At 61.2% G+C, this 230686-nt stretch carries 196 protein-coding genes, 1 tRNA gene and 1 pseudogene (2 of these 198 cut by a window edge); 79 read left to right on the top strand and 119 right to left on the bottom strand.

Annotated features, from left to right (window positions below; translation table 11 throughout):
- Together floA and H2170_09670 are read left to right on the top strand one after the other, a co-directional pair.
- Positions 1-385: the 3' end of a flotillin-like protein FloA gene (gene floA / locus H2170_09675; GenBank protein MCS6300355.1), read on the top strand. The gene continues 626 nt to the left of window position 1, outside the view; 385 of the gene's 1011 nt are visible here — the last part of the coding sequence; its start codon lies off the left edge, out of view; it ends in the stop codon at positions 383-385.
- 57 nt (positions 386-442) lie between these two features.
- Positions 443-1129: a hypothetical protein gene (locus H2170_09670; protein ID MCS6300354.1), complete on the top strand. Its 687-nt coding sequence runs from the start codon at positions 443-445 to the stop codon at positions 1127-1129.
- A gap of 69 nt (positions 1130-1198) precedes the next feature.
- Here the strand turns inward: H2170_09670 and H2170_09665 are convergent, their stop codons facing one another.
- The 9 genes from H2170_09665 to H2170_09625 all read right to left on the bottom strand — a co-directional run bounded on the left by H2170_09665 (position 1199) and on the right by H2170_09625 (position 11901).
- The gene (locus H2170_09665; GenBank protein MCS6300353.1) at positions 1199-2719 is read right to left on the bottom strand and encodes a TolC family protein; all 1521 of its coding nucleotides are present in this window, start codon (positions 2717-2719) and stop codon (positions 1199-1201) included.
- A 22-nt stretch (positions 2720-2741) separates the two neighbouring features.
- Positions 2742-2990: a zinc ribbon domain-containing protein gene (locus H2170_09660; GenBank protein ID MCS6300352.1), complete on the bottom strand. Its 249-nt coding sequence runs from the start codon at positions 2988-2990 to the stop codon at positions 2742-2744.
- Positions 2991-3111: 121 nt separating this feature from the next.
- The gene (locus H2170_09655; GenBank protein ID MCS6300351.1) at positions 3112-4764 is read right to left on the bottom strand and encodes a peptidyl-prolyl cis-trans isomerase; all 1653 of its coding nucleotides are present in this window, start codon (positions 4762-4764) and stop codon (positions 3112-3114) included.
- 239 nt (positions 4765-5003) lie between these two features.
- Positions 5004-6437, bottom strand: a complete 1434-nt coding sequence (locus H2170_09650) for a YihY/virulence factor BrkB family protein (protein ID MCS6300350.1) — start codon at positions 6435-6437, stop codon at positions 5004-5006.
- Between the two features lie 10 nt (positions 6438-6447).
- The gene (locus H2170_09645; GenBank protein ID MCS6300349.1) at positions 6448-7200 is read right to left on the bottom strand and encodes a DUF4339 domain-containing protein; all 753 of its coding nucleotides are present in this window, start codon (positions 7198-7200) and stop codon (positions 6448-6450) included.
- Between the two features lie 78 nt (positions 7201-7278).
- Positions 7279-9054 carry an arginine--tRNA ligase gene (gene argS / locus H2170_09640; GenBank protein MCS6300348.1) on the bottom strand — a complete coding sequence of 592 codons (1776 nt, stop codon included), beginning with the start codon at positions 9052-9054 and terminating at the stop codon, positions 7279-7281.
- Between the two features lie 186 nt (positions 9055-9240).
- Positions 9241-10059, bottom strand: coding sequence for an SDR family oxidoreductase (locus H2170_09635; protein ID MCS6300347.1), 819 nt, complete (start codon positions 10057-10059; stop codon positions 9241-9243).
- Positions 10060-10085: 26 nt separating this feature from the next.
- Complete coding sequence (eda, locus tag H2170_09630; GenBank protein ID MCS6300346.1) at positions 10086-10715, bottom strand: bifunctional 4-hydroxy-2-oxoglutarate aldolase/2-dehydro-3-deoxy-phosphogluconate aldolase; 630 nt, start codon at positions 10713-10715, stop codon at positions 10086-10088.
- A 91-nt stretch (positions 10716-10806) separates the two neighbouring features.
- Positions 10807-11901 (bottom strand): sugar kinase, encoded by a 1095-nt coding sequence (locus H2170_09625; protein MCS6300345.1) that lies wholly within the window; start codon positions 11899-11901, stop codon positions 10807-10809.
- A gap of 106 nt (positions 11902-12007) precedes the next feature.
- On the opposite strand from H2170_09625, the gene H2170_09620 reads away from it, so the two are divergent.
- Together H2170_09620 and H2170_09615 are read left to right on the top strand one after the other, a co-directional pair.
- A complete protein-coding gene (locus H2170_09620; protein MCS6300344.1) occupies positions 12008-13096 on the top strand; it encodes a LacI family DNA-binding transcriptional regulator in 1089 nt (362 codons plus the stop codon).
- Between the two features lie 54 nt (positions 13097-13150).
- The gene (locus H2170_09615; protein MCS6300343.1) at positions 13151-14227 is read left to right on the top strand and encodes an IS630 family transposase; all 1077 of its coding nucleotides are present in this window, start codon (positions 13151-13153) and stop codon (positions 14225-14227) included.
- 37 nt (positions 14228-14264) lie between these two features.
- Here H2170_09615 and H2170_09610 read toward each other — a convergent pair whose 3' ends face one another.
- Positions 14265-15323 carry an undecaprenyl-diphosphate phosphatase gene (locus tag H2170_09610; GenBank protein MCS6300342.1) on the bottom strand — a complete coding sequence of 353 codons (1059 nt, stop codon included), beginning with the start codon at positions 15321-15323 and terminating at the stop codon, positions 14265-14267.
- A gap of 27 nt (positions 15324-15350) precedes the next feature.
- Here H2170_09610 and trpD point away from each other — a divergent pair, with 27 nt between their 5' ends.
- The 3 genes from trpD to H2170_09595 all read left to right on the top strand — a co-directional run bounded on the left by trpD (position 15351) and on the right by H2170_09595 (position 19453).
- Positions 15351-16397: an anthranilate phosphoribosyltransferase gene (gene trpD / locus H2170_09605; GenBank protein ID MCS6300341.1), complete on the top strand. Its 1047-nt coding sequence runs from the start codon at positions 15351-15353 to the stop codon at positions 16395-16397.
- A complete protein-coding gene (locus H2170_09600; protein ID MCS6300340.1) occupies positions 16394-17716 on the top strand; it encodes a phosphoglucosamine mutase in 1323 nt (440 codons plus the stop codon). Before trpD ends, H2170_09600 begins: the two co-directional genes overlap by 4 nt.
- A 342-nt stretch (positions 17717-18058) precedes the next feature.
- Entirely contained in the window at positions 18059-19453 is a 1395-nt protein-coding gene (locus H2170_09595; GenBank protein ID MCS6300339.1) for a hypothetical protein, read from the top strand.
- A gap of 104 nt (positions 19454-19557) precedes the next feature.
- On the opposite strand, the gene H2170_09590 is transcribed toward H2170_09595, so the two are convergent.
- Positions 19558-19944 carry an Hsp20/alpha crystallin family protein gene (locus tag H2170_09590; protein MCS6300338.1) on the bottom strand — a complete coding sequence of 129 codons (387 nt, stop codon included), beginning with the start codon at positions 19942-19944 and terminating at the stop codon, positions 19558-19560.
- 215 nt (positions 19945-20159) lie between these two features.
- Here H2170_09590 and H2170_09585 point away from each other — a divergent pair, with 215 nt between their 5' ends.
- The 5 genes from H2170_09585 (at position 20160) to H2170_09565 (ending at position 25515) form a co-directional block, all read left to right on the top strand.
- On the top strand, positions 20160-20321 hold the full coding sequence (locus H2170_09585) for a LacI family DNA-binding transcriptional regulator (GenBank protein ID MCS6300337.1): 162 nt from the start codon (positions 20160-20162) through the stop codon (positions 20319-20321).
- Between the two features lie 1148 nt (positions 20322-21469).
- Positions 21470-21829 carry a hypothetical protein gene (locus H2170_09580; protein ID MCS6300336.1) on the top strand — a complete coding sequence of 120 codons (360 nt, stop codon included), beginning with the start codon at positions 21470-21472 and terminating at the stop codon, positions 21827-21829.
- Complete coding sequence (locus H2170_09575) at positions 21826-23292, top strand: IS21 family transposase (protein ID MCS6300335.1); 1467 nt, start codon at positions 21826-21828, stop codon at positions 23290-23292. Before H2170_09580 ends, H2170_09575 begins: the two co-directional genes overlap by 4 nt.
- Positions 23289-24056, top strand: coding sequence for an ATP-binding protein (locus H2170_09570; protein MCS6300334.1), 768 nt, complete (start codon positions 23289-23291; stop codon positions 24054-24056). Before H2170_09575 ends, H2170_09570 begins: the two co-directional genes overlap by 4 nt.
- A 793-nt stretch (positions 24057-24849) precedes the next feature.
- Complete coding sequence (locus tag H2170_09565) at positions 24850-25515, top strand: transposase (GenBank protein ID MCS6300333.1); 666 nt, start codon at positions 24850-24852, stop codon at positions 25513-25515.
- Positions 25516-25535: 20 nt separating this feature from the next.
- On the opposite strand, the gene H2170_09560 is transcribed toward H2170_09565, so the two are convergent.
- Positions 25536-26771 (bottom strand): nucleoside monophosphate kinase, encoded by a 1236-nt coding sequence (locus H2170_09560; GenBank protein MCS6300332.1) that lies wholly within the window; start codon positions 26769-26771, stop codon positions 25536-25538.
- A gap of 377 nt (positions 26772-27148) precedes the next feature.
- Positions 27149-29755, bottom strand: a complete 2607-nt coding sequence (locus H2170_09555; protein MCS6300331.1) for a U32 family peptidase — start codon at positions 29753-29755, stop codon at positions 27149-27151.
- A 61-nt stretch (positions 29756-29816) separates the two neighbouring features.
- Here H2170_09555 and H2170_09550 point away from each other — a divergent pair, with 61 nt between their 5' ends.
- On the top strand, positions 29817-31070 hold the full coding sequence (locus H2170_09550; GenBank protein ID MCS6300330.1) for an ISL3 family transposase: 1254 nt from the start codon (positions 29817-29819) through the stop codon (positions 31068-31070).
- Positions 31071-31519: 449 nt separating this feature from the next.
- Here H2170_09550 and rpmB read toward each other — a convergent pair whose 3' ends face one another.
- Positions 31520-31750: a 50S ribosomal protein L28 gene (gene rpmB / locus H2170_09545; protein MCS6300329.1), complete on the bottom strand. Its 231-nt coding sequence runs from the start codon at positions 31748-31750 to the stop codon at positions 31520-31522.
- Between the two features lie 181 nt (positions 31751-31931).
- Positions 31932-32912 (bottom strand): SAM-dependent methyltransferase, encoded by a 981-nt coding sequence (locus tag H2170_09540; protein ID MCS6300328.1) that lies wholly within the window; start codon positions 32910-32912, stop codon positions 31932-31934.
- Between the two features lie 34 nt (positions 32913-32946).
- Here H2170_09540 and H2170_09535 point away from each other — a divergent pair, with 34 nt between their 5' ends.
- Positions 32947-34251 carry a S41 family peptidase gene (locus H2170_09535; protein MCS6300327.1) on the top strand — a complete coding sequence of 435 codons (1305 nt, stop codon included), beginning with the start codon at positions 32947-32949 and terminating at the stop codon, positions 34249-34251.
- Entirely contained in the window at positions 34248-35279 is a 1032-nt protein-coding gene (gene tsaD, locus H2170_09530) for a tRNA (adenosine(37)-N6)-threonylcarbamoyltransferase complex transferase subunit TsaD (GenBank protein ID MCS6300326.1), read from the top strand. Before H2170_09535 ends, tsaD begins: the two co-directional genes overlap by 4 nt.
- A 190-nt stretch (positions 35280-35469) precedes the next feature.
- On the opposite strand, the gene H2170_09525 is transcribed toward tsaD, so the two are convergent.
- The 3 genes from H2170_09525 to msrB form a co-directional block, all read right to left on the bottom strand.
- Positions 35470-37317 carry a GreA/GreB family elongation factor gene (locus H2170_09525; protein ID MCS6300325.1) on the bottom strand — a complete coding sequence of 616 codons (1848 nt, stop codon included), beginning with the start codon at positions 37315-37317 and terminating at the stop codon, positions 35470-35472.
- Between the two features lie 152 nt (positions 37318-37469).
- A complete protein-coding gene (gene msrA / locus H2170_09520; protein ID MCS6300324.1) occupies positions 37470-38051 on the bottom strand; it encodes a peptide-methionine (S)-S-oxide reductase MsrA in 582 nt (193 codons plus the stop codon).
- A gap of 12 nt (positions 38052-38063) precedes the next feature.
- The gene (msrB, locus tag H2170_09515) at positions 38064-38543 is read right to left on the bottom strand and encodes a peptide-methionine (R)-S-oxide reductase MsrB (protein MCS6300323.1); all 480 of its coding nucleotides are present in this window, start codon (positions 38541-38543) and stop codon (positions 38064-38066) included.
- A gap of 307 nt (positions 38544-38850) precedes the next feature.
- Here msrB and H2170_09510 point away from each other — a divergent pair, with 307 nt between their 5' ends.
- Complete coding sequence (locus tag H2170_09510; GenBank protein ID MCS6300322.1) at positions 38851-40158, top strand: RNA methyltransferase; 1308 nt, start codon at positions 38851-38853, stop codon at positions 40156-40158.
- A gap of 170 nt (positions 40159-40328) precedes the next feature.
- Here the strand turns inward: H2170_09510 and H2170_09505 are convergent, their stop codons facing one another.
- From H2170_09505 to pyrF, 9 genes are all read right to left on the bottom strand, one after another.
- Positions 40329-40583 (bottom strand): hypothetical protein, encoded by a 255-nt coding sequence (locus H2170_09505; GenBank protein MCS6300321.1) that lies wholly within the window; start codon positions 40581-40583, stop codon positions 40329-40331.
- A gap of 112 nt (positions 40584-40695) precedes the next feature.
- On the bottom strand, positions 40696-41364 hold the full coding sequence (locus H2170_09500) for a DedA family protein (protein MCS6300320.1): 669 nt from the start codon (positions 41362-41364) through the stop codon (positions 40696-40698).
- 162 nt (positions 41365-41526) lie between these two features.
- Complete coding sequence (locus tag H2170_09495; protein MCS6300319.1) at positions 41527-41682, bottom strand: small basic protein; 156 nt, start codon at positions 41680-41682, stop codon at positions 41527-41529.
- Between the two features lie 37 nt (positions 41683-41719).
- The gene (locus H2170_09490) at positions 41720-42031 is read right to left on the bottom strand and encodes a divalent-cation tolerance protein CutA (GenBank protein MCS6300318.1); all 312 of its coding nucleotides are present in this window, start codon (positions 42029-42031) and stop codon (positions 41720-41722) included.
- Between the two features lie 157 nt (positions 42032-42188).
- Positions 42189-43880, bottom strand: coding sequence for a peptide ABC transporter substrate-binding protein (locus H2170_09485; protein MCS6300317.1), 1692 nt, complete (start codon positions 43878-43880; stop codon positions 42189-42191).
- 93 nt (positions 43881-43973) lie between these two features.
- Positions 43974-45638 carry a peptide ABC transporter substrate-binding protein gene (locus H2170_09480; GenBank protein MCS6300316.1) on the bottom strand — a complete coding sequence of 555 codons (1665 nt, stop codon included), beginning with the start codon at positions 45636-45638 and terminating at the stop codon, positions 43974-43976.
- A 38-nt stretch (positions 45639-45676) separates the two neighbouring features.
- Positions 45677-46159 (bottom strand): 2-C-methyl-D-erythritol 2,4-cyclodiphosphate synthase, encoded by a 483-nt coding sequence (locus H2170_09475; GenBank protein MCS6300315.1) that lies wholly within the window; start codon positions 46157-46159, stop codon positions 45677-45679.
- A 36-nt stretch (positions 46160-46195) separates the two neighbouring features.
- Positions 46196-46876: a 2-C-methyl-D-erythritol 4-phosphate cytidylyltransferase gene (locus H2170_09470; protein ID MCS6300314.1), complete on the bottom strand. Its 681-nt coding sequence runs from the start codon at positions 46874-46876 to the stop codon at positions 46196-46198.
- A 46-nt stretch (positions 46877-46922) separates the two neighbouring features.
- Positions 46923-47621 carry an orotidine-5'-phosphate decarboxylase gene (gene pyrF, locus H2170_09465; GenBank protein MCS6300313.1) on the bottom strand — a complete coding sequence of 233 codons (699 nt, stop codon included), beginning with the start codon at positions 47619-47621 and terminating at the stop codon, positions 46923-46925.
- Positions 47622-47721: 100 nt separating this feature from the next.
- Here pyrF and ispE point away from each other — a divergent pair, with 100 nt between their 5' ends.
- The 4 genes from ispE (at position 47722) to ltrA (ending at position 52683) form a co-directional block, all read left to right on the top strand.
- Positions 47722-48609 carry a 4-(cytidine 5'-diphospho)-2-C-methyl-D-erythritol kinase gene (gene ispE, locus H2170_09460; GenBank protein MCS6300312.1) on the top strand — a complete coding sequence of 296 codons (888 nt, stop codon included), beginning with the start codon at positions 47722-47724 and terminating at the stop codon, positions 48607-48609.
- Positions 48610-48803: 194 nt separating this feature from the next.
- Positions 48804-49733 carry an SDR family oxidoreductase gene (locus tag H2170_09455; protein MCS6300311.1) on the top strand — a complete coding sequence of 310 codons (930 nt, stop codon included), beginning with the start codon at positions 48804-48806 and terminating at the stop codon, positions 49731-49733.
- A 282-nt stretch (positions 49734-50015) separates the two neighbouring features.
- The gene (locus H2170_09450; protein ID MCS6300310.1) at positions 50016-50321 is read left to right on the top strand and encodes a DUF2934 domain-containing protein; all 306 of its coding nucleotides are present in this window, start codon (positions 50016-50018) and stop codon (positions 50319-50321) included.
- A gap of 661 nt (positions 50322-50982) precedes the next feature.
- Positions 50983-52683: a group II intron reverse transcriptase/maturase gene (gene ltrA, locus H2170_09445; protein MCS6300309.1), complete on the top strand. Its 1701-nt coding sequence runs from the start codon at positions 50983-50985 to the stop codon at positions 52681-52683.
- 419 nt (positions 52684-53102) lie between these two features.
- Here ltrA and H2170_09440 read toward each other — a convergent pair whose 3' ends face one another.
- From H2170_09440 to H2170_09270, 35 genes and pseudogenes are all read right to left on the bottom strand, one after another.
- A complete protein-coding gene (locus tag H2170_09440; protein ID MCS6300308.1) occupies positions 53103-53363 on the bottom strand; it encodes a hypothetical protein in 261 nt (86 codons plus the stop codon).
- A 387-nt stretch (positions 53364-53750) separates the two neighbouring features.
- Entirely contained in the window at positions 53751-54518 is a 768-nt protein-coding gene (locus tag H2170_09435) for a trypsin-like peptidase domain-containing protein (GenBank protein MCS6300307.1), read from the bottom strand.
- Between the two features lie 592 nt (positions 54519-55110).
- Positions 55111-57084 carry a hypothetical protein gene (locus H2170_09430; protein ID MCS6300306.1) on the bottom strand — a complete coding sequence of 658 codons (1974 nt, stop codon included), beginning with the start codon at positions 57082-57084 and terminating at the stop codon, positions 55111-55113.
- A 12-nt stretch (positions 57085-57096) separates the two neighbouring features.
- Positions 57097-60120, bottom strand: coding sequence for a DEAD/DEAH box helicase family protein (locus H2170_09425; protein MCS6300305.1), 3024 nt, complete (start codon positions 60118-60120; stop codon positions 57097-57099).
- A gap of 12 nt (positions 60121-60132) precedes the next feature.
- Positions 60133-60741, bottom strand: coding sequence for an RloB domain-containing protein (locus H2170_09420; GenBank protein MCS6300304.1), 609 nt, complete (start codon positions 60739-60741; stop codon positions 60133-60135).
- The gene (locus H2170_09415) at positions 60738-62108 is read right to left on the bottom strand and encodes an AAA family ATPase (GenBank protein ID MCS6300303.1); all 1371 of its coding nucleotides are present in this window, start codon (positions 62106-62108) and stop codon (positions 60738-60740) included. The genes H2170_09420 and H2170_09415 overlap by 4 nt, the downstream gene beginning before the upstream one ends.
- 242 nt (positions 62109-62350) lie before the next feature.
- Positions 62351-64330 carry a site-specific DNA-methyltransferase gene (locus tag H2170_09410; GenBank protein MCS6300302.1) on the bottom strand — a complete coding sequence of 660 codons (1980 nt, stop codon included), beginning with the start codon at positions 64328-64330 and terminating at the stop codon, positions 62351-62353.
- 279 nt (positions 64331-64609) lie between these two features.
- Positions 64610-65260, bottom strand: a complete 651-nt coding sequence (locus tag H2170_09405; GenBank protein MCS6300301.1) for a DUF4391 domain-containing protein — start codon at positions 65258-65260, stop codon at positions 64610-64612.
- A gap of 7 nt (positions 65261-65267) precedes the next feature.
- The gene (locus H2170_09400; GenBank protein MCS6300300.1) at positions 65268-68531 is read right to left on the bottom strand and encodes an ATP-dependent helicase; all 3264 of its coding nucleotides are present in this window, start codon (positions 68529-68531) and stop codon (positions 65268-65270) included.
- Between the two features lie 150 nt (positions 68532-68681).
- Positions 68682-68876, bottom strand: coding sequence for a hypothetical protein (locus H2170_09395; protein ID MCS6300299.1), 195 nt, complete (start codon positions 68874-68876; stop codon positions 68682-68684).
- Positions 68877-68953: 77 nt separating this feature from the next.
- Positions 68954-70216: a Y-family DNA polymerase gene (locus H2170_09390; protein MCS6300298.1), complete on the bottom strand. Its 1263-nt coding sequence runs from the start codon at positions 70214-70216 to the stop codon at positions 68954-68956.
- A 13-nt stretch (positions 70217-70229) separates the two neighbouring features.
- Entirely contained in the window at positions 70230-70652 is a 423-nt protein-coding gene (locus tag H2170_09385; GenBank protein MCS6300297.1) for a LexA family transcriptional regulator, read from the bottom strand.
- A gap of 108 nt (positions 70653-70760) precedes the next feature.
- The gene (locus H2170_09380) at positions 70761-70958 is read right to left on the bottom strand and encodes a hypothetical protein (GenBank protein ID MCS6300296.1); all 198 of its coding nucleotides are present in this window, start codon (positions 70956-70958) and stop codon (positions 70761-70763) included.
- Between the two features lie 170 nt (positions 70959-71128).
- Entirely contained in the window at positions 71129-72031 is a 903-nt protein-coding gene (locus H2170_09375) for a hypothetical protein (protein ID MCS6300295.1), read from the bottom strand.
- Positions 72032-72097: 66 nt separating this feature from the next.
- Positions 72098-72490: a hypothetical protein gene (locus H2170_09370; GenBank protein ID MCS6300294.1), complete on the bottom strand. Its 393-nt coding sequence runs from the start codon at positions 72488-72490 to the stop codon at positions 72098-72100.
- A 38-nt stretch (positions 72491-72528) separates the two neighbouring features.
- Complete coding sequence (locus H2170_09365) at positions 72529-72924, bottom strand: hypothetical protein (protein ID MCS6300293.1); 396 nt, start codon at positions 72922-72924, stop codon at positions 72529-72531.
- 37 nt (positions 72925-72961) lie between these two features.
- A complete protein-coding gene (locus H2170_09360; GenBank protein ID MCS6300292.1) occupies positions 72962-73969 on the bottom strand; it encodes a hypothetical protein in 1008 nt (335 codons plus the stop codon).
- A gap of 31 nt (positions 73970-74000) precedes the next feature.
- Positions 74001-75611 carry a DUF935 family protein gene (locus tag H2170_09355; protein ID MCS6300291.1) on the bottom strand — a complete coding sequence of 537 codons (1611 nt, stop codon included), beginning with the start codon at positions 75609-75611 and terminating at the stop codon, positions 74001-74003.
- A gap of 73 nt (positions 75612-75684) precedes the next feature.
- Positions 75685-77085: a hypothetical protein gene (locus H2170_09350; protein MCS6300290.1), complete on the bottom strand. Its 1401-nt coding sequence runs from the start codon at positions 77083-77085 to the stop codon at positions 75685-75687.
- Complete coding sequence (locus H2170_09345; GenBank protein ID MCS6300289.1) at positions 77082-77609, bottom strand: hypothetical protein; 528 nt, start codon at positions 77607-77609, stop codon at positions 77082-77084. The genes H2170_09350 and H2170_09345 overlap by 4 nt, the downstream gene beginning before the upstream one ends.
- Positions 77610-79149: 1540 nt before the next feature.
- Positions 79150-79839 carry a hypothetical protein gene (locus tag H2170_09340; protein ID MCS6300288.1) on the bottom strand — a complete coding sequence of 230 codons (690 nt, stop codon included), beginning with the start codon at positions 79837-79839 and terminating at the stop codon, positions 79150-79152.
- On the bottom strand, positions 79802-80356 hold the full coding sequence (locus H2170_09335; GenBank protein MCS6300287.1) for a hypothetical protein: 555 nt from the start codon (positions 80354-80356) through the stop codon (positions 79802-79804). The genes H2170_09340 and H2170_09335 overlap by 38 nt, the downstream gene beginning before the upstream one ends.
- Before the next feature lie 289 nt (positions 80357-80645).
- Complete coding sequence (locus H2170_09330) at positions 80646-82685, bottom strand: AAA family ATPase (protein ID MCS6300286.1); 2040 nt, start codon at positions 82683-82685, stop codon at positions 80646-80648.
- 22 nt (positions 82686-82707) lie between these two features.
- Entirely contained in the window at positions 82708-84252 is a 1545-nt protein-coding gene (locus tag H2170_09325) for a DEAD/DEAH box helicase (protein MCS6300285.1), read from the bottom strand.
- A 30-nt stretch (positions 84253-84282) separates the two neighbouring features.
- Positions 84283-84732: a DUF669 domain-containing protein gene (locus H2170_09320; GenBank protein MCS6300284.1), complete on the bottom strand. Its 450-nt coding sequence runs from the start codon at positions 84730-84732 to the stop codon at positions 84283-84285.
- An 18-nt stretch (positions 84733-84750) separates the two neighbouring features.
- Positions 84751-85275 carry a siphovirus Gp157 family protein gene (locus H2170_09315; protein ID MCS6300283.1) on the bottom strand — a complete coding sequence of 175 codons (525 nt, stop codon included), beginning with the start codon at positions 85273-85275 and terminating at the stop codon, positions 84751-84753.
- Positions 85272-86297 (bottom strand): ATP-binding protein, encoded by a 1026-nt coding sequence (locus H2170_09310; GenBank protein MCS6300282.1) that lies wholly within the window; start codon positions 86295-86297, stop codon positions 85272-85274. The genes H2170_09315 and H2170_09310 overlap by 4 nt, the downstream gene beginning before the upstream one ends.
- 28 nt (positions 86298-86325) lie before the next feature.
- Positions 86326-86712 (bottom strand): VRR-NUC domain-containing protein, encoded by a 387-nt coding sequence (locus H2170_09305; GenBank protein ID MCS6300281.1) that lies wholly within the window; start codon positions 86710-86712, stop codon positions 86326-86328.
- The gene (locus tag H2170_09300) at positions 86709-86996 is read right to left on the bottom strand and encodes a hypothetical protein (protein MCS6300280.1); all 288 of its coding nucleotides are present in this window, start codon (positions 86994-86996) and stop codon (positions 86709-86711) included. Before H2170_09300 ends, H2170_09305 begins: the two co-directional genes overlap by 4 nt.
- A 269-nt stretch (positions 86997-87265) precedes the next feature.
- A complete protein-coding gene (locus H2170_09295; GenBank protein MCS6300279.1) occupies positions 87266-88318 on the bottom strand; it encodes a hypothetical protein in 1053 nt (350 codons plus the stop codon).
- The gene (locus tag H2170_09290; protein ID MCS6300278.1) at positions 88293-88754 is read right to left on the bottom strand and encodes a hypothetical protein; all 462 of its coding nucleotides are present in this window, start codon (positions 88752-88754) and stop codon (positions 88293-88295) included. The genes H2170_09295 and H2170_09290 overlap by 26 nt, the downstream gene beginning before the upstream one ends.
- The gene (locus H2170_09285; protein ID MCS6300277.1) at positions 88661-89491 is read right to left on the bottom strand and encodes a hypothetical protein; all 831 of its coding nucleotides are present in this window, start codon (positions 89489-89491) and stop codon (positions 88661-88663) included. Before H2170_09285 ends, H2170_09290 begins: the two co-directional genes overlap by 94 nt.
- Positions 89492-89873: 382 nt before the next feature.
- Positions 89874-90074 (bottom strand): annotated as a pseudogene (locus H2170_09280) (hypothetical protein).
- Positions 90075-90228: 154 nt separating this feature from the next.
- Positions 90229-91443, bottom strand: coding sequence for a site-specific integrase (locus H2170_09275; protein ID MCS6300276.1), 1215 nt, complete (start codon positions 91441-91443; stop codon positions 90229-90231).
- A 73-nt stretch (positions 91444-91516) separates the two neighbouring features.
- Positions 91517-91606, bottom strand: a tRNA-Ser gene (locus H2170_09270).
- 227 nt (positions 91607-91833) lie between these two features.
- On the opposite strand from H2170_09270, the gene serS reads away from it, so the two are divergent.
- The 3 genes from serS to H2170_09255 all read left to right on the top strand — a co-directional run bounded on the left by serS (position 91834) and on the right by H2170_09255 (position 96357).
- Positions 91834-93102, top strand: a complete 1269-nt coding sequence (serS, locus tag H2170_09265; GenBank protein MCS6300275.1) for a serine--tRNA ligase — start codon at positions 91834-91836, stop codon at positions 93100-93102.
- Between the two features lie 51 nt (positions 93103-93153).
- Positions 93154-94233, top strand: a complete 1080-nt coding sequence (tilS, locus tag H2170_09260) for a tRNA lysidine(34) synthetase TilS (GenBank protein ID MCS6300274.1) — start codon at positions 93154-93156, stop codon at positions 94231-94233.
- A gap of 114 nt (positions 94234-94347) precedes the next feature.
- Positions 94348-96357, top strand: a complete 2010-nt coding sequence (locus H2170_09255) for an ATP-dependent zinc metalloprotease FtsH (protein MCS6300273.1) — start codon at positions 94348-94350, stop codon at positions 96355-96357.
- A 166-nt stretch (positions 96358-96523) separates the two neighbouring features.
- Here the strand turns inward: H2170_09255 and H2170_09250 are convergent, their stop codons facing one another.
- Together H2170_09250 and H2170_09245 are read right to left on the bottom strand one after the other, a co-directional pair.
- Complete coding sequence (locus H2170_09250) at positions 96524-97486, bottom strand: DNA polymerase III subunit gamma/tau (GenBank protein MCS6300272.1); 963 nt, start codon at positions 97484-97486, stop codon at positions 96524-96526.
- A 5-nt stretch (positions 97487-97491) separates the two neighbouring features.
- On the bottom strand, positions 97492-98139 hold the full coding sequence (locus H2170_09245; protein ID MCS6300271.1) for a dTMP kinase: 648 nt from the start codon (positions 98137-98139) through the stop codon (positions 97492-97494).
- Positions 98140-98511: 372 nt separating this feature from the next.
- Between H2170_09245 and H2170_09240 the strand changes: the two genes are divergently transcribed.
- From H2170_09240 to H2170_09220, 5 genes are all read left to right on the top strand, one after another.
- Positions 98512-99201, top strand: coding sequence for a MotA/TolQ/ExbB proton channel family protein (locus tag H2170_09240; GenBank protein MCS6300270.1), 690 nt, complete (start codon positions 98512-98514; stop codon positions 99199-99201).
- A gap of 6 nt (positions 99202-99207) precedes the next feature.
- A complete protein-coding gene (locus H2170_09235; protein ID MCS6300269.1) occupies positions 99208-99636 on the top strand; it encodes a biopolymer transporter ExbD in 429 nt (142 codons plus the stop codon).
- Positions 99637-99681: 45 nt separating this feature from the next.
- Positions 99682-100659, top strand: a complete 978-nt coding sequence (locus H2170_09230; protein MCS6300268.1) for a cell envelope integrity protein TolA — start codon at positions 99682-99684, stop codon at positions 100657-100659.
- Between the two features lie 433 nt (positions 100660-101092).
- Positions 101093-102388: a GTPase HflX gene (gene hflX / locus H2170_09225; protein ID MCS6300267.1), complete on the top strand. Its 1296-nt coding sequence runs from the start codon at positions 101093-101095 to the stop codon at positions 102386-102388.
- A 607-nt stretch (positions 102389-102995) separates the two neighbouring features.
- Entirely contained in the window at positions 102996-103151 is a 156-nt protein-coding gene (locus tag H2170_09220; protein ID MCS6300266.1) for a hypothetical protein, read from the top strand.
- A 3-nt stretch (positions 103152-103154) separates the two neighbouring features.
- Here the strand turns inward: H2170_09220 and H2170_09215 are convergent, their stop codons facing one another.
- The 6 genes from H2170_09215 to H2170_09190 all read right to left on the bottom strand — a co-directional run bounded on the left by H2170_09215 (position 103155) and on the right by H2170_09190 (position 109111).
- Positions 103155-104465 carry a bifunctional folylpolyglutamate synthase/dihydrofolate synthase gene (locus tag H2170_09215; protein ID MCS6300265.1) on the bottom strand — a complete coding sequence of 437 codons (1311 nt, stop codon included), beginning with the start codon at positions 104463-104465 and terminating at the stop codon, positions 103155-103157.
- 199 nt (positions 104466-104664) lie between these two features.
- A complete protein-coding gene (locus H2170_09210; protein ID MCS6300264.1) occupies positions 104665-105528 on the bottom strand; it encodes an acetyl-CoA carboxylase carboxyltransferase subunit beta in 864 nt (287 codons plus the stop codon).
- Positions 105529-105537: 9 nt separating this feature from the next.
- Positions 105538-106251: a ComF family protein gene (locus H2170_09205; GenBank protein ID MCS6300263.1), complete on the bottom strand. Its 714-nt coding sequence runs from the start codon at positions 106249-106251 to the stop codon at positions 105538-105540.
- Between the two features lie 239 nt (positions 106252-106490).
- Entirely contained in the window at positions 106491-107258 is a 768-nt protein-coding gene (truA, locus tag H2170_09200) for a tRNA pseudouridine(38-40) synthase TruA (GenBank protein ID MCS6300262.1), read from the bottom strand.
- A 57-nt stretch (positions 107259-107315) separates the two neighbouring features.
- A complete protein-coding gene (gene ruvX / locus H2170_09195; GenBank protein ID MCS6300261.1) occupies positions 107316-107750 on the bottom strand; it encodes a Holliday junction resolvase RuvX in 435 nt (144 codons plus the stop codon).
- A 272-nt stretch (positions 107751-108022) separates the two neighbouring features.
- Positions 108023-109111, bottom strand: coding sequence for a mannose-1-phosphate guanylyltransferase (locus tag H2170_09190; protein MCS6300260.1), 1089 nt, complete (start codon positions 109109-109111; stop codon positions 108023-108025).
- A gap of 95 nt (positions 109112-109206) precedes the next feature.
- Here H2170_09190 and H2170_09185 point away from each other — a divergent pair, with 95 nt between their 5' ends.
- The gene (locus H2170_09185) at positions 109207-109542 is read left to right on the top strand and encodes a rhodanese (GenBank protein ID MCS6300259.1); all 336 of its coding nucleotides are present in this window, start codon (positions 109207-109209) and stop codon (positions 109540-109542) included.
- Between the two features lie 146 nt (positions 109543-109688).
- Here the strand turns inward: H2170_09185 and ppk1 are convergent, their stop codons facing one another.
- The gene (ppk1, locus tag H2170_09180) at positions 109689-111965 is read right to left on the bottom strand and encodes a polyphosphate kinase 1 (GenBank protein MCS6300258.1); all 2277 of its coding nucleotides are present in this window, start codon (positions 111963-111965) and stop codon (positions 109689-109691) included.
- Between the two features lie 645 nt (positions 111966-112610).
- Here ppk1 and H2170_09175 point away from each other — a divergent pair.
- The 17 genes from H2170_09175 to H2170_09095 all read left to right on the top strand — a co-directional run bounded on the left by H2170_09175 (position 112611) and on the right by H2170_09095 (position 133066).
- Entirely contained in the window at positions 112611-115586 is a 2976-nt protein-coding gene (locus H2170_09175; protein MCS6300257.1) for a glycosyltransferase, read from the top strand.
- 6 nt (positions 115587-115592) lie between these two features.
- On the top strand, positions 115593-116714 hold the full coding sequence (locus H2170_09170) for an FkbM family methyltransferase (GenBank protein ID MCS6300256.1): 1122 nt from the start codon (positions 115593-115595) through the stop codon (positions 116712-116714).
- A gap of 383 nt (positions 116715-117097) precedes the next feature.
- Positions 117098-117766, top strand: a complete 669-nt coding sequence (locus H2170_09165; protein ID MCS6300255.1) for an SIS domain-containing protein — start codon at positions 117098-117100, stop codon at positions 117764-117766.
- Positions 117767-117784: 18 nt separating this feature from the next.
- Positions 117785-118783: a GDP-mannose 4,6-dehydratase gene (locus tag H2170_09160; GenBank protein ID MCS6300254.1), complete on the top strand. Its 999-nt coding sequence runs from the start codon at positions 117785-117787 to the stop codon at positions 118781-118783.
- Positions 118784-118841: 58 nt separating this feature from the next.
- Complete coding sequence (locus tag H2170_09155) at positions 118842-120380, top strand: adenylyltransferase/cytidyltransferase family protein (GenBank protein MCS6300253.1); 1539 nt, start codon at positions 118842-118844, stop codon at positions 120378-120380.
- A gap of 54 nt (positions 120381-120434) precedes the next feature.
- Positions 120435-121379 (top strand): SDR family oxidoreductase, encoded by a 945-nt coding sequence (locus tag H2170_09150; GenBank protein MCS6300252.1) that lies wholly within the window; start codon positions 120435-120437, stop codon positions 121377-121379.
- 70 nt (positions 121380-121449) lie between these two features.
- On the top strand, positions 121450-122433 hold the full coding sequence (locus H2170_09145) for a thiamine pyrophosphate-dependent dehydrogenase E1 component subunit alpha (protein ID MCS6300251.1): 984 nt from the start codon (positions 121450-121452) through the stop codon (positions 122431-122433).
- On the top strand, positions 122430-123500 hold the full coding sequence (locus H2170_09140) for an alpha-ketoacid dehydrogenase subunit beta (protein ID MCS6300250.1): 1071 nt from the start codon (positions 122430-122432) through the stop codon (positions 123498-123500). Before H2170_09145 ends, H2170_09140 begins: the two co-directional genes overlap by 4 nt.
- A 34-nt stretch (positions 123501-123534) precedes the next feature.
- Complete coding sequence (locus H2170_09135; GenBank protein MCS6300249.1) at positions 123535-124212, top strand: class I SAM-dependent methyltransferase; 678 nt, start codon at positions 123535-123537, stop codon at positions 124210-124212.
- Between the two features lie 54 nt (positions 124213-124266).
- Positions 124267-125295 carry a zinc-binding dehydrogenase gene (locus tag H2170_09130; protein MCS6300248.1) on the top strand — a complete coding sequence of 343 codons (1029 nt, stop codon included), beginning with the start codon at positions 124267-124269 and terminating at the stop codon, positions 125293-125295.
- A gap of 4 nt (positions 125296-125299) precedes the next feature.
- Positions 125300-126148 carry an SDR family oxidoreductase gene (locus H2170_09125; GenBank protein MCS6300247.1) on the top strand — a complete coding sequence of 283 codons (849 nt, stop codon included), beginning with the start codon at positions 125300-125302 and terminating at the stop codon, positions 126146-126148.
- Positions 126145-127968 (top strand): thiamine pyrophosphate-binding protein, encoded by a 1824-nt coding sequence (locus H2170_09120; protein MCS6300246.1) that lies wholly within the window; start codon positions 126145-126147, stop codon positions 127966-127968. Before H2170_09125 ends, H2170_09120 begins: the two co-directional genes overlap by 4 nt.
- Positions 127969-127988: 20 nt before the next feature.
- Entirely contained in the window at positions 127989-128852 is an 864-nt protein-coding gene (locus H2170_09115; protein MCS6300245.1) for an FkbM family methyltransferase, read from the top strand.
- Positions 128853-128886: 34 nt separating this feature from the next.
- Positions 128887-130059 carry a hypothetical protein gene (locus H2170_09110; GenBank protein MCS6300244.1) on the top strand — a complete coding sequence of 391 codons (1173 nt, stop codon included), beginning with the start codon at positions 128887-128889 and terminating at the stop codon, positions 130057-130059.
- Positions 130060-130080: 21 nt separating this feature from the next.
- Entirely contained in the window at positions 130081-130683 is a 603-nt protein-coding gene (locus H2170_09105; GenBank protein MCS6300243.1) for an FkbM family methyltransferase, read from the top strand.
- 84 nt (positions 130684-130767) lie between these two features.
- Positions 130768-132756 (top strand): tetratricopeptide repeat protein, encoded by a 1989-nt coding sequence (locus tag H2170_09100; protein MCS6300242.1) that lies wholly within the window; start codon positions 130768-130770, stop codon positions 132754-132756.
- Positions 132757-132778: 22 nt separating this feature from the next.
- The gene (locus H2170_09095; GenBank protein MCS6300241.1) at positions 132779-133066 is read left to right on the top strand and encodes a glycosyltransferase; all 288 of its coding nucleotides are present in this window, start codon (positions 132779-132781) and stop codon (positions 133064-133066) included.
- A 123-nt stretch (positions 133067-133189) separates the two neighbouring features.
- Here H2170_09095 and H2170_09090 read toward each other — a convergent pair whose 3' ends face one another.
- The 5 genes from H2170_09090 to H2170_09070 form a co-directional block, all read right to left on the bottom strand.
- Positions 133190-134773 carry a transposase gene (locus H2170_09090; protein ID MCS6300240.1) on the bottom strand — a complete coding sequence of 528 codons (1584 nt, stop codon included), beginning with the start codon at positions 134771-134773 and terminating at the stop codon, positions 133190-133192.
- Positions 134774-135057: 284 nt separating this feature from the next.
- The gene (locus H2170_09085) at positions 135058-135909 is read right to left on the bottom strand and encodes a metal ABC transporter permease (protein MCS6300239.1); all 852 of its coding nucleotides are present in this window, start codon (positions 135907-135909) and stop codon (positions 135058-135060) included.
- Entirely contained in the window at positions 135906-136760 is an 855-nt protein-coding gene (locus H2170_09080) for a metal ABC transporter permease (GenBank protein MCS6300238.1), read from the bottom strand. The genes H2170_09085 and H2170_09080 overlap by 4 nt, the downstream gene beginning before the upstream one ends.
- On the bottom strand, positions 136757-137731 hold the full coding sequence (locus H2170_09075) for a manganese/iron ABC transporter ATP-binding protein (GenBank protein MCS6300237.1): 975 nt from the start codon (positions 137729-137731) through the stop codon (positions 136757-136759). Before H2170_09075 ends, H2170_09080 begins: the two co-directional genes overlap by 4 nt.
- A 1-nt stretch (position 137732) precedes the next feature.
- Entirely contained in the window at positions 137733-138677 is a 945-nt protein-coding gene (locus tag H2170_09070; GenBank protein ID MCS6300236.1) for a metal ABC transporter substrate-binding protein, read from the bottom strand.
- A gap of 315 nt (positions 138678-138992) precedes the next feature.
- Here H2170_09070 and H2170_09065 point away from each other — a divergent pair, with 315 nt between their 5' ends.
- The 4 genes from H2170_09065 (at position 138993) to H2170_09050 (ending at position 145278) form a co-directional block, all read left to right on the top strand.
- Positions 138993-140333, top strand: a complete 1341-nt coding sequence (locus H2170_09065; protein ID MCS6300235.1) for an ISAs1 family transposase — start codon at positions 138993-138995, stop codon at positions 140331-140333.
- A gap of 47 nt (positions 140334-140380) precedes the next feature.
- Positions 140381-140815: a hypothetical protein gene (locus H2170_09060; GenBank protein ID MCS6300234.1), complete on the top strand. Its 435-nt coding sequence runs from the start codon at positions 140381-140383 to the stop codon at positions 140813-140815.
- Positions 140816-140896: 81 nt separating this feature from the next.
- Entirely contained in the window at positions 140897-142435 is a 1539-nt protein-coding gene (metG, locus tag H2170_09055) for a methionine--tRNA ligase (protein MCS6300233.1), read from the top strand.
- Between the two features lie 971 nt (positions 142436-143406).
- A complete protein-coding gene (locus H2170_09050; protein MCS6300232.1) occupies positions 143407-145278 on the top strand; it encodes an isochorismate synthase in 1872 nt (623 codons plus the stop codon).
- Positions 145279-145343: 65 nt separating this feature from the next.
- Here H2170_09050 and H2170_09045 read toward each other — a convergent pair whose 3' ends face one another.
- The 3 genes from H2170_09045 to H2170_09035 form a co-directional block, all read right to left on the bottom strand.
- Positions 145344-146093 (bottom strand): SDR family oxidoreductase, encoded by a 750-nt coding sequence (locus H2170_09045; GenBank protein ID MCS6300231.1) that lies wholly within the window; start codon positions 146091-146093, stop codon positions 145344-145346.
- Positions 146094-146105: 12 nt separating this feature from the next.
- A complete protein-coding gene (locus tag H2170_09040) occupies positions 146106-147083 on the bottom strand; it encodes a GTP cyclohydrolase I FolE2 (GenBank protein MCS6300230.1) in 978 nt (325 codons plus the stop codon).
- Positions 147084-147228: 145 nt separating this feature from the next.
- The gene (locus tag H2170_09035; protein MCS6300229.1) at positions 147229-147705 is read right to left on the bottom strand and encodes a 6-carboxytetrahydropterin synthase; all 477 of its coding nucleotides are present in this window, start codon (positions 147703-147705) and stop codon (positions 147229-147231) included.
- 312 nt (positions 147706-148017) lie between these two features.
- Between H2170_09035 and H2170_09030 the strand changes: the two genes are divergently transcribed.
- From H2170_09030 to H2170_09020, 3 genes are all read left to right on the top strand, one after another.
- A complete protein-coding gene (locus tag H2170_09030; protein ID MCS6300228.1) occupies positions 148018-148815 on the top strand; it encodes an MBL fold metallo-hydrolase in 798 nt (265 codons plus the stop codon).
- Positions 148816-148912: 97 nt separating this feature from the next.
- Positions 148913-150343, top strand: coding sequence for a pyruvate kinase (gene pyk / locus H2170_09025; GenBank protein ID MCS6300227.1), 1431 nt, complete (start codon positions 148913-148915; stop codon positions 150341-150343).
- Between the two features lie 184 nt (positions 150344-150527).
- Positions 150528-151943, top strand: coding sequence for a GTP-binding protein (locus H2170_09020; GenBank protein MCS6300226.1), 1416 nt, complete (start codon positions 150528-150530; stop codon positions 151941-151943).
- 194 nt (positions 151944-152137) lie between these two features.
- Here the strand turns inward: H2170_09020 and H2170_09015 are convergent, their stop codons facing one another.
- From H2170_09015 to H2170_09000, 4 genes are all read right to left on the bottom strand, one after another.
- A complete protein-coding gene (locus H2170_09015; protein ID MCS6300225.1) occupies positions 152138-154717 on the bottom strand; it encodes a helicase in 2580 nt (859 codons plus the stop codon).
- 157 nt (positions 154718-154874) lie between these two features.
- Positions 154875-155018 (bottom strand): hypothetical protein, encoded by a 144-nt coding sequence (locus tag H2170_09010; GenBank protein ID MCS6300224.1) that lies wholly within the window; start codon positions 155016-155018, stop codon positions 154875-154877.
- Between the two features lie 369 nt (positions 155019-155387).
- On the bottom strand, positions 155388-155894 hold the full coding sequence (locus H2170_09005) for a type II toxin-antitoxin system VapC family toxin (GenBank protein MCS6300223.1): 507 nt from the start codon (positions 155892-155894) through the stop codon (positions 155388-155390).
- Entirely contained in the window at positions 155869-156057 is a 189-nt protein-coding gene (locus H2170_09000; GenBank protein MCS6300222.1) for a hypothetical protein, read from the bottom strand. Before H2170_09000 ends, H2170_09005 begins: the two co-directional genes overlap by 26 nt.
- A gap of 206 nt (positions 156058-156263) precedes the next feature.
- Here H2170_09000 and H2170_08995 point away from each other — a divergent pair, with 206 nt between their 5' ends.
- On the top strand, positions 156264-157340 hold the full coding sequence (locus H2170_08995) for an IS630 family transposase (protein MCS6300221.1): 1077 nt from the start codon (positions 156264-156266) through the stop codon (positions 157338-157340).
- Between the two features lie 16 nt (positions 157341-157356).
- Here H2170_08995 and H2170_08990 read toward each other — a convergent pair whose 3' ends face one another.
- From H2170_08990 to H2170_08965, 6 genes are all read right to left on the bottom strand, one after another.
- Entirely contained in the window at positions 157357-157656 is a 300-nt protein-coding gene (locus tag H2170_08990) for a hypothetical protein (protein MCS6300220.1), read from the bottom strand.
- Positions 157657-157719: 63 nt separating this feature from the next.
- Positions 157720-158337, bottom strand: coding sequence for a hypothetical protein (locus H2170_08985; GenBank protein ID MCS6300219.1), 618 nt, complete (start codon positions 158335-158337; stop codon positions 157720-157722).
- 35 nt (positions 158338-158372) lie between these two features.
- On the bottom strand, positions 158373-158951 hold the full coding sequence (gene ybeY, locus H2170_08980; GenBank protein ID MCS6300218.1) for an rRNA maturation RNase YbeY: 579 nt from the start codon (positions 158949-158951) through the stop codon (positions 158373-158375).
- A gap of 83 nt (positions 158952-159034) precedes the next feature.
- Entirely contained in the window at positions 159035-161422 is a 2388-nt protein-coding gene (locus tag H2170_08975; GenBank protein ID MCS6300217.1) for an HDIG domain-containing protein, read from the bottom strand.
- A 6-nt stretch (positions 161423-161428) separates the two neighbouring features.
- Complete coding sequence (locus H2170_08970; GenBank protein ID MCS6300216.1) at positions 161429-162415, bottom strand: PhoH family protein; 987 nt, start codon at positions 162413-162415, stop codon at positions 161429-161431.
- Positions 162416-162420: 5 nt separating this feature from the next.
- Positions 162421-162918: an HIT domain-containing protein gene (locus tag H2170_08965; protein ID MCS6300215.1), complete on the bottom strand. Its 498-nt coding sequence runs from the start codon at positions 162916-162918 to the stop codon at positions 162421-162423.
- A 171-nt stretch (positions 162919-163089) separates the two neighbouring features.
- On the opposite strand from H2170_08965, the gene fabF reads away from it, so the two are divergent.
- Genes fabF through H2170_08945 form a run of 4 tightly spaced genes read left to right on the top strand, consistent with a single transcriptional unit; the run spans position 163090 to position 167480 of the window.
- Complete coding sequence (fabF, locus tag H2170_08960) at positions 163090-164415, top strand: beta-ketoacyl-ACP synthase II (GenBank protein MCS6300214.1); 1326 nt, start codon at positions 163090-163092, stop codon at positions 164413-164415.
- The gene (locus H2170_08955; protein ID MCS6300213.1) at positions 164415-165065 is read left to right on the top strand and encodes a DUF2238 domain-containing protein; all 651 of its coding nucleotides are present in this window, start codon (positions 164415-164417) and stop codon (positions 165063-165065) included. Before fabF ends, H2170_08955 begins: the two co-directional genes overlap by 1 nt.
- An 11-nt stretch (positions 165066-165076) precedes the next feature.
- Positions 165077-166174: an exosortase/archaeosortase family protein gene (locus H2170_08950; GenBank protein ID MCS6300212.1), complete on the top strand. Its 1098-nt coding sequence runs from the start codon at positions 165077-165079 to the stop codon at positions 166172-166174.
- A gap of 16 nt (positions 166175-166190) precedes the next feature.
- Positions 166191-167480 carry a 3-deoxy-D-manno-octulosonic acid transferase gene (locus tag H2170_08945; GenBank protein MCS6300211.1) on the top strand — a complete coding sequence of 430 codons (1290 nt, stop codon included), beginning with the start codon at positions 166191-166193 and terminating at the stop codon, positions 167478-167480.
- 410 nt (positions 167481-167890) lie between these two features.
- Here H2170_08945 and H2170_08940 read toward each other — a convergent pair whose 3' ends face one another.
- Complete coding sequence (locus H2170_08940; protein ID MCS6300210.1) at positions 167891-168958, bottom strand: IS630 family transposase; 1068 nt, start codon at positions 168956-168958, stop codon at positions 167891-167893.
- Between the two features lie 108 nt (positions 168959-169066).
- Between H2170_08940 and H2170_08935 the strand changes: the two genes are divergently transcribed.
- The 6 genes from H2170_08935 to H2170_08910 all read left to right on the top strand — a co-directional run bounded on the left by H2170_08935 (position 169067) and on the right by H2170_08910 (position 174939).
- Positions 169067-170266 carry an ISAs1 family transposase gene (locus tag H2170_08935; protein MCS6300209.1) on the top strand — a complete coding sequence of 400 codons (1200 nt, stop codon included), beginning with the start codon at positions 169067-169069 and terminating at the stop codon, positions 170264-170266.
- Positions 170267-170313: 47 nt separating this feature from the next.
- The gene (locus tag H2170_08930) at positions 170314-170748 is read left to right on the top strand and encodes a hypothetical protein (protein MCS6300208.1); all 435 of its coding nucleotides are present in this window, start codon (positions 170314-170316) and stop codon (positions 170746-170748) included.
- 153 nt (positions 170749-170901) lie between these two features.
- Positions 170902-171294: a hypothetical protein gene (locus tag H2170_08925; GenBank protein ID MCS6300207.1), complete on the top strand. Its 393-nt coding sequence runs from the start codon at positions 170902-170904 to the stop codon at positions 171292-171294.
- 6 nt (positions 171295-171300) lie between these two features.
- Positions 171301-171573 (top strand): IS66 family insertion sequence element accessory protein TnpB, encoded by a 273-nt coding sequence (gene tnpB / locus H2170_08920; protein MCS6300206.1) that lies wholly within the window; start codon positions 171301-171303, stop codon positions 171571-171573.
- A 15-nt stretch (positions 171574-171588) separates the two neighbouring features.
- On the top strand, positions 171589-173178 hold the full coding sequence (locus H2170_08915) for a transposase (GenBank protein MCS6300205.1): 1590 nt from the start codon (positions 171589-171591) through the stop codon (positions 173176-173178).
- A 252-nt stretch (positions 173179-173430) separates the two neighbouring features.
- Positions 173431-174939, top strand: a complete 1509-nt coding sequence (locus H2170_08910; protein ID MCS6300204.1) for an IS66 family transposase — start codon at positions 173431-173433, stop codon at positions 174937-174939.
- 186 nt (positions 174940-175125) lie between these two features.
- Here the strand turns inward: H2170_08910 and H2170_08905 are convergent, their stop codons facing one another.
- The 8 genes from H2170_08905 to H2170_08870 all read right to left on the bottom strand — a co-directional run bounded on the left by H2170_08905 (position 175126) and on the right by H2170_08870 (position 183653).
- On the bottom strand, positions 175126-175356 hold the full coding sequence (locus H2170_08905; GenBank protein ID MCS6300203.1) for a hypothetical protein: 231 nt from the start codon (positions 175354-175356) through the stop codon (positions 175126-175128).
- 74 nt (positions 175357-175430) lie between these two features.
- Positions 175431-175706 carry a hypothetical protein gene (locus H2170_08900; protein ID MCS6300202.1) on the bottom strand — a complete coding sequence of 92 codons (276 nt, stop codon included), beginning with the start codon at positions 175704-175706 and terminating at the stop codon, positions 175431-175433.
- A 345-nt stretch (positions 175707-176051) separates the two neighbouring features.
- Positions 176052-178106: a hypothetical protein gene (locus tag H2170_08895; protein ID MCS6300201.1), complete on the bottom strand. Its 2055-nt coding sequence runs from the start codon at positions 178104-178106 to the stop codon at positions 176052-176054.
- 549 nt (positions 178107-178655) lie between these two features.
- On the bottom strand, positions 178656-180059 hold the full coding sequence (locus H2170_08890) for a hypothetical protein (GenBank protein ID MCS6300200.1): 1404 nt from the start codon (positions 180057-180059) through the stop codon (positions 178656-178658).
- Positions 180060-180137: 78 nt separating this feature from the next.
- Positions 180138-181223: a LacI family DNA-binding transcriptional regulator gene (locus H2170_08885; protein ID MCS6300199.1), complete on the bottom strand. Its 1086-nt coding sequence runs from the start codon at positions 181221-181223 to the stop codon at positions 180138-180140.
- The gene (locus H2170_08880) at positions 181220-182287 is read right to left on the bottom strand and encodes a LacI family DNA-binding transcriptional regulator (protein ID MCS6300198.1); all 1068 of its coding nucleotides are present in this window, start codon (positions 182285-182287) and stop codon (positions 181220-181222) included. Before H2170_08880 ends, H2170_08885 begins: the two co-directional genes overlap by 4 nt.
- Positions 182288-182609: 322 nt before the next feature.
- The gene (locus H2170_08875; GenBank protein ID MCS6300197.1) at positions 182610-182867 is read right to left on the bottom strand and encodes a transposase; all 258 of its coding nucleotides are present in this window, start codon (positions 182865-182867) and stop codon (positions 182610-182612) included.
- 39 nt (positions 182868-182906) lie between these two features.
- Complete coding sequence (locus H2170_08870; GenBank protein MCS6300196.1) at positions 182907-183653, bottom strand: IS5 family transposase; 747 nt, start codon at positions 183651-183653, stop codon at positions 182907-182909.
- Positions 183654-183935: 282 nt separating this feature from the next.
- On the opposite strand from H2170_08870, the gene H2170_08865 reads away from it, so the two are divergent.
- From H2170_08865 to H2170_08845, 5 genes are all read left to right on the top strand, one after another.
- Positions 183936-184046, top strand: a complete 111-nt coding sequence (locus H2170_08865) for a transposase (protein MCS6300195.1) — start codon at positions 183936-183938, stop codon at positions 184044-184046.
- Between the two features lie 438 nt (positions 184047-184484).
- Positions 184485-185561 (top strand): IS630 family transposase, encoded by a 1077-nt coding sequence (locus tag H2170_08860; GenBank protein MCS6300194.1) that lies wholly within the window; start codon positions 184485-184487, stop codon positions 185559-185561.
- A gap of 142 nt (positions 185562-185703) precedes the next feature.
- Positions 185704-187197 (top strand): hypothetical protein, encoded by a 1494-nt coding sequence (locus tag H2170_08855; GenBank protein ID MCS6300193.1) that lies wholly within the window; start codon positions 185704-185706, stop codon positions 187195-187197.
- 558 nt (positions 187198-187755) lie between these two features.
- Positions 187756-188013 (top strand): hypothetical protein, encoded by a 258-nt coding sequence (locus tag H2170_08850; protein ID MCS6300192.1) that lies wholly within the window; start codon positions 187756-187758, stop codon positions 188011-188013.
- 62 nt (positions 188014-188075) lie between these two features.
- Positions 188076-189422: a transposase gene (locus H2170_08845; protein MCS6300191.1), complete on the top strand. Its 1347-nt coding sequence runs from the start codon at positions 188076-188078 to the stop codon at positions 189420-189422.
- 250 nt (positions 189423-189672) lie between these two features.
- Here H2170_08845 and H2170_08840 read toward each other — a convergent pair whose 3' ends face one another.
- The 6 genes from H2170_08840 to H2170_08815 form a co-directional block, all read right to left on the bottom strand.
- Entirely contained in the window at positions 189673-190737 is a 1065-nt protein-coding gene (locus H2170_08840; protein MCS6300190.1) for a hypothetical protein, read from the bottom strand.
- A 539-nt stretch (positions 190738-191276) separates the two neighbouring features.
- Positions 191277-191975, bottom strand: coding sequence for a hypothetical protein (locus tag H2170_08835; GenBank protein ID MCS6300189.1), 699 nt, complete (start codon positions 191973-191975; stop codon positions 191277-191279).
- Positions 191976-192688: 713 nt separating this feature from the next.
- The gene (locus H2170_08830; GenBank protein ID MCS6300188.1) at positions 192689-193456 is read right to left on the bottom strand and encodes an ATP-binding protein; all 768 of its coding nucleotides are present in this window, start codon (positions 193454-193456) and stop codon (positions 192689-192691) included.
- Complete coding sequence (locus H2170_08825; protein ID MCS6300187.1) at positions 193453-194919, bottom strand: IS21 family transposase; 1467 nt, start codon at positions 194917-194919, stop codon at positions 193453-193455. Before H2170_08825 ends, H2170_08830 begins: the two co-directional genes overlap by 4 nt.
- Positions 194916-195275, bottom strand: coding sequence for a hypothetical protein (locus tag H2170_08820; GenBank protein MCS6300186.1), 360 nt, complete (start codon positions 195273-195275; stop codon positions 194916-194918). The genes H2170_08825 and H2170_08820 overlap by 4 nt, the downstream gene beginning before the upstream one ends.
- A gap of 689 nt (positions 195276-195964) precedes the next feature.
- Positions 195965-196222 carry a helix-turn-helix transcriptional regulator gene (locus H2170_08815; protein MCS6300185.1) on the bottom strand — a complete coding sequence of 86 codons (258 nt, stop codon included), beginning with the start codon at positions 196220-196222 and terminating at the stop codon, positions 195965-195967.
- A 126-nt stretch (positions 196223-196348) separates the two neighbouring features.
- Here H2170_08815 and H2170_08810 point away from each other — a divergent pair, with 126 nt between their 5' ends.
- Together H2170_08810 and H2170_08805 are read left to right on the top strand one after the other, a co-directional pair.
- Complete coding sequence (locus H2170_08810) at positions 196349-196852, top strand: winged helix-turn-helix domain-containing protein (protein ID MCS6300184.1); 504 nt, start codon at positions 196349-196351, stop codon at positions 196850-196852.
- Between the two features lie 32 nt (positions 196853-196884).
- Positions 196885-197391 (top strand): IS630 family transposase, encoded by a 507-nt coding sequence (locus H2170_08805; GenBank protein MCS6300183.1) that lies wholly within the window; start codon positions 196885-196887, stop codon positions 197389-197391.
- A 226-nt stretch (positions 197392-197617) separates the two neighbouring features.
- On the opposite strand, the gene H2170_08800 is transcribed toward H2170_08805, so the two are convergent.
- The 9 genes from H2170_08800 to H2170_08760 all read right to left on the bottom strand — a co-directional run bounded on the left by H2170_08800 (position 197618) and on the right by H2170_08760 (position 211196).
- Positions 197618-198307, bottom strand: coding sequence for a hypothetical protein (locus H2170_08800; protein ID MCS6300182.1), 690 nt, complete (start codon positions 198305-198307; stop codon positions 197618-197620).
- Between the two features lie 60 nt (positions 198308-198367).
- Entirely contained in the window at positions 198368-201766 is a 3399-nt protein-coding gene (locus H2170_08795; protein ID MCS6300181.1) for a hypothetical protein, read from the bottom strand.
- 230 nt (positions 201767-201996) lie between these two features.
- Positions 201997-202797 (bottom strand): hypothetical protein, encoded by an 801-nt coding sequence (locus tag H2170_08790; protein ID MCS6300180.1) that lies wholly within the window; start codon positions 202795-202797, stop codon positions 201997-201999.
- Positions 202798-203580: 783 nt separating this feature from the next.
- Entirely contained in the window at positions 203581-205419 is a 1839-nt protein-coding gene (locus H2170_08785; GenBank protein ID MCS6300179.1) for a family 16 glycosylhydrolase, read from the bottom strand.
- A gap of 25 nt (positions 205420-205444) precedes the next feature.
- The gene (locus H2170_08780) at positions 205445-206224 is read right to left on the bottom strand and encodes a hypothetical protein (GenBank protein MCS6300178.1); all 780 of its coding nucleotides are present in this window, start codon (positions 206222-206224) and stop codon (positions 205445-205447) included.
- A gap of 105 nt (positions 206225-206329) precedes the next feature.
- Positions 206330-207235, bottom strand: a complete 906-nt coding sequence (locus H2170_08775) for a glycyl-radical enzyme activating protein (GenBank protein ID MCS6300177.1) — start codon at positions 207233-207235, stop codon at positions 206330-206332.
- A complete protein-coding gene (locus tag H2170_08770; GenBank protein ID MCS6300176.1) occupies positions 207232-209469 on the bottom strand; it encodes a hypothetical protein in 2238 nt (745 codons plus the stop codon). Before H2170_08770 ends, H2170_08775 begins: the two co-directional genes overlap by 4 nt.
- A gap of 42 nt (positions 209470-209511) precedes the next feature.
- Positions 209512-210321, bottom strand: coding sequence for a sugar phosphate isomerase/epimerase (locus tag H2170_08765; protein MCS6300175.1), 810 nt, complete (start codon positions 210319-210321; stop codon positions 209512-209514).
- 59 nt (positions 210322-210380) lie between these two features.
- On the bottom strand, positions 210381-211196 hold the full coding sequence (locus H2170_08760; GenBank protein ID MCS6300174.1) for a phytanoyl-CoA dioxygenase family protein: 816 nt from the start codon (positions 211194-211196) through the stop codon (positions 210381-210383).
- A gap of 112 nt (positions 211197-211308) precedes the next feature.
- Between H2170_08760 and H2170_08755 the strand changes: the two genes are divergently transcribed.
- The 4 genes from H2170_08755 (at position 211309) to H2170_08740 (ending at position 217820) form a co-directional block, all read left to right on the top strand.
- Positions 211309-212160, top strand: coding sequence for an AraC family transcriptional regulator (locus H2170_08755; protein MCS6300173.1), 852 nt, complete (start codon positions 211309-211311; stop codon positions 212158-212160).
- Positions 212161-212350: 190 nt separating this feature from the next.
- Positions 212351-214762 carry a hypothetical protein gene (locus H2170_08750; protein MCS6300172.1) on the top strand — a complete coding sequence of 804 codons (2412 nt, stop codon included), beginning with the start codon at positions 212351-212353 and terminating at the stop codon, positions 214760-214762.
- Positions 214763-214868: 106 nt separating this feature from the next.
- Positions 214869-215723 (top strand): PEP-CTERM sorting domain-containing protein, encoded by an 855-nt coding sequence (locus tag H2170_08745; GenBank protein MCS6300171.1) that lies wholly within the window; start codon positions 214869-214871, stop codon positions 215721-215723.
- A 513-nt stretch (positions 215724-216236) separates the two neighbouring features.
- Positions 216237-217820, top strand: a complete 1584-nt coding sequence (locus H2170_08740) for a transposase (protein ID MCS6300170.1) — start codon at positions 216237-216239, stop codon at positions 217818-217820.
- A 471-nt stretch (positions 217821-218291) separates the two neighbouring features.
- On the opposite strand, the gene H2170_08735 is transcribed toward H2170_08740, so the two are convergent.
- Genes H2170_08735 through H2170_08725 form a run of 3 tightly spaced genes read right to left on the bottom strand, consistent with a single transcriptional unit; the run spans position 218292 to position 223906 of the window.
- Positions 218292-219671: an autotransporter outer membrane beta-barrel domain-containing protein gene (locus H2170_08735; GenBank protein ID MCS6300169.1), complete on the bottom strand. Its 1380-nt coding sequence runs from the start codon at positions 219669-219671 to the stop codon at positions 218292-218294.
- Entirely contained in the window at positions 219672-223550 is a 3879-nt protein-coding gene (locus tag H2170_08730; GenBank protein ID MCS6300168.1) for an autotransporter-associated beta strand repeat-containing protein, read from the bottom strand. It abuts the gene before it with no gap.
- Positions 223547-223906, bottom strand: coding sequence for a hypothetical protein (locus tag H2170_08725; protein MCS6300167.1), 360 nt, complete (start codon positions 223904-223906; stop codon positions 223547-223549). The genes H2170_08730 and H2170_08725 overlap by 4 nt, the downstream gene beginning before the upstream one ends.
- A gap of 739 nt (positions 223907-224645) precedes the next feature.
- Here H2170_08725 and H2170_08720 point away from each other — a divergent pair.
- From H2170_08720 to H2170_08705, 4 genes are all read left to right on the top strand, one after another.
- The gene (locus tag H2170_08720) at positions 224646-225005 is read left to right on the top strand and encodes a hypothetical protein (protein MCS6300166.1); all 360 of its coding nucleotides are present in this window, start codon (positions 224646-224648) and stop codon (positions 225003-225005) included.
- Complete coding sequence (locus H2170_08715; protein ID MCS6300165.1) at positions 225002-226468, top strand: IS21 family transposase; 1467 nt, start codon at positions 225002-225004, stop codon at positions 226466-226468. The genes H2170_08720 and H2170_08715 overlap by 4 nt, the downstream gene beginning before the upstream one ends.
- Complete coding sequence (locus tag H2170_08710; protein ID MCS6300164.1) at positions 226465-227232, top strand: ATP-binding protein; 768 nt, start codon at positions 226465-226467, stop codon at positions 227230-227232. The genes H2170_08715 and H2170_08710 overlap by 4 nt, the downstream gene beginning before the upstream one ends.
- Before the next feature lie 759 nt (positions 227233-227991).
- Positions 227992-228183, top strand: coding sequence for a hypothetical protein (locus tag H2170_08705; GenBank protein ID MCS6300163.1), 192 nt, complete (start codon positions 227992-227994; stop codon positions 228181-228183).
- 96 nt (positions 228184-228279) lie between these two features.
- Here H2170_08705 and H2170_08700 read toward each other — a convergent pair whose 3' ends face one another.
- The 3 genes in view from H2170_08700 to H2170_08690 are tightly spaced (each overlapping or abutting the next) and all read right to left on the bottom strand, a layout consistent with a single transcriptional unit that may run on beyond the window.
- The gene (locus H2170_08700) at positions 228280-229047 is read right to left on the bottom strand and encodes an ATP-binding protein (GenBank protein MCS6300162.1); all 768 of its coding nucleotides are present in this window, start codon (positions 229045-229047) and stop codon (positions 228280-228282) included.
- Positions 229044-230510 (bottom strand): IS21 family transposase, encoded by a 1467-nt coding sequence (locus H2170_08695; protein ID MCS6300161.1) that lies wholly within the window; start codon positions 230508-230510, stop codon positions 229044-229046. Before H2170_08695 ends, H2170_08700 begins: the two co-directional genes overlap by 4 nt.
- A protein-coding gene (locus H2170_08690) for a hypothetical protein (protein MCS6300160.1) crosses the window boundary here: on the bottom strand, positions 230507-230686 show its end. It continues 180 nt past the right edge of the window; the window shows 180 of its 360 coding nt (coding positions 181-360); its start codon lies beyond the right edge, outside the window — the gene reads right to left on this strand; its stop codon occupies positions 230507-230509. The genes H2170_08695 and H2170_08690 overlap by 4 nt, the downstream gene beginning before the upstream one ends.

Below are 230686 nucleotides of genomic sequence, written 5' to 3'. Positions count from 1 at the left end.
CATTTCCAAGACGGTTTTGGCGCGCGGCCTCGATGTGGGCTCCGCATTCGAGATCCTCTCTATCGACATCGCCGACGTCGACGTGGGCGAGAACGTAGGCGCCAAACTGCAGCAAGCCCAGGCCGAGGCCAACAAGAGCATCGCTCAGGCCGAGGCGGAAATCCGCCGTGCAGCCGCCGTGGCCGTCGAGCAGGAGATGAAGGCCCGCGTGCAGGAGATGCAGGCCGAGGTGGTCCGCGCGCAGGCTGAAGTGCCGCGCGCTCTCGCCGAGGCGTTCCGCTCCGGTCGTCTGGGCGTGATGGACTACTACAAAATGGAAAACGTGCAGGCCGACACCGCCATGCGGAAATCGATCGCGCAGCCCGGCGAAGGCCAGAAATCCTGAGCGTTAGCCTGAAAATCCTGCACGGCTAAAACCCCACCCTTAACCCGTAACGGACCTATGGATTGGATACTCGATAACGTGCAGCTCATTCTGGCGATTGCCGGTGCGATCGCCTACTGGCTAAACGCGCGCAAGAAAGAGCAAGCCGGCGAGCCTGCCGACTACGATGGCGATGGCGAGCCGGACACCCGTCCGCAATCGGGTCGCAGTCTACACGAGCAGGACGAAACGTCGCTGCACGATGAGAACACGCGGCGCATTCAGGAGGAGATTCGCCGTAAGATCGCGGAACGCCAAAGCGGCGGAGGGCTTCGGCCTATAGCGGAGACTCAGTCGCTTCCGCCGTCGCTGCCCGTCTCGCGAGGCGGGGCTCCGGCCCAGGCACCGGTTGCGCGGCAGCAGCCGGCCCCACCGCCTGTGGTGCGTCGGCGTGAGGTGGCGTCGCCGTATGCTATGGATGAAACCCGCCGCGCCACGGTGGAGCGCGAGGCCGCCGCTGTGCTGGAAAGCCAGCGGGCGTTGGCCGAACAACTCGCGGTGCTGAATCAACGCCGTGCGGAGACCGGTCGCACGGCGCGGGCGATGCGGGAAAACGTGGAGTTGGCGACAGCTGCCGCCTCGGCTGCAGGGCAGGCGCGCATGTCGGACGACGCCAGTTTACTGAGCGAATTGCGCAACGCCCGCTCGCTGCGCAAGGCGATCGTGATGCGCGAAGTGTTGGGCACGCCGGTCGGCCTGCGCTGAGGTCTGGCCGACGGGGGTGATTGGCCTAAAAAATGGCTCGTTTCTAAGCCTATACAGGCGGAAATGGGCTCACTTCTCCAATTTGACCTGATAACGCGTGAGTGAACTGCCTTCGAGGCGGCTCAGTTCGGCTACGGCAATACGAAGGTTTACCCGGGCGAGCAGTTCGTTCACCCGCGCGGTGTCGTAGTCGCGGCGGGCGTCTTCCACGAAGCGGTAGGTCGAGCGGCCCGCTTCGTAGCGGGCCTTTTCTGCTTCGAATTGTTTACGGCTGAGCTCCGTGGCCAAAATAGAAACGGTAACGGTTTCGCGGTTGGTATCGACCGCTCGAACAGCGGCGCGCACGTCGACCAGCAAATTCTGATCGAGTTGGGCGATGGCGGTTTCCTGGCGGGTGAGGTTGGTGCGGGCCTGGCGGTATTTGGCGCGTTCGGCGCGCAGCCCCCACGGGATCGAGAGCGTCAGGTCGACTTGCCAGTCGTAGGAATCACCGGAAGCGGAGCTATTCAGCGCGCTGGTGGCGTTGCGGCGGTCGGCGCCGTTGAGGCCCACTGCAGCACCCAAATCGAGGGTGGGCAGGCGGTTGTTTTTGGCGACTGCGAGGTCGAGTTTGAGTTGCTCGGCTAAAAGTTGGTTGGAGGCCAATTCGGGCGCGTTGGCCAAGGCCAGCGCATAGGACAGGTCGAAGGACACCGCCGGTGCGGGTTCATCCGAGAGACGGACGGGGCCGGGGCGTTGGGCGTTGGCAAAGCGACCGATCAGGTTGAGCAAAGCGTCTTCGCGGTCGCTTACCGCTTGTTCGGCGAGCAGGAGGTCGCGGCGGGCGTTGGCCACGCCGACTTCGGCTTGCAGGACGTCGAGGCTGGTGGCGACGCCGGTGCGCTGGCGGATCGTGTTTTCGTCAAACAGGGTCTGAGCGACCGCGAGGCTGAGTTTGCGCACGACGAGTTGTTCGCGGGCGAAGGCGAGGATGTAGTAGGCGGACTCGACGTTGCGAATCACGGTGAGCACGGCGTCCTTGAAATCATACTGGGCGCGGGACACGGCGAGGCGGGCGCGTTCGATCGCGGAACGCGTGATGGTCACCCCGAAGCCTTGCATCAGCGGTTGGTTAACCGAGAGCGCGAGGTCGCTGTTGTAAACGGGGTTAAACAACGGCGGTGCGACGAAGGGCGATTCCTTGCTGCGTTCTAGCGCGGTGCTGACCCTAGCCGTAGCGCCGGAGGCCAGGAGTTGGGTCACGCCAAGCGAGGCGGCTTGGTCGCGGGTGTTTCGAGTGGGGCTGACGGTAGAATCTTGAGCACCGGCGGCAGACACCGATGAAAAGAGCGTCGGGTCGAAGCTGGCATCGGCGGTGATGACCGATTCGCGGGCGTTCTGGGTGGCGAACTGCTGGAGCTGCAGGTCGAAATTCTGGTTGAGCGCGCGGGCAACGCATTCCTCCAGCGTGAGCGGGGCGGGGGCGGAAGCGGGCGATGGCGCGGGTGTTGGCGCTGGCGCAGCCAGCTGGGCGTGGGCGGGACTCGTTACGAGGGCGGCCAGAGCGAGGGTGAAAAAAGCAGCGGGAGGGAGTCGGAGGGGGCGAAACATCGGGGTGAAAAAATGTGCGGGCTTATTGGCGTTCTAGCTCGGTGTCGGAGATGCGTTTGAAAACGGTGAAACCGGCCTGTTTGGCTTTGGCGATCGACAGTGGAGCGAGCAATTTTGGCGTGTTAACCGGTTGCACGATGACGCGATTGACCGCTTGGCCGCAGGTGGGGCAGGCGGTGAGCGCCGCCTCGTCGGTATCGTGCCGGTGATCAAAGCCGTCGCCGCAGAGCTTGCAGGGGCATTTGACGGGGGCGTAGCGGTAAACGGGCATAGCTAACGGGGAACGAAACGGGGTTGCGTGAATTTGGCCAGCTTGGTTTGTGCGCGCATCGCGACACAAAAAAGGCGGGCCCGTTTTGGGCCCGCCTAAACATCAGCCAGTGGTTTTTTACTTACGGGGTGGCCGGGGCTGATTTGGCCAACTCGGCGGTCACTAGGCCGGAGAGGACGTCGCTGCCGTTACGTGAGGCGGTGTAGGCCGCCAAGCGCGTGCGGGTCTCGGCAAATTGGGCGGATGCGGGATCGGCCGAGGGCAGCTTTTTGTCGGCTGCGTAGACAATCAAACCCTGCTCGACCGTGGTGACCATCGGGGAAAGCGCTCCCTTGGGCAGGTTCTCGATCGCGTTGTAAATGCTGTAGTCGAGGTCCTGCGGGGGCTTGGCCAAGGTGAAGGCGGGCCAGGTCTTGACGTCGAGTTTGGCGGGGATGGTGGACGCGCAGGCTGCCACGGCCTTGGCGAGGGTGTCGCCGGCCTTCAAGCGGGCCTCCAACGCGGTGCGCAAGGTGGCGCCGGCCTCAGAAAAGCGCTTGCGCTTCTCGGACTCCAGGTAATCGGCCGTGACGCGCTCTTTGACCTCGGCGAGAGCGGGCTGGCGGGCCGGCACGGTCTCGTTCCAGACGAGGATGGCGGCACCGCGGCCGGTTTCGACCGGGTCGGAGAAGAGGCGCTGCGGGCCGGTTTTGAGCGCTTCGTCGGCGATGCGGCGGTTGGTGCCAAGCTCGGCGGGAATGGAATCGGCGTTGAAGGCGGCCAGGGTTTTGCGGCTGAGCTGGCGGGCGGCGAGGAAGGCGTCGAGGGTGGCGGCGGTGACCTTGCCATCGTAGAGCGCCACGGCGAAGTCTCCGGCGGCGGCGTTGGCCAGGGCCTGCGCGCGCTCCAACGTGTAAGCCTCTTCGACCTGCTTGCGGGCGGCGGCGAAGTCGGCATCGGGGGTGGAGACGGCGGCGGGTTTGTCGCTGAGGGGCTTGAGGAAGCGGGCGCTGTTGGCGTCGTAATAGGCGCGCAACTTTTCCTCGGTTATCGTCACCTTGCCGACGAAGGCGGCGGCGGGGAAGTCGATGTAGCTCACGCCGGCCTTGGGGCTGATCTCGTAGCGGGCACCGTTAAATTCCATGAATTTAGCCAGGGCCTCGGGGGGCGCGGCGATGGCGGGGCTGAAGCTCGGGATGTCAATGGTGACGGCTTCGAGCGTCCAGGTGGTGTTGCCGCGGTTGAGCTGCTGCTGGACATCGGCGGGCAAGACATAGCCGGGGCCGGAGAGCAGCTTGAGAACCTGCTGGTAAGTCACGTCGTCGGCGATCACGCGGGTGACGTCGCTTTCGCGCAGCTGCGGGTTGGTTTTGAGGTCGTCGCGGAACTTGGCGTAAACCTTGGCGTCGAATTTGCCGTCGGGGCCGGCGAAGGCGCGCAGCGTCTGAATGTGGCGGGTGAGGTCGTCGTTGGACGGGGTGGGCAGGTTGAGTTCGCCTGCTAGGTGGAGGGCGGCCAGGCGCTGAAGTGCGTACTGCTGGAACTGGCCTTCGCTGCGCATCTGCATGCCGTGAAGTTGCACGCTCAGCGAGGCGTCGCGGACCAGCTCTTTGGTGTCCTCGGCCGAGGCCAGGTTAATCCCAAAGTAGGGGCGGGCCGGGGTCTGCTTGGCGACATGCCCAAAGCCGGAAGAGGCGTTGGTGATGAACACGAAGGAGATTATGACCAGAATGAGCAGGGCGAGAAACAGCCACTTGAAGTGCTGCTGGAAGGTACGTTGGATCCAGGAAATCATAGAGGTAAAAGGGGCGATGGTGAGTGGAGTACGGGACGATTCAAGAGCCGAATACGCGGCTTTTTACGGGGTTGAGGTCGCGTGGTTTCTGCGCTCGGGGGAGGTCTTCATGCTCATTAGCATTCAAGTTGAGGGTTGCGGCATCCTTGCGCTCACGCTCAAGGCCACACGCTTCGCGAACACACGCCCCAAGGCCTTGAGCGTGAGCTCAGGGTTCCTTCTGACAATGGCAGGCTGGCCTAACTCACCGGCAGCGGGTGCGCAGTGAGAAGCTCCTCCAGGCTTTGTTGGAAAAACGCAGTGCGGTTGAGCTCGGTGACCGCTTCCTGATAGCGGCTCACCAAGGGATCTTGCTCGGAGAGGTGCATGGCGCCGGGGGAGCCGCCGAAGTCGTCGTCGAGCCGTTTGAAGTCGCCCAGGGTGATGTGGCTGAGCGGGCGGGCGGGTTGGAAGCGGTGGTCGGTCGAGTCGGCGTCTTCGGCCAGGGCAACCGGGCTGATCAGGTTCATTTTGACCAGGCGGTTGAGGCACTCGTTGATGACCTGGGTCGAGACCTTAAGGTGGTTACCCAGTTGCAGGGCGGAGTAGGGTGGGCGGCAGCCGTGGAAGCGGCGCGCGATTTGCAGCAGGACGGATAGGCAAAGGCGTTCGCGCAGGGACTCGGGAAGCGTGCTCCAGGCGGCTTGGCTGTTGCGGACGTTCACGTTTTGGACCGCGTAGCTCACCTGGCCGCCGAGCAGGACGAAGAACCAAAACACGTACAGGCCGAACATCAAAACCGGTAAAAGGCCGAGCGAGCCGTAGAGGCTTTTTTGCAGGACCACGCGCTTGAGGTAGAGGAATGCGAGGTAGTTGTTGAGCACGAGCAGCGTGGCCACCACCAGCGCGCCGACGAGGGCGGCGCGCCACCACACGTGGGTGTTGGGAATGGTGCGGTAAAAGAGGGTCAGCAGCGCCACCAGCACCAGTAGCGATCCGGCGGGTACGAGGAATTTGAGAGCCGCGACCACGGAGGCGCCGTAGGGAAGGAAGGTTTCGAAGGCGTTGAATACCGCGCCGGCGGACAGGCCGGTAATCGCGGCGAAGAACAGGACCGCGCCCAAAGTCAGCACCGTCCAGTAGTAGACGATACGCAGCAGCCAGGCGCGGCCTTGGCGAACGCCCCAGATATCGTTGAACGAGGATTCCACCGAGGTGAACAGCTGCAGCACAATGACGATCAGACTGAGCGCGCCCATGGCCCCCACCGCTCCGTTGCGCGAACCGCTGATGAACCCCTCGATCATGTGCATCAGATCGGGGTTGGCCGTGGTCGTCGTGCCGTTGGCAGATTGCAGCTCGGCGGCGGGCACGAGGTGTTGGAGCTGCGGAGCGATTTTCTCGATGAGGCCGCTGAGGGTTTGGGCGGCGATGGCGGGGTCCTGCTTATCGAGCATAAACCCAGCGACCATCACCGTGAGGGCCACCAGCGGCCCCAGACCCAGTAACGAGCTAAAGCTGAGGGCGGCGGCTCGGCTGGCCGCTTGGGTTTCAGTCAGTACCGCTAGCGTGAGGGAAATAATCCGCACCCCGGCATAAAAACGGCCGCGCAGTGACTTGTCCCCGAGATGGCGGGGCCGCCAGATTTCCGTTCGGTAGGTGGCGAGAAGTCGCTGCCAGAACGGGGCGGACATACCTGGCGTTTTAAGTCGTCAGCGCAAACATGGCGTAGCCAGCCATGCCGGCCAAGCCAAGCCCGGCCGCCAGGCCGACGCCGACGAAGTTGATGAACACCGTGCAAAAATAAAGTCCCAGCGAGCCCAGTGCAAAGCTCGCCATGGGTGTGGTCTGGCCGCGCGACCAGAGAATGACGCCGACCATGCCCATGCCGAGGGTGGCGCTCAAACGAACAAGGGGGTACGCCTGCGTGACTTGGAGGAGCAGTAGGAGTGCGAGTAAGGCCTGGCCAACCCCGAGAATGGCCATAGGGTGGAGCAGCAGGGCTTCCATATCCAGCTTGGTCAGAACGTCGATGGAGGGCAGGCACAGGGCGGCCGCGCTGATGCACAGGATGATCAGGGCGGACCAGCGGCCAATACCAGCGGCGCGCTCACGGGCGATGGTCGGGTCAAGCTTGTCGGCGGTTTCCGCAGTGCGACCATCGGCGGCGGCGAGCAGTTGATCGACGGAAATCGGGGCGGCGTTGGCGTCGGCAACGTTAAGGGTTTTAAACGTCGTTTTGGCCTTCAGCTTGAGCGCCACTTTTTGCGGGAAAACAACCGCGCAAACTTCTGGGTTGGTCTCGAGTGCAACCCACTGTTCGGTGCCGGCGTCATAGTAGAGCGTCTCCTTGGTGATCTGGCCGTTTTCGGCCAGGGACACCATGTGCTCGTGGTTAAACGGACCGCGGGCTTCGGTTTCAGACGCGTTACGAATGTAGAATTCCTGCGTGGCCATAGGGGGTAAGTGTTGGGTTGAACGTGCTTCGGTGCGGGATGGCCCGCAAGCGTTGTTTTGGCAGCCGGGGACGTTCGGTCACATGCGATTGACCGTGCGCAAGCCAAGGAGTTCGAGGCCGGTTTCCAAAACGAGCAAAGTGCGCGCGCAGAGCAGCAGACGGCGGGCGCGGATTGCGGGGTCTTCGACGGCGACTTTGTCGGCGGCATAGAACGCGCTGAACTCGCCGGCGAGCTCGTAGAGGTAAAGCCCAAGGAAGTGCGGGCGCAGGCCGGAGGTAGCGAGTGAGGTCGCGTCGGCTAATTTCACCAGTTTACGGGCCAGTGCCAGCTCGGCGGGAGTCTCGATGGCGTTGGCCGCAGTCTCGGTGGTCACATCACCGGGCGTGGCTTCGAGTTTGCGGAAAATGGAGCGGATGCGCGCGACTGCGTAGAGCAGGTACGCGGCGGTGTTACCCTCCAACGAAATCATCTTGTCCCATGAAAAGAGGTAATCGCTGGAGCGGTTTTGGGAGAGGTCGGCGTACTGGACCGAGCCGATGCCGACGATTTCGGCGATCTGGGCGCGCTCGGCCTCGGGCAAATCGCTGCTGCGTTCATCGACCAGACGGCGGGCGCGTTCGATCGCCTCGCGCAGCAGGTCCTTCAATTTGATGTTTTCGCCGCTGCGGGTTTTGAGCGGCTTGCCGTCCTCGCCGAGCACGGTGCCGAACGCGACGTGTTCGAGGTGCGGGCAGGTGCGGCCGGTTTTATCGAACCACTTTTGGGCGGTGAGAAAGAGTTGTTGGCAATGGTCGCCTTGGCGCGAGTCGATCACGTAGGCGGCGGCGTCGGCCTTGAGCACTTCTTTGCGGTAGAGGATGGTGGCGAGGTCGGTGGAGGCGTAGTTCGCCGCGCCATCGGATTTGCGCACGAGAAAGGGCTGTTCCTTGAAGCGCGGGTGCTCGGGGTGGAACACCACCAGCGCGCCTTGGCTCTCGGTGGCGAGGCCGCACTCGGTGAGTTCACGGTAAACGCGCTCGACCTTGTCGTTGTAAAAACTCTCGCCGAGCGTCAGGTCGAAACGGATACCGAGCAGGTCGTAGATTTGCTGGAACGCGGTGAAGCTGACTTCGCCGATCTTGTTCCAAATGGCGGTGTCCTCGGGGTCGCCGGCCTGAAGTTTGACCAGCTCCTGCTGGGCCTCCTTGAGCACGGCTGGGTCGGCGTCGGAGGCATTGTTGCCCACTTTGTAGAGGCGCTCGAATTCGGCCAGCGGATCGGCCGCGAGGGCGGCTTCAAGGGCGGCCGGATCGGAGGCGAGTACTTTTTTGTAGGCCCAGATGAGTTTGCCGAACTGGGTGCCCCAGTCGCCGATGTGGTTGTCGCGAATGACCTTCGCGCCGCTGAAGGCGAGTAGGCGGCACACCGATTCGCCGATCACTGCCGAGCGCAGGTGGCCGACGTGCATCTGTTTGGCGGTGTTGGGCGAGCTGTAGTCGACGACCCAGGTTTGGCCGGCGTAGGTCGCGGCGGCACCGGCGGCGAGTTCGGCGCGGGTGGGGAAGGCCCGCAGCCACGCCTGGAGCGCGCCGGGCTTGAGGGTGAAGTTGATGAATCCGGGGCCGGCAATGACCACCTCTGCGGCCTCGCGCGCGTCGGCGGGGAGGGCGGCGACGAGCTTTTCGGCGAGGGCGCGGGGATTCTGTTTCGTGCGCTTGGCGTAAGGAAGAACGCCGTTGGCTTGGAAGTCGCCGTGTTTGGGATCAGCGGTGCGCACCTCGGGGGAAAACTCGGCGGCATCGAAGCCGGCGGCGGTCGCGGCAGTCTTCAGGACCGCGTCAAAAGCGGCGGCTAGGTTAAACGAAACGTGCATCCCTTTACTCAACGGATTCGAGGGAGCGCTGCGCAAGCGTGGAATTGGCGTTGCCGGGCTGGTTGCGCCTCCCGGTTTTAAGCGCCCGAACATCCGTGCGCTCACGCGCAGGGCCACAGCCTATTTGGAGCTGTGGGTGAGGTTCCGGCGGCAGTTTGTTTGGCGGGCCATGCCGCCAGGCGCGACTTAGACCCCGGAGAAGGCAGTGAAGCCGCCGTCCACGACAACCGTGGTGCCGGTGACAAAGGCGGAGGCGTCGGAGAGCAGGAAGTGCAGGGCGCCGTGCAGTTCGTCGGCTTGCCCGAAGCGGCCAAAGGGCGTGTTGCGGCAGATGGTTTCACCCCGGGGGGTGAGACTGCCGTCTTCTTGCGTCAGCAGGCGGCGGTTTTGTTCGCCGAGGAAGAAGCCGGGCATGACGGCGTTGACGCGGATGCCGCCCTTGGAGCGTTGAGCGAGGTCAACGGCGAGCCAGCGCGTGAAGTTTTCCACTGCGGCTTTGGCTGCGCCGTAACCGACGACGCGCGTCAGTGCCCGGTCGGCGGATACCGAAGAGAAGTTGAGGACAATGCCTTTGCCTTGAGCGAGCAGGGGCTGGCCGAACACCAAGGTGGGCAGCACGGTGCCGTGGAGGTTGAGGTCCACGACTTGTTCAAACGCCTCGAAGTTGAGGTCGAAGAAGGATTTGTCGGGGGTGATCGTGGCACCGGGTTGGTTGCCGCCCGCACCATTGATAAGGGCGTCGATGCGCCCCCATTTGGCGAGGACATCGGCGCGCGCTTGCTCAAGGGCGGGACGGTCCGTGACGTCGGCAACCAGGGCGATGACCTGGGCCTGGGGATGAGCGGCGCGCACGCGAGCCAGTGCGGCATCGAGTTTGTCGCGGGTGCGGCCGAGGTAGGCGACACGCGCCCCCTGGCCCGCCAGGTAATCAGCGGCCGAGCCGGTGAGTGAACCGGTCGCACCGGTGACGATAATAACGCGGTCTTTTAGGTCGAAGAGGGCCATGGAGCGGGAGGGGGCGATGTTGGTTTTTAGGCGGCGGCAGCGGCGAGGGCTTCCTGCGTGGTGCGAGTGATGAGCGCCCAGTTGGACTCGGCGATCATTTTTTGCGTGGCCAGCCAACTGCCGCCCACGGTGATGACCTCGGGGATCGCGAGGTAGGTGCGCATGTTTTGCAGGCTGATGCCGCCGGTGGGGCAGATCTCGAGGTTATAGGCCTTGAACGGGGCGAGCATGGATTTGAGGGCGGGCGCGCCACCGGCGTTTTCAGCGGGGAAAAACTTGAGCGAACGGCAGCCGAGTTGGGCGGCACGGCCAATCTCCGTGGGCGTCATGACGCCGGGCATATAAGGGACGCCGGCTTCGGCAAAAAGTTTAACGATTGCCTCGTCGAGGCCCGGGGCGAGGCCGTACTGGGCACCGGCGTCGATGGCGGCGCGGGCTTGGTCGGGGGTCAGCAAGGTGCCGGCACCGATGAGCATCTCGGGAAGGGCAGTGCGGATGGCGCGGATCGCGTCAGCGGCGGCGGCGGTGCGGAAGGTGACTTCGAGTTGGCGCAGGCCGCCGGCGAGGAAGGCCTCGGCGAGGGGAACGGCTTGGCGGGCATCGTCGATGACGATGACGGGGAGAATGGGCTGGGGGATGAGGGCGCGGAGTGACATGGGAAAAGGAACTGAAAACGAAGAGGGCTAAATGGGTCGAAATAAAAAGGAGCGACGGCGGTAAGGCCGTCGCTCCTGAGCGGAATTTTTTTTAACGAACGACGCGGGCGCCGCCGCCAGCGAAGGTTTTTTCGACCTCCTTGCGGGTGGCCATGGAGGTGTCACCCGGGGTGGTCGAGGCGAGGGCGCCGTGGGCGGCGCCGTATTCGACGGCCTTTTGGGCGTCGTTGAATTCGAGGAAGCCGAATTGCAGGCCGCTGGCGAAGCTGTCGCCGCCGCCAACACGGTCCATGATTTCCAGCTCGGGATACTTGCGGCTCTCGTGGAATTTGCCGTCGTGCCAGAGGATGGCGGACCAGTCGTTTTTGGTGGCGGTGATGACGTGGCGCAGGGTGGTGGCGGCCACCTTGAAGTTGGGGAACTCCTTCACTGCGGTCTCGATCATGGCCTTGAAGGCGTCGGTCTCGATGTGCTTGAGGTCCTCGGCGCCCTTGACCGCGAAGCCGAGGGAAGCGGTGAAGTCTTCCTCGTTGCCGATCATCACGTCGACGTATTGGGCGATCTCGCGGTTAACGGCCTGGGCTTTTTTGAGGCCGCCGATGGTCTTCCAAAGCGACGGGCGGTAGTTGAGATCGTAGGACACGATGACGCCGTGTTTTTTGGCGGCTTTGACCGCTTCAATCGTGACGGCGGCGGTGGATTCGGAGAGCGCTGCAAAGATGCCACCGGTGTGGAACCAGCGGGCGCCGAGCTTGCCGAAAATGTGGTCCCAGTCGAAGTCGCCGGGCTTGATTTGCGAGGCGGCGGTGTTGCCACGGTCGGGCACGCCAACGGCACCGCGAATGCCGAAGCCGCGCTCGGTGAAGTTCAGGCCGTTGCGCACGGTGCGACCGATGCCGTCATCCTCGCGCCATTTGATGAAGTCGGTGGCGACGCCACCCTGCATGATGAAATCTTCGACCAGGTGGCCGACCTCGTTGTCGACGAAGGCGGTGCAGACGGCGGTTTTAAGGCCGAAGCATTTGCGCAGGCCGCGCGAGGTGTTGTACTCGCCGCCGCCTTCCCAGGCCTTGAAGGAGCGCGCGGTGCGGACGCGGCCCTCGCCTGGGTCGAGGCGAAGCATGACTTCGCCCAGGGAAATTTGGTCAAAAACAGTGGAGCCGGCGGGTTTGATCGGGAGTGACATGGGTAAGAGGAAGGGTTGAAAACGAACTGGCGGACCCTGGCCGAGACCTTGGGCAAGGGGCAATTGGCGGGTTGCCTAACGTGTTAGGTTTTGCTGGCGTGGGCCAATGAATAAACGCGGTCCGGTGACGATACGGGGTGTGGCGGCCAAAGTGGGCTTATCGACTTACACGGTGTCGTTGGCGCTGCGTGGAGACCGGCGGGTGCCGGCGGAGACTCAGGCGCGGGTGAAGGCGGCTGCCGAGGTTTTGGGCTATCGGGCCAATCCGCTGGTTTCGGCCAATATGGAGCGGGTGCGGCGCAGTCGCTGGATGAAGGGGGCGGGGGCAACGATTGGGTTGGTTTACGAATCCAGGGAGAATGGGGCGTTGTGGCGCACGGATGCGGATTTGATCGCGGGTGTGCGGCGCAAGGCGGAGGAGTTGGGGTTTGGCTGCGACGAGTTTGATTTGGGCGAGGCGCGATACTGGACTGAGACGGTACTGGCGCGCGCGTTGCTGGCGCGGAGCATCAGCGGCGTGGTGATCGCGCCGTTCCGGCAGGGCGGCCGATCCAGGCTGGCGTTGGATTACGCGAAATTAGCGGTGGTGGCGTGCGGTTACTCGGTGACCGATCCGCTGAATCTGACGCGGGTGTCGCCTGACCATTATAACAACTGCGGTGGGGCGTTGGCGGAGTTGTATGCGGCGGGCTACCGGAGAGTGGGGCTGGTGTTGCCCGCGACAATGCAGCGGCGCTCGAACTATTTGTGGCACGCGCGGTACCTGCAATTTGTGTGGTCGCAGGCGATGCCGGTGTTGCCCCTGCTGGAGACCTCGGTGGACCGGGGGTATTCGCTGGAGGCCTTTCGGGCGTGGTACATCGCGAATCGGCCGGAGGTGATTTTGACGGTGGACGAGGAGGTCGAGCGGTTGTTCACGAAGGCCGGGTTAAAGGTTCCCGAGGAGGTGGCGTGGGCGGTGCTCGACTGGAGTCCTCATTATTTCGGCGGGCGGGTTGCCGGGATGGACCAGTGCATGGGGCGACTGGGCGAGGCGGCGGCGGAACTGGTGGCGCGGAAATTGTGGGCCAACCAATACGGCTTGCCCGACTTGCCGCAGACAACGGAGTTGCGCGGAGTGTGGCGGGCCGGTGAGAGCGCGCCGAGCCGGGCGGGAGCTTGCGGTGCTCAGGCTGAGGCAATGTTGCCTAGCTAGTGTAGTGTGCGAGAAATAGTGTAACTAAATTAACGGCCGAGCGTCTGTAGCTGAATGAGAAAAGCAGCCCCAGTTAATTTGAAGGAGGAGCAGAAGGCCGAATTGAGCGCATGGGCGAAACGAGGCGGCACACCGCAGAAGCATGCCCAGCGGTGCCGGATCGTGCTGCTTGCCGCTGAAGGCAACGGCAACGAATGGATCGGCAATAAGTTGGGAATGAGTCGGCAGAAGGTGGCGCGCTGGCGGGGGCGTTATTTGGAGTCGGGGTTGCCGGGACTGCTACGGGACCGTGCCGGGCGAGGTCGTCGCGCCAAGATCAAGCCGGAGGACAAGGCCGAACTGATACGGCGCACACTGGAGGAAACACCTCCCATGGCGACACAGTGGAGCACGCGGCGCATGGCGGCAGTCAGCGGACTGGCCGCCAGCAGCGTAGGCCTGATCTGGCGCAACCACGGAGTGAAACCGCACTTGGTGCGGGGCTTCAAATTATCGAAGGACAAGCGCTTTGTGGAGAAGCTCGAGGAGATCGTCGGGCTCTATCTCAACGCCCCCGAGCACGCCTTGGTTTTGTGCTGCGATGAAAAAAGCCAGATCCAAGCTCTGGACCGCAGCCAACCCGGCCTGCCTTTGCGACAAGGCAAGGTGGCAACCCAAACCCACGACTATAAGCGTCACGGCACCACAACACTCTTCGCCGCCCTCAATATGGCCGACGGAAAGGTCATCGGTACCTGCCAAAAACGCCACCGCCATCAGGAATGGTTGAAGTTCCTGCGCCTGATCGACGCGAGCACCCCGCCCGACAAGCCCCTGCACCTCATCGTCGACAACTATGCCACCCACAAGCACGAGAAGGTCCGCCGCTGGCTGGCCAAGCACCCTCGTTTCACGATCCACTTTACCCCAACGTCGGCTTCCTGGCTGAACATGGTCGAACGCTTTTTCCGTGATCTTACCGTCAATCGCCTCCGCCGCAGCATCTTCAGGAGCCTCGACGAACTGCTCGCTGCCATCGAAACCTACTTGGCCGATCATAACCGCTCGCCCAAACCCTTCATCTGGACTGCCAAGGCCTCCGACATCCTCGCCAAGGTTCAGCGCGCCCGCTCATCGATCAATAATAAGTAATGTTATTTATCGTCCACTATACTAGGCTGGAGGAACTTTAGGTCATCAAAAACCAGGCACCGAGGACGGCGGCAAGGGCGAGTCGGTAAATGGCGAATACAATCAGGCCGTGTCGGCTGAGGTAGCTGACGAGGAACTTCACGGCGAGGGCGGCCGCGCAGGCGGCGACCAGGCTTCCCAATATCACCGAGGGAGCCCCAAAGACTTCGATCATGGCCGGACCGGCTTTGTACGACTTGAGCGCGGCGGCCCCGGTCAAAATTGGTAGCCCGACCAGAAAGCTGAATTCCGCCGACCGGGAGGGCGACAGTCCGCAAAAATAACCGCCCACCATCGTGACCATGGAGCGGCTCATGCCGGGCCAGAGCGCAAGACATTGCATGAGGCCAATGCCCAGAGATTGGCCCACGCTCAAATCTGAGGGCTCCAATCGACCAACACTCGCGCTCGGCTGCTGTTTGCGCCAGCGCTCCGCCGCAAACATGAGCACCGCACCGCTGACGAGTGCGGCCACGACCGCTTCGATGGAAAATAGGTGTTTGTCGATCAGCTTGCCGCAGCTCAGCCCCAGCGTAACCGCCGGAATGCACGCGACGATGATGTTGCGCAGCAGGCGTAGTCCGGCGCTGTTTTTGCCCATTAGGCCGCGCAGAATCCCCATCAGTTGTCCCCAGTAAATTAGCACGACGGCGACGATGGCACCGGCTTGAATAACCACCGTGTAGGTGTCGGCCGCGAGTTTAAGGGTAAGCGGTTCGCCCTCAGGGTTTTTGACGGAGGGCTTTTTGTACCACAGTGGTTCGCCCTCGGCATCCAGCAGCGGCTCCTCTTTTTCCAGTCCCAGCGCATGACTGGCAATAATGAGGTGGCCGGTCGACGATACGGGGAGAAACTCGGTGATGCCCTCGACGAGGCCGAGTATGACCGCATCGCGTGAACTGAGCTCTGCTACCGGCGCATCAGCAGCCGGCACCACGGGTTGGGAGAAGGCGGGCAGGGCGGAAACCCAGCTTACTGCGAGGAGAAATAAAATACGACGCACCCGCGTTTGCTCCCAGAACACACCGTGGCTGTCGAGTTTATGCTTCCCTACCATTGGGGTTTTTCGTTCCCCTGTTGCACTATGTCCGCACTCATCGAACTCACCGCCCGGCTGCAGGCGCTCCATGATCTCACCGCCACCGAGGTGGAGGCTGCGGTCGTCGAGCTGGCGTCGCCTGCGCAGGCCGATGAGCCCAAGGCGGCGTTTTTGTCGGCGTTGGCCGACAAGGGCGAGAGCGTGGCGGAGATCGCCGCGTTTGCTCGTGCGTTCCGCGTCCGCGCGATCGATCCCGGGGTGGAGCGTTGGTCGGCAGGGGCGATCGATATCGTGGGCACGGGCGGCGACATGGCGGGGGGCTTTAATATTTCGAGTATGGTGGTGCTCACGCTGGCGTGTGCGGGTGTGACCGTGATGAAGCACGGCAATCGCGGCATTACGTCCAAGTGTGGCAGCGCAGACCTGCTTGCTGCCCTGGGCGTGAATCTCGAGGCGTCGCCCGAGCAGGTGTGCGCCGGGTTGGACGAGCTCGGCTACGCGTTTTTCTTTGCGCCCGCCTACCACCCCGCGTTCCGCCATATCGCACCGACACGGAAATTACTCGCCGCTCAGGGCCGGCGCACGGTTTTCAATATTCTGGGGCCTCTCATTAATCCGGGGCGTCCCGCGAACATCCTGCTGGGCGTGTTTGCCGAGCCGTGGGTGAGCAAACTGGCGGATGTCCTCGATCTGCTGGGCTCGCAGGCCGGGCTGGCCGCCCATGGGGTCATCGGGCCGGGATGCGGTATTGATGAACTCACCACGGCGACGTCGAACCGGGTGCGGGGCATCGGCCGGTTGCGGCAGGTGGACGGCGTCTGGAACGCGGCCGATTACGGCTTTGCGGCTTCACCGTTTTCGGATCTGGCGGGAGGTGACCTCACGACCAATCTTGCGATTGTTGAGGCGCTGCTGGCGGGGCGCGCGCCGGCCGGCTTGGTGGATACCATCGTGCTCAACACGGCCACGGCACTGTGGATAACGGGGCGCACCGCATCGGTGGCGGCGGGAACGGGGCAGGCGCGTGAGTTACTACTCGGAGGCGCCGTGCGGGCCAAGATCACCGCCACGCGGGAATTTTTCAAAAAATGAAACGTAGCTATTTCGGCACAGACGGCGTCCGCGGTCCTTATGGTGGTCCGGTGGTGAACGAAGCGTTCGCCGCCCGCTTGGGCGAGGCCGCCGGGCGTTGGGTGGGCGGCAAGGGCCGAGTGCTCATCGGACGGGATACGCGCGCCTCGGGCGAGTCGCTGGCACGGGCCTTGGCCGCCGGTCTTGCCGCCGCCGGGCTCGAGCCGGTTTCGCTGGGTGTGGTGCCGACTCCGGCGGTCTGCCGTGCGGTGCGCCTGAGTGACGCCGTGCTCGGTGTCGTGATCACGGCCTCGCACAATCCGGCGTCAGATAATGGTATTAAGTTTTTCCTCGGTACGGGCATCAAGCTCACCGACGAGGACGAGGTGAGTATCGAGTCGCTGCTCCCGGCGACGCCCAGCTTGGTTGAGGCGGTTTTCCCGGCGCAGGATGCGCGCGCGGATTATATCGGCGCGGCCCAAGCGCTGCTCCCCGCCCAGGCGCTGGCGGGCTGGCGCATCGTTCTCGATACGGCTAATGGTGCGACGGCCGCGACCAGCCCGGTTGTACTGCGTGCGCTGGGGGCCGAGGTGATTGGCCTGGGCGACGCGCCCGATGGAGTGAACATCAACCTGGGTGTCGGCAGCGAACACCCTGAACCCTTGGCGAATAAAGTGCGCGCCACCGGGGCGCGTCTGGGTATCGCTCATGATGGCGATGGTGATCGCTGCCTGTTGTGCGATGAAACCGGCGCCGTGGTCGGGGGCGACGAGGTGCTCACCTTGCTTGCCTTGCATGCGCTCGCCCAAGGCCGTTTGGCCGCGTCCACGCTGGTGGTCACTGTGCAGAGCAACCTTGGCGTCGATGCGGCGATCTCCGCTGCGGGCGGCCGGGTGGTTCGCACCTCCGTGGGCGATCGTTACGTGAGCGAAAGCATGCTGGCGGAGGGCGCTCGGTTGGGCGGCGAGTCGAGTGGTCACATTATCTGTGCGGATATTTCCCCTACGGGCGACGGGTTGGTTGCGGCGCTTAAAGTCATCGAGGTGATGCTCGCCACGGGGCGCCCGCTCTCGGAGTTGCGCCGCGTGCTGAAGAAGTTCCCGCAAGGCACGCGCAACCTCAAGGTGCGTGAAAAACGCGACATGGCGGACTGCGGGGCTTTGCTCGGGGCAATTGCTGCGGTGGAGGCGGAGCTCGGTGCTCAGGGGCGGGTGTTGGTGCGTTTTTCCGGGACCGAGGCCAAGTTGCGCCTTTTGGTCGAAGGACCCTCGGACGCCGTTGTGGCGGCGGGGCTGGAGCGCTTGGCCAAGGCGGCGGGTTTGGATATGGATGTGGTTTAAGCTTAACGCCTGTAAGGCATGACCCGGATAGATCTCGGGATAAGTAAGTTGTGCTATAATATTGATATACGAACGAAGGAATCGAGTCCACCGAACCGAAACGTAGCCGAGTCCCTGACGAACGAGAACGAGTAAGAGAACGAGAACGATTCAATCCCGGTCCAGCGATCGGCACTTCAGAGGCACCGCTGAATTCCGTATCGTTCTCGTTCTCTTAATCTTACTCGTTCTCCTTCCGCTGCCGATTCCCTGCGTCAAACCATACCTTACAGGATTGGGTTTAACCTGCCAATCTAGCGTTGACCCCTGCCGCGGGGGGGCGTTGTTTTTGCGCTATCCCCTATGCCTGAAGTTACCGTTTTATCGCTCGACCCCCGCGTTCAAAAGCAGATCGAGAATTCACAAATCGCCCTCCAGCGAGGCAATCTCGATTACGTTTTGGACGTAACCGCTCAAGTTTTAAAAACTGTCCCAAACTGCCTGGCTGTAAGACGCCTTCAGCGCGTCGCGCAACTGCGTCAGCACGGTGGTAAAACGAAGCTGTTCGCCAAGGCGTTTGGCTCGGTTACCAACGCCGGCTTCCTGTTTGGCGGCGGGGCTAAATCCCCCGAGAAGCTGCTGGAAAATGCCGAGAAGATGCTCGCGGCCGATCCCACCAGCGTTCCGGGACTCAAGTTGCTCGCCGAGGCCGCGCAGGCTTTTGATTGGCCCGAGACCGTCGTGTTTGCCTGGGAGTCGATTCACGAGCTCAACCCGACTGATCGCGAGGCGCTGTTGGAATTCGGCGAGGCCTGTTTGAAGGCTAAACGGCCCAAAGATGCGCTACGTGCCGCCGACGAACTGCTCAAGCTCAAGCCCCAGGATGGTGATGCGCTCTCGCTTATGCGTAAGGCCGCAATCGCCCAGACCACCGAGAAGGGCAACTGGGAGGAGAAGGGCTCGTTCCGCGACAAGCTCAAGGACGAGGCGCAGTCGACCATGCTTGAGCAAGCGGCGAAGATCGTGACCTCCGATGAGATGACGCAGAAGCTCATCGACGAGGCCTTGGTCCGCCTGCAGGCGCAGCCGGAAAATCTTAACCACTACCGCAGCGTCGTGGAGGGCTACAAGAAGCTCAACAAGCTTGAGGAGGCCATTGTGTACATCAGCAAGGCCCGCGCTCTGCCGGCGGGTGCTGCCGATACCACTCTTGCAAAACAAGAGTCTGAACTGCGGCACGCGCTTCTGGCCAATCGTATCAAGGATATTGAGACGCAAGTGGCGCTGGCGCCCGGCGATGCCGCCTTGGTGGAGTCACTGGCCAAGGCGAAGCGTGATTTTGCCGAAACCCTCTTGCTCGAGGCCAAGGACTACGCCGAACGCTACCCGAACGACTACGGCGCGCGTTTCACCCTCGCCAATCTCTATTTCGAGGCCGGCGACTTCCAGAACGCCATTGCCAACTACCAGCAGGCGCAGAAAAACCCGAAGGTCCGTATCCAGGCGATCTCCGGCATGGGCAAGTCGCTCAAAGCGCGAAAGATGTTCGATCTGGCGGTTGCCCAATTCCAGACCGCAAAAAGCGAACTGCCGGTTATGGACGACCTGAAGAAGGACGTCATCTACGAGCTGGCGGTGTGTTACGAGGGCATGGGTAAGAAAACCGAAGCGATCACTGAATATAAGATCATTTACAGTGAGGACATCGGTTTCCGTGACGTTGCGGACAAGATCAACGCTTTCTATTCAAGCATGTAACCCGCCTGCGGATACCGCACCCGTTAACGGTGCGGTTGATCCGCGGTGGTGGTGGAAGAGCAGGGGCGGCGTTATTCGTTCCGGTTTTTTCGGGAAACGGCGTCTCAGGTTACCGGGATTTGACGGGGCTTGCCGTCGGTCGATTTGGGCAGCGTTACGGTGAGTACGCCGTTGGCAATGACCGCTTGGATGCGGTCGGCCTCGATTCGGGCGTCATAGCTGAATTCGAGGGCGAAATTAGCGTCCGAGCTTTCGCGGTGAATGAGCTTCCATGCTGCCGGCTTGTGCCATTCCCGGCGCCCCCGGATGGAGAGCACGCCGTTTTTGGCGACCACGTCCATGCCGGCCTTGTCGACGCCAGGGAGTTGAACGATCAGGCTGTAGCCGTCCCCGTTTTCGACCAGTCGGTAGACCGGCTTGCGAGCGGACTGCGAATCCTCCGGAGGCGGAGTGCTGGTGGTGTGCGCGAGCAGGGGAAAGAGAGGGATCATGAGTTTTTGGGGCGGGCGGGGGGCGTTCAAGGCCTTCGGCTGGGGACTGGCGAATGAGCGCCAGGCCCGCTTGATGCCGCAGTTGCTCGGGCCACGCCGTTGGCCCAATCATTGACCTCCGCCAGGCCGCACTGGTGCCGACTTGGGCAAATCTTTTGGCCCATTATCCGGTCCAAGCCCACAGGCTTTGAGTTTATATGGTCTTGCGCTAATTATTGCGTTGGCCGGGGGCGGGCACGCTTTCTAGTGCTACCCGCGTTACCTTAAAATGGATCGCCTTCAAAGCGGGAGTGCACATTACCACCGTTTCGCTCACGCTCAAAGATCACCCGAGCCGGCCCGCAACCACTCGTAATCGCATCAAAGCACTCGCATAGGCAATGGGTTACACCCGCGATCGTTGCTTTCCGCCTTGGTCGCCTCCGGACCTATAATCGTCTCATGGTCAAACGGGGCGTTCTGTGTTGGCTTGGGTGGATGTCTGGACTACTCTTGGAGGCGCCCGGGAGCGCTTTGGCAGGGAACCTTTGATTATCCGCACAAACTGGGGTGGAAGCTGGAGGCGTTCCGGCCCTTACACGAAGGGATCGCCTTGCCCCAGTTTAGCCGCATCCTGCGCCCACGCGGGATTGGTGGACTGATTATAGCGCCGCTTCCAAGTTCGCAGTCAGCGATCGCGTTTGACCGGGCCAAGCCTTCGCCAAAAAAAAGCCCGCCGCCCCTGTATTTTTTGCGGGGGCGGCGGGCCGGGGGCAATGGCCCTCAGTTAACCCCGCAACACATCGTAAGACCTGATTTTTATGGCCAATGCAATGGTCGTGAACCTTATGCTGTGAGCGGCGAGCGGGAAAGCGTCTATTTCTGGCGGTTAGGAATGCACTTCTTCTTCGGTGGATCTTCTTCCCCTTAAAAAGAGTAATACTCTTCTTCCGTGGGTGGGTTTTCTTCCCTGTCCGGCTGGGGATATGAGGGGTGCGAATGGGTGGAGATTGAACCGGCGGGACGCTTGGCGGATGCACAGCGATGCATCCAACCGGTTCACGCAAGTGTTTGCACTGTGCCGATTTCTTTCTGCCCGACGCGCATAACCGCGAGCGTCAGCGCTACTGCGGGAAGCCGGGATGCCGACGGGCGAGCCGGGCGGCCAGTCAGGCCAAATGGTTGGCGAAGCCGGAGAACCTCGACCACTGGAAAGGCCCAGAAAATGTCCAACGGGTGCAGGAGTGGCGGAAGGCCAATCCGGGGTACTCAAGGCGGAGGGGGCCGCGACGGCGGGTGGCGTTACAAGACATCCCAACTACGCAATCCGTTGTGCACCAGCCTAAAGCCGAGCCGGTCGCCGAGGTGGCGTTACCGAATCCCTGCGTGCCGTTACAAGACAGATGGGAGTCGCAAAACCCTGTGCTCGTGGGGCTTATCGCGCAGTTCGCCGGAGTGACGTTACAAGAGGACCTCGAACCCATGCTGCGACACCTGCAATCCCGGGGGCGGGTGATCCTGGGCATCGACGTCCAGCCGCCCGATTATGCAAAAACAACCGATCGATCGCGAACAACTCCGGCGCACGCCGGCCCAGTTTAGCTGGCTGGACCACCGGCTGGTGCGGGGCAATTACCTGGGGCGGGCCAGTGCCCCCGCCTGGGGACTTTATCTGGTCCTGGTAACCGTGGGTGACGCCGACGGGCTGAGTTACTACGCCACGCGCACCCTGGCCCGGCTGCTCACGCTCAGCGAGGACGGCCTGGTCGAGGCGCGTCGGCAGTTAATCGAGGCCGGGGTGATCGCCTACGCCGCGCCACTTTACCAGGTGCTTTCCTTGGACCGGGGCAGGCCATCGCACACGCTGGCGGTAACGCCGTCGCCGAGCCGGGAGGTGGGGGCGTGATCAATTACGAACTGTATTGCCGGATAAAACAGGCGGAGGCTGCCGGTCACAGTGCGCCGCAAATCACCCGCTCGCTCCAGTTGCACGTGCAGACGGTGAGGCGCTGGCAGGCGCAGGAAAAGTACGCGCGCAGCCAGGCCGCGCAGGTGCCTAGGCCAAGCAAGCTCGACGTGCACAAGCCGGCGATCGCGCGGTGGCTGGAGGCCCATCCGTTCACCGCCATGCAGCTCTGGCAAAAGGTGCGCGAGCGGGGGTACACGGGCGGGTATTCAATTTTGAAAGACTACGTGCGGCGGGTGCGGCCGAGGAACCTGGAGGCGTTTCTTACCCTCAAGTTTGCCCCCGGCCAGACCGCGCAGGTGGACTGGGGCAGTTTTGGCGCGGTGGAGGTGGACGGCACCCGGCGGGCTTTAAGTTTTTTCGTCATGGTTTTGGGGTACAGCCGGTTCCTGCATGTGGAATTTACCCTCGGGCAGGGCCAGGAGTGGTGGCTGGGCTGTCACCGGCGCGCCTTTGAAAAACTCGGCGGGGTGCCGCGCGAGGTGATGGTGGACAACTGCAAGACGGCCGTCCTCTCGCATGTGCCCGGGACCGACCCGGTGTACAACGCCCAGTACCTGGACTTTGCCCGGCACTACGGGTTTACGATAAAAGCGTGCGGGCCGGGGCATCCGCAGTCCAAGGGCATGGTGGAAAACGCGGTGGGTTACGTGAAAAAAAGCTTCCTTGGCGGGCGGCAGATGAACGGGTTTACCGAGCTGGGGCCGGCCGCCAGCTTGTGGCTGGAAACGGTGGCCAACGTGCGCGTTCACGCTGAAACCCAGGGCCGGCCGGTGGACCGGCTGCCCGAGGAGCGCGCTGCGCTCCTGCCGCTTAACCCGGTGGCCAGTCCGGCGGTGCGCACCTTAAGCGTGCGGGCGTCGCGGCGGTGCCGGGTGAGTATCGAAACGAACCGCTACTCGGTGCCCACGAAGTTTGCCGGGGCGCTACTCACCGCGCAGATCGAGGGGGCGCAGGTGAGGTTTTATGCGGACCGCACCCTGGTGGCCGAGCATGCCCGCAGTTTTGCCCGCCGCGCCGATGTGGAAAACCCCGAGCATGTGCGCGAACTCGAGGAGCGCAAACGGCAGGGGGCGCGGCAGCGCCTGCGGCTACGGTTTTTGGAACTGAGCCCGGCGGCACCCGCCTACCAACGGGGGCTGGAGGAGCGCCGGCTCAACGCGGGACACCACCTGGCGACTATCGTGGGTTTGGTGGCCCTGTATGGAACGGAGGCAGTCGGCCGGGCGATCGAAAGCGCCCATGAACTCGGCGCCTACTCCAGCGATTACATCCTCAACTTGCTCGAACAACGCGCGCGGGCCTTGCCGCAAGCCGGGCCGATCCACCTCACCCGCGCCGACGCGGTGGCCGCGTTGGAACTCGAACTGTGTCCCCCGGATTTAAGCCCCTACACTCTATGAAAACAGAACCCGAAAAACCCGATTTATTAAAAGACCAGCTTAAGTATCTGAAACTCGGTTACCTGTTGCGTCACCACGGCGAACTGACCGCCGAGGCGGCCAAGGCGCGCTGTTCGCACGCCGAATTTTTACGCCGACTGGTGCAGGCCGAGACCCAGGACCGCCAGATCCGGGCGCTGGAGCGGCGTATCCAGGCGGCGCGCTTCCCGGTCAAGAAAACCGTCGACCAGTTCCAGTGGGACTGGCCCAAGGAGTTGAACGAAGCGCAGGTGCGGCACCTCTTCGAACTGGGCTTTGTCAAGGAGCGCACCAACGCGGTGTTTTGCGGTGGTGTGGGGCTTGGGAAGACACATCTCGCGAGCGCGTTGGGCTACGCGGCGTGCCAGGCGGGCTACACGGTGCTGTTTACGACGGCGGTGGACGCGATCAACGCCCTGGTCACCGCCCAGTCCCTGCACCGGTTGCAAGCCGAGTTGAAGCGTTACATGACCCCTGCGGTGCTCGTGCTCGATGAGGTCGGCTACCTGCCGCTCGACAAGTCGGGGGCCGACCTGCTCTTCCAGATCGTCAGCCAACGCTACGAACGCGGCTCGCTGATCGTCACCACCAACAAGGCCTACAAACACTGGGCAGGGATCTTTAACAACGACGCTGGCATCACCGCGGCGATCCTGGACCGCCTGCTGCACCGGGCCCAGACCGTCGTCATCGAGGGCAAATCCTACCGCATGAAAGACCGCCTAGCCGACGAACCTGCAAGCTGACCGGGCCTGATGATCGGCCCCTGGCGGGGCCGGTCATCGGCTTTTACGACAGGTGATTTTGTAACCGCCAGAAATAGACGGTGTTCGCGCCGCCGCTCACACCTTATGCATGGGAGGCGGTCGGCGATTGTATGTCTCCTACACACACACACACACGCCCTGCTTACCGTTTTGATGGAGCACTTTCGGACCCTCGACATCCGTTTTAAGCGCAGGAGGATATGGACGCCTGAAAGGGTGGTGGTGGGGATGCTCACGCTGATATCACAGCCTTGCATGTCCTCGGTGGAGAAGCTCATGTCGGAGCTTGTGGAACCGTTTCTGCTGCCGTGCATTCCGTCTGACTCGACCTTCGTCGAGGCGCGGCAGAAGTTTGCCAAACAGTTCCCGACGGCCATGCGGGATCTGTGGCAGCGTCTGGTCGAACATGCGGTAAAGTTGATTGCCAAGTCCCGCCGGACCGTCGGCGGACTGCAATGGGTGGCGGTCGACGGCACGTGGGTTTGGGCACCTCACGAAGCCGGTAACGTCGCTCGCTGGGGGCAACCCAAAGCCGGTGAGGCAAAGAAGCTGCACTTCCCTCAGATGCTCCTGGTGACGGCCCTGGATGTGCTCACTCGGGTGCCGCTGGCGGCCACCGTGCTTCCCCACGACGGCAGTGAGCGGGCTGGACTGCGGGCCTCCATTGACGAGTTCAAGACCGGCATGGTGCTGTTGGTTGATCGCGGCTTCCCTGCCAAGGACCTGCTGGCCAGTCAGTCTCGTTTCCCGGGGTGCAGACGTTCTCTGGCGCATGGGTACGGCCGAATGCAATTCTTGGGACTGCGTCCACCGGTTCCTTCACGATCGCGCCAAGCCGTTGGAGGCCATAGTGTTTTTACCTCTTGGAGCGAAGGGTTCGGACGGCCTACCCACCCTCATCCACGTCCGACTCATGCGCCGCGTCTTCAGCCAAGGACGGCCCAAAAAGGGCCAAAAACGCGAGGTGCTGGTGCTGATGACCACCCTGCTCGATGCCACGGCTTGGCCTGCCGACAAGCTCATCGCCATGTACGAGCGCCGCTGGGTGATCGAGGACTGGTTCCGCGATATAAAGGTCTGTTTCGGATTAGAGTCCTTCCACTGCCGCAGCGACGCCCTCATCGAGCAGGAGATCTATTCCCTTTTTGCTTGGATAACCGTATGCGCCATCGTCGAACGCGACGCCTACCGCCGTGTCGAGTGTTCGCGCGGTCGGCAGAACCCCTCGGATCCTCACCGCTTTCAAATCAACCACTCCAATCTCTACCGAGTTGCCGAGCACCTCTTCGCCCGCCTGTTGCGCACCAAGCACATCGCCGCCGCCTTGGCCGAGTCAGAGATCGACTTGCGATGGCTCGACTCGACAGCTCGAAGACGACGCCCTGATCGCTCCCATCCCCGAAGCAGGAAAGCATGCTATGGGAGGTGGAATGCTTAACCGAGGGCCATTGGGGGGGGTTAACCGTGACGGATTTCGGAGCCCTGGAAACGGATTTGGATGCGGTAAACCTTTTTGATGCGGCTCTTGATGAGGCCGGTCGTCAGGTCGAATTTTTCTGGGATCTCGATGCGGTGCAGATCAACAACGGCGTGGAAACCGCGCTCGGAGAAAATGTCGATGAGCATCGCCAATGAGAGCGGATCATCGAGCAGCGGATCCTCGGTGTTGACTTGAGCGAAGCCGGAAATCGCGTGTCGGATCACGATGGGGACGATCTTTTTGTCGATGAAGGTCACCACGCGGGCAAACAATTCGGCGTGCTCCACGGCGTAGGCGTCGAGGCGTTTCACCATTTCCTGACGGGCGTGGATAATGATCTCACTGGCCACGGGAATGACGCGCAGGATGTCATGGGTGCGCGGGTCGAGCTCAAGGGTGCTCTGGTATTGGAGTTCCTCGAGGATGTTTTGCTCGACCTCGCTCACGCTGCCCTGGGCGTTGATGAAGTGGTAATGGAAGCTCTCCTTGAGCGACTGGAGGGCGTCCCAAGTCTGCTCCTTAAAAACCCGGTAACGGCGCTGGGCCAGGGCGGTGTCGTAGTCGGTGGGGCGTTCTTCTTGGAGCTCGCCCACGCCGGTGCGGCGCACCTCGGCGTTATGCGCCACAATCTCGCGGCCGCGCTTGAGCTGGCGATCGACCGAGGTTTTTTCATCAACGAACAGCACCATGATGTGGATCGTGGTTTGGCGGAAGTGCATCCCAAGCGGCGTGTTGTAGAACTCGGTTCGCAGCGCTTGGATGTGCTGAACGAGCAGCTTGAGGCACTCGACTTGGACCTTGGTGCGCGGAAATCCGTCGAGGATGACGCCGTCGCGATACTGGGGTTGCAGCAACGCGCGCAGCATCAGGCCGATGACCTCGCGGTCGCCAACCATGCCGCCGGAATCCTTGATGCGTTTGGCCTCAGGGCTGTCGAGCAAGGTGCTGATGACGATCGGCTGGCAGGTGAGGCCGCGGGCCTTGAGGATGAAATCGGTGTTGGTGCCTTTGCCAGAACCGGGGGCGCCGCCGAGCAGAATGATCTCCTTCGGGAAACGCAGGTTGGGGCGACGAATTGAAGCCTCCAGCGCATGCCAAGCTGAGTTGAAAATCAGCTGGGCGTCCTTGATCTCAAGGTCGTGGGCTTGAGCGGCAGCGTTGGCTGCGGCGGCGGCGATGAGGGGCTCCGATTTTTCGGCGGGGGGGATTTCCATGGAAAGTGTCGCTGAGGTTAAGACTCATTCGTGGGGGCAACTCCAGATTAGAGTGGAAATGAATAACGGGCATCACGTCTGTTAATGCCCCCCAGTTGCGTTATTATGGGGCGCGTGGGTGTGGGGGGAGAATCGGCTGCCAACTTTTCAGTCGCCACACCGCTTAGCCTCGGGCTCGGCACGGGGTATTAGAAAAAATGGAACCACGGGTTCGATTGGGGTTCTAAGCGTGCTGGATGGATGTGAATACCCGGACGTGCGACACCCGGGTTAAGTGGTAACTGGACCTGGCGGGATCGCTTGTGGTGCGATCCCGCCTTGGCCAGTCCCCTCCATCTCGCAGGCGGCTGGAGTGGCCAGACGGCGTACTGGGCGGGCTATCTTTTTTTGAAAATCAACTGGGGGGCCGTTTCCATCTGGCCGCGGGTTACACCTAGCTGGTTGAGCAGTTTCAGCTCCCGCCACAGGTCGGCCCCGTTGATTTCGGCGTTCAGGAGTTTTTTGTAGTGGGCGAGGGTGCGAGTCACCTCGGCGCCGCCTTCGTTCACGAATTCCACGCGGAAGTGGCGTGCACCCAGGTCGAAGAAGCGCTGGAAGTACTCCGCACCGGTTTGGGCGCGGTTGTTGTAAACGGTATTGCGGCAGCCGGCGTCGGCCTTGAGCGGCAACTCGGCGCCGACGCGGTCGCGCAGGGCAACCGCGTGTTTTTCGCAGGGCCGGCCGCAATCATGGTAGTCTTTGCCTTTCGATAGGAAGGCGCAGAAGACGCAGTGCTCCATGTGAAACATCGGCATGTGCTGGTGGATCGTCAAATCGAACCAGGCGCCCGGCGCCGCCTGCAGGAGCGACTCCAGCTGGAAGACGTTGAGGTCGTAGCTGGCGGTCACGCGCTCCAAGCCGTAGTTTTTAATGAAATACTCGGCGGTGAGCGGGTTGGCGACGTTGAGGGAAAAGTCGCCGCGTTTACGGTCGGCTTTGAAGAAGCGCAGGTGCTCGTGGTTGCGCACCAAGTAGCCGTCCGCCTCCGACGAGCGCACCTGGTTGAGGATCCATTCTTCACCCGGTTTGAAGATGCGCGGTGGGGCGACCCAGATCGCGGGCGCCTGAAGCGGCGCGCCGGACGTGGCGAGTGGCGCGCCCGGACCGGCCTGCCAAAGGCGGAAGCGCTGGACCGCATCGCGGTAGTGCTTGGGGTTTTCGAACTCGCAGTAGATGTCGGCGAAACCGCCGGCGACGAGGGTGGCGTCGAGTTGTTCCAAGCTGCGCACGACGATGATCAGGCCTGCGCGGTCGGGTGCGTTTACGGCCTTGGCGATCGGCGCGAGCACGGCGGGGCTGCTGGTGGGTTCGGTGGAGATTCGACCGGCGTCCGCCTCCGTTTTCGCCACGGCATTGAGCGTCCAGCGCTTGGGCTGGCCGCGCAGGCGATCGAGTTCGGTGGAGGCGTCGCGGCGTAAGCGGTTGAGTTCGCTCATGGGCAACATCACTGCGCCTTCGAGGTGCGCGGTGAGCACGCCGAGTTGAAAGGGCGTGCCGCCGAGGCGCCCGAGCTGGTCTTCGAGGCGTTGCTGGGTGAGCGGCTGGTTCTGGGCGGGAGCGAGCAGGACCTGGCTGTCGAGCTGCACCACGTGGCCCTCGCGGTCGTTTAAAATCAGGGTGAGCGGGGTGCCGGCGTGGCCGTGGACCGCGATATCAACGGGGCGGGTGAAGCGGATTTTTTCGCCTTCAAAGGTGGTGCGCAACTCGCGGTCGAGCGCGGGATCGTTGTTTTTCCATAGCAAATTCCCAGGGCGGATCTTGCGGAAGTTAATGTCGCCATGACCGAAGCGCAGGACGGTTTCCGCCGCTTGGCCGTCGCGCGCGCGCTGGGGCTCGACTTGGTAAACGCGGCCGCCCTCCTCGCCTGCGGCGTGGTTGCCGGCATCGAACACGACCCCGTCGCCGGGCTTGAGGGCGCTCTCAAGGCGGATGGCGACATGGTCGTCGCCGACGCGTGAAATGGTCCCAAGAAGAACGCCGCGCTTGGTTCCGAAGCGGCCGTGGGCGAGCTCCTGATTTTGGATACCGTTAAACCAGCCGGTGTAGAGGCCGCGCGAGAACGTCATCGAGAGTTCGTAGCGGGCGCGCGCGGAGTCGAACGGCACGTTGCCGGCAGCCGCCAGCTCGGCAAAGATTTTGTCGAGCGCCTGGCGGTAAACGCGGGTGATGCTGGCAACGTACTCGGGGGACTTGAGGCGGCCTTCGATTTTAAGCGAGGCCACGCCCGCCTTAACCAACTCGGGCAGCACGTCTAGGCCGGCGAGGTCCTGTGGGCTGAGCAGGTATTTGCGGTCGCCGAGTGGGACGACTTGGCCGTCGGAAATGAGATCGTAGGGCAGGCGGCAGGCCTGGGCGCATTCACCGCGGTTGGCGGAACGCCCGCCGAGCGATTCACTGGTCAGGCATTGGCCGGAATAGGCGACACAGAGCGCCCCGTGGACGAAGACTTCAAGGGGCAGCGGAGTCAGGGCGGAGGCGCGTTGGGCCGCCTGAATAGCCTCGATTTCCTTGATCGAGTTTTCGCGCGCGAGCACGACGAGTTCGGCGCCAAGATCACGGGCGAAGGCCACGCCGGCGTCGCCGGTCACGGTCATCTGCGTCGAGCCGTGGATGGGGAAATCGGGGGAAATTTTACGGATGAGTCGGCAGATGCCGATGTCCTGGACGATGGCTGCATCGACTCCAGAAGCGATGATGGTGCGCAGGTAGTCCTCGGCGTCGGGCAGTTCGGCGGTGAAGACGAGGACGTTAAAGGTAACGTAGCCGCGCACGCCGCGCTTATGGAGAAATTCCATGATGGCGGGCAGGTCGGCCTGGGTGAAGTTTTTGGCCCGCATGCGGGCGTTGAACCGTTCGAGGCCGAAGTATACCGCGTCGGCACCGTTCTCGACGGCGGCGCGCACGCATTCCCAGTCGCCGGCGGGTGCAAGTAGCTCGGGGCGCATCGGAAATGGGTTCTTCCCGTTTTGTTGTGGGTTCGGGCATAAAAGCAGCTAAAAAGTAAAGATGAGCATAAGCGCACATGAACATTACCGGCGGTTGCTGTTGCTGCCGGAACCGTGGGAAGTAACCAAAGTGGAGGAAGACATTCTCGGACTAAACGTGACGGTCTGGTTACGATGGCCAGACGGGGCCAAGGTGCCGTGCCCAGTGTGCGGTCAGTTGATGCCTATTTACGACCGAATGAAGGAGCGGAGTTGGCGTCACCGTGATGTGATGCAATATCGACTCGAACTGCGGTGCGCGGTGCCCCGCTGCGATTGCGAGGAGCATGGTGTTAAAACGATGCACGTGCCGTGGGCCGAACCAGGCTCGCGGTTCACCTCGCTTTTTGAAAGCTTTGCCGTGGCCGTGATCGCCTCTAGCCGATCGCTAAGCCAAGCCGCCGAGTTGCTGGGACTTCATTGGGATAGTGTACAACGTATAATCGATCAGGCTGTTGAGCGAGGCTTGGCGCGGCGAAACCTCGACGGCATCACCCGAGTTGGCTTAGACGAAAAGAGTTTTTTGCGCGGTCAAAGCTACGTTTCATTGATGACCGATCTCACCGGTCGGCGGGTACTGGACGTGGTTCCAGGCCGGGATACAGGGAGTGGGTTAAAGCTTTGGGCATCATTATCAAAGGAGCAAATTGACGGGATTGAAGCCGTCGCGATGGACATGGGTGCATCCTTCATCGCCGCCACCCACCAGGCCGCGCCCAACGCTGACATCGTTCACGACCGCTTTCATGTTTCAAAGCCTATGAACGAGGCGGTCGATCATACCCGCCGGGATGAGGCCGCTGAACTCGCTGCCAAAGGCGATGACATCTTAAAACGCACTCGCTTTCTTTGGCTGCATGGCATCGTTCCTGATGACCGCAAAGAGCACTTCGAGGCGCTGCTGGAGTCCAATCTTCGTACGGCCAAGGCATGGGCTTATAAAGAGCAGCTGGTCGAGTTTTGGGGACAACCCAACGCCGATGCGGGTAATACTTTCTTCCAGCTGTGGTATCGCTCGGTTATGAGTAGCCGCCTGCCCAGAGTCAAAAAAGTAGCAAAGTCACTAAAAGCCCATCTGGCCGGATTACTGACTTACTTTAAGCACCGTATTTCGAATGCACTCACCGAGGGTTTTAATTCAAAAATCCAAGCAATTAAAGCCGATGCTCGTGGCTTCCGTAAGTTCGAAAACTATCGCACCCGTATTCTTTTCTTTTGTGGTAAACTCGACCTCGAGCCTAATTTCCCCCCAGCCCTAACCCACAGTATTCCGTGAAGAACCCGGAAATGGGGGCTGCACGGTCGGGCTGGCGGCTTGGGCGGTGGATGCGGAAAGTGAGTCGGCGGGCATGGTCGTGGTGCGGACGATGGGAATCCGCTGGGAAGGGGCAAGCCCCGCACAGCGGCTTCTGCAATAGGGTTTCCGCGGGTGCGCGGGCAGCTTGCCGTACTGGCAACGCCGGGGAGCGAAATTCATCCAGTCGGCTGGCTCGGGAATACTAATTCACGTTCATTTTTAGATTTACGAAATCCTTGAGCTCACGCTCAAGGCCACACGAGACGTGAATACACTCCCGTGGCCTTGAGCGTGAGCTCAAGGTGTTTTTCCCAGAGGTATCCTCTCCGCCTTAAGGCGCCGCCGCCCGCTACTCGCTTTCTGTGACGCAAAAAAACCCGCGACCGGAAGGTCGCGGGTTTTAAGCAAGGAGGTTTTAGCCGGTGGGCTTAGACCTTCTCGACGAGGCCGGCCTTGATGGCCTTGACCGAAACGAGAACGCGCTTGGTGCCGCCATTGGCGGTCCGGATGCGGATCTTTTGCAAGTTCGGACGGAACTTACGGGAGGTGATCGAGGTGATGTGCGTGCCGATGCCGCCGCTTTTCTTCGACTGACCCTTGCGGTGAATGATGGATCCCACGGTGGGACGTTTGCCGGTGATTGCGCAGATTCTAGCCATATAAAAGGTTGTTAAAGGGTCACAGGTAAAAGTCGGAGCCAGTCCGAAGCAAGGGCAAAGTTCAGTCCTTTTTCGAAACTTCCGGGAGGGCGTAAAGAAGCCGACCGCATAGCCAGAAGTAGTCCACGTATCAGTCGGCAGTCCCTCTGGCTGGATCGCTAACTGGCGTAGTGGTTCCTGCCTATCGTCTAGCGTGCAGCACCTGGAATTTTTGGCCTAAATGCGAGGGATGCAGCAGCTGCAGCAGCGCGAGTTTGCGCGGGCTCACGCGCGTGGCTTCCGCCGCCATCGCGTGAGCGAGAAACGCTCCAGCGTGATGAATGAAAAACGCCTCTTGGGACTCCACTCGACTGCCGGTGCAGCCCGCCGTGTCCAGCGCGGCCTGCAACCAATCCCAGCAGACGTGTCCGGTGAGATCCTGCTCCCCGGCTCGTGCAAGCAGTTCGTTGGATTGAGTGTGCTGGAAATACGCGCGCGCCGTCCCCGCCGGCGTGGCGGTGGCCAGCTCGGCGAAGGATTTGCCGTAGTCGAAGGCCACGAAGAGGCCCGTCCACGGTTGCGCGGCGATAGCGGTGGCGAGTTCGGCCGCGGCACGGGGCGCGTCAAAGACGTTGCCCTCGCTGGCATCGGGCGGGAGCCAAGACGCGTTGGTCTCGGCCAGCTCGATTTCGTGCAACTGGTCGCCGCGCAACTGCACGCCGAGTTCACGCCAGGTTTCACCGCGACGTATAAAACGGCGTAGGGGCTGGGCATCGAAGAGTTCGTTGGAGAACACCACGCAGGGCCCGGCGAGTTGTTGCGCCTCTCCCACGCGCACGGTTCGCGCCGAGGCGAAGGGGTGGGCGACTCCCGCCAGCACTCCGGCACCGGCTTCCGCGCCGATTTCCACGAACGCGTGCTCACGGGCCCGAGCTTCTCCGCCAAGGAGCGCAACGCACGCCGCCGCGACCATCTCGCCAAAGACCGGCCCCGAGGAGCTGGCCGTGTAGAAGTCCGTGCCGGGTGCATAACCGACACGCGTGCGATCCTGCCGGTAATAGCCGAGCTGCGGGTGGTAGAGCGCCAGCTCCATGAAATCGGCGAACGACAGGACTCCGTCGGGCCCGGAGCGGGCAAGAAAGGCGGCGGCGAAGGCAGGTGAAGTCGTGGCGGATGATCCCATTTACAAAGTCGATGAGTTGGCCACAGTCCCGAAGATGCTCAAACGCATTCTCGTGATCGCCGCCGGCGTGTTGCTCGGCGCCTTGCTCTCCGTGGGCTCGGCGCGGGTGGCTGCGGCCTGGGGTTTTTGGCCCAATCGCGAGCTCGATCAATCATCCCGCTACGTCCGCGAGGTGCTCAGCGCGGTCAACGATAACTACGTGGACGCCGACAAGGTGGCCTTTCCCAAGTTAACCGAGGCGGCGCTGCGCGGGATGCTCGATTCGCTGGATCCGCATTCCGAGTACATGAACGCGCGTGACTACAAAAAGCTGGAGGAGGACATCAGCAGCGAGTTCGGCGGCATCGGCGTTCAGGTTGAGATGCGCAACGGCAAGGTCGTGGTCATCGCGCCCATCGCCGGCACTCCGGGGGCCAAGGCGGGCATCCTGCGCGGCGACGTTTTTTTAAGTGTCGACGGGGTGAAGCTGGAAAAGCCGGCTCTCGACGAGGTGATCGGCCGGTTGCGCGGCAAACCCGGAACGCAGGTGCGGGTTGGGTTCACGCGCCCGTCGACGTCCAAGGACTTCGAGGTAACGCTGAAGCGCGAGCGCATCAAGGTGGAGAGCGTGCGCGAGGTGCACCTGCGCCCCGACGGTATCGGGTATTTGGAGATCACCCAATTTGGCGAGCGCACCAGTGAGGAATTTATCGGGGCTTTGAATACGCTGAACGCCCAGGGCATGCGTGCGCTCATCATCGATCTGCGCGATAACCCGGGCGGGCTGCTCACGGCGGCGGTCGAGGTGGCCGAGCCGTTTTTTACCAAGGGCGAATTGATCGTCTACACGCAGGGGCGCAAAACACAGGACCGCGACGAGTACCGTGCCACCGCGCCCGAGGCCCCTTTGACGCTGCCGCTGGCCGTGTTGATCAACGGCGGTAGCGCCAGTGCTGCCGAAATCGTCTCCGGTGCACTCAAGGACACGCGCCGCGCCGTGGTCGTTGGCGAGCGTTCCTTCGGCAAGGGCTCCGTGCAAACCATCCTGCCGCTGCGCCAAGGCGAGGGACTGCGGCTCACCACTGCACGTTACTACACACCGAGCGGGGTAACGCTCCACGAAAAGGGCGTCGTTCCCGACGTGGAAGTGGTCATGTCGAGCGTCGAGGATGACAGCGCACGCATCCAGCGTTCGCGCGACGACGTGGTGGATCCTGTGGAGTTCAAGGAGCGTTTCAGTATCGAACGCACGCCCGATCGCCAGTTGGACGCCGCAGTTGCCGTGCTCCAGGCCTCCATCCTTTTAGAAATCCGCGGTGACCGGCCCGCCGCCGCGCCGCTTGCAGCCAAAAAACCATGATCCTCGCCATAGAAAGTTCCTGCGACGAAACCGCCGTCGCCTTGTTTGACCCCACCACCGGTTTGATGGGCGAGTGGATTCACAGTCAGATCGCGCTTCACGGCCGTTACGGTGGCGTGGTGCCCGACCTGGCGACCCGCGAACACCTGCGCAACCTCGGCCCGCTGCTTGAGCGCGTGCGGGAGTCGGCCGGCTTTGACCGCATCACGCAGGTGGCCGTTACCCAGGGTCCGGGCTTGGCGGGATGTCTGGCGATTGGCGTGGCGGCGGCGAAGTCCCTTGCGTTGGCGTGCCGTGTGCCGCTGCTCGCGGTGAACCATTTGCGCGGCCACGTTTTTTCGCCGTTCATCGGCGTGCACGCGGAGGCACCGGCGGAATTTTCCGCCCGCATGGAGGCGTTGTTGCCGCACCTCGGGCTGGTGGTTTCCGGGGGTAATACGCTGTTGTTCACCTTGGATCGGGCGAGGCGTATCCAAGTGGTTTCCTCGACCAAGGATGACGCGGCGGGCGAGGCGCTCGACAAGGGCGCCAAGCTGCTCGGGCTCGGCTACCCGGGCGGTCCGCTGATTGAACAACGCGCGCTGCGCGGCAACCCGGCGGCGTTTGATTTTCCGCGTGGAATCGGCCCACGCAGCGACCTCGACTTTAGCTTTTCAGGGCTCAAAACGAGCCTGCGTTACCAGTTGGAAAAGATGACGCCGGCTGAGGTTGAGTCGCGCATGGACGACTTGTGCGCGAGTTACCAGCAGGCGGTGGTGGATGCGTTGGTACGTAAGACGACGCTGGCGTTGGCGCGTGAGTCCTTCCGCAGCCTAGGTTTGTCCGGCGGAGTGGCCAACAACCAGACGTTGCGCGCCGCGCTGGGCCGAGTGGCGAAAGCCGACGGGATTCCGCTGCTGGCGGCGCAGCCCAAGCACACCGGCGACAACGCGGGTATGATCGCCTTTGCGGCTTGGGTTGATCCGACGGTGCAGCCGGTTGAGCCTCTGGGCTTGCTGTGCATTGAGCCCGGATTGGCGTTGGGTTGAATGCGGTGAGCGGTTCGAAAAGTAGCGCAGACTTCCAGTCTGCTTTGATTCGGCGGTAATGGCTCGGGGCAGACTGGAAGTCTGCGCTACTTTTCGGCAACGGAGCTATATCGGATTGGGCCGAATGGACGCAAAAAAGGCCGCCTGTGAAGACGGCCTTTTTTTTAGCGCGTGCGAAACGATGGCCGGATTAGCGGCTGTCGATGTAGCGACCGATGGACTTGAGGGTGTAGGTTTCCTCGGAGGTACCGATCTTTACCTTGACGCTGTCGCCGACTTTTTTGCCCAGCAAGCCGAGGCCGAGCGGGGTCTTGTAGGCGAGGATGTTCTTCTCTGGAACGCTGTCCCAGGCGCCGAGTAGCGTGTACTTGGCGGTCTTGCCCGTGGAGGTCACCGAGACCTCGATCACGCTGCCCACGCTGACCTGCTCAACGGTGGCTTCCTTGAAGTCGGTGATGCGGGCGCGGCTGAGTTCGCGCTCCAGCTGGGACTTCTGCGCCATGAGGATCGTTTGGTCCTGTTTGGCCATCTTGTATTCGGAGTTTTCCTTCAAGTCGCCGTGCTCGCGGGCGGTGGCGATGGCCTTGGAGTTTTCCGGGATCTTCTTGGAGACGATGGTCTCGTACTCGACGCGCTTGATCTCGTAGCTCTCGCGGGAAACGAGGATCTGCTCCTCGGTGGACTCCGCGTCCTTAGCCACGATGGACTGAATGCCGGGGAATATCTTGATGAAGCGGGCGAGCAGGGACTTCTTGGTCAGCTCCTCGAAGCCCTGATTGAGCATGAGCGCGTTGGCCAGATCGCGGGCTGTCTCAGGATCGGCGGTGGAAAGCAGGTCGGCGATCAGATCGGTATCCTCGGAGAGGATATCACCGAGCGGGATACGACGGGCGCTAGCGGCTTGCAGCGCCTCGTAGTCGATTGCGAAGAACACGGCGCTGAGCAAGCGCGGGGTGATCAGGTCGTTGAGCAGTTTGGCGAACTTCTTCGAGTGGCGGTTCTTGACGATCCACAGGAGGACGGGCGCGCGCAGATTCTGCTCGATCTGCCAACGCTTGAGTGAGGCGGCGAGCTCGTCGGAGTGGCCGTGCTCAACGAGGAAGTTGATGCATTCGGTGGTGAACTTGCCTTGCGAAGTCTTGAGGAGCGTAAAGGCGGCGTCGCGATATTCGATCGGGTGGGTGTCCTTGACGAGATCGAGGAAGCGGCCTTGGAACTGAACCGGGATCTTCTCAGCAATGGAAACCAAGTCGCGGGTGTTGCCGATCAGTTCGGCCTGCGACGGAACGAGGGTGGCGGGATCGACGCCGACCTGTTTGGCGAGGGCATCGCGCACGAAGGCGCCATACAGACGCTCGGCTGTGTCGAGCTGGTTGGACTCTTTAACCGACTCGGTGAGACCGGCGAGGATGACATTGAGGTCGCCCTTGACCTCTTTGGAACCGGAGGCGGCGACCAGATCTTCGGCCAAGGCGATACGGCGACGGGCCGAACGGGTGGCGTTGAACTGCTCAATGATTTCGTCTTCGGCGGAAACGGGGACTTCGCGCAGCACGTAGCACTCGGTCTTCTTGGCGGGAACGGCAATACGAGGGTCCTTGGCGATGGCCTTCTTGGCGGCGGACCACCATTTTTTGAATTTTTCTTCGCCGACGACTTGGGCGAGGGTGATTTCAATCTCGATGGCGGTGGCGGCGTTATTGGGGTAGGCCTGAAGACCGTCCACCAGCAACTGTGCGGGATCCTCGGCGATCAGCTTGGTGATGGCGGAGGGCTCAGTCTGCTTGCGAACCAGAAGGTGGTTGGCGGGGAGGATCTGGAGCGTGCCAATGCAGAACGCAGGGTCCATCGGGTGGCCCTTCTTGTTGTTGAAGTCGATGATGAGCTTTTGTGAAGACTCGTCATAGGACTTGATCTGGCCGAAACCCCAACTGCGATGGATGCCGTAGGAACCGGGTTCCATGGCTTCGAGTTGGGCTTTGGAGGCCTTGAGCAGGGGATTTTTGGCGATGAGCGCAGAGACGGCTTCCGAGTTCATAAATAGGTTATTCGAGTCGTGAATTGGTGAGTAGAACGCATGCGATGCGGTTCTGTCAATCAGTGGGTTTTTGCGGGGGCTCCATAAGGGGTAAAAAAAAGGCCCGCTCGGTGGAGCGGGCCCTTTGCATGAAAATCCAGTATCGCTTTGCTTCAGGGTCGGGGTGCGAGGCCTTTTTTGAGTTTATCCACCTTGGGCTTGATCACGTAGGTGCAATAGCCCGCATTCGGGTTTTTGGCGAAGTAGTCCTGGTGGTAATCCTCGGCCGGCCAGAAGCGCACGAGCGGCACGATCTCCGTGGTGATGGGTTGGGTGAAGGTGGCGGCGGCTTGCGCGCGGGCTTGTTCGGCGGCGGCTTTTTGCGCGGCGTCCGCGTAGAGGATAATCGAGCGGTACTGGCTGCCGTGGTCGTTGCCCTGGCCGCCCACCTGCGTGGGGTTGTGGACTTTCCAGAAAAATCCGAGCAGCTCCGCAAGCGTGATTTGAGCCGGGTCGTAGTCGATTTTGACCACCTCGGCGTGACCGGTGTCACCACGACCGATTTGGGCATAGGTCGGGTTCTCCAAAGTGCCGCCGGCATAACCGCAGGTCACCGTCGTCACGCCCCCCTTGAGTTTGTAGGTGGCATCGAGGCACCAAAAACAGCCGCCGCCCAGAACCAGAGAGTCGGCCCGGCCCGTGGGCGCGGCGAGTTGGGCGAGGCTGAAGGCAGCAAGAAGTAGGGGCAGGCGCATAACGGTGGTGGGTTAGGGTTTTTCCGTGGTCGGTTTGACGGGTGCGGGGGTGGCGGCGGTGGTTTTATGCTGGGCCACCCACGTGTCGTACTCCTTGCGCGGCATGAAGCGGAGCGAGGCCGAGTTGATGCAGTAGCGTTTTCCGGTGGGCTTGGGGCCGTCGGGGAAAACGTGGCCTAGGTGGGCGCCGTCGTTGGCCACATGCACTTCCGTGCGGCTCATGCCGTAGCTCACGTCGGTCTGCTCTTTAATAAAGAGCGGCTCGATGGGCCGGGTGAAACTGGGCCAACCGGTGCCGCTGTCGAATTTGTCGCGACTGTCGAACAGCGGGGTGTCGCTGCAAACCGAGAAATAGACGCCGTCTTCGTGGTGATTCCAATAGGTGTTGGAGAAAGGCGGCTCGGTGCCCTGCTGGCGGGCGACTTTAAACTGAATCGGCGTGAGCAACTGTTTCCACTCCTCGTCGGTGCGTTGCACGGTGGTTTTGGACATGTCGATGATGACCTTGGAGGGCAGGCCGCAGGCGGAAACGCAGGTGGATGAATCGGTGGCGGCGCCGGTTGAGTGGAGGTTGGTCATGGTGGTTTGGGCGAAAAAATGCGCGGCTAACAGCGGGGCGCAAAGCAGAAGCAGGGACGATTTCATGGTTTGGGTGAGAGTAATGGGGCGATGTTTTGTTCCCGCAATCGGGTGCGGTCGTCCCAGACCGAGCCAAGCTGGGTGGGCAATGCCATAAGGCAAACCCGCCGCTTGGCTTCGAGCTTGCAAGCGAGGCGCGCACCCCGAGCTTGGTTCCCACATGACAAAACCTTTTAAACCCAGCGGGCCGGTTGATGCTTGGACGATCTCCGCCGAATTGCTGGTGCGCTGGCTCGAAAACAAGGAGCGCGTCGACGCCCTTCTCGATAGCTTGCCGCGCTCCCTTGGCCGCACCGAACGCGCGCGTTGCCAGCACTTGCTCTTCGGCGCGGTGCGCAACCTCGGCCGCATCGAGGCGATTTTCACTCCCTTGCTGGCGCGTCCGCCGCGCCCGATCGTCAAAGCCGTGCTGCTGCTGGCCGGTTACGAGCTGATTGAAGGCGGTGGCGACGGCCATACCGCACGGGTGGTTCACCACGCGGTTGAGCAAACCAAGACTATCGCCAGCCAGCCTGAGGCGAAGATGGTCAACGCCATCGTGCGCAAGATCGCCGCCGCTCTGGCTGCGCAAACCGTGCCAGCTGCCTCCGCTGGAGCTATCGAACTGGCTGCGTATTTCTCTCACCCCGAATGGCTGGTGCGCCGCTGGCTGGCCCAGTTCGGCGCCGCCGCCACCCGCACCCTACTGGAGTGGAATCAGAAGCCCGCTCCCGTTTACGCTCGCTGGCGTATCGCCGGCGGCGCTCCAGCCGAGGCCGATGCGGCGCTGTTTGTGGCGACGCCTTGGGCCGGCTTTTACGAGGTGAAATCGGGGGCCTGGTCGCGCGTTGAAGCGTTGATCAACGAGGGCGTGATTTTCCTGCAAGACCCCGCTACCCGTCACGCGGTGGAGTTGCTTGCCCCTAAGGCTGGTGAAACCGTGCTCGACGCCTGCGCCGCTCCCGGCGGCAAGAGTTTGGCGATATCCGATGCGATGGGTTCAGGCCGCGTGGTCGCTCTCGATTTAGCCGGTCCGCGTATCGAGCGGCTCACACAAAACCTTTCGCGCGCCAAGGGCGACGTGGCGTTGGTCCAGGGCGACGTGATGCAGGTCGAGCGCCTCGGCGTGTTCGAGGAGCACAACTTGCCCAAGGCCTACGACGCCGTGCTGCTCGACGTACCGTGTTCCAACACCGGCGTCATGCGCCACCGCGTCGACGTGAAGTGGCGCCTGCAGGCCACGGACTTTTTCAAGCATGCCTGCCAACAGGCCGAAATGCTCAGCGCGGCCGCGCGTTTGGTGGCTCCGGGCGGGCGGCTGGTGTATTCCACCTGCAGTCTCGATTCCGAGGAGAACGATTCGGTCCTCAAGGCGTTCCTAGAAAAAACGCGCGGGCGTTTCACTCTGGAAAGCAAACGCATCAGCCAGCCGTGGACTGACGGCCACGACGGCGCTGCGGCGTTCGTATTGCGCAAAGCGGTGGGCTGAAAAGGCCGGGGCTCACAAGTGGGCCAATGCCTCCCCGCTGAGCGGTTGACTGGCGGGGATACATGGGGAGTGCAGCGTTTAGGGAATACCAATTCGCTGCACTCGCTACTCGACTCAAAGAGGCGGCCCAAGGTGGCTGGGCCGCCTCCATCGCCAATGGGAAATCGCCATTATTTAACCGTATCGGGCTTCATGTCAGCGTCGGCCTTGGTTTTGGCTTTTTTCGCTGCTGCGGCTTTTTTTTCCGCCAGTAACGAGGTGCGCTCGGCTTCGTCGAGTTTACCGTCTTTATTGATGTCGTACTTTTTAAGGACGGCAGCTGAAACGGGTTTCTCCGTTTGGGCGTCTTGGGCCGACGCGGTCGAAACCGAGAAGGCTAGGAGAGCGAGGCTGCCGAGCAGGGCGGGCGTGATGAGTTTTTTCATGTGAACAAAGGTTCGCCAATGCGGACCTGCCACTTCTCTCAAGGTTCCCGAGCGGTTTTCCGCCTCACTGGAACGTGTCAACGCCCGCTCCCTAAAGGCGGCTACCCACGGCTCAGGAGTGCAGGCGCTTGGCGCGGTGCGCGCTCCAAGCTCGTACGGCTTCGACCACGATGGGCAGCACGGAGATCAGGATTATCCCGATGATGACCAGTCCGAAGTTTTTCTTAACCACCGGCACGTTGCAGAAAAAGAATCCGAGGTAAATGAACGCGTAGATCCAAATAAACCCGCCAATGACGTTAAAGGCAAAGAAGCGGCGATAGCTCATCGACCCGACCCCTGCCACGAAGGGGATAAAGGTACGCACGATCGGCACGAAACGGGCCAGGATGATAGCTCGGCCGCCGTACTTTTCGAAGAACTCATGGGCTCGCTGGAGGTGTTTTTTGCGCAGCCAGATCGAGTCCTCGCGCCGAAACACTGCGGGGCCGAATTTGCTGCCTATCCAGTAGTTCAACGAATCGCCGATGACCGCCGCGATGAAGAGAAGAAAGGCCAAAAGGTGTACATTGAGGCCCGATTCCGGCAAGGCGGTCAGCCCGCCAGCGGCGAACAGGAGCGAGTCGCCAGGAAGTAGCGGCAGCACCACCAGGCCGGTTTCCGCAAAGATGATCAGGAACAGCACTCCGTAGGTCCAAAGCCCGTAGTTGGCACTGATCTCCGTGAGGTGGACATCAATGTGGAGAATGAAGTCGAAGAGTTTTTTGGTGAGGTCGAGCATGAGGGCAAGAGGGTGCGAGGGTGATACGAATTAGGGCTGGCGGCGTAAGGGCGTTCTTGAGCTTGGATGCCTATTGGAACGGTGTTCGTAGTGTCGGTGCACAAAAAAGCAGGCAGTCTTGCGAACTGCCTGCTTTTTAAAAGCGATCGAGGGACCGCGCTATTAGACTTCGGGCTTGGTCTTGCGCAGACCGGCAACCCGGTCGCCCTCTTTCCATTGGCCGCGCTTCTTGAGTACGGCTACGCGTTCAAAACGCTTGAGAACGTTACGTTTGATGACGATGCCGGAGGCGCCTTGGAGACTTTTGTGCTGTGACATGGTGATTAAGAAAAGAGGATTTCGACTTGTGAAAGGGTTAGGGGTTAAGGCGCGATCGGGCCCATGACAAGTACTTTTCCGAAACATGTTCGGTCTTTATCACAATCCACTCCGGAACTTGGTAGGGATGGCGGGCATGAACCCAGGGTTCCAGGCTAGCGATTTGAGCCGGCATGCCTTTGAACGTGACCCGATATTCCTCGGATTTTTCCTGTGCGCCGTCCCACAGATAATGGGATGAGATTGGGCCTTCAACTTGTGCGCACGAAGCGAGATGCGCGGCGACTGCGGCGGCCGCTAGCTGGTCGGCGCTGGCACGGTCCGGAAGGGTAGTCCAAGCAATGCGCATCGCCTTAACGCAACCCGTACGCCCGGTTGGTGCAAGCACGCGGTGCGGTTCGGTTGGCTACTGCGCGGGGATGCATGACGTGGGAATGGATGCAGTGCGCAGGCCTCTTTCGCCCTCTTCTGGCAGCGGGGGCCACAGCGGGCCAACTCGGGCGCGCCTAACGGGCTAGGTCCACCCATTTCCATCCCCGGCTATCCAGCGGATTGGTTGTCCAGTTCAGCACCTTGGGATTGAGCGCGTAGACACGGCTATAGAAATAAATCGGGATCACCGGGGCTTCGTCGGCGAGGATCGCCTCGAGTTTCAGGTAAACCGCCATGCGCTCCGGTTCCGTTTTGGTTTCCAGTGCACCGCGCAGCAGCTGGTCATAGGCCGAATTTGACCAACCGGTCTGGTTGTTGCCCCCGCCAGTGATCCACAGGTCGAGAAAGGTGTGCGGGTCGTTGTAGTCGCCAATCCAGCCAGCGCGGGCGACCTGGAAATTACCCGTGCGCTGGGAATCGAGGTACACTTTCCATTCCTGGTTGGTGATCGTGGCGTTTACCCCGAGGAGGGTTTTCCACATTTGCTGGATCGCCTCGGCGATGATCCGGTGGCTCTCGGAGGTGTTAAATAGGATATCAATGGGCGGCAGGTTTTGTCCGTCGGGATACCCCGCCTCGGCGAGAAGGCGTTTGGCTTCGGCGAGGTCGCCCGTGAGCTGCGCGGAGGCGGTGAACTTGTGGGAGGGCGGGGTGAAGTGGAGGGCGGGAGACTGGCCCCCGCTACGCAGAATGCTGCGAATGATGGCCTCTCGATCGATGGCGAGTGCAAGGGCCCGGCGGACACGGCGGTCGTCGAGGGGCTTTCGGGTGACGTTGAGCCGGTAATAATAAACGCCGTAGTAGGGGTCTTGGCGGTAGCTGGCGGGGTTTTCGCGGCGATAGGTTTCGGTTTTTCCGAGCGGCAGGGTGTTGCAGTAGTCGAGTTTGCCGGTGCGAAAGAGCCGCTCCTCGGTTTCGGCGCTGTCAATCGCGTAGAATTCGATGCCGTCGAGGCGCACGTGGTCGTGGTCCCAGTAGGTGCGCGAGCGGGCTACGGTGATTTTCTGGTTGGGTGACCATTCGACGAGGGTGAACGGGCCGTTGCCCACGTAGTTGCCGGGGCGTGTCCAGGCGTTGCCCTTGCGGTCGGGCTCCCCGAATTTGCGCAACGTGGGCAGGTGCACCGGGAACCAGGCGTAATGCTGAAGCGATTCGAGCAGGAATGGTGTCCGGTGTTTAAGCGTGAGGAGGAGGGTGTGCGCATCGACGGCCTGGGCTCCGACTTTGGCGAAATCGGTGAGTTTCCCTGTGTTGAACTCCTCGGCGTTGACCAGGTGGAATAACTTGTAGGCGTATTCAGCGCCCAGTGACGGGGTAAGGATGCGCTTAAACGAACTCACGAAATCCTGTGAGGTCAGCGGCTCGCCGTTGGACCACTTGGCGTTGTCGCGCAGGTGGAAGGTGTAAGTCAGCCCGTCTTCGGAGATAACCCAGCGCTCGGCCATTCCGGGGGCGATGCCGCCGTCGGGCGCGTAGGTGACGAGTCCCTCGAGCAGGGCGGAGATGATCTTGTGCTCGGGTACGCCGGTGACCACATGCGGATCGAGATCCTGGGGTTCAGTGCCGTTGCCCACGCGCAGGATTTTGGGGGCGTCTGCGGCGGCGACGGATGACGTGGAGGCAGTGGAGCGGGCAGGAGTGGGCTCGTTTTTCGAGCAACCAGCCACAACCGTGAGAAGGCCGAGTGCGGTGAGCAGGCCGAGTACCGGGGTGGCGGCGAACAGGCTGAGTGCTGTCGGAGAGGCGAACGGGGTGAATCGACTCATGGAGCGGCGGAACATGGCGGTTGAGGGAGGGATGATTTAACCGCAGGTGACGGACGGGAGCGCGACAGCCACCGGAACAACTACCACAATGGGTTAGTTGTTGCCCTGCGGCGCGGTGCTGGAGGACGGTGCCGCCTCAAGCGAAACGTGTTTGTAGGGATGATGGTCGAGCAAGGTGGAATGCCATCCTTTGACCGCTGGGTTTTTTAAAAAAACGTGGGTGTAGGTGTAGAGCGGGATGAAGGGGGCGTCGGCTACGAGGAGTGCTTCGGCCTGTTGGAAGAGGTCGTGGCGGGCTTCGGTATCGGCGGTGCGTGCAGCTTGGAAGAGTAACTGGTCGTAGGCGGGTTTGCGCCAGCCGCTCGAGTTGTTGCCGCTGTCGGAAGTCCAGACAGAAAGGAAGGTGGCCGGGTCGCTGTAGTCACCGATCCATGACGAACGGAGGATCTGGAAATCCCCTGCGCGACGGGCGGCCAACACGCTCTTGCCTTCCATGTTGAGCAGGCGGACTTCAAGACCGAGTTCGCGGCGCCAACCGGCCTGAACCGCTTCGGCGATGATGCGGTGGTTGTCGGAGGTGTTGAGCAAGAGTTCGAGAATGGGCGCGCCTTTACCGCCTGGATAACCGGCCTCGGTGAGCAAGCGCCGGGCTTCATCGTAATCGGTGGAGAAGCGGGCCGCAGCGGTGTAGCCGGCGGTGCCGGGAGGGGTGAAGGCGTAGGCGGGCGTCTGGCCGCCGCAGAGAATCTTTTCGGCTATGCCGGCACGGTCCACGGCGAGGGCGAGGGCACGGCGGATTTTGACCTCGTTGAGAAAGGGCCGGTTGGTGTTGAGCGTGTAGTAGTAGGTTCCCAGATACGGGTCGATGCGCAGCAGCTCGGGGTGATCGGCGCGGTAGGCAGCGACTTTCGCGAGCGGGAGCGCCTCGGTGAGGTGGAGCTGGCCGGAGCGGAATGCACGCTCTTCGGCGTTGAGGTCCTCGATCGGCAGGAAGCGGATCGCTTTTAACTGCACGATCGAGCGGTCCCAGTAGGTGAGGGACTTGACCACCTCGATGTGCTGGCCGGTGCGCCATTCCTTGAGTGTGAAGGGGCCGTTGCCAACAAAGGTGTCGGGCCGGGCCCAGGGGTTGCCACGCACATAGGGATCCCCTGATTTGTGGAGGGTGGGCAGGTGCACGGGCCACCAGACCCAGTGTTGTAAAAGGGATAGAAAATACGAGGCGGGGTGCTCCAGGCTGATGCGCACGGTGCGGGCGTCCGGCGCGGAAAAACCGACCTTGGTGAAGTCGGTGAGCGCGCCCTTGTGGAAGGCTTCGGCGTTTTGGACGATGTAGAGCAGGCTCGCGTTGTCGGCAGCCAGCGAGGGGGTGAGCACGCGTTGCCACGAGGCCAGGAAGTCGCGCGCGGTGACAGGCTCGCCGTTGGACCAATGGGCGTCGGCGCGGAGGTGAAAGGTGTAGGTGAGTCCGTCTGGGGATAACTCCCAGCGTTCGGCGACTCCGGGCACGGGGGCGAGGGTCTGCGGGTCTTCGGCGACCAGTCCCTCAAACAGGGCGGAAAGCACGGTGTAATCGTTGGCGGTGGTCGCGAGGTGGGGGTCGAGGTCAGCCGGTTCGGGGCCCATGCCGCGAAGGAGCGTTTGTTCCCGGTTGCCACGCTCGACGGCGGTTTCGCGTTTCGAGCAGCCGGTGAGGCCAAACGGGATGGCCACCAAAAGCACCAAGAGGCACAAAGCTACGGATCTGCGAGCGGGCATGTTTTTGTGGGCTTTTGTGGTTTCGGTGGCGGCGGCGATCATGACTTGGAAATTAGCGCGACGGCGTGGGCTGCGATGGCGAGCCCTTGGCCGATTTGATCAACACCCTCGTTGGTCGTGGCCTTCAGGCCGATCTGCGAGACGTCCAGGCCGGTCGAATGGGCGAGGGCCGCCTTCATTTCGGCGAGGCGGGGGTAGATCTTCGGGAGTTCCGCGATGAGCGAGGCATCGAGGTTAACGATTTGCCAGCCGCGTGTGCGCAACTCGGCGGTTACGCGTTGGAGCAGGACCTGCGAGTCGATGTTTTTGTAGGCCGGATCGGTGTTGGGGAAAAAATGGCCGATGTCGGGCAAGGCGGCGGCGCCGAGCAGCGCGTCGCAAATCGCGTGGGTCAGGCAGTCGGCGTCGGAGTGGCCGTCCAGGCCCACGGGGCACTCGGGGAAATGCACCCCGCCGAGGATCATCGGCCGCCCGCTGACGATGCGATGGATGTCGTAGCCGTGACCGATTCGTAAATTCATAATAATCCGTGCACCCAAGGGCCAAACGCCAAGCTTTTAGGCGGTCTGCTGGGTGAGCAGATACTCGAACCAGGGCAGATCAGCCGGAGTGGTGAGTTTGGGGTTGGGGAGTGGGTTTTCGAGGATCGCGATCGGGTGCTTGAGCAGTTCGACGGCGGCGGCGTCGTCGGTGATGTGTAGCCCTTTCTTGGCGACCTTGGCGTAGGCTTCGACGATCAGATCACGGTCGAAAACCTGCGGGGTTTCCATCGCCCAGAGTTTGTCGCGGTCGAGCGACTTGAGGTGGCCGTCGACACGGTGCTCTTTAATCGAGTCGGTGACGCGATGAGCGAGTACGACCGCGTCTTCACGCAGCACGATTTTGTGCAACGCGATGAGTTGATCGACGGTCACAAAGGGGCGCGCGCAATCGTGGATAAAAACCTTGCTGATGTCGGGTGGCAGCGCGGCAAGCGCCGCAGCGACCGAGTCTTGGCGTTCTACGCCGCCGGGCACGAAGAGGGCGGGGGTGGGCGCGTAGGCGGACAACTCCATCATCTGCTTCTGATCGCGGTAAACGATGACGTAGAAATCGGACACACCACTCTCGGCAAAGGTGGTGGCGGAGTGGACGAACAGCGGGCGTCCGCCGAGGGGAGCGAGGATCTTGTCCTCGACGGCTCCGTTCATGCGTTGACCGCTACCAGCGGCGAGGAGAATGGCGGCGGTGCGAGGCATTTTTTTAAGCGGTTTAGACGGACGTTTGGGGTGACGACTTGGCGGTTCAGGCGGACGCGAGTTCGGCCAAGATGGCGCGGGTGGCCGCAACCGGATCCTTGGCTTTGAGAATGGGGCGGCCAACTACGATGTAGCTGGAGCCCGCACGTGCCGCATCGGCCGGGGTCATGATGCGTTTTTGATCGTCGCCGCCCGCTTCACCGGCGGGGCGGATGCCGGGGGTGACGAGTTGCACGCCGGCGGGAAGTTGCGAGCGCAACAGGCCGACTTCCAGCGGCGAGCAAACCAACCCGGTGAGGCCGGCCGTCGCGGCGAGTTGCCCCAAGCGGGCAACTTGAGCCTCGGGGCTGACGTTAATGCCCAGTTCGGCCAGGCCGCTGGCATCCATCGAGGTCAGCACGGTGACGCCGAGCAGGAGTAACTCGGGTTTGGTTTGGAGCTGGGCCTTGCGGGCGAAACTCATCATCTCGCGCCCACCGCCGGCGTGCAGCGTCAACATTCCGATCGGCAGGGGGGCGAGGGATTCGACGGCCTTGGCAACGGTGTTGGGGATGTCGTGCAGCTTGAGATCGAGGAAGATGTTGAACCCCTCGTCGGCCACTGCCTTGACGTAATCAGGGCCGTAGGCGGTGAACATTTGCAGGCCGATTTTTACCCACCGCAATTCACCGCGCAGTTGGCGGAGCAGCGGGGCAGCTTCTTCACGGGTGGGAACGTCGAGGGCGAGGATGAGATCGCAAGGCATGAGATTGGCGCCATTAATGCACGTGTTTAGCGGTTAATCTAAAGAAAATTCGTCCGCAGTGCTGATTGGCTTTTCTTCATCGGGGCAGGTGGGTTTAGTGATGGGTGTGCGTATCGAGCTGCCCTGTCCTGCGAAACTTAACCTCTTCCTCGCCATCACCGGCCGGCGCGCGGATGGATTTCACGACCTCGTTTCGGTCGCCGCACCGCTTGAATTTGGCGACACCCTCACGGTGGAATCTCGGCCCTCGGGATTTACCCTGGAGTGCGATGATCCGTCGCTGGAGATCGATGAGACTAACCTGATTTTGCGCGCGGCCCGGGCATTTGCGCTGGCGGCGAAGTGGGATGGTGGCGCGCATTTCTCGCTAAAAAAACGCATCCCCATGGGTGCGGGCCTCGGTGGCGGCAGCAGTGACGCGACGAGCGTGCTGCTGGCCTTGAACCAGCTCGCCGGCACCGTGCTCAAGCGCGATGAGCTGGTGGCTGTGGCCGGGCAACTGGGCTCGGATTGCGCACTTTTCCTCGCCGGTGGCCCAGTCGTTATGCGCGGGCGCGGTGAAAACGTGCAACCGCTACCGGCACAGGCGGCGCAGCGGTTGCGCGGACGGCGCGTATTGATATTCAAGCCGATGTTCAGCATCAGCACGGTTTGGGCTTACCGCCGCATGGCAGCGGGCGCGCCGGCGACCTACCTGCCGCCAGACCAAGCCGAGGCAAGGCTTACGGCTTGGATCGGTCTACCCGAGGCCCCGGCCGAAGCGCTGCTTTTTAATAACATGGAGGTGCCGGCATTCACCAAGTTCATCGCCTTGCCCGTGCTGATGGAACGGTTGCGCGCGGAGTTTAACCTCGTCCCCTGCATGAGTGGCAGCGGCAGCGCCTGCTTCGCGTTTTTGCCTGAACACGCGCCTGTATCCACAATCACCAGCCGGATTCGGGAGCTGTGGGGGGCGCAGGCCTTTGTGGTCGAAACGCGTCTCAGTTGAACGGGATCGCGGAAGTTTTTTTAGTGGGGCGCGCCAAGGGATTGGCCCACGAAAACCATCTTCACGGTTAAAAATCCGGCGATTCCGTATCAATCGGTCTTTTAGCCACGCGATGAAACGATTGTGCGGGAAGGCGCATCGCGTCGACTTTGGTTTCGACTTCGCATGCGCCAGTCCTTCGACTCCGCCCCATCATGCGTATTCTTGTCACCGGCGGCGCCGGCTTTCTGGGTTCCCACCTTTGCGACCGCCTGCTCAAGGACGGTAACGACGTCATCTGCCTCGATAACTTTTTCACCGGTCGCAAAAGTAACATAGCGCATCTCCACGGCCGTCCCGATTTCGAGTTGGTCCGCCATGACGTCATTGACCCGTTCAAGTTCGAGGTGGATCAGATCTACAACCTGGCCTGCCCAGCCTCGCCGCCGCATTACCAGTTCAACCCCATCAAGACGACCAAGACCTCGGTCATGGGCGCAATTAACGTGCTGGGTCTGGCCAAACGCGTGCATGCCCGCGTATTTCAGGCCAGCACCAGCGAGGTGTACGGCGACCCCGCCATTCATCCCCAGCCCGAGAGCTACTGGGGCAATGTTAACCCGATCGGCAAACGCTCCTGTTACGACGAGGGTAAACGTGTCGCCGAGACCCTGTTCTTCGACTACCACCGCGAGAACAAGGTCGATATCCGCATCGTGCGTATTTTTAACACCTACGGTCCGCGCATGCACCCGAACGACGGCCGCGTCGTCTCCAATTTCATCGTACAGGCGCTCAAGGGCGAAGATCTCACGATCTACGGCGACGGGCTGCAGACACGCTCCTTCTGCTACGTGGACGACCTGATCGAGGGTTTTGTGCGCCTGATGAACCAGACCGAAACGGTTGGCCCGATCAATATTGGTAACCCCGGTGAGTTCACCATGCTGCAGCTCGCCGAGCTCACGCTCAAATTGGTCGGCGGCAAATCCAAGATCGTGCATCGCCCGTTGCCCTCGGACGACCCCAAGCAGCGTCGCCCCGACATCACACTCGCGCAAAAGTATCTGAATAATTGGGCGCCAACCGTGCAGCTTGAAGAGGGCCTGCAGCGCACCATCGCTTACTTCAAAACACAGGTTTGAGGTGAAATTCGGTGTAGGGCGATAAGGGCGCAGCTTGTCCGAACGCTTTCCATTTTTGCGCCCGCGTTTATGAACGGGCTGGACGCGCCAATGAAACTGAATCACGCGCGAACGAAGGGGCCGGTTGCGCCAATCATGAGTAACGGGTTATCCTGGCTAGGCAAGCGGCCCTCCACGAGTTCGGTTAACACCCCATGGTTGAAGACCGGTAGATGGTGTAGCTTCGCGGGGTTAGATTCTCACCTGCAGCTCACACCCCTCAACCAAGCCGTCGTTTACCCCATGAAAAACAATACCCCTCATTCGCCCGCCCTCGACCATCCCAGCGCGAACGAGATCCGCGACTATGCCTATCACCTCTATGAACAGAACAACCGAATCCCCTGTCGAGACCTTGAAAATTGGATGGAGGCCAAAGCCTGTTTGATTGCTCGCATACCCACCCATGCTTCGCACATCCGGCTCCAGCATTTTATAGCCAGCCACGAACACGGAAATGTTGAGAAAGAAATCCATTACGAAGGTGAACATGTGCGGTCAGCGCTTCACCCCTTGGATTGGTTGCGGTCGTCCTTACACCACTCCTGATGAGCCTGGGCCTATAGCCGCACGGGGTCGATGGCGTTACTTTTTGGAAAACATGGATTTGGGGTTTTGGTTTCCGCTATATGGAAATCGCCGCTTTGCCGTGGAAATACGGCCGGGCGGATCTTCGTTAAGCAGGCTGAGTGCCGAGGCGGGCAGGTTACCCGACAGCGGTTCCCGTGCGATGTGAAAGAACCTGCCAGGTTGGGCTTCGGATTCGTAGACCTAAACTCGGTATGCACGGCGCACCAACTCGTGCGCGACGCTCAGCCCCGAAAGCTCGGCTCCGAAGATGGCAACACGCTTGGAATTAGTTGTTTATTTAACCCAAATACCGAAGTTTTAACCACAGATTTCACGGATGAGCACAGATATCAGAATGTTACTGAATTTGAAGACAGGATGAAAAAAGGGGATCAAGCTGAGTCCGTTTACCTCCTAAGGGATTGTATCTGTGCAATCTGTGTAATCTGTGGTTGGTTTGAACTTCGGAATTCAGGTGTGCGACCATGAAACTAACAACCATAACAGTGAAAGTCTGTTCGGCCGAATTTAACGATTCGCGGTCGAAGGGCCCGGTCACGGATGCAGGCCGCGAGGCCTCGCCGGAAAGCACGACCGTGTGCCCGAACCAGTCAGCCGCAACGAAGGTGAACCCCATCCAATGAGCTCCGTTACCGAAACAACCGACGAGTCCAGCCGCTACCTGAACGGTGAAGACTGCAAGGATCGGAAAAGGCAGTCTCGCAAAGACGTAGGACCTAAATCGTTGATTTCCGATCAACACGTCGGCGGAGTCAGCGGGGGCGGCGGGGTGGGAAAGGTCGTTAGGTTAAGTGGTGAGACCTGCGGCGGTGGGGCGTCTTGCGATGCCTCAACCACCGGCACAAGCGCGGCAAAACCTCGTAAGGCCGGACGGGCCGTGGCAGGAGTCGGAGACCTCCATAGTAGTGATGATCTAGCGGACATTAAAACCGCCGGGGAGCGAAGGGAGGGCACTTGTTCCCACGCATCACAGAGCGGCAAAGGACCCGACGATGGCTGGGGTGATGAACTCTGGATAAAAACGTCACCGAAGGTTCGGAAGCTGCAACGTGTGCTATATCGGAAAGCAAAAGCGGAGCCGCATTGGCGGTTCTATAGTTTGTATGGAGAGCTGTATCGGCAGGACATTCTGTCGGATGCGCTCGATCAGGTGATCGCCAATGACGGCGTGCCGGGAGTGGACGGGTTCGAGGTGGAAACGCTCGTAAAGAACGAAGCCTATCGGGCGGCATGGCTGCTTGCGCTGGCGGAGGAAATGCGAACGAAAACCTACCGACCCAGTCCGGTCCTGCGCGTCTATATATGGAAGGATCAGGCCAGGACCAAACGTCGTGCGCTGGGCATCCCTACGGTGAAAGACCGGGTGGTGCAAAGCGCGGCGGTGATCGTGTTGCAGCCAATCCTAGAGGCGGACTTCCATGACCATTCCTACGCCTACCGGCCGAAACGTCGGACCCATCAGGCGATGGATAAGGTCAAGGAAGCCATGCTGAGCGGAAAGGTGGAGGTGGTGGACGCGGATTTATCGAGCTACTTCGATATGATCCCGCACCGCGAACTCCTGCAATTGGTGGCCAAACGGGTGAGCGATGGGAGCGTGTTGCGTTTAATAAAAACGTGGCTGCGCGCACCCATCGTGGAAGAGGACCGGGACACGGGGTGCCGCAAGGTGAGCGCGAACCGGTGTGGCACGCCACAAGGCGGAGTTATATCGCCTCTGCTGGCGAACCTCTACCTCAACGACCTCGATCATGCGGTGAATGAGAAGTGCGAACAAAAGCCGACGATGGTGCGTTACGCCGACGACCTCCTGATCCTGTGCAAACCGGGTCAAGGGGCGGGGCTGCAAACGCGACTGAAACGGTGGCTGGAGGCACGTAAGTTAAAGCTCAACGAAGAGAAAACCCGACTGGTGGATACACGAAAGGAAGGCTTTGAGTTCCTCGGTTTTTCCGTCGCATGGCGGCAAGGCATGAAGAGCAAACGAAGGTATCCGCACGTGGACCCCAGTGCGAAAAGTCTGGCCAAGTTACGCGACAAAGTGCGGATGGAGCTAGATGTGCGAACGCGCAACCAACCGGCGGTGGCGGTGGTCCGCAAGGTCAACCAAATCACTCGCGGTTGGGCGACGGCGTTTCATTACGGCAACAGCACGCACGTGTTTAGTAACCAGCAGGCTTTTGTGCGCAACCGGTTGCGGCGGTGGCTGTGGCGAAAGTATAGCCGCACCCACGGACTCTTCGAGTTCTTCACCGACGACCGTTTGCATGGTCAATACAAACTATGGCACTGGCCGCTTACGGCGGCTTGGAAGCAATGAACTCCGCTGAAACCAAACCGAAAGAATGGGGACTCGGTAAGCCGTGTGCGGGAAAACCGCTTGCACGGTTTGACGAGGGGGAGGGTCGCGCTGACGGGTTACCGACGCGCGGCTCTCTCTACTCTACTTAAGGCTTAATAACCACACGCAGATGCTCGATAAGCTGACTCATCCGAGTTTTGATCTTTTACTGTGAGCGGCGGCGCGAACATCGTCTATTTCTGGCGGTTACGAATCCACCTCGGAAAAGTGAGGTTCGCCGACTCCGTTGCCGAGTCGGCGAGAATTGAGGGTTTGGGCTGGGTCTACAAAACAAACAGCGGGCCTATGAATAGTGCCAGAGTGGGTCGTGGGGGGAGTTTAAGGCTGAACCCCATCAAGTGTCGTCAACCGGTGAGCCGGACGAGGTGAATGGGGTACTATGGATGAAAAAATGCCCACCGGTAAGGGCGGGCTGGGTCGCGGAACGGGCGGCGCTGGAAGTCGACGTGATGCGACGGAATGCGAATGAGGCGCGGGCGGGGTTTTTCAGTTTGGTGCGGATGTGGCGGGCGGCCTCGGCGCGGAAGGGGGAAGTTTTTGCGGATGCGCTTGCCGTCGAGCCAGCCGGTGAGGCGGAAAACGATTTCCCCGGAGGGATTCGTGAATTCGGAAATGACGAACTGTGGAGCCTGGGACATGTAGGATTTGCCACGTCAACTGGCAAATAGGCTGCTTGCTTCCACTAAGTCATTCGTAATGAGCGAGATAACTGGCGGAGAGGGAGGGATTCGAACCAGTTCCCTCCTTGCTGACTAAGGTGCTCTAAAGCACGGACTTAGTTGATGGTTAATTATTTATGACGTGAAGAGCGAAGCAGGTGAATGCACCTAAAGGAAGCCAAAAACAGGAGTTTGGTCAACCTTTGGGCAACCTAAATAGGGGGACGAGTGTAGCCATGTAACGTCCCGCCCCCGTGGATGCCCCGTCGTCCCTGTCAGCCGTTCCAGTGACTAATAGGATTCTTTATTTTGCCGAGTGCATGGAGCTGAAGTGTTTTCCAAGTCTTGGCCGAATACACAAATAATTTATTTCTCTATCTCAATAATAACAATCGCTTTAGCAACATCTGAGGCATCGCGAGAATCGGTTGCATGGGGCTCCTGCGCAATCAATCCGCCCATTAACGGTAGGGCATAATCGGCCTTTACGGCCCAGTTGATATTCTGTGGAAGCGAACCAGTGTGCGCATAAAAAGATTCAACTGCGGCGGTAGAGGTCAAAATGCCAATTACGGTACCGCTCTTTTTCAAGACTATCGGTCCCCCTGAATTACCAGGCTGAACAGGCACGGTCACCTGAATTAATACGTTGTCGTCTTTTAACCCTGCCATCGAGCTAACAACTCCGTCGGTTAGCTTTGCGCTGGGCCCAAGCAAGTCTACCGAAGGATAGCCAATGGTGTAGACACTTTCGCCGATGCCCAAGCCGGCTGTGGAACTGACCGACAGAAATTGGTCGGAAGACAAATCAGACTTAATTAGCGCTAAATCAGTGGAGGGGGACGATCGGACCACTGAAGCCGTTGTCTTCCTGCCATCAGGCAAACGCACAGAGATGGTCTTGGCGTTCGCGATTACATGGTGGTTAGTCAGAATGTAACCGGTGCTCGACACGAAAAACCCAGTGCCCTGAGAAGCACCGTGGGTTTCAATGGGGTTTCTTGACTTGCTAGTTTTTGCCGTCTTCGGGTAGTTCCGCAATAATAGCGTTTCGGACGGCGCAATAGGTAAGAAGGTTTTGATTAAGTTTCCTTCCAGAATGAAGTTCGTGTTTCGCCTGGTTTCGTCACCCATGAAGTAGACTCCTGTAAATACTGACTCCACGGAGGTGGAGTTGAGTAGTAACTTGATTTTCCCTGGCTTCCAATTCGATCCTTCAGCCCGTAGAATGACGCCTACGTATTCGTAGGCGGTCTCAATATTTGTCGTATTTTTAATGATCACGACCTCATACTGATTGTCACTCCAGACCCAAATCCCCTCAATCGCGTCGATCTTCCGCGCATCTAGGGACTGTATGACCGCAGCTTTTGACCCGTAGTCCACACCTTCTATACTCCTTGACTCAGGGATTGCCGGAACTGACGGGGCCGTACTGCAGCCCCACATAGCTCCAAGCAGGCAAACAGACAGCAAAAGTCTAACAGTAATTAATGCCATACCTATCAGATTGCTTTGATCTGCCTATGCTGTGCAAGTGAAACTCTGAAAAAGGCACTGGCGCGGGACGATGATTGAGTCGCCCGCACTAAGAGGGGGTGGGCCTTCAGTATTCAAATTTTAGGAGAAACATTCGCGACCAATGAATCACTCGAATCCTGAAGGGCTGCCACCATTTTTCCCCTCCCTCCTTGCCTTTTCTAGATCGGTGTACTTGGAATTGATCTCAAATTTCAGCGGTACCGATTGTGGTTGGGGCTGATAGCGGCTCCAGAACCTCGATGAAATCATTATGCTCTTTGGCTATTTTGAGGAGCTGATCGGTGAATTGGCTTCTTCCTGAAACTTGAATGACTAACGTATCGATAGCGCGAGTGAACGCGATCATCAGCCAGCGCGCCGCGTGATGGCTGGCCGCCTCATTTTCGGAAATTAACAAGTCACCCTGCTTAATCTGTGGTGCTAGCTCTACTTGACGGCCGAAAAAACGCTCTGCATCGAGACAAACGACAGTCCAGCCTTCTAAGCCTCGACATGATTCATACCGGACAATTCGAATTTGCTTCGTGTCCGTAGGGTAAGTGTCGCGAACCTCGTTGTTGGTGCCGTCCCATGTTTTTTCGCCCCATGATTCGAGCCTGTTCGCGAGTGAGTGATTGGCGAACTGAGGTGAGGCGGTGACGCAAAAAAGGCTGTCCACCGGCTCATTTCGATTGGCCTGGTGGGTTTTCATCACCTCCGAGTGAATCTCCTGCGTATAGGGGCCCTTTATTATAATTACCCGCCCCCCTGGCACGTCGTCATTAACAGACAGATTCCACGGAATATTCATCTCATCAGCAAACGCGGAGATGAACCGGCACAGGTTGGCTTTTAGGCGTAGGCATTTCCTTAAAGGAACGATCTGTCGTTCGTTCATGCCGAGGCTTTCGGTCCAATCGCACCGTGCGTTACCCCTGACAAACTGATCAACGCCATCGGCTACGAACAAGAGGTTGTGTCCAAATATTTTAAATAATAGGTTTTTGTCGATATCAGGCCAGTCCTGCGCTTCGTCGATCATCACGAAATCCCATGAAAAAAGATCTGGATTCTTTGTCGCCAAGGAGTCGCATAAAAGCTCTTCCCTGCTCATCGAAGATATAAGCTGAAGGGCATCTAGTTTCTTTGCCGCGTAATCAGCCGGAAAAGGTGCGCCCTTATCTGTGGGTGCATGAAGTCCCAATGCATCGAGAAGCTTGAAAAAGTAAGAGTCACAGGTTCGTATTACTATGGTTCGATCATCGGGTTTGTCGCTGATTCGCATCAAGACCAGTAGCCTGCGAACATCCGCTACGAGGGATCGATTAAATGTCAGGAAGAGTATTCGAGTGCCTTGGTCTTCGTATAAATTTTTTGCGAGCTGCAGGAGGCGGACCGTCTTTCCTGAGCCGCCTTGGCCGCGGAAAAGCAGCATTTGTTTCCCTAGCTTTTCCGTTGCATATATTTGGCCGTCAATGATGCGCTTACAAATTAGCTCCAGTTTCGAGCGATCCAATGGACTTGCGGCCAACTCCCGCGTGAAAATATCAGCCGCTTGGGCCACCTGATCCAAATCATCGCGTCGTGAGCAGGAAATACTCAAGTCGTGTCTATCGCGAGCCTGCTCAACTAGGTTTTGATAACGCAGCTCGGCTATGAGCTTGATCAACGTGTTGGAATTGAGGTCGCTCCAAAGTATATTGTTAACCAAATCAATCCCACTGGGGCGCGGTTGATTGCGGAGCCAAACTGCGTTTAGAATATAGGGAGCGTGAAGTTTATGCCTCTCTATAAACTCCTTCACGGAATAAACCTGCTCGTGGGCCTGCGCTGTAGCACTCGACCACCTGCCTTTATATTCCACGTCCACATTTGTGCCTTGGATTCGAACTCGATTTGATGAGTGGCCCTTAACTTCCACCACCAGGCAAAATGTATTTAGGTATATATTTTTATTCTCAAATCCATCCGGTTTCTCGCCCGGTTTAAGTATGAACCCCTTTCCCATTGACCCGAAAAGAATCAAATCAATGTCCTTGCGGTTCTGCCCAACACATTGGGCACCTACTACAATCGTGATTTTATCCTCTTTTCGTAAACGCGGGGTGAGTGTTTTTGACAATGCCTCCGCCGCTTCTCGTTCTTTTCCTTCAGGGGTTCCTACGATGATAACAGGCATTTGTAGAGGACGTTATTTCACCAACTCCATCAGCTTACTATAACTATCGACTACTTCGTATTTGACTTGGGTGGAGGTGATCTTGGCGAAGAACTTGCGGGCGCATTCGATCTTCGATGCCTCAATTTTACGCAGGTCCATCGAGGACATCGATCCCTTCGTTTCCGCCACGAAGTAAACGTGCTTTACCGCTCCTTCTTGGAAGGCAATAGCCCAGTCCGGATTATAGTCGCCGACCGGAGTCGGGATAAAGAAGGACCGGGGGTGCTTGGCGTAAACGACGACCTCTGTGCTGGTATCCAGCTCCTGAACGAAGTTTCGCTCGTTGGTGGAATCCGTGAAGACGTAATCGTAAACGTGGCGCTTCGCCTCGTAGGCTTTGCCAATGTCGTCGCGCGGTTTTTCTTTGGTGAAAATGTCCGCCGAGTAGGTCTCGTCCAAGGCGTTGTAGGATAGGTGCTCTACGATGACCGTGGCTTTCTGCTCGTTGATGATCCGGGTCGCCTGAATCATGAAATCCTCGGGGTTCACCTTGTATTGGTTGAACACCGCCAGATTTACGCCGGTGAGAATTTGCGCGATGGTCTTGCGGGTCAGCTTGGTCCCTTCGGCGAGCTTCCCAAGTAGGTCGTATTTGACCGTCGATTGCACGGATACGTTGAGCTCGTTGGTCTCATGCTCCGCCACCACGAAGGCCTCACCTTTTTGGAGGTCTTCCATGCTGCCGACTTCTTTTTGCGAACCGCGTTCGATGGTATAGCGCAGGCTGGCCACGCGAAGCTCTTTATCCAGAGCGGTAACCGCCTTTTGCACGAGTTCAGCCGAATCAAAATGGACCGTGTAAACGGCCTTGCGGTTGATGCGGTTCCAAAGCGCCTGGAATTCGGTTTTATTGAAGTTGGCGTTGAGGGTGTTGACCTTGGCCTTGCGGTCGTCGTCGAGCGGCGGAATCTGTCCTTCGGTGAAGACGGTGGCGATGAGGGCAAAGACTTGCTCGGCGTGGGGCGCCAGTTCCACCGGCAACGCCGGGAGCGTGCCTGCCTTGGTCGCCTCGTGGAACTTGTCGGTGATCTTGTCCTCGTCGTCGGCGAACTCGTTTTTAATGAGGTAGCGGTGGATGGCCCGAGCCATTTCCTTGCTGACCTCGACCTCGCCGGTGGCCGTTTTGAGTACCTTGCCGGTGAAGTAGGCTTCATCGGCAGTGCGGGGACGGGCCGACAGCGACTTGCTGATGTCGGCCTGCAGGGCTTTGACGAAGTCTTTGTAACTCTCGCTGGCGACGACGGTGAGGACGTTGATTTGGTGCACCGTGCCAGGGTAGTCCATGCGGTCGCCCGCCTGGTTGACCGATAAACGCAGACCACGGCCTACCTCTTGGCGGCGGGTGGTGGTGTTGTCGCTGTGTTTTAGCGCGCAGATGACAAACACGTTGGGGTTGTCCCAGCCTTCACGCAGAGCGGAGTGGGAGAAAATGAAGCGCACCGGTTCGTTAAAGGATAGCAGCCGCTCCTTGTCCTTCAGGATGAGGTCGTAGGCATCGACATCGTCGGCCTCGTCCGACTTTTTGCCGGTCTCAGGGTTGATCAGCCGCTTGGTCTTCTTGTCGATGGAGAAGTAGCCGGTGTGGGTTTTGGCCGTGGCGATGCCCTTTAAGTAGCGGTTGTAGGGGGTATCTTCAAGGGTGAGAACCTCGTTGAGGCGGGCGGTGTATTCCTCCTCGAAGATCGACGCGTATTCACCGGCGATCTCGGCTTCGCCTTGGTAGCTGCGATATTTGGCGACCTCGTCGATGAAGAACAGGGAGAGTACTTTGATGCCTTGGGCGAAGAGCATCTGCTCTTTTTCAAAGTGGGCACGGATGGCTTCGCGGATTTGGATGCGCCGGAGGTTACCCTCGCTCACGTCGCCCATGGATTCGCCGGCGGTGAGCACGACACCGTTGGTGAATTTGACCGTGTTGTCGTTGGCATTGATGTCAGCGATGACGAAGCCCTTGTATTGCTCCAGCTTGTTGGATTCGTCGTGGAGGTTGTCGCGGGCGCCCAACTTGCGGGTGATGCGCTTGAGTCCCTTCTCCTGCTTTACTTCAAATTCGATGCGGGCCTCGGGTGATTTACCGAGATAGGTGAGGATGGACTCCAAGTAGAGATAACCATGGGTGCCGCCGACGCCTTTGACGGAAATACCGCGCACCGCGATTTTCTTAACCAGGCGTTGATTGTAGGCGTCGAGCGCATCGAGCCGGTACACTTTGTTGTGCTCCTGCTTGTGCGTGGCGGAGTAGCGCAGGACAAAGAGCGGATCGAATTCGGCGAGAGATTCTACGGTTTTGACGCCCTCCATCTTTTGGGGTTCGTCGAGGATCAGGATCGGACGGTTTTTCTTGATGACATCGATGGGGCGGCGGGACTGGAAGTCGTCCAATTCCATGTAGATACGGCGGGCGTCCTGGCCGCGAGCGGCAAAGGCCTGGACGTTGATGATCATCACATTGATGCCGCCGTCGGAGGAGAAATTCTCTAGCTCGTGCAGGCGCTTGGAGTCGTAGATGAAGCAGCGGGCGCGCTTGCCGTAGGCATCGAGGAAGTGATCGGCGGTAATCTCGAGGGACTTATGCACACCCTCACGGATGGCGATGGACGGCACCACGATGATGAATTTGGACCAGCCATACTTCGCGTTGAGCGCGAACATGCTCTTGATGTAGCAATAGGTTTTACCGGTGCCCGTCTCCATCTCGATGTCGAGATTGACCTTACTGGCCTTGGACGTGACGAGCTGCGGGGAGCGAGGCAGATTCTGGCCGTGCTGCACCGCCTGCACATTCTCTAGCAGCTTGCCCACAGGCAGGGCAAAATCGGCATTGGCAAAGCCGTCAACACCAAGGTCGGCGAGTTTCTGGCCGGTCGCATCTTGTCCGCGACCGGGATCGAGCTGGTAGCGCGCGGGGGATTGTTTGGGCTGCCCAACGAAACAATTTACCACGGCATCGACTGCGTGGGTCTGGTAGTCCTGGACTTTGAATTTGAGACGCACGATTTTAGGTGATTACGACGATGCCTGGAGACTCTGGACGAGTTTATAGACGCGAGTGCATTGGTGGGTTGGCCACGGCGTATCGGGGTAAATGTCGAGGGCGGCCGCGCGTGCGATGGCCAGTGCGATGTGCGCCTTTAGCGGTTCAGTATCATATTCGCCCTTGTTGTCGGGCGAATACTTCGCAAGGACGTTGGAGAGACGCCGTTGGCAATCGTGGCGATCCGCGAATGCGGCGTTGTCCCGCAAATGCAGATAAAGCCAAAGCTCGAAACAGGGGTTGCTCAGGGCGACATGGAAGCCTTGTTCACGGGCTTTTCGACAAATACTATTCAGCTCTGCCTCGGAGTTGTCGTCTCGATCAATAACAAGCCAGCCTTCGTCTCTGCCTCGTTTATAATCCCGAAAAGACCGTTCGAGCCGTTGCAGCACCTCTTTCGGCTTTGATTTGTGATTCGGATTACCGACGGGCTTATATTGAACTGCTTTTTCGCGTGGCGTGCGGAACAACTCGAAATACTTCGGCTCGGTTTCCGCCCCCTCAAACGCGACCACGACGAAGCGATTGGTTTCGCGAAAACCCGAGCGGCGGTTACGACCTTGGCGACGAGGGTTGCTCATGCGGACATAGCCGGTTCAGCGCTGGGCAGGGGCAAGGTTCGCAGCGCCGGGACGCCGGTAAAGCGACCGAGGAGGTAGCTTTTACGGATATCCTTATCGTTGCGCACGCCCTTGAAGTCGCTGAGCGCCGTCAGATCGGAGTGCCCGTTGGACTGTTTGGTGATAAACCAGACTTCGTCGCGGCGCAGCAGATCCTGATCGAGCAAGAGCGGATCGTGGGTGGTGAAGAGAAGCTGCGAACGAGACGTGGCGCTGCGTGAAGCCAGAAAGGCCTCGATCAACTTGCGCGTGAGGTGGGTGTGCAAGCTGCGGTCTAGCTCGTCGATGAAGAACACCTTGTCGGTATCGGGAGTGGTGAGTTCATAAAAGGCAGGTAGGAGATCAATAAGGCGTTCGGTGCCCTCGGACTCGTCGGCGAGATCGAAGGACACGGTGTTGCCCTCACTGTCCTTGCGGGCAGTGGTGAGCTTGAAGGCCTTGGTTTCGCCGTTGTCGCGGCTAAACATGTAGCGAATACGCTCAGGGCCACGCATGAGTATGGCCTGTGTTTCCTTACTGGCTTCGAGCCGGATTAAAACATCCGCCATGACGTGTTTCGGCATTTTGACCGCATCCAGCGAGATCGGCTCGTTGGTGATCTTGCTGATGCCGGTGTCGGCGCGGTCGAGGCTTTCGAGGCAGTAGTCGCGGAAGGCCTCGATATGGGATAGATTAAACTCCGCCGGGCGAAACTCCGAGTGGGGATCAATCAGGACGAGCTGGTGCATGAACCAGTGGCCGACTTCTTCTAGCAGGGGAATGGCGCGGCCACGAACCGCGCCAAGAAATAGCTCGTTGGGTAGCGTATCACGGCCCTTGAAGCGCACGAACTCGTCCTGGTCGGGCTCTAGTTTCAGCACCTTGAAGGAATCGGGTGCCCAAGCGTATTTCGTCTCGGTGCGCGTGCGTTTAAAAACGGTGCGGTAGGTATCGGCCTTCAATAACTCCAAGCTCTCTTCCTGTACGGCATCATGGGTGACGGCGAAGGTGTAGCGCACCTGCTGGCCGTCGATGAGCAGGTCGAAGCCGAAGATGGACGGGGCGAGCAGGCAGGCGGGATCAAGGCGGAAGGGTTCGCGGGCGATTCGGTCCTCGGGCTTGACGCCCCCGCGCACGATCAAGTGGCGGGCGAATTTGAGCGCATGGTACAGGTTGGATTTACCGGCACCGTTGCCACCATAGAAGGCGGTAACGGGTAAAACCGACAACTTGCTAGGGGCATGGTGGAAGACGCGATCCCGGTGCTGGCGCTCGGTGGTGGCCAAGGCGGTGAACTCGACCTCGTCTCGGAAGGAACGGAAGTTCTCAACTCGGAAGTTTATCAGCATAACGTGAAAATATCTCCGCTGATGACGTATTAAGCAATGAAATTAGCTTTTTTAGGTTTTGGGGGAGAAGAAATCACCGTTGTCGGATCGGGGTGAAGAGGTGGAACCCGTATGGCACATGACCAAACCCGTATGCTCGGCGGTCGAGCCCGTATGGCTGCGCCGACAAACCCGTATGCTCGGCCCGCCCAGATCGGTTGGTTTCGCGGATCGAGTGCAGCGGATGAGGTCGACGGCTTGGATCACAGGGTGCGGAGTTCGGTGGTGGGCGAGAGGAGCTTAAAGATCTGCTCGACGTTGATTTTATCGCTGTCAGAGGCGTAGCCGGCATCGCGGAATACGACTTTGAGCAAGGGCAGGTCGTGCAGGCGGCGTTTGGCCAATGCCGTCACTAGGTCTTCGGAAATGTCGGTGTCGAAACAGGCGGCGAGGGCGTTGCCGTCCACGAAGTACACGGTTTTGCCAGCGATCTTTTCGGAGCTGATCGGCAGCCCCAGATCGACACCCCAATCGAGCATGACTTGGAACAGTAAATCCTCGGGGGTGCGGTCTTCGCGAATGTTGTCTGTTTGCTCCAATAGATCACCTTGGTCCGTTCCGTCTGGACGATAATATACTTCACGCGTGTTAGATGAATCTATTTTGAGGGCGCGAAAGCCCGCGTCAGGTTCTATAATGCGGGCAGCCGAGGCGCTCTCGTCGCCCTCGGAAAGCTCAAGTTGGTCATTAGCGTCGGCGCGCTTATTTTTCAGTTCAGACGAAATTAATTTTGATGCACGACGTATACGCTCCTTCCCTATATCGGAAATGGTTTTGTATCCTGACTGGAATGCATCACTTTTAACGTCGCACGGCTCGGGCAACTGCACCATAATATATCTCCTGCTTCCGCCATCCTCTGCATTTAATTGCATCACGGCATGAGCTGTTGTCGCCGAGCCAGAAAAGAAGTCCAATGCAATGTCGCCGGAGCGGCATTTGCTCATAAACATTAAGTGCTTAATCAAGCCCACGGGCTTGGGGTAGTCGAAGGGTATTTTAAGCGCACTGAGCTCCTTGCTCCCCTGCATGTTTTGGAAATCGGGGAAGAAGTTATTGGGGCGGGCAGTTTCGTTGTCGATGGCACTATCAAGAAACCGCTTTTGATATAATATGTAATTGGCTTTACTCCCGTCTCGATTAATCAGTTTGGACTTATTGGACGGCTTAAATACAACATTTCCTGCTGCACGCTCTGCGTTAAAGCGTTTTTCCGTCCATCGGAAACTTTTGCCTTCGGGCGGAGCGATTTCGCCCCCGTCTGGCGTAGAAACCCAGAAACGTTGATTTTCTCGATAGTCTAGATTGGGCATGTATATGACCACCTCTGCGTATTTTTGCCCTGCTCTCGGTCCCGAGGCCTCAGTTTTCCCATAAATGTCCTCGTCTATGGTCTCCGTAAATGAAGGCAGCGTGTCCTTGTTTTTTGAGTATACCAGTATGTAGTCGAGGACAGGATTAAGGAAGTTTCCCTTGTTGCCGCCCCCTTTCTGCATTCGTGAAATAATTCCTATTCTATTATCCCTCCCGAAAATTTCTCCCATCAGTATATCAAGGCCAGACACCTCATCCTCTCCTATAGCTACAAAAATAACGCCCTCTTGATTTAGGAGGTTTTTGGCCAACCTCAAGCGAGGGTTTATCATTGTAAGCCAATCGGAGTGAAACCGGCCGTTGGACTCGGTATTAGCTGCTAGGCGAACTCCAGTGGCGTCCGCCTGATTGGACTTTACGAGATATGACTGCGTGCCCTCAATCCTGTCATCTGAATAAATGAAGTCGTTGCCTGTGTTATATGGTGGATCGATAAATATAAACTTAATTTTATTGAGATAGCTTTCCTGCAGTAATTTCAGTGCATCGAGATTATCGCCTTCGATAAATAAATTCTTGGTTGTATCAAAATCAACCGACTCCTCACGGCAGGGCCGCAGGGTTTTAGCAATCGGCGCATTGGCCGCCAGCAGAGCCTCCCGTTTACCTGGCCAGTCGAGTCGATAGCGCTCCTGCGGCCCCTCAACCAGTGAGCCCGAAAGCTCCTGTTTCAGCAGGTCAAAATCTACGGCACGAGTGAGCTTGCCGGCGGCGTCTTTGGCCTCGGTGATGCAGTTCGGGAAAAGTGCGGCTATTTTCTCGATGTTACCCGCTACCAAGTCGGGAGAATGCATTTTCAGTTTTTCCATGGTCAAATTTGTAAAGGGAGAGAGTCAGGACGGGCGAGGTTGATTCCAAATGGGGTGCTGGCGCCAGGTTTCCGTCAGGCTGCTTTTCCCGTGGGGCAAGTGCGGAACTGCGGACATAAAAAACCCACCGGAATTAAGCAACGTGTCTGCACGGAGCAGACCGAGAGGCTCGGTGGGCATGCCATCACCATGAACGGAGTGAGTTAGCGCCCCAGCAAGGCTAAAGCGGACTGCGTGTAGCCTATCCTTTGGTAAAAAATGAGGGTGATCGGCACTCATTTACAACAGAGTGGCTTGCTGTTGCTTAAGGGAGCGGAGCTGGGCGTTTAGCTCAACCTTGCGGTTAAACTGCTTTTCCTTGGCCAAGGCGGTAGCAAGGCCGTCTGTTTCGCGGGTGAGGCGGCGCAGTTCGCGCAAGCGGGTGAGGTGGGACGGGAGGTTTTCACCGGGGCGGGCGGGCGGCTGGAGGTAGGGCTCCAGCAGCCGGGCGTAGAGCTGGCCGAGGTCGAGCACGGTGGGCAGCGGCGGAAACGCGGTGGCGGCCGGGTGCCACGGGCCGGCGAAAGCGTCTTCGACGACCCAAGCGGCAGCGGCGGCTTCGCTGGGGCGCTTGTAGGCGATACGGCCTTGCACGCGGTCACCGTGGCAGATGCGAAAAAACAGAGGGGACGGGATGGCCTCGTCGATGGTGCGGAGGACGACCTCGCTCAGGGTGGGCGTTTTGAGGGTAACGGTGAAAACCTGTATTTCGTGGACGCCGGGACTGGGGGGCAGGTTGATGGTCTCGGGCGCGAGCTTGTAGCTCCAGACGATGGACTCGATTTCCATGGCAAAGCGGGCACGCACGGCCTTGGAGGCCTGGGCGTTTTCGTAAATGCGCGCCTTGGGGATGGTGCGATTAAAAGCGGCCTGCGGAGGAAAGGTGAACATGGCGCGATCAGGCCTGCACGACCAAGAAGGCGATCAGCTCGAAGTCATCGAGCCCCGTGATGGTTTCCACCAAAGCGGTGGTGCGAGTGCCGGAGAACAAGCTGTCGAGGTCACTCTCCTCCTTTTGCTCGATCATGGAGCGGATACCTTGCGCGAGAAGTTGGGAATACGCGTCCATGTCGCGACCGTCTTCGGTGTCGGCATTGAACCGCTCGCAGGCGGCGGGGATGGGTTCATCGCGATCTTTGCAGGCGAGACGGACGAGATCGAGGAGCCGCTTGACCTCGGTGTGACGGGCGACGACGGACCCGTCCGCGCCGATGTAAACGAGGTAGTAGGGGTGGAGCCGGTTTTGCTGTTTTTGGTTAACGCCGGGGTTGCGATTGCGAAGGGCAAAAATGGCCCCGGGCTTAAGTCCACGGGCCGAGTCGGCCGGGACGACGGCGTGCATGCCGCTGGGCATGGATTCGAGGTCGCCGTGGGTTTTGACGTAGTTGAGCAAATCCATCCGGAAATCGTTCAGGCCCAGGTCGGTGATGGAGACGCCGGTTTTGAGGTCTTCCATCTCGACGACCTCTTCCTGGAGGCGGCGGAGCTGCTCCTTGCGATAGGAGAGATCGTTGGATTCGGGGCGGAGGACGTTGTCGTCGGCCGTGGCGGTGACATCGGCGATGACCATGCGGTTTTCGACGCGCTCTTTTAACCGGATGTATTCGTCGAGGCTGATGTCGGGCCAGTAGTTGACCAACTGGATGACTGCGTTTTTCGAGCCGATGCGGTCAACGCGACCGAAGCGCTGGATGATGCGGACGGGGTTCCAGTGGATGTCGAAGTTGATTAGGTAGTCGCAGTCCTGGAGGTTTTGGCCCTCGGAAATACAGTCGGTGGCGATGAGTACGTCGATCTCGCCGGATTCGTTAGGGAGGGTGAGCGCCTTTTCTTTGGAGCGGGGTGAAAAGAGCGTGAGGATGGAGTGGAAGTCGTACGATTTTTTGAGCGTGGACTTGGGACGGTCGGAGCCGGTGACGCAGCCGACGTGGAGGCCGTGGGCGGCGTGGAGCGCCGGGGCGAGCTGATCGTAGAGGTAGCCGGCGGTGTCAGCGAAGGCGGTAAAGATGAGAATCTTCCGGTTGCCGTGGTTAATGGGCGACGCGAGCTTGCTCTCAATCTGGGTGCGCAGGTGTTGGAGCTTGGCGTCGTCGGAGGGGCCAACCTTGTCCATCTCGGCGAGGAGGCCGTCAATGAGGTGGACGTCGGTAAGGAGAGCGCTTTCCCACCCCTTCAGGTCCATGTCGGCGAGGCTGATTTGCACCTTGCCGCCGAGCTTGGCGGTAGGGTCGGGCAAATCGTCGTCCTCGGGCTCGGAGTCCTCGTAGTCGGCAGCGTGGTCGGTAAACGTGGTGTCCTTGCCGGTGGCGCGGAAGTCGGCGATTTTTTGCAGGGTGTCGCCGTGGTTTTTCTTGAGGCTGCGCAAGGTGAGACGGAAGGACGCGACGGAGCTTTCGAGGCGTTTGAGCAGGTTGACCGTCATGAGCATTTGCAGGCTCTTTTCGCGGTCTTTTTGGCGAAGCTTGCCGCCGCCACCCTTCACCTCGGTGTCGTAGAGGGCCTCGTATTTGGCCAGGCGGCTGGGGAGGATGTAGCTGATGGGCGCGTAAACCGCGAGTTTCAGCAGGGTGAGCCGGTCGAAAATTTCGTTGAACCCGATGACATCCGTGCGGTGCGTGATCGGACAGTGAAACGAGAGCGGCTTGAGGCGCTCGGGAAAGGTGCCGATGGCGGAGGTATCGTAGAACGTCTCGATGTGGCGGCGGGAGCGGGCGATGGTGACGCTGTCGAGTAGGTTGAAGAAATCGAAGTCGAGGGTGCCGAGGATGGCGTTGGCAGTGCGATCTTGGGGCGGCAGGGTGGCCCAGGTGTTGAAGGCGGCCTGGGCTTTGCGGAAAATCTCGTTGATGTCAGTGCCAGTGCTGAGTTTGGAGCGGAGGTTTTCAGGGTCGCCCTCGTAGGCGAGCGCGAGCTGGTTACGCAGGTCGTTGAAGCGGTTGTTGACCGGGGTGGCCGAGAGCATGAGCACCTTCGTTTTGACGCCCTGGCGGATGACGCGGTTGAGGAGCTTCTGGTAGCGGGTTTCGTGGTCCTTAAAGGCGTCGTTGTTACGGAAGTTGTGGGACTCGTCGATGACCACCAGGTCGTAGTTGCCCCAATTGACGCGGTTGAGGGGTATGCCCATGGACTCGCCACTTTCCCGGGACAGGTCGGTGTGAGCCAGCACGTCGTAAGCAAACCGGTCTTTGACGAAGATGTTGGTGGTGAGGTTGCCTTTGTAGTTAAGCCAGTTGTGGGCGAGTTTTTTGGGGCAAAGGACTAGGACGGACTTGTTGCGCAGCTCGTAATATTTGACGACGGCGAGGGCGGTGAAGGTTTTGCCAAGGCCAACGCTGTCGGCGAGGATACAGCCGTTGTAGGTTTCCAGTTTGTTGATGATCCCCGTGGCGGCGTCGGACTGGAAGTTAAAGAGCTTTTTCCAGATGAGGGTGTCGCGATAACCGGTGCGGTCGTTCGGGAGCACGTCCTCGGTGATGTCCCCCAAAAACTCCTGAAAGATGTTAAAGAGCATCAGGAAATAGACCCGTTCGGGGGAGTTTTCCTGATAGACGGAAGAGATGTGCTCGCAGAGGTGGGTGGTGACGTCCTCCAGCTTGGTGGGGTCGGTCCAAATCTGGTCGAAAAGACCGAGGTAGCTGGCGGTGATGGGGGCCTCGTCGATTTTGGTTACGAAATTGGATACGGCGTTGCCGCGCTCGTAGCCAAGATCGACGGCGGTGAAGCCCTGGAGTGGCATGTAAACCGTCTGTGCCGTGGGCGAAGTCACGCCGGCGAACGCCTGCATGGTGGCGCGGCTGCGGTTGGATTTGAAGGTGGCCTTGCGGCGAATCCAATCGGCGCACTCCTTGGCGATGGCCTTCTGGGTGAGTTGGTTTTTGAGCCGAATCTCAAACTCGGCACCGTAGAGACTGCGCTCGCGTTCGAGCTTGGGGATGTGGAATTCGCGGCGCTGTTTGGCGAACTTGTCCGTGGCCTCGTCGGGGACGAAGGTGGGCGAGGTGAAAATGAACTGGAGGGAGTCGATCTTTTCGAGTTCGGCGCGAAGGGACTCGAAGGCGAAAATGGAGAAGCACGACGCGGCGATTTTGAGCCGAGAGCCGGGTTGGGCGGTTTTTTTTAGGCTATCGCCGAGGAGATTGTTGATGTTGTCGATGATCTCCATGGTCGCAGGTGGGTGTTATTCGCTCTATGGCAGCGGAAGCACGAGGCCACCGCAATTGGGTTTTTGGAAGAGACGAAAAAGCCCCGGCGCGAGGGGCGGCCGGGGCTGGGGCGATCGGTGGACTGGGGCCGGTGGGCCGAGGTGAAACCGTCAGGGTTTGAACGAGTCGTTGGGTTTACCGTCATCGGCGAGGTCGCCGAAGTGGTTCACCGTATCCTTGAGGAGGGAGGCGGCGGCGAAGACCGTCAGGCCGATGGGGGTGCCGGACAGGGGGCCGGCGATGGTGAGGGCGAGGCCAGCGGCTTTGCCAAGGAAGGAGAGGATGTGGAGGAGTTTGGTGGGCATACGCCTGGGGAGGCGTGTCAACTCGGCGGAGGGCGCGAGACTGAGGACGGGGGGCGGAGGTCGGATTCCGGACCCATTTAGGCGTGGGCGGTTAAGAGGGCGTCCCACCGGGTAGTGTAACAGGGGCTGAGGTGGGCTTGGCGCATTTTCCACACGGGGTCCGCTGTGCCTGCCGATCCCAGGCGCAGGGTCCCCCGCCCGAGCGTTGCGTTAAGGCGGTCGAGGGTGGTCATGAGCGTGCGGCGGCGGGCCACGGTTTCGGGGCTGGGGCCGTCAAAGCTGAGTTGGGTTTCCGTCTCGGGGTGTAGGTCGGTGACGAGCACGCCGACTTTGCGGAATTGAAACCCGGGGCGGTGGATTTGGCGCAAGAGGTCGGCGGCCACCGTGGCGAGGTCGGCGGTGTAGTTGGTCGGCATGTCGAGGGCGCGTCCGGTGCCAGGCGAATACTGCGGGCCGCCGCCGTGGGGGTTGGTTTCCAAAAACACTTGGATGAAGCCGGCGGTGAGGCGTTGGGCGCGGAGTTTTTCGGCCACGCGGCTGACGTAGACCGCGAGGGGTTCTTGCAGGTGGTCGAGGGTGGACAGCGGCACGCCAAAGCCTCTTGCGCAGCAGATCGCTTTTTTCGCGGGGGCGAGTTCTTCGAGTTCGAGGCAGGAGCTGCCGCGTAGTTCCAAAACAATGCGTTGGCCGGTGACCGCGAGAACGCGGCGGGCAGTGGTGATGTCGAGGTCGCGTAGGGCGAGCGCGGTGGACACGCCGAACGGGGCGAGGCGCGCGGCGAGTTTTTGGCCAATGCCCCAGACGTCGGCGACCGGCACGGTGGCGAGGACCGCAGTGGCGGCAGCGGGATCCGAGGGCCAGACGAAGACGCCGGTGTGGGGGCCGGGCTTCTTGGCCAGTTTGTTGGCGAGTTTGGCCAGCACTTTGGTGGGGGCGAAGCCGACGCTGACGGGGATGCCGGTGTGGCGTTGGACGGTGGCGCGGATGGTGTTGCCCAACGGTGCCCAGGAGGTTTTCGCATCGAAGCCGAGGAAGGCTTCGTCAATGGAGTAGATTTCGAGTGTCTGGGCGAAGTCGCGCAGGGTGGTCATCACGCGGCGGCTCATATCGCCATAGAGGGTGTAGTTGGAGCTGAAGGCGTGGACGCCGATTTTGAGTTCGGGGCGCGCGAGGTGCCAGACTTCCCCCATCGCGATTCCGCGGGCCTTGGCTTCGGCGGTGCGGGTGACGACGCAGCCGTCGTTATTGGATAACACCACGACGGGCTGGCCTTCGAGGTGCGGCTGAAAAACGCGTTCGCAGGAGCAGTAGAAGGAGTTGCAATCAACGAGGGCAAACACGGTTCGTAAGCGCTTAGAAGGCGTTGATCGCAAAGGTCACGACGCCCCACACATGGGCATCGCAGTCAAGGTCGGTGATGTCGGTATAGGCAGGGTTGGCGGCTTCGAGCCAGCAGCGGCCGGCGTGGCGGCGGAGGCGTTTGACGGTGTGGCCACCATCGACCACGGCGACCACCACGCGGCCGTCGCGGGCTTCTTCGGAGCGGTCGACGACGAGGAGGGCCCCGTCGTTGATACCGGCGCCGGTCATGGAGTGGCCGGTGACACGAACAAAGAAGGTGGCGGCGGGGCGGCGGATGAGGTGTGCGCTGAGGTCGAGGTCACGATCCAGGTGATCCTCGGCCGGGCTGGGGAAACCCGCCGGGGCAGATGAAAACATGATGGGGCGCGGGAGGGGCGCGCCGGTTTTGGCGGGATGAATGGAAACGACCTGCATGCACGCGACTGTGTTCAGGTGAACCGGACGGGCAATGCTGGTGTGAGGCGGAGGGGGGCGTCGTGGATTCTAGTAGCTGTGGCGGAGCTGGTTGGGCGTGGAATTAGATCAATCTTCGGGGGTGGGCTTGGCGTTGCGGTCGCGGAGTTCGCGGCGGATGCGGAGGCAGAGGTAAACGAGGGTCGCGAGGCCGACCATGAGGCCGACGTAGGCGTTGAGGCGTTCGAGGGTCGTGAAGGCGAAAAAGCCCACCGCGCCGTGATACGGCACGGGGTCGCGGAGGATGGAGAGGGTGGCGGGGAGCATGGGCGGAGCCGGAGAGGAAAGCGGACAGAGGTCGGAGGGCAGATGTCGGAGGGCGGACGGCGGGGAGAACGAGTAAGAGTAGGAGAACGAGAACGATTGCGGCGGGGCGCAAAAAGGGGCGGCGGTCGTGGTGACCTGCCGCCCGTGCGCTGTATATATAATAGCGAGCGTTAGCTGGCGGTGAGCTTGCGGGCGCAGACGGGGCTGGTGACGCGGATGTCTTCAGACCAGTCGACTGCGAGGATGTCCGAGCGGGCGGCGTCGTCGCGGTAGGTGCGGACGACGTCCACGCCACCTCGGCGTAACCGGAAGGTTTTCATGAAGCTCGGGTCGTAGAGCGTGGGGCTGGCGTTCGCATGGAAGATCACCAGTTGCTGGCCGATGATGTTCACGTTGGCTTTGGTCAGGCCGAGTTTGTGGGTGTCCCGGGCCAAGATACCGACGCGGATGTCGATGCTGGGGTTGAGCAGCAAGGAGCTGAACTGGGCCATGCTCACGCCGATGGAGGCCGCACCGGGGAAGCGGGCGATCACTTTGGCGTTGTTGCGCAGCTTGTTCCAGAGCGGCAGGCCGATCACCAGGCGGTTGGGCATGCGGCCGGTGTCGGTGGCGAGGGCTTCGATTTGCTCGTCAAGTTTGGCAATGGGGTCGTCACTCGCCAGGGTGATGTTGGCGGCGGCCGCAAGCGCGGTCAGTGCAGCGAACACTTTGGCGTCGTGCGAGGTGACGGCGGAGGAAACGAGGGTCTGCGTCTTGGCCTCTTCGAGGCGGAGCGGGTCGCCCTCGCCGGCTTCGTCACGCTCGTGGTCGTCGATGGCGATTTCCAACGCCTGCGGGAGGCAGTTGTAGGTCGGGTCGCTGGCGGCGAATTCGAGGCGTTTGGCAGGGCCACCGACGGCGCGCGAGGTGTCGACCACCTGAAAGGTGTTCTTGTCGTCGAAGTTTTTATACTGGCCGGTGGCGGCGGGGACGACGACCTCGGGGGCGAGGAAGTTGGCGAGCGTCGCGGAGATGTCTTGCGACAGGCCGCGGGCGTAATTGGTCAGGGTGACGTTGTATTTGGAGGAGCTCATGCGGAAGTAGTGAGTAGCGAGTAGCGGGTAGTGAGTAGGCGGATTACGGAGGACTGAGGGCGGAGGTTAGGCGGCGGGGGTTAGGACTGGGGTGTAGAGGGCGGCTTCGATGAGTTCACCGGACACGCCGGCTTCGAGTGCAACCCCGAGGACCATCCGCGGGGCGTCGTTGCTGTAGCCTTCAACGCAGCCGGTGGCGGTGAGTTGCAGCTGCTCGCCAAAGCTGACCGGGCCGGTGATTTTTACTCGGACCGTGCCAGCAAGGCCGCCAGGAATCGCCACGGTCACGCGTTCGTTGGTTTTGCCGCCGGTAAGAAGCAGCCCAAGGGGTTTTTCGAGGGCGTAATCAACCAGGCAGATGCTTTCGTTGTTACTAAGCCGAACGAAACAGCCTTCTTGGCCGGTCAGATCGACGTCGGCCACAACTGAGATAATCGCGTTGGTGCGGGTGAGGTGCATGGGGGGGGGAGCTGGGAGCTATGAGCTTGGAGCCGGGCTTAAATGAGGGATTGGGGGGCGATGAGGATTGCTTCGACGAGTTCGTCGGTGACGCCGGTTTCGAGGGCTTGGGCAACCAGGGTGCGGGCGCCGGTGCCGGCGTCGGTCTGAACGCGGCCGTCAGCGGTGGTTTGCAGGTAGGCACCGATGGTCGAAACGGTGGCGGCGAGTTTCACGCGGACGGTGCCAGCGAGGCCGCCGGCGCCAAGGGCGACGGTGACGCGTTCGGCGGCTTTGCCGTCACAAAGGAGGATGCCCAGGGGTTTGACGGTGGCCGAGCTGAGGAGGGCGGCTTTGCCTGCGGTGAGGACGATGAAGCGGCCAACGTAGCCGGTGAGGTCGGCGTTGGCCTCAAAGGAGAAGATGGCGTTGGATCGGGCGAGAGCGGTTTTCATGGGATAATGAGCTGGGAGCTAAGAGCTAGGAGCTGAGTTAGCGGAAGAGGTCGGGGCTTTCGGCTTTGGCCTTGGCGTAGATCGTCTGGAAATCGGCGCTGGGGTGAGCGGCGCGGATGGTGGCCAGTTTCTGTTCCTGGCGGGTGATCTGGCTGGCGGGCGTGACGGTGTCGTCAGTGCCGGTAGTCAGGCGGGCGAGCACGGGGTTGATCGTGAGGGATTCGAGGGCTTTCACCGCTTTGGTTTCGTCGCGCAGGAGCGCATCGACCCAGAAACCGCGGGTGTCGGTGTCCTTGGCGGGGAGGCGGCCGGCGCGAACAGCGGCGTCAACGTGGGCCTCGGCGCGGTGGCGAGCCTGCGTCGCCATGAGTAATTGGAGGCCGGCGAGTTCGCTTTTGATCGCGGTGGCGTGGCGGGTGAGCTGGGCAACGAGGTCGGCTTCGTCGGTGGAGGAGGCGTCGACGAGCGAAAGGGAACGAAGGGTGGCGATGAGGTTTTGCATGGGCATCGCTTCGGGGGCCGTGTCAACCGGTGCTGCGGCGAACAGGGGAGCGATTCGCTTGAAAGCGGCGCGATTGACCAGGCCGCCCATGTTGATTTCGGAACCCGTCACCTGGCCGGCGGCGTCGAGGTGGAAGGTCGGGGAAAAGCGGCGAAAGGTGCGGCCTTCGACCGACTTTTTACCGGCGTCGGACCAATCGAGACGGGCGCGGACGCCGCCGGTTTGCGGTTCGTCACCGGCCCAATAAAATTCAGTCGGCCAGGCGGAGGCTTCGCGGTCCTCGTGGTTGAAATCGAAAAAAGGGCGGTCCTCGCGCCCCTCGGCGGCGGCGGTGAGTTTACCAGCGAGGAAGGTTTGCAGGACGGCAGCGGTGGCGGCGTTCACGGCCACTTCGACCGAGACGGGTTTGCCGCCCTGAGACGCCCGAATGCGGTGGCGGCCGGGCGGCATGTACTGGATGTCAGTGGGGAGTGCCGCGCCTTCGGTCAGGGCGTTGGCGAAGGCAGCGTGTAGCGGTGCGTTGACTGCGGAGGCGAGGGTCATGCCACAAGCGCCGTGTCAACGGGGGGGGCGCTCACTTGGGCGGCTGGTAGGCGGCTTTGGGGACGCGGATCAGGGAGCTGCGGCAGTTGTAGTGGGCGGGCGGTGGCGAAAACCAGCCGTCGCCCCAGCGGTGGCCGTGGCGACCGAGACACACCTCGGTGGTGCGGCCGTCGAGGACCGCATCCCAAACGAGGTAATCGTCGGCGGCCTCTGCCTGGGCGAGTTGCGCGGGGAAGGCTGCTTCGGCGGCGGCCTGGCGACCGGCTAAGGATGCGGCTGACTCGGAGGCCGCGTCGATGGGATCGCCACAACCGCAGGCGCAGGTTTTGGCCGTGGCAGGTGGCACGGACGACGGCGGCACCAACGGGGCGACGGGTTTGGCCGGTTGAAATAGGGCTTCGCTCGGGGCCGGCGACGGAACTTTGTGGCGTTCGTAGAGGTATTGCAGGGAGACGGGCAGGCCCATGTCGACAAACAGGGTTTTATCGCGGGTGGCCATTTCCTGCTCACGCTCGGGGCGGGTGATTTCCACCTCGACGAAGGGAACCTCGTCGGCGTTGCCCCAGTTTAGGGCGATTAGTTGCGGGATGAGTTGGTCGTTGAGGATCGCGACGATGTATTCGGCGTAGGTCTCGAAGAGATCCAACTCAACCTCGCGGTGCACCTCGGTGGCGGCACGGCTGCCTTCGCCATTATGCTCAACCGACAGGTTTTGCCCCAAAAGCATGATGTCACAGGCGCGGTCGGCGATGCCCATGAGGCGTTCGCTCGGGTCGTTGGGACCGGATACGCCGGGGGTGGTGCCCTGCATGATTTGCAGGTTGGTGCCCTGCGGAAACGCGCCCCATGACGCCGTGCCCATGTTGCGCAAGGCGGAGGTGATGGCGTCGATTTCGGCCTGGGTGGCGGTCGTGGGATAGTTGGCCCAACGTAACGGCGTGCCGAACAGTTCCGCCTTCTGGACGAGCCATTCCCAGCCGAGCATATGACCGAGCCATAGGGGAGCCAGGGCGCGGAGTTGGGCCGCCTCACCGAGGGCGCCCGACTTCGATTGAAAAATGCCGGTGAGGAATTTCCCGGGGTGTTTAGCAAAGGGGACGAGCTTCCGATCTGAAGTAGCGACGTTGTTCCCGTTGGGACGGAGTGCGAGGGTGCCGTCGGTGTCGATGCCGAGGTAACGGGTCGGGACGCGGCGGAAACCGACTGGCAAGACGTAACCGGTGGTGTCGTTGGCCCAGTCGATTTCGACCACGGACAGGCCGCGGGCAACGGCGTCCATCAGTTCATAAACGGCCGAACCAAGCGGGGCGCGAGTGGTGTCCACGTAACCGCGCTGCAGGTGTAACGCTGACTCAACGAAGGCGGCTTTTTCCTGCGCCGTCGCTGAGGGTTTGCCGTTCTTCGGGGTGTAGGGCTGGACGTTGAGGGGCAGCTTGCGGATGGCGTTTTTGAGTTTTTGCAAGTTGGCGCGGAGGCGCGGCCAGGTGTCTTCCATCAGGTTAAACAGGTCGCTTTGGGCGGCGAGGTCACCACGGGCGCCGGCGTCGAGGAGTTCACCAATGGCGTCGGGCGAGAGGCTGCGGCCGAAGAGTTGGGGTTCAAAGTCGCGGGCGGTGGGGCGGATGATGGGTGATGGGGACATGGTTCGGAGGGATGACGGAGGTCGGGAGGCGGAGGTCGGATGGAGGGAGGACTGAAGCCGGAGGGCGGCGGCGTTACCGCGTCCAGGCGCAGCGGTAGCGGGTGAGTGCGGGGCGGTGGCGGGCGTTCAGGCCGGTGGGGACTCGTTCGGCGGCGAAGGCACCGGTGCCAGCGGAGGGGTTTCTTTGGGCGGCGTGGATCGCGAGGGCCAGCGCGGTGGATCGGTCGGCGTGGCCGTCAGCGGTGCGGGCGGCGGCGTAGCGGATCGTGCCACCGGGGCTGACGATGCGTTGCATGCTGCCGAGGTCGTCGCGGATCACAGCGGCCGCCGGTAGCCCAACGGTTCGCGCTTGGAGCACTTTTTTCAGGCGCTCGAACAGCTCCCGTTTACGGTCGCCGGTGAAGGTCACGCCTTCGAAGCGGGTTTCGTCGAGAGCTGCAGCGAGGTGTTCGCTGACCGGTCCGCCGATGCCGGTGGCGTCGATCGCGGTGAACGCTGCCGCCATTACCCGAGGCAGGAGGATTTCTTCCTGCTGCGGGAACGGCACGCGGTCCAAGACGAGGACTTCGCGGGTGATCAGTTGGCCTCCGTGCAGACGTTCGAGGGTCCAAGCTACGGTCAGATCGCGTTTTCGACCGACGTCGATGCCGATAAACAAGGCCGGTCGCGGCCGGAGGGTTCGAGCGTAGAGGTCCGTAAGCGGATCGAGGGTAGCTTCCTCACATTCACAGCCTCTGACTAGATCTGCCGGGAAAACCTGGGACGAGTGCTCCATAAACTGGCACTCGAACTCCTGCGCCCAGCCTTCGGGATCGGCGAGGTTCGCCCGTAGTTCGTCCACGTTAAGCGCGAGTCCCTGCGCCACCGCGTCGTAGACACTGGTCTTGTGGCGGGAAAAGGCCGGCGCGTGCTCCCACAGGTCGAAGTATTTGTTGTTACGCCCGGCTGGCGTGGAGATCACCCGCAGTTTGAGCGCACCGCGCAGCGGGTTGGAAATGATCGGGTAAACCGCGCGCCAGATTTCCTCGGGGTTTTCGTGAAACGCGAATTCGTCCAGCACCAGATTGGCCGAGTAACCACGCGCCGTGGACGGATTGGCAGGGAGAGCAATGACGCGGGCACCGTTGGGAAACCGAAGCTGCGACTTTTGAATTTCGGGACGGTACTCGCTGCCGGTCGAGTAGCTGACCGCGTCGCAGAAAATACCGGCGGCGCGGTTCACCTTGTCCATGAACTCCAGTGCCTGTCGCTCTCCGGCGCTCAGGATGACCCAGTCGCCGCCGGTCTCAATGGCGTCGGCGACCACCTCGAACGATGCCGCGAGTGAACCACCGATCTGCCGCGATTTGAGCCAGATTTTGAAGCGGGCTTTATCCTGCACCCACGCACGTTGGTAGGGCAAAAGGAGGTCGAGCGGCGTGACCGCGAGGCGGCGGTCGGGCTTGTAGGTCTTTTTAGGGGCGGCGCGGCTCATGGCGTGGGAGTCGTGACAGCGGGCAACGCGGGGGCCTCATTCGCACCCAGACGGGAACGCCATTCGCGCATGATGTCTTTCTCGCGGTCGGGCGTAATGTTGACCTGAGTCGCCACCACCGTCGTGGGCTGGTCGCGGTACACGTCGGGCTTATGGGCCTTCAGGAAAAAGATAAGACACGCGTCAGAGTAGCGGCGGCGCTCACCGCACTGCTGACCCTTGGCGTCGAACACCGGTTCGCTCCAGCCGTCGATACCCCGGCGCTTCAGCTCGAGCTCGGCCTCTTCGATGCGTGACGAATTCCGCACACGGTCACGTTCCAACTGAGCCGATTGCAGCACCGGCACGAGGTCGGGTTTGCGCTGCAAGTGTCGGTAAAACGTGGACTGGTCGATGCCTTCTTTCTCGATGGCGTTGAGCGAGGGCGAACCGTCGCGGATGTCCTGCACGATGCGGTCAAAGAGCGCTTGGCTGAACTTGGGCGAGCGACCGAGTTTGGCGGCTTTAGGGACGGCGATGGGCATTGCCGTAACGGCGGTGTCAACGCGGCGCAGGCCGGCGTCGGTGCTGGTGGACGGTCGAAAGGGAGGGCGGAATATGCGCGCGCAGGCGGATTTGGCGGTGGTTCGAAAACGCGCTGGGGGATTGGGGGCTCGGGCGGTTCGGGGTTTGTGGCTCGGGGTTTGGGGCGGGCGTAGCCCGGCCCTCGGGCGCGGAGTCGGGCCGCGGCGAGGCTCGGCGAGCACGGCACGACGGAGCCGCGTGCCAGGGGCACGCAAGGCGCGCCAAGACGCCAGCGGAGCGATGCGGCGCGGACGCGCGGGGCCACCGCGCCGGCTGGGCGGCGGGGGGAAGCTCCCCCCGTGAACGAGCTTGCGAGTGAACTTGGGGGGGCGCCTGGCGGCCGGCCGGACCAGCGATGGCTTTGTGCCACCCCGCCCAGCGACGTGACGCGTTAGAAAAGGGACGGCCCGGGCGGGGGCGGGGGGTATTCCATTCGCGCGGTAGCGCCGCTAAAAGACGTTCTACCGGCGAAGCCGAGTGATATTTCTGGGTGCGCGCGCATACTGACAACGCACCGTAGTGAGCCCCGAGGGTGGAGCGTGTAATACGACATTATGACCACATGCCGGAGGCTCGGCGGAGGGAAGGTGCCGCCCCGATGGAATGCTTGGACTGAGGGGCGGATCGGCACCCATTGGCCATAATGTCTTGTTACACGCGGAACCCGCGCAGCCGCTGTGACAGATCAGCCCGGACGTGGGACGTGGACGGCTGGACACGACGTCGGACGTGACTCGGGGAACGCCGTCGCGTGCCTGCCGCCGTCGCCCTCGCCGGGCCTGGCACTGCGGGTGCCGGGGCTCACGGAGGGTGCCTCCGTTGTGGCGCGCATTCCATTGGGGGCCGTGAGTGAGCTTGCGAACGAGCCGCACTCAGTGGTTGGCCGTGGGGCGTTGTCGCCCCGCGCATCAAAGCCTTCCGGCGCATGAGGTGGGCCGTAGCGAGTCGGCGAGCGATGGGCCCAAATCGTTGAGGCCGGGCGAGTCGGCGGTCCTCGGTGAGCACCTGGCTCGGCAGGCGCGGAATCGAGGGCCGCTGTCTCGCGCCGCTGAAATTGGATCGTTGAGGGCGTTAGCAGCCGGACGGACGAGCAGGCGCTGGCGGGCGGCGACCGGAATGGAGCGGAGTGCGGGAGTGGAGCCGGAGGGGCACAGGGGCTGCCGGGCCGGGGGTTTGTGGCCGTCTCGGCCGTAGCCCCGTTTCGACGCCGCGGTTCCTGGCTCGGCAGGATCCGTGGCGTGAGGGGCGAAGGACGTTGCGGCGACCCGGCCGGGCGGCCCCTGGGACCCGCAGGCGGAACGCACGCACGGAGCGGAATGGAGGGCGAACGACCGCCAGCGTCTGCGGGCGGATTATCGTGCGGCTTACGCCGGAGCGCGTTAGCGGGTTCGCCAAGGGAGCGGAGCGAGCGCAGGCGTTGAGGCACGTGAAGGCGTGGGGGCAGACGAAAACTATTGTGACCCCCGGCCTCGATTCCCTGCGCAGGGACGCGACGCAACGCTACTTCACACGACTCTCCTTTGCAGCTAGTTCCGTTTCGATGCGGGCAATCACCTGCCGGACTTGAGCAAAATCCCTTAAAAACGTTTCCACCTGTTCGGGGGTGGCCTGCTCAAACCAGCCACATCCCTCGAACTGCCCCCACCACGCACCGAGTCGATTGAGCCAAGGTAGGTGGTTGCTGATGCCTCTGTCGACTGGGTCGGTCTGCATTTCGTGGTCTTGGGCGATGTGGCCAAGGATGATCGATTTTCTCAACCGCCGCGTGGAAAGGCCGTGCGTTTGGGCTTTTTGCAGCCACTCGGCGCGTTCGTCCGCGTCTTTGATTCCGGTCACCAATTTGTGGTGCTCAAACGTGAGGTCGTTTCGTCGTTGGTCGTGGGGAATGGTGCGGGCAACTGTCGCTGCATTGCGCATGGTTTTGAGCTCCAGGCCGGTCGCCTGCATGGCGATAATGTACCGGCTACGGGTGGCGTCGGGCATGGGTTCAAAGCGAGCCCCCCCGTTCCAACGAGTTTCGCCATAGACGAGCCAGTCACCGATGAGGAAAACAGAGGTGCGTACCAATCGCCCGGCTTTGGCCCCCAGTTCGGCCCATTGGTCGAAACTGATGTCGCCCTCGAAAATGAGGCCGAGCTCGGTGATGCGGACGTTAGGCGTTTCGATGGTTAAAACATTCACTGGATTCATTGGTTTGATTTTGGGCGGTTTGGTAATTCGTGCGTGCTGTCAACGAGCGCATGGCTCGCGAACGCCCAAGATGGAGTTGGTCGGTCAGGGCGACGCAGCGTTTTGAAACCGCCGCGCGGGTGAGGCCGTGTCGTTTGGCAATGGTGCTCATCGAGCTGCCGTCGAAAGCAACCCCCGTCACGAGCGCGAGGCACTCCAACGAGAGCCGCGCGTTGTCCTCGCAAATGAGTTCGCCAATGACCCGCCGTAAAGCGTCCCACGCGGCCTCGCTATCGCCGGCCGCCACCTCGGTATGGACCGGGATAGGTTCGTCGCGATTAGGGCCATAGGCGGGCACGGCAAGCGGCATGGCGGCAACGTCCTCACCTTTGCCGAGCCTCATGGCGTCCACCACGGGTTCGAGCAGACCTTGTGCGGCCAAGGCGCGGCGTTCGTCCGGCGGGAGTGTCGCCACCCATTCACGGTACTGCGTGGTGTAGTCGCGATCTCGTGACCGCTTGGTGTCGTCGTAACTCAAAACGCCCCCGCTTTCTTTTTGGTGAAATTCGTCGCCACGCCCGCGCGCGGTTTTTGTTTTTTTAGTCCCGCATGGTGCAGGAGTTTAAACGACCTGCACCAGATGCGGGGGAGAAGGGAGAGAGTAGTCTCCTTCTCCCCCTCTACGTTTAGTAGAGGGTAGGACCGGTCCGTAGAACCATGCCGGAACCAGGTGGTCCTAGGGACCGGGGTGGTTCCGGTTTCAGAACCACTGGTTCCAGGTGGTTCTGAACGGGTGGTTCCAGCAGGTTTTAAGCTCATTTTTAAGCTCACTTCTGGCCTCCGTTTTCAGCTGAATTTGCGCGATACCGTGTGCCCACCCAACGGCGCGATTCCGGCGAAAAAACGATGATCCGGCGGGCCGGTTGGCGGATGTTATCGAAGACCTTTTGGGCAAACGCCGGATCTTTCCCGGCGGCGGCCAACAGGGCGCCGATGTGGGCGAGCACTTCGCTTTGCTCGGGATCGCGGTCGTGTTTGAGCGGGGGCATTTCGATGAACATGCCGCGATAGCTGGCGAACGAGACGGTGCGCGCCGGCTTGGCCTCGGTCTCGTTGCCCTTGATCGCCTTCGGGTCGGCACCGATCCGGCGAAAGCCCATGCCTGCCCACTGGATGACGAATTCGTCCGGGCTGGGCAGGTCGCGTAGAACCGGCGTGACCGTAAACGCGTCGGCCTGTTCATGTGGAGTCATGATGAGGAGGGCGTCGGGGTCGCGACCAAACACCGAGGCGCCGGCAACCCGGTCGATGGCGTCACGGCCGGACAGGTTGCCCTTGGGGAAATGGGCCGCGATCAAGACTGCGGCGCCGGTGTCCTGGGCCAGCTTTTCGAGCTCATTGAGGACCTGCGCCATCTCGGTGTTGGAGTTCTCCTCCCGGTCGCCGTAGGTCTTGTAGATCGGGTCAATGATGAGCAAGTCGGCACCGGTGCGGGCAGTCATGGCGCGGAGCTGGCTGGCGAGACCGACGATTTCGTTTTCCTTGCCGCGCCGGTTCCAAACGTGAAAGCGCGACAACGACGAGGGCTCAAAACCCCGTCCATTGCAGATCATACGAATGCGCTTCCTGTAACTGAACTTGGCGATTTCCAAATTCACGTAGAGGACGGTCGATGCCCGGGTGGGAAACCCGCACCACGGCTCACCCAACGATACGGCAATCGCCAGGTCGGTGAGATTCCATGTTTTGCGGCTCTTGGACGGACCGGCGATAATCATTTTCGCACCTTGAAACAGGATGCCCTCGATCAACTGGGGCGGATCCGGTTCGTCCTCGGCGCAGAAATCAGAGGCGCGAATCAGGCCCTCGCATTCGACCTGCGCCGATGACCACGCGGCGAACGATGAAGGGCCGACGTTTTCCGCCAGCAGTCGTTGGAACCCCTCGTTACGGCGCCCACCGGGACAACGGGAGAACCGCGACGGGTTGCGATTCTGCGGATCGAGCTGCAGCTCAGGCACGCTTTTCCACAGGAGTTCACGGCGCTCGTGGAATTCGGCCGCAGTGGACGCTTCGACTCGGACCCACGCGTGGATCGAGTTACCGCCGGAGTCGATCAAGGCGGCAATGGGCAGCCCGGAGGCGCGCAGCAGTCGCTCCTGTTCAGGCTTCGAGAGGGTATCGCTTTCGATCAGGGTGTGGCGGAAGCGCGTCACGTCTTTGTCTGAGCCGGTGCTTTTGCGGACCACTGGGTTGATGCGCAGATAAAGGCCGTCCTTGCCGCCAAAGACCCGGTTGATGCCGCCGCTGGTTTCGAGACGGGCCAACCACTGGTCACGGGTGAGGACGTTCACCCCGCCATGCTCGGGCACGGCACGGGTTTCGCCCTCGGCGATCACGCCCGGTGCGAGCGAGACGATGTCATCAGCCGCGAAACAAGTGCGCAGCAGCAGGGGCAAACCGTGGTCGGGGCCCAGATCGGTACTGGCTGCGACCGGCACAGATGCGGCCGGAGGCGTGGATGCTGTGCTGCGGACGACGTGTGGGCGTGGCGACTGACCGACCGTGGCGCGGCCGAGAGCGGAGCGCAGCTGATGGTTGGCCGTCTCCACGGCCGTGCGGCAACTGGCGTGGAAACAGTAGATCGTCGGGGCGTGGCCGCCGACCGTGTCCAACGAAACGCGGCAATCGCGCAGGTTCGTCGGATTGGTGTGGGCGGCCGCACCGGGACACGGGCAAAAGCCGGAGACATCATCAGTCCAGTCGATGGCGCCAAGGGTGGTTTCGGCCACCGCACGGGACTGGGCCGGGCTGAGCTCGGGTGCGGCGGGGTAATGAGGGAGGGTCGAACGGTAACGGAGGGACATGGTTTTCTTGGAGGCCGTTGCCTCAGCGGGTGAAGTGGGCGGAAAGAAACGCCTTGGCCTCGGTGAAGGAGGCGGTTTCGGGGTGCGGGTGGTTCTTACGGCGCAACCAGGCGAGCTGTTTGGGCGTGGCCAGTTTCAGGTTCCGGCGCATGAACACCCGATCTAGCAATATCGAGGCGTGACCGCGGCTGCGCACGGCGTTCGGGTCGAAGCCGAGGTTTTGCAGCACCGAAAGCTGTTTGGCCGAGGCGGCTTGGTCGTGCCACCGCATGGTCGGCTCCCACTCGGCCAGATCGACCTCGTGCAGGCTCAGCGCGAATTCGACCGGGTCGAGCAACTGACTGCGGCGCCGGGCGTTTTGGTCCAGTTGTTTAACCAGTTCGTTTTCTCGCTCGGCTTTGGCATCGGCCACCAACGCGAGCAGGTCGCGCCCATCGGAGTCGGCACCGCCATTCGTGCCGAACTCCTTGGCCGCCGCTTCGAGAATGGCGGTGATGGTGTCGGCCTCGGCGGGCGAAGACGCAACCAGGTGAGCGGGCCGGACCAAGGCGTGGCGTTCAGTGTGCCAGAGGAAATCGAGGACCAGTAGGTTTTGCTTTTGTGGGTGGATGCGGGTGCCACGCCCGATGATCTGCGAATACATCGCGCGGATCTTTGTGGGGCGCAGGCAGACCACGCAGGCCACCGAGGGGTCATCGAAGCCCTCCGTCAGCAGAAGCGAGTTGGCTAATATTTGAAATTCACCAGCGGCGTAGCGGGCGAGGATGGTGGCCCGGTCCTGGCTCTGACCGTCGATGTGCTCCGCGGTGAAACCAGCAGCGCGGCAGAGATCCACGAACATTTGGGACGTCCGAATCAGCGGGAGAAACACCAGCGTCTTGCGGTCACCGATGGCGGTTTTCAGTTCGGCTACGATTTTTTGCAGGTACGGCTCAATGGCTGCGCCCAAGTCGGCGTCGCTCAAATCACCGGCGACCGTGCGCACGGCGGACAGGTCAATCGGCAGCGGCACGGTTTTGACCGCGATGCGGCATAGAAAACCGGCTTTGATTAACTCATGGAGGCCGATCTCGAAGCCCACTTCGCAAAAGTACTCGCCGAGGCTGCGCTTGTCGCCGCGGTCGGGCGTGGCGGTCACTCCGAGGATTTTGGCGTGATCGTGAAAGTGGCCCAGCACGGCCTGGTAGCTCTCGGCCAAGGCGTGGTGCGCCTCGTCGATCACCACCAAGCCGAACTGGTCACGCGGCCAACGTCCCCGGCGCGCCTCCCGCGCCAGGGTTTGCACCGAAGCCACCACCACCGGCGCCGACAGGCTGGCCCGCGCCCCCGCCTTTTCGACTTCGGCCACCAACCCGGTGGCTTGCTGGATTTTGTCCACCGCCTGCTGGATCAGCTCCTCGCGGTGAGCGATCACCAGCGTTTTGAGCGGCTGCAGCCGGTGGGCGAGCGCCGCGAGGATGATCGTTTTGCCGGCCCCGGTGGGCAGGACGGCGAGCAACCGGGGATGGTCGCGGAACTTTTCCAACAGGGAGGCAACGCAGGTTTGCTGGTAGGGTCGAAGTTTCATGGCGGGGGCGCGGGTGGTTGTCGTTGCGGGTTAGAACGGATCCTTGGCGGGCTTACCGGCGGTGCCGGACGGCATGAGCGAGGAGCTGGGAGCTAGGAGCTTGGAGCCGGAAGCGGGGGCGTGGTCGGTCAGCCAGAATTCCACCTTGTTGGAGTCCTTGCCCTGGTAGGTCTCGACCTTGAGCCGGGCGTAACCGCGTCGGCCCACCAAGCGGGCCGCGTGCAATTCCACTTCCTCGCCCTCGACTACCGCCTCGCCAATCGCCTTGCGGAAGGTGTCCAACTTCCAGGCCGAGCTTTCACTCGCCACGAGGTAGTCGAAAAGTCGGCAGCCGTGGCCTTCGACTTCGAGGTGGAGCTTGATCATCTCATCACCGCTGTTTTTTGAGACCGTTTCGATGGCCTCGATGACGGTGAGGAGGTATTCGCCCGCTTTGACGACGCGGGGCAAGTTGTCGGCGTTTTTAGAAACGTATTTCATGTTCTGATGCTGTTTGGGTTATTTGATCTGAAGGTTCTGCCGCTCGCCCAACCGGGCGAAGGAGAGGGATTGGCCGTCCTTGAGGGCGGTTTTTATCGCGCTGACGTCGGCCTCGCGTTTCACGCGGATGAACTCGACCGGCAGGTCGTCGACGGTGCCTTGCACGTCCACGAATTCGCTGCGCCGCCAGGATAGCGCGGCGCGGGAGTCTTTGATTTTGAGCCCTGCCGGGAGCCATTGCTCCAGATAGGCAGTCACCCGGTCGGCGGTGCGCTCGGCCGCCGACTGGCGTTTGCCCAGGCGTACCTTTTCGGCTTTGAGCGCCTCAGCCTCGGCACGGAGGTTTTTGATAAAGCAGGCAATCTTGACCGCCTTGTCGTCCCGCTCGCCCTCGATGCGTTGCAACGCGGCTTCAAGGCGGACCAACGCCGCGTCCTCGGTCAGCGGCTGGCCGTCGGCATCGACCACTTCGTCACCGGTGAGCACGCGCTCGGCCTCGGCCCAGATGGTTTCCAGCTCGATGAAGGTCTCGTAGAGTTTCATGCGAGCACCGCCTTTCCGGCCGCAGCGACCTGCGCGGAGGTGGCCGCGCCGATCTCGTTCATCTTCTTTTGCAGGAGCCCGATGAGGCGCTCGGCCTGGGCTGCGGAAAGGTCCGTCCAGTGTTCGTCACCGGAGACGGCGTCGCAGCCCAGCCACTCAAACGCCTTAGTCTTGTCAGCAGAGGGCTTTTTGAGGGTTTTCCAGTAAAGCTCGATTTGCTCGATCTGGGCTTTGGTGGACGGGCCTACCGGTGCGGGCGCGACCGGCGGCAACGCCGGCACATTCTTGGTAAACGCACCGAAGATCGGCGAAAAACTGGCCCAGCACATCGGCATGGACTCAGGCAGGCCGTGCCGGTTCTTGGCGTCGTAGGCCGCCGAGTGGGTCGTGTAGATGATCCGCTCGCGCCCACCGATGGCCCGTTTTTTGCCATCCGTGGCCTCGACTACCTTGGTGTGGAAATTCCCAAACAGGACGGCGTCCGACCACTCTTTGAGCAGAGCCGAGCACCCCTTGGAGAGTTTAAGTTCGAAGCGGTCGTAGGAACCGGCGGCGTCGGGTTGCTCAAACTTTTTGACCGTGGAATGGGCCAGGAAAACGATGTGCAGGCCGGAGGCGCGCAGCCGGTCCAGGCTGACGAGGAAAGCCGACCACCGCTCGGTGACGGCGATCCAGCCCTTGCCGTACCCGAAGTCCTCAATCGAGGCCTTGTGGGACTTTTGGCAGATGTCCTCGACGAGGAGCTTTTCGATCCAGTCAGCGGTATCGATGACGAGGAATCGGAAGGCGTGTTTGCCCGTTTCGAGGAACTCGATGGCCGCCTCGACGTCCGCCCACGACTTGGGCCGGGGAAAACGGGTGACGTTGAGGTGCTCCGTGCCGCCCTCGGCATCGAGGTAGATCGTGTCGGGCGTGTCCTTAAAACAGGACGACTTTCCGAGGCCGGAAGGTGCGTAGAAGGTGATGCGCTGGGCCGATTGGAGCGGGCCGCGCACGAGTTCGAGGGTGTTGGTTTTGGTCATGTTGTTGGTTTTTCCTGAGGGGAAATTTTTAACGCGCGCCCGGTGTGGGCAGTTCGAGCCGGCCGGTGAGGTAACGCGTGAGGGTGTCGATGGCCTGTTCGAGGCTATGGGCGGTGACGCAGGCGTAGCCCTGCTCGATCAGGCCGTGTTGCCACTGGTGCTGCTCGGGGCTGAGGCGACCGCTGGCGGTTTTCATTTCGAGAAACAGCCCGTGGTAGGTCCCGACCGGGGTAGGTAGAAACAGGTCGGGAACGCCCCGCTTGACGCCCTCGGCCTTGAGCATCGCGCCGGTGATCGGGTCGCGGGCGCCGCCGTTGGGGATGGCGAAGAGGAGCGCGAGCTCGGGGTGACGGGCGGAGGCCAGCTTGGCCCACTTGAACAGACCCGCCTGGATCCGGTGTTCGGTGAGCTTCACGCGGCACCTCCCTTGCGGAGCCTGGTCGCCGTGCGGGTTCCGCTTTCGAAGCGGTAGACCTCGGAGAGGGCGATGGCGTAGGGAGCTTGGCCACGCACCGACGCCAGATCGCCGCGGCGGATCATCCGCCGGATGGTTTCGATGCTTAGGCTCCAGCGAAATGCCAGTTCGGGCACCGTTACCACCATCCGTGGCGGGATAGCGGCACCGAGCAGGGATCTAAGTTGTTCGGTCAGCGATACGACCTGGGTGCGGAGTTCATCGATTCGGGTATCGGGTGACATCGTGCCGGGGTTACGGCAGGAGCCCGTGTCAAATGGGCAGCGACTAGGCGCGTGGTGTGAGCAGATTTTTGGGAGATGCATGTCACCCCCCTTTGGGAACAAGTGCTTCTGTTTCGGAATAAGTCGCCCATTATTCAGGCACAAAAAAACCCGAAACAGCTCATTTGGAGCGGTTTCGGGTGTTATATCGGAAAAATAAAAAACTCGAAAATAGGCGATTTTTACAAAACGACTTGTTCCAGCTGGGGCCTAAAAGGGCGGTTTTCAGCCTATTGCAGGCTGATAGCGAAGTTAGACGACCAGCAGTTTTCGTCCTCGGTCCAGTCCACGGGGTCACCGGCAATACCGAAGGTCGCACGCAGGGCTTCGTTGAGGCGCAGCTTATGGTGCTTGCCCGCGGTGAACTTCATTCGCGCACCGAGTTGGCGGTCGAAACGCCCCTGACCACCGGCCAAGCCCAGCAGTAACGTCCACTGATCGTTGGGCTTTTTGGTGCGCTTATCCTCCATGCCGAAGTCGGCTGCGGTGAGGGTACGCACCGGCGTGCCCCGGACAGAAACTTTGGCCCGGTAAGTGTCGGTAGACAAAATAGTGATCTGCACGTCTGTCCACCGCGAGCCAGGGGGAGAGGGAACACGCGAGCGCGCGGCCTGCCCGAGCAACCCCTCGGCGAGTGCGTCCAACTCGTCGCGGGCGGAGCTGGTGCCCTGAATCCCCTGGGTGCGGAAGAACAGGTGTTCGTCCAGCACGAGGAACGGCCAACGGCGTTTTTCGGCGAAATCACAGGGCGCCTGGCCCAACCCCTTCAAGGTGGGGAGGAGTAAAATCAGCCCACCCTCGCGGCGATCATAGCTCAGTTTCTGGAGGCACTGGAGCAGACCAACGGGACAACCGGCGCGGATGAGCAAGACAGGCAAGCCCAGACCTGCCGCCCCAATCAGGGTGGCGATGTGCAGAACCGAGGGCACCTCAATGAGCGGTTCGGCCACCGGGGAAACCCCGAGGGCGCGGGCGATGTCGGTGGATAGTTTACGGTCATTAAAACCGTAGAGAACAATCTCGTCGGCGGTGAAGGTACGACGCTCGCAGCGGCCCTCGTCGCAAATGCCGACGATGGTGTCGTCGTCGTGTTCGACGATGCGGTAACGGCAGCCATGCCCCTTAAACGTTTCCTCACACGGCTTGCTGGTGGCCCGCTTGGCGCGTGGCGTGAGGTAGGGTTGCAGCAAGGCGAGATCGGCTAAGCCGAGCCCCTTTTCCCAGTGAGGCAGGGTGCGGGCGTCGGCCCCGACCAGTTCAAGAGCTCTCCAGATGGGAGACATCTTGAACCTCCTTGGCGGGAGGAGTTGTTTTCGCAAAGCCGCGTTTGATCATCCAAGCCGCGACCACACGGCTGTCTGCGTCGTGTTGGTAGCAGGTTTGGTTGCGGGGTTTGATCGTCACGCGGCGAGGCTTGGCGTCGCCTTTGAAGTGAAAAAGAAAGACGGCCCGTAGCCGACGATGGTGAATGGTCAGTTGAATTTCTTTGTCTTCGAGCATGGCGAACACGTCTTCGGCTTTGAAGCTGATCTTACAGACAAGAGGGGTTCCGGACTCGACGTGGAGTTCGACCAACTGGATATCGCGGATGCCGGGCACGTCGGCACAGGCCAAGGCGGCGCGGCCTAGGTCGCGGAGCGGGTCCAGGGTGAAGCGGCCGCAGTCCTCGAAATGGGCGTCGCGTCCGTAGAGGACGAAGCCAAATAGGGCGCTGTACATGCGGGTGGCGCGAACGCCCTCGGCGTGGATGTGAAGGTGCTCATTTTCGGGATCGAGCACGACCACATCAAAGGCCTCGGCGTAGAAACCAGCGGAGTCGCTGAGACCGTCGCGTTGACAGTGGCGATGCGCTTAAACCGATCACTGCGGCGGATCATGAACCAGTGCTCGTGGCCGCGTTGGTAGGCGAAGACCTGGCAACCGGCAGGGCGGTTTTGCTTGATGCAAAACAGTTCGATGGCGTGACGGAGCTCGGCAAGCGCCGCGTCGCTCACGGGTCGAAGTGATGCGGTTTTTAAAAACGTGCGTGCGGCATGGGTTTCAAAGGAGCGGGTGCGCAGTTGCACGCGGCCTAGGTAAAGTTGGCGGGCCTTGTCCGGTGCCCGCAGCCACAAGGTCAATGCCAAGTCGGCGAGAGAGGCGTCGGGCGGAATCGCGATGCCACCGTGGATGAGCGTGTGCCAAAGCTCCTCGGTGGGTTCAGGTTCGGCGAGCACCGAGATGATGAACAACGCCTCCACCAACGGCGTTGGGGTGGTCGGACCGTTTTTAAGAAGTTCGTCAATGAGTGGGCGGCAGGCGGCGAAGCGCTTCTCGTTCGTTCCGAGGTCGGCGAGGTCAATTCCGGCGGCGGCGAGGAACGCGGGGAAGCGTACCAATAGTTCGCAGAGCAGTTCGGGGGCGAGAGCGCGCAGCAGATCGGGGCGCGTGAACCGGAGGGGACGAGGGTCGGACATGGAGAGGCGACAGACGGAGGTGGACGGGCGGAGGTGAAAAACGGTCACCGTTGACCGGCGCGAAAAAGCGCTCGGCCGGAGAAAGGGACGCGCCACACCGCAGGAAGGAGGGGAAACCCTCGAACCCGCGTTGCCGTTAGCCCATACAAGCCCCAAGCGGCTGTGGGGTGTGTAGCCTTCCCTGCATGGATCAAACGATTACGCATTTAAGCCGGTTTTATGAATGGGCTCTAAAGGCAGGCATTTAATTTGCGATTAAATGGGTTTTTGAGGGAACCGAGGGCTGGATTTGGATACTGTGCGGGGCCCCAAACGCCCACGCACTGCGCCCCCTGTCGATTCCCTGCGCAGGGACACGACGCAACACGACTCCACGCTACTTTTAACCTCGGGCGGGGATTTTTAGTTTGGTGCGGATGTGCAACGAAACCTCGGCCGGATCATAATAAACGAAGTGGCCGACGCGGTGGTGAGGGATGCGGCGAAGTTTGGACCATTCGCGCAGGGTGCGGATGGAGGGTTCACGACCGGCGGGGAAAATACCACTGGTGCGAAGACCGACGATGTCGGTGAGCTGGGAGTTGATCTGCGGACTGATGCAGGGAGCGGAAACGGTGGGTGGGTTCATGCGCTCAAGGCGGGGTGTCAACGTGGGCGGGGCACAAAAAAGCCCGCACCGGTGAAGGTGCGGGCGGGTTGTTGGGGTGGCGTGGTTGCGACCGGTGGTTCCAGTGGACTTACGCGGCGATAGCCAGGGGCAGCACCTCCAACGGCGTGACCGTGGCCGTGGCGACGGCAACGACTGGCGTTGGCAGGATACCGAAGAACTGCTCGGCCTCGGCGGGCGTTTTGAGGTCAAGGTAGTGCTTGCGGATGATGCTTTCCGAATTACCCGCTTGGAGCGCCGCTTCACCCATCGAGCGGTATTTGGCCACGTGCATGGAAATAAACGTGTGCCGCATGATGTCGTGGGAGAGGCCGAACTTTTCGGCGATGCGCGCCCGCTGGTGTTGCAGGTTTTTAGGGATGATCGGGAAACGGCTGATTGGGTACGCGGTTAACCAGGCGGCGAGATTGGCCGGAATGGTTACGTTGCGCTTCATGCGGACCTTCGAAACCTCGGGTTCGATTAGGATGACGCCGGTATCGAGGCGGACGTGCTCGGGCTTGAGCTTGAAGATTTCGCCGGTGCGCAGGCAGGGACGAATCCCGGCGAAGAGCGCCAAGGCGAAGAACGGCACCAAGGCCCCGCCGTCGATCTGCTCGACGTGGCGCATGAGGGCGACGGACTGCTCGGCGTTTAGGGTCTTGGCCGAACCGCGACGATGGGCGATGCGCAGGTGGGGCACCTTTTCCAGCGGGTTGGCGGCGACCCAGTCCTGACAGAAGGCGAACTTGAAAAAGGTAAACAGGATGCCGCGCCTGTTGTTAAAGGTCTTGGGCTTGGGGGTGCCGCGCTGACAATGGGCGGCGAGGGTTTCACGGGAGAGCACCGCGAGCGATTTGCCACGGAACGACTTTATGAGGACTTCGAGGCGGACGCGGATGTCCTTCAACTGGCACTCGGACAGCATGCCGTTGGCGTGCTCTTTTTTCTTGGTGTCGAGGTAGACGGCGACGGCGTCATCCACGGTGATTTCGCGCTCGGGGGCGCGGTAGTTGGCCAACGCGTAATCGAGGTAGAATTCGAGCGACTTGGGCGCGTCGGCCAAACGACGGAACGCGGCCTCGGCTTCGTGGAGCTGTTCGTCGGTCAGGCGGGTGGAGGTGGCACGGATGCCGGTATCGGACTGAGCCGCCTTAATATCTAGAGCGTCTTTTTCAGCGCCGGCCTCGACGCGGGTTTTGAAGTTCTTGCGGATGCGCAGGCCGTGGAGTCGGCCATCGACTCGCCAGGAGGTGATGCCGTTACGGTTTACGAAGCGGGAAACGATGAATGCGGACGGGGACATGTTTAGGTTGCCATGTCAATTGGACAACCTAGTCAGCCCGTTTTGTTAAGTTGCTCAATAGGAGCGAGATAACTGGCGGAGAGGGAGGGATTCGAACCCCCGGTACCCTTGCGGGCACGCCTGATTTCGAGTCAGGTACAATCGACCACTCTGCCACCTCTCCGTTGTGTGGACTGCACAACGTAGGACTCCAATTTCAAAACGGAAGCCGAAAATAATGCCTCCGGTTGGATTGCCCGCAACTCAGGTTGTGGGCGCTTCGAAATCGGGAGCGTTCACGCAGCCTGCGAGGCGTTTCCCACTGAGTGCCGTCTTGGCCGGATCAAAACTTCGCTATTCCCATCCGGCGCTCGGTGGGTTGTGCTCACGCTTTTAACGCCTTTCCACACCATGCTCGATCCCAAGCTCCTCCGTGAGTCGCCCGACCTTGTCCGGGCGGCGATTGCCAAAAAACACCTTTCCGTCGATGTCGACGCCATCCTCGCGCTCGATGCCGACTGGCGTAATCAGCTTCAGTTGGTGGAGGCACTCCGCGCCCAACAAAAGGCCGCCAACACCGACATGGCCAAGCTGCCCAAGGGCTCTCCCGAGTTCATCGCCAAGGTGCAGGAAATGAAGGCTGTCTCCGCACTGGCCAAGGACGGCGAAGTTGCCCTTAAGGACGTCGAGGACCGCCTCAAGCAGGCCCTGATGACGTTGCCCAACATCCCCCACGCTTCCGTGCCCGAGGGCCGCACCCCCGAGGAAAATGTGGTTTTCTCCACCTGGGGTTCGTGCGACGGTCTCTCGCCCGACGCCAAGGCTCACTGGGAAATCGCCGGGTTTGAAAAACTCTTCGACTTCGCCCGCGGGGCCAAGGTCACCGGCGCCGGTTTCCCGTTCTATATTGGTGACGGTGCACGCATCGTCCGCGCGTTGCTGCAGTTCTTCATCGAGGAGGATGGTAAGGCCGGCTACGTGGAGGTAAACCCGCCGATCTTCGTCAACGCCGCCAGCGCCACCGCCACCGGCCAGTTGCCCGACAAAGAGGGCCAGATGTACGAGGCCGTCGCTGACGGTTTTTATGCCGTGCCGACCGCCGAGGTGCCACTCACGAATTTCTTCCGCGACGAGATCCTCGACGAGGCAGCGCTTCCCGTGAAGCGCTGCGCCTACACGCCTTGTTTCCGCCGCGAGGCGGGCAGTTACGGCAAGGACGTGCGAGGGCTCAACCGTCTGCACCAGTTCGACAAAGTGGAACTGCTCAAGTGGGTCCATCCTTCCACCAGCTACGCTGAGTTGGATGCGTTGCGCGACGACGCCGAAAACCTCCTGCGCCTGCTCGGGCTGCCTTACCGCGTGCTGCTCATGTGCGGCGGCGACCTGGGTTTTTCCCAAGCGAAAAAGTACGACATCGAGGTCTGGTCGGCCGGGCAGAAGCGCTGGTTGGAGGTGTCGAGCTGTTCCAACTTTGAGACATTCCAGGCGCGCCGTGCGCAGATCCGTTTCCGCGGCAAGGACGGCAAGCCCGAGTTGGTGCACACCATCAACGGCTCCGGCCTCGCCGTGCCGCGCGTGTTGGCTGCTCTGTTGGAAAACAACCTCCAAGCCGACGGCCGCGTGAAAATTCCCTCCGCGCTCGTGCCGTATTTCGGCAAGGAATACCTGACGTTCGCCTGAACCTGAGTTCTCGCGCATCGACCGGGTGAACGCGGCAGGAGTTAACTTTAACTGAATTCTCCGCGTTCCCCCGTATCCGCCGTGGCTAAAAAAAACGACTGGCCGGCGCTAGCCAACCGCTTGGCCGAGCTTGTTCCGCGCTCCGCGCTTCATCCCGCCGTGGTGGCGTGGGCGGGGGGCGAATCCGCCGCCGCGCGGGGGGCGTGGGCGGTGGCGTTTTCCGGCGGGGCGGACTCGCTCGCGCTCTTGCTGTTGCTCTGGGCGCATTGGCCGGACCGGCGGAGGCGCTTACTCGCTTTGCATTTTGATCACCGCTTGCGCGGGCGGGCGTCCACTGCCGATGCCCAGTTTTGCGCGCGGGTCTGCGCCGCTTTAGGGGTGCGTTTTGTCGGCGGTAAATGGGCCGAGGCCCGCGCTCAGGCCAGTGAGGCCGAGGCGCGCACGGCACGCTTTGCATTTTTTCAACGCGAGCTCGCCCGGCGTCGTATCCACGCCCTTTGGCTCGGGCACCAACAGGACGATATCGCGGAAACCCTGCTCATGCGCATCGCCCGGGGCAGCGGAACCGCGGGATTGGCCGCACCGCGTCCGCTCCAACTCATGCCGGCCGGGCGTGTTCACGTGCGCGCACTGCTCACCTTAAAAAAAGCCGAGATCGTGGCCGCGCTCGCCGGTCTGGGCGTCGTTTGGCGGGAGGACGCCAGCAACGCGACGGAAGCATATCAGCGCAACCGCTTGCGTCATTCTGGGCTTCCCGAATGGAAAGCCGCCACTGGGGGCCGCGATGCGCTGGCCGGCGCCGCCTTGTCGAGGGAGTTACTCGAAGAGGATGACATTGCGCTGGAGGCCTGGGTGGACGCAGTCGCACCGGTGTCGGCTGATGGCAAACGACTTGATGTCATTAGATTGCACGGCTTGCCGCGCGCGGTGGTGCGGAGGGCGTTGCACCGCTGGTTGGTGGCGCAGGCGGACACCGGCGACCTCTCGCGGCAGGGATTTAACTCATTGCTGGCAGCGGTGGAAAGGGGGGCATTTACGCGATTCAGCCTCGGGCGGAGCGGGTTGGCCGTGATTCGCAAGGGCGTCCTCGCTTTAGAAGATAAGCGGCAGCGCCAACGTCAGAAGGAATGAGTTTCTTTCGCCTCCACCGGCCTTTAACGAGCGGAATTCCCTCGCCACTTCAATGGCTGGGCCAATTGACTAAAAGAGGGGAACACCCACTTTAAACCCAAGTCACACCCTTAAATGTCTGATCCCAAAAACGACCTCAAACGCCGCCCGCTAAAGAACCTTCCGCCGGACCGTTTCCCGGTAAAAGTGTCCTTGATCTGGTTGTCGATCATCGCAGCCGTTGTCGCCCTTTATCTGTTTAGCCCCGCTCACACGACGGTACCGGCCACCTTGAAGTTGCAGCAGGTGATTGAGTTGGCCGAGCAAGATCAGGTCGCCTCGGGCATCATCCGCTACGATGTTTCCTACGGACGTAACGGCGCGACGCTCACCGGTAAAACCAAGACCGCGACGCTCGACTCCGAGACCGGCAAAACCGACCAATTCCGCGCCTCCGGTAACCTGACCGAGTCCAACCTGGAAATCCTGCAAAAATCGAAGGTCTTCGAGGAGCCGCCCGTTTCCAATGCCTGGTCTGGGCTGATCATGAACCTGCTGCCGGTTCTGTTGATCATCGGCCTGCTTTATTTCTTGTTTGTTCGCCAACTGCGCCAAGCCGGTCGGGGCGCGATGAGCTTCGGCAAGAGCCGCGCCAAGCTACTGTCCCGTGATCGTGAAAAAATCACGTTCGCCGAGGTGGCCGGTTGCGATGAGGCTAAAGAGGAGGTTTCCGAGGTCGTCGAGTTCCTTAAGGACCCCAAGAAATTCCAGAAAATGGGCGGTAAGATTCCTAAGGGTTTGCTGCTGGTCGGTCCTCCCGGTACGGGTAAAACGCTCCTCGCCAAGGCGGTTGCCGGCGAGGCCGATGTGCCCTTTTTCAGTATCTCCGGTTCCGACTTCGTCGAGATGTTCGTCGGCGTGGGTGCAAGCCGTGTGCGCGATATGTTTGAGCAGGGCCGTAAGAACGCGCCGTGCATTATCTTTATCGACGAGATCGACGCGGTCGGCCGTCAGCGCGGAGCCGGTCTTGGTGGCGGTAACGACGAGCGCGAGCAAACGCTTAACTCGATGCTCGTCGAGATGGACGGCTTCGACACCACCGAGGGCGTGATCATCATCGCTGCGACCAACCGGGCCGATGTGCTCGACCAGGCCCTGTTGCGGCCGGGTCGTTTTGACCGCCAGGTTTACGTCGACCTGCCCGACGTGCTGGGCCGCGAACAGATCCTGCGCGTGCATGCCCGCAAGATCACCATGGCTGACAGCGTCGACCTCAACGTCATTGCGCGTGGGACTCCGGGCCTCTCCGGCGCGGACTTGGCCAATTTACTCAACGAGGCCGCGTTGCTCGCCGCCCGTCGTAACAAGAAAAAGGTCGAGATGATCGACGTCGACGATGCGCGCGAAAAGGTTCAGTTCGGACGCGAGCGCCGCCGCGTGATGGACGATCGCGAAAAGAAGCTCACCGCTTACCACGAGGCCGGCCACGCCATCGTGCAGACCATCTTGGATGACGGCACCGTGCCGGTGCACAAGGTCACCATCATCCCGCGCGGCCGTTCACTCGGCAGCACCATGTTCATTCCGAAAAAAGACCTGCTGACCCAGGAAAAGAAGCGCATGCTCGGGCAAATTGCCATGGGCATGGGCGGACGCATCGCCGAAGAATTGGTCATGGACGATGTCAGCAGCGGGGCCTACGGCGACATCAAGCATGTCACCAAAATAGCCCGACACATGGTGTGTGATTGGGGCATGAGTTCGCTCGGTCCCATCGCCTACGGGGATAACCAGGACACGGTTTTCCTTGGACGCGAAATCGGTCGCAGCCACACCTACAGCGAGGAGACCGCGCGCAAGATCGATGCGGAGATCACGCGTATTATCAACGAGCAATACGCGCGGGCCACCGAGATCATCAGCGCCCACCGTCCGGCCCTGGATAAAATCGCCGAGGCGCTGCTTGAGTACGAGACCATCGAGGGCAAACACGTCATGGAGATCGTGCAGACCGGCGCAATTAGCTCGCCCGTTATCCGCGAACTCCCTCCGGCCTTGCCTCCATCGGCCGACGACAAGCCGGCCAAGAAAGCGAAAGACGCTCACGAGGGGCTTGGCGGTAACCCTGCACCGTCTCCGGCCTGATTTTAGCCGAAGCCAACAAGCGCGAAGGTTTAGCCTTCGCGCTTTTTTTGTGTCTGCGGTTTCGTGCGTGCGCTCACTCATTGCGGCTCGTTGCTGGTGTCCCGAGGGTGGGTTCTGCTCATGACTGGAGCGGAAGGTGCCTAGCATCAAACCCCCGACGCGCCGCTTATTTGCGGGCTGACCAAAGGCGCAACGAACTGAGCAAAAAGTCCTCCAGCGCGGCGGACTCGTTTAGGTTTAACCGGAGCAGGCCGACGTCATGTTCGAGTTTGTCGATGGCACCGGTGAGGGCGCGGCGGGCGGTTCCGGTGTTCTGGCGCAGCGCGGGCAGGGCGAAGTTGCGCGTCGCCCGTTCGATGTCGGCAAACAGGCGGGCGCGCAGGCCGTTGGCGATGCCCGTTTCCATGGCCTCCTCCTCGTCGTCGGTGAGTTCCACGGCAAGGGCCGCCTTTTGTTTTTTCCAGATCTCGGCGGTGGCGAAGTCCAGCACCGCAGCGAAGCGCGCAGTCAGTCCGTAGGCCCCGAAAACCGAGTCGGCGACGGATTTTTTTTCGGACACCCCTTCGGCTAAACGGCCCAGCCACGCTTGGTAATCGGTGATCCAGGCGCTCCAGCCGTCGGGAGTGAAGGTAGCGCCCACGCCGGGGAAGCGGAAATGCAGGCAGCGGCTGCGGATGGTGGTGAGCAGCGCGTAGGGGCGGGTCGTCAGCAGCAGCAGGCTGGTGTTGGCCGGCGGCTCCTCCAGGGTTTTGAGGAAAATATTGGCGGCCGAGACGTTCATGCGGTCGCACTCGTGAATGATGGCGACTTTCTGGGTGGCGACGGTGGCCGAGACTTGAACCTTGCCGATGAGCTCGCGGGTCGCGTCGGCGCTGATCTGGCGCATTTTTTTCGCCGGACGCAGGTGGAAGCAATCGGGGTGGGACTCGGGTGGGAACGGCGCGCTAGACTGCGGGGTATTGAGCAGGCGGTCGGCGATCGCGTGGGCAACGGCCAGCAGGATGTCGTGGTCCTCGCCGGTGATGAGCAAGCTATGCGAGAGTCGCCGCCGCTCGATGGCGCGTTCGATCACCGCGACGGCGGGGGTGCCGGTCAGCGAGGCAGGCCAAGGCAGCGAGGGCGCGGGCACGGTTTTCAGGTGAAGAGTTTTTGCAGGCCGGTCCAGATGGCTTTTTCGACTTGATCCTCGTCGTGTGAGCCGTCGATGACGAGGAAGCGGCGCGGCATGCTTTTGGCGAGCAGCAGGTAGCCCTCGCGCACCTTGTTGTAGAAATCGATGTTCTCGCGCTCCATGCGGTCGGGCAGGCCGGAGGCGCGCTGGCGGATGCGTTGTAAGCCGAGCTCGGTGGGCACGTCGATGATGACGGTGAGGTCGGGCATGACGTTGCCAACGGCGAACTGGTTGATGAGGTTGACTGGATCGCTGGCGAGTCGGCGGGCAATGCCCTGGTAAACCGTGGTCGAATCGAGGAAGCGGTCGGAGAGCACCACGGTGCCGCTGCTGAGGGCGGGGGCGATGATCTGGCGGACCAATTGTGCGCGGGCGGCGGTGAAAAGGAGCAACTCGGTCTCGGCGCACATCTCGTCGCCCTTGGAATTATGAACTAGGATATTGCGGATCTGCTCGCCGATTTCCGTGCCGCCGGGCTCACGCGTGGTGATCACATCGCGGCCGAGCAGTTGCAGGTGTTTGGCGAGGCGGGAAATTTGAGTGGACTTGCCGCTCCCCTCCGAGCCTTCGAAGGATACGAGTTTACCGAGGATTTTGTTTTTCAGGGGCATAATGGGGAAGGGGAGGGCGGAGAGGGGAGTTTGTGGTCCAGTCGGATGAGCGGAATAACGGGCTGAGTGGCTGCGGTGTAATGCGTTAGGCTGGCGAGTGAATTACCCCGAAACTTCGAGTGGACCGCAGGCGGTGAGTGCCGGATTTGTCGTGAGTAAAGTCGCCCGAGTACGTGAGTGGAAGTCCATGCGAAGGAAGGGGCCGATGGAAGATTCGGCGGCGGCGGGCGGCAAATAGATTCTTACCGCGCGGTGGTTTGCGCTTGGAGTGGGCATGACGGCCGGAAGGAACCTGTGCGCTCAGTCCTGATTTCCATTGAAGGAGCGCGGCAAAGCCGACAACGCTAAGACTTTAATTTTACGCGCCTTTCGATGACACCCATTCTCGCTTCCGCCAACCTGCTCCGCATCTTCAGTGACACCGATGTTTTCGGGCAGGCCCTCACCGTTGGACTCGGTGTATTCAGTTTGGTTGCCTGGACGGTGATGTTTGGGAAATTTAATGAGCTCAAGCGGCTGCAAGATATGAACCTCGCCTTCGAGCAGCGCCTGCGCGACGAGCGCACCTTGCTCGACCTGCCTGAGTCGCTGCGTAACAAGCGAGCCATTCCCTACGCCGATCTGTTCGCCGATGCCGTCGAGTCGTATTGGCGCGCCGCTTCCATTCTAAAAGAAAAGGGTGAAGACAACAGTCGCGCCCGTCTTGAACACGCTGAAAACGCCATTCAACGCGCCATCGCCCGCCAGGTGCTGCGCTACGAGACGAGCATGATCTTCCTGGCCACCATCGTCTCGGGTGCGCCGTTCATTGGGTTGCTCGGTACGGTTTGGGGCGTGATGGAGGCCTTTAGCGCAGTGGCCGACCAGCAGACTGCGAGTATTCGCACCCTCGCCCCCGGCGTGTCGGCGGCGTTGCTCACCACCATCGCCGGCCTGGTGGTCGCTATTCCTTCGATGTTCGGCTACAACTTCCTCCTCGGAAAAGTAAAGCAGCTTTCCATGGAGATCGAAAACTACGCCAGCTCGCTGGCCGACCGGCTCGAACTCGAGTCGAAGAAATAACCGACCATGGCCCGCACCTTTCGCCAGCGTCGCCAGATGCACGCCGTCGCGGAGTTGAACGTCACCAACCTCCTCGACCTCGCCTTCGTGCTGCTGATCATTTTCATGATCGCCACTCCGCTCATCACCGCCGAGCAGACGATTCCCATCAACCTGCCCTCGGAGTCCAAGAGCGACCAGTCCAAGCCGGATCCCGACGTCACGTTTCAACAGATATCCATCGACCGCCAGGGCGCGTATTTTTTCAGCGGCACCCGTATGACCCTCTCCGAGCTGCAAGCGCGCCTACGCCAGCTCGCCGGCGAGAAGAAGCCACCGGTCATCCGTATCCGCGCCGATCTTACGCTGCAATGGCAGCAGGTCGTCACGCTCATGGACGAGTTAAAGAAGAACAACCTGTCGAAAATCTCCTTCGACACCCAGGCCCCGGACTAAGCCCACCGCGCCGCGCCTGAACGCGTGTCGCCTTTACCCAGATCCATGTCGTCGCACCCCCGCACCCCGGCGTTTTTCGCCTCGCTCACGCTGCACGCGTTGCTGATGGGCGTGGTGATGTGGTTTGCCTACTCGAAAATTAAAAAGTCGGAGGAGGAGACGCCGAAGATTTTTGAATTGGTAATGGGCGAGGGTGATAACTTCGCTGCCACCGAGGCGCCGGCGCTGGGCACGCCCGGAGGCGGCATCAAGATCGAGATTCCCGGGCCGCCCACCCCGACGCCCTCTCCGGTCGAAGCCGCTCCGCCCGAGCCGGAACCCTCCCCGGTGGAGCCAGCCCCGCCGGCTAAGCCCGCGCCCGTGCCCCCCGCGGTCAAGACCCCGCCTAAGGCCGCGCCCGCTCCCAAGGAATATAAACCGGTTAATATGGCCAAAATGGTGGACCGCATCGCCGACAAGCGCGCCGCCAACATCGAGAAAAAGATCAAGGCCGATCAAAAAGCCGCCGATGATCGCGCCGCCAAGGAGGCGGCGCTGAACGCCAAGCGGATGACCAAGGAGGACTTTGATCGTCAAAACAAAGGCAAGTCGTCGCCCTCGCAGACCTCGGCCAAATCGGGTGGCGGCACCGGTGCGACCAAGCGGATCGACGCCGAAGGCATCGCCAAGGGCGTCGTCGGTGGCTCGACCGCGAACAAAATCGGTGGCGCGGGCGGCACGGCGCTCACGCGTGAAGACATCGAGCTCTCCGAGGCCTATATTTCCCTGCTGAAAATGCGCCTCATGGAGGCCCACAAAAAATGCGTTCCTACGGGGTTAAGTGACTTGTTACAGGCGACGGTTAAGTTCCGCCTTACCTCCAGTGGTACCGTGGTGGGTGTGACCATCATTGGCTCGTCGCGTAACGACGATTACGACCGCTCGGTGCTGGAGGCGTTTCGCCGGATCACTCTGCCTCGTCCGCCCTCCAACCTTAAGACCAGCGACTACGAGCTCACCTTTAAGATGAAGGAAATTCTCTGAGTTGAGGGGCTGGTGCGGCGGAGGAAGACAGGGCGGAATGCCATCGAGCCCGCGGGTGCTTGTTCGAAAAACGGGTGACGCGAGAGTTTCAGAAACGCCCCCTCAGTCCCGCCGCTTCACTCTTTGGGTTTAGCGGGGAAAATGCAGCCGCAACCCTTGCCACAACAATCCCGACGACGAATGGCGATATGCCTCCGGCCGAACCAAAAAACACAGCCGATAAACACCACGGGAATTGATAGAATCCAAAGCCAGTTCACAGTGCGAACCCAAGCAGGGGGAAGTCCAATGGCAACCTCTCAGCTTTTAAATCTGCGAAATAAATACGCCCGCCCCATCTTCCCGCTGGGGAAGTTCGCGCAACTCTACCACTGCACCACCGGTGTACGTTTGACGCCGCGACACTCTCGCGCAGCTTACCGCCTACATCCGAATGGCCGACTTCCTTGATAACACCCCGCAAAAAGATCTGAAACGCGTTGAGCGTGCCTACCTCGTTGGCATCCAAACCCACGAAATGCCCACGGGCGAAGCCGAGGAGTTGCTCAACGAACTCCAAGAACTCGTCGAGAATCTCCAGATCACGGTAGTCGGCCGCAACCTCGTCAACCTGCGCGCCCCCACGCCCGCCACGCTCGTCGGCAGCGGCAAGGCCCAGGAAATCGTCGATGCCGCCAAGGCGCTCAACTGCGACGTGATTGTGTTCGACGAGGGGCTCACTCCGGCCCAGCAGCGCAATTTGGAAAAACTCTCCGGGGTCGCTGTCATCGACCGCCAAGAGGTGATTTTGGACGTGTTCGCCGACCGCGCGCAAACTCGCGAGGCGGTTATCCAGGTCGCCTTGGCGCGGATGGAGTACTCCCTGCCGCGCCTGACCCGCGCTTGGACCCACCTTTCTCGCCAAGGGGGCGGCGGCGGCGGTATGGGCGGCGAAGGTGAAACCCAGCTCGAGCAGGATCGCCGCTTGGTCAACGACCGCATTACCCGGCTCAAGCGCGAGCTCATCGACGTGCGCAAACAGCGCAGCGTTCAGCGCCACAAACGCCAGCGTGTGCCCGTGCCCACCTGCGCCATCGTCGGCTACACCAACGCCGGCAAATCCTCCCTGCTCAACACCCTCACCGGCGCCCACGTGCTCGCCGAGGACAAGTTGTTTGCCACCCTCGACCCCACCACCCGCCAGTTGATCCTGCGCGGCAACCAGAAGCTGCTCGTCACGGACACGGTCGGCTTTATCCGCCGCCTGCCGCACGGCCTAGTCGAAGCGTTCAAAGCCACGCTGGAAGAAGCCATGGTGGCCAATTTTCTGATACACGTGCTCGATGTGACCACGCCCAACCTCGCCGCCCACCACACGACGACGCTGTCGGTGCTCAAGGAGCTCGGCGCTGAGGGCAAACGCATCCTCACGGTGTTTAACAAAGTCGACGCGGCGACCGAAGCGCAGATCAATACCGCGCGCCTGCTCGACGCCGAGGGGATTTTTGTGAGTGCGCACACCGGCCAGGGACTCGACGCACTGGTTGATCACTGTTTGGAACTGATCGCCGATGCGTTTGGTTCGATGGAGTTGTTTATCCCGCACAGCCGCTACGACCTGATCGCCAAATTGCATGCGATCGGGCACGTGCAAAACGAAGAGCAAGAGGACACCGGCGTGCGCCTGCACGTGCGTATCCCGCCCTCGCAGATGTCCCCATTTGCGCCCTTCGTGGTAGCGGCGGAGTAGGGGCTGCCGCTGGCGGGGTAAGTGGTGTAAGTGGAGCACGGCGGCCTCGAGGGGGTGGCTGTGCATTGTGGTGCCGGGCGTGGCCTTGAGCGTGAGCTCATGGGATTGGCAGGGTTGGGCGAACGCCCACCTTGAGCTCACGCTCAAGGCCACACGGAGCGCGGAGGTCCCAGTGTATTGCGCCGAGTTTTGCGCTGAGGATTACTCCGAGAATCGCGCATGGCGTGGCCCTGAGCGTGATCTCAGGAATCCGGCTAGGGTATAACCCCTGTTGAGTTAACTTCATCATTTTAAGTTAAATACGTAATTCATCTTGGGCTGATGTGCCTGCGTTGCAGAATAAAACACGCAGGCGGGCGTCACTCGCCCGTTTTTCGCCGCCAAAACCCCGCCAAAACCGGTTTTGGCGGGGTGTCAGACGCCGTCCCAAGCGGTTTTATCGCCTTATTTTCGGCCCAACCCCGGAAACCGGGTACCAGCCCCCAGGCCCCACCTAGGGTCGATTACCTGGTTGGGTGCTTGCGCTTTGACGGACGAAAAAACCGGTAGCTTTCTCGATGTGTAGCCCATCAACGCCTCTTCAACTCCTCCACTACTCCTCCCCGCCATGAACTCCATCAAACGCCTCTCCTTCGCCCTCGTCATCGCCGCCCTCTCCACCGGTTTCGCCCAGGCCGCCAGCCGCACCGCCCCTTTCATTGATCCCACCGTGATCAGCACCGCCGACTCCTCCAACCAGGCCGACGTCTCCCTCGGCCGCTAAACCCTAAAAATCCTGCAACCGGTTCTCGATCGCGCCGCGCTCCGGCTCGATTCGCGCCAGAACCTCACCCAGCAGGTAAATCGATCCGGTGACCACCACCGTGTCCGTCAGCCCGCCGACCGTGCAAACACCCGCCGCAGGGAACACCCCGGCCACCGTCGCCCGACTTACTTTCCCCGAAAAACTGTTCGGTATCAGCGCTTCGAGCTCCTCGAAGGAACTTGCCCGCGACTGTTGCGGCATGACCAGATGAATTTCGGCCGCATAGCGGCTAATGGTTTCCAATAACGGCCGCGCCCGCGCCACGCCCAGTACACCGGTGACCACCACTGGCTTACGCCCCTCTGCGGCAACCAGTTGCCTCAAGTGCGCCTCCAGCACACCGGCCCCTTCGGGATTGTGCGAAGCATCGAGAATCAGCGAGCGCCCGCCGATCGTCGTGCGCTGCCAGCGTCCCGGCCATCGCACCGCGGCGATCCCGCGTCCGACCACCTCGGCGCTCAGGCCCCAGCGCGCATCGAGGCAGCGCGTCACCAGCACAGCGACCGCTGCGTTCGCGCGTTGATAATCGCCCTCCAGCGCCGGTTTGGGGTAATCGGCCACGTCCTCGCCAAAGATTTCCCGCACGGAGTGGACCGGCGCGCCTTGTTCGGCGGCGACCCGGCGAATGACCGCCTCGGCCTCCGGCGGCAGGCGCCCGATCACCACCGGTTTGCCCGCTTTGATGATGCCCGCTTTTTCCTCGGCGATTTGGGGGATCGTGTCGCCCAGCATCTCGCAGTGGTCGAGGCCGATGGAGGTGATCACGGCGACCTCGGGGTTAACCACGTTGGTGGCGTCGAGTCGCCCGCCTAAGCCGGTCTCGATGAGGGCAATGTCGCAGTTTTTTCGTTTAAACTGCAAAAATGCCATCGCCGTCATGAACTCAAAAAAGCTCGGGTGGTCGTCGGGGCTACCGCTACTGACCGCCTCGGCGATCGGGCAGAGCTCGCGGGCGAAGGCGACGATCTCGGCCTCGGACAGGGGCAGGCGGGCAACCTGGACACGTTCGCCCAGTTTGACCAGATGCGGTGAGGTGTAGAGGCCGGTGCACCAGCCGGCGGCGGCGAAACACGCTTCGAGCAACGCGGCCACCGAGCCTTTGCCGTTGGTGCCGGCGATATGGATAGCCGGTGTGGCCCGCTCGGGATGGCCGAGACCGGCCACGAGCAGGCGCATGCGATCGACCCCATATTTCACGCCCTTGGCCTTCAGCGAGAACAGGTAATCCTGGGTCGACGCGTAATCGGCCAGCTGCGCATCAATAGGACTCATACCATTTCGCTCTCAAAGAAATACATTCGAACCGTTTTAACCACTAATGAACACTAATTTACGCTAATAAGAACCGCGGATTATTTCCTTCTGAATTAGCGTATCTTGGCGTTCATTAGCGGTTAATAAATCAGTCGAAAAAATAAAACGGGCCGCTGAAATTATGATTCCATGCGGCCCGTTAAGCAGATCCGAAACCTCACTTTTTCGCGACGGGGCGTTTTTTAAGGTACAGCGCTTGCAGTACATCGCGCAGGCTGTCGCGCATTTCCAAGCGGCTGACAATCATATCGATAAGGCCGTGCTTTTGTAGGAATTCGGCGGTCTGGAAACCCGCAGGAAGGGTTTGTTTGACCGTGTCTTTAATGACACGCGCACCGGCAAAACCGATCAGTGCGCCCGGCTCGGCGATGTTCAGGTCGCCCAAAACCGCGAAACTGGCGGTCACCCCGCCCATGGTCGGGTGCGTGAGCACCGAAATGTAGGGCAACTTGGCCTCGGCCAATCGTCCCAAGGCCGCACTGGTTTTCGCCATCTGCATGAGCGAGAAAATGCCTTCCTGCATACGCGCACCGCCAGAAGCGCTGAAAATCACGCAGGGAATCTTCTTCTTCAACGCGACTTCGATCGCGCGGGTGATTTTCTCTCCCGCCGCCGATCCCATGGCGCCACCGCAAAAACGGAAGTCCATGACCGCCACAGAGACCTGAATCCCATGGATCTCACCCGTGCCGCAGACAACCGCCTCGGTCAGGCCGCTGTCACGTTCGTACTTTTTGATGCGGTCGGGGTATTTTTGGGAATCGACGAACTTGAGCGGGTCGGCCGAACGGATCGTGGCGTCAGCCTCGGTGAAGGTGCCTTCGTCGAAGAGCGCGGCGATGCGCTCGTGCGCGCCGATGGGGTAGTGGTAACCCGACTTGGGCACGACCATCTGGTTGTCCTCCAGCTCCTTATTGAAGACGATCTCGCCGGAGATCGGACATTTGGTCCACATCCCCTTGGGGATATCCTTCTTCTTAACCACAACAGTGGAATACTTCGGTTTGCTGAAAATCGACATGGCAGTGAGTTAACCGTGACTAAAGGTGATGACGTTGAGATTCACCGCCCCAGCGCGGCGGAGAACGCCGGCGCAGGAGTTGAGGGTTGAGCCTGTGGTAAAAACATCATCGACGAGAATGTAAGGTGAGCGCGGATTTATGGAGGCGCCTCGGGCCAGTGCAAAGGCATTTTTTAGGTTAGCCTGTCGGGCTTTGCGGTCGAAGGTGGTTTGTGAGGGGGTGTCCACTACTCGGCGCAGAACCGGCTCAACCCGCGTGGTCCCGCCCGCTGCCCGCGCCAGCACGGCGGAAAGCAGCGCAGTCTGGTTGTAGCCCCGCTCGCGCAGCTTGCGCGGGTGCAGCGGCACGGGCACCAGAATTGAGTTTTTCAAAAACTCCTTCACGGGATCGCAGGCGTGCACGATATGTTCTAAGTCGTCGAGCAGGTGGTGGCCTTTGCGATATTTCAGCCCGTGGATTAGGGCGCGCGCCGGGCCGGTAAATAGTGTGACCGTGCGCCCCTCGCCAAATTGTGGGTGCAACGCGACGCAATGCGGGCAGATACGCTCGCCTTCGACGGCGCCGAAAAACGGGCTTCCGCACGTCGTACAATGCGGTGCCGCAACCACATGGATGAGCGGCGTGCAGGCCACGCAAACCTGCCGCAGCCGCCCGCCCTCGACCAGCCCACCGCAGTGCACGCATGTCGGCGGAAACACCACATCAGTTAACCCGCGCCACACTTCGCGGGCCCAACCGACCTGCGGTTCGGGAGTTAACAATTCAGCCAAGGCCGAAGGCGGACTCGGTCTCGCCTCATCCATGGCCACCTCGGTTTAGCATCGCAGTCCAATCAGATCCGAAAAGTAGCGCAGACTTCCAGTCTGCTCCGTGCCGTAGCGCCGGCCTCCCCTCTGCTCCGATAAACATTCCCTCCAATCCGGGCAGACTGGAAGTCTGCGCTACTTTACGATCCAAGATTTCACCCATAGAACACTTCGACCAGACAAAGCCCCTGCGGTGGCGCGGTAAATACCCGCTGGGTGCGAATTTGGCTGGCGAGGATCGGCTCCATGTCGGCCGGACTAAACCGGCCCAGCCCGACATCGACCAGCGCACCGGTGAGGCTGCGCACCATTTTATACAAAAACCCGTTGCCCTCGGCCTCCAGGCGCAGGCGGTGCCCGTCCTCGACCAAATCGAGGCGCCTGACCGTGCGCACGGTGTCTTCCTTGGCGATGCCGCTGCCGGGAATGGCGGTAAACGCGCGGAAATCGTGCGTTCCCACCAGAATCGCCGCCGCCGCCCGCATCGCCCCAACGTCGAGTTTGCGCGGCATCGACCAGGTGTAAGCCTGCGTAAACGGATCCGCATAAGCCCCGTGGCAGAGCGAGAAATGGTAGATTTTCCCCGTGGCCCCGAAGCGCGCATGGAAACTGGCTGGAACCCGCTCGGCCGATTGAATCTGGATGGTCGGCGGCAACCCGATGCGCAGGGCGGTTAACAATTTGGCCGGCTCGTGCGGCCAATGGGCGTCAAAGTGAAACACCTGCCCGCGGGCGTGGACGCCGGCGTCGGTGCGCCCGCTGCCAGTGATGTCTACCGGCGCTTTGAGCACCTCGGCCAGACGGCGCTCGATGACCGCCTGGACGGTCTCGGCGTTGGGCTGGATTTGCCAGCCGGCGAACGCCGTGCCGTCGTAGGCGACGGTGCATTTCCAGCGGGTCGGGGTGGCGGCGGCGTCCGCGATCCCGGCGTTGGCGGCGGCGGCAGGAGCGATCGGGGCGGGGGTGACGCTCGCGTCCATTTACGCTCCGCCTCCGGGCAGGATGGATGGAAAGCGTTGGTCCAAAAAGTCCTGCAAGATAATGGCGGCCGCGCGCGAATCGATGATTCCCTGGGCGCGGATTTCGCGGAGCTGTTTTTGGTTCATGCCGGACTCGGCCATGTGGGAGGTGAGGCGCTCGTCGATGAAGTGCAGCGGCAGGCCGAATTCGCGCTTCAAGCTCTCGGCGAAGCCCTCGACCTCCTTGGCCTTAAAACCGACCGTGCCGTTCATATTGTAGGGAAAGCCTACCACCAGCTCGGTGATGCGGCGCTGCTTGACCAAGGCGGCCAACTTGTCGCGGCGCTGTTTGGGCTCGGCATCGGTGAGGGCGGGCAACGGCGTGGCGATGCCCAGCTCGTCGCCGTAAGCCAAACCGATGCGGCGTGAGCCGTAATCAATTCCTAGAAAACGCATAAAAAGACGTTAGTAACAGGGATCGTGGCGGATGAGAATGCTCGACGGTTGCAGCCAAACTAGACTGATACTCATTAGCGTTCAATTTGAGGTTTACGGCATCCTTGAGCTCACGCTCAAGGCCACATGCTTGGTGAAATCACTCCTCGTGAACGCACGTTTGGTGAACGTACTCCTCGTGGCCTTGAGCGTGAGCTCAAGGTGTTTTGCCAAAGGTTTTCATCTCCGCTAAGAACAGTTTTGTTAAGCGCATCTTGAACGCGACTTGGGACTTACAGCCACTTGGCGCCGCCTTTGAGGGCCTCCACCTGTTTGAGCAACGCCTTGATGTCCTGCGCCTTCGACTTGGGGCAAACCAGGGTCGCGTCGGCGGTGTGCACCACAATCAGGTCGTCCACGCCGAGCAGCGTGACCAAGTGGCCGCCTTCGCTGAACACGATGTTGCGGCTTCCCTGTTCCACCACCGCGAGCCCGCGCGACACGTTGCCCGCCGCATCCGGCTTAAAATGTTTGGCCACCGCCGGCCAAGCGCCCACGTCGTCCCAATCAAACGACGACGGCAGCACCACCACGTTGCTGGATTTTTCCAGCAGCGCGTAATCGACCGAAATCTTGGGCAAGGTCGGGTAAACCTTCTTCAATACCCCGGCCAGCGGGCGCTTTTTGGCCAGCGCGGCGCGGATCGGTTGGAGCGCGGCGTTCAGATCCATAGCGTGTTGAGCCAGAGCCTTTTCAACCACGGGAACGCTCCACACAAACATGCCCGCATTCCATAAATAATCGCCCGAGGCGAGGTAGCTCTCGGCGACCGCCAGCTTTGGTTTTTCGACGAAACGTTGGACGTTGAACACCGGGCGGCGGTTAAAGGACTTCCACTTCGCGGCGCGCTGGATGTAGCCAAACCCGGTGGCCGGTTCGGTGGGCGTGATGCCGATGGTCACCATCACCTCGGCGGCCCCGGCGGCGGCGAACGCTGCGGCGAGATCCGCCGCGTAAGCCTTGCTGTCATGGATGACGTGATCGGCGGGCAGCACCGCAAAAATCCCCTGCGGATCGCGTGCCGCGACGATGGCGGCGGCCAGGCCCACGGCGGCGGCGGTGTCGCGCCCCACGGGTTCGGCGATGATGTTGGCGGCCGGGATGCCTTTGCAGACCGCGCGCACGGCCTTTTCCTGAATGGCGCTGGTGATGACAAAAATGTTTTTGGCCGGCGCGAGCGGTTTTACCCGGTCGATGGTTTGGGTGAGCAACGGCTTGGAGCCGACGATGGGCAACAGGTGCTTGGGACGCGGCGCGCGGCTCTGCGGCCAGAAACGCTCACCTTTACCCCCGGCGATAATGACGATGAAGTGCTGTGGCATATTAAGAGGAGGGGACAGTGCAGGAGCTGGACGTACTGGCGCAATTTCCATTTGCGCATGTCCTACAAAGCCGTGTTTTGGTTTTTCTCAATACCATGTCCGAAACCTATCCGCTGGAAATCTCGGTTGAAGAAACGCAGCGCCTGCTGCTCGAAACCCCCGCCCAGGTTGTGCTCGTCGACGTGCGCGAGCCCGACGAAGTGGAGCGCTGCCGCATCGCCGGCTCCACGACCATCCCGATGAAGCAGATCCCCGAGCACGTCGGCACGTTGCCCAAGGACAAGCACCTGCTGATCCACTGCCACCACGGCGGACGCAGCATGCGGGTGACCCAGTTTTTGCGCGCCAACGGTTTTTCGGCGGTGAGCAACGTGGCCGGTGGCATCGACGCCTGGTCACTGGCGATCGACGCGAGCGTGCCGCGGTATTGAGCCTGCGGGGCGGGTGATTGCAGGCGGGGGATCGCGGGCTGGTTCGGGAAAAGTAGCGCAGACTTCCAGTCTGCATTGGGATTGGCTGAATTGGTTCTGAGCAGACTGGAAGTCTGCGCTACTTTGCGGAGGTCGTCCCCCCCCTATTACCCCTCCGCCAGCGCCCGCGCTCGGGCGATGGCGCGGGCTATGAAGTAACCGTGGGTCGAAAACGCCGGAGTGCTGGCCGTCCGCCGGACTGGTTGGTAGGCTCCGTTGGCGTGCAATTCGCGCGCGTTTTCGTTGTCCTGCAGCTCCACCTCAAACAGCTCGTCGATGATCCAGCGCCGCAATACCGGATCGAGCACCGGATAAATCACCTCCACGCGGCGGAAAAAGTTGCGCGGCATCCAGTCGGCGCTGCCAGCCAACACCAGCGGCTCTCCGCCGTTGTTCTCGAAGTAAAACGCCCGCGCGTGTTCCAGGTAACGCCCGACGATACTGCGCACCCGGATGTGTTCGCTTAGCCCCTTCACCCCGGGCACCAGGCAGCACACCCCGCGCACGATGATGTCGATCTTCACCCCGGCCTGGGAGGCGGCGTAAAGCGAATCGATCGTGGCCTTGTCGACCAGCGAGTTCATCTTGGCGATGATGCGACCCGGACGACCGGCGGCGGCGTTTTCGGCTTCGCGCGCAATGAGTTCCTGCATGCGTGAGTGCAGCGAGTAGGGTGCCACCAGCAGGTGCTCGAAAACCGGCTTCAAACTTAGGCCGGTGAGCGTGTTGAACAGATTTGCCGCGTCGGTGGTGAGCTCCTCGCGGGCGGTGAAATAGCTCAGGTCAGTGTAAAAACGCGCGGTCTTCGGGTTGTAATTACCCGTGCCCAGGTGCGCGTAGCGGCGCAGCAGTTTGCCCTCGCGGCGCACCACGAGCAGGCATTTGCAGTGCGTTTTGTGCCCGACCAGGCCGTACACCACGTGCACACCGGCTTCCTCCAACTGCTTGGCCCACTGGATGTTGTTGGCCTCGTCGAAACGCGCGCGCAGCTCCACCATGGCGGTCACCTGTTTGCCGTTGCGCGAAGCCTCGATGAGCGCCTTCACGAAGGGCGAGTCGCCGCTGGTGCGGTAGAGGGTTTGTTTGATGGCAAACACCTGCGGGTCGCGCGCCGCCTGCTCGATGAAATCCACCACCGGTTGAAACGAGTCGTAGGGGTGGTGCAACAGCACGTCCTGCGAGCGCAGGGTTTCAAAGATGTGCGCCGGCTCGCGCAGTGGCGATACGTTGACCGGAGTGAACGGGCGGAACTTGAGGTCGGGCCGTTCGAGGTCGTCCAGGCTCATCAACCGCAAAAGGTTAAGGGGGCCGTTGAGGCGGAAAACGTACTCGTGGGACAGGTCAAGGTGTTCACACAGGGTCTTGAAAACGGATTCATCCACGCCCTCCTCGATTTCCAGGCGCACGGCCTCGCCGCGGCGTTGGTTGCGCAGCTCCTCCTCGATTTTTTTAAGCAGGTTTTCCGCCTCCTCTTGGTCGATGTACAGGTCGCTGTTGCGGGTGACGCGGAAGGCGTGAGCGCCGTTGATGCGGTAGCCGGGGAAAAATTCGCCGGCGCACAGTTTGATGATTTCGGAAAGGAAAACGAAGCGTTGCTGCTGGCCGGGGTTTTCAGGGTCGATCGGCACCAAACGCGGCAGGATGCGCGGCACGGGCAGAATGGCGGCCACTTGCTCGACCTCGGGCGTCTCGGGGTTGTCGAGCGAGACGATGACGTTGAGCGTCTTGTTGCCGAGCTGGGGAAACGGGTGCGACTGGTCGAGGGCCAGCGGCGTGAGCACCGGGTAAACCTGCTCGTGGAAATAGGCGCGCACCCAGTTCAGCTCGGCCGGGGTCAGCTCGGCGGCGGTTTTGAAGAGGATGCCCTCGGTAGCCAGCGACGGCAGTAGCTGCTGGTGCCAGCAGTCGTACTGTTCCTCGACCAGCGAGCCCACCACCGAGTGGATGCGGCGTAACGACTCCTTCGGCCCGAGTCCGTCCACGCTGGGTTCGGTGATGCCGCTTTCGACCTGCTGGATGATGCCGGCGACGCGAATCTCGAAAAACTCGTCCAAGTTGGAGGAAACGATGGCGAGGAACTTAACGCGCTCGAGCAGGGGATGTTTGGCGTTTTGTGCCTGTTCGAGCACGCGGCGGTTGAAGGCCAGCCAGCTCAGTTCGCGGTTAAAATAGGCGGCCTTGACCGGTTTGGCCGACGGTTTGATGCGGCGCGGGCGGCTCTTGGGAATGAGCACGCGGTCGTCGGCGGGTGCGGCGCTAGGGGCGGCGGCGGCGGGTGCTGGGGCAGCGGAGGGGGCCTTTGCTGCTGCGGCTGGTTTGGGCGCGGGGGCTTTACGGGCACGGGTGGATTGCTGCGGACGGGTGGTGGTGCGCTTCGTGGCCATGTTTAAAAGAGCGAAACGGTAAAGTGCGGCGCCGCCAAAACCAGTTTTTAATGACCCGAGTTGGTAAAGTTGCCCGAATGTAACGTGCCGAATGGTGCGAGGTCTTCGTGGCCTTGCGCGTGAGCGCAGGGTGTTCGGCGTCCCTGAGCTCACGCTCAGGGCCACGGGAGTTGTGCGCATGAATGGTGCGAGGTCTTCGTGGCCTTGCGCGTGAGCGCAGGGTGTTCGGCGTCCCTGAGCTCACGCTCAGGGCCACGGGAGTTGTGCGCATGAATGGTGCGAGGGCTTCGTGGCCTTGCGCGTGAGCGCAGGGTGTTCGGCGTCCCTGAGCTCACGCTCAGGGCCACGGGAGTTGCGCGCATGAATGGGGCGCCTGGTGTTGTGTGCATGAATGGGACGAGGTCTTCGTGGTAGAAACCCAGGTCGCGCGGGTCGTCGCCCTCCACCCGGTAAAAATTGCCCCACCGCAGTCCTTCCCCTCGTCCGCCAGCTCACTCTTGGGTCGTGTTAGGCCGCTGATATATTTTTAAATAACTGTTAAATAGATATATGTGACATCTATTCGGGTCGTGGAATGGGGTTTGCTTAGGCTTTAGCCAACACAAGTTCCCTAAGCCCATGCCTGTCCTGAATTTTTGAAATCATATGAGCTTCCCACTCGTTACCCCGGATACCTCTTTACCCGTTGCCCCACAAACGCTCCTGTTCTTTTTGGCGCAGCGCGACAACTACCGCGCGCCACTCTTTTCGGCCAACGAGGTGTTCTGCAGTCCGGATGCCTTCAGCGAGTCCACCGGCGGCCGGCCCACCGTCGTCCAATGTCCGCTCGGCGAGTTCGATATTTCGGATTTTATCCGCGCCACGCCTGGTCTGTCCAAACCCGAGCTGCTCATCGTCAAAATCGACGCCAGCCTGCGCTGCTGCCCGAAGAATCTCTTTAAATTAAAATGCCCCAAGGTGTTGATCGTCGGTGACACCCACCACATGGGACTGCCCCTGGAGCGGGTCATCCGCTACGCCCTATCCGAGCCGTTTACGCACATCATCATGGATCATACGCGCCATCACGCACACTTCCTGATGGAGGCCGGGCTGAAGAACGTGCACTGGATTCCCGCCGTCGATTTTTCCTTCCTGCCGCGCGAGTTGCGCCCCCAGCCGAGCACCCCGCTCACCTTTGTCGGTCAGGTGGGGCGGCACCACCCGTTCCGCCGCCACGCACTCGACGCCGTTCGCAACGCCGGTCTTCCCCTCGAAATCCTGCGCGGCTCCAACGCCAAGGCCGCCGACATCTACGCGGACTCGCAGATCACCCTCAACGTCAGCCTCAACGGCGATCTTAACCTGCGCGTCTTCGAGTCGCTCGGCGCGGGCGGTTTCCTGCTAACCGACCGGCTGGCGCCCGCTTCCGGCCTGTCGCGGATTTTTGAGGACGGCAAACACCTCGTCACCTGGGGCTCGGTCGATGAGCTGATTGAAAAAATCCGCTACTACCTCGCCCATCCCGAGGAGGCCGCCGTGATCCGCCGCGCCGGTCAGGCCGAGCTCTTTGCAAACCACGCACCGGCGGTGAAAATGCGCGAGGTGTTCGACCTTGTGCACAGTGGTAAAGTTAACCCGCGCTACGACTTAGAAGGCGAGCGCGCGGGTTTGAGCGTGCGCTTTCGGCGCGAGGAAATCGACACCTGCGTTCGCGAGCGGTTTGCCGCTTACCAAGTCATTCAGGAAGCGCACCGCACCAGTTTGGGCGTCACGGTGTGGTGCGAAAATCCGGCGGCGCTGGACAGTTTGGCGGACCTGCCGCGCCTGCGTTTTGCGCCTCTGGCCGAGATGCCGGCGGTCAACACCGACGGAACGGTGGATTTACTCTGGTTGGACGGCACCGAGGCCGAGGCGGCCGCCTGTTTGAGTGGCCGTTACGTGAAGCGCCTGCTGCTGCCGAAGGAGCCCACGGCGGCCCTCAAGGAAACGCTCGCCCAGTTCGGCTACAAAGCCGACGCCGCTTGCCCCGCCCATTACCGGTTGGAAAACCCCGTCGCGCTCCTCAGCCAAGCCGCCGCCCAATCGCTCACCGAGTTCGTTGCCGAAAATCTGGGGCGGGCGATCGAAGCGGCGCGTTCGGCCGACGAATGCCTCACCTGCGCCGAGTTGGCCGACGCCCAGGAGCTGGTCGACCTGAACTACCGCGCCATTGAGCGGGCCGTCGGGCTGGATCGCAATCACGCCGGCGCGCTGATTTCGCTGGCGGCCGCTACACTCGGCTGCGGCGATTCCGCCTCCACCTTGCTCTATTTGGAAGAGCTGCGCCGAGTGGGGCCGCTGCCAGCCGAGGCCGTGGAGCTTTACGACCGCTTGCACGGTGAACTCGCCGCGCACCCCGAGTTACATAACTACTACGAATTCGCCGGTTTGTTACCTACGCCGCAGGCGGAAACGCCGCGCAAAATCCTGCTCATTACCAACCTGTTTCCGCCCGAGGAGCTGGGCGGCTACGGCCGCAAAATGTGGGAGTTTGCTCATTATCTTAAATCGCGCGGTCACACCGTGCGCGTGTTGGCCAGCAGCATTCCATCGTTGGCCAAACCGCCCACCGACGAGGAGCTGGCGCTGGAGCCCGTCGTGGAGCGCACGCTCCGGCTCAAAGGCACGTGGACCAAGGGGCTTCCTGAGTCGATCACCGATCCGGTTGAACTCATGGACTGCAACCGCCACAACCGCGCCTGCATCGAGCAGGTGATTAACGAGTTGCAGCCCGACGTGGTGTTTGCCGGTAACCTGGATTTCCTCGGCATTACGGTCATCGAGGCGGCTTTTGCGCACAACCTGCCGGTGCTGCAATCCTTGGGCAATCCCTGCCCGGGCTACCGGAGCGACGAGTTGCCCATGGGCGGCACGTATTGGATCGGCTCCTGCAGCCAGTGGAATGCGCGCAAAGTCCAGTCGCTTGGCTACCGGGCGGGGCGGGTGGACGTGATTTATCCGGGGGCCCGCGTGGACCGCTTTTTTAAGATTAACCTGCCGGATCGGGCCCGCTTGCGGATCTGTTTCGTGGGCCTGGTCATGCCGTTCAAAGGCGTGCACACGCTGGTGGAGGCGCTGGCGCACTTGGCCGTGCGCGAGATCGACTTCACCTGTGAAATCGCGGGCGAATGCACTACGCCGGCGCTGCTGGACACGCTCAAAGGTGTGGCCGCCAACCACGGTTTTGCCGACCGCCTGGCCTTTACCGGCTTCCTTGACCGCACGAAGTTGGGCACCCTGTTGGCGCGCAATAACGTGTTGGTATTCCCGAGTATAGTGGAGGAAGGCTTTGGCATTTCCCAGGTCGAGGCGATGGCTTCCGGCTTGGTTGTGGTGTCGTCAGGCACGGGTGGGGCACGGGAAATCATCACCGACGGTGTCGATGGACTGCTGTTCACGGCCGGCGATCCTGCCGCGCTCGCCAATCAGCTGCTGCGGTTGCATGAGCAGCCCGAGTTGTTCGCCGGGCTGCAGATCGCGGGTCAAAACCGCGCCTTTAATTTCTCGATTCCGCGCTCGGGCGAGAAGATCGAAAGCCTGATCAGCGAGATGCTCACGGAGCAAAAGCCGGCTCTCATCTCCCTTATATCAAGTTTCTAAAGTAATATGATAAAAGACATTCGCGCGCTCTATAATAAGGGGCAGTTTGAGGCCGCCTATGCGTTGTTGGACCACGCGGTGGCCACTCATCCCGACGATTTGCAATTGGGACGCGACGTGGGCGTGTTTATTCACGAACACGCGGTTTTTCATAAATTTAAAACCGCCGTCAGCGGTCTTGCCGCCTACTTGCCAAGCCACCCCACGGACTACGAAGCGCATATTGCCCATGCCTTTACCGCTTGGGTGAGCGGGTTGAATAACGAATGTGTTGCCAGTTGCACGCGAGCGATAGCGCTCAGGCACGATGTCATTCACCCTTATCATATTTTGGGGTTATACTATTTAAACCGCCAAGAGTACTTACCGGCCTTTACCACTTTGGCGGCAGGCATGTTGTTTTGCGCGCCCGCCGATAAAGAGACGCTCCGGGTGTTTTTAATGCTCGCCGCGGCGATGCTGCGCGATTTGGCCTCCTTCACCTTCGCCTTCGATGGCTTCAATTTCACGTTTAAACCCACCTGTTTTAATGCGATGGCGGTGGAGACCTCGGCGGCCCACTTGCAGTCACTTCTATGCGAGGCAGAGGAGTTGCGCCTGATTCGCGCCGAGGCCGCCGGTTGTCGGCGTATCGTCGAATGCGGCTGTTTGGTGGGTAATCACACCCTGTATTTCGCCAAGGCCCTGCGCCCCGAAAAAATCATTGTGCTCGATGCGAGCACTCAGAGCCTTGAGCAAACGCGGCACAATTTTTCGCTCAATCCCGACGTCGCCGATGTGGTATTGGATTTGCGCCACCGCGCGATCAGCACCGAAACCGGGATGATCGAGCTGTTGGGTTATAAAGTGAAAGCGGTCGTGCTGGATGAGGAAATCCAAGAGCCGGTCGATTTCATTAAAATCGACGTGGATGGGATGGAGATGGCTGCCCTCGAGGGCCTGCGCCTGACGATCGGCCAATACCGGCCCAAGATCATGATCGAGGTGAGCAATGAATTCGCCGAGCAATTCCGCCGCTTTATCCACGAATTTAATTATGTGGTTCGGCAGCAGATTGTACGCGGCGGCGACGGCAATTACTTGATCTCCCCAGCCGAAGGATGGAGGCCGCTCCCTGCCAACTCTTGATGGGTAGATAGCATTTAAGATTCTTGCAGGAACTTCCCCGAATGGCGGCTAAGTCGGGGCGCGGCTTGTTGCAGACTCTGGACGATAAAAAAGTCACTTGGTTCAGAGAAAGCGGGCGGGTTCATTGGGCGATTTGAGTCGGGGCGGGCGGGCAGGGGAGGGCGCGGGTCGGCCGGCGTCGCGCAGGCTTCCTGCCCGCATGGTTGCGCGGGGAGGATTGGACGACTGCGCTGATTTTATCCCCGGCAAATTCTGCCACCCTTGTTCCTTGGTTAGGGCTTTTACCCTAGTTAACGTTTTTTTAGATTTTAATCCTTTTGTTGTTCAATTGGTTACGGTTTAAAAAAGATTTTGGCTTAAGCTCTGCTTTATGGGGTTTACCTATGGTTACCCTCGCCAAACACGCCCGCCTTCGCTCCACCCCTAAGTCCAAGGCCGTTCCTGAGTTTGTCCGCCATTACCACGACACGTTGGAGACCGCGTGGAAAAACCACGATTGGTCCGACGTCGCCGAACTGGCCGACGCCCTGCGCCGCTGCTGGCAGGATCGCCGCCAGGTTTTCCTTTGCGGCAATGGTGGCAGTGCCGCCAACGCCATCCACTTGGCCAACGACTTCCTCTACGGCGTCGCCAAGGCCGACGGGCGCGGCCTGCGCGTCACCGCCTTGACCTCCAATTCCGCGGTAATGACCTGCCTGGGAAATGACATCGGCTATGCGGACATTTTTTCCCAACAACTTTCTGTTCTGGCCGAGCCCGGCGACCTTCTGCTGGCGTTTTCCGGCAGCGGCAACTCGCCGAACATCGTCAAGGCCCTCGAACGCGCCCGCGAGTTGAACATGACCAGTTACGCGATCCTCGGCTACTCTGGCGGCAAGTGCCTCACACTGGCCGACCACCCGATCCATTTCCCGGTCGACGACATGCAGGTAGCCGAAGACCTCCAGGTCATGATCGGCCACATGCTCATGCAGGAGCTTTCGAAACATCCGCGCGGCTGGACCCCCGACGCCCCTCGCGCCCGTTCCAGCGCCGCTCGCAGCACCCATTAACCGCCCCCCGCCGTTCCCATGTCCGAACGCATCGCGATCATCGGTAGTAATTCCTTTTCGGGGGCCAGCTTTGCCCGCCACTGCCTAGCGGAGGGCCTGGAGGTGCTGGGCCTGAGCCGCTCGCACGAGCCGTCGGCCAGTTTCCTGCCTTACCGCTGGCTGCCCACCGAGGCCCAGTCGCGCTGGCGCTTCGTGCAGGCCGACCTCAATCAGGATCCCGAGCGACTGATGGCCGCCCTCGATGCCTTCGCCCCGTCGATGGTGGTTAATTTTGCCGCCCAAGGCATGGTCGCCCAGAGCTGGCTCAATCCTGAGCACTGGTACCAGACCAACGTCATGGCCAATCTCCGCCTGCACGAGGCGCTGCGCCGCCGCACCTGGCTGAAAAAATACGTGCACGTGGGCACGCCCGAGGTGTACGGCACGACCTCTGGCGTCATCACCGAGAGCGCGGCGTTTAACCCGAGCACGCCTTACGCCGCCTCGCGCGCCGCCTGCGACCTGCACCTGCGCACCTTTTTTGCCAATTACGGTTTCCCGGTGGTTTGGACGCGCGCCGCCAACGTCTACGGCGCCGGTCAACAGCTCTACCGCATCATCCCGCGCACGCTGCTCTCGATCCAGCTCGGCCAGCGCCTGCCGCTCCATGGCGGCGGCCACTCGGTGCGCTCCTTTATCCACATCGACGACGTGGCCCGCGCCACCCTCGCCATCGCCCGCAGCGCGCCCGCCGGCGAGTGCTACCACCTTTCCACCGACCGCTTCATCAGTATCCGCGCTTTGGTTAAAACCCTCTGCGACCTGCTCGGCGCCGACTTCGACCGCGTGGTGGACATCGTCGACGACCGTCCCGGTAAAGACGCCGCCTACACCCTCGACAGCACCAAGGCCCGCCAAACCCTCGGCTGGACTCCGACCGTGGGGCTCGAAGACGGCCTGCGTGAGACGGTTGCCTGGGTGACCGCCCACTTTGAAACGCTGCGCACGCAGCCGCTCGACTACATCCATAAGCCCTGAGGCTTTTTCGCCCGCTCGCCTCCTGTAACCCCCGACGCGCTTCCAGCCGCTCCCCGCCATGGCCAACGAAAAAATCATCCCCTTCGCGCAAGCCGCGACCCTCTGCGCCGATCTGCGCGCCGAGGGCAAAACCGTCGTCCACTGCCATGGCACCTTCGACATGATTCACCCCGGGCACATCGTGCACTTCGAGGAGGCGCGCGCCCTCGGCGACGTCCTGGTGGTGACGATCACCGGTGAGGAGCACGTCAACAAGGGCCCCGGCCGCCCCTATTTTAACGACCAGCTGCGCTCCCGCTGGATCGCCGCGCTTTCGCCGGTGGACTACGTGGTGGTCGTCCCGCATCCCGCCGCCGTCGAGGCGATCGAGTGCGTGGCTCCCCACTTTTATTGCAAGGGCCGCGAATACGCCAACGCCGCTAACGACGTCACCGGCAACATCGCCGACGATCTCGCGGCGGTGGCGCGAGTGGGCGGCGAGGTGCGCTACGTCGGCTCCATCGTTTTCAGCTCCACGCGCCTGCTCAACTCCCACTTCGAGCCCTATCCGCCCAACGTGAAAGCGTTCTGCCGCGCCGTCGCCTCCGAGTGCAGCGCCGACCGCTTTCGCCAGATCGTGGACAGTTTTTCGACGATGCGCGTGTTGATCATCGGCGACCTCATTTTCGACCGCTACACCACCGTCGAGGTGCAGGGCCTGACCTCTAAAAACCGCATCCTTTCCGGCCGCCACGTGGCTGACGACATGCAGGCCGGTGGCGCCCTCGCGGTGTACCGGCACATGCGCGAGTTCACTTCTCACGTGAAGCTCATCAGCCTGGCCGGCACCGAGCCGTGGCTCGACAGCACGCTCGCCGAGTTCATCGAGCCCGATGGTGACGCGATCATCCGCAGCCCCGATTTCACGACCATCGTCAAGCAGCGCTTCGTTGAACCGCGCGTCGAGGGCAAGGAGCTGACCAAGCTTTTTTCGGTTAACTACATCGACAAAGAAAAACCCAGCGCCGAGCTGCAGCAGGCGGTCATCCGCCGCATCGACGAGTACATCGAAAACTACGACCTGGTGCTGGTGATGGATTTCGGCCACGGCCTGATGGAAGACGTGGTCCGCGAGCACGTGCAGGACAAGGCCCGATTCCTCGCGGTGAACTGCCAAACGAACAGCAACAATCACGGTTACAACATTATCAACCGCCGCTACCGCCGCGCCAACATCTTCACCCTCGACCAGGCCGAGCTCCAGCTCGCCGTCGGCGCCCGTGATCTCGATTACGGCCAAGAGCTCACCAAGCTCGCCCGCCAACTCGGCAGCAGTTACGCGTGGCTTACCCGCGGCTCGCACGAAACGCTTGGCCGCAACTGCGTGAAAGACATCTCGTCGTGCCCGCCCTTTGAGCGCCAAGTGGTGGATACGGTCGGTGCGGGCGATGCCTTCTGCGCGGTCGCCAGCCTGGCCGCCGCGAGCAAGGTTCCGCTCAACGTGGCGACCTTTATGGGCCAGCTCGCCGGCGCCCAGTCGGTGCGCATCGTGGGCAACTCAGAGCCCATCCGGAAGGCTCGTTTGTTAAAAGGCGGCATGTCGATGCTTGCTTTCTAATCAGCCCGTTACCAACTTTTTACCTGTTCCTTACCCCTCGTTAACCCCGAACGCATGAACATCCTTCTTACTGGCGGCTGCGGCTATGTTGGCACCCCTCTCACGCTCAGTCTTCTCGAAGCCGGCCACACTGTCACCGTGGTCGACTTACAATGGTTCGGCAACGACCTGCCGGCCCACCCGCGTCTGACCGTACTCAAAGAAGACATACGCAACGCTGACCGCGTTCCAATGGCTGGCATGGATGCGATCCTGCACCTGGCCAACGTCGCCAACGACCCCTGCGCCGACCTCGATTCGAAGCTTAACTGGGAGGTCAACGCCCTCGCCACCATGCTGCTCGTCGAGCGCGCCATCGCCCACAAAGTCCCCCAGTTTATCCACGCCAGCTCCGGCAGCGTTTACGGCGTCAAAGACGAGCCTGAGGTCACCGAGGAACTCTCGCTCGTTCCGATCTCCGACTACAACAAGACCAAGATGATCAGCGAGCGCGTGCTGCTCAGCTACGCCGACCGCATCTGCGTCAACATCGTACGCCCCGCCACCGTCTGCGGTTACTCGCCGCGCATGCGCCTCGATCTCTCGGTGAACCTGCTGACGATGGCCGCGCTCACCAAGGGCAAGATCACCGTATTCGGCGGCGACCAGACCCGCCCCAACATCCACCTGCGCGACATGATTCGCGTCTATCACCACTTCCTCGCCGTGGGCAAAGCCCATCCCGGAATCTTTAACGCCGGCTTCGAAAACATCTCCATTTTGGACATCGCCGAGCGCGTTCAGAAACACGTGCCCGCCGAGATCACCGTCACCCCGTCGAACGACCCGCGCTCCTACCGGTTGTCCTCCAAAAAGCTCCTTGCCACCGGGTTCGCCCCGAAGTTCACCGTCGAGGACGGCATCACCGAGGTGATCGCCGCCTACCGTGACGGCCGTCTGCGCGACGAGGAACGCTGCTACAACATCAAGACCATGATGAAGCAGGCGATTAAGGCCTGAGTTACTAACTGTCGGTACCGCTTCGCACCCGCATCCGCGCCACGCCGCCCGCACTCCCCTCGACCGCTGCATGATTCCACACGCCCCCGCCGACCTTGGAGCCGCCCTGCTCGAAAGCATGGTGCGCATCCGCAAGGTTGAGGAAGCCATCGCCGCCCACTATCCCGAGCAGAAGATGCGCTGCCCGGTGCATCTTTCCATCGGCCAGGAAGCCGCCTCGGCCGGCGTTTGCGCCGCGCTCCGCCCCGACGATCTGGCGATGAGCGGCCACCGTTCCCACGCGCATTACCTCGGAAAAGGCGGCAACTTGAACGCGATGATCGCCGAAATCTACGGCAAAGAAACCGGCTGCTGCCACGGTCGCGGTGGCTCGATGCACCTGGTTGATCTTGCCGCCGGTTTTGTCGGTGCGGTGCCCATCGTCGGCAGCACCATCCCGATCGCCACCGGCCTGGCCTTTGCTGATCGCCAGCTCAAACGCGACCGCGTCACCGTGGCGTTCTTGGGCGAGGCCGCGACTGAAGAGGGCGTGTTTCACGAGAGCGTGAACTTCGCCTCGCTGCACAAGCTGCCCATCGTGTTTGTCTGCGAGAACAACCTGTACTCGGTGTATTCGCCGATGAGCGTGCGCCAACCCGCCCACCGTGAAGTCTGGCAACTCGCCGCCGGTCACGGCGTCACCGCTCACCAGGGCGACGGCAACGACCCGCTCGCCGTTTACGAGCTCGCCCGCGCTTCCGTTGCCCAGGCGCGCTCTGGCCAAGGCCCCGTGTTTCTCGAACTCAAAACCTACCGCTGGCGCGAACACTGCGGCGCGGGTTTTGACAACCACATCGGTTACCGCACCGAGGCCGAATACCAGTCGTGGCGCGAGCGCGACCCGATCGCCACCTTCGAGCGCCGCCTGCAAGCCGCCGGCACCTTTGATGCGGCACGTTTTGCCCAGTTCAACGCCCGTCTGGACGCGGAAATCGCCCAAGCGTTTGCCGAGGCCGACCACGCCCCGTTCCCCGCCGCCACCACGCTCATGAACCACGTTTACGCCGCCTCATGAACGCCGCAACGACCCGCGAGCTCTCCTATGCCGAAGCGATCCGCGAGGGGTTTGCCGTCGCCCTCGAACGCGATCCACGCGTCCTTCTGATGGGTCTGGGCGTGCCCGACCCCAAGGGCTTTTTCGGCACCACTCTCGACCTGCAAAAGCAGTTTGGCCCCGACCGCGTCATGGACATGCCCTGCGCCGAAGCCGGTATGTCGGGTGTGATGCTCGGCGCGGCGCTCAACGGCCTGCGCCCCGTGATCAACCACCAGCGGCTCGACTTCGCCCTGCTGGCGATGGACCCGATGTGCACTCAGGCTGCCAAGTGGAGCTACATGTTTGGCGGCGCGATGAAGATGCCGGTGGTTTTCCGTATGATCCTCGGCCGCGGCTGGGGCCAGGGCCCGCAACACTCGCAATGCCTGCACTCGTGGTTCGCCCACATTCCCGGGTTAAAAGTCGTGATGCCCACCACGCCCCACGACGCCAAGGGCCTGCTCATCGCCGCCATCGAGGACGACAACCCCGTGGTGTTCATCGAGCACCGCTGGCTGCACCACATCAAAGGCCCGGTCCCGACCGGTCACTACACCACGCCGATCGGCCCAGCCCGTCTCGCACGCGCCGGTAGCGATGTGACGATCGTGGCGTTTTCTTACATGGTTTTGGAGGCGCTCGAAGCCGCCGAAAAACTCGCCCGCGAGGGCATTGATGCCGAGGTGATCGACGTCCGTTGCCTGCGCCCGCTGGAAACCTCGCTGCTGATGGATTCGCTGCGCAAAACCGGCCGTCTGGTCGTCGCCGACACCGGCCACAGCACCGCCGGCATGGCCGCCGAGATCATCGCGCTAGCCAGCGAAAGCGCCTTCGATTCCCTCAAAACCGCCCCGCGCCGCGTGTGTTTTCCCGAATGCCCCACGCCGACTAGCCCGCCGCTCTCGGCCGCCTATTATCCGCGCTCCGGCCACATCGTCGCCGCCGTGCGTGCCTCCCTCGGCCAACCCGCCAATCCCGCCGACCTCGCGCTTCCCGCTGGCGTCGAACTCGACAAACCCAACCCCGCCTTCACCGGCCCGTTTTAATTTTTTAACGACGGCGTTTTCTAACTCTTATTCCATGTCCGCCTCAACGTTTACCCCCGGCCGCGAGATCAACCTGCTCGACAGCCTGCCGCAGACCAAGCGCGACCCCAAGGCCCGCGCCGCCGCCAAGACCGCCGAGGACCGCGCGCTCGCCAAACAGTTTGGCCGCGACTTTTTCGACGGCGAACGCCGCCACGGTTACGGTGGCTACCGTTACGACGGCCGCTGGCTGCCGGTCGCCCGCCGCTTGGTGGAGTTTTACCAACTCCGCCCCGATGCGCGCATCCTCGATGTCGGCGCGGCCAAAGGGTTTTTGCTCCATGACTTTTTGCAGGTGCTACCCGGAGCGACGGTGCGCGGCATCGACGTTTCCGCCTACGCCCGCGACAACGCCCACGCCGGCATGGGTGACAAAATCGACCTCGGGTCCGTTGATGCGCTGCCTTACGCCGACAAGTCCTTCGACTTGGTTATCTCGATTAACTCCATTCACAACCTGCCTCCCGACCGCGTGCGCACCGCGCTTCGCGAGATCGAGCGCGTCAGCCGTGGTGCCAGTTTCATCACCGTGGATGCCTGGCGCACCGAGGAGGAGCACGAGCGTCTGCTCGACTGGATTCTCACCGCCGAATCCTACTTCCCGGTGGAGGAGTGGGTGCGGATGTTTTCCGAAGAAGGCTACACCGGCGACTACTGGTGGTTCATCCCCTAAATCCCCCCGAACCGCCCCCCGCCAATCGTCCGCTCGTTTTCGATTCACCCCGCCATGAAAACCCTCGCCGCCATCTTGGTCGAACAGCGCCAGCCCCTCGTCATCGACGAGGTCGAGCTGCCCGCGCTCGGCTACGGGCACGTGTTGGTTGAGATCAAATCCACGCGCATCTGCGGCTCGCAACTCGGCGAGATTGACGGCGCCAAAGGTGCCGACAGCTACCTGCCGCACCTGCTCGGCCACGAGGCCGGCGGCATCGTGCGCGAGGTTGGCCCCGAGGTCACCCAGGTCAAAGCGGGCGACCACGTCGTCGTTCACTGGCGTCCGGGTCGCGGCATTCAGGCCCGTCCCGTCACGTACCGTTGGGGCAATCGCACGGTCAACGCGGGTAACCTCACGACTTTTCAGCAGTTCACCGTCGTCTCCGAAAACCGCCTCACGGTGATTCCGGCCGACGTCGATTTTGAAACCGCCGCGCTTTTGGCCGACACGCTCACGACCGGTTTTGGCACGATCACCCGCGAAGCCCGCGTCGAGTTGGGCGAGTCGGTGGTGGTCGTCGGGGTAGGGGGCATCGGCCTCGGCGCGGTGCTGGCGGCAAATCTTGCCGGGGCCTGTCCGGTGATCGCCGCCGACATCCACGACCACAAGCTCGCCGCCGCCCGCGCGTTTGGGGCCACGCACACGATCAACACCAGCCGCGAACCCTTTGCCGACACCGTGCGCTCCATTCTGGGCGGCCCCGCCGACGTGGTCATCGACGGCACCGGCCGTCCCGCCGTGTTGGAGCAAGCCTGGGCCGCCACCGGTCCCAAAGGCCGCCTCGTCCTGATCGGCGTGATGCCGCACGACGCGCGTTTCAGCTTTAACACCCTGCCGCTGCACTACGGCAAAGTCCTCACCGGCACCGAGGGAGGGGCGAGCCGTCCCGCCGAGGACATTCCTCGTTACCTGCGCCTGCTGGCGGCTCGCGGCATCGATCCGCGCGGCATGATTTCCCACCGCTGCGCCCTCCCCGACATCAACGCCGCCATCGCCACGATGCGTTCCGGCGAAAGCGTCCACACCGTCGTTTCCCTCTAACCTCATGCCGGTCAAACCGCCCTCTGTCGTTTTTATCCTGGCGCTTTCGAGCGACATTGGCGCGGCGCTGGCGCGGCATTACCTCAGCCTGGGGGCTGCTGTTCTAGGTACGTATCGCAGTGAACTGCCCGCCGATTTGCAGGCTCATCCGCGTGTTCGCGCCTGCGCCTGTGACCTCGAGGACTCGGCGACCACACACGTCCTTGCCGATTTCCTGCGGACCACCGCTCAGCCTTGGGAGGTGTTTATTTCCTGTGTCGGCCAGCTCTCGCCAGTCGGTAAATTTTTAGCCGTGCCCTTCGACGCGTGGGAAACCTCCGTGCAGATTAACAGCACCGCGCAACTCCGTGCGTTGCACGCCGCCTATCCGTTCCGCCGCACCGGGGGTGAGGTAGCCGTGGTGTTTTTTGCCGGTGGCGGCACCAACAACCCCTTCACATCCTATTCGGCTTACTGCCTCGGCAAAATTGCGCTCATTAAGATGTGTGAGCTGCTCGACGACGAAGCGCCTGATCTTAATGCGTTCATCGTCGGCACGGGCTGGGTGCGCACCAAGATCCACGCCCAGACGCTCGGTGCCGGATCGGCGGCGGGAGCGAACTTTACCACGACCCAGCGTTTCCTCGCCGAAGGGCAGCTCGGTACGTCCTACGCCGATATCGCCGCGATGATCGACTGGGGCTGCGCCCAAGGCCGCAGTGTCACTGGCGGGCGCAATTTTTCCGTCGTCCACGACGCCTGGCGCGAAGGCGGCCACGCGCTCGCCGCCTCGCTTCAGTCCTCGCCGAATCACTATAAACTGCGCCGACACGGGAATTCCGCGCCGGTCACTAAAGCCTCCCTTCGCGCATGAAGCTAACCGACTATATCGCCCAATTTCTAGCCGCGCGTGGCATAACCCACGCCTTCGGCATGTCGGGCGGCGCGGCCGTGCACCTGTTCGATTCCATTAACAGCCAGGCCGGCATGAGCATCATCTCCGTCACCCACGAACAAGCCGCCGCCATGGCCGCTGATGGTTACGCGCGCAGCACGGGGCGGATTGGGGTCGCTGTCACCACCAGCGGTCCGGGTGCAACTAACCTGCTTACCGGCGTGTGCTGCTCCTACTACGACTCCGTGCCCACGCTCATGCTCACGGGCCAGGTCGCCACCCATCGCCTGCGCGGCGACCGCGCCGTGCGCCAGGTGGGTTTCCAAGAAACCGACGTCATTTCCATTTTCACCCCGGTTACCAAATACGCGGCCCAGCTGCGTGATCCGGCCGATATCCGCTACCAGCTGGAACGCGCCTGCTACGAGGCCGAGTCGGGGCGGCCAGGCCCGGTATTGCTGGATATCCCCGACGACTTGCAGCGCGCCGAAGTGGACCCCGCAACGCTGCGGGGTTTCACGCCGCCCCCCGCCAATCCCGACGCCGAGCTCGATCGTGCCGTGGCCGAGGTGATCACCCGCCTACGCGCCGCCAAGCGCCCCGTTTTGATTTTGGGCGGCGGTTTGAAAACGCCGTTCGTCGGCGCGGAGCTGCTCGCCGTGCTCGACCGCCTTGGCGTTCCTGCGCTGCTGACCTGGGCTGGACTCGATTTGTTGCCCGCCGATCATCCGCTGCGCATCGGCACGTTTGGGGTTTATGGTCCGCGTACGGGCAACTTCGCGGTGCAAAACGCCGATGTGATTGTCACCCTCGGCACGCGGCTCTCGCAGAATTTAACCGGCGGAATTCTCAGCGCCTTCGCTCGCGAGGCCCACATCACTATGGTCGATGTGGATGCCCACGAGATGAGTAAATTCGATGGTCGTGGCATCGCCATTTCGGGCCGTATCTGTGCGCGCGCCACCGACTTTCTGGCGGCGGTCGACCGGGCTTTGCCCGCCGTCGGTCCTGGGGCCGACCACACGCCCTGGTTGAGCCAGATCGCGCATTGGAACGGTGCCTTCCCCGTCGATGCCTCGCCGCGCCGCACCGACGCCGCGCCCAGTCAGGATGCCAATGTGGTTGTCGCCGCGTTGTCGTCGGCGCTTCCGGCGGGCGCACACCTTTTTATCGATACGGGCGGCAACCTCACCTGGACCTGCAATGGCCTGCGACCCAAGCCCGGCCAGTGCGTGTTTTCGGCCTGGAATAACACGCCCATGGGTTACGCGCTGCCTGCTGCCATCGGCTCGGCCTTCGCGCAGCCGGGGCGCGATGTCTTTGCCGTGATCGGCGACGGTGGCTTGATGCTCTGCCTGGCCGAATTGGCTACGCTGGTGCGCCACGGTTTGCCCGTGAAAATTCTGCTGTTTAATAACCACAGTCATGGCATCCAAAAGCAGACTCTGGAAACTTGGCTCAACGGGCGCTATGTCGGCGTCGATCCCGCCTCGGGTTTAGCCTTCCCGCATGACTTCGCGCGTGTCGCCGAATCTCTCGGTGTGTCGGCCCGAACCGTGGACGGTGATACCGATTTGGCTGCCACGTTGCCGGCTCTTTTCGCGTTACCGGGCCCCCTACTTATCAACATCGAGATCAATCCCGACCAAAAACTTTACCCCTTCCTCAAGTTCGGCGCGCCTTTGGAAAACCAAAGTCCGCCTCTCGCTCCCGAAACGCTCGCGCTGGAAATGATCGTCCCCCTTTACAGTCCCGCCACCGACACCTTAACCCGCCGCCAATCCGCCCAAGGTTGGTAATTTTTTAATTTTAAAAAACCATGTCCACCCTACCATCGCTCTCCCAGCTCATCGCCGCGCTTGCCACCGTTCCCGGTCAACACGCGCGCACCACCGCGCTGTATCAAGCGCTCGATCCGGTCGCCCTGGCCTCCGTCCGCGCCACGTCGTTTACCGGCACTGAAAACGCCCGCGAAACCATTGAGCCGTTCGGCGTCATCGAGCTACCGTTTCATCGTATGGGCGCGGTGGATTCGCTCGACCTGTTCGGCCTCGACGAGCTGATCATTTTCGCCTTCTACGCTGCCAATAAAAATCGCTACCAGCGCGCCGCCGACATCGGTGCCAATCTCGGTTTACACAGCCTGTTAATGAGCCGTTGCGGCTGGCAGGTGACGGCCTTCGAACCCGATCCCGTGCACGCCGATTTGCTGGCCCGTAACCTCGCGCTCAATGGCGCCGACAAGGCTGTCTGCCTAGAACGCGCCGCGGTTTCCAACCAGACCGGCACTCTTGAATTTGTGCGGGTGCTCGGCAACACCACCAGCAGCCACCTCGCCGGCGCCAAGCCTAACGCTTACGGCGAACTGGAGCGCTTCCCCGTCCCCGTGCGCGCCATCGCCGACATCATGCCTACGGTTGATTTCGTCAAGATGGACGCTGAGGGCCAGGAGCGCACCATTCTCCTCGCCACCACCGCCGCTCACTGGGCCAAAACCGACATGATGGTTGAGATCGGGTCGCCCGAAAACGCTGAGGCGATTTTCAATCACCTGACTTCCCTTGGCGTGAATGCATTTGCTCAAAAACTGGGCTGGGGCCGCGTTGCCTCGCTTGCCGATATGCCGACCTCCTACAAGGGAGGCAGCCTGTTCATCACCCGCCATTCGGCGATGAGCTGGTAATGCCCGCGCCCTTCACGCTTATGTTTTTACGGCCATGCTGAGTAACTTCGTCGCCAACCTCCGCAAGGCCAACTGCCTGGTCGCCGGCGGCATGTTTTTCTACATCTCGCCGGGGCATATGCTGCTGGAAACCGATTTGCTGCTGCGTCAGGTGCGTAGCCATCCGGTTTTTCTGACGCATACGGCCGTCGTCATCCTGCCGCCCACCGACATGGCGCTGATGCTGGTGGAAATCCTCAAGCGCCACGGTGTGCAAACCATCATCGATGCCAACGCCGGCACGATCTTGCGTGAGATCCAGCTGTTTTATCCGGAGCTCGTTTTCGACATCGGCCAAGCCCATTGGAAACTGGTGCTACCGGACAAATCGCCACGCGTGATCGGCGACCTTTTTCCGCTCAATTTTGGGTGGGCGTTGCGCAGTGAGGAGTTCATGGCGCAGACGATCCGAATGCATGAAGCTTGGCGGGCAACCTCCGGGCAATGTCCCTTGCGCGAGGCGCTCGACCAAATCCCCGGCGACCCCGCTTTTATCTCCCGGTTAAAGGCCCAAAAGTACGCGGTCATTCAGATCAAATCGGTTACGGGCAACGGCACCGCGCGCTTGTTACCAGGCGAGGTGTATAAGCCCGCCCTAGAGTTTCTCCGCGACAACGGTTACGCGATCGTGCTTGGCGGTCGTGAGCCCATGCCCGAAGTGTTTCGCGAGTTCGACGTCTGGGATTATCCGCGCTCTCCGTTCGCCAGCCCGAAAAACGATTTTTATCTCTTCGCCCACGCCGCAGTCGGGCTGGTGAGCCCCTCGGGTGCCGGTTTATTTTGCGACACGCTGGGCATCCCGTGCTGCCAGATCGGCAGCTGGACCCTCATTCCGCATCCCTCGGAGAAAACCCTGGTCGTGCCGAGTCGGCTTAAAGTTCGTGCCACCGGCGATGTTTTGACCTTTAGCCAACAGGCCGCCGGACTGGTTTCCGGCTACGATTCGGTCCTCGGACCGGCGCCGTTTAACTCGGCACTTTATGAAGATATTCCGCCCGACGCTGAGGCCATCGAGCGTGGTTTGCGCGAAGCGCTGCGGCCCTTTCCCCAGCCCGAGCACCCTGCGCAGGCGACGATTCGCAGCCTAGATCCGGTCGGCATGTGGCGCATTTCCGCCAGCCGCTTTTCCCCCGCCTTCCTTAACCGTTACCCTGAATTTATCGCCTAATTCTTAACGCTTCATCCTCTCATGAACTTCGAAAAACTCATCCAAATCATCCCCAAGCAAGGCGGCGTCTTCTTTGAAGCCGGCGGCAACGACGGCATTTTCCAGTCGTACACTTACCCGCTGGAACGCGACCGTGGTTGGACCGGCGTGCTGGTCGAGCCCTCGCCCCAAGCCTACGCCAAGTGCACGGTGAATCGCCCCAAGAGCCGAGTTTTTAACTGTGCCCTCACCGATTCTGGCGTTACCCAGATTACCGGGGATTTCGACGGCAACCCGATGTCGAGCGTCAACGGCCAGCGCCTCCAGCGCTCCGCCCAAGTCACGGTGCGCGCCGCCTCGCTCACGCAAATCTTCGACGCCGCCCTTAAGGACAAGCCCGTGGACCTCATGTCGATCGACGTGGAAAACTACGAACTCAACGTCCTGCGCAGCCTCGATTACGAAATTTACCGCCCGCGCCACATTTTGGCCGAGGTGTACACGCCGTCGTTCTACGAGGTGGTCAACTACCTGCTCAGCCAAGATTACAGCCTGCTGTGCAACCTCACGAATTTTAACACCCGCGATAATCCCCACTGGGACGGCAGCCACAACGACTACCTCTTCGTCGACCGCCGCTCCTGAATGAGCGAATGAGCTGGGAGCTGTGAGCTTGGAGCTACGAGCTCCTAGCTCCTAGCTCTTAGCTTCCTCGCTCCCCCCCCAATTATGAAACCCAAAGAAATCGAGCAAGCGCTCGCCAAAGCCCTCGGCCATCACCAAACAGGCGCGCACGATGAGGCCGCCAAAGGCTATGCCCAGGTTCGCGCCGCCGATCCCAAAAACTACTCCGCGTGGTACTTGGCCGGCGCGCTCGCTTTCCAGCGTGGCGATCACCTCGCCGAAGCGGTTACGTTGCTCGGGCGGGCCCGCCAGCTCCAACCCGGCTCGCTGGAATGCCGTCTGTTTTTGGGTATGGCGCTGGCCGACATCGGCCGCCACGCCGACTCGTTGCCGCACCTTGAGGCCGCCCTGACCCGTTTCACCGAAAAACCTGAGGCCTGGGACAACTTGGCGAAAGTTCAGCAGGCCCTCGGCCGTCCCGACAAGGCCGCCGCCGCCCTGCAAAAGCTCAGTGTGCTGTGTCCGAATGATGCGGTCGTTTTCCACCGACTCGGCCTGGCCGTCGGTTTGGCCCATGGACTCGCCGCCGCGCTGCCCCATTTTCAAACCGCCACCCGCCTCGATCCCTTCTTTGCCGATGCCTGGGCGAGTACCGCGCTCGCCCACTTCGATTCCCGTGAGGGGCTCGCCGATGGCCTCGCCGCCGTGTTCCGCGCCACCACGGCTGATTCCAGTAGCCTCCCGGCGCTGCGCGCCCAAGCAATCGGCCAGATGCGCACCTATCAGCCCGCCGCCGCCTACGCCACCTACGAGCGTATGCTCGGGGTTGATCCTCTCAACCTCGTGGCCAGCAGCGGTTGCTGCATGTTGTCCCATTATTTGCCGAACCAGACCCCACAGGCCGTCTTTGCTTTGCACAAGCAGGCGGTGGTTAATTCTACTTTGCCCGACACGCTCGTCCCGGTTCGCGCCAAAGCCAAGGGCAAGACCGGCGCCAAAAAAATCCGCCTCGGGTTTGTGTCCCCTGATTTGCACGCCCACTCGGTGGCCTTTTTTCTCGAACCGCTGCTGCGTCACCTCGACCGTGAGCAGTTCGAGATTCAGCTTTTCGCCACCGATTCAGGTCGTGACGCAGTGACGGACCGGTTACGTGCACACGCCGACCAGTGGGTGGCCCTGCACGGGATTTCTGACGATGCTGCGGTCGACGCTGTGCGCGCGGCGGGTCCCGATGTGCTCGTCGACCTGGCGGGCCATTCCAATCAAAACAGCCTCGCGCTGTTTGCCCGCCGCTTGGCCCCGGTGCAGATCAATTACCTGGGTTATCCGCACTCCACCGGGCTCTACGCCATGGACTGCCGCTTCGTCGATGCGCAGACCGATCCGGTCGATTCGGCCGACGCCCTGGCGACCGAACGATTGGTGCGTTTCGCGCCCACGGCGTGGAGTTATCAGCCCCCCGCCGAAGCCCCGGCGCCCGCCCGCACCGCGCGTGCCGAAGGTGAAGGCGTGGTGTTTGCCTCGTTTAGTAACTTCCTGAAAGTCACCAACGAAACCCTCGCGCTTTGGGCCGAAATCCTGCGCGCCGTGCCCGGTGCCCGTCTGCAGCTCAAGAGCCCGCATCTCGACGATCTGGTGGTGGCGCGGTTTGTACGCCCCCGCCTCACCGCTGCCGGCATTGATTCGGCCCGCGTGACGCTCTCTGGCTGGAACCCCGCCATTGCCGACCACTTGGCAGCCTATAACCAAGTCGATATCGCCTTGGATTCTTTTCCCTATCACGGCACGACCACGACCTGTGAAGCGCTCTGGATGGGAGTGCCGGTGGTCACGCTGGCCGGCGCCACGCACGCCTCGCGCGTGGGGGTGTCGTTACTTAACGCCGTCGGCCATTCCGACTGGGTGGCGCAGGACCGGGCCGATTACGTGCGGATCGCCAGCGAACTGGCCCGCGATCCGGCCGCGCTCGATCAGGCCCGCGCCGGGTTGCGCGAGGCGATGGAGGCCAGTGCGTTACTCGATCACGCCGGGCAAGCCCGCCGCTTTGGCGAGGCGGTTCTTGCCTGTGTACAACCTGTGGCCGTAACGATTTGATGGGTTTTGTGCACACCTACCGATGAAACCCACCCCATTAGTCAGCGCTATTTACTGTAATTTTAACCACGGAAAGTACCTCGAGCAGTGCTTTGAAGGTTTACTGCGGCAAAATTATAAAAACTTTGAACTGCTGATTACCGACGATGGTTCCACGGATGATAGTCGGAGTATTATTGAGCGATATGCAGCTAGAGCCTCCTCGAAAAGCCTTTCGCAACGGGCGTATTCCCGCCCCGGCCGGCCACTGGGGGCGCAAACAGCCCTGAACGAACTCGGTTTACGTGTTCACGAAGGGGCGGCGGCCTAAAAACAGCCCCGGCCCCATCACCAAGGTCGCTTTTCCAACGGCGAAGTCCACGGCGGTTCGCTCCGGGGCTTTTGCACCGAACTAATTGAACCGATTTGGGTTAGCCGCGACGAGCGAAGCGACTCAGGCCGCCAAGGGCAGCGGCTTTTCCTGAGACCTTCTGGCGCGCACCAAAATCATCCGGTCAAAGTTGTGCGCGAGGATCTTCAGGGTCAGTTCGCTGCGCACCGCCGCCAACCCGCGACGACCCGGCCGGCCGAACCCGTGGTTGAACTTGAGCGTAAACATCAGCGACTCGATCGCGCTGCGCTCGGCGCGAAGCGTGATATAATCCTGGTGGTTCCACAGTTCCTCGCCGAGCAAGGCGCGCCCCTTGGCGCCGGAGATGCTCACCTTGGCCACCTTCAGCTCGTATGCCTGCGCCAGCCCTTCGGCGCTGGAGTAGCCGTCGTCGACGTTCGCGCTCGCCGGCACCAGGCCCGTGTTGGCGATATTCTGGATCAGCAGGGGCACCAGTTGCTTGCAATCAGCCACGTTGCCCGCGTCGAGAATCAGCGCGGTGACAAAACCGCCGCGGCTGCGGGCCAATTGCGGCTTGTAGCCAATCACCGGTTCCCGCCCGCCTTTTTCAATAAAAGCAGCACTGCGATCGGCCAGGCTGAGGACCCTTTCCCTCGACTTGGTCTTCACCCCATCATGCACCCGCGCAATGCTTTGCTGGATCGTCGTAATCACCGCGACCACGTCCCCGTGGATGCAGTCCAGTAGGTCTTCCGCGATCCGGCGCTTGGAGGGCCGCAGCTTGGCCAGTTTAACATTTGCTTCGGCCTCTGCGGCTTCTACTTGGGTGAGCAACTTGCCGCCCAACTTGCAGGCGATTTGGTAAAACTGGTCGTAGAGCAGCCGGAGTTTTTGGGCTCGGCGGGGACCACCACCCAGCAGGGCGATGGCGCGGGCGCTCTTTCGCAACTCCTCCAGCCAGTGGTCTTTGAAGCCATCCTGCAGCGAGTTAAGCCCGACCTGGTCGAGCTTGCCGCCCATGCGGTAGGCTCGCTCAAAGAGGCGGTAAATGATACCGGAGTCTGTTGGCCAGCAACTGGATGCCTTGATCGCCGTGCTGTCCAGGGTGATATCGGTAAACGAATCGAGCCCTTCGGCCAAAATATCGGCCAATTGGGCCCGGTGGATCAGGGCGAGAGTACTCTCACTCAGGCGATTTATCAGGGGGCCAACGGTATTAGGTGCAGGCAGCGTGTACCCCAAATCATCGAGCAAGGTGCGCAACGATGCCGATTCAAGCAGCACCATCCGGGGGCAGGCACTGTATTGCGACCCCAAGTAACCGGTGGCCATGGCCGTGATAAAAACCACAACAGCGGGGGTGCGCGGACGCCCTGCGGCGAGGAACTCGGCTTGCGTTTTTTCCGCCGTGCCTGACGCCGGCACGGCGAACAACGCCTCGGTCTGCGCCAGTTCGAACTCCCGGTCCTTCCGCCGTTCGCGCTTTTCCGCCATGGCGTGGGCGTCGAGATCGGCGGTCATGGCCACTTCGATTTCGGGGTGGGACCGCCAAAAGCGCTGTAATTGCAGTAAGAAATCACCAAAATCACTGCGCGCCGGGGTTGAAAAGAAGTCGCCGGAGGGATAAACGATCGATTCGTTACTTGATAATTTAACGCCGCTACTTATTTTGTTTCCTGTTTTCATGCAGTATAATACGGCACTTTTACAGTAAACTTAAATCACATAAGTTGTTTTTACTAGAAAAAACCAAAAACCTTTTCGAGGAGGCTCGGGCTAGCGATGGACTGGCAGGCAGTAACCTTCAATGAGTCGGATCGACCCTGGAAAACCAGAAAATACATCGATCTTTTAGCCGCGAAAGAACGCAGAGAACGCATAGAAATACAGATCCTGTTCTTTGCGCTCCTTGCGTTCTTTCGCGGCCAAACTGCCGTGGATTGTTGATCCGACACTTTAAATGTTACTGCCTACTCGGGGGTGCGCACCGTCCCGGCGTCTCGGCGCAAGTGGCGGGTGCACAGCGTCGCCACGAAGACGAGCGCCTGCACCAGCACGATGCAGGCGGCCGGCGAGGCGTCGGCGAAAAAACTGATGTAGATGCCCGTGGTCGATGAACCGACCGCAATCAGCACCGCCACCTGCAACATGCGGTCAAAGCGCTTGGTGAGCAGCAACGCCGTCGCCCCAGGCGTAATCAACATGGCGATCACCAGCATCAGCCCCACCGCTTTCATCGCCGCGACAATCGCCAGCGAGAGCAACACGAGCAGCAGGTAAGTCAGCAGCTGCACGCGCAGCCCGAGCACCTTCGCATGCGAGGGATCGAAACACACCAGCATCAAGTCCCGGCGCAGAATCAGGATCACGCCGAGCACGATGACCGACAGCACACTGGTTTCCCAAATCTGCGCCGGGGTGATGCCCAGGATGTTGCCAAACAGGATGTGATCGAGGTGCAGGTCGCTCGGGGTTTTGGAAAACAGCACCAGCCCGAAGGCGAACATGCCGGTAAACACCACGCCCATGACCGTGTCTTCCTTGATGCGGCTGTTGCGCTTAACCCAGCCCGTGGCCACCGCGCAAAAAAGTCCGCTGCCAAACGCCCCGACTGCGAGCGGTACGCCCGCGATGTAGGCGAGCACGATGCCTGGCAGCACGGCGTGCGAGATGGCGTCGCCCATGAGCGACCAGCCGCGCAGCACCAAAAAACACGACAGCACCGCGCTCACCGTCGCGACCAGTGCGCCGAGGGCAAACGCTTGGCGCATAAACCCGAAGGCGAACGGTTCTAGCAGCGTATCCAGAAGTTGGGCATTCATGGCGTGGTGTTGGCCAAACGGCGCGCACGGCGTCCCGCGAGCAGGCCGTGTTTGGGCGCGAAGATCAGCGCACCGAGGAAAACCAGGGTCTGCAATGTGACGATGCAGCCGCCCGTTTCACCGTTTAAAAAGTAACTGGCGTAGGCGCCGACAAACGCCGTGCTCGCCCCAATCGCCGCGCCGAGCAGCAGCAACACACCAAAGCGGTCCGTGAGCAGATAAGCGGTCGCCCCCGGCGTGACCAAAACGGCGATCACCAGAATAGCGCCCACCGCCTGCAGCGCCGCGACCGCGGTCGCCGAGAGCAGCAGGAGCAGCAGCACGTGCAGGAAACCCACCGGAAGTCCCAGGGCGCGGGCCTGGCTGGGGTCGAAGCAGAACAGCAGCAAGTCCCGCCATTTGAGCGCGATGACCAGCAGGCAAATGGCCGATACGATCACCACTTGCAGCACGTCGGCGGGGGCGATGCCCAGGATGTTGCCAAAGATGATGCTCTTCAGGTCCACCCGGCTCGGAAAAATCGAGATGAGCAACAGGCCGAGCGCAAAAAACGAGGTGAACACAATGCCGATCACCGCGTCTTCGCGCACCGGGGTTTTCATTTTAATAAACGCCATGGCTCCGGCGGCGAGCAGCCCGCTGGTGAAGGCGCCCACCGAGAAGGGCAGGCCGGCCAGGTAGGCCAGCGCCACACCCGGCACCACGGCATGCGAGAGCGCGTCGCCCATCAGCGACCAGCCCTTGAGGGTGATGAAGCCCGAGAGAAGTCCGCAGACGCCACCGATGAGCGTGCTCGTCCACAGAGCCGTGAGCATGTAGTCGTACTGAAACGGAGTCAGCCAGGTGTTCATGGCGATTCGGCTTCCTTCTCGCGTTCCGAGATGAGTTTTTCGCGGCCGACGCGGTCGAGGTATTCGAGGTGCCCGCTCTTGCCGAGCACCAGGGGGCGTTCGTCGTCGGTGAGCACGGTGATCTGGTGGCCGTCGTGGACGTTAACCGTGGATTGCTCGATATTAAAGTGCCGCAGCGTCCCGCCAAAGGCGTGGGTGAGGTTTTCCGGCGTGAAGACCTCCGCGGTCGGCCCGTAGGCGAGCACGGTGCGGTTGATGAGCACGACTTGATCGCAAAACTCGGGGACGGAGCCGAGGTTGTGCGTTGAGACGAGGATGAGGCAGCCCTCGGCGCGCAGTTCGCGCAGGAGCGTGATAATGGCTTCCTCGGTCTTCACATCGACGCCGGTGAACGGCTCGTCGAGCAGGATTATGCGGCCGCGTTGGGCGAGCGCACGGGCGACAAAAACGCGTTTTTTTTGCCCTCCTGAGAGTTCGCCAATCTGGCGGTCACGGAAGTCCCACAAGCCGACGCGGCGCAGGCTTTCTTCGACGGCGGCGCGGTCGACCGCTTTGGGCTGGCGCATGAAATTCATGTAGCCGTAGCGCCCCATCATGACGACGTCGTGCACGCTCACCGGGAACGTCCAATCCACTTCCTCGGCCTGCGGCACGTAGGCGACCCAGCTGCGGCGTTGGGCGTCGCGCACGGGGCCGGCGTTGATCGTCACCGCACCACTCGACGGCGTTACGAAGCCCATCAGGGCCTTAAACAGCGTGGATTTACCCGAGCCATTGACGCCAACGAGTGCGCAAATGGTGCCGCCTTCGAGTTGGAAACTCGCGTCGCGCAGCGCGGTGTGCCCGTTGGGGTAGGTGACGGTGACGTTGCGTGCGACGAGGGCGAGCGGCGGGGCCGAAGCGGTGGAGGCCGCCCCGGCCGATGCGGACGCGGGAGAACCGGAGTTGGCGGGGGACGGCGAGGGTTCCATGTTAAGGAGCGGCGGAGGCGCTGAAGGCGTTAACGATGGTGGTGGCGTTGGCTTGGAGCAGGGCAAGGTAAGTCGGCGCGGGTCCGTCGGCAGTGGTCAGGGAGTCGACATAGAGCACTCCACCGTAGCGTGCGCCGCCTTCCTTGGCGACTTGGCGGGCGGGTTTTTCGCTCACCGTGCTTTCGCTGAAAACCACCGGGATGCGGTGGGCTCGGACCTGGTCGATGACGGCGCGGATCTGTTGCGGGGTGCCTTGGGCATCGGCGTTGATCGGCCACAGGTAAAGCGGGCGCAGGCCGTAGTCGCGGCACAAGTACGAGAATGCGCCCTCACTGGTCACCAGCCAACGCTGGGCTTCGGGGATGCGCGCGAGCTGCGCGCGCACCGGGGCGTCGAGGGCGCGGATTTTGGCCGAGTAGGCCTCGGCGTTGGCGGCGTAGTCGGCTGCGTGGGCGGGATCGATGCGCGCGAGGGCCGCACGGATGTTTTCGACGTAACGCACGGCGTTCATTGGCGACATCCAGGCGTGCGGGTTGGGTTTGCCCGTGTAGGGGCCCTCGGTGATGCCCATCGGCTCGATCCCTTCGGTAAGAACGACTTGGGGCACGTTTTTAACATTGGCGAAAAACGGCTCGAACCAGCGTTCCAAGTTCATGCCGTTCCAGAGCACGAGGGAGGCGCGCTGGGTTTTAACGATGTCGCGTGGCGTGGGCTCGTAGCCGTGGATTTCGGCGCCGGGTTTGGTGAGGGATTCCACCTCGGCGTAGTCGCCGGCGACGTTGCGCGCCATGTCTGCCAAAATGGTGAAGGTCGTCAGCACGCGAGGGCGTTCGGGCGTGGCCGACGTGGCCGGCGCAGCGTGGGCGGCGTGAGTAAACCCGCCGCCGTTGATCCCACCTAAAATCGTGACAGCAGCCACGAAGGAGCGAATGAATTTGAAGGTCATAGTAAAATTAGGCTCACCTAAATCCGCGCCAATAATTAGGGTCAACTAATATTTATTGACGGCTTAAAGTAGCGAAGACTTCCAGTCTGCTCCGGAAGGCAGTTGTTAGGACTGAAGCAGGCTGGAAGCCTGCGCCTGGAGTTTGGCTCCAAAAGAAGCAGGCTGGAAGCCTGCGCCCGGCCATCGCGGTACGCCGCGGGTGGTGGCGCGGCCCCATTGCCCCACCGCCGATTCATTGAACAGCTAAACACCTGAATACTAACAAAGGAGCGGAATAAGCGGAACAAGCCCCAGGAATTCATTTTGGCTGGGTGAATGATGCCGGCCGAAACGAACCCGTCGAACCCCCAAGGGGAGGTGATTTCGCTGCGCCACTTGCAGGTGCAGGTGCTAGACAGCCCCGAGTTAAACGCCCGAGCGCAGGGGCTGCTTGAGGAGCATCACTATCTGGGCGCGGTGAAACCGGTGGGCGAGCGGCTGCTGTACGCGGTGAGCGATGCGCAGGGCACCTGGGTGGCGGTGCTGGTGTTTGCGGCGGCGGCGCTGCACCTGCGCGGCCGGGAGGCGTGGATTGGCTGGAGTGGAGAACAGCGCCGACGCCGATTGGCGCTGGTGGTCAACAACGTGCGGTTCCTGCTGCTGCCCAAGCCGGCGGTGCCCAACTTGGGCTCGGCGGTTTTGAGCCGGGTGCTCGGCCGGCTCAGTGCCGACTGGCAGTCGCGTTACGAGCACCCCGTGCTCGTCGTGGAAACCTTCGTCGACCCCGAGCGTTTTACGGGAAGTGTATACAAGGCATCCGGGTGGACCGAGTTGGGCCTGACCAAGGGCAACACGCGTAAGTCGCGCGATTACTACGAGCACCACGCCAAGCCCAAGCGCTTGTTTGTGCGCGAGCTGGAGCCCCGGGCCCGGAGAGCTCTTCAGGCAGGGCAGATCAAACCCTCGCTGGCTGCGGTGGAGGCGAAAGTTCCGGTGCGAAGTACCCTGAAGGCCCCCGATTTAATCAGCCTGGCGGAGGCCTTCCGGCAAGTGCCTGAATACCGCGCCTACATCGGGGCCTATCCCTTGCACGCGCTGCTGGCGATCACGGCGGCGGCCTATCTGGCCGGAGCACCCCGCGGCCAACGTGACCTGGCCGCTTTCGCCCGCCGGCTCTCCCCGGTCCAACGCCAAGCCCTCGGGGTGATCCGCCGCCGCGGCAAATACGGCGCTCCCAGCCAGCCCACCTTCAGCCGTCTGTTCGCCCGTGTGCAGGCCGCGCGCATCGAGGAGGTTTTACTCGCCCACCAACGCCAGGTGCGAGGCGAGCCTCCCGCCACCGAGATCGTGGTCATCGACGGCAAAGTCCCCAAGCACAGCGGCGGACAAAACGTCGTGACCGCGGTTACCTCGCCGAGCTTGTTTTATCTCGGCAGCGAGGTCGTCGCCGAAAAAAGTAACGAGATTCCCGCCGCCCGCGCCCTGTGTGAGAGACTCGATTTGGTCGATAAACTCGTGAGCCTTGATGCCCTGCATACCCAGGCGGACACCGCGCGGGCGATCGTACTGGAGCATGGCGGCGACTACCTGTTCACCGTCAAAGGCAATCAGCCCGGCTTGCAGAAAATCGTAGCAGCGCAAGTGCCCGATCCGGGCGCCCCTTTTTTGACCCGTTAAAAGATCCCGCTGCCGAGCAACGTACCACCCAGGAAAAGAAGCACCCCGTGACGCGCACCCTGGTGGCGCGCGAGTTGAGCGCGGAAAGCGCCTGCTTCCCCCTGGTGGCGCAAGCCGCGAGAATCTGCCGAAAACGCCACGGCAAGCCCACCGAGACCGTGGCGCTGATCACCAGTCGCCCCGCCGCCGAGTTGACTCCCGCCCAATGGCTGGAGGTCAATATTGCGCACTGGGGAATCGAAACCGGTTTGCATGCCCGCCTCGACGCCTCGCGCCAGGATGATCGCTGCCGATTACGCCGCCCGAACGCTGTACGCATCCACGGCATGTTCAACCGCTGGGCCAACAGCCTGTTCATGCACTGGCGCGGTCAACGAACTAAAAAACGCCACCTTTATACCTCCGACTTTATCGCCCACATGTCCGAAAATCATGACCGTCGCGCGCTCCGCGCACTTACCTCGGTAAACTTCCCGCTATGAATCGGCGCTGCCCATTGCCCACGGTAACCAGCAAAATCTTCGACATTTCCCTCGGCGTGCATTCTGTTGCGCCTTTCGCCCATGAAGAACTTCTACATCACGACCGCCATCGACTACGTGAACGGTTCCCCGCACCTCGGCCACGCCTACGAAAAGGTGCTCACCGACGTCATTGCTCGCTTCCGTCGTCTGATGGGCGACAACGTTTATTTCCTCACCGGCGTCGACGAGCACGGCCAGAAGGTCCAGCAGAGCGCCAAAAAACGCGGCATCCCGCCCCAGCAATTTTGCGACGAGGTGTCCGAGGAGTTCCGCGCCCTATGCAAGAAGCTCAATATTTCCAACAACGACTTCATCCGCACCACCGAGGAGCGACATAAAAAGGTCGTCTGCCAACTCCTTCAGCAGCTCTTCGATCAGGGCCTCATCTATAAGGCCCAATACAAGGGGTTTTACTCCACCCGCCAGGAGCAGTTTCTCCAGGACAAAGACCGCAATCCCGACGGCTCCTGGCCGGAGATTTTCGGCGAGGTCACCGAGATCACCGAGTCGAACTACTTTTTCAAACTCCGCCAGTATCAGGACTGGCTGGTCGACCACCTTAAAACCAACGAGGACTTTGTCTTCCCGCGCTACCGCCAGAAGCAGGTTTTGGAGTTCCTCGCCGAGCCGCTCAACGACCTGTGTATTTCACGCCCGAAGGAGCGCCTCGAATGGGGTATCACGCTGCCCTTCGACGACCAATTCGTAACCTATGTGTGGTTCGATGCGTTGGTTAATTACTACACCGCCGTCATCGACAAACCCGAGTTCTGGCCGGCCGATTTTCACGTCATCGGCAAGGACATCCTCGTGCCGCCACATGCGGTTTATTGGCCGATCATGCTCAAGGCCGCCGGAATCGAGCCGCCCAAGTCGCTGCTCGCTCACGGCTGGTGGTCGATCAACGGCGCGAAAATGTCCAAGAGCACGGGCAACTTCGTCGATGCCGCCGAGTTCGCCGACAAGTACGGGGTCGATGCCCTGCGCTATTTCCTGATTCGCGAGATGAGCGTGGGCCAGGACAGCGATTTCTCGCTCGCCCAGTTCCTCGCCCGCTACAACGCCGAGTTGGCCAACAACCTGGGCAACCTCGTTAACCGCGCCCTCAACATGACCAACCGCTTCGCTGCGGGTGTGGTGCCGGCGGCCGAGGTCTGCGAGCAAGCCGAGCAGGACTTGCAGGCGCTGTGGGTGAAAACCCGCGACGAAGTCCTCACGTTAAACGAAGGCTTCCAATTCCACATCGCGCTGGAGCGCACCTTTGCGTTCATCACCGCGACCAACGCCTACATCGAAAACCGCGCGCCGTGGAAGCTCGGAAAATCGGCCGAGCCGAAGGATCAGGCGCTGCTCAAAACCTCCCTCGCGACCATTGCCGAAGCGCTCCGTTTGGGCGTGTCGTTGTTACCCTGCGTGATGCCCGAAACGACCAGTAAAATCCACGGTGTGCTCGGTTACACGATGGGCGCGGTCTGGAAGGACGAGCTGGTGTGGGGCAACCGCCTCACCGGCTCCAAGGTGGCCGAGACCGCGATCCTCTTCCCCCGCCCGCAGCCCGAGGCGGTGAAGTCGGCCTAAAACGGAAAACTCGTTCTCTTACTCCTACTCCTGCTCGTTCCCGGTCTCGGTCTTGGTTTGGGGCTGGTGATCGAGAGAGCGAGTAATACCAATTCGCGATCAAGATGAGCTTAATTAATCGGGTTCTTGTGGAACGGATACCCGTGGGCAAGCACCCTGAGCTCACGCTCAGGGCGGCCACGTCCGTGACCCGGCTCGGTGTGGCCTTGCGCGTGAGCGCAGGGTGTTTTTCGGTATTCCCTGAGCTCACGCTCAAGGCCACGAGGAGTTTGTTCGCGAAGCGTGTGGCCTTGAGCGTAAGCTCAAGGATGCCTCCTCAACTTTAACGCTAATGGGTATAAGCGTATGAGACTGAGAACGCTTTCGATCCGATGACCATCTTGCCGATCAACCCCGCTGCGAACGCGTCGCCTGAGGCGCTGGTTGCGTTTTTACGCGAATGCCGCCAGGCGGCGCGCACGGACGGGCGGGAGCGCCTGGTGAGCATTTCCCTAAAAGTGGGAGCGCTCGATCCGCTGGCGGTGTTGGAGGCGATTTTCGAGCCGGGCGAGCTGCATTTCTATGCCGAACGGCCCTCGATTCAGACGGCGATTGCCGGGGCCGAGGCGCTACTCGTGCACGAGGCGAGCGGACCAGGGCGGTTTGCCTCGGTGCAGGGGTTTATCGACGACGTGTTGGCGCGCACGATAGCGGTGGGCGAGGTGGACGCGCCGTTTGGCGGGCCGCATTTTTTCAACGCGTTCACGTTCCTCGACGAGGTGGCGACGGGCGACGCGTTCCCGTCGGCACGGGTGTTTGTGCCGCGTTGGCAAGTGGCGCGCGCCGGTGAGGTGACGACCGCGGTGGCCAACCTGTTGGTTGCACCGGATGCCGATCTGGCGACGCTCGCCGAGCGTGTTTGGCGCGCGCATGAAAAGTTCAAGCACTGTGATTACGCGCGCGGGGATCGGCTGATCCCGCCTGAAAGTGGCATGGGCGTCTCGCCCATGGGAGCGAGCGAACGTGGCATGGGCGTCTCGCCCATGATTCCGGATTCAGCCAGGGCGGGACGCCCGGGGCACGGCGATCCGAAAACCATGGGCGGGACGCCCATGCCACCCCAAGCATCGCCACTTCAAACCACGCCACCCCAATCCCCTGGGCGGGACGCCCATGCCACATTTGGCCCCTCAGCTGTTTCGCTGGGTGGAACGCCGATCACGATTCGACAGGGCGCGAATCTCCCTCACTGGACACGCGAGGGTTCAGTTTATGCAGTCACCTTCCGTTTGGCGGACTCCCTTCCGGCTGCCGTGATCGAAACCTGGCGACAGGAACGTGCCCGCATCGAACAACTGGCGCGTAATACAGATAGCCCATTGCCTCCCGCCCAGGTTGATCGACTCTTGAAGCTGCAATCTGCCTCTATCGAGGCCGCCTTGGATAGCGGCCACGGGGCGTGTGTTATGCGTGCTCACCGCGTCGCAGATCAGGTCATGAGTGCCTTGCGCCATTTTGATGGGCAACGCTACCTGCTCCATGCCTGGTGCGTGATGCCCAATCATGTCCATGTGGTCGTGCAGCCGTTGCCAGGGCATGCGCTCGATAGCATTTTGCAGAGTTGGAAATCCTTCACTGCGCACCGTGTGAATGAATTATTGGGGCGCAGCGGCACGCTGTGGCAGGCCGAGTCCTACGATCATTTGATTCGGGACGAGTCCGATTACGCCCATGCGATTGAATATTTGCTCCGAAATCCGGAGCGTGCAGGTTTGGTGGCATGGCGCTGGGTGGGGCAGGCCCAAGGAGGCATGGGCGTCCCGCCCATGGGATCGAGCAAACGTGGCATGGGCGTCTCGCCCATGGGAGCGAGCGAACGTGGCATGGGCGTCTCGCCCATGATTCCGGATTCAGCCAGGGCGGGACGCCCGGGGCACTGCGATCCGAAAACCATGGGCGGGACGCCCATGCCACCCCAAGTCACGCCACTTCAAGCTCCGCCATCCCAATCTCATGGGCGGGACGCCCATGCCACCCCAAGCCCCGCTACCTTTCAGACCACCGAGGTGGGCGATTACCGCGCCGCCGTGACGGGTGGTCTGGCGGCGATTGCCGAGGGGGCTGTTAATAAAATCGTTCTCGCCCGCGCCTTGGACATGCGCGCCGACGCCCCGCTGCATCCGTTGCACCTGCTCAACGGCCTGCGCGAACGCTTTCCGGGTTGTTACAGTTTCTCGGTCGCCAATGGGCGCGGGCAAAGCTTCATCGGCGCCAGTCCTGAGCGGTTGGTCCGGGTGAGCAAGGGTGTGCTCGAAACTGAGGCGCTGGCGGGTTCCGCCCGTCGTGGGCAAGGTGCCAGTGAAGATGCCGCCCTCGGCGCCGCGCTTCTCGCCAGTGAAAAAGACCGCCGTGAACACCAGCACGTGCTTGATTCGATTCGCCGCCGGTTGGAACCGCTCGGGTTGGCGCTGGATTTTCCTGCGCAACCGGTGCTGCGTAAGTTGGCTAACGTGCAGCACCTTTACACCCCGGTGACAGCCGCTCTGCCGGAGGGCGTGAGCCTGCTTGCGGCGCTCGCGCAGTTGCACCCGACACCGGCGGTAGGTGGTACGCCCCGGGAGGCGGCGGTGGGGCGCATCGGCGCGTTGGAAGGGTTTTCACGCGGGCTTTATGCGGGAGCGATTGGCTGGGTAAACGCCCGGGGCGGCGGCGAATTTTTGGTGGGCATCCGCTCGGCGTTGATCGACGGCGACACGGCGCGTGTTTATGCGGGCGCGGGCATCGTGGCCGGTTCCGACGTCGAGCGGGAGTTTGCCGAAACCGAGCTGAAGTTTCACGCGATGCGTGACGCCTTGCGCGGGTAACGCCTCGGCGAGCCCTAGCTAAATCCGGGATAGGTTAAAGTGGGGCGCGAACGAGATTAAGCTACTTAAAGGTCGCCGAGTTGCGGGCGCAGGATGATCTCCTCGACCACGGTGCGGCGGCCGAGTTTGTAGACGTCGAAAAACGCCTGCGCCACGTCCGCAGCCGGCATGATGCGCTCCTCGGCCACGCCGCTGCCCGACCACGAGGGTGACCAGGTCGCGCCGGGGTGCACGCAGCACACGCGTACGCCGTGGTCGCGGGTCTCGGCGCGCAACACCTGAGCCAGCCCGGTCACGCCAAATTTGGCCGCGCAATACGCCGCGCTGTTCGGGTAGGCGCCCAAGCCGGCGATCGAACTCATGAAAAACACGTCGCCGTGCTTTTGGGCGATCATGGCCGGAACGAAGGTCTGCGTGACCAAAAAGGCACTACGCAGGTTGGCCGCGACGATGCGGTCGAAGTCCGCTACTTTCGTGTCCACAAAGGGCGCGGCGACGAAGACCCCGGCGTTGTTAATCAATACGTCGACGATGCCGAAGCGTTGCCCGACGGCGGTGGCCAGCGCGGCGACGGCGGCTTCGTCGGTCACGTCGCAGGGGAACGTCGCCACGGTGGCACCGGAGGCGCTGCAGGTATGGGCGGTGGCGGCGAGGTTTTCGGCGTTGCGGGCGACCAGGGCGAGACGCACGCCGGGCAATTGGGATGCAAAGACCTGCGCGATGGCCGCACCGATGCCTTGCGAGGCGCCGGTGATGAGCACGACGGGCGGTTGTTGGGCGGTGGCGCTGGCGGCGGATTGAATGGGCGGTTTCATCGTGGAAAAAGCTCAGCAGGCCAGGGAGCGGAAGTCGGAGAAATCGGCGGTGAAGCCGCCGGGCACGCCTTTGCAAATCACGCTGACGGCGTCGTGGGAATGCAGGGATTCCTGGTGGGAGCAGGCGACTTGGAAATCGGCGATGCGTTTGTCCTTGGCCAACTCGGCGTAGAGCAGGCGGGCGGCGTCCTCGACAAACTTGAGGTGGGCGCCGTTGAGCTCGGCGAAGGCCTGTTCGTCTTCGCGTTTCACCATCACCTGGGTTTCGGTGCTCAGCGCGCGCAGGCACAAGGCCTGGATCTCCTCGATCCAGATCTTTTTCCCCGCGGCCTCCTCGATGGTTAGCCGCGCTTTGCTGCGCTGCGAATGCGGCACGGTGTAGGCGCCGCGCAGGTCGCGGGCGTGCTCAGCGAGTTCGGCCGAACAGGGGCAGGCCGACGAGTAAACGAAATCGAAGTGGATAAAGCGGCGGTAGCGCCCCTCGGCGGTCATCACGCCCTCGAAGGCGACGTCGTAGAATTGGTAGCCCTCCAGCCCGCTGCGCAGGCTTTTTTGCAGCATGGGGTAGGAGAAGCGGATCTTGAGTCGGGCAGCCTTGCTCTCGACCTTGCGTAGATAGGCTTTGAGGACTTTGCCCATCCACTCGCCGGTGGTGACGCCGTCTTTGTGATCGTAGAACGAGCGCATGATCCGGCTCATGTTGATGCCCTTGAGCTCGGCTTGCAGGGAAACGGTGCCGGTGACGCTGGTTTCGAGGGTGAGGGTGCGGCCGTCCTTGGTGCGGTAGAGCAGGGGGAGCTTGAAGTTGGAAATGCCGACTTGCTGGATGGGCACGTTGCCGCCGGCGATGGACTCGGCGGTTTCCATCATGTCGGGCAGCGAGGCGCGGTAGGCCGGGGTGACCTTGAATTGGGCATCGTAGCTGCGTGGCATGCGGGCCTGGGCGCCGCTCGCGTTACGATGCAGGTACATGGGTTTCTTGGAGGACATGTCGTTTTTGGGTTTTGGGAGCGCCGGACGGGGATCGATAACCGTGTGCCCGCAAATTTACGGGTGGCCGGCGCAGAGGGAAATGTGGCGGAGGAGAGGGATGGGGAGCTGCGACGAGGGAAAGGGGCTGGGGCGACGACGGGTTTTAGGCGGCGTCGGGGCCGTAAAACTCGGCGAAGTTACGCGGCGTTTCGTAGAGTTTCACGCAGTGCAGTTGGCCGCGGGTGATATGGGGGGCGAGCTGGTGCCAGAAGGCGATGGCCAGGTTCTCGGTGGAGGGGATCACCCCGCGCAGGAATTCGACCTCCTCGTTGAGGTTGCGGTGGTCGCAGTGGGCGAGGATGTGGGTCTGGATGAGGGCGTTGAGGTCGGACAGGTCGATGACGTAACCGGTGGCGGGGTCGGGCTGCCCGCGTACCGAGACTTCGAGTACGTAGTTATGGCCGTGCCAACGCGGGTTGTTGCACGGGCCGAACTGGTCGGAGTTCCACTGCGCGCTCTTGGCGGGGTTGTGCAGGCGATGGGCCGCGTTGAAATGCGCCTGCCGGGTGACGATGACCGTGCCGCGGAGCGGACGCAGGGTCGGCGAGGCGGTGGGGCCGGGAGCGGTTTTCTTGGGCATGAGGGGCAGAACCGTGAGGATAAATCGGCGCTGGTCAATTCAGCGGGCGCCATGGCCCTGCGGGGTGGGCGGGCGGGGGGATTGATTCGTTCTCTTACTCTTACTCTTACTCTTACTCTTACTCTTACTCTTACTCGTTCGTCAGGAATCGGGTGGTTCTTATGCGTGCAGGGGAGCGGATGCTCCGATGTGGCATGATTTCGAAAGAGAACGAGAAAGAGAACGAGAAAGAGAAAGAGTCGGCGGCCGTGCGTCGCTTGGTCAAAATCCCCCCTTGCGCGGGGGCGGGGGTGGGGCTTGATCAGGCGTCTTATGGCGATGTGCTTTAGAATCCTCGGCAGCGGTAGTTCGGGTAATTGCGCCGTGTTGCGGACCGATCAGGCACGCGTGCTCATCGACGCCGGTTTCGCTCAGCGGAAGCTCCGCGATCTGCTGCGCGAGGCCGGCGAATCCCTTGAACAGATCGACGCGGTTTTCCTCACCCACGAACACGGCGACCATGCGGCCGGCATCGAGGGGCTGAAAAAATTTCCGCATATTCCTGTGTTTGCCAACGCCGCCACTGCCCGCGCCGTGCAGTCTAAGCTGGATCACAAGGTAGACTGGCGGTTGTTCGAAACCGGCGCGCGTTTCGCTTTCCGCGATTTGGAGATCGAGAGTTTTCACGTGCCGCACGATGCCCAAGAGCCGGTGGGCTTTACCTTTTCGCACGGGCACGAGGGAGATCTTCTGACACCGCGCCGGCGCCTGGCCTGGTTAACCGATCTCGGCCACGCACCCCAGCACCTCCATGAACGCATCCGCGACGTCGACGTGGTCGTGGTGGAGAGCAACCACTGCCCGCGCCTGCTCGATGCCGACATGAAGCGGCCCTGGCCAACCAAGCAGCGTATCGCCGGCCGCCATGGGCATTTGTCCAACGAACAGATGCGCGAACTGCTGGAGTCGGTCGCCAGCCCGCGTTGGCAGCAGGTTTTTTTCATCCACCTTTCGGGCGACTGTAATAGCGCCGCGGCCATCGACGCCGCACTCGTCGGCCTGCGCGCCCGTCTGAGTTGCCAGTTTCATATTGTTGCCTCCGGGGCTGGCGCCGCGGTCTGTAACCTATAAGCGGATTCACTAGGCTCAAGTGGCACAGCCTGAGCTCGTGCACCGGTTAACAAGAAGAGTTGACCAACGGTAGGCTGGGCGGCCTTTATGCCCACTTATGTCAACCGTTCCTTCACTTCGCCGCACCAAGATCATCTTTACGCTCGGGCCCGCGTCCCAGACCGAGGAAATGCTCGAAAAGCTCATTCTCGCAGGCGCCGATGTCGCCCGCCTGAACATGGCTCACGGTAATCACGAATGGACTCGTATGGTCATCCGCCGTATCCGCGCCGTTTCCAAGCGCGTTGGCCGCGAGATCGCCATCATGATGGACATCAAGGGCCCCGAGATCCGCACCGGCGATGTGGATTCGCCCATCGAACTCAAGGTTGGCGAAACTTTTGACTTCACCGTGAAGCCCGGCGACCGCGATGGCGGCGAGGAAATCCGCTCGGTTAACGTCAACTACAAGGACATCGTCAACGACATCAAAATCGGTGACATTGTGCTGGTTGACAGCGGCCTGATGCGCTTCGAGGTGCTCGAAAAGAAGGATAACCACATCCGCTGCAAAGTGCTCACCCCGGGTGCGCTCAGCTCGCGCCGCCACATCAATTTACCTGGCGTCAAAGTGAACCTGCCGGCCTTCACCGAGAAGGACCGCCTCGACACCCTCGTCGGCATTGAGGAAGGCATCGACTTCGTCGCTTTGTCGTTTGTGCGCGAAGCCCAAGATATTGTGCATCTGCGCAAGTTCCTCGCTGATCATAACTCCAAGGCCAAGATCATCGCCAAGATCGAAGATCAAACCGCTATCGCCAACCTCGACGAGATCATCAACGAGACCGACGCCCTGATGGTGGCCCGCGGCGACCTCGGTATCGAGTGCCCGTTGGAAGACTTGCCCGTCATTCAGCGCCGCGCCGTTAAGTCCTGTTTCAATGCCGGCAAACCGGTGATCATCGCCACGCACACCCTCGAATCGATGATTTCCAGCCCGGTGCCTACCCGCGCCGAGATCACCGACGTCGCCAATGCCGTTTACGAAAAAGCCGACTGCGTGATGCTCTCCGGCGAGACCACCGTGGGTAAATACCCGCTCGAGTGCGTGCAAACACTCGACCGCATCGCCCGCCGCATCGAGCAGGAAGGCCCGTTCGTTTTTGCCGAGCCTAACTTTGTCAAAGGCGACAAGCTTAAGCTGCTCCATGCCGCCGTTCAGCTTGCCCACCAGATGCCTGACACTGGTCTCCTGACCTTCACCCGCCAAGGTAACATGGCCGGTGGTCTCGCCGCGCTCCGTCCGAACTTGGCCCCGATCTACGCGATGACCAACTCGGTGGAAACCCTCCGCCAGCTCCGTCTTCTGCGCAGCGTCGAGCCGTTCCTCCTCGAGCACCAGGCTCACCCCAACCGCACCGTCGAAGGCGCGCTGGCGCTTCTCACCAAGACCGGCCACGTCAAGGTCGGTGACAAACTCATTGTCGCCACCGATATGATCACCGCCGAGCGCTTGGTCGATTCGATCCAGCTGCGCGTCGTGATCTAAGTCGCCCCGCGCGACCCCGATCCCCGCCAGCCCTCAAGGCCGCGCCACTCACAGGCGCGGCTTTTTTGTGCCCGCCTTTGGGTAACTCGCCGCCGCACCTCCCTTGACGCGGCGGTTGTCGTCGAGTTCGTTAAATTATCCACGCCTGCCCGGCCTTTGTTTCCCACCGCACTTTATTCGCAACATGTCCAACGCCACGCCCGCTCCTGCTCCTGCGCCCATTCCCGTCACCGTGCTCACCGGCTTCCTCGGCGCCGGCAAGACCACGCTGCTCAACCGCATCCTCACCGAGCAGCATGGCAAAAAGCTCGCCGTGATCGAAAACGAGTTCGGCGAGGTCGGCGTGGACAACCAGTTGGTCATCAGTTCCGAGGAGGAGCTCTTTGAGATGAACAACGGCTGCATCTGCTGCACCGTGCGCGGCGACCTCATCCGCATCCTCGGCCGCCTGATGAAGCGCAAGGACCGCCTCGATGGCATCCTCATCGAAACCACCGGTTTGGCCGACCCCGGCCCGGTCGCGCAGACCTTTTTCACCGATGACGAGATGCGAGCCCGCTACCGCCTCGACAGCATTGTGACGGTGGTGGACGCCAAACACATCTTGCTCCACCTCGACGATGCCGACGAAGCCCAGAAGCAAATCGCCTTCGCCGACGTGATCATTCTCAACAAGACCGATCTCGTCGCATCCGCCGACCTCGACCTCCTCGAAAAGCGCATCCACAAGATGAATGCGGCGGCCAAAATCCACCGCACGCAGAATGCCGCGATCGACCTCAAACACGTGCTCAACGTCGGCGGTTTTAACCTCTCCCGCGCCACCGAGCTGAACCCCCAGTTCCTCGAACCCACGTATCCGTTTGAGTGGGCTGGTGCCTACGCCCTGCCGGCGGGCGAGCACCAGATCGAGATCGGCCACGCTCCCGGTGAAGAATGCTCCCACGATCATGGCCACGCCCACGATTGCGGGCACGATCACGGCACCGAGAACGAACTCGATCTCGTGATCATGCCGGTCAAGTCGCTCGAAGCCAAAGATCTCGACGCCGCCCGCGAGGCTGCCGTGCACGTGTTTGCCGACTGGGAAACCGTGCTCAAAGCCGGCGACACTGTGGTGCCCGGCGCCTCGTTGCACCGCCTGCAGCTCACGGAAGGTTACGCCCGTTTTGCGCTTAAAATCGCCAAGGCTGGGCTCTTCGTGGCCTACGAACAGCACGGCGAGATCGCCTTCCACATCGAAGTGAACGGCGACACCGTTAAGCCCTCCTGGCAGCAGGATTTCGCCCCTGCCCACACGCACAACGACGCGGTGACCTCGGTGGGCATCACCACCCCGGGCGACCTGGACGGCAAGCGCCTCAACGACTGGATCGGCGAGTTGTTAAAAACCAAGGGCAACGACATTTACCGCTGCAAGGGCGTGTTGTCGGTGAAGGGTTCGCCCAACCGCATGGTTTTCCAAGGCGTACACATGCTCTTCGACGCTAAGTTCGACGCACCCTGTGGTGCGTCGCCGCGGACGAACACGCTGGTTTTCATCGGCAAAAACCTCGACCGCGCCGCGTTAACCGAAGGGTTTAAGTCCTGCTTGGTGTGAAGCCGCAGCGTTAGAAGCGCGGAACCCTGCGCTCACGCGCAAGGCCACGGGGACTGAGGCAACGAGGAGGGAGTCGTTGGGGAATGTATTTCCCTCGGAATGTGGTCCTGAGCGTGAGCTCAGGTATTCCGTAGGAGCCATCTCTGTCGCGAATAAGCACGCGAGAGCTGAGCGCGTTTTCGCGCAAAGGCGCTTCAGCCGAGCCAGCGTGCGAGTTCCGTATCCGTGCTTAAGGTGGCACCGAATTGGTAGTCGCGGTCGAGCAGCGCCGCGTACGCCGGCTCCAGAAAGCGCCGGCATTGCAGAATGACCTTGGCGCGTTGGCCGGGCGCGCGGACGAGTCGCCCCAGCGCCTGATTTACTTTTTGGATACCCGGAACTTGGTAAACGCGTTGGAATGCGCTTTCGCGGCTGTAGCCCGTGAGTGCGGCGAGGCGGGCTTTTTGCACCGCGTTGACCTCGGGCAGGGCTGGGCCGACCACCATGGCGTGGCTGATCCGGCCGCCAAGGGTGTCGATTCCCTCTGCAAAACTGCTGCCGAGCACGAGAAAAAGGGCGTCGGTGAACGCGAGGGATTCGTCCACCCACGCGGTTTGCGCCGCCAGGTCAGAGAGTCGCGGTTGCAACGCCACGCGTAAATAGGGGTGTGATCGGTTGAGTGTTTGTTCGATCGCCTCGGCGTAGGCGTAGCTGGGGAAAAAGACCGCCACGGCCGAACCGGGGCCGGGCTGCGAGCGGGGAGCTGAGAGCTGCGCGCTTTTTTCGGAGGCGGCGTGGAGCGCGGCGATGGTGTCGGCGGTGGTGCCGGCGTGGCGGGCGCGTTGTTGGTAGGTCGTGTCCACACGTACGTCGTAGGCGATCTCGTAGGCGGCGTCGCGCCACGGGGTTTTGGCGCTCACGGCGAGGAGTTTGGAGCTGTTAGCTGGGAGCTGAGAGCTTGGAGCTGGGAGCTTGGAGCTGAGAGCTTGGAGCTTGGAGCTCGTAGCGAGGAGCTTGGGGCTGGGATCGGCGAGGCCGCAGGCTTCGGCGAAGGTGGTGGCGGGGCCGGGGGTGGCGGTGGCGAAAACCACGCCGGCGTATTCGTTTAAAATTTCACCAGTCGGGAGTGCCGCATCCAAGCAAGTCAGGCGCAGTTCGCCGGCGCGGGGGCTCCACACCAGTTTTGGAAAGGGGGCGTTAAACCACTCCGCCAAAACTGGAATTTGCCAGAGCAGGTCGCGCACGGGCCGTTCCAAATCGTCGATGCCTGGCGGGTGCAGCGTGAGGGTGTCGGCCAATCGGCGCAGGGCGTCGGCGATGTCGTCCTCTAGGTCGAGATCGAGGGCCTCGCAGGGCTCGATGGAAGTCAGTAAAAGCGTCCACGTTTCCCAATCGCGTATCAGCGGGGCGGGGGCGCGGCCGTGGTCAAGTTCACTGAGGACGCGGCGGGTGTCGTCGGCTAAAAGAGTGTGGGAGCGCGCGTCGGCGGCGCGGCTGGGGAGGTTGTGCGCCTCGTCGATGATCAGGAGCGTCTCGGCGGGGTTAAAGCCGGGCTGATTGTAGAAGAGCGTGCGGTTGGCCGGCGCGAAGACGTAGTTGTAGTCGCCGACCCAGACGTCCTGAAAAGCTAGGGAGGTGCGGGTGATTTCGTAGGGGCAGATTTGGGCGGAGCGGCCGGCGGTGCGCAGCGTGGGCAGGTCGCGGGCCGAGTCCTCGAAGAGATAAAAATGGGCCAAACCCGCCTGCGCCCAACGCTGGGCCACGGATGCAGGGTGGTTAAGCTCGCGCCGATCGCAGAAGCATTTGGGCGTAAGGCAGTGCTCGTGTTTGGGGCGCACATGCCAAAGGGCGATCGGCGTTTTCGCATCCGTCTTCTCAACCACAGTGTCACCTATTAGGTGACACTGTGGTTTGGATATTAACCCTCTATTGTCGGTCAAGGTGTCACCTAATGGGGGACACTTTGCGCTGGGTTGGGTCATGGCCTGAAGCGTGCGGATGACCTGGAGTTGGCCGGTGGCTTTGCTGGTGAGGTAGAGCAGGCGCGAGTAGCGGCCGGACTTCATCGCCTCGAGGGCGCACTCCAGAAGCGCACCGGTTTTGCCGAAGCCGGTCGGCGCCGTGAACAGGACGTGGCGCTGCGCGGCCAACGCGGCGGCGAGGTCGGCTTGGGTGGTTTGCTGGCCTTCGCGCAGGTCGGCGAAGGCGGCACGGTAATCGAGGTGGCGGAGGCGTTCGCGCGCTTTTAACCGGAGGTTTAAAAACTCCGCCACCCGCTCCAGTTGCACTCGGAAGGGCGCTTCGTCGTTCGCCGTGAAAACGATGGTCTGGCTCAGGCCGCTGCCGGCTTCGACAAACACCAGCTCGCCGCGGATTTTCTCCGTAGGGTCGGCGATGCGGCGGAGCGCAAGGTAGGAGGCGAGTTGGGCGAAATACTCGGGGTGCGCTGCGCGAAGATCTTCCTCGGGGGCAGGGATCGGATCGAGGGTGGTTTTGATTTCGCGCAGGACCGCGTGATTGTTTCCGGCGGCCGGCAAAAACTGGTCGATACGGCCGGTAAGGGTGAGCGTCCAGCCGCCATGGAAAACCTGCCCGGTTAGGGGGACTTCGAAGGTGGTCGCTGGCGTGGCCACCGAGGCGGTGGCGCGGAGCTCCTGGTGCCAACGAGTGCCGAGGCGGGCGCGCCACAGGCCTTGCGGGCCGGTGTGATCGGAGGGTTCGCGCGGACCGATGGTGAACGCCGCGAATTCGCCGATGCTCAGCGAAGCGGTGCGTTGATCGAGGTCGAAGGTCATGCGGGAAAGAAGTTGGATTTCACCTCAATGGCACCAAGTCGCAACGAACAAGGATGTCTGTGGAGTTGAAAGTCTGTGGACGAATTCTGGACTTGCGGTTCATTCCTGCGGGGTGACTAAACCTCGGTATGTATCCATGTAACACCCCCACCCCGTTTTAAGCCCCCCCCCAACGGGTGGCCAATTCGGGCACCGTCAGCACCAACTTGGTCGGGACGACGGCGCGGTGCTGCGGCTGCAACTGCTCGGTCAGCCAGGCGACCTGAGCGGTAAGTGCGGCGATTTGGGAATCGGGTGACATGGGGCCGGGGTTACGGCAGGGGCCCGTGTCAATTGGAGGGCGACTCGGCGCGAGGGGGGATGCGGTCTGGTGGAGGTGCATAGCGTTGCGTGGCACCCTCCTTTGGGGACTTGTCCTTCTGTCCCGCTTCAAACAGACCTTGTCATACGGGAATAAAAAAACCGAAGCGACTCACAGGGAGCGGCTTCGGGTGGTATTTTTGGGGACGTTAAAAACTTAAAAATAGGCGTTTTTTACAAAACGAGTTGTCGCGCTGCAAAGGGGCTTCTTGCGGCTTTCACCCTGTCAGCTAGGTGGGTTTAACCCCTCCTTTGGGTGGTTAAACCATTTCTTTGGCTGGTTTGGCCTGCCCCGCTTCTTGGGGCGTTTTTATTTCCCGCCAAAGCGGGTCACAATTTCCCTCGGCGTGCACACCACGACGACGCCGACGTCGCAGCCCTTCAGGGTGATAGCCAACTTGGTCCGATCCGCGTCGCGCACATGGCTGTCGCTCGAAACCAGGAAATCGCATCCGGCGAGGGCGGCTTCGGCGATGAGGTAGGAGTCATTGCGCTCGGCCTCGGGGACTATCCCCCGGGCCCGAAGCTTGTCGCCGATGGATTCGATGATGTCGCGGCCCACATCGGTGAGCACCTTGGGGTGAAACTTCCACTCCCTAACCATGTTCTCCAGCGCATGACGAGCGAGTCGGCGGGTGGTTGCATCGGGGGCATCGTGACAGAGGTAATCGAGTTCATCGAGCACGGTGGGCAAGATCACGATTTTAGCCCCGGGAATTCTCTGCCGAATAACCTCCAGCGCGTCGTGGGCGACGTCACGGGGAAGGGCTAAATCCAGCAGGAAATTGGTATCAACGGCGACCAGTGCTGACGGCATGGGGTGCGCTGGCGCTACCGTAGATGATGCTCATGGCCCGATTCACGCCCGCCTCGCGCTGCTCGCGGCTATGGATGTTGCATGCCGCCCGGGCGGACGCGGCCAAAAGCGTTCCCTTACTAGAAGCGGGTTCTTTGGTCCGTTTGGTGGGCTTGGTGTTCATGGCTAGGCTTGTGCAAAAGTGTCGGCTTAATCGCAGAAAGGTCAAGGCGTGAGCCGGGTTTGGCCGGAAAGTCGCGCGGGATGGCTTGGTCCGTTGGTCGCCGATAGGGTCAGGTCAGGTAAAGACCCGACCGCGTCGGCGTTTTATCCTAGTGTAGTGTGCGAGAAATAGCGTAACTAAATTAACGGCCGAGCGTCTGTAGCTGAATGAGAAAAGCAGCCCCAGTTAATTTGAAGGAGGAGCAGAAGGCCGAATTGAGCGCATGGGCGAAACGAGGCGGCACACCGCAGAAGCATGCCCAGCGGTGCCGGATCGTGCTGCTTGCCGCTGAAGGCAACGGCAACGAATGGATCGGCAATAAGTTGGGAATGAGTCGGCAGAAGGTGGCGCGCTGGCGGGGGCGTTATTTGGAGTCGGGGTTGCCGGGACTGCTACGGGACCGTGCCGGGCGAGGTCGTCGCGCCAAGATCAAGCCGGAGGACAAGGCCGAACTGATACGGCGCACACTGGAGGAAACACCTCCCATGGCGACACAGTGGAGCACGCGGCGCATGGCGGCAGTCAGCGGACTGGCCGCCAGCAGCGTAGGCTTGATCTGGCGCAACCACGGAGTGAAACCGCACCTGGTGCGGGGCTTCAAATTATCGAAGGACAAGCGCTTTGTGGAGAAGCTCGAGGAGATCGTCGGGCTCTATCTCAACGCCCCCGAGCACGCCTTGGTTTTGTGCTGCGATGAAAAAAGCCAGATCCAAGCTCTGGACCGCAGCCAACCCGGCCTGCCTTTGCGACAAGGCAAGGTGGCAACCCAAACCCACGACTATAAGCGTCACGGCACCACAACACTCTTCGCCGCCCTCAATATGGCCGACGGAAAGGTCATCGGTACCTGCCAAAAACGCCACCGCCATCAGGAATGGTTGAAGTTCCTGCGCCTGATCGACGCGAGCACCCCGCCCGACAAGCCCCTGCACCTCATCGTCGACAACTATGCCACCCACAAGCACGAGAAGGTCCGCCGCTGGCTGGCCAAGCACCCTCGTTTCACGATCCACTTTACCCCAACGTCGGCTTCCTGGCTGAACATGGTCGAACGCTTTTTCCGTGATCTTACCGTCAATCGCCTCCGCCGCAGCATCTTCAGGAGCCTCGACGAACTGCTCGCTGCCATCGAAACCTACTTGGCCGATCATAACCGCTCGCCCAAACCCTTCATCTGGACTGCCAAGGCCTCCGACATCCTCGCCAAGGTTCAGCGCGCCCGCTCATCGATCAATAATAAGTAGTGTTATTTATCGTCCACTACACTAGGCTGTGGTAGAGCGCCCCGTTGGGGCGGTCGGGCCTAATTAAGTGCCATTCCGGCCCCCCTTTTTCTCGCCGGCCATGGAAAACCTGCCCGGTTAGGGGGACTTCGAAGGTGGTCGCTGGCGTGGCCACCGAGGCGGTGGCGCGGAGCTCCTGGTGCCAACGAGTGCCGAGGCGGGCGCGCCACAGGCCTTGCGGGCCGGTGTGATCGGAGGGTTCGCGCGGACCGATGGTGAACGCGGCAAATTCGCCGATGCTCAGCGAAGCGGTGCGTTGATCGAGGTCGAAGGTCACAGAGTGGCGGGCGTGGAGCGTAGAATGGGAATTGGTGGCTCCATAGGACCCCAGGAAATTACCTTACGAAAGGTGAATCTCCGTGTGGAGGCGCAGGTAATGCTCAAGGGCGGCGATCAGGCGGGCAACGTCGGCTGGGGCGGCGGTTTGGCCGACAAGGGGCTGGTTGATCAATTCGATGGCCCGGGGGCGGTCGGCGTCGGGGAGCGCTGGAAACCAGTGTTGTTTCAAGGGGTGGCCTTCGTCGCGGGCGAAACAATAGAGGCTTTTGAGGTAAACGATGTCGGGGCGGTCGGACGCGGCGAACGAGGTGAAAACGGTGCGCAGCAAATTAAAGATGGCCGGGTGGCTGTCGTCAGGGCCGGGGTTGCGGGTGACCAGCGTGGCCAAGGCCGAGGCGTGCACGAGGGACTCATAACGGCGGCCAATTCCGGCGTGGCGGGTGAGCAAACGGGCTTCTTTTACGAACCAGGCGTCCCCCGACGGGCTGCCTTCGAGCTGGAGCGTGACCTCGTCAAAGAGGTCGAGCGCGAGGTGGTCGGACGTGTTTTTTTTGGGGATACGCTGGAGGATGCGCAGCAGTCCGTGGACGGGAGTGAAAACGGAAAAAGTCCGGAAGGAGTCGGTCGGCGGCCAGGGGCGCAGCACGTAGGCGTCGGTGGTGAGGGAAGGGCCGGCCACGGAGTTTTTTTGAAATCGTTCGCGTTCTCCTACTCTTACTCGTTCTCTTCTGCGTTTGCGTTCGCGCCTTGTTTTGGCGCGCGGCGGCCGGATACGGATCGGGCAGGAGAACGAGTAGGAGTAAGAGAACGAGAACGATTCGGAAGCGGCGTGAGGGCGAAACTTGGCACCGCTTCGGCGGCGTGGAGCAGTTTCATCGCACGGGCTTCGGCGGCGCGCATGAGGCGTTTTTTGGCTGGCTGGAGGTCGTCGTAGCCGGCGAGGTGGAGCCAGCCGTGAACCACGTAAAGGGTCAGTTCCTCGCTGAAATCGCGGGCGTTTTCCTTCGCATAGGAAGCGGCGGTGTCGGCGGAAACGCAGATCTCGCCGGCGACGCCAAACTCGGGCTGTCCCTCGAAGGTGATGACGTCGGTGGTGGTCGGGTCGTCGAGGAAGTCGGCGTGGAGCTGGGCCAGTTTCGCGTCGTTCATGAAGGCGAGGGAGAGTTCGCCGGCAGGGCAACCGCCACGGAATTTGTCGGCGTGGGCATCGAGGGTGGCGATGACGCGGCCGATGGCCTTTTTGTCGATCCGCAGGCGCGGGTGTGAATTGAGGATGTCGAGGGGGCGAGACATGTGGCGGTGGACGGGAAGAGTTACGGAAGGCGCGGCGAGTGACGGAGGGTGGGGGCGCGGTCGATTCGAAGTAACTGGAGCGGTTACTTGGTTCGTTGAACTTCGCCGGGTTCCTCGGCGGCGGGGTAGGTCACGCGGCCGTGGAGCATGTTGAGCAGGGTGAAGGTGAAGCTGGTCTTGATCCGGGAGAGTTCGTCGAAGGTGATCGGGGCTTCGTCGAGTTGGCCGTCCTCTATGCGGTGGTGGAAAATCTGGTCGATGATTTCGCCTAGGTGCTGAGGGGTGACTTTGCGCAGTGAGCGTGAAGCGGCCTCGACGCCGTCAGCGAGGTGGATGATCGCGCTTTCCTTGAACCGTGGCCGGGGTCCGTCGTAGCGGTAGGTGGTTTCACAGACGGGGACCGCGTCGAGCCCAGGCGCGGTGGAGGTGAACGGGTCGCGGGATGGGTTGGACGCGGTGTGGGCGGTGGTGCCCGACTGCCGCGTGTGGCTGACCGCACGGTTATAAAAATAGCGAATCAGGCTGGTGCCGTGGTGCTGCGAAATCACATCGATGACGGCGCGGGGCAGCTTGTGTTTGATCGCTATATCCACGCCGTCTTTGACGTGGCTTTTGATGATCAAGGCGGACAGCGACGGGTTGCTGGAGTCGTGCGGGTTGACGCCGTCGCGCTGGTTTTCGGTGAAGTACTCGGGTTTCTCGGTTTTACCGATGTCGTGAAACAGCGCGCAAACACGGGCCAGCAGCGGGTTGGCGCCGATCTCGGCGGCGGCGTTTTCGGCCAGTTGAGCAACCACCAAGGAGTGGTGGTAAGTGCCGGGCGCTTCCAGCTGCATGAGGCGAAGCAGCGGGTGATTGTAGTCGGTGAGTTCGAGCAGGGTGATGTCGGTGGTGCGCTTAAAAAGCCCTTCGAGCACGGGTAACAGGCCGACGACGACCACGCCGGTGAGTAGACCGGTGGCAAGGCCGGCGACCATGTGTTTGGCAATGGTGAGGGCCTCAAGGCGGTCGATAACGCCGATCAAAAGGGCAAAGACGGCCACGGTCAGGCCGGCGAAACTGGAGGCGCGCACGACGTTGCCGCGCTTGCGTGTGTGACTGCCCCAGAAAATGGCAACGACCGAGGAAAGGAAGGTGAGCACCAGCAGGTCGAGGCGGTTGCCATAAATAAGGCTGGTGAAAATCGAGACGAACAGGGCCATGAAAATGGCCGAGCCGGCGTTGATCAGGATGGCCACGATTAAGGGCGCGATCGCCACGGGGGCGAAGTAGGGCAGCAACGAGCCGGCCACCGAGTCGTTCACGAAAAAGGGCAGGCTGCCCAGCGCATAACTGGCACGGACGAGAGCCAAGTTGAAGATGACCACCAGGGCGAGCAGGGCGAGGCGGCCGTTGCTGCGAAGGGTTTCCGGATCCTCGATGCGGATGTAAAAGATGCTGGCCACGAGCATGGCGAGCACGAGCAGCACGCGGCCAAACAGCTGCATGTTTTCCTCCAGGGAGATGTCGCCGTGGGCGAGCAGGTATTGGCGGTGCGCGGTGAGCATCTCGTATTGTTCGGCGGTGACGCGCACCCCGGGCTCGATCAACGTTTGGCCGCGGGCGACTTCAACGATGACCGGCTTGATGTCGCGCAGTGCCTTTTCCTGCAGCCTACGGGTGGCGGCATGGTCGAAAATGAGGTTGGCGGTGATGCCGTTGCGGAAAATCCGGTACAGGGGCAGGCCTAGATCGCGACCGCCTGTTTCAACCCCCAAGTTGATACGAAGGGTGTTAAAGGCCTGTTCAACCGACACTGAGGCGTGGCGGGCGATCGAGCCGTCGGCATTGACGATTTGGGAAACGGTCAGCATCTCGGCTCCCTCCACGCCCAACGTGCGCACGTCCTGGATGCCCTCATGGTGGATCTCGCTAAGGACCCGCAGGCCGGTCTCGACGAGGGCGGCGCGGGTGGCGCTGGGCCCAGCTGCAAAGAGGATGGCTAAGTCGGGAACGGAGACTTGGTAGGGCCCAAGGGCGTTGAAAGTCGCCACGAGGGCGGCGAAGTCGTCTTTGCGTTTGGCTGGCAGCACCGCTCCGGTGGGGTGGGTGCGCTCAAACTCATCCATCAGGGTGACGAGTTCGCGCATATGACCTTGGAATTGGATCAGTGCATCCAAATCGAGGCGGTAAATGGGCGGCAGGCGATCGCGGATATGCTCGCCGGCGAGGCGGGTTTTTTCGGCGCTGGGATAACTAAACGGGGCGCTGGCGAGGATGCGGATGTTGGCCACCTGATTGGGCAGGACCGGCAGAGTGGCGCTCGAAATGCCGACGAAACTGATGGTGGCAATGGCCGCTGCTGTGGCCGCAAATATCAGCAGGGTGACGAGGCGGTTGGTTTCCAGGAATTCCACCGTTCCGGAGACCGTGGCGGTCTTGCGGGTACGGGGTTGGTTGCCCTCGATGAGCTTGGCGAGAAAGGGGATCATTTCTGGTCAGCGCGTGGCGCCGGAGTCGTCGCCATTGGCGATAGGGTTTTTGTAGCGGTCGTAGGCTTCGATGATCTTGAGCACGAGCGGGTGCCGGACGACATCGGCGCCGCTGAACTGGTGGAACGCGATACCGGACACGTCGCGCAGGATCCGTTGCACTTCGAGCAGCCCGGATTGTTTGGCGCGCGGTAGGTCGATCTGGGTGATGTCGCCGGTGACGACCATGCGCGAGTCGTCGCCGAGCCGGGTGAGGAACATCATCATCTGCTCGGGCGTGGTGTTTTGCGCCTCGTCGAGGATGATGAAGGCGTTGGAGAGGGTCCGGCCGCGCATGTAGGCGAGTGGGGCGATCTCGATGATGTTTTTCTCGGTCAGCCGGGCAACATCCTCGGGGTTGAGCATGTCGGCCATCGCATCGTAAAGCGGGCGCAGGTAGGGCAGGATCTTTTCGTTAAGATCGCCGGGGAGGAAACCGAGCGCCTCGCCGGCCTCGACTGCCGGGCGGGTGAGGATGATGCGCTCCACCTCGTTTTTGAGCAGAGCGGAGATGGCGGCGGCCATGGCCAGGTAGGTTTTACCCGTGCCGGCCGGGCCGATGCCGAAGACCAGCGAGTGGGTTTGGATCGACTGGAGGTAGAGTTTTTGGCCGAGGGTCTTGGGTACGATGGTCCGGCGGTTGGTCGCAATCACCAGCGGTTTGGCAAACAGTTCGCGCAAGTCGTCGGCCTCGCCGCGCGCGATCATTTCGACAAAACGCACCAGGTCGGGGCTGCGGATCTGCAGGCCGTGGGTGCGGGCGTCGTTGAGGTAGCCAAACAACGCTTCCACTTGGACGATGGCTGCTTCGGGGCCGTCGATTTGCAACCAATCGTCGCGACTGACGAGGGTCACACCGAGGAGTTTTTCAACGCACCCGAGGTTGTCCTCCCGGCCGGCGTAGAGCAGGTGGAGGTGGCGAGCTGAGGGGAAGCGGAGGGTTTTGGTCGCCATACGGTTTAGGCGGAGGTGGCGAGGCGGGCGGCTTCGGCGGAGAGGCGCTCCCAGGTCGACTCCAGTGCTTGCGGCAGAACGCGCGTCTGCCCCAGGACGGGCATGAAGTTGTTGTCGCCATTCCAACGCGGGACCAGGTGGCCGTGGAGGTGGGCGATGCTGCCGCCCGAGGCTGTGCCCAGATTAAACCCGATGTTGTAACCGTCGGGCTTCATCGCGGTGCGCAGGAGTTTTTTTGCAAAAGTGATGATCGCAAAAAGATCGGCGCTCTCTTCGTCGGTGAGTTCCTCGATGTCACTGACCTCGCGCAGAGGAATGGCGAGCAGGTGCCCTGGATTGTACGGGAAGCGGTTGAGCATCAGGTACGACAACCGGCTGCGGTGAACGATGAGCGCGGCCCGGTCGTCGCCCAGCAGGGGCAACTCGGTGAACGGCCGTTTTAACTCGGGCATGCGCGGTGCCTCGATGTATTCCATGCGCCAATAAGGGTGAAGCTGCGACATCGGTAGAAAGATGGCAGGACCAAATAGTCCGCCGTGGCCAAAGTCAAAGCTCGTGCGGACGAGGCGCTATCGGTGCGGCTCGCGTCCACCAAATCGACGGCGAGCGGCGTGGAGTTTTAAATTGTCGCCGGGCCCGACGCTGACGTTGAATGGCGGTTTTCATCCTCATTCATGAATAATTTTAAGCCTTCCGTGCGTCGTCGTGTCGTGGTCACCGGTCTGGGTGCGGTCAGCCCGCTGGGGTTGAACGCCGTTGATACCTGGGGCGGTCTTGCGGCCGGCCGTTCGGGCATTGGTCCGATCACCCGGTTCAATGCCACCGGCTGCACCGCGCAGATCGCCGGCGAGGTCAAAGGCTTCGATCCCACCAAACCCCTCGCCCAACCGCTGCACCCGCGTGGTGCCGAGGGCGAGGCGCTCGTTTCGGTGTTCACCCCCAAAGACGCCAAGAAATTCGGTCGCTTCACCCATCTCGGCGCCACCGCCGCCGTCGAGGCGTACGCCGACTCCGGTCTGGATGCGCACCGTGCGTCGCTGAACCCCGAGCGTATGGGGGTAAACCTCGGCGTGGGCCTGGGCGGTCTGCCCGAGATCGAGGCGATGCAGGAGACGTTTAACGCAGGCGGTTTTCGGAAAATTTCGCCGTTTTTCATTATTCAAATCGCCCCCAATTTGCTCTCTGGCCAGGTGAGCCTGCTGCTCGATTTTCGTGGGCCGAATATGGCGGTCGCCTCGGCCTGCGCCACCAGCGGCCATGCGCTCGGTGAGGCGGCGGCGGCTATCGCCCGTGGCGATGCCGAGGTGATGATCGCCGGTGGTGCGGAGTCCACCGTGACGCCTCTGGCGGTCGGCGCCTTTGCCCAAATGCGCGCCCTGTCGACGCGCAATGACGCCCCGGAAAAGGCCTCGCGCCCCTACGACAAGGATCGCGACGGCTTTGTGTTGGCCGAAGGCGCGGTGGTGTTTGTGCTCGAAGAGTATGAGCACGCGGTGAAACGCGGTGCGCGCATCTACGCTGAACTGCGCGGTTACGGCGCCTCGGCCGACGCCTACCATTTGTCTTCGCTCGCACCGGGCGCGGAAGGCTCGCAGCGCTCGATGCGCGCATCGCTGGTTTCGGCGGAGCTGCCGGCGACGGCGATCGACTACGTTTCGGCGCACGCCACCTCGACTCCGGGCGGCGACGGCGAGGAATCGGCCGCGATCGCGGCGGTGTTTGCCGAGAACAAAGCCACGCTCCACGTGAGCGGGGTGAAGTCCATGACCGGCCACCTTCTGGGTGGTGCGGGTGCGATGGGGGCGTTTGCCGCGGTGAAGGCGATTCACGAGGGGCTGGTGCCGCCGACGATCAATATGGACAACCTCGACCCGGCGATCGCCGCCCTGGGGCTCAACGTCACGCCGAACGTCGCCGTGCGTAAGCCGGTGCGTGCTGCGCTGGCCAACTGCTTTGGCTTCGGCGGCACCAACTGCTCGCTGGTGTTCACCGCAGTATGATGAACTTCGACCGCCGCTTGCTCTGGTTTTTTGTCCTGCTCGCGCCGGTCGTGGTTTGGTCGTGGATTTCGCCGCACGACCGTTTCACGTGGTGGCTGGAGGCGGGGCCTTTTGTGCTGGCGGCGGTCTTGCTGGTCGCGCTGCAAAAGCGTTTTCCGCTTTCCACCTTGTTGCTCGTTTTAGCGGGGTTGCACTGCGTGGTTCTTCTCGTCGGGGCACACTATACTTATGCGGCGGTGCCGGCTTTCGATTGGCTGCGGGATACGCTGGGGGGGGCGCGCAACAACTACGATAAACTCGGGCACTTTGCCCAGGGCTTCGTACCCGCGATTTTAGTACGCGAACTCTTGCTTCGCACCTCGCCGCTGGGAGGCCGGCACAACGTCCAGCCGAGTCGCTGGCTAGGTTTTTTGGTGGTGTCAGTGTGTTTGGCGTTTAGCGCTTTTTACGAGTTGATCGAATGGTGGGTGGCGGAGTGGTGTGGGGCGGATGCCGAGGCGTTCCTCGGCACTCAGGGTTACGTATGGGATACGCAGTCAGATATGGCACTCGCGCTGATCGGCGCTGTGTGTGCGCTGCTAACGTTGGCGCGGTTGCATGATCGCTCCTTGGCGAAAGTTCTGGCGGGCGGCGTCGGGCTCGGTCAATGAAGGCGTCTTCTATGCTGTCGCGCCTTTGGAAAGACTGGACCGCTACCGTGCCCGCCTCGTTCTTGTCGGCGCTGCTGCTGTGCGCCGGATTCATGGGTTTCGTCGCCTGGGATCAGTCCCACTGGTGGAGCACCAAAGAGGACTACGGCTTCGGCTGGCTGGTGCCGGCGTTCGTGGCGTTTGTCGTGCATGACCGCTGGCCACGCATTCTCGGTGCTATCAAGGTATGCCAAGCTCCTGCGAGTCCGCGGGCGAGCGGCGCAGCCGGTTGGACGCTGGGTTTTCTCACTTACGCGGCGCTGGCCGGTGGCGCGCTGCTGTTTTTAATCGGCGCACTTTACCGCGCCGGAGCCGGCTCGTCGTATCCCGGAACACTCGCGCTGTCGTTGGGCACGGGCGCATTGGTACTGCCGCTCCTGTTGCTCAATGCGCCTGAACCGGCGACAGCACCCGTTGCAACCGAGCCCGATTCGGCTCCTCGCGCGCCCGTCGCGGTTCCAGGCAGCGTCGGCTTGTGGGCGGATGCACGGGTGAAGTTGGTGGTCATGTTTTTGTTTCCCGCGTTGGTCTGGCTGGTTTCGGCGCCCATGGTCTCGGTGATCGAGAACAACCTGAGCCTGTTCATGCTCAACCGGGTCGCCTCCGTGGTGTTTTTCGTTTTCGACACCCTAGGTTTGTCCATCGAGCAGCAGGGTAACGTTCTCAAATTGCCCACGGGCGATGTGGGCGTGGCCGAGGCCTGCTCGGGTATCCGTTCGTTTACCGCCTGCTTGTTTGCCGGTTCGTTTTTGGCAGCAGTGTTTTTGGACAAGCTTTGGAAAAAGGTTGGCCTGGTGATTTCGGCCATTGGTTTTGCCTTCTTAACCAATCTCGCACGCAGCCTGTTTCTCACGGCATGGGCCTACAATTACAGCCCCAAGGCGATCGAAGGTACCGTGCATGATGTGGCCGGTTATGCGGTGCTCGGGCTCACGGTGGCCGGACTGTTGTGCCTGCTGCCGTTGTTTAATCTCACGTTTGTTGCGGGTGGCGACGGCTTGTCCGCCGAACCGAAGGACAACGCGCCGAAGGCCGCCGCCTCCGACTCAGCTGCCGGCGATTCGCGCTAAGTTTTCGCCGCTCTCGATGATCTGGATTTACCGTTTTCTGTTTCCGCCGGCGATGCTGCTGGCCTCGCCTTATTACCTGCTGCGCATGCGGCGGCGCGGCGGTTATCAGGATGACTTTGGCCAACGTTTCGGGGCGACCCCGGTGTTGCCGGCCAAGCGTGCGGGCGTGCGGCGGGTGTGGCTGCAGGCGGTGAGCGTGGGCGAGATGCTCGCCATCGCCCCGCTGCTGGAGGCGCTCAGCGCCGATCCGGCCGTGGAGGTTTACCTGACGACGACGACCAGCACGGGTTATGCGCTGGCGCGCGAGCGTTACGCCGCGCTGACGGTGGCGATTGGGTATTTTCCGCTGGATTGGTGGCTGTTTTCGCGGCGCGCCTGGCAACGCATCGCGCCCGACATGGTGCTGCTCACCGAGGGCGAGCGCTGGCCCGAGCATATCCGCCAAGCCGAAATGCGCGGCGTGCCCGTGTTGGCGGTTAACGCCCGCCTTTCCGACCGCAGTTTCCGGCGCATGTTTAAGCTGCGCGCTCTGGCCGCGCCGCTGTTCCGGGGCATCACCCAGGTGCTGGCGTGTTCGGAGCACGACGCGGAGCGTTTTCGGGCGATCGGCTTGGCGCCGAAGGGCATCACCATCACGGGTAACATCAAACTCGACGTGAGTATCCCGTTGCTCACCGCCGGCGAAAAAACCGCGTTGCGCGGTGAACTCGGTTTCGGCGAGGAAGCGGTGCTGCTTGGTTCCTCGACTTGGCCGGGCGAGGAGGCGGCGTTGCTCGACGTATTTAAGGCGTTGCGCAGCGAAGGCCGGGTTGTGCGGCTGTTGCTCGTGCCACGTCACGCCGAGCGACGCGGCGAGATCGAGGCGCTGCTGCAAGCCAGCGGTTTTACCTATCACTTTCGCTCGCGCGGGCCGGCATCGGCGGGCGCGGCGGTGGAGGTCGCGGTGGGCGATACGACCGGAGAACTGCGCAAGTTTACCCAATTGGCCGAGTTGGTGTTTGTGGGCAAAAGCCTGCCGCCCCATCACGAGGGCCAGACGCCGGTCGAGGCGGCGGCGCTGGGTAAACCGGTGGTTTTCGGGCCGGAGTTGAGCAACTTCCGCGTGATCGCGCGGGACATGCGCGCGGTCGGCGCGGCGCGTTCGGTGGCCGATGCCGGGGAGTTGCGGACGGCCGTGCTGGCGCTGTGGTCGGATGCGCCGGCGCGGCTGGCGATGTCGCAGGCAGCCCAAGCTTGGCGAGTGGCGAACCAAGGCGCGGTGGCGCGAACTCTAGCCGTTATCCGCACGACGCTGGCCGGTCTTTAGGCCAGCAGGCGGCACACCGACTCGCTGATCACTGCCGCGCACAGGTTGCCGACTACAATTCCCTCCGTCTCGAGTGATAAATCGAGTGGTTCAGAGCATTTCAAATTAAGCTGTAGCCGCCTGAAGTAGCGCAGACTTCCAGTCTGCTCATCAGAAAAGCAGGCTAGAAGCCTGCGCTACTTCGAGCCGATCTCGGCTATAACCGTATTTAAAATGCGCTAAAGCGGGGATTCGGCACCGCCGATTCATTGAACAGCTAAACACCTGAATACTAACAAAGGAGCGGAATAAGCGGGACAAGCCCCAGGAAATCATTTTGGCTGGGTGAATGATGCCGGCCGAAACGAACCCGTCGAACCCCCAAGGGGAGGTGATTTCGCTGCGCCACTTGCAGGTGCAGGTGCTAGTGCTTAATTGCGTAGATTAATGATAGTATTTCTGAGTTGGCTTCCCTTGACCTCGCGCTTGCGCCACTTGAACGGCTTGGCATTGGGCAGGTAGGCGGCGACGAAAGCGTCAATGGCCTGACTAAGTTCGGCGACGCTTCTGAAGTTCGCGCCCCGTAGCGCCTTCCTTGTTAGTATGCCGAACCAGATTTCAACTTGATTGAGCCAACTCGCCGAGGTTGGGGTAAAGTGGAAGTGGACATTGGGGTGCCGAGCGAGCCAAGCGTCGCACTTTTTGTGGGTGCAATAATTATCCAAAATCACGTGGAGTTCTCTCTCGGGCGGGTGATCCGCCACCACTTGGTCCATGAACAGCAGGAACTCCTCCCGGCGCTTAAGGGTGGTTTTCTGCGTCTTGATCAAGCCCGTGGCCACATCAAGGGCAGCGAACAAGTTGAGTGTACCGTGGCGCTTGTAGGTGCTTTTGAGTCCCTGGACGATTTTACCATTGTCGGTCTCCACGTAACCGGTGGCGCGCTCTAGGGCTTGGATGCCAGGCTTTTCATCCACACTTATCACCAATGCCTTTTCCGGTGGGCTCAGGTAGAGCCCGACGATATCGGCTGCCTTGGCTGCGAACTGCTTGTCAGTGCTCACGCACCACGAGCGCTGGCGCTGCAGGCAAATGCCCTCCTTGCGCAGCACTCGCCAGACCGCGTGCACCGAGCCGCCGAGCACACGGGCCACCGCTGGACCATCCCAGCGCGCCTGCCCCGGAGGGGGTGGCCCTTCCAATAAAGCCAGCACCCGATCTCGAAAGTCCTCACCGTAGGTGCGCTTCGCGCCCGGCCGTGCCGCATCATCCAGCCCCTTCATGCCAAGCAGCACAAAGCGATCCCTCCACTTTATTACGGTGTTCGGCCTGGTGTTGCAGCGGCGCGCCACCTCTTGCACCTGCTCGCCACTCACGCACCCAAGGATCATCCGGGCGCGCTCAACTCGCTGCCTCGACTCAATCCGGCTGGTTGCCCGTTTTTCTAGGGATTGCTGATCCCCCTCGCTACAAGTGATTCGCACGGCTTTTCGTCCCATCTACAAAGCGGATAAAATATCACTTATTATTGCAAGTAAGCACTAGACAGCCCCGAGTTAAACGCCCGAGCGCAGGGGCTGCTTGAGGAGCATCACTATCTGGGCGCGGTGAAACCGGTGGGCGAGCGGCTGCTGTACGCGGTGAGCGATGCGCAGGGCACCTGGGTGGCGGTGCTGGTGTTTGCGGCGGCGGCGCTGCACCTGCGCGGCCGGGAGGCGTGGATTGGCTGGAGTGGCGAACAGCGCCGACGCCGATTGGCGCTGGTGGTCAACAACGTGCGGTTCCTGCTGCTGCCCAAGCCGGCGGTGCCCAACTTGGGCTCGGCGGTTTTGAGCCGGGTGCTCGGCCGGCTCAGTGCCGACTGGCAGTCGCGTTACGAGCACCCCGTGCTCGTCGTGGAAACCTTCGTCGACCCCGAGCGTTTTACGGGAAGTGTATACAAGGCATCCGGGTGGACCGAGTTGGGCCTGACCAAGGGCAACACGCGTAAGTCGCGCGATTACTACGAGCACCACGCCAAGCCCAAGCGCTTGTTTGTGCGCGAGCTGGAGCCCCGGGCCCGGAGAGCTCTTCAGGCAGGGCAGATCAAACCCTCGCTGGCTGCGGTGGAGGCGAAAGTTCCGGTGCGAAGTACCCTGAAGGCCCCCGATTTAATCAGCCTGGCGGAGGCCTTCCGGCAAGTGCCTGAATACCGCGCCTACATCGGGGCCTATCCCTTGCACGCGCTGCTGGCGATCACGGCGGCGGCCTATCTGGCCGGAGCACCCCGCGGCCAACGTGACCTGGCCGCTTTCGCCCGCCGGCTCTCCCCGGTCCAACGCCAAGCCCTCGGGGTGATCCGCCGCCGCGGCAAATACGGCGCTCCCAGCCAGCCCACCTTTAGTCGGCTGTTCGCCCGCGTTCAGGCCTCGCGCATCGAGGAGGTTTTACTCGCCCACCAACGTCAGGTGCGAGGCGAGCCCCCCGACAGCGAGATCGTGGTCATCGACGGCAAAGTCCCCAAGCACAGCGGCGGACAAAACGTCGTGACCGCGGTTACCTCGCCGAGCTTGTTTTATCTCGGCAGCGAGGTCGTCGCCGAAAAAAGTAACGAGATTCCCGCCGCCCGCGCCCTGTGTGAGAGACTCGATTTGGTCGATAAACTCGTGAGCCTTGATGCCCTGCATACCCAAGCGGACACCGCGCGGGCGATCGTAATGGAGCATGGCGGCGACTACCTGTTCACCGTCAAAGGCAACCAGCCCGGCCTGCAGAAAATCGTAGCCGCGCAAGTGCCCGATCCGGGCGCCCCTTTTTTGACCCGTTAAAAGATCCCGCTGCCGAGCAACGCACGAGCAAGGAAAAGAAGCACCCCGTGACGCGCACCCTGGTGGCGCGCGAGTTGAGCGCGGAAAGCGCCTGCTTCCCCCTGGTGGCGCAAGCAGCGAGAATCTGCCGAAAACGCCACGGCAAGTCACCCGAGACCATTGAGCTGATCACCAGTCGTCCCGCCGCCGAGTTAACTCCCGCCCAATGGCTGGAGGTCAACATCGCGCACTGGGCGATCGAAACCGGTTTGCACGCCCGGCTCGACGCCTCGCGCCAGGATGATCGCTGCCGATTACGCCGCCCGAACGCGGTTCGCCTACACGGTATGTTCAACCGCTGGGCCAACAGCCTTTTCATGCACTGGCGCGGTCAACGAACTAAAAAACGCCACCTTTATACCTCCGACTTTATCGCCCACATGTCCGAAAATCATGACCGTCGCGCGCTCCGCGCACTTACCTCGGTAAACTTCCCGCTATGAATCGGCGCTGGTTCGCCGAGCTGCCTCAGGATATTTGTTTTACATTGGTTCGGGCGGGCGTTCTTTTTGTTTTTCACACCTGCCTTCTGTAAGCGTCTGGCCGGAGACCCACTACCGCAGAAGGGCTGAGTAGGGTAAAGTGGCTGGATGAAAATGATCACAGCGGATTTGGTGGTGGACGAAACCAAGCGGGATACAAAGGGGCGGCGAATTACGCCGAAGCAACGGCGCGAGGAGTTGCTAAATGAGTACGAGCAAAGCGGGCTGACACAGGCCGCGTTTGCGCGGCGTGCAGGGGTTAATTATCCGACATTTGCCTCGTGGGTACAGGGGCGGCGCGAGCGTACCGCAGTGCCACTGCGCCAACGTGATCCGATTCGCACGCAACAGCAGGTGCGGTTTGCTGAAGTGAACCTGCCCGCCTCGACCCAGCGCGCGTTGAGCAGTGACGCCGATTCGTTGAGCGTGACGCTGCCCGACGGGCTGGTGGTTCGAGGGGCCGACGCGGTGGCGCTGGCTGAGCTCGTCAAAGCCTTGCGGGGGTGACTCAAGATGCTCGGCTTTCCCTCGGTACTAAAAGTCTTCCTGGCGATCGAGCCGGTGGACATGCGCAAACAGTTTAACGGCCTGTGGACTCTGGCCGAAGATCGGATGAAGGAGGATCCGCGCCAGGGTGCGTTGTTTGTTTTTACCAACAAAAGCCGAGACCGACTGAAAATGCTCTACTGGGACGGTAGCGGGGTTTGGGTTTTGGCCAAGCGCTTGGAGCAGGGCCGGTTTAGCCTAAATCCGGCAATAGAAACTAGCCAAAAATCACGCAGGTGATTGTTTGGCTGTCATATGCCGCCGTTTTTACCGCCGGAAAAAGCTCACCCCGAGGGTGAGTCAGAAAACCCTGATCACAAGGCAACGCCAAGCGATGCCGCCGAGGTGTTGATTGTGGATACACCCGGAGGACGTTTTCGTGCGCAGTTCGCCCCAGAGTTGCCGGTGAGCCCCTTGGGGGCACTGGTGTTTTTCACGCAGTACTTGTGTGCGACAGGAGGCTTCGAGGCACTGGTTGCGGACACGCCGCTTTGTTACAGCAGCAACCGCGCACACCGCCCTCGCGACGTGATTGGAACCCTGCTTTTGGGGATGCTCTCCGGGCACTATCGCTACGCGCACCTCGCGGCCCTGCGCGGCGACGACATTGCCCCGAGCCTGCTCGGACTTAAGTCGATTGTCAGCGAGGATTGTGTGCGCCGGGCGCTGGCTCGCATCGGTGCCGAGCAGGGGCAGGACTGGTTGCGGCGTCACCTCGACCAAACCTGTCATGGGTTTTTGGATAACCAGTGGATCCTCGACATCGATGTCACCATCAAGCCCATCTATGGACGTCAGGAAGGTGCCAGCATCGGCTATAACCCGCAAAAGCCCGGACGCCCCAGCCACGCCTACCACACCTACTGGATCGCCACCTTGCGCCTGTGTCTGGACGTGGAGGTGCACCCCGGCGATCAATCCGCCGCCGGACATGGTTTTGCGGGGCTGTGGGCGCTCATCGACCGACTGCCAGCCGAGCGCCGGCCCCATCTTTTGCGCGGTGACTGCGCCTATGGCCAGGAGGCGCTGCTCAGTGAAGCTGAAGCGCGTAAACTCAACTATTTGTTCAAACTGCGCCGCACCGCCAAGGCCCGCGAGCTGGTGGCCGCGCTTGAACGCACCACCACCACCGCTTGGACCGACGCCGGACAAGGCTGGCAGGGCTGCGAAAGCTGCCTGCGCCTGCAAGGCTGGAACCGGGCCCGACGTGTGGTGGTCTTGCGCCGTCGCCTCAACGACCAACGCCACCCCCGGGCCCGCCGCCGCCTCGTGCGCGAGCAAGCCGACCACGCTTTGCTGCTGAACATCCCCGACGCGGCCGCCTGCGAGCCGATCATCTACGAACATCAGATCCTCGTTACGAGCCTGCCCTACGAGATCCTTACCCTTGCCACCCTGTATCGGGAACGTGGGGGCGCGGAAAACCCCTTCGACGAGCTCAAGAACCAGTGGAGCTGGTCGGGGTTTACCTCCCAGGAGCTAAACTCCTGTCAGCACGCCGCGCGTTTGGCCGCACTGGTTTACAACTGGTGGACGCTCTATCACCGCCTGCTTCAACCCGGTCAGCACCACGAGGCGGTGAGTACACGTCCCCGTCTGCTCTGCGGAGCGACCCGGCAGAGCGAACACTCCGGTCAACGCCGCCTGGACGTGCGCTTGAGCCATGCCGAGGCACCTCGCCTGAGTGAACTCATCACAAAGCTGGCCAGATGGTTACATGGTATCCTTCATAATGCGGAGCAATGGAGTGTCGCCCAGCGCTGGGGGCAAATCGTAGCGAGGATTTTACAGGAAAACTTCCCTGTACTCGGCCCTGAACCGCCTTTGGCCACCGCCCCAAGCTGATCGCGCTTCCGTTCAGCCTGCCGCAGCACTCTCCACCCTCATCTATCCGACGGGCAACGCCCGCCGGCCGCACTTTCTATTGCCGGATTTAGGTTTAGTTGGCCCTTGGGCGGCAACGGGGTGAAACTCTCGCTCACCCCGGAGGCGTTGACCATGCTGCTGGCGGGCATCGATTTAAAAAATGGCTGCCAAAAAGCATGGTATGAGCGCGGCCCGTAATAGTTGGCATGTCATTTGCTATAAACGGCTTGAGTGTCATCACTGGAACAAGCCAACGAGCGGATCCGATTCCTTGAAGAGGAAATCGCGAACCTGCGTGCGCAGATCGGCTGGCTCAAACAAAAGCTGTTCGGCGGCGGGCAAAGCGAGCGCTTGGACCGGACGCAATTGCAGCTCGAACTCGGTGAACTGGAAAAGCTGGCCGAGGCGGTGGTGGAGACGACCAAGTTGATCAGTTACGAGCGGGCCCGGGCGGTGGAAAAGCGCCCGGTGGCAGCCGAAGTGTTTGCCAAGCTGCCGGTCAAAGAGACCGTGGTGATCGATCCGGAGGAAGTGAAGGCGCAGCCGGAAAGCTTTGAGCGTATCGGTGAAGAGCGGACCTTTGAGGTCGATGTGGTGCCGCCGCAGCTGTTTAAGCGCGAGATCATCCGCCCGAAGTACCGGGTTAAAGCGGACCGGATGCAGCCGCCGGTGGTGGCCCCGGCGCCGGCTCGGGTGGTGCAGGGCGGGTACGCCTCGGCGGGACTTTTGGCCTGGGTAGTGCTGTCCAAATATGTTGATCATCTGCCCCTGTATAGACTCGAGCAGATGTCGGCGCGCTGGGGTGCGCAGATTAGCCGCCAGACCATTGCTGACTGGATCCGCATGACGGCCGACTGTCTCGAACCGCTTTATAAACACATGTACCGGGGGCTGCTGGCGGGCGGCTATATACAAGCCGACGAAACCCCGATCAAATGTAACGACCCCGATGAAAAACGCGGGGGCACGAGTCAAGGATACCTCTGGGTGGTCAGCCGACCGGGTGGCGACGTGGTCTTTGACTGGCGACTGTCGCGTCGCCACGGCGAACTGACCACGTTGCTCACCGACGACTACCGGGGCGTCTTGCAGTCCGACGGCTATGAAGCCTACGCGAGTTACGCCCGCGAGCACCCGGAGGTCAGCTGGGTGGGCTGCTGGGCGCATGCCCGGCGGAAGTTTTTTGAGGCGCAGACTGAAAACCCAAAAGCAGTGCGGGTTGCGCTCAAGCTGATCGGCCGACTTTATGCCTATGAGCGGGGTTGGGACGAAGCCGGGGTTACCCAGGCGGATGTTCGCGCCGAACTGAGAGGTAAACACTTTGCCCGTGCGTTGCGCTGGTTGCGGGCGCTGGCGCAGCGCCTGCAAACGCGGGTCTTGCCCCGCTCGCTGCTGGGCAAAGCTTGTACCTACCTGCTCAACCAGTGGGAGCCGCTGACGGCTCATGTGCGCCACGGCCAAACCCGCATCGACAACAACCTGGTGGAAAACGCCATCCGCCCCTCGGCCATTGGTAAAAAGAACTGGTTGTTTATCGGCCACCCCGACGCCGGCCAGCGCTCGGCGATCATTTACTCGCTGGTCGTCTCCTGCCAACGCCACGGCAAAGATCCCTTTGTTTACCTTCGCGACGTGCTCACCCGCCTGCCCCGTATGACTAACCGCGACGACCTCGGAGCGCTGACTCCAGCGCGTTGGCAGCCGACCGGCATAGTCGAGTTGGTCCCTGCTACCCGCTGATCGCAGGCATAGGGAGCGTAGGCGCTCTTCGTATTGGTAACCATTACGGACCATGGGCTATGTCAGAATGGTTACCATTATGACATGGCTTTGGCTCGATGCTATGACTCATCCGAGGTCGGAGACCGGACGCATACTGCCTTCTGGCAGCATCAAGCACCCTGTCCGAACCTTCTTTTTCGCGGGCTATGGGATGGCTGTGAATCCGATCAGAATCGTAATGATGTCAGCCGGCATTGAACCGATGAACCGACCATCAGAAGTGGCCTGTCGCCACCCAAGCCCGAGATTGGTCAGTTTCCATCCGCGCGCTTTCGCGACAAGCACCGGATAAGCCGCAAGCGCATCCGACGCGCGATACCCTTGTGTGATCGAATCGCCGTAAGCCACATAACGCAGCCGGTCAGGCAGCTTCATCGGAAGAATTTGCGCGGTCTGGTTGACCGTCAGCCCAAGGAAATCGACGGACTCGGCGTAGGGGAGCCAGATTTCTATGTCGCGCAGTGGGCATCTGCGGAATACAATACTGGCACATTCAGAATTCCAGTTCCCGGTCCCTCCACCGCGTAATTGCTGGTTTTCTTGCCGTTCACAACCACGGCGCCAACACCGTTGACCGCGTCGCGGACACGCAGTCCGTTGGCCTGTAGCCGCGCCACAATGACTTTTGCATCCGTGCGAAAAATGTTGCGTGTGTCGGGCGCGTCATTTTCGAGACCATGATCTGCCTTTACCACGCGGCTGAATTGCGCCCGTTCCGCGTTCACATCCGCAACGACAGAACCGGGATAGCTCAGCTCCGGTGCATTCGGCGGAACCGCGCGCCCCCTCCACAGGCTCGTGCGAGCAGGAAGTCGCGATTGTGAAGGTGTGATCGGTGGAGAAAAACAGAGTGATTATTGGGGGCATTGGTTATAGCGGTGACCCAGCGAGAGTGATCGCGGCGGCTATCTGGGCATAAAAGCCTCCCCAAAGGAGCCACGTGAAGAGCGAGAAGAGCGCGGCTTTGGTGTAGGTGAGGGGGCCTGACGTGAAAAACCTTGGCGGGCGGTGCGCCTGTGGCGCTTGGGTTTTAGGTCATGCTTTTGGGGATTTAAAGAAAGGGGGGGAACTCAGGGGTGGAGTTCGATCATCTGATGGCATGAGAACTCCGGCGGGCGGAGAGTCACACGGTCGCCGACGCGCTCGAGCGAGAGCTCGGCACCCTGTGGCACGAGGCGCGCGCCACGGATGTTGGAGGGAAGGGTCAGGGTGACCTCGACGCCAGGCAAGGGAGGCAAATCCTCGATCACTTCCACGCTCTTGCCGCCGGATACGGTCCCGCCTGAGAGCTGTATGACGCCACCACGGTTCACCGTCGGCGCATAGAGCAGGTGCAGAACGTGGCGGTTTGCTTTCGGCTGCGTGGTGAGCGTGACCCGCGCGGTGGAAGGCAAGTTAGTCGAAAGCGTGAGCGTGTTGCCCAAGAATGCACGAATCGCCTTTACGATAAACTCGCGGTAGGCCACCGCCCCATAAGCGCGGTAATTCCGGAAGACCGGATGCGCAAAGTAGATGATGCTACCGTTACGCACACCGCAGTCGAAGCCCGAGGGCTCCTCCTGATTCGGTGTGTGCTGGTGGCTGCAGAAATGGTCCCACTTCCGATTGAAATAGGGATCGAATATCTGTCCGAGTGATTCACCTTTTGTCACACGGATACGATGCGAACGCTCATACATAACTTGTGGCATTTTGACAAAAGCGGCGCGTAATTCGGGCACGGGGAGAAGGTAGTCGTGGCCGCGATTGCGCTCGTTGTCCGGCGGATAATACGGGCTGAGACCGTCGTATTCCGCACCGATATCGAACGCGAATTCGGCGCGTTCTTTCCAGAGCCCGCTCTCGCCGGAGAGGATCAGTTTGCCGCCCTGGGCGAGGTAGGTGTCGAGCTTAGCTTTCAGCGCCGCATCAATCCGGATGTCGTCGGGTAGAACAAGCGCCTGGTAGCGGGCGAAATCCATCGTCCGATCAATCAGTCCGAAGAGAAAATGGCTCTCCAGGAAGACGCGGCACGATCCCTCGTCGGAAAGCGCTTCGCGTTGGGTGCGGCTTTCGGCTTCACTGGAAAGAATGGCGAGATCGAAGACCTGCTCGGCGCCGACGCACCATGGTTCCTTGTCACGAACATCGCGGTAGGCCTCGCCGATGATTTCGTAAGTCGAGGCGTCGAGAGTGCCATTCGGGTGAAGCTGGTCTCCGACGCTGCATTTTGCACCGTAGGCCAGCATCGCCGCGCATTCGTAGCGGAGGGCATTGGGATGTTTGTAGCCGCCGAATTCGCCCCACGTGGTGTGAAATTTTCCCGTCATCCCGAGGAAGTCGAGCGGAAGGTTGCAGGCATACTTGGCAGACATCGGGAAGTGGTCGTAGCCCCAGCCGCCGGTCGGGAGGGACTCGAGTTCCAGATGGCTGAAATACGGTAAAATATCTTGGCGCCCTCGCGAAATGTGACCGGCGTTGTGGATGATCGGCATATCAGCACGAAGCGATTTTGCTGCCTCGGTGGTGCGCTGATAGTATTTCTCCAGGGCAAGCCGTGAAGATTCCTTCCGATCTTCCTCCTTTTCGGGATCCAAGCCGTTGGCTTTCATGAAGTCGAGGCTCCAGCGCCCGCAGGATTGGTTCTGGTTGATGATGTCGAGGAAGATGCCGTCGCAATCCGGAAACAGGCGAACCGCTTCGCGAATCTGCGCGCAGAGGTAATCAAGGTAGGGGCTGTGAAAATCCATCAAGTGGAACCCGGCCTGGAGCGAGCTCTTGGCCCAACCGGTATAGGTGCCGTCCTTGTTTACCTCGCGCCATTCAGGATGGTCGTAGGAAGCGAGGTTATCCACGCCTGCGGAGAGGTAGACCGGTGCGTTGATGCCCGCCTCCTTAGTGGCCTCGTATTGCTTGCGCAGCAGGTCGACGGAAAGTTTAGGGTGTATTTTTCCGACTTTGGTCGGATGGTAGCTCCAGCCATGGTGGCACTTTGAAAACAGCGTGATCGAGTCGACTGCGGCGGTCTGAAGCGTTTCCTGCCAGCGCTTTTTGTCGAATTTTTGCCCGATGCCGAGAATGTGCGGCGAAGTGTGGAAGTCGAGGTGGATCTGGCGGTAGCGGAGTGGATGTAGGGTTGGAGTCATTTCGAGATTTGCTTAGGTTGAGGTGATCGGGATGTCGTGACTATTTTGCCTCTAGGGCTTAACATTTCAGTTTTTAAAGAATTCGTTTTCGATGATCAGGCAGAGGGTGTGATAAATGGGGAGGTGGAGTTCATGGATTTCCAAGGTGCGGGTGCCGGACACGCGGTGGCATAAGGTCGCAAAGCCCGGCTAGGCTGCCGCTGGATTCGTCGGTCAGTCCGAGCACCTTGAGCCAGCGCGCACGAGCGACTTCGGCGGCTGTGTAAATATTGGCGGCGTTTGCCGGTGGTAGAGATGCCGATGAGCAGGCTGCCGGGCCGTCCGAGTGCAATGACGAGCTGTGCGAATTCAAGGTTGTGATCGATGTCGTTGGCGACGGCGGGGCGCAGCGCTGGAAAGCCGATGAGCGGGATGAAGGGGACCGCTTGTTGAAGCTTGTCGGCAAGCTCCGAGGGGAGTCCGGAGCGTTGTTCCGAAGAGAGCGGGCGGCGTGACTCGAAGTCTTCAAGGAGTTCACCTGCCCAGTGGTCGTTGCCGTGCTGCTGTTCATTAGTCCACGCGAGACCGACACTTCCAGTCCTGATACAAGCGCCAGAGGAAGAAGAGGGCGATGGCGCTCCAGCAAATGCTCCATACCGGAATGTAGCGGTAAGCGTAATCGCTGCCGTCGTGGAGGTACTTCATGAGGTCGAGAAAAAGCCCGCCTAGGAGTCCACCCAAGATGGAGGCCAGAGCGCGCACCAGCGCGTTAGCCGAGCAGAACTGTCCGAAGCGATCCAGCGGCAGCACGCGCATGTTCATCGGCATCAGCATGGCCTCGGTGAGGACGGTGAAGGGGAGATTGATAGCGCTGATCGAGATCGCGATGTTGAACGCGGTGGCGGGGGAAAAATCGAAGAACAGCCAGACCAGGCCTAGGGGCAGAAAAAACAGGTTCACCAGCTTCACCCACACCAGTACCCGCAGGGGATGGAAGCGGTCGCCTAGCACCCCGGCCGGGACGGTGAGCAACATGTTCATGAAGCTCACGGCGCCGCCGATCATTCCGATCTGCGCGAGGTCGAGCCCAATATCTTTTTGTAGAAAAACATTAAAAATCCCGAGCGTGCCCGCGATGGCCCAGCAGGCAGTGCACAAAAATAGATTCCAGTAGTAGCGCTGGCTGTAGCACTCGGTGATGTAGGTTTTTATCTGGGCAAGAAAGCCGCTACGTGCTTTTTCTTCGAGAGGCAACGGAGGGTATTCGCCCTCCTTCACCTTCCAGCACATGAGGCCCATGCCGATGGAATACACGATGGCCGCACCCACGTAGATTTCGGTCATGTGGGTCGACGCATGCTTGAAGATGAAGAACCCAAAAATCATCGACTCAAAGTTCGATACGACACGGAAAAGACCAAGAAAGCGTCCCATGAAATTGCGTGGGACGACGTCATTGAAAAGATACCAGAAGACCGAGTTCACGAACATGTCGAAGAACTTGAAGGCCACCATAAAAACGCCAATGCAGGCGATCGTAACTGTGGACTGCGTAAGCCCCCAAGTGGTGGGCATGAGGCCATGCAGGGCTTTGCCGATCTGCTCGGAAAAGCCAAGCAGCAGAAGGCAGCCGGTCAAAAACGGCAGCGTGTAGAGGATGTAGGGAATCCGGCGCCCCAGCGGCCCGCGGTGGCGGTCGCTTTTGAAGCTCACCCAAGGGGACACCGTCATATTAAGCATACCAGGAAGCGTGGTCATTATCAGCGCAATGGCCCAATTCGGCGCCTCCAGACTCCGCAGCTTGAGCGGTATGAACGCCGGGTTGAGAGACTCCATGGCTTGGAAACAAAAGTCGCCCCAAAGTAGCCAGCCGAACAACGCCACCACACCTGACTTGGTGTAGGTCAACGTCCCAACGCTGAAGCGGTTCGAGGACGATACGGGCTGGGGCGGCTCTTGGGTAGATTCTTTCATTAGGGTAATATAGGTAGTTTAAAGAAAAGCAGGTAACACCATTATGTGAAGGGGCAAAATTCGAAACATAATTCATGTTTATCGTCGCAACCTGCCCTCCACGCCTAATTCCTTCCCCAAGCGGCAGCTGTTGCCTTCCTGGAAACGGCTCAAGATACGGACGGTTTGGGGCATTGCGGCAAGGCCCTGTTCGTATTGTCGCAACTGGGTAGCCATTAAATTCACAGCCGCGGCACCGATCAGGGCTCCGGGATAAACGAGACCGGTAAGATTCTGGCTGCGGGTTGGGGGGGCGGAAGGAGTGCCCCATTCCATTGATAACGGGCCATCGAGATCGAGCAGGAAAAGGTCGGGAGGCATGGGGTGGCTACACGGCAACGCCTCGCGCCAACGGACGACTTCGCCCAGCGCGGTCACCACCACGTCCGGACGGAATTCGCGGCACCAACGGCGGAACTCCTGCTCCGCACCCGGGCCACCCAAACGCAATGAGGGAACTTGATGCTTCGCAGGCAGCCATAATTGGCGCTCAATGAAGGCGCCCATCCACTGGCAGGCGCGGGCGTCAGGAGCACTAGGGCCGACCATACCCGGCTGCGTATAGCCCGCCGCAAGCAACCTCGAGAAGACGCGCTGCATCTCGTCGTAATGGTGCTGGGCCGCCCGGTGAACTTGAGTGAGAGGTTGGCAATAATCCGCAGCGGCAACCGCCAGATTATCCAAGGGCATTGCGATGGGAGCACATTCCGCCGCCAAGGGCCCGAACACCACGCCGTTCACCCCGCGGGCGCCGAGAATGCTGCCGATACGCCTCCAGCCCGGATTAGCGGGATTCACGTGAAAGTAACCCGCTGTGAGGTCCAACGTCTTTGCCCGTTCCCGCACTCCCTGCCAGATCGCGGCCATCCATGGCCGGTTCTCCAAGCTCGCTTCCGGTTCGCCGCAGAGAAACATAATCATTGCTCGGTAAGCGACCCGGTCGCCGCGCCTGCTGACGTTCCAGGCCGAATGGAACGGATTGCGCCGGTAGCCCTGCTTTTGCAGAACCGCTAGCACCCGTAAACGCGTTTCTTTCGCGACCGTGGGATGATTGTGGATCACCCGGGACACGGTCATGCTCGACACTCCGGCCTCTTTGGAGACTGAAATGAGGGTCGCCTTCATGCCCGGATCATCTCCTTTTGGGGCGCGCGCAGCGTGCGCCCCTCCACGAACGAATCGGCGAAAGTCTGCACAATATCGGCCCGAGCAGGCAGTCCGGTTTCGCCGTGGTAGAGCATCGCGGCCAGCGTATCCACCGCACTGCGCCCAAGTTCCGCGCCCGGTTGCGGGATCCCCGCAGCATGCCGGGTCGCCGGAAGATTCTTGCGAAGGCCGAGGTGAAAATAGCCGACCTCCTCCGGGATTCTCAGCCCTTCCTCGTGCAGCCATGCCAGATACTCGGCGATGCCGCCGCTCACGACCACATCCGGGCGATATCTCCGGAACCACAGCAAATACGCGGCCTTGCACGGGGCGAGGTCTCCCTCCATTACCAGTCGCAAAGGCGGCACCTCCAGCGCCTCGGGAAACGATTCGCGACAGGCCAAAAAATCCGCAGTGTGCCGGCTACCACCGATTTTTTCTGTGACCAAGCTGCCGACATAGCCGGGCCGCCGATAGCCACGCTGGCGCAGCTCCTCCATGACGTGGCGCATCGTTTCAAATCCGTGTGAGGCCAACGTGTGCACCGGCGGGTGATCTCCGGTAAAGCCGATCGCCACCACCGATAGCTCATCCCATGGCAGCTTGACCGGTGGCGAGCCCGGCGGGAAGCGCGCAAGGATGATCGCCCGGATGCCGCGCTTGCGGATCTGGTCCACCGTGCGCTCCGAGCCATCGGTGCGGTGATTGAGATAGAAAATCTCGATCGAGAATCCGAGCTCGCGCGCCCGCTGGCGCGCCGCAATCCAGGCGGCGGTGAGGAAAAAATTCTTAGCATATTCCGCGCGGCTGTGGCCGGCCAAGTAGAGCATCGGCATGCGAGAAAGCCTGGCCTCGGGGTTGCGCACGCGAGCCATCCACTCGCCCACCAGTGGATTGAGCAGGAACCCGATTTGTTGAGCCGCAACCTGCACCTTTTCCCGGGTAGCCGAGCTGACCAGCGGGCTGCCCTGTAATGCGCGGTAAATCGTAGCTCGGGAACAACCGGTAATGGACTTCAATTTATGGAGTAGCTCGGCGGACATTTTAGTAAAAGCGTGACCTGGGTCGAATGGCAGCACGAGAAAATACGCCGATCATCAGAGACTGCCGCACCACGTTTGAAACAGGGTATCGCTAAAGGCGGGTAGTTTTCAGGAATGCTCAGCAAAAAGACGATTTATGGTAGTGGGTGAGGTGTAAAATGAAAACCACCAACTGAAGGAATAAAGGGAGGTCCTAATTTCATTTCCTGATGTGATTTTTAATCATCCCGCTGAGGCGAGTGTGAGTGCACTCGCAAAAAGCGTGGGTTAACAGGTGTTTAATATTATGGTTTCACGCGGTTTGAGTCCGGGGAAGGAGCGCTCAGGCAGTGCATTGAGCCCGACCGGTGACCAGTTGCACGCAACGGCACAGGTTGTAGCACCGGTTCATCATGCCGATCTGATACTCGTTGCGAACCCGGCCGACTCCACGGTTAGAAATGCGCCCGAGGGACTTTTCCATGAACGCAAAAGGGTGTTCGACCCGCGCCCGCGCCTTCGACTTGCGGGTGTTGGCCAGCTGTTGCTCTTCGGTCAGTGGGGCCGCTCGGCTGCCTTTCTCGTGGATGTAATTGTGCACGCCTTTGGCCAGCAGGTCCGCTTCGATTTTCTCACCCGTTTAGGCCGAGTCCGCATGCACCGCACTATCACCGGGGGTGAGCAAATCCGCCATCACCTGGCTGTCGTGGGTGGAGGCCGGGGGCACGATAAACGCATGAATCATTTTGGTTTTGGCGCCCATTTTCACGTGATTCTTGTAGCCGTAAAACGACTGGCCGTTTTTCTGCGTCCATCTCGCGTCTACATCTTTACGCGCCAGTTTATTCGGCTGCTTGAGCCACCCCGGCGGAGTCTCGCCTTGTTTGATCTTCGTGTTGTCTTCACGCGAGTTGCGCTGCTTCGGCACCGCGACAAACGTGGCGTCCACCATGACGCCCTCCTTCACCAGCAAGCCCCTTTCGGCCAACTGCCGGTTGAACGCCTCGAACAGCTCCCGGGCACCATCCGCCTTGGCCAACTGATCGGCATACAGCCAAATCGTGCGGCTGTCCGGCACCGCGTCGCCCAAACCGAGTCCGGCGAAGCGCAAGAACGACAAGCGGTTCCTGAGTTGATACTCCATCTGCTCGTCGGAAAGATTATACAGGCGTTTGAGCACCAGCACCCGCACCATCACACCGGCATCCCACGGCTTGGCTCCGCACGGTGCTTTTTTGTCCGCCCCCGCACGCCAGATTTTTCCGGCCACCACCACCAATGGCTCCCACCGGATATATTTGGCCAACTCCACCAGGCGGTCGCCGTGCTGCGTCAAGGACTCCAGCGACGCGTGATCTCCAAAGAATGTATATTGATTCAGGCTCATTGAGATATACGCTATGCATAACTTATGTCATTGTTCATCATTTATATGCTAAATTTAGGAGTTCCCTAAAGCATCACCTGACCGGCGAAGGAAAATAATATGAAGAAGGTAGCGCGCGAGCAAATGCTGGGGCTTTTACAAGACGAAGAACCTCTCAAGGAGATGTTGCTGTAGATGATTCAATCGGCGTTGGAAGCCGAGATGGACGAGGCGCTTGGGGCCGGCAAAAATGCACCCAGCGATGGAAGGCGAGGCTACCGCAGTGGCCACTAACGCCGGAAGCTGCCCACCCGGCTGGGCACACTGGAGCTGCGTGTGCCGCAGGACCGGGATGGACTGTTTACCACCGAAGTGTTCGCGCTTTACCAACGTAGTGAGAAGGCGCTGCTTTAAGTGCTCGCCGAGATGTATGTGCAAGGGTTTCCACGCCTAAGATGAGGGTCGTAGCCGAGGAACTGTGCGGGCATGGCCTTCAACCCGAACGCCGCAGTTGAAGCGCGATTTGTCATTCGCAAGAGGCGGTACAATTCCACTTCTGCTTCCTGGCGGAACATGTTCGAAAGCTTTTTTCGCGACCTTACCGTCAATCGACTCCGCCGCATCATTTTCGAGAGCCTCGACGAAATGCTCATCGTCATCGTAACCTATTAAGCCGATCACAATCGCTCGCCTAGCCCTTGTTCTGGACGGCCAAGGCCTCCGACATCTTCGCCAAGGTTTAGCGTGCACGCTCTACCATTAAGAATAAGTAACGACATTTGTCGTCCACTACACTAGTGTAGTGTGCGAGAAATAGCGTAACTAAATTAACGGCCGAGCGTCTGTAGCTGAATGAGAAAAGCAGCCCCAGTTAATTTGAAGGAGGAGCAGAAGGCCGAATTGAGCGCATGGGCGAAACGAGGCGGCACACCGCAGAAGCATGCCCAGCGGTGCCGGATCGTGCTGCTTGCCGCTGAAGGCAACGGCAACGAATGGATCGGCAATAAGTTGGGAATGAGTCGGCAGAAGGTGGCGCGCTGGCGGGGGCGTTATTTGGAGTCGGGGTTGCCGGGACTGCTACGGGACCGTGCCGGGCGAGGTCGTCGCGCCAAGATCAAGCCGGAGGACAAGGCCGAACTGATACGGCGCACACTGGAGGAAACACCTCCCATGGCGACACAGTGGAGCACGCGGCGCATGGCGGCAGTCAGCGGACTGGCCGCCAGCAGCGTAGGCTTGATCTGGCGCAACCACGGAGTGAAACCGCACCTGGTGCGGGGCTTCAAATTATCGAAGGACAAGCGCTTTGTGGAGAAGCTCGAGGAGATCGTCGGGCTCTATCTCAACGCCCCCGAGCACGCCTTGGTTTTGTGCTGCGATGAAAAAAGCCAGATCCAAGCTCTGGACCGCAGCCAACCCGGCCTGCCTTTGCGACAAGGCAAGGTGGCAACCCAAACCCACGACTATAAGCGTCACGGCACCACAACACTCTTCGCCGCCCTCAATATGGCCGACGGAAAGGTCATCGGTACCTGCCAAAAACGCCACCGCCATCAGGAATGGTTGAAGTTCCTGCGCCTGATCGACGCGAGCACCCCGCCCGACAAGCCCCTGCACCTCATCGTCGACAACTATGCCACCCACAAGCACGAGAAGGTCCGCCGCTGGCTGGCCAAGCACCCTCGTTTCACGATCCACTTTACCCCAACGTCGGCTTCCTGGCTGAACATGGTCGAACGCTTTTTCCGTGATCTTACCGTCAATCGCCTCCGCCGCAGCATCTTCAGGAGCCTCGACGAACTGCTCGCTGCCATCGAAACCTACTTGGCCGATCATAACCGCTCGCCCAAACCCTTCATCTGGACTGCCAAGGCCTCCGACATCCTCGCCAAGGTTCAGCGCGCCCGCTCATCGATCAATAATAAGTAGTGTTATTTATCGTCCACTACACTAGGTAGAGCCTGTCCCGAAAGCATAAAAACCTAGCAGTGAACTATTAGCATAAGTTTAATGATGCCTAAAGAGGGGTAATTCCCTGGTTTTGGTCAAAAAAAAGCCGCTATAATCGGCCATGAAGTCAAAACCCGTATCCGCCACCTCGGCCATTGCCCTGCAACGCTGGTTGCGTCCGGCGCTAACGCCAGTCGGTGCCAATAAAGATTACGCCGAGTTTCGCCAGCAATTGGAAGGACTCGACGCGTTGTTGCGTGGCAGCCACTTGGAGACGATGGCGATGGACTTTGCCAAGGCGGGGGCAGGCCAAGCCAGTGTCGCACAACTACGCCAGCGTATGGAGTTTGCGCTCAAAGCGTTACGCTTTGAAGTGTTGCGGGTGCATTTGGGCAACATATCCTTTCGCGAGCTTTCCCGTAGCATTGCCTCAAGTGATTTACTGGCGGATTTTTGCGGTGTTCGCACGCTTGAGGGAATCAAGGGGGCGTCCAAAAGTGTGCTGGAGCGGGCCTCGAAGTTTTTCACCGCCGAACAGGTGCGCTGGATGGGGCAAGTGTTGGTGGAGATGTGCGGCGAGAAGGATCGCGCCACTGAACTCGGGTTGAGCGCGCCGCTGGACATGGATGTTTGCCTCATCGACGGCACGTGCTTGGAGACCAACATCCACTTCCCGGTGGACTGGGTGCTGTTGCGTGATGTGTCCAAGACTTTGCTCAAGGCCATGATTTTAATCCGCCGCGCTGGACTGCTCCACCGTATGCCTGAAGAGCCGGAGTGCTTTGCCAAGCAGATGAACAAGTTGTGCATGTCAATGACCCACGCAGGCCGCCGCAACGACGCCAAGCGCGCGCGTAAACAGATCCTGCGCAAGATGAAGACGCTGTTACGCACGATCGGAGAACATGCCCGCCGCCACCGCGACCTGTTGGCGCAGAAGTATAGCCAAACCCATTACAGCCAACGCCAAACCAAGCGGATAACCACCCGCATCGACGCTATGCTCGGCCAACTGCCCGCCGTCATCAAGCAGGCCCACGAGCGCATCATCGGCGGACGCCCGGTGCCCAACGACCAAAAGATCCTCAGCGTGCATGAACTTGATGTGAACGTACTGGTTCGCGGCAAAGCAGGGAGCCAAGTCGAGTTTGGCAACTCGTTGCTGTTGAGCGAGGCGCTCTCCGGTTTAATCACCGACTGGCAACTCTACCAGGGCGCGGCTCCGGCAGAATGGTGCCAACTCGAGGAAAGCCTGGCGCGGCAGAACCGCTTTGACCTGAGTGCGCCGATTAGCGCGGTCGGCACCGACCGCGGCTTCGCCACCAAAAAAACTTCCGCAATGCTCAAGCAACAAGACGTTTACGATGCGGTATGCCCGCGTGATCCGCACGCGCTCAAGGAGCGTTTGAGCGAAAAACGCTTCGCCCAATTGCAGCGGCGCCGTTCGGCGACCGAAGCGCGCATTGCGATCCTCAAACAACGCCTCGGCGGACGCTTGCGCTGTAAAGGGTTTGCCAACCGCTACCGTTCGGTGGGTTGGAGTGTACTCGGTCACAACCTCTGGCTGGTGTCACGAATCCTTGCCGAGGAAATAACACTTCCGCTGGCCGCTTAATTCAATTTTCCGGCAAAAATGTGAATAACCCTGGGGCTCGCCCCGGCTTTGCCGTACCTTACTACCGCGCTTGGGGGCGGGAAAAATCGATTCGGGCCGCCGTTTAACGTCGCTGGGGTGATTCGTGCCACCTCGTTCGCCCGCAATCCCAATGGACCTCTGCGCACTTTTTAAAAATCCGGAAATTTGGGACAGGCTCTATATAGAGCCTCTGGAGTTTGGCCCCTGACTAGTCGAACGCAGATCAGCCGAATCCTTGAGCTCACGCTCAAGGCCACACTCTTCGCGAACACACTCCTTGTGGCCTTGAGCGTGAGCTCAAGGATTCGGCGCACCGCAGCCAGAAAAAACACCTCGTGCTCACGCACGAAGCCACACCGAGCCAAAGCCACCCAGGCAAAGGCACACTCCAGGCCGCACCCGCCCGAACGTGGCCTTGAGCGTGAGCTCAAGGTCTGGAGTTTGGCCTCTGACTAGTTGGCCCGGAGAAGGCCGTAGAGATAAATGGGGCGTCGGGCCCATGGGAAAAAGCGTGGCCATGAACGATGGTGTCGGACCATGAGCACCACCACCAAAGTTCAGCGCATCATCCGCAAAAACAGTGAGCAGTGGTATGTGACATTACCCGCTTCCATCGCCCAGACGATGGGGTTCGCCAAGTCGGAGGCCGTCGAGTGGACCGTCACCGACGCGCATCATTTGGTCCTCTCACGCAGTCTGGTCGCGCCCGTTATGCCGGTCACGCCCGAGCTGGTGGACGTAGGCGTTAAAAAAAAGTCCAGTTGGGTTTATCCGATCGGCTGGGACGACTTATGAAACGGGCTTGTGCTGCGGCTTGCGCCGCCCCCGAGTGCGCCCGGAGACTGCAGGGGCATCTCATGGCGGCACTGGTTTCACCGTGCCGGGGGACTCTTACCAACCTGATTTGTCTGTGCGGGCGTGCCCAGCAGGACTGGACGGCCGACTACCGGTTGTATTCGCGTGACCGGGTGAAGCCGGCGGGGCTTTTCCGCACGGTCCTCCATGAGCTTGAGGTAAACCTGCCGGCGCTTACCCCGTTGGTGGCCGCCATCGATGACACCCTGGTACGCAAAACCGGGGTCAAGATCGACGGCGTCGGCTGGAAACGCGATCCGCTCGGCCCCGCGTTCCAAACCAACCTGGTGCGCGGCCAGCGCTATGTGCAACTCTCTGCGGCCTGGCCTGGTTCCGACGGACACGCCCGGATGATTCCGGTGGATTTCACCCACGCGCCGACGCCGCCAAAGCCGGGTAAAAAAGCCACTACCGACGAGGTTCAGCAGTACACGGAGAAGAAAAAACAGCAGCGGCTTAATGTCGTCGCGCTCGCCCGCATCCAGCAGCTTCGCCAGGCGCTGCCAGACACGCGCAAACTGGTGGTCGCCGGCGATGGCAGTTACACCAATGCGGTCGTACTCAAGGGCCTGCCCGCCAAGACCGTTTATATCGGCCGGATCCGCCGGGACGCCGTGCTCAACGCCCTGCCTGGACCACCCGCGGCCACCGGTCGCCCGCCGGTCTATGGCGCGCCGGTCCAGACCCCGGAAGAGCTGCGCACCGACGACACCGTGGCCTGGCAAAGCGTCGAGGCTTATGCGGCCGGAAAAAAGCACACCTTTAAAATCAAGACCCTCGGGCCGGTGCTGTGGCGTAAAGCCGGGGCGACGCTCCCGTTGCAAGTCATGGTGATCGCCCCGGTGGGCTACCGATTGCGCGCAGGCTCGAAGCTGCTCTATCGCCAGCCTGCCTTCTTGGTTTGCACCGACCCGGATATGCCCGTGGGTGACCAACTCCAGTATTACCTCTGGCGTTGGGGCATCGAGGGAAACTTCCGGGATGAGAAAACCCTGATCGGCACCGGCCAGGCACAACTGCGCACCGCCGCCTCCAACCGCAACCAACCCGCCGCCACCGTCGCCGCCTATGCGCTGTTGTTAATCGCCGCCCTGCTCTTCGGCGATCCTGCGGGGCAAACCCCTGATCCGCCGCCGCATCTTCGCCCGCCCAAATGGCGCACGCACTCTTCGGGCGCCTCGCCTGCGACCAGTTCCACGGGGGACCTCTTGCGCACCCTGCGCAGCGAATGCTGGGCCGACCAGATCGCCCCAGAGAGTTTCTCCGACTTCACGTCGACCGACCCTCCCTCCACGAACTCATCAAAAGCGCCACCCTTCTTGGCTGAAGCACTCTTCCGCGCTGCGTAACCGGGCCTCCGGCCGCTTCGCATCCACCTGCTTTTGGGGCCAAACTCCAGAGGCTCTATATAGAGCCTGTCCCGCGCTTCCCGATTTTCAAAACGTGAGCGGAAGCCCCAATAGGATTCAGGGTGAACCGGGCTACGCAGATCGTCCAAAAGAGGTAAAACGGCGGCCCAGTTTGCAGTTCTGGTCGTCAAGCCCGGTGAACGGGCACGGCAAAGCCGGGGCGAGTGCCCGGTTATTCACAAAACCGATATTAAGCGGCCCGTTTGAGTATGATTTCTTCGGCGAGCAGTCGTGATACCAGCCAGAGGTTGTGACCGATAACACTCCAGCCCACCGAGCGGTAGCGGTTGGCAAAGCCCTTGCAACGCAGGCGTCCACCGTGGCGTTGCTTGATAATCGCAATACGTGCTTCGGTCGCCGAGCGTCTCCGCTGTAATTGGGCGAAGCGTTTTTCGCTTAAGCGCTCGGTGAGTTCACGTGGATCACGCGGGCAAACCGCGTCGTAAATGTCCTGTTGCTTGAGGATTGCGGCGGTTTTTTTGATGGCGAAGCCGCGGTCGGTGCCGACCGCGCTGATCGGCGCACTCAGGTCAAAGCGGTTTTGCCGCGCCAGACTTTCCTCAAGTTGACGCCATTCGGCCGGAGCCGCGCCTGGGTAAAGTTGCCAGTCGGTGATCAGGCCCGAGGATGCTTCACTGAGCAACAACGAGTTGCCAAACTCGACGTTGCGCCCGGCTTTGCCCCGGACCAGCACGTTGACGTCACGCTCGTGCACGCTGAGGATTTTGTCCTCATTGGCCACGGACCGTTCGCCGATCAAGCGCTCGTGGGCCTGCTTGATCACCGCGCCCAGCTGACCGAGCATGGCGTCGATGCGTGCGATGATCTGTTTGGCTTGCCGCTGACTGTAAGGGGTTTGGCTATGCTTGTGCTCAAGTAAGTCGCGGTGGCGGGCATGTTCGCCGATTCCGCGCAACAGGTGCTTCATCTGGCGCAGGATCTGTTTGCGCGCCCGCTTGGGATCGCTGCGACGCCGGGCGTGGGTCATTGCCATGCACAACTTGTTCATCTGCCGCGCAAAGCACTCCGGCTCTTCCGGCATGCGGTGGCGCAATCCCGCCCGGCGGATCAAAATCATGGCCTTGAGCAAGGTCTTGGACACATCGCGCAACAGCACCCAGTCCACTGGGAAGTGGATGTTGGTCTCCAGGCATGTACCGTCGACGCGGCAAACGTCGGTGTCCAGCGCCGCGCTCAGTCCCAACTCGCTCGCGCGGTCCGGCTCGCCGCACATTTCCACAAACACCTGTCCCATCCAGCGTACCTGCTCGGCGGTGAAAAACTTCGCCGCCCGCTCCAGTACGCTTTTTTAACACCCCGTGGATGCCCTCCCGCGTGCGCACTCCGCAAAAGTCCGCCAGCAAATCACTTGCGGCGATACTGCGGGACAACTTACGAAACGACATGTTGCCCAATAGCAGGCGCAGTACTTCAAAACGCAGCGCCTTGAGTGCAAACTCCATCCGGTTGCGCAGTTGCACGAAACTGACCTCGCCCGCCTCCTCCTTGGCGAAGTCCACCGCCATCGCCTCCAGATGGCTCCCTCTCAGCAGCCGATCCACCGCTTCGAGCATCTGGCGAAACTCGGCGTAATCTTTATTGGCCCCGACCACAGTGAGGCTGGACGCAGCCAGCTTTGTAAGGCGATGTTCGAGGTGACGGCTTTTGTGGTTTGTTTCACACCCAATTATAGAGGCCGTTTTTTGGCCGAAGCCAGGAAATCCTCTTGGTTTCGGCCTCTATTTTAATTCATTAGTAATTTATTTACAATTACTTATGAGCACGGGACAGGCTCTAGATATTGGCCAGTAGCGGCGAGAGGGGTCCGCCTTGCGGCGTACCTTCCCGGCGCGGTTCTTCTTGGCCACTGGCCAGTCTCATGGGCGCGCGCAACATCTCCCCAATCAGCCGCAAGATGCGCTTGTCGCGTACCTTGCGCCCGACCAGATGCATCAGCCGGTCGTGATTCACGTGATCAAAGAAGGCCTTTAGATCAATGTCCACGACGGGGCTTTTGCCTGCTTGCACGTAGGCTTGGGCCGCACGCACCGCGTCGTGCGCGGAGCGGTTTGGCCGGAAGCCGTAGCTGTGTTCGCTAAACTCGCTCTCCCACAGGGGGCCGAGCTTTTGGTGTACGGCTTGCTGCACCCAGCGGTCCAGCACTGTCGGTATGCCCAACCGGCGAACCCCTCCGTTGGCTTTCGGGATGTCCACCGCTTTCACGGCCTTGGACTGGTATTTACCGGCCAAAAGCAGCTCCAGCAGTTCCTCCTTGTGCCCCCAGATCAGCTCGGCGGTTTGTGCCACCGATCGTGCATCCACTCCCGCGGCCCCGGCGTTGGCTTTCACCCTCGCCCAGGCCTCGTTTAGGTTCTCCGCCGAGCAAACGTCTTCCAACGTCACCCCCGGCGTTTCACTCGCGTTCATCGTTTTCCCTTCCGCCGCCCGCTGCCGGACTCGGCTCCCGCGCTCACGTTCCAGACGGCTATCCATCCGCCCAGTCCGCTCGCACCGCTGCAGGTGGCGACCGTAGTTGTCACGCCCGCTTCGTTTCGGAAACCTTCCCGCCCACTACCTCGGGGACTTCTGGCGATCCGCGTTTCTCCTTCTCTTCGGCCCTTCGCTCTTCCCGCCGTTACGCGGGCCTCTTCGCTACTACGGCCTCTGCTGACTCCTGCCTCGCTTTCGCTTGGCAGGCCTCCCCGGGTAAGGTGCGTGAACTCTCCATCCGTGCCGTCAGGCTCTACCCAATGCGTCTTTCGGTGACTATTGGACTTCGCGTTTCCTAGCACGCTTGTCGCCCGCATCGCGGCCTCGCTGCCTGTTCGTGTTCCTACGGTCGGACTTTTGCCTCCTCCTTCTTTCGTGCTGAGTGCCTCGTCGCTCCCGCCTTGGTTTTGGCTACGGTTGTTGTCACTTTTCCCGAACATTTCGTTTCATATGTTTAGTTCACGCCCATGCCGGGCACACGAGGGACGACCTCCGTGTCGTCCGTTCCGGCGTGGTCCACGCGTAGGCGTTACGCCTCAACGCGCTGTAGCGAGTGATTTTCAGCATATTATGGCATTCAGCACTTAATTGGGCGGGGCAACGTGCCGTATTATATGTGAGCGGCGGCGCGAACACCGTCTATTTCTGGCGGTTACAAAATCACCTGTCGTAAAAGCCGATGACCGGCCCCGCCAGGGGCCGATCATCAGGCCCGGTCAGCTTGCAGGTTCGTCGGCCAGGCGGTCTTTCATGCGGTAGGATTTGCCCTCGATGACGACGGTCTGGGCCCGGTGCAGCAGGCGGTCCAGGATCGCCGCGGTGATGCCAGCGTCGTTGTTAAAGATCCCTGCCCAGTGTTTGTAGGCCTTGTTGGTGGTGACGATCAGCGAGCCGCGTTCGTAGCGTTGGCTGACGATCTGGAAGAGCAGGTCGGCCCCCGACTTGTCGAGCGGCAGGTAGCCGACCTCATCGAGCACGAGCACCGCAGGGGTCATGTAACGCTTTAACTCGGCTTGCAACCGGTGCAGGGACTGGGCGGTGACCAGGGCGTTGATCGCGTCCACCGCCGTCGTAAACAGCACCGTGTAACCCGCCTGGCAGGCCGCGTAGCCCAACGCGCTCGCGAGGTGTGTTTTACCGAGCCCCACACCACCGCAAAACACCGCGTTGGTGCGCTCCTTGACAAAGCCCAGTTCGAAGAGGTGCCGCACCTGCGCTTCGTTCAACTCCTTGGGCCAGTCCCACTGGAACTGGTCGACGGTTTTCTTGACCGGGAAGCGCGCCGCCTGGATACGCCGCTCCAGCGCCCGGATCTGGCGGTCCTGGGTCTCGGCCTGCACCAGTCGGCGTAAAAACTCGGCGTGCGAACAGCGCGCCTTGGCCGCCTCGGCCGTGAGTTCGCCGTGGTGGCGCAGCAGGTAACCGAGTTTCAGGTACTTGAGTTGATCTTTTAATAAATCGGTTTTTTCGGGTTCTGTTTTCATAGAGTGTAGGGGCTTAAATCCGGGGGACACAGTTCGAGTTCCAACGCGGCCACCGCGTCGGCGCGGGTGAGGTGGATCGGCCCGGCTTGCGGCAAGGCCCGCGCGCGTTGTTCGAGCAAGTTGAGGATGTAATCGCTGGAGTAGGCGCCGAGTTCATGGGCGCTTTCGATCGCCCGGCCGACTGCCTCCGTTCCATACAGGGCCACCAAACCCACGATAGTCGCCAGGTGGTGTCCCGCGTTGAGCCGGCGCTCCTCCAGCCCCCGTTGGTAGGCGGGTGCCGCCGGGCTCAGTTCCAAAAACCGTAGCCGCAGGCGCTGCCGCGCCCCCTGCCGTTTGCGCTCCTCGAGTTCGCGCACATGCTCGGGGTTTTCCACATCGGCGCGGCGGGCAAAACTGCGGGCATGCTCGGCCACCAGGGTGCGGTCCGCATAAAACCTCACCTGCGCCCCCTCGATCTGCGCGGTGAGTAGCGCCCCGGCAAACTTCGTGGGCACCGAGTAGCGGTTCGTTTCGATACTCACCCGGCACCGCCGCGACGCCCGCACGCTTAAGGTGCGCACCGCCGGACTGGCCACCGGGTTAAGCGGCAGGAGCGCAGCGCGCTCCTCGGGCAGCCGGTCCACCGGCCGGCCCTGGGTTTCAGCGTGCACGCGCACGTTGGCCACCGTTTCCAGCCACAAGCTGGCGGCCGGCCCCAGCTCGGTAAACCCATTCATCTGCCTCCCGCCAAGGAAGCTTTTTTTCACGTAACCCACCGCGTTTTCCACCATGCCCTTGGACTGCGGATGCCCCGGCCCGCACGCTTTTATCGTAAACCCGTAGTGCCGGGCAAAGTCCAGGTACTGGGCGTTGTACACCGGGTCGGTCCCGGGCACATGCGAGAGGACGGCCGTCTTGCAGTTGTCCACCATCACCTCGCGCGGCACCCCGCCGAGTTTTTCAAAGGCGCGCCGGTGACAGCCCAGCCACCACTCCTGGCCCTGCCCGAGGGTAAATTCCACATGCAGGAACCGGCTGTACCCCAAAACCATGACGAAAAAACTTAAAGCCCGCCGGGTGCCGTCCACCTCCACCGCGCCAAAACTGCCCCAGTCCACCTGCGCGGTCTGGCCGGGGGCAAACTTGAGGGTAAGAAACGCCTCCAGGTTCCTCGGCCGCACCCGCCGCACGTAGTCTTTCAAAATTGAATACCCGCCCGTGTACCCCCGCTCGCGCACCTTTTGCCAGAGCTGCATGGCGGTGAACGGATGGGCCTCCAGCCACCGCGCGATCGCCGGCTTGTACACGTCGAGCTTGCTTGGCCTAGGCATCTGCGCGGCCTGGCTGCGCACGTACTTTTCCTGCGCCTGCCAGCGCCTCACCGTCTGCACGTGCAACTGGAGCGAGCGGGCGATTTGCGGCGCACTGTGACCGGCCGCCTCCGCCTGTTTTATCCGGCAATACAGTTCGTAATCGATCACGCCCCCACCTCCCGGCTCGGCGACGGCGTTACCGCCAGCGTGTGCGATGGCCTGCCCCGGTCCAAGGAAAGCACCTGGTAAAGTGGCGCGGCGTAGGCGATCACCCCGGCCTCGATTAACTGCCGACGCGCCTCGACCAGGCCGTCCTCGCTGAGCGTGAGCAGCCGGGCCAGGGTGCGCGTGGCGTAGTAACTCAGCCCGTCGGCGTCACCCACGGTTACCAGGACCAGATAAAGTCCCCAGGCGGGGGCACTGGCCCGCCCCAGGTAATTGCCCCGCACCAGCCGGTGGTCCAGCCAGCTAAACTGGGCCGGCGTGCGCCGGAGTTGTTCGCGATCGATCGGTTGTTTTTGCATAATCGGGCGGCTGGACGTCGATGCCCAGGATCACCCGCCCCTGGGAGTGCAGGTGTCGCAGCATGGGTTCGAGGTCCTCTTGTAACGTCACTCCGGCGAACTGCGCGATAAGCCCCACGAGCACAGGGTTTTGCGACTCCCAGCTGTCTTGTAACGCCGCGCAGGGATTCGGTAACGCCACCTCGGCGACCGGCTCGGCTTTAGGCTGGTGCACAACGGATTGCGTAGTTGGGATGTCTTGTAACGCCACCCGCCGTCGCGGCCCCCTCCGCCTTGAGTACCCCGGATTGGCCTTCCGCCACTCCTGCACCCGTTGGACATTTTCTGGGCCTTTCCAGTGGTCGAGGTTCTCCGGCTTCGCCAACCATTTGGCCTGACTGGCCGCCCGGCTCGCCCGTCGGCATCCCGGCTTCCCGCAGTAGCGCTGACGCTCGCGGTTATGCGCGTCGGGCAGAAAGAAATCGGCACAGTGCAAACACTTGCGTGAACCGGTTGGATGCATCGCTGTGCATCCGCCAAGCGTCCCGCCGGTTCAATCTCCACCCATTCGCACCCCTCATATCCCCAGCCGGACAGGGAAGAAAACCCACCCACGGAAGAAGAGTATTACTCTTTTTAAGGGGAAGAAGATCCACCGAAGAAGAAGTGCATTCCTAACCGCCAGAAATAGACGCTTTCCCGCTCGCCGCTCACACACGGGGCGATTGACCAGTGATTTTCCTGAAAAACCGCGAGAAATAAAACGGGTCGGTCCAGCCCACGGCCGCCGCCACCTCGTTGACCCGCAGTTCGGTGGTGTCGAGCAGTTGGCAGGCGCGCTGGATTTTTAACCGTAAAAAGTACTCAACGGGCGGATACCCGGTCGCCCGACGGAACAGGTCGCTATAATGCGGGATCGAGAGCCCCGCCGCCGCAGCCATCTGCCTGCACCCGGACTCCTCGGCCATCGAGTTAAAGGTCCGCGCCTACATCCTCTCCCTATAACAGCAATTTACGTCCCATGCGCATAATACCATTTCGCTTTCAAAAATATAATAACCGTGCCTTCTGGGGAAGCCCCAGAAGGCTTTTTTATGCGCCCACCTAAAGATTTTCCGGGGGATACCGCCGAGCGAATGAGGGTCTTGCTTCGCCGAGCCAAGGACATTGCAGAGCAACGGCGCATCCAAGCGGTTTTGATGCGAGCTTCAGATGCGTTACCCCCAACCAAGATTGCCGAGTTGACCGGTTTGAGCGTGCACTCGGTGCGTGTGCTTCATTCCCGGTTTTTGCGCGAGGGTGAGGCCTGCGTGATCGGTCGGCCCGGGCGAGGTGGACGCAGGCGCACGTTGTTAACCGCTGACCAGACCAAGACGCTGCTTGATCGGCACGCTCCGGCCGCGGCCCAGGGAGGCATCGTCGTGGCCAATGTCTTTAAGCGGGATTACGAAGAGCTGGTCGGGCACAAGGTCGCCCTCTCCAGCATCTATCGCCTGCTGGCCAAGGCTGGCTGGCGTAAACTCGCGCCCAGGCCCAGTCACCCCAAGAAGGATCCGGCAGCGGAGGCGGCTTTTAAAAAAACTTCGCCGCGGAAGTAGCCGCTGAGCGCACCCGGCTAGGGCGCACGCCGCTGGTGGTGTTCATGGACGAGGGACGTTTTGGACGCATCAGCAATCTGACCGATTGCTGGGCTCCTGCACCCATTCGCCCCAAGGTGCCCCGCCAAGTAGTCCGGGAGTCGTTGTATGCCTTTGCGGCTGTCGCGCCCGAACGCGGCGAACTGGTTCATCGACTTTCCCCCAAATGCAACACCGCCGCCATGTCGTTGTTCCTGCTAGACCTGCTCGGTGCCTGGCCCGATGAGCCGCTCTTGCTCGTACTTGATGGCGCGGGCTGGCACAAGGCGCGGTCTTTGCCGGTGCCTGAGCGACTTCGTCTCTGGCACCTGCCTCCCTATTGCCCTGAATGCAACCCGAGCGAACACATCTGGGACGAAACTCGGGAAAAGGGCTTTGCCAACCAGCTCTTTGCCACCCTTGCCGATGTTGAAGTTCGGCTAAAAACCCCACTGGAGGAACTCGCGGCCGACTCCAATCGCCTGCGTAGCCTCACCTTCTTCCCTTGGCTTGCCTCCTAGTTATTATACGTTTGAAAGCGAAATGGTATAAAATGCCCAAATATGGCTGATTTTAAGTCTAAAATCATGCAGCTAGTGGGATTACATTGATGCGCTTTCGCGATTCCACTCCTAACTCAACTTTGGAGTTCAGGCTAAACCTAAATCCGGCAGCAGAAACTAGCCAAAAATCACGCAGGTGATTGTTTGGCCGCCATATGCCGGATTTAGGCTTATAAAGGAGGGGCTACCGGAGTTCGACTATTTCGACCGTGCGCCAGAGGTGGGGGGTGCCGGGCGCGGGACGGAGGAAAACGTGTTTGCGGGTGGCCGGCAGGGTAGCCAAGTAGCCGGTGAAGACGCGTTTCGGTTTATCTTCGATCTCAGCCGCGAGTAGCAGAGGCTGACCGATCGCAGTCTGTAAATAAGGCCATAGGACGGCTTCGCCCGGCAATAAGGTAATCTCGCGGCTGCCGAGGCGCAGAAACACTGGTATGCTTCCTAGATTATGGATGCGGAGATTTTCCCATGGCAGGCTTTCCTCGTCGTCGCGCACGGGAAACAATCGCCAGGGCAGGGTCGAACCGGGGGGGGCGGGAGTGACTATGAAGAGCGCGGCGGACCAGTCAGGCGGAAGCGTTGTGCGAGCCACCGGCTCGCGTAGAGGCGAATCGCCCTTACGGGCGGCGGGCGTCTCGCGGTAAAAGGTGAGTTGTTCGGGACCGAGGTAACTTTGGCGGGCTGTGGCCACGGCGGGAGTCAGCTCGACATTGACCGAGCGGCTTTTCTCGGAAGGGAAGGTCCAGATTGGTAGGGTCGGCGCAACCAGGTCGGTCGGGGTGTCGGTGCTCTCGACGGGCTCGGACCAGAGCAGGAAACGCACGGTCACGGCAATGGTGCGGGATGGAGGCTCGGTGGCGCCGAGGAGCCCGGTCACGAATAAGCAGAGTAAGCAGAGTCTTAGCACACAATTTGGGGTAGTCATGGAGAGGGGGCTTTAGATGTCTTCCGGGGAAAGCCAGCGGAAAGAGACGACTTGAAAACGACGCCCAAAAACCTGGTTGGTCACGTCGGTGGGGGGGGAAGTCCAAGCGGCGTCGGCGGTGGGGTTAAGGTAGCCGGGGAGGCGCTGGACGATGGCTTCGCACCAGGCGCGGCCTGTCGTGGTTTGGGTGACGGGGTTGACGACTTCTCCATAGGTGCGGATGCGGAAGGTATCGGAGCGGGCCTGCAAGGTGGTTCCGAGGGATTGGAGGAGGTCGGCCTGGGTGAAAAAACCGGGGGTGCTATGGGCGGTAGTATCAGCCCCGGTATCACCGAAGCCAAACTGTCGGTCATTGATGCCGCCTGATTGGCCAAGGAAAAACTTGCGATCGCTAGCGGAAAACCCCGTCGGCAAATCGGTGTAGGGGTTGGCCGGAGCAGATGGGGGGAGCTGCACAATGCCGGCGGGCAGGAGGAGGCGGGCGTTGAGCGTGGAGGCGTCGATGGCGGCTTGGAGCGCACCTTTGAGGCCGCGAACATCGCCAGTCACCAGCGAGCGGTTGATTAACTGGGCAAGGCTCAGGAAGGGGCCACGGGTTTTTACTTGGACGACTATTTTTTCGGAGAGATCGCGGATTTGGGCATCGGTCAGGGCGCGGAAGCCGCCGACGGCCGTAATTGAGGAGGCATCGTCGGTGGATGGGTCGAAGACGGCGGTGGCCGGCGTAGCCGAGCGGGTATAGGGCGTGCGCTGCCCGGCGACGGGGGTGGCACCGGCAATGGGGACATCGCGCAGGCTGCCGAGTAAGGCGGCCCAGGCATCGACGGAGGTGGAGTTGATGTTGAAAGCGCCTTTAACGAGGAGTCGGGAGGCGGCGCGGTCATAGTCGCGCAGATCGGCAGTGGCTGGCGGAGTACCGTCTGCGGAGTAGGCGGAGAAACGACCATTGGGCAGGGGGAAGGCAGGCGGGGTGGTCGCGCTCACTGTGCTGAAAAAATAACGGTCCCAGAGTGCGTGATTAAGCAGCAAGGAGTGGTCGTAAACGGTGTCCTGTGCTGACCCTGCCTGTGCAGGTGTGTAAGTTCGACTGATGGTGGCAGCGCTAATCCTCGCGGGAGCGAGGGAGTTGCCAAGGGGGAAGGCGGGCTGGTAGTTGCTGATGGTGTCGGAGCCGCCTAATGCGTTATTGGGATCGTTGCGATACCAAGGGGCGGAGTGCAGTTCGCCCAAGGAGGTGATGCGGGCGGCAAAGTCGTCGCTGGTGGTCGGGATGGTGAACAACCAAGCGTTCTGCGGTGCAACGTCATTTACCCGCCAGCCGGACGCGACCGGTGTGAGTCCGAAAGCAAAGGGGTTCACCAACGAGGGTATCCACGAATGGAAGCTGGGGTTGTTATGCCAGTCGCCACTCACCGTGATGTCCGACGGCGAAGTACTAGAACGGGGTGAGCGTGGATTTAGATCGGCTAGCCAGCGTGAACGGATGATGGTGGTGCCCGACTGGTCACCCATCCGCAGGGCGTATTTCCAGCCAAACTGCGGGGCGCCACTCACACTGCCGCCATGGTCTGGCAGGGTAAATGTACTGGCCATACTTACGCGTCCTCGCAGGCCTTGCGAGCGGCCCAGCACAGAGCCGGCTGAACTATCTTTTCTCATACCTAGTTTCATTAGCCCCACGGCCGAACCGCTAGGATCAACCCCGAGGCCTCCGTTGCCATAAACCGTGAGACGCAGGTTGGTCAGGGTGCCAGCCGGCACGGTGACCTTGGGGTCGATATAGGTAGCCGCGAAGTAGGGGTTGATTACATCGGGTGTGAGGGTGAAGCCAACTCCGGGGGTTCGATTGCTGCTCAGTGATTGGTTGGCAGCCAGCGAATAAACAACGGTTTCACCGGGGGCGAGCGCTCGAGACTGAAGGGTGAAGTTGAGAATCGCACCACCGGGTTGGAAAATGATGAATCCGTCGGTGGATGCAGCATTGGTGTTGGCGGGGGTGAGGGTGCCACCTTGGTTGACTTGGAGGACCAAAAAACAACCGGAACCTGGGGTTACATTGAAAGAATAAACACTGGCGGCGAGGGTGACATTGTAAGGGTTCCAGAGCGCAACCGAGGGCACGATATGGTAGTGGATGCGCGGCACGCCACCGACGGGGGCCACGCCTGCGGAGACGGCGATTTGGGCGCCGACCATAATCGGGGCTACACCGGCGGTGGTCGGGGTGCTGGTCTGCACGGGGAAGGTGGCACTGCCGCTTGGGTTGAGGCGGTAATAGTCGCGAATTGAATCCCAAGTGGGGCCGTCGGGTTTGCCAGCCGCCGCGCCGGCATCAGCAGCGGTGAAGACGGGCGCACCGGTACCGGTCAAGGCGACTGGCAGGGCAGGGCCGGCGAAGGCAGCAGTAAGATCCTTGCGCAGGCCACCGCGCAGGGTGTCGGCCAGCACGCCGGTGCTGGTAGTGGTAAGATCGTGAAAGCGCAGTTTGCGCACGCCGGAGAGCGTGGACTGTGCGACGGGATCTGCACTGGAGAAGGGAAACTGGTTAAGTTCGAGAACTTTGCTGAGGTCGCCAGCGTTGGTTGGATAAACCGAGGGCATGAGCGAGGCGTTGAGCGGATCGGTGTCGTCATCGACAAGTTCGATGCCAACGCGTTGGGCGGTTTGGGCGCGCAGCCGGTCCTGCAACGAGCCGACCGTGGCAGCGTTGTATTCATCCACGAGGTTGATGCGAGCTTTGACGGCTTCGTCGCCTACCCACCAGGCGAAACGACCGATGATGGGGGGGGGAGCGGCGGGATCTAGGCCGGGTACGGAGCCGGCGGGGGCAGTGATGGGGACCAAAGGCGCCACAACGGCATTGGCTTGAGCTGCAGAGGTGGAGGAAAAGTCCGTGGTTTTGGGGCCTACGAGCAGCGCGGCGGGTTGGTTGTTAATTCTCGTGCCGGCGGTGGAATGGAGGGAGCTGAGGGCGGTGGTAGACGAGTCGAGCCCGGTGATGGCCTGGGTGGGTTGAAAGTCCGGGGTGGCATCCACCGACGGCGTAGTGATGCGTCCGAAGTCGGCTGTGGCGACTGAGGCGATGAGCGGACTTTTGGAGGTATTTCCACTGACTAACCACTGAAGTAATCGCGGCTGGGTGATGGTGGAAGGGGCGTTGAAATTAGTCGCGCTGGGTGCAGTGCGACCCCAGACGCCCGTCCAATTCGCACTGAATACGCCTTCGATGGGGGGAGTGGCGGGGTTGGTGTCAAGGCGGGCGGCCGGGGCGGTGGTACGCTGATCGGGTCCGGCGGTGCGCTGGAGTTCTCCGAGGGCGAGGTTGAGGGCGAAGAGGGCGTTTTGGCGCGCGACTTCGACTTGCTGGGTGTTGGCGGCGAGTTGGACCTCGACGCGGACAAAGGAGGCCATACCTAGTACGAGTATCACGAGTAGCGCTATCAGCTCAATAGTTATGAGCAGCGCGAATCCCCGACGCGAACTTAGGCTTTGGGGGTACTGCATGTGGGTAGGACGAAGCATGGGTAGGGGTAAGAAAACGCTTTTAGCTGAAAGTCCCCGGTGGGAGTTCGTTGGCGCTGACGATCGTCACCGGGCCGAAGGAGTCGGTGCGCTCGGTTTCACCGCAAGGCTTGATGCCGTCAATGGTGCAGAGGTGGTTTTAAAAAAGCGAAGCCCAGATCATCGAGGCCAAGCAATGGCGTGGCAGCATATACCATGTCCTTTGTGGTCAATTTGATATCGACTATTACGATGAGCTTCTGGGTGCTCTTGTAAGCAAAGTATGCGGAGCGCGACTTAGCGTCGTTCGGAATGTTAAGTTTTGTCAGCGACTGGGTCTCTAAAATTAACCCATTCCAGTCCTTGAATTTTACAACTATCGAATCTAACATGTAGTTACGATTGCCTAAGCCGGTCAATGTGAAGGCCACTGCGGTCGCTCCTAGCCCTGAGGATTTGCCAGCGGGAGTAAAAGTTTTGGATTTTGTGTCGTAGTTTCCAAACTTCAGAACCGCAGTCATCGACTTGGATTTGGGTATATCGCTGTTCGTGGCCTCTAGGCGGATCGCTACGCCGTCCGAACTTGTGAAATTCGAATTGAATATCGCTGCGCCGTTCGCCGGGGAGGTATCCGATCCTTCAAAGGTGAGCTCGACATCGGGAACCATGTCATTCCCCTGAGTAAAGCTGATGATATTCCGTCGCGACATAAAGAATTCTCCGGACGCACCAAAAACCTGGACCGAGCGGAATGTCGGAAGGGCGATGATTTCCGCCTTGCTCACGGCATTATTGGGCACAAGTTCCTGCACGATAAGCCCCTTGGGATCGATCGCGTTGATGCCTTCGATCGGTTTAGGATTTGTTAGAACCACAACTGAAGCCGAAGCCGTCATCCCTGCTAAAAAAAAAGTGTAAAGACCTGTAAATTTAGATTTCATAATGTTGGAGATTCCAAAAATCTCCCTGATGTATTATTTAGAAATACATCAAATCCTTGAACGTGGTTACAAGATTTCCCTCATGTGAAACGTCTCAAAAATTGCGGATTCGCAAGTTGCTGTCAACCCCGAGCGACTGGCCGTTCGAGCCAAGCGTTTTTCGATTTCCCCATCATATGCCAAGAAATGGTCTCGATAACGGCCAGAGACGGATCACGGCGTTCCATCTCCGCGATGGCCACTAGGGGTTCGTCCTGTTCGTTGAGGTCGGGAATCATCGTGCAGCGCAGAAGGACCTTCGGTCGCAGAGGCGCAAAGAAAGCATTGACTTGAAATGGGTTACTCATACTTCCCGGCTTAGCGTCTTTGCGTCTGGCCCGAATAGCTATGTAATGGGTATAATCGAACAGATAGAGGTTAGTGACGGCCAGGGTCGAATGGCGCTAAGTTAAGGGGTGTTATCGTCGCTCCTGGTTTAATCGCCCCTTCAGGGCTTGTGCACTTTACCCCATGATTCCTAGGGGTTGCCCTAGGCTGTGGTAGAGAGCCCCGTTGGGGCGGTCGTGCCTAACTTAGTGCCATTCCGGCCAGGGTCCTTTCGCAAAGCTTCCGCCTTGGAAATCCTGTGGAGTCCAAGGCGGTGTGGTTGCCCGCATCCCGGCATTTTCGCAGCAACGAAAGGGTGAATTTCGGGTGCGCCATCGGCTCGCCTCCCGTGATAGTGACCATTTCGTGAATCACCAGTCCGTAAGAATGGGAATTCTAACAATCCTTCGCCTACCTTTAACGGCGTTCCGGTTTTTTCTGCCAGACCCGCACCCAATCGACCTCCATGGCCGTGCCGTCCACCGCGCGGGTGGCCTTGCCGCCGCACCAGTCGCCGATGTAGGTGGAAAACCAGACCGCGATCGGGCGGTGGCAGTCGATGTTGGGCAGGCGGCGAATCTCGCGCCCGTCAAAGTAGAAGATGAGTTCCTTCTCGTTCCACTCCATGCCATACACATGGAAGTCATCGGCCAGATTCTCCCCTGCGCGGTAACCGAGGAGCGTTCCGTCCGCAGTGCCATTGGTGAGGTGCGTGACTTTTCTATCCTTCTTGTGGTGGATGTAAAAGTGCGCGTTGATGATGTCTGGATACCATCCTTCGTTGGGATTGAGCTCCACCTGGGGGTTGTCACTGTTTTTGGAAAAACCCCAGAAGGCATTGTTGATGCCGACAGCGCGGGCGTAGCGATACGAGGCCTCGAAGTAACCGTATTGCCATTCGCCTTTCGTCTGGAGGTTGCCGCTCGACCAGACGCAGCCATTGCGGGATTCCACCTTGTTGAGCAGGCGAATATGACCGTCCTTGACCTCCACATTTTCCCGCCAGCGGCCGAGGCGGTTGGGCACGCGCACGGAGTTGTCGATCGTCCAGACCGATTCGTCCACCGCAGGCTTGTCGAAGCGATCCTCAAACACCAATTGCCAATCGCCACCGGGCGGGGGATTGGGTGCCAGCACAAGATGGAGGAACCGGCGCAGCGCGACCGCCGCCTCGGCGCGGGTGAGATTCTTTTCGGCAGCCTCGCCGACGAATCCCAGACGCATTTTCAAGCGGCTCCAAAAGCCCTGATTCTGCGGAGGGGCTTTTGGTAGGATGCCTATTGACTCGCATATCTCAACCTCGGAGGCAGTCGCAGGCGCGCCGTGACGTGCCGCCAATGACCGGCCCTTGGCCTGCGCGATTTGCGCCAGAAGTTTGGCGGCCTGTTTGCCGGTGATGCCATTGCTTTTCAGTAACTCCTCGGCCTGTGGAATTCCCAGTTCCTTGGCCTTGGCGAGCGTTTTGTCTTGAGTGCTTGGCTTCTCGTCAGACGCTGTGGCCATCGCCCATGCGAGGAAATCGCTGGAGCTGATCGGCTCATCCGGCGCGAATGTGCCATCCGGCAGAAGCGTGGCAAATCCCTTGCGCACCAGGGTGGTGATCTCCTGGCGAGCAGGATGTTCCTTGATGCCTGCCACATTCAGATAACGCGGCAACCAGGGTTCCACCGTGACGATCAACGAGTCCTCAATTTTTCCCGAGGCATCGATCCTGTCGAAGCGCACATCGGAAATGCGGGTGTAGATGTTTCCCTGCGCGCTGCCGGAGGGCACATACTCGACGAATTCATCCCGGTCGGCCGAGAAGTCGTATTCTCCGAGAACAACCCATTCGCTGGCACCCTGCGTCGAGTCCAGCGAAGCGGATGATTTCTTGCCGGAGTGGTTGATCGTGAAAGCAATCTCGGGATCGTCTTTTTTACCACTGACGATCTTGTAGGCCGACACGCGGTAGAGGCCCGGGGTGGTCAGCAAGGGATTCCATCGGGCGATGCCCGCTTGGTTGCTCCAGCGCGAATTGCCAAGCGGGGTTTTGAATGTGCCGGACGCGGTCCACGTGCCCACGCTGCTAAAGCCGGGTTTGAGGGTGCGTTTCTGGCTCGCGGGAAAGGCTGGCGCCTCCTCACGGCGTGATAAAACAAACGCCGCTTCCGCCGGTTCTTCCGGCACCACGGCCGACGGGGGTTCCTGCGCAAACCCCCGGGACGTTGAAAAGAAGCAGATGGTCCAAAGCGCGGCCAGAAGAATGGTTTTCATTAAGGTCGAGACGGGCGGCATGTTTTCAGCGTGCGAATCCCAGATCATCGAGGCCCAGCAGAGGAGTTGCCGAGTATTTGATTTCCTGTGTTGTTGCCGTGATCAAGACACTGCCGATACGGGCCCCCGTGCTTTTGAAGGCAAAGTAGGCAGCGCGCGGCTTGGCGTCGTTCGGAATAGTGAGACCGGTCAGTGCCTGGGTCTCTAAAACATTTCCTTCTGTGTCTTTGAAAACGACAACGATGGAATCGAGCATGTAGGTGCGGTTGCCCAGACCGGTCAATGTGAAGGCCACGGCGACGGGAGCTTTGCCTGAGACAACGGAGGCTGGAGTGAAAGTATTGGAGTCTGTATTATAGTCCCCGAATTTCAGAACCGCATTCATCGATTTGGATTTGGGCACCGCGCTCCCCGTGGCCTCGAGGCGGATCGCTATGCCGTCAGAGCTCGTATAATTCGCATTAAATATCGCCGCGCCGCTCTGCGGGGTGGGATCATACCCTCCGAATGTCAGTTCGACATCGGGGACCATGTCATTCGTGCCAGTAAAGTTGATGATATTCTGTTTCGGTTCAAAGAACGTTCCAGACGCACCAAAAACCTGGACCGAGCGGAATGAGGGAAGGGCGATAATTTCCTCCTTGCTCACGGCATTCGCGGGCACGAGTTCCTTCGCGATGACGCCCTTGGGGTCGATCGCTTTTTGGCCCCCGACGCGTAGAGGATTTGTGAGAACCATGGCCGAAGCTGAGGTTGCGATGCCTGCGAAAAGCAAGGCGCGGACGAGGGTAGTTTTTTTGTTCATGGCAGAGGTTTTTTCAGGTTTTGCCGAAAGGTTCGACGATGAGGCGACAGTATGGCAACTGCGAACTTCTTTGAAATAGGGACACCGTGTGAATCGTCGCAGAGATCAGCAGATTCGCACTTTGCCGCAGCCCCGCCCGGCGAAGAAATTGCGGTAGCGGTTTTTAGTCTCCTCGGAGACGTTCTCCGCGGGAAGCCCCGGGCCGAGTGATTTGCCGAGTTTGGCGTATTTGGAGTTCCCCATCGTGTGCCACGGGAGAATCTCGATTCCAGCCAGCGACGGATAACGGCGTTCCATCGCCGCGATGGCGGCGAGGTGGTCCTCCCCATCGTTGAGGCCGGGAATCATCGGGCAACGCACAAGGATCTGCGCGCCGCGGGAAACGAGAAAGTCCAGCGTCTCGAGAATGGGGGCCAGCGGGACGCCGGTGAGCGCCAGGTGAAGCTCCGCATCGGTGGCCTTGTAATCGAAGAGATAGAGGTCGGTGACGGCCAGAGTCCGCTCCCAAAGCTGGCGCGGGAAAAAACCAGTGGTGTCCAGGGTGGTCTGGATGCCCGCCTCCCGGCATTTCCGCAGCAGGGAGAGTGTGAATTCCGGCTGCGCCATCGGTTCCCCGCCTGAGATGGTGACTCCGCCCCCACTGGCATCGTAGTAGGCGCGATCCTTCACGACTTCCGCCAGCACCGCGTCGTCGGTCATTTCCTTACCGTAGAGAAACAAGGCGCCGGAGGGGCACACGTCCGCGCATTGGCCGCAGTCGGTGCAGAGGGCACGGCCAAGGTGAGCTTTGCCGTCGTGGAGCGAAAGTGCGGAGGGCGGGCAGGCAGCGACGCAACTGCCGCAGCCGAGGCACTTGGAGGGATCGAAGCCGAGCTGAATCCGGCGGCTCTGGGTCTCGGGATTGTGGCACCAGAGGCAGTGCAACGGGCAGCCTTTGAGGAAGACCGTGGTCCTGAGACCCGGCCCGTCCACTACCGATGTCCGGTGGATGTCGGTGATGGTTCCGGTCATGTTCCGTGCTCGGTGCGGGAGAGGATTTCCCGCTGCGTGGCGGCGTCGAGGTCGATGAACCGGACGGAAAACCCGCCGACGCGCACGAGCAGGTTGGCGTATTTTTCGGGATGCTCGATCGCGGCGAGCAGGTCCTCGCGGCTCGTGACCGTGACCATCGTCTGGGTGCCCCCCTGTTTGAAGTAGGTGTTGAAGAGCGCGTGATAGAGCGGCCGGTGCTGCCGGGGCAGCGCGGGGGTGAGTTTGACGTTCTGCACGGTGCCCGCGTGGATGGACGGGTCGGGCTTGGCCTGCGAATTCAACAGCGCGCTCAGCCCGTTGCGATCGCAGCCGGGGCCGGCGGCGTTGCCGGGCGCGAGCGGGTCGCCGTTTTTACGGCCGTCGGCCGAGGCGGAGGTGAACTTGCCCCAGCGGGTGTTGTGATCGTTGTTGATGACCACGACCAGGAAATGGTGGAGGCCGGTGCCCCGCGCGGCGGCGGAGGTGCCCAGGCAGACGTGATCGTGCACGCGGCAGACCATCGCGTCGGCAGCCGTGTCGTCGTTGCCGAACTTGGGCGCCTCCTTGAATCGCCGCTGGAGCAGTTCATGCCCCTCCCAATTGTCCCGCAGCGCCGAGAGAAGATCCGCGGCCGTGCAGGCGCGCTCCTGATAGACCAGCTTCTCGATGGCGGTGAGACTGTCGGCCGCGTTGTTGTTCCCGTAGGTTTCATTGGTGCCTCCGAGGAAGCGGATGCCCCCGTCGAAGATCGAACGGCCGCGACCGAGGCAATCGTCGTAAAGCAGGCTGATCAGAGAATAGGGGCACTCGCGCCCGGTGGTCCGGTAAACCGAGTCCTGGGCCTTGGCGAGCGGATCGAGAAAGAACTCCACCGTGCGGGTGTAGGCGCTCCAGAGCGACTCGAAATCCGGGTAGCAGGTCAGATCCCCATAGTCGGGACCGATGCTCCGCCCGGTGCTCAGGCAGCGCCCATGGTTGATGGCCGATTCGAGACAGCGCTGCAGGTTGATGATGGCGTTGGGCGTGCCGCAGCTCCGGTGATGGATCATATACTCGCCGCAACCGAACGGCAGATACTCGCGGGCGGTTTCGCGATCGACAGCGAAGGCCTTTTCGACGGCAGGCACGTTCACCTCGTCGTTGTAGAGCATCGGGAAGGTCTTGCCCTTGCCGATCACGTCGTAGGCTTTCTCCAGCAACGCCGGGTTCTGGCCGGAATAAAACCGCAGGGTGAGCTGTGGCAGTGGCAGGCTCAGGCTCTCGGTGGTCTCCATCGCGAGCAGGGCAAACCGATCGGGAGCCGCCTCATTCTCCCGCCCCATGCCGCCCACGATGATCCGGGCGTCGTAATGCAGGATCTCCTCCTCGAGGATGGTGTAGAAATTCTGCATCACCTTGAGCGCCTCGGCCCAGGTTGTCGCGCCCGAGTGGAGATCGCGGCAGAGATAGGGCCCGAGCACCACATCCAGACGGCCGAAGTTGATCGTGCCGGTGAGAGTGGAGGTCAGCAGAATCAGCTGCAGCGCCTCGTGGAAGGTCTCCGGCGCGTGCTCGAGAAGACCGACCAGCGCCTTGCGCAGCGCCGACGCCGGGCCGACCGGATCGGCGGCTTCCAGTCTTTCCGCTTCGCGGTGATAGTGCCCAATGCAGCGCCGCAGCCGACCGAGCGAGGCCAACGCAGCATCGTAAAACCCGGCGGCCTGACCGCCGGGCGGATTGGTCTGCATCGACCAGATTAACTCCTCCAGCCCCGCAACGCCGTGTTTCACCAGCTTCCCGTAATCCAATTGCAGGCCCGCCATGCGGAAGAGCGGCAGTGCAGGCATGGCGAGACTCTCCGCCCGATCGTAGAGATCGGGAAGACGCTGACGGATTTCAGCGGGAAACTCCCGGTCACACTTAGCCATCGTGTTTTCCACTTCCCAAAACGCGCGCAGGCGTTGCCACTCCGCAAGCTCCCCGGCCGAAGGCGCGGACATTTTGATAGATGCGTCCCACGCCGCGAAGTTGGCGTAGTAGCCCAGCCCGCCGTATTGGACCGAGTAGCCGACCTCCGGATAGATCCGCTTGCCGGCCAGCAAATCCGATGGCCGAGGCGGGACCAGCACGGCGGGGAATTGCACATCCTCGCAAAGGATTTCACGGTGAAATGCGTCGGAGCCTTCGCGATAGGCGGCGGTGTAGCGCCGGACGTAGTCCATTCCGAGCGTTTCGATTGGGCGTTTGGTTGCCATGGCGATTTTGCGGGTTAGTTTGGTTGCGGGGTCGGCTACGGTTTAAGACCATCGGCGGTTCAACTCCTCCCGCATCCAGTGGTTGCTTTGCCACGGGTCGGCTGAGGGTTGGTCAGAGAGACCCTCGAGAGGCGCGTAGAGGGCTGGCCCGAACTCCGGGGTCACTGTCATGAACTCGCGGCCCTCGGCGGCCATGCGCTCGCGGATGCGGGTCCAGAAGCCGACGCTCAAGTCCACCCAGTCCCGGTAGGCGGGATTGCGCGGATCAGAGAGCTGAGGACCCTCGCAAAAGCCGACCCGGGCGTGGATGTGATCGGAGGCGGCGATGATGGCATCCACCGCTTCCGGTTGGTCGGAGAGGTTGCTCTCGTGGACGCAAAGCAGGTGGGAGAAATCCGCCGTCAAGCGCAGCCCGGGGACGGCTTTGAGATAGGCGAGGCAATGGGGCGCGGTGAAGAGGGCGCGGCCGCGGTGCGTTTCATGGAGCAGGGGCACGCCTTCCCGCAACGACAGTTCGACCCCTGCCTCGAACAACTTGAGATTGTCTTCGAAGGAAAAAGTGTCGCGACCGGTGTGGCAATTGATGAAAAGGGGTTCGGATTCGAGGGCGTGGTGATAGCGCTCATAAAGAGAGGAAAGGTGTTGTTCCGGAGTTGCCCCCGCAGTGGAAATTTGGGCGATGAGACTGAGGTTGGCGTTGCGATGAAGACGGCGGATTTCCGCAGTCGATTCCGGGCGGTTGGCCAAGTAGATTTCCGTGGCCTGCCACTTGGCGGCGGCCACCTCCCCGACAAACCAGTTGAGAGGGCGGCTGTAAACTTCCCAGCAGGCTTTGGCGAAGAGCGTTTGCATGGCTTTTAAATCGGCTGCGGGGCGCGTATCCGTCCAGGATACGCGCCTGCGGGTGATGATTAGTGGGCGTTCTTGTAGCGGGTCGTGGCGCCGCGCGCGGCCATCACCTCGGGATAAGCGCGGGTCGGATCGGCGTAGCGGTTGCCGCCCAGGTCGCGGCCTTTGGCCAGATAAACCTGATGGGCGCCGGCGAACTTTTCCTCGTTGAACTTACAAGCGGTGCTGGCGAAACGCAGAGTCCAGCCGCAGCGGCGGATCTGCGAGGTGTTCGGCTCGCTGCCGTGCATGATGCGCGCATCATGGAGCGAGCACTCATTGGCCTGAATCTCCACGTAAACCTGACGCGCGTCATCGCGCTGCTCCTTCTTGATCTCGGTGCCGAACACGCTGGTGGCGGTGTCCACCGCATCATAATCGGAGAAGCCCTTGCGCCCCTCGACATGGGTGCGGGGAATGACCTTCATGCAGCCGTTGACCTTGGTGGAGGGATCGATCGCCAGCCAGACGGTCACCACCTCCATCGGCTCGACCAGGCCTTTCCAGTAAGCCGAGTCCTCGTGCCAGGGGACGCGCTTGCCGTTGCCCTTCGGCTTGCAGATGAAGTGGGTGGAGAAGAGAGCAATGTCTGGACCGATGATCGGTTCAACCAGCGCCAGTATATCATCATCCAGCGCCCACTTGAGCAGCTCCGGGTGCATGAAGTGGGGAACGTCCATGGATTCCGGGCGCTCGTTGGAGGGCAGATTGCTGAGGATTTTCTCGAAGCACGCCTTGAGAGCTTCGAATCTGTCCGGCTTGAGAACCGGTTCGTTGATTACGAGGTAGCCATCGGTTTTGTATTTAGCCACCTTTTGCGGAGTCAGTCTGGGATTCATTGTTGGAATGATTGGTGTTGTTGGGACAGCCGGTATGGCCATCACACAAATAGCTTACGCGAATTTCCCAAACGGTTCTTCCAAGCCATTGACAAAAAGCTATACTGTAGTGATGAAAACGCTTCTCTTTGAAAACCTGGAAACTCGGGCCCACCGGCCGCATGTCGCGACCACACGCGTGCTCTCGCAGCAGGTCTCGCTTCGCCACACCCACGACTTTTTTGAGGTCTTTCTGATCGTGGCCGGCTCCGGCACGCATCACATCAACCGCATTAAAGTGGAGGTATCGGTTGGGCACTTGGCCGTCATCCGTCCGGAGGATTGCCATCATTTCTCCTGTCGGGCCGGGGAGGAACTTGCGATCCTCAACGTCGCCATGGAATCCGACTGGTGGAGTCAATTTCATCAGTTGATGGGCTTATCGGTTCCCGCCAACTGGTTCCGCAGTGGAACTCCGGCGGGACATGTCCGGCTCAGTTCGAAGAATCTCCGGGACCTTCGGAAGGTTTTCGAGCAACTCGCTGGACGCGATAAGCGCCCGCCTTCCGATGTGATCGACGCCGTCCTTCAGGTTATCGCCTCATTCCGCGCACAGGATGAGTCACTCGCACCCTCACCACCGCCCTGGCTCGAACAGTGGCGAAGCGAACTGCTGGATGCCGGGGAGACGGTTTCCGAGTCGCTGGCCTTTTGGCAGAAACGCAGCGGGCGCAGCCCGGAACATCTCGCCAGAAGTTGCCGTGCGTTCTACCACTGCACGCCAACAGATATCGTCAACCAAGCCCGAATCGAACGGGCGAAAACGCTGCTCAGCTCGACCGACGACAAAGTCATCTTGATCGGCTTCGCTTGCGGGTTTGGAAACCTCGCCAACTTTTATCGGAACTTCCTCGCCCGCTCCGGCATGACACCCAAAGCATGGCGTCGGCAAGGGTCGGCCACCGTCCCTCTTGGCGAGGATTAGCCCGCCTGCGACGTAGCACATGCCAAAGCGATAGCGCCGGGCGGCCGTTAATTGGTAAAAAACTATCATGACTTCATTTTCATCCGGTATCCCTTTGCCGCCACGTGGTTCCTGCGACGTGTTAGCGGAATCCTTACCTCGTCCGTCGTCGACGCCCAAAGACTGCTCCGGGGAATCGCCTGTCTTGGCGATGGTCTCGGACACGACTTTTGCCGACGAGACGCTCGCGGCCACGGGCCTTGGGTTGGCCGGGGCGCGGCTCCATATTTGGGATGGGGTGAGCTTTCACGCAGTTGAACCCGCTCATGCGGCTGAAGACCGGTTGCTGGCGGTGCTTCCGCCAGCGCTAGAACGCGGTGCTCTGCTGATCTGGCCGATGCGTGGCGGTCTGGTGGGCGAGCCGTTCCGGATCAATGCCGCGACGGTTTGGTGGTGGCGTGTGGAGAATTCCCTTGTTCGCATCTTCGGGCGAAACCTGTCGCTCACCCAATCACCTTCGCGGGTCTGGATTGTCGGGGCGAGTTTTAAGGGCTGGTTGGAGGTGGTCGCCGCCAGCGACTGGCAACTCTCGGCCCGGTTGCCGGAGGATATCCCGCCTGGTAACTACGAGGTGCAATGCCACAACGGCACGGGCGCAGACTGGGGCTGGAGCGCACCGGTTTCCATCCGTATCGAAATGCCGGCGCAAACAGCATCTGCGGAGACCCTGAACCCAGCTAATTGGGGCGCGTTGGCCGATGGCGGAACGGATTGCACGGACGCACTGCAGGCCTGCCTGGATGCGGCCGCACGGAAGGGCTGCACGGTGCGCCTGGCAGCGGGCACCTATCGCATCAGCCGACCACTGCGGATTTCCGCGGGATCTCCCGTCCAACTGCTCGGTGCCGGGGCGGGCACGCATCGTTGGACGCGCGAGGAAGACCGGCACGTCATTGATGGCAGCCACACGGTCCTCACCGGCCCCGCTGATGCTGAACCCTTGCCGGAATTACTGTCTGTCGAGTCCGCAGGCTCCCGGCTGGAGGGGATCAATTTTATTAATGGTGTGAACGGTGCCTGCCAGCGCTGTGTCACCGTGGCTGCACCAGGCGTGGTAGTGGCCCGCTGCCGGTTTATCACGCCGGATGCGATGCCCAAAGTCCCGATGGCAGAGCGCGTGCCGCATTCCGTCGAGAGCGCGGCCCTGCACCTTGAGGCAGCGGGTTCCTCGTTTATCGCCGTCGAGGAGTGCGAGTTTAATCACCTCGGCATCGGCATTAAGATCGGCCGGCGCGATGCGAGCGGAACGCCTGTTTTCACTGACGATGTGCGGATCAGCGGCTGCCGCTTTACCGGCTATTTTCCCGGTCTTTATTGTAAGGGTGAGAAGGTGGCGATTTTCTACAGCGGCTTCCGCTGCATCGGAGTTGTCACCATGGCGGGCCGGCGGGTGATCGTCGAAAACAACACGATGCGCGGTGCCGATCGCACCCATGGGCGCACGCTTAACCGTATGTTTCTCTCGGTTAACAGCGCCAACCGCCATATTTTTGTCTCCGGCAACCGCGGCACGGACGTCGGGCATCATGCCTCGCTCGGTCCCGGCCTCGACAAGAACATGGGCGAGCAACTTATGTTCCATTTCCGCTATTCGGACGGCGGCATTTTCCGGGTCAACGAAGCGGACACAGGCTCGGTCACGCTCGATCTCGCCGACCCGAGCCTGCGGGGTGATGTCACCTCGAAGAACTTCGATGGCAACACGCTCTTCATCGCCGTGACGACACCTCTCGGCAGCAAGGTGCCCGAGGATGTGGGGCAAAACGACCACTGGATGGTGTTGGTGTGCGACGGGCGCGGGCTCGGCCAGTTCCGCATCGTGACCGGCATCGAGCGCAGCGAAACGGAGGCCCGCCTGCTCCTCGATCGCCCCTGGCTGATCGCTCCCGACGCCGGCAGCCGGATCGTCTTGCAGGCCTGCTATCACCAGAACCACGTCGTCGGCAACCACGTCGATACCGGCGGTGTGGATGCCGAACACAAGAGCCACGGCACGATTTTCTGGTTCAACAGCATCGAAAACATCGTGGCTGACAACGAATACCGGAACCTCTCCGGCGGTGTGATCTGGAATCACGGATACCGCAATCCCACGGCTTGGAACCTCACGACGCGCAACACCTTTGCCCATATCCACGGTTATAGCGGCGACACCAGCCTCACGCCTGCGTGCTGGGTTAACCACTACCGCGCCTTCCAGCGCTGGCCAGAGCCGGGCGAGCGGGTTGCCTATTCCATCGGCGAGATCTGCCGCCACAACCAAGGCGAAGATGTGGATACGGTGGCCTATCTCCACACCCGCTTTGAGAACTGGCAGGAGCCGGTGAAAAACTATGTGCCCCACGACAAAGGCGGCGTCATTCTGGGCGTGGTCGAACATTGCCACTTTAAAAGAGCGCGGCAGGGGATCGTCCTCAGCTCGCCGGCCAATGGAGCCCTGCTGCGGGCGAACTCGATCGAATCATTGGACCCGCAAGGCCACTCGATCTTTGACGAAACCAACGGCACCCGAAATTCCGCAACAATCTTTATCCGATACGATTACGGGACCCGCGCCGAATGAGACGGTTAACATTTTTGCTCCCTTGCGCCCAAAATTTATTAATCAACGAATGAATGCGCTAGTACTAATACTAGCGCCCAACGTTTAACCATAGCCTTAAAAAACAATGAAAAGCCCTAAATATTTACCAATAGGAATTTTAGCAATCGCGATCGTCCAGTCTTCGTTCGCCGCCGTCATCACCGGTCCTACCCTCGTCACCGGGCCAAATGCGATCGATCCTTTGGCGCGCGTCGTCGAGACTCTCACTCCCACTAACGTGACCTCTCAGTCAGTTATCGAGAACACGGATGGATTCGGAACGGTGCAGACGTTTACTGGTTTTGGCAACGGAACCAACATCATCGACTTCTCGGCCGGCAAGCCCGACGTGAAGTTTTCTTTCTCTGGCGATACTTCGCCGACTACGGGATCCAACTTAGCTAATCCTAATTTCGCCACCTCGGGCAGCAACTCCGTGCGGTTTGAATCCACCGCCAATACCAGTGCCACGGCCAAAACCTTTACGGCCACGATGACCTTTGGCGATTGGGATGGAACAAGCTTCACCGATGCCGCTTCGGGCTCTCTCGTCGCACCTAATACCGTGGCATTCACTTTCGCAGGTCTAGGAAGCCGCATGCATATGCTCGCTACAATTACTGCGACTTTCAAGGGTCTCTCGGGCGAAACGCTCAGCACCCAAACATTGACCGACCTTGCTATTGTTAATAACTCGAGCGTCAGCGCCGGTTACTTTGGCTATCAAGGAGAGCAGGTTGGCAGCGTGGGCCTGACCTTTACGACCAAGGCGTCCATTTTCTCCGCCACTCCCACTGTCGGTATCGACGACTTCGGTTTCGGCACCACCACCTCCCCTATCCCCGAGCCCTCGAGCTATGCGCTCTTAGCCGGCGGCCTGATGCTGGGGATGACTTTAGTCAGGCGCCGCCGGGCGGGTTCGGCTTCAGTTCAGGCCTAGTATCTTTGCTAAGTCATTGTAAAAAATGATTTACAGTCGGTGAGTGCGGTTCTGGGCCTTGTCGGAATTTCCAGATCTCATTGCCTAGGGGGGGGCTACCCACAATGGCCCTCGGTTAAGCCCGCAACACATCGTAAGGCCTGATTTTTTATGGCCAATGCGATGGTCGTGAACCCTAGGCATGGGAGACGGTCGGCGACTGTATGTCCCCTACACACACACGCGCCCTGCTTACCGTTTTGGTGGAACACTTCCGCACCCTCGACATCCGTTTCAAGCGTAGGAGGATATGGACGCCGGAAAGGGTGGTGGTGGGGATGCTAACGCTGATATCGCAGCCTTGTATATCCTCGCTGGAGAAGCTCATGCCGGAACTTGTCGATCCGCATCTGCTGGGTTCTTCCGGTTTCTTAGTGGCACAGGGCTAGAGCCTCCTCGAAAAGGCTTTTGGTTTTTTTATTAAAAACAACTTATGTGATTTAAGTTTACTGTAAAAGTGCCGTATTATACTGCATGAAAACAGGAAACAAAATAAGTAGCGGCGTTAAATTATCAAGTAACGAATCGATCGTTTATTCCTCCGGCGACTTCTTTTCCACCCCGGCGCGCAGTGATTTTGGTGATTTTTTATTGGAATTGAAGCGCTTTTGGCGGTCCCACCCCGAAATCGAAGTGGCCATGACCGCCGATCTCGACGCCCACGCCATGGCGGAAAAGCGCGAACGGCGGAAGGACCGGGAGTTCGAACTGGCGCAGACCGAGGCGTTGTTCGCCGTGCCGGCGTCAGGCACGGCGGAAAAAACGCAAGCCGAGTTCCTCGCCGCAGGGCGTCCGCGCACCCCCGCTGTTGTGGTTTTTATCACGGCCATGGCCACCGGTTACTTGGGGTCGCAATACAGTGCCTGCCCCCGGATGGTGCTGCTTGAATCGGCATCGTTGCGCACCTTGCTCGATGATTTGGGGTACACGCTGCCTGCACCTAATACCGTTGGCCCCCTGATAAATCGCCTGAGTGAGAGTACTCTCGCCCTGATCCACCGGGCCCAATTGGCCGATATTTTGGCCGAAGGGCTCGATTCGTTTACCGATATCACCCTGGACAGCACGGCGATCAAGGCATCCAGTTGCTGGCCAACAGACTCCGGTATCATTTACCGCCTCTTTGAGCGAGCCTACCGCATGGGCGGCAAGCTCGACCAGGTCGGGCTTAACTCGCTGCAGGATGGCTTCAAAGACCACTGGCTGGAGGAGTTGCGAAAGAGCGCCCGCGCCATCGCCCTGCTGGGTGGTGGTCCCCGCCGAGCCCAAAAACTCCGGCTGCTCTACGACCAGTTTTACCAAATCGCCTGCAAGTTGGGCGGCAAGTTGCTCACCCAAGTAGAAGCCGCAGAGGCCGAAGCAAATGTTAAACTGTCCAAGCTGCGGCCCTCCAAGCGCCGGATCGCGGAAGACCTACTGGACTGCATCCACGGGGACGTGGTCGCGGTGATTACGACGATCCAGCAAAGCATTGCGCGGGTGCATGATGGGGTGAAGACCAAGTCGAGGGAAAGGGTCCTCAGCCTGGCCGATCGCAGTGCTGCTTTTATTGAAAAAGGCGGGCGGGAACCGGTGATTGGCTACAAGCCGCAATTGGCCCGCAGCCGCGGCGGTTTTGTCACCGCGCTGATTCTCGACGCGGGCAACGTGGCTGATTGCAAGCAACTGGTGCCCCTGCTGATCCAGAATATCGCCAACACGGGCCTGGTGCCGGCGAGCGCGAACGTCGACGACGGCTACTCCAGCGCCGAAGGGCTGGCGCAGGCATACGAGCTGAAGGTGGCCAAGGTGAGCATCTCCGGCGCCAAGGGGCGCGCCTTGCTCGGCGAGGAACTGTGGAACCACCAGGATTATATCACGCTTCGCGCCGAGCGCAGCGCGATCGAGTCGCTGATGTTTACGCTCAAGTTCAACCACGGGTTCGGCCGGCCGGGTCGTCGCGGGTTGGCGGCGGTGCGCAGCGAACTGACCCTGAAGATCCTCGCGCACAACTTTGACCGGATGATTTTGGTGCGCGCGAGGAAGTCTCAGGAAAAGCCGCTGCCCTTGGCGGCCTGAGTCGCTTCGCTCGTCGCGGCTAACCCAAATCGGTTCAATTAGTTCGGTGCAAAAGCCCCGGAGCGAACCGCCGTGGACTTCGCCGTTGGAAAAGCGACCTTGGTGATGGGGCCGGGGCTGTTTTTAGGCCGCCGCCCCTTCGTGAACACGTAAACCGAGTTCGTTCAGGGCTGTTTGCGCCCCCAGTGGCCGGCCGGGGCGGGAATACGCCCGTTGCGAAAGGCTTTTCGAGGAGGCTCTAGCTTCGCGTATCGTTTAACGAGGATGCGGCTAGCAACCGCCTGCATATCAAGGAAGACGAAAACAGACAATTTCACCTTCAAAATCCCGCACTTTAAATTCACTTAAAACAACCGCATTGGTCTTTTTAAGCAGAATATAAGGGTCCATAAACGCAGATTCAGGCACGAAGATCACCCTTGATGCCGGCGCCGGCCCGTTCGCTTTCAGCGCCACACCGCATGCGCTGGCCTAAAACCCTGCGTTAAGGCTCAAGTTCACCCGGTGTTCGGAGTATTGCGGATTGAGGATCGCGTCGTAGCTCAAGCGCACCGTCCAACCGTTGGGCAACAGCGCCGACAAACTCGCGCCGGGGTTAATATACTCACTGCCTCCAGCCTGCGGGTTAACCCTGAACGCTTCTCCACCGGCGGCCAGGCGCGCGGTGATACGATTGGGGTTAAACGACTGGCGACTTGCGCTCAGACTCAAATCGGGAATCCACCCGATTTTATTGGCAACAAAGGGTCGGCTCACATGAACCCCGAACTTCGTGATGAATGAATCCGCATTCTGACGCCTAACGCGCAAATCGGCGGCGGAGCCGGTTTCCTCGAAGCCGTTGATGTGCGCATGGTCATAGGCCACCGAGGCAGTCGGTCCCACAATAAAACCGCCCACCTTAAAATCATAGCCGGTGGCCAACTGGCCGCCGTAACTGAAGCCCTGCGTTTCACCGCTGGCGGTTTGATTTAAAAAGGCGATTTTACGCTTACTGTCATAGGCCGAAAGCCCGGCCGACACCGAGGTATTCACAAAGAAGCCCGCGTTATGGTAATCGTGAAACACCCCAACCCGGCTCGTCGTGGTGCGGGCAGTGCCGCTATTGGAGGAGAAATCCGTGTCGGCCAGCGCCTGGCTGACCACCAGCCCGACCGACTGGTTGGGGTTGAGCGCGTAATCGACTCCGGCGGTGGCCGCCCCCGTCTGCGAAAAAGAGCCGAGGCGGTCTGAGGAACCATCGACTGCGGCAAAGGCACCGGTAGCCGAGGCAAAATAACCGAAGCGTTTTTTCGGCTTAGCCTTGGCGATTTGATAACTCACCCCGTCTTCAATGACCGTTTGCACGCTGTAATCTTCCGCGGCGGCGGGGGTGGCCACGCCGTTAAGGCTGATCGACGCCGACCCGTAGCGGCGCAATTCCGCACTGCGCTGTTGCAGGCTGGAATTGAGGATCGAGGCGGACTGGAAGGTGGTAGCAGCCAAGGCGGTGAGTTTTTCCGGGGTGAGCTGGTCGTAGGCCGTGCGCAGGCCGGCGGCGGTTTGGGTTTTCAGGCCGTTAAACAGGGTGGCGCGGTCGTCCATGGTGGTGCGCTGGTCGAGCTCAAACTTGAGGCCGGAGTTACGCAGGGATTGGAGCGCCGCGCCGACTTGGGTTTGGTTGGCGTTGAGGCCGGGCACTGCGGTCGCGTAGTTGGACGGGACGGCGTAGAGGTTAACGGCGGTGGCGGTGTATTCGGGCAGCCAGGTGATGCCGGCGGCATTGTCGCCGGGGGCGAACGTGTAGTCGTCGAATTTGCCTGTCACCGTGCTGCCGGTGATCACGGCGTGGACGGCGCCGAGGGTCGGCACTTAGGCCGGCACACTCGAACCGGTGAAAATCGTCTGTCCGATTAAAGTGCCGCCGGTGAGAGTGACCGCGCCCGCTGAGATGACCTGATCGTGAAACCCGGCTCCGGTGCCGGCGGTGGCGCCATCGAGTTCGATCGTGACGGAGCCGCCGGTATTTACCGTAAGCGAGCCGACGTGCTGGATCGCGGGGGAGTTGCCCGGGCTGTAAGTGCCGTCGGCGTCGACGATCACAGCCCCGCCAATGTCGCCGCGGCCTTTAAGGGTGCCGGTGCCGCTGACGGTGACGTTACCCGCCCAGTGGCCACCGGCAGCGGTGCCGATCACCAAGGTGCCAGCAGTGACCGTGGCCGTCCCGCTAGAGGTGTTTAAGCCGGTCAGGGTGATCGATCCCGTGCCTGATTGATTAACCGTGGTGGTGCCGGTGATCGGCGTGGCGATGACCAGGTCGGTGCCGCCGGAGTTGAGGTAGTTCGTGGACAACGGGACGATAAAGCCGTCGTCATCGATGCGCGCCGCGACGTTGCCGAATTCGACAAACCGAAAAAGGCCCAACTGGGTGGCAGTCAGGCCGCCACTGGTGGTGCCAAAGCGCAGGGAGTTGGTGCCGACCTCGAAATGGCTTACCGAAAGCGTTGCGGAGTTCCAATCGAGCGCCGAACTGTTGGCAAACACCAGGGCCGCCGAGCCACTCAGGCTGAGCGCGGAGGAGGCATTGAGATCGAGTGTGCCGAGGGTTTGGCTAAAGACGCCTAGGTCCATGGTGCCTCCATTGAGCGTGAGGCTGGCGGCGGCGTTGATTTGATTGGCCGCGCCGAGTGAAACCGAGGCACCGCTGGCGATCACCACCGCCGAGGTGTTGACGAGCGCCGTAGTGCCCGGGTTGTTAAGCGCAAGCGTACCGGCTGAAACCGTGGTCGTGCCAGTGTACGTGTTGGTCCCGGTGAGCGTGAGGGTGCCGGAACTGGTTTTGGTGAGGCTGCTGCCGGTGCCAGTGATCACTCCGGCACTGGTGCCGCCACTCACGGTGAGCGCGGTGCCGGAACCCAAGTTAACCGTACCGCCGTTGAGCGTCGTGATGGCACTGGTGGCGCCGTTCAAGTTGGCGGTGCCGCCGGAGAGCGTGCCGATCGTCGCCACGCCACCCACCGTGGTTGTACCACCGGAGATGTTGGCGGTGAGGTTGCCGACCGAGGTCACCGTGCCAGCCGAGATGTCGCCGGTAACGATGCCGTTGCTGCCGAAGGTCGTGTTACCTGCGCCGCTCAGGCTGGCGAGCGTCACCGTGCCGGTCGAAGCACTGAAGTTAAGTGCGTTGGTCGTCGTGTTGGCGTTGCTGACTGCGCCGAGGGTTTGGCCCGCGTTGGCGAAGGTGGCTAAGCCGCTTGCACCCACTGTGAGCGCGTTGCCGCTGGCAAGGCTGCCGGCGCTACCGATTGCCAAGGAACCCGCGCTGACCGTGGTCGCGCCGGTGTAGGTGTTGTTACCGGAGAGAACTAGGTTGCCGGCCCCTGTCTTGGTGATGCCCAGGGCGTTGCCGCCGTCACCGATCGCTCCGGAGAAGGTCAGCTTTTCCGTTCCCACGGTAGAGCCGGTTAGAACGTTCAGGGTGTGGTTGCCACCGCTCAAAAGGATGGTGCCGGTGAAAGTCAGCGATTTCTCGCTGGCGATGGTGGCAAAGGGCGTGTCGGCGGAGATCGTGACGTTGTTGCCGATTGTCCGCGAAGCTGTGGTTCCCGCCCGAATCTGCGCGCCGGCGAGATTGACTGTGCCCGTGCCTAGGGCGCCGCTGGTCGGAGCACCAGCAGGGCCGGCGGAATCTACGTTGACGGCCACAAAACCACTGCCACCCAGTGTGGCCCCGCCGCTGAAGGTGTTGGCGTTGCCTAACACCAAATTTCCCGCTCCGGTTTTGCTTAAGGCGCCGGAACCGTCGATCAGTCCCACGGCCAACTGGCCGCTTGTGACGTCAAAAATGCCAGTGCCACCGGCAGCCATGGTGAACTTCTTGGTGGCTGTAACGACGTTGGTATTAAAGCTCAGCGCGCCGCTCTTGCCGGTGCTGCCGAGGATCACCGAGGAGGTGCTGTTGCCCAGCACGCCATCCGCTCCCGAGTTGTTGACCGTGCTCACCGAGATCGCGCCTTCCGCCACGGTCAATTGACCGGTGAAGGTGTTGTTTCCGGAGAGGACCTGCGTGCCCGCGCCCGTTTTCGTGACCGTCAGGCCGGCCGCGCCATTGGCGATGACGCCGGAGTAGCTGTTCGACGCGCCGGTTTGGGGATTGAGGATCAGGTTGGTCACCGCCGAGTATCCCGTGATCGCCGTCGCCAGGGCCACGCTACCCCGCAAGCCGCCGAGCGTGGGGGCGGTGAATCCGGTGACGTCGAGCCCGATCGCACCGATGGAGCCGGTGGTGTCGTAGGCGCTGTTTTGAAGGGCCAGCGTATGACCGAGGGCGATCTTTCCGGCGCTGATGAGGGTGACGCCCGAGAAGGTGTTGGCCGTATTGAGGGTCGTCGTGCCCGAGCCGAGCTGGGTGAAAGAGCCGTTGCCCGTGATCGCCGCTCCACTGAAGTGGGTGCCCTGGGTCAGGCTGCCGGTGCTGTTGGCGGTCAGGTTGGCGTTGTTGGTGATCGCGCTGCTGGTGGATAACTGGCCGCCCGTGCCGATCGCCAAAGTGCCCCCGCTGATGATCGTCGCTCCGCTGTTGCTGTTGGTGCCGGTGAGAGTGAGCGTGCCCGTGCCGGACTTCGTCAGGGCCAGGCTGCCGGTGATGTTCCCGCTGTAGGTCGTGCTGGCGGTTTGGTTGATCGTAAGGGTGGCCGCGCTGCCGCTGTTGGTCACGAAACTGCCGCCGGTCCCAGAGCCTGCGCCGGTCCGCTGCAGGCCGGCCACGGTCTGGTTAAAGCCGTTCAGGTCGAAGATAGCGTCAACAGATGCATTTGAAGAATCCACGTCGAGCGTCGTCCCCGTTGGCAGAGTGTTTGCCGCGCCGAGCTTCAGGGTGCCCTGCACGACCTGCGTGTTTCCGCTGAAGCTGTTATTTCCGCTTGCTGCGGAAACGATCACCGTGGCGGCGGCGTTATTACCGCGGACCTGCAGAGACTGGCCGCTTCCCTGGATCACTCCACTGAGGGTCAGCGTCCCGTTATCACCCGCGCCGACGCGGGGGCTTGCTCCCACGCTGCTCATGATCACCGTGCCGTTCCAAGTCGCCGAGGTATTCGCGTCCACGGTCAACGCCCCGTTGAAATCCGTGCCAGAACCGTTGATCGTCACCGTTTCCCCGGTGACGGTGACTCCGTTGCCCAGCACCAGCGCGGCGCCGTTGGTGACGCTGTTGGTGCCGCCTGTCGTGCCCAAAGCATTGTTGTTGCTGACCACCAACCTCCCGGTCGAAAACGTGAGATTGCCGCTGAAGGTGTTGCTGCCGGAGAGGGTCAGCGTGCCGGTGCCCGCTTTACTCCAGTTAGTGGAGCCGGCAATTTCGGCGCTGATCTCTGCTGTGGAACTCGTTCCCACCGTGATCGAGGGCGTGGTGCCTGCCAGGGTGAGAATATTTGCTGCGCTGCCGTTGTTATCCAGGGTCCAACCGACGAAGGGAGTGGTCGTATCGGCGAACGTGAGCGCGGACAGCGTGCGCGCTCCGTCCAGGTGGACGATGTTGGCGCTGGTGATGTTCAGCGTGCTGAAGTCGGCAGTGAATCCGCTGCCGTCGGCCACGGTGCCGCCGGACCAGTTTACCGTATTGCTCCAAAGGCCGCCGCTGGTCAACTGCGTCCATGTGCCGTTGGCGGCTTGCGTGGATGTGCCGGCCAGGAGCGGGATGGCGGCGATTGCGGAGATAAGCTTAGCGGTTCGGAAGTTAAAGGTGATCATGCGGTTAGTGAGTGCGTCTGGGTTATTCGACACTTCACGGCCAGCGGCGCGGGCTTATTGCCATCGCGCACCGCCACCAACGCGCCGGGCAACCAAGCGGCCAGCGCAGTGAGGTGCTTGACCGAGGCATCGTCGAACGGGCGTGCTTCATTGAGCAACGTGTCTAGGCAGACTTGCAGGCCCTTGACCGGCCCCTCCAACTCCGGTTGGTCGCCGAGGTGCCCCAGCAAATCGCCAAGCAAACTGTAAGCTGAGATCAGTCCCTCATCGCTCAGCGCGGTGGCGAAAATGGATTCAGCAGCGAAGCTGCTGGCGGGATCATCCAGGACGGTAAAGGCAGGGGAAAGTAAAGGCATGGGGAATCAGAGGCAAACTATGGAAGAGTTCGAAAGTGTATAATATGTGAGCGGCGAGCGGGAAAGCGTCTATTTCTGGCGGTTAGGAATGCACTTCTTCTTCGGTGGATCTTCTTCCCCTTAAAAAGAGTAATACTCTTCTTCCGTGGGTGGGTTTTCTTCCCTGTCCGGCTGGGGATATGAGGGGTGCGAATGGGTGGAGATTGAACCGGCGGGACGCTTGGCGGATGCACAGCGATGCATCCAACCGGTTCACGCAAGTGTTTGCACTGTGTCGATTTCTTTCTGCCCGACGCGCATAACCGCGAGCGTCAGCGCTACTGCGGGAAGCCGGGATGCCGACGGGCGAGCCGGGCGGCCAGTCAGGCCAAATGGTTGGCGAAGCCGGAGAACCTCGACCACTGGAAAGGCCCAGAAAATGTCCAACGGGTGCAGGAGTGGCGGAAGGCCAATCCGGGGTACTCAAGGCGGAGGGGGCCGCGACGGCGGGTGGCGTTACAAGACATCCCAACTACGCAATCCGTTGTGCACCAGCCTAAAGCCGAGCCGGTCGCCGAGGTGGCGTTACCGAATCCCTGCGCGGCGTTACAAGACAGCTGGGAGTCGCAAAACCCTGTGCTCGTGGGGCTTATCGCGCAGTTCGCCGGAGTGACGTTACAAGAGGACCTCGAACCCATGCTGCGACACCTGCAATCCCGGGGGCGGGTGATCCTGGGCATCGACGTCCAGCCGCCCGATTATGCAAAAACAACCGATCGATCGCGAACAACTCCGGCGCACGCCGGCCCAGTTTAGCTGGCTGGACCACCGGCTGGTGCGGGGCAATTACCTGGGGCGGGCCAGTGCCCCCGCCTGGGGACTTTATCTGGTCCTGGTAACCGTGGGTGACGCCGACGGGCTGAGTTACTACGCCACGCGCACCCTGGCCCGGCTGCTCACGCTCAGCGAGGACGGCCTGGTCGAGGCGCGTCGGCAGTTAATCGAGGCCGGGGTGATCGCCTACGCCGCGCCACTTTACCAGGTGCTTTCCTTGGACCGGGGCAGGCCATCGCACACGCTGGCGGTAACGCCGTCGCCGAGCCGGGAGGTGGGGGCGTGATCAATTACGAACTGTATTGCCGGATAAAACAGGCGGAGGCTGCCGGTCACAGTGCGCCGCAAATCACCCGCTCGCTCCAGTTGCACGTGCAGACGGTGAGGCGCTGGCAGGCGCAGGAAAAGTACGCGCGCAGCCAGGCCGCGCAGGTGCCTAGGCCAAGCAAGCTCGACGTGCACAAGCCGGCGATCGCGCGGTGGCTGGAGGCCCATCCGTTCACCGCCATGCAGCTCTGGCAAAAGGTGCGCGAGCGGGGGTACACGGGCGGGTATTCAATTTTGAAAGACTACGTGCGGCGGGTGCGGCCGAGGAACCTGGAGGCGTTTCTTACCCTCAAGTTTGCCCCCGGCCAGACCGCGCAGGTGGACTGGGGCAGCTTTGGCTCGGTGGAGGTGGACGGCACCCGGCGGGCTTTAAGTTTTTTCGTCATGGTTTTGGGCTACAGCCGGTTCCTGCATGTGGAATTTACCCTCGGGCAGGGCCAGGAGTGGTGGCTGGGCTGTCACCGGCGCGCCTTTGAAAAACTCGGCGGGGTGCCGCGCGAGGTGATGGTCGATAACTGCAAGACGGCCGTCCTCTCGCATGTGCCCGGGACCGACCCGGTGTACAACGCCCAGTACCTGGACTTTGCCCGGCACTACGGGTTTACGATAAAAGCGTGCGGGCCGGGGCATCCGCAGTCCAAGGGCATGGTGGAAAACGCGGTGGGTTACGTGAAAAAAAGCTTCCTTGGCGGGAGGCAGATGAATGGGTTTACCGAGCTGGGGCCGGCCGCCAGCTTGTGGCTGGAAACGGTGGCCAACGTGCGCGTGCACGCTGAAACCCAGGGCCGGCCGGTGGACCGGCTGCCCGAGGAGCGCGCTGCGCTCCTGCCGCTTAACCCGGTGGCCAGTCCGGCGGTGCGCACCTTAAGCGTGCGGGCGTCGCGGCGGTGCCGGGTGAGTATCGAAACGAACCGCTACTCGGTGCCCACGAAGTTTGCCGGGGCGCTACTCACCGCGCAGATCGAGGGGGCGCAGGTGAGGTTTTATGCGGACCGCACCCTGGTGGCCGAGCATGCCCGCAGTTTTGCCCGCCGCGCCGATGTGGAAAACCCCGAGCATGTGCGCGAACTCGAGGAGCGCAAACGGCAGGGGGCGCGGCAGCGCCTGCGGCTACGGTTTTTGGAACTGAGCCCGGCGGCACCCGCCTACCAACGGGGGCTGGAGGAGCGCCGGCTCAACGCGGGACACCACCTGGCGACTATCGTGGGTTTGGTGGCCCTGTATGGAACGGAGGCAGTCGGCCGGGCGATCGAAAGCGCCCATGAACTCGGCGCCTACTCCAGCGATTACATCCTCAACTTGCTCGAACAACGCGCGCGGGCCTTGCCGCAAGCCGGGCCGATCCACCTCACCCGCGCCGACGCGTTGGCCGCACTGGAACTCGAACTGCGTCCCCCGGATTTAAGCCCCTATACCCAATGAAAACAGAACCCGAAAAACCCGATTTATTAAAAGACCAGCTCAAGTATCTGAAACTCGGTTACCTGTTGCGTCACCACGGCGAACTGACCGCCGAGGCGGCCAAGGCGCGCTGTTCGCACGCCGAATTTTTACGCCGACTGGTGCAGGCCGAGACCCAGGACCGCCAGATCCGGGCGCTGGAGCGGCGTATCCAGGCGGCGCGCTTCCCGGTCAAGAAAACCGTCGACCAGTTCCAGTGGGACTGGCCCAAGGAGTTGAACGAAGCGCAGGTGCGGCACCTCTTCGAACTGGGCTTTGTCAAGGAGCGCACCAACGCGGTGTTTTGCGGTGGTGTGGGGCTTGGGAAGACACATCTCGCGAGCGCGTTGGGCTACGCGGCCTGCCAGGCGGGTTACACGGTGCTGTTTACGACGGCGGTGGACGCGATCAACGCTTTGGTCACCGCCCAGTCCCTGCACCGGTTGCAAGCCGAGTTGAAGCGTTACATGACCCCTGCGGTGCTCGTGCTCGATGAGGTCGGCTACCTGCCGCTCGACAAGTCGGGGGCCGACCTGCTCTTCCAGATCGTCAGCCAACGCTACGAACGCGGCTCGCTGATCGTCACCACCAACAAGGCCTACAAACACTGGGCAGGGATCTTTAACAACGACGCTGGCATCACCGCGGCGATCCTGGACCGCCTGCTGCACCGCGCTCAGACCGTCGTCATCGAGGGCAAATCCTACCGCATGAAAGACCGCCTGGCCGACGAACCTGCAAGCTGACCGGGCCTGATGATCGGCCCCTGGCGGGGCCGGTCATCGGCTTTTACGACAGGTGATTTTGTAACCGCCAGAAATAGACGGTGTTCGCGCCGCCGCTCACACTTCGGTATTTGGGTGTGCGACCATGAAACTAACAACCATAACAGTGAAAGTCTGTTCGGCCGAATTTAACGATTCGCGGTCGAAGGGCCCGGTCACGGATGCAGGCCGCGAGGCCTCGCCGGAAAGCACGACCGTGTGCCCGAACCAGTCAGCCGCAACGAAGGTGAACCCCATCCAATGAGCTCCGTTACCGAAACAACCGACGAGTCCAGCCGCTACCTGAACGGTGAAGCCTGCAAGGATCGGAAAAGGCAGTCTCGCAAAGACGTAGGACCTAAATCGTTGATTTCCGATCAACACGTCGGCGGAGTCAGCGGGGGCGGCGGGGTGGGAAAGGTCGTTAGGTTAAGTGGTGAGACCTGCGGCGGTGGGGCGTCTTGCGATGCCTCAACCACCGGCACAAGCGCGGCAAAACCTCGTAAGGCCGGACGGGCCGTGGCAGGAGTCGGAGACCTCCATAGTAGTGATGATCTAGCGGACATTAAAACCGCCGGGGAGCGAAGGGAGGGCACTTGTTCCCACGCATCACAGAGCGGCAAAGGACCCGACGATGGCTGGGGTGATGAACTCTGGATAAAAACGTCACCGAAGGTTCGGAAGCTGCAACGTGTGCTATATCGGAAAGCAAAAGCGGAGCCGCATTGGCGGTTCTATAGTTTGTATGGAGAGCTGTATCGGCAGGACATTCTGTCGGATGCGCTCGATCAGGTGATCGCCAATGACGGCGTGCCGGGAGTGGACGGGTTCGAGGTGGAAACGCTCGCAAAGAACGAAGCCTATCGGGCGGCATGGCTGCTTGCGCTGGCGGAGGAAATGCGAACGAAAACCTACCGACCCAGTCCGGTGTGAGCGGCGGCGCGAACACCGTCTATTTCTGGCGGTTACAAAATCACCTGTCGTAAAAGCCGATGACCGGCCCCGCCAGGGGCCGATCATCAGGCCCGGTCAGCTTGCAGGTTCGTCGGCCAGGCGGTCTTTCATGCGGTAGGATTTGCCCTCGATGACGACGGTCTGGGCCCGGTGCAGTAGGCGGTCCAGGATCGCCGCGGTGATGCCAGCGTCGTTGTTAAAGATCCCTGCCCAGTGTTTGTAGGCCTTGTTGGTGGTGACGATCAGCGAGCCGCGTTCGTAGCGTTGGCTGACGATCTGGAAGAGCAGGTCGGCCCCCGACTTGTCGAGCGGCAGGTAGCCGACCTCATCGAGCACGAGCACCGCAGGGGTCATGTAACGCTTCAACTCGGCTTGCAACCGGTGCAGGGACTGGGCGGTGACCAAAGCGTTGATCGCGTCCACCGCCGTCGTAAACAGCACCGTGTAGCCCGCCTGGCACGCCGCGTAGCCCAACGCGCTCGCGAGATGTGTCTTCCCAAGCCCCACACCACCGCAAAACACCGCGTTGGTGCGCTCCTTGACAAAGCCCAGTTCGAAGAGGTGCCGCACCTGCGCTTCGTTCAACTCCTTGGGCCAGTCCCACTGGAACTGGTCGACGGTTTTCTTGACCGGGAAGCGCGCTGCCTGGATGCGCCGCTCCAGCGCCCGGATCTGGCGGTCCTGGGTCTCGGCCTGCACCAGTCGGCGTAAAAATTCGGCGTGCGAACAGCGCGCCTTGGCCGCCTCGGCCGTGAGTTCGCCGTGGTGGCGCAGCAGGTAACCGAGTTTCAGGTACTTGAGTTGATCTTTTAATAAATCGGTTTTTTCGGGTTCTGTTTTCATTGGGTATAGGGGCTTAAATCCGGGGGACGCAGTTCGAGTTCCAGTGCGGCCAACGCGTCGGCGCGGGTGAGGTGGATCGGCCCGGCTTGCGGCAAGGCCCGCGCGCGTTGTTCGAGCAAGTTGAGGATGTAATCGCTGGAGTAGGCGCCGAGTTCATGGGCGCTTTCGATCGCCCGGCCGACTGCCTCCGTTCCATACAGGGCCACCAAACCCACGATAGTCGCCAGGTGGTGTCCCGCGTTGAGCCGGCGCTCCTCCAGCCCCCGTTGGTAGGCGGGTGCCGCCGGGCTCAGTTCCAAAAACCGTAGCCGCAGGCGCTGCCGCGCCCCCTGCCGTTTGCGCTCCTCGAGTTCGCGCACATGCTCGGGGTTTTCCACATCGGCGCGGCGGGCAAAACTGCGGGCATGCTCGGCCACCAGGGTGCGGTCCGCATAAAACCTCACCTGCGCCCCCTCGATCTGCGCGGTGAGTAGCGCCCCGGCAAACTTCGTGGGCACCGAGTAGCGGTTCGTTTCGATACTCACCCGGCACCGCCGCGACGCCCGCACGCTTAAGGTGCGCACCGCCGGACTGGCCACCGGGTTAAGCGGCAGGAGCGCAGCGCGCTCCTCGGGCAGCCGGTCCACCGGCCGGCCCTGGGTTTCAGCGTGAACGCGCACGTTGGCCACCGTTTCCAGCCACAAGCTGGCGGCCGGCCCCAGCTCGGTAAACCCGTTCATCTGCCGCCCGCCAAGGAAGCTTTTTTTCACGTAACCCACCGCGTTTTCCACCATGCCCTTGGACTGCGGATGCCCCGGCCCGCACGCTTTTATCGTAAACCCGTAGTGCCGGGCAAAGTCCAGGTACTGGGCGTTGTACACCGGGTCGGTCCCGGGCACATGCGAGAGGACGGCCGTCTTGCAGTTGTCCACCATCACCTCGCGCGGCACCCCGCCGAGTTTTTCAAAGGCGCGCCGGTGACAGCCCAGCCACCACTCCTGGCCCTGCCCGAGGGTAAATTCCACATGCAGGAACCGGCTGTACCCCAAAACCATGACGAAAAAACTTAAAGCCCGCCGGGTGCCGTCCACCTCCACCGCGCCAAAACTGCCCCAGTCCACCTGCGCGGTCTGGCCGGGGGCAAACTTGAGGGTAAGAAACGCCTCCAGGTTCCTCGGCCGCACCCGCCGCACGTAGTCTTTCAAAATTGAATACCCGCCCGTGTACCCCCGCTCGCGCACCTTTTGCCAGAGCTGCATGGCGGTGAACGGATGGGCCTCCAGCCAGCGCGCGATCGCCGGCTTGTGCACGTCGAGCTTGCTTGGCCTAGGCACCTGCGCGGCCTGGCTGCGCACGTACTTTTCCTGCGCCTGCCAGCGCCTCACCGTCTGCACGTGCAACTGGAGCGAGCGGGCGATTTGCGGCGCACTGTGACCGGCCGCCTCCGCCTGTTTTATCCGGCAATACAGTTCGTAATCGATCACGCGCCCACCTCCCGGCTCGGCGGCGGCGTTGCCGCCAGCGTGTGCGTTGGCCTGCCCCGGTCCAAGGAGAGCACCTGGTAAAGTGGCGCGGCGTAGGCGATCACCCCGGCCTCGATTAACTGCCGGCGCGCCTCGACCAGGCCGTCCTCGCTGAGCGTGAGCAGCCGGGCCAGGGT

This window comes from Opitutus sp. (assembly GCA_024998815.1).
In the GTDB taxonomy this organism is placed as follows: Bacteria; Verrucomicrobiota; Verrucomicrobiia; order Opitutales; family Opitutaceae; genus Rariglobus.
This window is presented reverse-complemented; position numbering and strand designations above follow the sequence as displayed.

What these genes read in the sequence shown, in the direction of transcription:
- H2170_09670 (MCS6300354.1), top strand. Translation starts at nt 443, where the DNA reads ATGGATTGGATACTCGATAACGTGCAGCTCATTCTGGCGATTGCCGGT.
- H2170_09665 (MCS6300353.1), bottom strand. Translation starts at nt 2,719, where the DNA reads ATGTTTCGCCCCCTCCGACTCCCTCCCGCTGCTTTTTTCACCCTCGCT.
- H2170_09660 (MCS6300352.1), bottom strand. Translation starts at nt 2,990, where the DNA reads ATGCCCGTTTACCGCTACGCCCCCGTCAAATGCCCCTGCAAGCTCTGC.
- H2170_09655 (MCS6300351.1), bottom strand. Translation starts at nt 4,764, where the DNA reads ATGATTTCCTGGATCCAACGTACCTTCCAGCAGCACTTCAAGTGGCTG.
- H2170_09650 (MCS6300350.1), bottom strand. Translation starts at nt 6,437, where the DNA reads ATGTCCGCCCCGTTCTGGCAGCGACTTCTCGCCACCTACCGAACGGAA.
- H2170_09645 (MCS6300349.1), bottom strand. Translation starts at nt 7,200, where the DNA reads ATGGCCACGCAGGAATTCTACATTCGTAACGCGTCTGAAACCGAAGCC.
- argS (MCS6300348.1), bottom strand. Translation starts at nt 9,054, where the DNA reads ATGCACGTTTCGTTTAACCTAGCCGCCGCTTTTGACGCGGTCCTGAAG.
- H2170_09635 (MCS6300347.1), bottom strand. Translation starts at nt 10,059, where the DNA reads ATGGCCCTCTTCGACCTAAAAGACCGCGTTATTATCGTCACCGGTGCG.
- eda (MCS6300346.1), bottom strand. Translation starts at nt 10,715, where the DNA reads ATGTCACTCCGCGCCCTCATCCCCCAGCCCATTCTCCCCGTCATCGTC.
- H2170_09625 (MCS6300345.1), bottom strand. Translation starts at nt 11,901, where the DNA reads ATGTCACTCCCGATCAAACCCGCCGGCTCCACTGTTTTTGACCAAATT.
- H2170_09620 (MCS6300344.1), top strand. Translation starts at nt 12,008, where the DNA reads ATGAATAAACGCGGTCCGGTGACGATACGGGGTGTGGCGGCCAAAGTG.
- H2170_09615 (MCS6300343.1), top strand. Translation starts at nt 13,151, where the DNA reads ATGAGAAAAGCAGCCCCAGTTAATTTGAAGGAGGAGCAGAAGGCCGAA.
- H2170_09610 (MCS6300342.1), bottom strand. Translation starts at nt 15,323, where the DNA reads ATGGTAGGGAAGCATAAACTCGACAGCCACGGTGTGTTCTGGGAGCAA.
- trpD (MCS6300341.1), top strand. Translation starts at nt 15,351, where the DNA reads ATGTCCGCACTCATCGAACTCACCGCCCGGCTGCAGGCGCTCCATGAT.
- H2170_09600 (MCS6300340.1), top strand. Translation starts at nt 16,394, where the DNA reads ATGAAACGTAGCTATTTCGGCACAGACGGCGTCCGCGGTCCTTATGGT.
- H2170_09595 (MCS6300339.1), top strand. Translation starts at nt 18,059, where the DNA reads ATGCCTGAAGTTACCGTTTTATCGCTCGACCCCCGCGTTCAAAAGCAG.
- H2170_09590 (MCS6300338.1), bottom strand. Translation starts at nt 19,944, where the DNA reads ATGATCCCTCTCTTTCCCCTGCTCGCGCACACCACCAGCACTCCGCCT.
- H2170_09580 (MCS6300336.1), top strand. Translation starts at nt 21,470, where the DNA reads ATGCAAAAACAACCGATCGATCGCGAACAACTCCGGCGCACGCCGGCC.
- H2170_09570 (MCS6300334.1), top strand. Translation starts at nt 23,289, where the DNA reads ATGAAAACAGAACCCGAAAAACCCGATTTATTAAAAGACCAGCTTAAG.
- H2170_09565 (MCS6300333.1), top strand. Translation starts at nt 24,850, where the DNA reads ATGGGTACGGCCGAATGCAATTCTTGGGACTGCGTCCACCGGTTCCTT.
- H2170_09560 (MCS6300332.1), bottom strand. Translation starts at nt 26,771, where the DNA reads ATGGAAATCCCCCCCGCCGAAAAATCGGAGCCCCTCATCGCCGCCGCC.
- H2170_09555 (MCS6300331.1), bottom strand. Translation starts at nt 29,755, where the DNA reads ATGCGCCCCGAGCTACTTGCACCCGCCGGCGACTGGGAATGCGTGCGC.
- H2170_09550 (MCS6300330.1), top strand. Translation starts at nt 29,817, where the DNA reads ATGAGCATAAGCGCACATGAACATTACCGGCGGTTGCTGTTGCTGCCG.
- rpmB (MCS6300329.1), bottom strand. Translation starts at nt 31,750, where the DNA reads ATGGCTAGAATCTGCGCAATCACCGGCAAACGTCCCACCGTGGGATCC.
- H2170_09540 (MCS6300328.1), bottom strand. Translation starts at nt 32,912, where the DNA reads ATGGGATCATCCGCCACGACTTCACCTGCCTTCGCCGCCGCCTTTCTT.
- H2170_09535 (MCS6300327.1), top strand. Translation starts at nt 32,947, where the DNA reads ATGCTCAAACGCATTCTCGTGATCGCCGCCGGCGTGTTGCTCGGCGCC.
- tsaD (MCS6300326.1), top strand. Translation starts at nt 34,248, where the DNA reads ATGATCCTCGCCATAGAAAGTTCCTGCGACGAAACCGCCGTCGCCTTG.
- H2170_09525 (MCS6300325.1), bottom strand. Translation starts at nt 37,317, where the DNA reads ATGAACTCGGAAGCCGTCTCTGCGCTCATCGCCAAAAATCCCCTGCTC.
- msrA (MCS6300324.1), bottom strand. Translation starts at nt 38,051, where the DNA reads ATGCGCCTGCCCCTACTTCTTGCTGCCTTCAGCCTCGCCCAACTCGCC.
- msrB (MCS6300323.1), bottom strand. Translation starts at nt 38,543, where the DNA reads ATGTCCAAAACCACCGTGCAACGCACCGACGAGGAGTGGAAACAGTTG.
- H2170_09510 (MCS6300322.1), top strand. Translation starts at nt 38,851, where the DNA reads ATGACAAAACCTTTTAAACCCAGCGGGCCGGTTGATGCTTGGACGATC.
- H2170_09505 (MCS6300321.1), bottom strand. Translation starts at nt 40,583, where the DNA reads ATGAAAAAACTCATCACGCCCGCCCTGCTCGGCAGCCTCGCTCTCCTA.
- H2170_09500 (MCS6300320.1), bottom strand. Translation starts at nt 41,364, where the DNA reads ATGCTCGACCTCACCAAAAAACTCTTCGACTTCATTCTCCACATTGAT.
- H2170_09495 (MCS6300319.1), bottom strand. Translation starts at nt 41,682, where the DNA reads ATGTCACAGCACAAAAGTCTCCAAGGCGCCTCCGGCATCGTCATCAAA.
- H2170_09490 (MCS6300318.1), bottom strand. Translation starts at nt 42,031, where the DNA reads ATGCGCATTGCTTGGACTACCCTTCCGGACCGTGCCAGCGCCGACCAG.
- H2170_09485 (MCS6300317.1), bottom strand. Translation starts at nt 43,880, where the DNA reads ATGAGTCGATTCACCCCGTTCGCCTCTCCGACAGCACTCAGCCTGTTC.
- H2170_09480 (MCS6300316.1), bottom strand. Translation starts at nt 45,638, where the DNA reads ATGCCCGCTCGCAGATCCGTAGCTTTGTGCCTCTTGGTGCTTTTGGTG.
- H2170_09475 (MCS6300315.1), bottom strand. Translation starts at nt 46,159, where the DNA reads ATGAATTTACGAATCGGTCACGGCTACGACATCCATCGCATCGTCAGC.
- H2170_09470 (MCS6300314.1), bottom strand. Translation starts at nt 46,876, where the DNA reads ATGCCTCGCACCGCCGCCATTCTCCTCGCCGCTGGTAGCGGTCAACGC.
- pyrF (MCS6300313.1), bottom strand. Translation starts at nt 47,621, where the DNA reads ATGCCTTGCGATCTCATCCTCGCCCTCGACGTTCCCACCCGTGAAGAA.
- ispE (MCS6300312.1), top strand. Translation starts at nt 47,722, where the DNA reads ATGGGTGTGCGTATCGAGCTGCCCTGTCCTGCGAAACTTAACCTCTTC.
- H2170_09455 (MCS6300311.1), top strand. Translation starts at nt 48,804, where the DNA reads ATGCGTATTCTTGTCACCGGCGGCGCCGGCTTTCTGGGTTCCCACCTT.
- H2170_09450 (MCS6300310.1), top strand. Translation starts at nt 50,016, where the DNA reads ATGAAAAACAATACCCCTCATTCGCCCGCCCTCGACCATCCCAGCGCG.
- ltrA (MCS6300309.1), top strand. Translation starts at nt 50,983, where the DNA reads ATGAGCTCCGTTACCGAAACAACCGACGAGTCCAGCCGCTACCTGAAC.
- H2170_09440 (MCS6300308.1), bottom strand. Translation starts at nt 53,363, where the DNA reads ATGTCCCAGGCTCCACAGTTCGTCATTTCCGAATTCACGAATCCCTCC.
- H2170_09435 (MCS6300307.1), bottom strand. Translation starts at nt 54,518, where the DNA reads ATGGGTGACGAAACCAGGCGAAACACGAACTTCATTCTGGAAGGAAAC.
- H2170_09430 (MCS6300306.1), bottom strand. Translation starts at nt 57,084, where the DNA reads ATGCCTGTTATCATCGTAGGAACCCCTGAAGGAAAAGAACGAGAAGCG.
- H2170_09420 (MCS6300304.1), bottom strand. Translation starts at nt 60,741, where the DNA reads ATGAGCAACCCTCGTCGCCAAGGTCGTAACCGCCGCTCGGGTTTTCGC.
- H2170_09415 (MCS6300303.1), bottom strand. Translation starts at nt 62,108, where the DNA reads ATGCTGATAAACTTCCGAGTTGAGAACTTCCGTTCCTTCCGAGACGAG.
- H2170_09410 (MCS6300302.1), bottom strand. Translation starts at nt 64,330, where the DNA reads ATGGAAAAACTGAAAATGCATTCTCCCGACTTGGTAGCGGGTAACATC.
- H2170_09405 (MCS6300301.1), bottom strand. Translation starts at nt 65,260, where the DNA reads ATGTTCACCTTTCCTCCGCAGGCCGCTTTTAATCGCACCATCCCCAAG.
- H2170_09400 (MCS6300300.1), bottom strand. Translation starts at nt 68,531, where the DNA reads ATGGAGATCATCGACAACATCAACAATCTCCTCGGCGATAGCCTAAAA.
- H2170_09395 (MCS6300299.1), bottom strand. Translation starts at nt 68,876, where the DNA reads ATGCCCACCAAACTCCTCCACATCCTCTCCTTCCTTGGCAAAGCCGCT.
- H2170_09385 (MCS6300297.1), bottom strand. Translation starts at nt 70,652, where the DNA reads ATGCAGGTCGTTTCCATTCATCCCGCCAAAACCGGCGCGCCCCTCCCG.
- H2170_09380 (MCS6300296.1), bottom strand. Translation starts at nt 70,958, where the DNA reads ATGCTCCCCGCCACCCTCTCCATCCTCCGCGACCCCGTGCCGTATCAC.
- H2170_09375 (MCS6300295.1), bottom strand. Translation starts at nt 72,031, where the DNA reads ATGAGCTCCTCCAAATACAACGTCACCCTGACCAATTACGCCCGCGGC.
- H2170_09370 (MCS6300294.1), bottom strand. Translation starts at nt 72,490, where the DNA reads ATGCACCTCACCCGCACCAACGCGATTATCTCAGTTGTGGCCGACGTC.
- H2170_09365 (MCS6300293.1), bottom strand. Translation starts at nt 72,924, where the DNA reads ATGAAAACCGCTCTCGCCCGATCCAACGCCATCTTCTCCTTTGAGGCC.
- H2170_09360 (MCS6300292.1), bottom strand. Translation starts at nt 73,969, where the DNA reads ATGACCCTCGCCTCCGCAGTCAACGCACCGCTACACGCTGCCTTCGCC.
- H2170_09355 (MCS6300291.1), bottom strand. Translation starts at nt 75,611, where the DNA reads ATGTCCCCATCACCCATCATCCGCCCCACCGCCCGCGACTTTGAACCC.
- H2170_09350 (MCS6300290.1), bottom strand. Translation starts at nt 77,085, where the DNA reads ATGAGCCGCGCCGCCCCTAAAAAGACCTACAAGCCCGACCGCCGCCTC.
- H2170_09345 (MCS6300289.1), bottom strand. Translation starts at nt 77,609, where the DNA reads ATGCCCATCGCCGTCCCTAAAGCCGCCAAACTCGGTCGCTCGCCCAAG.
- H2170_09340 (MCS6300288.1), bottom strand. Translation starts at nt 79,839, where the DNA reads ATGAATCCAGTGAATGTTTTAACCATCGAAACGCCTAACGTCCGCATC.
- H2170_09330 (MCS6300286.1), bottom strand. Translation starts at nt 82,685, where the DNA reads ATGTCCCTCCGTTACCGTTCGACCCTCCCTCATTACCCCGCCGCACCC.
- H2170_09325 (MCS6300285.1), bottom strand. Translation starts at nt 84,252, where the DNA reads ATGAAACTTCGACCCTACCAGCAAACCTGCGTTGCCTCCCTGTTGGAA.
- H2170_09320 (MCS6300284.1), bottom strand. Translation starts at nt 84,732, where the DNA reads ATGAAATACGTTTCTAAAAACGCCGACAACTTGCCCCGCGTCGTCAAA.
- H2170_09315 (MCS6300283.1), bottom strand. Translation starts at nt 85,275, where the DNA reads ATGAAACTCTACGAGACCTTCATCGAGCTGGAAACCATCTGGGCCGAG.
- H2170_09310 (MCS6300282.1), bottom strand. Translation starts at nt 86,297, where the DNA reads ATGACCAAAACCAACACCCTCGAACTCGTGCGCGGCCCGCTCCAATCG.
- H2170_09300 (MCS6300280.1), bottom strand. Translation starts at nt 86,996, where the DNA reads ATGTCACCCGATACCCGAATCGATGAACTCCGCACCCAGGTCGTATCG.
- H2170_09295 (MCS6300279.1), bottom strand. Translation starts at nt 88,318, where the DNA reads ATGTCTCCCATCTGGAGAGCTCTTGAACTGGTCGGGGCCGACGCCCGC.
- H2170_09290 (MCS6300278.1), bottom strand. Translation starts at nt 88,754, where the DNA reads ATGTACAGCGCCCTATTTGGCTTCGTCCTCTACGGACGCGACGCCCAT.
- H2170_09285 (MCS6300277.1), bottom strand. Translation starts at nt 89,491, where the DNA reads ATGTCCGACCCTCGTCCCCTCCGGTTCACGCGCCCCGATCTGCTGCGC.
- H2170_09275 (MCS6300276.1), bottom strand. Translation starts at nt 91,443, where the DNA reads ATGTCCCCGTCCGCATTCATCGTTTCCCGCTTCGTAAACCGTAACGGC.
- serS (MCS6300275.1), top strand. Translation starts at nt 91,834, where the DNA reads ATGCTCGATCCCAAGCTCCTCCGTGAGTCGCCCGACCTTGTCCGGGCG.
- H2170_09255 (MCS6300273.1), top strand. Translation starts at nt 94,348, where the DNA reads ATGTCTGATCCCAAAAACGACCTCAAACGCCGCCCGCTAAAGAACCTT.
- H2170_09245 (MCS6300271.1), bottom strand. Translation starts at nt 98,139, where the DNA reads ATGCCCCTGAAAAACAAAATCCTCGGTAAACTCGTATCCTTCGAAGGC.
- H2170_09240 (MCS6300270.1), top strand. Translation starts at nt 98,512, where the DNA reads ATGACACCCATTCTCGCTTCCGCCAACCTGCTCCGCATCTTCAGTGAC.
- H2170_09235 (MCS6300269.1), top strand. Translation starts at nt 99,208, where the DNA reads ATGGCCCGCACCTTTCGCCAGCGTCGCCAGATGCACGCCGTCGCGGAG.
- H2170_09230 (MCS6300268.1), top strand. Translation starts at nt 99,682, where the DNA reads ATGTCGTCGCACCCCCGCACCCCGGCGTTTTTCGCCTCGCTCACGCTG.
- hflX (MCS6300267.1), top strand. Translation starts at nt 101,093, where the DNA reads ATGGCCGACTTCCTTGATAACACCCCGCAAAAAGATCTGAAACGCGTT.
- H2170_09220 (MCS6300266.1), top strand. Translation starts at nt 102,996, where the DNA reads ATGAACTCCATCAAACGCCTCTCCTTCGCCCTCGTCATCGCCGCCCTC.
- H2170_09215 (MCS6300265.1), bottom strand. Translation starts at nt 104,465, where the DNA reads ATGAGTCCTATTGATGCGCAGCTGGCCGATTACGCGTCGACCCAGGAT.
- H2170_09210 (MCS6300264.1), bottom strand. Translation starts at nt 105,528, where the DNA reads ATGTCGATTTTCAGCAAACCGAAGTATTCCACTGTTGTGGTTAAGAAG.
- ruvX (MCS6300261.1), bottom strand. Translation starts at nt 107,750, where the DNA reads ATGCGTTTTCTAGGAATTGATTACGGCTCACGCCGCATCGGTTTGGCT.
- H2170_09190 (MCS6300260.1), bottom strand. Translation starts at nt 109,111, where the DNA reads ATGCCACAGCACTTCATCGTCATTATCGCCGGGGGTAAAGGTGAGCGT.
- H2170_09185 (MCS6300259.1), top strand. Translation starts at nt 109,207, where the DNA reads ATGTCCGAAACCTATCCGCTGGAAATCTCGGTTGAAGAAACGCAGCGC.
- ppk1 (MCS6300258.1), bottom strand. Translation starts at nt 111,965, where the DNA reads ATGGCCACGAAGCGCACCACCACCCGTCCGCAGCAATCCACCCGTGCC.
- H2170_09175 (MCS6300257.1), top strand. Translation starts at nt 112,611, where the DNA reads ATGAGCTTCCCACTCGTTACCCCGGATACCTCTTTACCCGTTGCCCCA.
- H2170_09170 (MCS6300256.1), top strand. Translation starts at nt 115,593, where the DNA reads ATGATAAAAGACATTCGCGCGCTCTATAATAAGGGGCAGTTTGAGGCC.
- H2170_09165 (MCS6300255.1), top strand. Translation starts at nt 117,098, where the DNA reads ATGGTTACCCTCGCCAAACACGCCCGCCTTCGCTCCACCCCTAAGTCC.
- H2170_09160 (MCS6300254.1), top strand. Translation starts at nt 117,785, where the DNA reads ATGTCCGAACGCATCGCGATCATCGGTAGTAATTCCTTTTCGGGGGCC.
- H2170_09155 (MCS6300253.1), top strand. Translation starts at nt 118,842, where the DNA reads ATGGCCAACGAAAAAATCATCCCCTTCGCGCAAGCCGCGACCCTCTGC.
- H2170_09150 (MCS6300252.1), top strand. Translation starts at nt 120,435, where the DNA reads ATGAACATCCTTCTTACTGGCGGCTGCGGCTATGTTGGCACCCCTCTC.
- H2170_09145 (MCS6300251.1), top strand. Translation starts at nt 121,450, where the DNA reads ATGATTCCACACGCCCCCGCCGACCTTGGAGCCGCCCTGCTCGAAAGC.
- H2170_09140 (MCS6300250.1), top strand. Translation starts at nt 122,430, where the DNA reads ATGAACGCCGCAACGACCCGCGAGCTCTCCTATGCCGAAGCGATCCGC.
- H2170_09135 (MCS6300249.1), top strand. Translation starts at nt 123,535, where the DNA reads ATGTCCGCCTCAACGTTTACCCCCGGCCGCGAGATCAACCTGCTCGAC.
- H2170_09130 (MCS6300248.1), top strand. Translation starts at nt 124,267, where the DNA reads ATGAAAACCCTCGCCGCCATCTTGGTCGAACAGCGCCAGCCCCTCGTC.
- H2170_09125 (MCS6300247.1), top strand. Translation starts at nt 125,300, where the DNA reads ATGCCGGTCAAACCGCCCTCTGTCGTTTTTATCCTGGCGCTTTCGAGC.
- H2170_09120 (MCS6300246.1), top strand. Translation starts at nt 126,145, where the DNA reads ATGAAGCTAACCGACTATATCGCCCAATTTCTAGCCGCGCGTGGCATA.
- H2170_09115 (MCS6300245.1), top strand. Translation starts at nt 127,989, where the DNA reads ATGTCCACCCTACCATCGCTCTCCCAGCTCATCGCCGCGCTTGCCACC.
- H2170_09110 (MCS6300244.1), top strand. Translation starts at nt 128,887, where the DNA reads ATGCTGAGTAACTTCGTCGCCAACCTCCGCAAGGCCAACTGCCTGGTC.
- H2170_09105 (MCS6300243.1), top strand. Translation starts at nt 130,081, where the DNA reads ATGAACTTCGAAAAACTCATCCAAATCATCCCCAAGCAAGGCGGCGTC.
- H2170_09100 (MCS6300242.1), top strand. Translation starts at nt 130,768, where the DNA reads ATGAAACCCAAAGAAATCGAGCAAGCGCTCGCCAAAGCCCTCGGCCAT.
- H2170_09095 (MCS6300241.1), top strand. Translation starts at nt 132,779, where the DNA reads ATGAAACCCACCCCATTAGTCAGCGCTATTTACTGTAATTTTAACCAC.
- H2170_09090 (MCS6300240.1), bottom strand. Translation starts at nt 134,773, where the DNA reads ATGAAAACAGGAAACAAAATAAGTAGCGGCGTTAAATTATCAAGTAAC.
- H2170_09085 (MCS6300239.1), bottom strand. Translation starts at nt 135,909, where the DNA reads ATGAATGCCCAACTTCTGGATACGCTGCTAGAACCGTTCGCCTTCGGG.
- H2170_09080 (MCS6300238.1), bottom strand. Translation starts at nt 136,760, where the DNA reads ATGAACACCTGGCTGACTCCGTTTCAGTACGACTACATGCTCACGGCT.
- H2170_09075 (MCS6300237.1), bottom strand. Translation starts at nt 137,731, where the DNA reads ATGGAACCCTCGCCGTCCCCCGCCAACTCCGGTTCTCCCGCGTCCGCA.
- H2170_09070 (MCS6300236.1), bottom strand. Translation starts at nt 138,677, where the DNA reads ATGACCTTCAAATTCATTCGCTCCTTCGTGGCTGCTGTCACGATTTTA.
- H2170_09065 (MCS6300235.1), top strand. Translation starts at nt 138,993, where the DNA reads ATGATGCCGGCCGAAACGAACCCGTCGAACCCCCAAGGGGAGGTGATT.
- metG (MCS6300233.1), top strand. Translation starts at nt 140,897, where the DNA reads ATGAAGAACTTCTACATCACGACCGCCATCGACTACGTGAACGGTTCC.
- H2170_09050 (MCS6300232.1), top strand. Translation starts at nt 143,407, where the DNA reads ATGGGCGTCTCGCCCATGGGAGCGAGCGAACGTGGCATGGGCGTCTCG.
- H2170_09045 (MCS6300231.1), bottom strand. Translation starts at nt 146,093, where the DNA reads ATGAAACCGCCCATTCAATCCGCCGCCAGCGCCACCGCCCAACAACCG.
- H2170_09040 (MCS6300230.1), bottom strand. Translation starts at nt 147,083, where the DNA reads ATGTCCTCCAAGAAACCCATGTACCTGCATCGTAACGCGAGCGGCGCC.
- H2170_09035 (MCS6300229.1), bottom strand. Translation starts at nt 147,705, where the DNA reads ATGCCCAAGAAAACCGCTCCCGGCCCCACCGCCTCGCCGACCCTGCGT.
- H2170_09030 (MCS6300228.1), top strand. Translation starts at nt 148,018, where the DNA reads ATGGCGATGTGCTTTAGAATCCTCGGCAGCGGTAGTTCGGGTAATTGC.
- pyk (MCS6300227.1), top strand. Translation starts at nt 148,913, where the DNA reads ATGTCAACCGTTCCTTCACTTCGCCGCACCAAGATCATCTTTACGCTC.
- H2170_09020 (MCS6300226.1), top strand. Translation starts at nt 150,528, where the DNA reads ATGTCCAACGCCACGCCCGCTCCTGCTCCTGCGCCCATTCCCGTCACC.
- H2170_09015 (MCS6300225.1), bottom strand. Translation starts at nt 154,717, where the DNA reads ATGACCTTCGACCTCGATCAACGCACCGCTTCGCTGAGCATCGGCGAA.
- H2170_09010 (MCS6300224.1), bottom strand. Translation starts at nt 155,018, where the DNA reads ATGTCACCCGATTCCCAAATCGCCGCACTTACCGCTCAGGTCGCCTGG.
- H2170_09005 (MCS6300223.1), bottom strand. Translation starts at nt 155,894, where the DNA reads ATGCCGTCAGCACTGGTCGCCGTTGATACCAATTTCCTGCTGGATTTA.
- H2170_09000 (MCS6300222.1), bottom strand. Translation starts at nt 156,057, where the DNA reads ATGAACACCAAGCCCACCAAACGGACCAAAGAACCCGCTTCTAGTAAG.
- H2170_08995 (MCS6300221.1), top strand. Translation starts at nt 156,264, where the DNA reads ATGAGAAAAGCAGCCCCAGTTAATTTGAAGGAGGAGCAGAAGGCCGAA.
- ybeY (MCS6300218.1), bottom strand. Translation starts at nt 158,951, where the DNA reads ATGTCTCGCCCCCTCGACATCCTCAATTCACACCCGCGCCTGCGGATC.
- H2170_08975 (MCS6300217.1), bottom strand. Translation starts at nt 161,422, where the DNA reads ATGATCCCCTTTCTCGCCAAGCTCATCGAGGGCAACCAACCCCGTACC.
- H2170_08970 (MCS6300216.1), bottom strand. Translation starts at nt 162,415, where the DNA reads ATGGCGACCAAAACCCTCCGCTTCCCCTCAGCTCGCCACCTCCACCTG.
- H2170_08965 (MCS6300215.1), bottom strand. Translation starts at nt 162,918, where the DNA reads ATGTCGCAGCTTCACCCTTATTGGCGCATGGAATACATCGAGGCACCG.
- fabF (MCS6300214.1), top strand. Translation starts at nt 163,090, where the DNA reads ATGAATAATTTTAAGCCTTCCGTGCGTCGTCGTGTCGTGGTCACCGGT.
- H2170_08955 (MCS6300213.1), top strand. Translation starts at nt 164,415, where the DNA reads ATGAACTTCGACCGCCGCTTGCTCTGGTTTTTTGTCCTGCTCGCGCCG.
- H2170_08950 (MCS6300212.1), top strand. Translation starts at nt 165,077, where the DNA reads ATGCTGTCGCGCCTTTGGAAAGACTGGACCGCTACCGTGCCCGCCTCG.
- H2170_08945 (MCS6300211.1), top strand. Translation starts at nt 166,191, where the DNA reads ATGATCTGGATTTACCGTTTTCTGTTTCCGCCGGCGATGCTGCTGGCC.
- H2170_08940 (MCS6300210.1), bottom strand. Translation starts at nt 168,958, where the DNA reads ATGGGACGAAAAGCCGTGCGAATCACTTGTAGCGAGGGGGATCAGCAA.
- H2170_08925 (MCS6300207.1), top strand. Translation starts at nt 170,902, where the DNA reads ATGATCACAGCGGATTTGGTGGTGGACGAAACCAAGCGGGATACAAAG.
- tnpB (MCS6300206.1), top strand. Translation starts at nt 171,301, where the DNA reads ATGCTCGGCTTTCCCTCGGTACTAAAAGTCTTCCTGGCGATCGAGCCG.
- H2170_08915 (MCS6300205.1), top strand. Translation starts at nt 171,589, where the DNA reads ATGCCGCCGTTTTTACCGCCGGAAAAAGCTCACCCCGAGGGTGAGTCA.
- H2170_08905 (MCS6300203.1), bottom strand. Translation starts at nt 175,356, where the DNA reads ATGAAGCTGCCTGACCGGCTGCGTTATGTGGCTTACGGCGATTCGATC.
- H2170_08895 (MCS6300201.1), bottom strand. Translation starts at nt 178,106, where the DNA reads ATGACTCCAACCCTACATCCACTCCGCTACCGCCAGATCCACCTCGAC.
- H2170_08890 (MCS6300200.1), bottom strand. Translation starts at nt 180,059, where the DNA reads ATGAAAGAATCTACCCAAGAGCCGCCCCAGCCCGTATCGTCCTCGAAC.
- H2170_08885 (MCS6300199.1), bottom strand. Translation starts at nt 181,223, where the DNA reads ATGAAGGCGACCCTCATTTCAGTCTCCAAAGAGGCCGGAGTGTCGAGC.
- H2170_08880 (MCS6300198.1), bottom strand. Translation starts at nt 182,287, where the DNA reads ATGTCCGCCGAGCTACTCCATAAATTGAAGTCCATTACCGGTTGTTCC.
- H2170_08870 (MCS6300196.1), bottom strand. Translation starts at nt 183,653, where the DNA reads ATGAGCCTGAATCAATATACATTCTTTGGAGATCACGCGTCGCTGGAG.
- H2170_08860 (MCS6300194.1), top strand. Translation starts at nt 184,485, where the DNA reads ATGAGAAAAGCAGCCCCAGTTAATTTGAAGGAGGAGCAGAAGGCCGAA.
- H2170_08855 (MCS6300193.1), top strand. Translation starts at nt 185,704, where the DNA reads ATGAAGTCAAAACCCGTATCCGCCACCTCGGCCATTGCCCTGCAACGC.
- H2170_08850 (MCS6300192.1), top strand. Translation starts at nt 187,756, where the DNA reads ATGAGCACCACCACCAAAGTTCAGCGCATCATCCGCAAAAACAGTGAG.
- H2170_08845 (MCS6300191.1), top strand. Translation starts at nt 188,076, where the DNA reads ATGGCGGCACTGGTTTCACCGTGCCGGGGGACTCTTACCAACCTGATT.
- H2170_08840 (MCS6300190.1), bottom strand. Translation starts at nt 190,737, where the DNA reads ATGGGACAGGTGTTTGTGGAAATGTGCGGCGAGCCGGACCGCGCGAGC.
- H2170_08835 (MCS6300189.1), bottom strand. Translation starts at nt 191,975, where the DNA reads ATGGATAGCCGTCTGGAACGTGAGCGCGGGAGCCGAGTCCGGCAGCGG.
- H2170_08830 (MCS6300188.1), bottom strand. Translation starts at nt 193,456, where the DNA reads ATGAAAACAGAACCCGAAAAAACCGATTTATTAAAAGATCAACTCAAG.
- H2170_08820 (MCS6300186.1), bottom strand. Translation starts at nt 195,275, where the DNA reads ATGCAAAAACAACCGATCGATCGCGAACAACTCCGGCGCACGCCGGCC.
- H2170_08815 (MCS6300185.1), bottom strand. Translation starts at nt 196,222, where the DNA reads ATGGCCGAGGAGTCCGGGTGCAGGCAGATGGCTGCGGCGGCGGGGCTC.
- H2170_08810 (MCS6300184.1), top strand. Translation starts at nt 196,349, where the DNA reads ATGCGCCCACCTAAAGATTTTCCGGGGGATACCGCCGAGCGAATGAGG.
- H2170_08795 (MCS6300181.1), bottom strand. Translation starts at nt 201,766, where the DNA reads ATGGCCTCCTTTGTCCGCGTCGAGGTCCAACTCGCCGCCAACACCCAG.
- H2170_08790 (MCS6300180.1), bottom strand. Translation starts at nt 202,797, where the DNA reads ATGAAATCTAAATTTACAGGTCTTTACACTTTTTTTTTAGCAGGGATG.
- H2170_08785 (MCS6300179.1), bottom strand. Translation starts at nt 205,419, where the DNA reads ATGAAAACCATTCTTCTGGCCGCGCTTTGGACCATCTGCTTCTTTTCA.
- H2170_08780 (MCS6300178.1), bottom strand. Translation starts at nt 206,224, where the DNA reads ATGAACAAAAAAACTACCCTCGTCCGCGCCTTGCTTTTCGCAGGCATC.
- H2170_08775 (MCS6300177.1), bottom strand. Translation starts at nt 207,235, where the DNA reads ATGACCGGAACCATCACCGACATCCACCGGACATCGGTAGTGGACGGG.
- H2170_08770 (MCS6300176.1), bottom strand. Translation starts at nt 209,469, where the DNA reads ATGGCAACCAAACGCCCAATCGAAACGCTCGGAATGGACTACGTCCGG.
- H2170_08765 (MCS6300175.1), bottom strand. Translation starts at nt 210,321, where the DNA reads ATGCAAACGCTCTTCGCCAAAGCCTGCTGGGAAGTTTACAGCCGCCCT.
- H2170_08760 (MCS6300174.1), bottom strand. Translation starts at nt 211,196, where the DNA reads ATGAATCCCAGACTGACTCCGCAAAAGGTGGCTAAATACAAAACCGAT.
- H2170_08755 (MCS6300173.1), top strand. Translation starts at nt 211,309, where the DNA reads ATGAAAACGCTTCTCTTTGAAAACCTGGAAACTCGGGCCCACCGGCCG.
- H2170_08750 (MCS6300172.1), top strand. Translation starts at nt 212,351, where the DNA reads ATGGTCTCGGACACGACTTTTGCCGACGAGACGCTCGCGGCCACGGGC.
- H2170_08745 (MCS6300171.1), top strand. Translation starts at nt 214,869, where the DNA reads ATGAAAAGCCCTAAATATTTACCAATAGGAATTTTAGCAATCGCGATC.
- H2170_08740 (MCS6300170.1), top strand. Translation starts at nt 216,237, where the DNA reads ATGAAAACAGGAAACAAAATAAGTAGCGGCGTTAAATTATCAAGTAAC.
- H2170_08730 (MCS6300168.1), bottom strand. Translation starts at nt 223,550, where the DNA reads ATGATCACCTTTAACTTCCGAACCGCTAAGCTTATCTCCGCAATCGCC.
- H2170_08725 (MCS6300167.1), bottom strand. Translation starts at nt 223,906, where the DNA reads ATGCCTTTACTTTCCCCTGCCTTTACCGTCCTGGATGATCCCGCCAGC.
- H2170_08720 (MCS6300166.1), top strand. Translation starts at nt 224,646, where the DNA reads ATGCAAAAACAACCGATCGATCGCGAACAACTCCGGCGCACGCCGGCC.
- H2170_08710 (MCS6300164.1), top strand. Translation starts at nt 226,465, where the DNA reads ATGAAAACAGAACCCGAAAAACCCGATTTATTAAAAGACCAGCTCAAG.
- H2170_08700 (MCS6300162.1), bottom strand. Translation starts at nt 229,047, where the DNA reads ATGAAAACAGAACCCGAAAAAACCGATTTATTAAAAGATCAACTCAAG.